At 47.7% G+C, this 230,686-nt stretch carries 229 protein-coding genes, 1 tRNA gene, 16 pseudogenes, 7 riboswitches and 1 other annotated feature (2 of these 254 only partly in view); of the genes and pseudogenes, 205 read left to right on the top strand and 41 right to left on the bottom strand.

Annotated features, from left to right (window positions below; genetic code table 11):
* The 27 genes and pseudogenes from MBEAL2_RS00255 to MBEAL2_RS00380 form a co-directional block, all read left to right on the top strand.
* A protein-coding gene (locus MBEAL2_RS00255; RefSeq protein WP_047150342.1) for an EamA family transporter crosses the window boundary here: on the top strand, positions 1–95 show its end. The gene continues 736 nt to the left of window position 1, outside the view; only the last 95 of its 831 coding nucleotides appear in the window; its start codon lies off the left edge, out of view; its stop codon occupies positions 93–95.
* 58 nt (positions 96–153) lie between these two features.
* A riboswitch (SAM riboswitch) is annotated at positions 154–258 on the top strand.
* A gap of 95 nt (positions 259–353) precedes the next feature.
* A pseudogene (gene metH, locus MBEAL2_RS00260) lies at positions 354–3,812 on the top strand (methionine synthase).
* A gap of 28 nt (positions 3,813–3,840) precedes the next feature.
* Positions 3,841–5,697, top strand: coding sequence for a bifunctional homocysteine S-methyltransferase/methylenetetrahydrofolate reductase (locus MBEAL2_RS00265; RefSeq protein ID WP_047150343.1), 1,857 nt, complete (start codon positions 3,841–3,843; stop codon positions 5,695–5,697).
* Between the two features lie 161 nt (positions 5,698–5,858).
* On the top strand, positions 5,859–7,238 hold the full coding sequence (locus tag MBEAL2_RS00270; RefSeq protein ID WP_047150344.1) for an alkaline phosphatase family protein: 1,380 nt from the start codon (positions 5,859–5,861) through the stop codon (positions 7,236–7,238).
* Positions 7,238–7,615 (top strand): YybS family protein, encoded by a 378-nt coding sequence (locus tag MBEAL2_RS00275; protein ID WP_052947327.1) that lies wholly within the window; start codon positions 7,238–7,240, stop codon positions 7,613–7,615. The genes MBEAL2_RS00270 and MBEAL2_RS00275 overlap by 1 nt, the downstream gene beginning before the upstream one ends.
* A 152-nt stretch (positions 7,616–7,767) precedes the next feature.
* Positions 7,768–8,628, top strand: a complete 861-nt coding sequence (locus MBEAL2_RS00280; protein ID WP_047150345.1) for an MBL fold metallo-hydrolase — start codon at positions 7,768–7,770, stop codon at positions 8,626–8,628.
* Positions 8,629–8,630: 2 nt separating this feature from the next.
* Positions 8,631–8,783 (top strand): annotated as a pseudogene (locus tag MBEAL2_RS29905) (YjbQ family protein); the annotation flags it as partial.
* A gap of 9 nt (positions 8,784–8,792) precedes the next feature.
* Positions 8,793–9,773, top strand: a complete 981-nt coding sequence (msrB, locus tag MBEAL2_RS00285; protein ID WP_047150346.1) for a peptide-methionine (R)-S-oxide reductase MsrB — start codon at positions 8,793–8,795, stop codon at positions 9,771–9,773.
* 126 nt (positions 9,774–9,899) lie between these two features.
* A complete protein-coding gene (locus tag MBEAL2_RS34300) occupies positions 9,900–10,934 on the top strand; it encodes a C40 family peptidase (protein WP_236692646.1) in 1,035 nt (344 codons plus the stop codon).
* 9 nt (positions 10,935–10,943) lie between these two features.
* A pseudogene (locus MBEAL2_RS34305) lies at positions 10,944–11,384 on the top strand (aldo/keto reductase); the annotation flags it as partial.
* Between the two features lie 118 nt (positions 11,385–11,502).
* Positions 11,503–11,844 (top strand): ethanolamine utilization microcompartment protein EutS, encoded by a 342-nt coding sequence (gene eutS / locus MBEAL2_RS00300; protein ID WP_047150348.1) that lies wholly within the window; start codon positions 11,503–11,505, stop codon positions 11,842–11,844.
* A gap of 11 nt (positions 11,845–11,855) precedes the next feature.
* Positions 11,856–12,359, top strand: coding sequence for a EutP/PduV family microcompartment system protein (locus MBEAL2_RS00305; RefSeq protein ID WP_047150349.1), 504 nt, complete (start codon positions 11,856–11,858; stop codon positions 12,357–12,359).
* 134 nt (positions 12,360–12,493) lie between these two features.
* The gene (locus tag MBEAL2_RS00310) at positions 12,494–13,936 is read left to right on the top strand and encodes a GAF domain-containing sensor histidine kinase (protein WP_082129672.1); all 1,443 of its coding nucleotides are present in this window, start codon (positions 12,494–12,496) and stop codon (positions 13,934–13,936) included.
* A 3-nt stretch (positions 13,937–13,939) separates the two neighbouring features.
* Positions 13,940–14,542 carry an ANTAR domain-containing response regulator gene (locus MBEAL2_RS00315; RefSeq protein ID WP_047150350.1) on the top strand — a complete coding sequence of 201 codons (603 nt, stop codon included), beginning with the start codon at positions 13,940–13,942 and terminating at the stop codon, positions 14,540–14,542.
* Positions 14,543–14,632: 90 nt separating this feature from the next.
* Entirely contained in the window at positions 14,633–16,084 is a 1,452-nt protein-coding gene (locus tag MBEAL2_RS00320) for an ethanolamine ammonia-lyase reactivating factor EutA (RefSeq protein ID WP_047150351.1), read from the top strand.
* Between the two features lie 17 nt (positions 16,085–16,101).
* A complete protein-coding gene (locus MBEAL2_RS00325) occupies positions 16,102–17,466 on the top strand; it encodes an ethanolamine ammonia-lyase subunit EutB (protein WP_047150352.1) in 1,365 nt (454 codons plus the stop codon).
* Positions 17,467–17,477: 11 nt separating this feature from the next.
* A complete protein-coding gene (gene eutC / locus MBEAL2_RS00330) occupies positions 17,478–18,455 on the top strand; it encodes an ethanolamine ammonia-lyase subunit EutC (protein ID WP_047150353.1) in 978 nt (325 codons plus the stop codon).
* Positions 18,456–18,500: 45 nt separating this feature from the next.
* Positions 18,501–19,130 carry an ethanolamine utilization microcompartment protein EutL gene (gene eutL, locus MBEAL2_RS00335; protein ID WP_269082428.1) on the top strand — a complete coding sequence of 210 codons (630 nt, stop codon included), beginning with the start codon at positions 18,501–18,503 and terminating at the stop codon, positions 19,128–19,130.
* Positions 19,131–19,176: 46 nt separating this feature from the next.
* Positions 19,177–20,706 (top strand): acetaldehyde dehydrogenase (acetylating), encoded by a 1,530-nt coding sequence (locus tag MBEAL2_RS00340; protein WP_052947329.1) that lies wholly within the window; start codon positions 19,177–19,179, stop codon positions 20,704–20,706.
* A 29-nt stretch (positions 20,707–20,735) separates the two neighbouring features.
* Positions 20,736–21,029 carry an ethanolamine utilization microcompartment protein EutM gene (eutM, locus tag MBEAL2_RS00345; protein ID WP_047150355.1) on the top strand — a complete coding sequence of 98 codons (294 nt, stop codon included), beginning with the start codon at positions 20,736–20,738 and terminating at the stop codon, positions 21,027–21,029.
* Between the two features lie 15 nt (positions 21,030–21,044).
* Positions 21,045–21,764, top strand: a complete 720-nt coding sequence (locus MBEAL2_RS00350) for a hypothetical protein (RefSeq protein WP_047150356.1) — start codon at positions 21,045–21,047, stop codon at positions 21,762–21,764.
* Positions 21,765–21,776: 12 nt separating this feature from the next.
* On the top strand, positions 21,777–22,049 hold the full coding sequence (locus MBEAL2_RS00355) for a EutN/CcmL family microcompartment protein (RefSeq protein ID WP_047150357.1): 273 nt from the start codon (positions 21,777–21,779) through the stop codon (positions 22,047–22,049).
* A 7-nt stretch (positions 22,050–22,056) separates the two neighbouring features.
* Positions 22,057–22,320 (top strand): annotated as a pseudogene (locus tag MBEAL2_RS00360) (BMC domain-containing protein); the annotation flags it as partial.
* A gap of 40 nt (positions 22,321–22,360) precedes the next feature.
* Positions 22,361–23,722: an ethanolamine ammonia-lyase subunit EutB gene (locus MBEAL2_RS00365; RefSeq protein ID WP_047150359.1), complete on the top strand. Its 1,362-nt coding sequence runs from the start codon at positions 22,361–22,363 to the stop codon at positions 23,720–23,722.
* 17 nt (positions 23,723–23,739) lie between these two features.
* Complete coding sequence (gene eutC / locus MBEAL2_RS00370) at positions 23,740–24,618, top strand: ethanolamine ammonia-lyase subunit EutC (RefSeq protein WP_047150360.1); 879 nt, start codon at positions 23,740–23,742, stop codon at positions 24,616–24,618.
* Between the two features lie 27 nt (positions 24,619–24,645).
* A complete protein-coding gene (locus MBEAL2_RS00375) occupies positions 24,646–26,229 on the top strand; it encodes an amino acid permease (protein WP_047150361.1) in 1,584 nt (527 codons plus the stop codon).
* Positions 26,230–26,369: 140 nt separating this feature from the next.
* Positions 26,370–27,428 carry a zinc-binding metallopeptidase family protein gene (locus MBEAL2_RS00380; protein WP_047150362.1) on the top strand — a complete coding sequence of 353 codons (1,059 nt, stop codon included), beginning with the start codon at positions 26,370–26,372 and terminating at the stop codon, positions 27,426–27,428.
* 45 nt (positions 27,429–27,473) lie between these two features.
* Here the strand turns inward: MBEAL2_RS00380 and MBEAL2_RS00385 are convergent, their stop codons facing one another.
* Entirely contained in the window at positions 27,474–28,886 is a 1,413-nt protein-coding gene (locus MBEAL2_RS00385) for a dipeptidase (RefSeq protein ID WP_236692647.1), read from the bottom strand.
* A gap of 101 nt (positions 28,887–28,987) precedes the next feature.
* Between MBEAL2_RS00385 and uvsE the strand changes: the two genes are divergently transcribed.
* The 10 genes from uvsE (at position 28,988) to MBEAL2_RS00435 (ending at position 38,318) form a co-directional block, all read left to right on the top strand.
* Positions 28,988–29,971, top strand: coding sequence for a UV DNA damage repair endonuclease UvsE (uvsE, locus tag MBEAL2_RS00390; protein ID WP_047150363.1), 984 nt, complete (start codon positions 28,988–28,990; stop codon positions 29,969–29,971).
* Between the two features lie 88 nt (positions 29,972–30,059).
* Positions 30,060–30,401, top strand: coding sequence for a toprim domain-containing protein (locus MBEAL2_RS00395; protein WP_369405446.1), 342 nt, complete (start codon positions 30,060–30,062; stop codon positions 30,399–30,401).
* 26 nt (positions 30,402–30,427) lie between these two features.
* Positions 30,428–31,039 carry an NUDIX hydrolase gene (locus MBEAL2_RS00400; RefSeq protein WP_047150364.1) on the top strand — a complete coding sequence of 204 codons (612 nt, stop codon included), beginning with the start codon at positions 30,428–30,430 and terminating at the stop codon, positions 31,037–31,039.
* A gap of 273 nt (positions 31,040–31,312) precedes the next feature.
* Entirely contained in the window at positions 31,313–32,254 is a 942-nt protein-coding gene (gene coxB, locus MBEAL2_RS00405; RefSeq protein ID WP_052947330.1) for a cytochrome c oxidase subunit II, read from the top strand.
* Positions 32,255–32,269: 15 nt separating this feature from the next.
* Complete coding sequence (ctaD, locus tag MBEAL2_RS00410; protein ID WP_047150365.1) at positions 32,270–33,901, top strand: cytochrome c oxidase subunit I; 1,632 nt, start codon at positions 32,270–32,272, stop codon at positions 33,899–33,901.
* A 14-nt stretch (positions 33,902–33,915) separates the two neighbouring features.
* On the top strand, positions 33,916–34,857 hold the full coding sequence (locus MBEAL2_RS00415; RefSeq protein WP_047150366.1) for a COX15/CtaA family protein: 942 nt from the start codon (positions 33,916–33,918) through the stop codon (positions 34,855–34,857).
* A 27-nt stretch (positions 34,858–34,884) separates the two neighbouring features.
* Positions 34,885–35,844 carry a heme o synthase gene (cyoE, locus tag MBEAL2_RS00420; protein ID WP_047150367.1) on the top strand — a complete coding sequence of 320 codons (960 nt, stop codon included), beginning with the start codon at positions 34,885–34,887 and terminating at the stop codon, positions 35,842–35,844.
* A gap of 34 nt (positions 35,845–35,878) precedes the next feature.
* Positions 35,879–36,493, top strand: a complete 615-nt coding sequence (locus MBEAL2_RS00425; RefSeq protein WP_047150368.1) for a hypothetical protein — start codon at positions 35,879–35,881, stop codon at positions 36,491–36,493.
* Positions 36,494–36,647: 154 nt separating this feature from the next.
* Positions 36,648–37,262, top strand: coding sequence for an SCO family protein (locus tag MBEAL2_RS00430; RefSeq protein WP_047150369.1), 615 nt, complete (start codon positions 36,648–36,650; stop codon positions 37,260–37,262).
* Positions 37,263–37,610: 348 nt separating this feature from the next.
* Positions 37,611–38,318 (top strand): 50S ribosomal protein L11 methyltransferase, encoded by a 708-nt coding sequence (locus MBEAL2_RS00435; protein WP_052947331.1) that lies wholly within the window; start codon positions 37,611–37,613, stop codon positions 38,316–38,318.
* Positions 38,319–38,411: 93 nt separating this feature from the next.
* Here the strand turns inward: MBEAL2_RS00435 and MBEAL2_RS00440 are convergent, their stop codons facing one another.
* Positions 38,412–38,867: a PilZ domain-containing protein gene (locus tag MBEAL2_RS00440; RefSeq protein ID WP_052947332.1), complete on the bottom strand. Its 456-nt coding sequence runs from the start codon at positions 38,865–38,867 to the stop codon at positions 38,412–38,414.
* Positions 38,868–39,076: 209 nt separating this feature from the next.
* On the opposite strand from MBEAL2_RS00440, the gene MBEAL2_RS00445 reads away from it, so the two are divergent.
* From MBEAL2_RS00445 to MBEAL2_RS00460, 4 genes are all read left to right on the top strand, one after another.
* Positions 39,077–39,163 (top strand) — tRNA-Leu (locus tag MBEAL2_RS00445).
* 179 nt (positions 39,164–39,342) lie between these two features.
* On the top strand, positions 39,343–40,578 hold the full coding sequence (locus MBEAL2_RS00450) for a PucR family transcriptional regulator (RefSeq protein ID WP_047150370.1): 1,236 nt from the start codon (positions 39,343–39,345) through the stop codon (positions 40,576–40,578).
* A 202-nt stretch (positions 40,579–40,780) separates the two neighbouring features.
* Positions 40,781–41,914 (top strand): alanine dehydrogenase, encoded by a 1,134-nt coding sequence (ald, locus tag MBEAL2_RS00455; protein ID WP_047150371.1) that lies wholly within the window; start codon positions 40,781–40,783, stop codon positions 41,912–41,914.
* Positions 41,915–42,084: 170 nt separating this feature from the next.
* Positions 42,085–42,282: a hypothetical protein gene (locus MBEAL2_RS00460; protein ID WP_047150372.1), complete on the top strand. Its 198-nt coding sequence runs from the start codon at positions 42,085–42,087 to the stop codon at positions 42,280–42,282.
* A 160-nt stretch (positions 42,283–42,442) separates the two neighbouring features.
* Here MBEAL2_RS00460 and MBEAL2_RS00465 read toward each other — a convergent pair whose 3' ends face one another.
* Both MBEAL2_RS00465 and MBEAL2_RS00470 read right to left on the bottom strand, forming a co-directional pair.
* Positions 42,443–42,760, bottom strand: a complete 318-nt coding sequence (locus MBEAL2_RS00465) for a hypothetical protein (protein ID WP_047150373.1) — start codon at positions 42,758–42,760, stop codon at positions 42,443–42,445.
* Positions 42,761–42,879: 119 nt separating this feature from the next.
* Complete coding sequence (locus tag MBEAL2_RS00470; protein WP_152667653.1) at positions 42,880–43,476, bottom strand: DUF502 domain-containing protein; 597 nt, start codon at positions 43,474–43,476, stop codon at positions 42,880–42,882.
* Positions 43,477–44,139: 663 nt separating this feature from the next.
* On the opposite strand from MBEAL2_RS00470, the gene MBEAL2_RS00475 reads away from it, so the two are divergent.
* On the top strand, positions 44,140–45,204 hold the full coding sequence (locus MBEAL2_RS00475; protein WP_047150374.1) for an HD-GYP domain-containing protein: 1,065 nt from the start codon (positions 44,140–44,142) through the stop codon (positions 45,202–45,204).
* Between the two features lie 65 nt (positions 45,205–45,269).
* Positions 45,270–46,046, top strand: a complete 777-nt coding sequence (locus MBEAL2_RS00480; protein ID WP_047150375.1) for an ABC transporter ATP-binding protein — start codon at positions 45,270–45,272, stop codon at positions 46,044–46,046.
* Between the two features lie 29 nt (positions 46,047–46,075).
* Here MBEAL2_RS00480 and ytvI read toward each other — a convergent pair whose 3' ends face one another.
* Positions 46,076–47,110, bottom strand: a complete 1,035-nt coding sequence (gene ytvI / locus MBEAL2_RS00485; RefSeq protein ID WP_047150376.1) for a sporulation integral membrane protein YtvI — start codon at positions 47,108–47,110, stop codon at positions 46,076–46,078.
* Positions 47,111–47,114: 4 nt separating this feature from the next.
* Complete coding sequence (locus tag MBEAL2_RS00490) at positions 47,115–48,092, bottom strand: cation diffusion facilitator family transporter (RefSeq protein WP_047150377.1); 978 nt, start codon at positions 48,090–48,092, stop codon at positions 47,115–47,117.
* A gap of 185 nt (positions 48,093–48,277) precedes the next feature.
* Here MBEAL2_RS00490 and MBEAL2_RS00495 point away from each other — a divergent pair, with 185 nt between their 5' ends.
* Both MBEAL2_RS00495 and floT read left to right on the top strand, forming a co-directional pair.
* A complete protein-coding gene (locus MBEAL2_RS00495; protein ID WP_047150378.1) occupies positions 48,278–48,808 on the top strand; it encodes an NfeD family protein in 531 nt (176 codons plus the stop codon).
* A 16-nt stretch (positions 48,809–48,824) separates the two neighbouring features.
* Complete coding sequence (gene floT, locus MBEAL2_RS00500; RefSeq protein WP_047150379.1) at positions 48,825–50,339, top strand: flotillin lipid rafts scaffold protein FloT; 1,515 nt, start codon at positions 48,825–48,827, stop codon at positions 50,337–50,339.
* A gap of 50 nt (positions 50,340–50,389) precedes the next feature.
* On the opposite strand, the gene MBEAL2_RS00505 is transcribed toward floT, so the two are convergent.
* A complete protein-coding gene (locus MBEAL2_RS00505) occupies positions 50,390–50,587 on the bottom strand; it encodes a ChaB family protein (RefSeq protein ID WP_047150634.1) in 198 nt (65 codons plus the stop codon).
* Positions 50,588–50,711: 124 nt separating this feature from the next.
* On the opposite strand from MBEAL2_RS00505, the gene MBEAL2_RS00510 reads away from it, so the two are divergent.
* The 5 genes from MBEAL2_RS00510 (at position 50,712) to MBEAL2_RS00530 (ending at position 56,064) form a co-directional block, all read left to right on the top strand.
* Positions 50,712–51,764, top strand: a complete 1,053-nt coding sequence (locus MBEAL2_RS00510) for a DHH family phosphoesterase (RefSeq protein WP_052947334.1) — start codon at positions 50,712–50,714, stop codon at positions 51,762–51,764.
* Between the two features lie 550 nt (positions 51,765–52,314).
* On the top strand, positions 52,315–54,750 hold the full coding sequence (locus tag MBEAL2_RS00515; RefSeq protein ID WP_082129674.1) for a sensor histidine kinase: 2,436 nt from the start codon (positions 52,315–52,317) through the stop codon (positions 54,748–54,750).
* 17 nt (positions 54,751–54,767) lie between these two features.
* Entirely contained in the window at positions 54,768–55,433 is a 666-nt protein-coding gene (locus MBEAL2_RS00520) for a response regulator transcription factor (protein ID WP_047150380.1), read from the top strand.
* Positions 55,434–55,670: 237 nt separating this feature from the next.
* Complete coding sequence (locus tag MBEAL2_RS00525) at positions 55,671–55,874, top strand: helix-turn-helix domain-containing protein (protein ID WP_047150381.1); 204 nt, start codon at positions 55,671–55,673, stop codon at positions 55,872–55,874.
* On the top strand, positions 55,867–56,064 hold the full coding sequence (locus tag MBEAL2_RS00530) for a hypothetical protein (protein WP_047150382.1): 198 nt from the start codon (positions 55,867–55,869) through the stop codon (positions 56,062–56,064). Before MBEAL2_RS00525 ends, MBEAL2_RS00530 begins: the two co-directional genes overlap by 8 nt.
* Here MBEAL2_RS00530 and MBEAL2_RS00535 read toward each other — a convergent pair.
* Complete coding sequence (locus MBEAL2_RS00535) at positions 56,054–56,944, bottom strand: LysR family transcriptional regulator (protein ID WP_236692648.1); 891 nt, start codon at positions 56,942–56,944, stop codon at positions 56,054–56,056. The two genes, MBEAL2_RS00530 and MBEAL2_RS00535, sit on opposite strands and share 11 nt — an antisense overlap.
* 187 nt (positions 56,945–57,131) lie before the next feature.
* Here MBEAL2_RS00535 and MBEAL2_RS00540 point away from each other — a divergent pair.
* A pseudogene (locus MBEAL2_RS00540) lies at positions 57,132–58,267 on the top strand (MFS transporter).
* Here MBEAL2_RS00540 and MBEAL2_RS31515 read toward each other — a convergent pair.
* A complete protein-coding gene (locus MBEAL2_RS31515) occupies positions 58,257–58,421 on the bottom strand; it encodes a hypothetical protein (protein ID WP_161798142.1) in 165 nt (54 codons plus the stop codon). The pseudogene MBEAL2_RS00540 and the gene MBEAL2_RS31515 overlap by 11 nt on opposite strands.
* A gap of 169 nt (positions 58,422–58,590) precedes the next feature.
* The gene (locus MBEAL2_RS28720; protein WP_052947335.1) at positions 58,591–59,238 is read right to left on the bottom strand and encodes a 3D domain-containing protein; all 648 of its coding nucleotides are present in this window, start codon (positions 59,236–59,238) and stop codon (positions 58,591–58,593) included.
* Between the two features lie 145 nt (positions 59,239–59,383).
* Here MBEAL2_RS28720 and MBEAL2_RS00550 point away from each other — a divergent pair, with 145 nt between their 5' ends.
* Together MBEAL2_RS00550 and mnmA are read left to right on the top strand one after the other, a co-directional pair.
* Positions 59,384–59,959: an N-acetylmuramoyl-L-alanine amidase family protein gene (locus MBEAL2_RS00550; RefSeq protein ID WP_047150383.1), complete on the top strand. Its 576-nt coding sequence runs from the start codon at positions 59,384–59,386 to the stop codon at positions 59,957–59,959.
* Positions 59,960–60,062: 103 nt separating this feature from the next.
* Complete coding sequence (mnmA, locus tag MBEAL2_RS00555; protein WP_047150384.1) at positions 60,063–61,187, top strand: tRNA 2-thiouridine(34) synthase MnmA; 1,125 nt, start codon at positions 60,063–60,065, stop codon at positions 61,185–61,187.
* 224 nt (positions 61,188–61,411) lie between these two features.
* On the opposite strand, the gene acnA is transcribed toward mnmA, so the two are convergent.
* Positions 61,412–64,153, bottom strand: a complete 2,742-nt coding sequence (gene acnA / locus MBEAL2_RS00560) for an aconitate hydratase AcnA (RefSeq protein WP_047150385.1) — start codon at positions 64,151–64,153, stop codon at positions 61,412–61,414.
* A 154-nt stretch (positions 64,154–64,307) separates the two neighbouring features.
* On the opposite strand from acnA, the gene MBEAL2_RS00565 reads away from it, so the two are divergent.
* From MBEAL2_RS00565 to MBEAL2_RS00605, 9 genes are all read left to right on the top strand, one after another.
* Positions 64,308–64,493 carry a hypothetical protein gene (locus tag MBEAL2_RS00565; protein ID WP_047150386.1) on the top strand — a complete coding sequence of 62 codons (186 nt, stop codon included), beginning with the start codon at positions 64,308–64,310 and terminating at the stop codon, positions 64,491–64,493.
* 88 nt (positions 64,494–64,581) lie between these two features.
* On the top strand, positions 64,582–65,064 hold the full coding sequence (locus MBEAL2_RS00570) for a CcdC family protein (RefSeq protein ID WP_047150387.1): 483 nt from the start codon (positions 64,582–64,584) through the stop codon (positions 65,062–65,064).
* Between the two features lie 153 nt (positions 65,065–65,217).
* Positions 65,218–65,919 carry a FadR/GntR family transcriptional regulator gene (locus MBEAL2_RS00575; RefSeq protein WP_047150388.1) on the top strand — a complete coding sequence of 234 codons (702 nt, stop codon included), beginning with the start codon at positions 65,218–65,220 and terminating at the stop codon, positions 65,917–65,919.
* Between the two features lie 97 nt (positions 65,920–66,016).
* Positions 66,017–67,678: an L-lactate permease gene (lldP, locus tag MBEAL2_RS00580; RefSeq protein ID WP_047150389.1), complete on the top strand. Its 1,662-nt coding sequence runs from the start codon at positions 66,017–66,019 to the stop codon at positions 67,676–67,678.
* Positions 67,679–67,801: 123 nt separating this feature from the next.
* Entirely contained in the window at positions 67,802–68,536 is a 735-nt protein-coding gene (locus MBEAL2_RS00585) for a (Fe-S)-binding protein (protein WP_047150390.1), read from the top strand.
* Positions 68,533–70,035 (top strand): LutB/LldF family L-lactate oxidation iron-sulfur protein, encoded by a 1,503-nt coding sequence (locus tag MBEAL2_RS00590; protein ID WP_047150391.1) that lies wholly within the window; start codon positions 68,533–68,535, stop codon positions 70,033–70,035. The genes MBEAL2_RS00585 and MBEAL2_RS00590 overlap by 4 nt, the downstream gene beginning before the upstream one ends.
* Complete coding sequence (locus tag MBEAL2_RS00595; RefSeq protein ID WP_047150392.1) at positions 70,032–70,757, top strand: LutC/YkgG family protein; 726 nt, start codon at positions 70,032–70,034, stop codon at positions 70,755–70,757. Before MBEAL2_RS00590 ends, MBEAL2_RS00595 begins: the two co-directional genes overlap by 4 nt.
* A gap of 102 nt (positions 70,758–70,859) precedes the next feature.
* Positions 70,860–71,207 (top strand): carboxymuconolactone decarboxylase family protein, encoded by a 348-nt coding sequence (locus MBEAL2_RS00600; RefSeq protein ID WP_047150393.1) that lies wholly within the window; start codon positions 70,860–70,862, stop codon positions 71,205–71,207.
* Between the two features lie 70 nt (positions 71,208–71,277).
* Entirely contained in the window at positions 71,278–71,577 is a 300-nt protein-coding gene (locus MBEAL2_RS00605; RefSeq protein WP_047150394.1) for a hypothetical protein, read from the top strand.
* A 51-nt stretch (positions 71,578–71,628) separates the two neighbouring features.
* On the opposite strand, the pseudogene MBEAL2_RS00610 reads toward MBEAL2_RS00605, so the two are convergent.
* Positions 71,629–73,057 (bottom strand): annotated as a pseudogene (locus MBEAL2_RS00610) (sigma-54 interaction domain-containing protein).
* Between the two features lie 217 nt (positions 73,058–73,274).
* On the opposite strand from MBEAL2_RS00610, the gene pruA reads away from it, so the two are divergent.
* The 6 genes from pruA to MBEAL2_RS00640 all read left to right on the top strand — a co-directional run bounded on the left by pruA (position 73,275) and on the right by MBEAL2_RS00640 (position 81,070).
* On the top strand, positions 73,275–74,825 hold the full coding sequence (gene pruA, locus MBEAL2_RS00615; RefSeq protein WP_047150395.1) for an L-glutamate gamma-semialdehyde dehydrogenase: 1,551 nt from the start codon (positions 73,275–73,277) through the stop codon (positions 74,823–74,825).
* Between the two features lie 24 nt (positions 74,826–74,849).
* Positions 74,850–76,061 (top strand): ornithine--oxo-acid transaminase, encoded by a 1,212-nt coding sequence (locus MBEAL2_RS00620; protein WP_047150396.1) that lies wholly within the window; start codon positions 74,850–74,852, stop codon positions 76,059–76,061.
* 28 nt (positions 76,062–76,089) lie between these two features.
* A riboswitch (cobalamin riboswitch) is annotated at positions 76,090–76,260 on the top strand.
* 132 nt (positions 76,261–76,392) lie between these two features.
* Positions 76,393–77,457 (top strand): nicotinate-nucleotide--dimethylbenzimidazole phosphoribosyltransferase, encoded by a 1,065-nt coding sequence (gene cobT / locus MBEAL2_RS00625; protein WP_047150397.1) that lies wholly within the window; start codon positions 76,393–76,395, stop codon positions 77,455–77,457.
* A gap of 177 nt (positions 77,458–77,634) precedes the next feature.
* Entirely contained in the window at positions 77,635–78,915 is a 1,281-nt protein-coding gene (locus MBEAL2_RS00630) for an ATP-binding protein (protein WP_052947336.1), read from the top strand.
* A 183-nt stretch (positions 78,916–79,098) separates the two neighbouring features.
* The gene (locus MBEAL2_RS00635) at positions 79,099–79,548 is read left to right on the top strand and encodes a MarR family winged helix-turn-helix transcriptional regulator (RefSeq protein WP_047150398.1); all 450 of its coding nucleotides are present in this window, start codon (positions 79,099–79,101) and stop codon (positions 79,546–79,548) included.
* 19 nt (positions 79,549–79,567) lie between these two features.
* Positions 79,568–81,070 carry an MDR family MFS transporter gene (locus MBEAL2_RS00640; protein WP_047150399.1) on the top strand — a complete coding sequence of 501 codons (1,503 nt, stop codon included), beginning with the start codon at positions 79,568–79,570 and terminating at the stop codon, positions 81,068–81,070.
* A 49-nt stretch (positions 81,071–81,119) separates the two neighbouring features.
* Here MBEAL2_RS00640 and MBEAL2_RS00645 read toward each other — a convergent pair whose 3' ends face one another.
* Both MBEAL2_RS00645 and MBEAL2_RS29910 read right to left on the bottom strand, forming a co-directional pair.
* A complete protein-coding gene (locus MBEAL2_RS00645; RefSeq protein WP_047150400.1) occupies positions 81,120–81,560 on the bottom strand; it encodes a hypothetical protein in 441 nt (146 codons plus the stop codon).
* 417 nt (positions 81,561–81,977) lie between these two features.
* Positions 81,978–82,361 (bottom strand): hypothetical protein, encoded by a 384-nt coding sequence (locus MBEAL2_RS29910; protein ID WP_082129675.1) that lies wholly within the window; start codon positions 82,359–82,361, stop codon positions 81,978–81,980.
* 128 nt (positions 82,362–82,489) lie between these two features.
* Here MBEAL2_RS29910 and MBEAL2_RS00650 point away from each other — a divergent pair, with 128 nt between their 5' ends.
* The 29 genes and pseudogenes from MBEAL2_RS00650 (at position 82,490) to MBEAL2_RS00780 (ending at position 108,416) form a co-directional block, all read left to right on the top strand.
* Positions 82,490–83,287, top strand: a complete 798-nt coding sequence (locus MBEAL2_RS00650) for a sensor histidine kinase (protein ID WP_047150401.1) — start codon at positions 82,490–82,492, stop codon at positions 83,285–83,287.
* A complete protein-coding gene (locus tag MBEAL2_RS00655; RefSeq protein ID WP_047150402.1) occupies positions 83,284–83,931 on the top strand; it encodes a response regulator in 648 nt (215 codons plus the stop codon). Before MBEAL2_RS00650 ends, MBEAL2_RS00655 begins: the two co-directional genes overlap by 4 nt.
* Before the next feature lie 139 nt (positions 83,932–84,070).
* Complete coding sequence (locus MBEAL2_RS00660; RefSeq protein WP_047150403.1) at positions 84,071–85,393, top strand: copper resistance CopC/CopD family protein; 1,323 nt, start codon at positions 84,071–84,073, stop codon at positions 85,391–85,393.
* Positions 85,390–86,049, top strand: a complete 660-nt coding sequence (locus MBEAL2_RS00665) for a YcnI family copper-binding membrane protein (protein ID WP_047150404.1) — start codon at positions 85,390–85,392, stop codon at positions 86,047–86,049. The genes MBEAL2_RS00660 and MBEAL2_RS00665 overlap by 4 nt, the downstream gene beginning before the upstream one ends.
* Positions 86,050–86,192: 143 nt before the next feature.
* The gene (locus MBEAL2_RS00670; protein ID WP_082129676.1) at positions 86,193–87,740 is read left to right on the top strand and encodes a cobyric acid synthase; all 1,548 of its coding nucleotides are present in this window, start codon (positions 86,193–86,195) and stop codon (positions 87,738–87,740) included.
* A 59-nt stretch (positions 87,741–87,799) separates the two neighbouring features.
* Positions 87,800–87,979: riboswitch (cobalamin riboswitch) on the top strand.
* 273 nt (positions 87,980–88,252) lie between these two features.
* Positions 88,253–88,954, top strand: coding sequence for a HoxN/HupN/NixA family nickel/cobalt transporter (locus MBEAL2_RS00675; RefSeq protein WP_047150406.1), 702 nt, complete (start codon positions 88,253–88,255; stop codon positions 88,952–88,954).
* A 19-nt stretch (positions 88,955–88,973) separates the two neighbouring features.
* Positions 88,974–90,584 (top strand): precorrin-3B C(17)-methyltransferase, encoded by a 1,611-nt coding sequence (gene cobJ, locus MBEAL2_RS00680; RefSeq protein ID WP_047150407.1) that lies wholly within the window; start codon positions 88,974–88,976, stop codon positions 90,582–90,584.
* A gap of 25 nt (positions 90,585–90,609) precedes the next feature.
* Positions 90,610–91,539 carry a sirohydrochlorin chelatase gene (locus MBEAL2_RS00685; RefSeq protein ID WP_047150408.1) on the top strand — a complete coding sequence of 310 codons (930 nt, stop codon included), beginning with the start codon at positions 90,610–90,612 and terminating at the stop codon, positions 91,537–91,539.
* A 2-nt stretch (positions 91,540–91,541) separates the two neighbouring features.
* On the top strand, positions 91,542–92,336 hold the full coding sequence (cobK, locus tag MBEAL2_RS00690; protein WP_047150409.1) for a precorrin-6A reductase: 795 nt from the start codon (positions 91,542–91,544) through the stop codon (positions 92,334–92,336).
* Positions 92,320–92,970 (top strand): precorrin-8X methylmutase, encoded by a 651-nt coding sequence (locus tag MBEAL2_RS00695; RefSeq protein ID WP_047150410.1) that lies wholly within the window; start codon positions 92,320–92,322, stop codon positions 92,968–92,970. Before cobK ends, MBEAL2_RS00695 begins: the two co-directional genes overlap by 17 nt.
* A 2-nt stretch (positions 92,971–92,972) precedes the next feature.
* A complete protein-coding gene (locus tag MBEAL2_RS00700; RefSeq protein ID WP_047150411.1) occupies positions 92,973–94,082 on the top strand; it encodes a cobalt-precorrin-5B (C(1))-methyltransferase in 1,110 nt (369 codons plus the stop codon).
* A pseudogene (gene cbiE, locus MBEAL2_RS00705) lies at positions 94,058–95,262 on the top strand (precorrin-6y C5,15-methyltransferase (decarboxylating) subunit CbiE). Before MBEAL2_RS00700 ends, cbiE begins: the two are co-directional and overlap by 25 nt.
* Before the next feature lie 3 nt (positions 95,263–95,265).
* A complete protein-coding gene (gene cobI, locus MBEAL2_RS00710) occupies positions 95,266–95,979 on the top strand; it encodes a precorrin-2 C(20)-methyltransferase (protein ID WP_047150412.1) in 714 nt (237 codons plus the stop codon).
* Positions 95,976–96,752 carry a precorrin-4 C(11)-methyltransferase gene (gene cobM / locus MBEAL2_RS00715; protein ID WP_047150413.1) on the top strand — a complete coding sequence of 259 codons (777 nt, stop codon included), beginning with the start codon at positions 95,976–95,978 and terminating at the stop codon, positions 96,750–96,752. The genes cobI and cobM overlap by 4 nt, the downstream gene beginning before the upstream one ends.
* Complete coding sequence (locus MBEAL2_RS00720) at positions 96,749–97,897, top strand: cobalt-precorrin 5A hydrolase (protein ID WP_082129677.1); 1,149 nt, start codon at positions 96,749–96,751, stop codon at positions 97,895–97,897. Before cobM ends, MBEAL2_RS00720 begins: the two co-directional genes overlap by 4 nt.
* A gap of 21 nt (positions 97,898–97,918) precedes the next feature.
* A complete protein-coding gene (locus MBEAL2_RS00725; protein WP_047150414.1) occupies positions 97,919–99,313 on the top strand; it encodes a cobyrinic acid a,c-diamide synthase CobB in 1,395 nt (464 codons plus the stop codon).
* Positions 99,310–99,975, top strand: coding sequence for a precorrin-2 dehydrogenase/sirohydrochlorin ferrochelatase family protein (locus MBEAL2_RS00730; RefSeq protein WP_047150415.1), 666 nt, complete (start codon positions 99,310–99,312; stop codon positions 99,973–99,975). The genes MBEAL2_RS00725 and MBEAL2_RS00730 overlap by 4 nt, the downstream gene beginning before the upstream one ends.
* On the top strand, positions 99,965–100,795 hold the full coding sequence (gene cobA / locus MBEAL2_RS28725) for a uroporphyrinogen-III C-methyltransferase (protein ID WP_236692649.1): 831 nt from the start codon (positions 99,965–99,967) through the stop codon (positions 100,793–100,795). The genes MBEAL2_RS00730 and cobA overlap by 11 nt, the downstream gene beginning before the upstream one ends.
* Positions 100,795–101,457, top strand: coding sequence for a uroporphyrinogen-III synthase (locus tag MBEAL2_RS28730; protein WP_052947337.1), 663 nt, complete (start codon positions 100,795–100,797; stop codon positions 101,455–101,457). Before cobA ends, MBEAL2_RS28730 begins: the two co-directional genes overlap by 1 nt.
* Positions 101,458–101,473: 16 nt before the next feature.
* Positions 101,474–102,022, top strand: a complete 549-nt coding sequence (cobO, locus tag MBEAL2_RS00740; protein ID WP_047150416.1) for a cob(I)yrinic acid a,c-diamide adenosyltransferase — start codon at positions 101,474–101,476, stop codon at positions 102,020–102,022.
* Positions 102,023–102,732: pseudogene (locus tag MBEAL2_RS33875) on the top strand (pyridoxal phosphate-dependent aminotransferase).
* Positions 102,733–102,740: 8 nt separating this feature from the next.
* Positions 102,741–103,124, top strand: a complete 384-nt coding sequence (locus MBEAL2_RS33880; RefSeq protein WP_369405447.1) for an aminotransferase class I/II-fold pyridoxal phosphate-dependent enzyme — start codon at positions 102,741–102,743, stop codon at positions 103,122–103,124.
* Positions 103,125–103,673: a bifunctional adenosylcobinamide kinase/adenosylcobinamide-phosphate guanylyltransferase gene (cobU, locus tag MBEAL2_RS00750; RefSeq protein ID WP_047150417.1), complete on the top strand. Its 549-nt coding sequence runs from the start codon at positions 103,125–103,127 to the stop codon at positions 103,671–103,673. It abuts the gene before it with no gap.
* On the top strand, positions 103,670–104,413 hold the full coding sequence (gene cobS / locus MBEAL2_RS00755) for an adenosylcobinamide-GDP ribazoletransferase (RefSeq protein ID WP_047150418.1): 744 nt from the start codon (positions 103,670–103,672) through the stop codon (positions 104,411–104,413). The genes cobU and cobS overlap by 4 nt, the downstream gene beginning before the upstream one ends.
* The gene (locus MBEAL2_RS00760) at positions 104,410–104,997 is read left to right on the top strand and encodes a histidine phosphatase family protein (RefSeq protein ID WP_047150419.1); all 588 of its coding nucleotides are present in this window, start codon (positions 104,410–104,412) and stop codon (positions 104,995–104,997) included. The genes cobS and MBEAL2_RS00760 overlap by 4 nt, the downstream gene beginning before the upstream one ends.
* A gap of 43 nt (positions 104,998–105,040) precedes the next feature.
* Positions 105,041–105,910, top strand: a complete 870-nt coding sequence (locus tag MBEAL2_RS00765; RefSeq protein ID WP_052947338.1) for a GHMP family kinase ATP-binding protein — start codon at positions 105,041–105,043, stop codon at positions 105,908–105,910.
* Entirely contained in the window at positions 105,907–106,614 is a 708-nt protein-coding gene (locus MBEAL2_RS00770; protein WP_047150420.1) for an adenosylcobinamide amidohydrolase, read from the top strand. The genes MBEAL2_RS00765 and MBEAL2_RS00770 overlap by 4 nt, the downstream gene beginning before the upstream one ends.
* Before the next feature lie 3 nt (positions 106,615–106,617).
* A pseudogene (gene cbiB, locus MBEAL2_RS00775) lies at positions 106,618–107,576 on the top strand (adenosylcobinamide-phosphate synthase CbiB).
* Positions 107,577–107,678: 102 nt separating this feature from the next.
* Positions 107,679–108,416, top strand: coding sequence for a DUF4230 domain-containing protein (locus MBEAL2_RS00780; RefSeq protein ID WP_047150421.1), 738 nt, complete (start codon positions 107,679–107,681; stop codon positions 108,414–108,416).
* A gap of 639 nt (positions 108,417–109,055) precedes the next feature.
* Here MBEAL2_RS00780 and MBEAL2_RS28735 read toward each other — a convergent pair.
* On the bottom strand, positions 109,056–109,604 hold the full coding sequence (locus tag MBEAL2_RS28735; RefSeq protein ID WP_052947339.1) for a hypothetical protein: 549 nt from the start codon (positions 109,602–109,604) through the stop codon (positions 109,056–109,058).
* A 95-nt stretch (positions 109,605–109,699) separates the two neighbouring features.
* Between MBEAL2_RS28735 and MBEAL2_RS00795 the strand changes: the two genes are divergently transcribed.
* Together MBEAL2_RS00795 and MBEAL2_RS00800 are read left to right on the top strand one after the other, a co-directional pair.
* Positions 109,700–111,013, top strand: a complete 1,314-nt coding sequence (locus MBEAL2_RS00795) for a sensor histidine kinase (RefSeq protein ID WP_047150423.1) — start codon at positions 109,700–109,702, stop codon at positions 111,011–111,013.
* Complete coding sequence (locus MBEAL2_RS00800; protein WP_047150424.1) at positions 111,010–111,921, top strand: response regulator; 912 nt, start codon at positions 111,010–111,012, stop codon at positions 111,919–111,921. The genes MBEAL2_RS00795 and MBEAL2_RS00800 overlap by 4 nt, the downstream gene beginning before the upstream one ends.
* A 160-nt stretch (positions 111,922–112,081) precedes the next feature.
* On the opposite strand, the gene MBEAL2_RS00805 is transcribed toward MBEAL2_RS00800, so the two are convergent.
* Positions 112,082–112,282 (bottom strand): helix-turn-helix transcriptional regulator, encoded by a 201-nt coding sequence (locus tag MBEAL2_RS00805; RefSeq protein WP_047150425.1) that lies wholly within the window; start codon positions 112,280–112,282, stop codon positions 112,082–112,084.
* 305 nt (positions 112,283–112,587) lie between these two features.
* Here MBEAL2_RS00805 and MBEAL2_RS00810 point away from each other — a divergent pair, with 305 nt between their 5' ends.
* The 10 genes from MBEAL2_RS00810 (at position 112,588) to MBEAL2_RS00855 (ending at position 124,211) form a co-directional block, all read left to right on the top strand.
* On the top strand, positions 112,588–112,842 hold the full coding sequence (locus tag MBEAL2_RS00810; RefSeq protein ID WP_439644802.1) for a response regulator transcription factor: 255 nt from the start codon (positions 112,588–112,590) through the stop codon (positions 112,840–112,842).
* Positions 112,817–114,964: a peptidase domain-containing ABC transporter gene (locus tag MBEAL2_RS00815; RefSeq protein ID WP_052947340.1), complete on the top strand. Its 2,148-nt coding sequence runs from the start codon at positions 112,817–112,819 to the stop codon at positions 114,962–114,964. The genes MBEAL2_RS00810 and MBEAL2_RS00815 overlap by 26 nt, the downstream gene beginning before the upstream one ends.
* A complete protein-coding gene (locus MBEAL2_RS00820; RefSeq protein ID WP_047150427.1) occupies positions 114,945–116,450 on the top strand; it encodes a S8 family serine peptidase in 1,506 nt (501 codons plus the stop codon). Before MBEAL2_RS00815 ends, MBEAL2_RS00820 begins: the two co-directional genes overlap by 20 nt.
* A gap of 125 nt (positions 116,451–116,575) precedes the next feature.
* Complete coding sequence (locus MBEAL2_RS00825) at positions 116,576–116,794, top strand: mersacidin family lantibiotic (protein WP_047150428.1); 219 nt, start codon at positions 116,576–116,578, stop codon at positions 116,792–116,794.
* 95 nt (positions 116,795–116,889) lie between these two features.
* Positions 116,890–117,075: a mersacidin family lantibiotic gene (locus tag MBEAL2_RS00830; protein WP_047150429.1), complete on the top strand. Its 186-nt coding sequence runs from the start codon at positions 116,890–116,892 to the stop codon at positions 117,073–117,075.
* 101 nt (positions 117,076–117,176) lie between these two features.
* Complete coding sequence (locus MBEAL2_RS00835) at positions 117,177–120,365, top strand: type 2 lanthipeptide synthetase LanM family protein (protein WP_047150430.1); 3,189 nt, start codon at positions 117,177–117,179, stop codon at positions 120,363–120,365.
* Between the two features lie 219 nt (positions 120,366–120,584).
* Positions 120,585–120,875, top strand: coding sequence for a hypothetical protein (locus tag MBEAL2_RS00840; protein WP_047150431.1), 291 nt, complete (start codon positions 120,585–120,587; stop codon positions 120,873–120,875).
* Between the two features lie 27 nt (positions 120,876–120,902).
* Positions 120,903–122,039 (top strand): M50 family metallopeptidase, encoded by a 1,137-nt coding sequence (locus MBEAL2_RS00845; protein WP_047150432.1) that lies wholly within the window; start codon positions 120,903–120,905, stop codon positions 122,037–122,039.
* Positions 122,033–122,938, top strand: a complete 906-nt coding sequence (locus MBEAL2_RS00850; protein WP_047150433.1) for an ABC transporter ATP-binding protein — start codon at positions 122,033–122,035, stop codon at positions 122,936–122,938. The genes MBEAL2_RS00845 and MBEAL2_RS00850 overlap by 7 nt, the downstream gene beginning before the upstream one ends.
* Entirely contained in the window at positions 122,931–124,211 is a 1,281-nt protein-coding gene (locus MBEAL2_RS00855) for an ABC transporter permease (protein ID WP_047150434.1), read from the top strand. Before MBEAL2_RS00850 ends, MBEAL2_RS00855 begins: the two co-directional genes overlap by 8 nt.
* 62 nt (positions 124,212–124,273) lie before the next feature.
* On the opposite strand, the gene cls is transcribed toward MBEAL2_RS00855, so the two are convergent.
* Positions 124,274–125,800, bottom strand: a complete 1,527-nt coding sequence (cls, locus tag MBEAL2_RS00860; RefSeq protein WP_201780787.1) for a cardiolipin synthase — start codon at positions 125,798–125,800, stop codon at positions 124,274–124,276.
* Positions 125,801–125,915: 115 nt separating this feature from the next.
* Here cls and MBEAL2_RS00865 point away from each other — a divergent pair, with 115 nt between their 5' ends.
* From MBEAL2_RS00865 to MBEAL2_RS00890, 8 genes are all read left to right on the top strand, one after another.
* Complete coding sequence (locus tag MBEAL2_RS00865) at positions 125,916–126,575, top strand: YigZ family protein (protein ID WP_047150435.1); 660 nt, start codon at positions 125,916–125,918, stop codon at positions 126,573–126,575.
* A 138-nt stretch (positions 126,576–126,713) separates the two neighbouring features.
* Positions 126,714–126,881 (top strand): DUF2759 domain-containing protein, encoded by a 168-nt coding sequence (locus MBEAL2_RS30905; protein WP_152667654.1) that lies wholly within the window; start codon positions 126,714–126,716, stop codon positions 126,879–126,881.
* A 110-nt stretch (positions 126,882–126,991) separates the two neighbouring features.
* Positions 126,992–127,261 carry a YciI family protein gene (locus MBEAL2_RS00870; protein ID WP_047150436.1) on the top strand — a complete coding sequence of 90 codons (270 nt, stop codon included), beginning with the start codon at positions 126,992–126,994 and terminating at the stop codon, positions 127,259–127,261.
* A 43-nt stretch (positions 127,262–127,304) separates the two neighbouring features.
* Positions 127,305–128,243 carry a 4-hydroxy-3-methylbut-2-enyl diphosphate reductase gene (locus MBEAL2_RS00875; protein WP_047150437.1) on the top strand — a complete coding sequence of 313 codons (939 nt, stop codon included), beginning with the start codon at positions 127,305–127,307 and terminating at the stop codon, positions 128,241–128,243.
* 83 nt (positions 128,244–128,326) lie between these two features.
* A complete protein-coding gene (locus MBEAL2_RS00880) occupies positions 128,327–129,502 on the top strand; it encodes an MFS transporter (protein WP_047150438.1) in 1,176 nt (391 codons plus the stop codon).
* An 83-nt stretch (positions 129,503–129,585) separates the two neighbouring features.
* Positions 129,586–129,786 carry a hypothetical protein gene (locus MBEAL2_RS00885; protein ID WP_047150439.1) on the top strand — a complete coding sequence of 67 codons (201 nt, stop codon included), beginning with the start codon at positions 129,586–129,588 and terminating at the stop codon, positions 129,784–129,786.
* A gap of 96 nt (positions 129,787–129,882) precedes the next feature.
* Positions 129,883–130,167 carry a hypothetical protein gene (locus MBEAL2_RS30910; RefSeq protein WP_152667655.1) on the top strand — a complete coding sequence of 95 codons (285 nt, stop codon included), beginning with the start codon at positions 129,883–129,885 and terminating at the stop codon, positions 130,165–130,167.
* Between the two features lie 5 nt (positions 130,168–130,172).
* Positions 130,173–130,535, top strand: a complete 363-nt coding sequence (locus tag MBEAL2_RS00890) for a hypothetical protein (RefSeq protein ID WP_047150440.1) — start codon at positions 130,173–130,175, stop codon at positions 130,533–130,535.
* 59 nt (positions 130,536–130,594) lie between these two features.
* Here the strand turns inward: MBEAL2_RS00890 and MBEAL2_RS00895 are convergent, their stop codons facing one another.
* Genes MBEAL2_RS00895 through MBEAL2_RS00905 form a run of 3 tightly spaced genes read right to left on the bottom strand, consistent with a single transcriptional unit; the run spans position 130,595 to position 132,257 of the window.
* Positions 130,595–130,966 (bottom strand): cupredoxin domain-containing protein, encoded by a 372-nt coding sequence (locus MBEAL2_RS00895; protein ID WP_052947341.1) that lies wholly within the window; start codon positions 130,964–130,966, stop codon positions 130,595–130,597.
* Complete coding sequence (locus tag MBEAL2_RS00900; protein WP_052947342.1) at positions 130,966–131,589, bottom strand: peptidase associated/transthyretin-like domain-containing protein; 624 nt, start codon at positions 131,587–131,589, stop codon at positions 130,966–130,968. The genes MBEAL2_RS00895 and MBEAL2_RS00900 overlap by 1 nt, the downstream gene beginning before the upstream one ends.
* A gap of 14 nt (positions 131,590–131,603) precedes the next feature.
* On the bottom strand, positions 131,604–132,257 hold the full coding sequence (locus MBEAL2_RS00905; protein ID WP_047150441.1) for a SpoIID/LytB domain-containing protein: 654 nt from the start codon (positions 132,255–132,257) through the stop codon (positions 131,604–131,606).
* Positions 132,258–132,385: 128 nt separating this feature from the next.
* On the opposite strand from MBEAL2_RS00905, the gene MBEAL2_RS00910 reads away from it, so the two are divergent.
* Complete coding sequence (locus MBEAL2_RS00910) at positions 132,386–132,928, top strand: GNAT family N-acetyltransferase (protein ID WP_047150442.1); 543 nt, start codon at positions 132,386–132,388, stop codon at positions 132,926–132,928.
* On the opposite strand, the gene MBEAL2_RS00915 is transcribed toward MBEAL2_RS00910, so the two are convergent.
* From MBEAL2_RS00915 to proB, 5 genes are all read right to left on the bottom strand, one after another.
* On the bottom strand, positions 132,925–133,272 hold the full coding sequence (locus MBEAL2_RS00915) for a YfhH family protein (RefSeq protein WP_047150443.1): 348 nt from the start codon (positions 133,270–133,272) through the stop codon (positions 132,925–132,927). The genes MBEAL2_RS00910 and MBEAL2_RS00915 overlap by 4 nt on opposite strands.
* Before the next feature lie 66 nt (positions 133,273–133,338).
* Positions 133,339–134,151, bottom strand: coding sequence for an AAA family ATPase (locus MBEAL2_RS00920; protein WP_047150444.1), 813 nt, complete (start codon positions 134,149–134,151; stop codon positions 133,339–133,341).
* A 33-nt stretch (positions 134,152–134,184) separates the two neighbouring features.
* Complete coding sequence (proC, locus tag MBEAL2_RS00925) at positions 134,185–135,015, bottom strand: pyrroline-5-carboxylate reductase (RefSeq protein ID WP_047150445.1); 831 nt, start codon at positions 135,013–135,015, stop codon at positions 134,185–134,187.
* Positions 135,016–135,029: 14 nt separating this feature from the next.
* The gene (locus MBEAL2_RS00930; protein ID WP_047150446.1) at positions 135,030–136,277 is read right to left on the bottom strand and encodes a glutamate-5-semialdehyde dehydrogenase; all 1,248 of its coding nucleotides are present in this window, start codon (positions 136,275–136,277) and stop codon (positions 135,030–135,032) included.
* Complete coding sequence (proB, locus tag MBEAL2_RS00935) at positions 136,274–137,419, bottom strand: glutamate 5-kinase (protein WP_047150447.1); 1,146 nt, start codon at positions 137,417–137,419, stop codon at positions 136,274–136,276. Before proB ends, MBEAL2_RS00930 begins: the two co-directional genes overlap by 4 nt.
* Before the next feature lie 63 nt (positions 137,420–137,482).
* Positions 137,483–137,712: a binding site (T-box leader), on the bottom strand.
* Between the two features lie 151 nt (positions 137,713–137,863).
* Between proB and MBEAL2_RS00940 the strand changes: the two genes are divergently transcribed.
* From MBEAL2_RS00940 to MBEAL2_RS01080, 30 genes are all read left to right on the top strand, one after another.
* Positions 137,864–139,048 (top strand): MFS transporter, encoded by a 1,185-nt coding sequence (locus tag MBEAL2_RS00940; protein WP_047150448.1) that lies wholly within the window; start codon positions 137,864–137,866, stop codon positions 139,046–139,048.
* A 55-nt stretch (positions 139,049–139,103) separates the two neighbouring features.
* Positions 139,104–139,850: an amino acid ABC transporter ATP-binding protein gene (locus MBEAL2_RS00945; protein WP_304511112.1), complete on the top strand. Its 747-nt coding sequence runs from the start codon at positions 139,104–139,106 to the stop codon at positions 139,848–139,850.
* A gap of 29 nt (positions 139,851–139,879) precedes the next feature.
* Positions 139,880–140,668, top strand: coding sequence for a DUF2797 domain-containing protein (locus MBEAL2_RS00950; protein ID WP_047150648.1), 789 nt, complete (start codon positions 139,880–139,882; stop codon positions 140,666–140,668).
* Between the two features lie 91 nt (positions 140,669–140,759).
* A complete protein-coding gene (locus MBEAL2_RS00955) occupies positions 140,760–142,001 on the top strand; it encodes a sensor domain-containing diguanylate cyclase (RefSeq protein ID WP_047150449.1) in 1,242 nt (413 codons plus the stop codon).
* Positions 142,002–142,144: 143 nt separating this feature from the next.
* Complete coding sequence (locus MBEAL2_RS00960; RefSeq protein ID WP_052947343.1) at positions 142,145–142,978, top strand: ABC transporter substrate-binding protein; 834 nt, start codon at positions 142,145–142,147, stop codon at positions 142,976–142,978.
* A gap of 137 nt (positions 142,979–143,115) precedes the next feature.
* Complete coding sequence (locus MBEAL2_RS00965; protein ID WP_052947344.1) at positions 143,116–144,177, top strand: FecCD family ABC transporter permease; 1,062 nt, start codon at positions 143,116–143,118, stop codon at positions 144,175–144,177.
* A gap of 30 nt (positions 144,178–144,207) precedes the next feature.
* Positions 144,208–144,984, top strand: a complete 777-nt coding sequence (locus MBEAL2_RS00970) for an ABC transporter ATP-binding protein (RefSeq protein ID WP_236692651.1) — start codon at positions 144,208–144,210, stop codon at positions 144,982–144,984.
* Positions 144,985–145,186: 202 nt separating this feature from the next.
* On the top strand, positions 145,187–145,465 hold the full coding sequence (locus MBEAL2_RS00975; RefSeq protein WP_047150451.1) for a hypothetical protein: 279 nt from the start codon (positions 145,187–145,189) through the stop codon (positions 145,463–145,465).
* Between the two features lie 12 nt (positions 145,466–145,477).
* Complete coding sequence (locus tag MBEAL2_RS00980) at positions 145,478–146,545, top strand: hypothetical protein (protein WP_047150452.1); 1,068 nt, start codon at positions 145,478–145,480, stop codon at positions 146,543–146,545.
* 25 nt (positions 146,546–146,570) lie between these two features.
* The gene (locus MBEAL2_RS00985) at positions 146,571–146,882 is read left to right on the top strand and encodes a hypothetical protein (protein ID WP_047150453.1); all 312 of its coding nucleotides are present in this window, start codon (positions 146,571–146,573) and stop codon (positions 146,880–146,882) included.
* Positions 146,883–146,897: 15 nt separating this feature from the next.
* The gene (locus tag MBEAL2_RS00990; protein ID WP_047150454.1) at positions 146,898–147,638 is read left to right on the top strand and encodes a YfjC family protein; all 741 of its coding nucleotides are present in this window, start codon (positions 146,898–146,900) and stop codon (positions 147,636–147,638) included.
* Positions 147,639–147,657: 19 nt separating this feature from the next.
* Entirely contained in the window at positions 147,658–148,143 is a 486-nt protein-coding gene (locus tag MBEAL2_RS00995) for a DUF5381 family protein (protein ID WP_047150455.1), read from the top strand.
* 75 nt (positions 148,144–148,218) lie between these two features.
* Positions 148,219–148,578, top strand: a complete 360-nt coding sequence (locus MBEAL2_RS01000) for an arsenate reductase family protein (protein WP_047150456.1) — start codon at positions 148,219–148,221, stop codon at positions 148,576–148,578.
* 13 nt (positions 148,579–148,591) lie between these two features.
* Positions 148,592–149,788, top strand: coding sequence for an LL-diaminopimelate aminotransferase (locus MBEAL2_RS01005; protein ID WP_047150457.1), 1,197 nt, complete (start codon positions 148,592–148,594; stop codon positions 149,786–149,788).
* 167 nt (positions 149,789–149,955) lie between these two features.
* Positions 149,956–150,501, top strand: coding sequence for a peroxiredoxin (locus MBEAL2_RS01010; RefSeq protein WP_047150458.1), 546 nt, complete (start codon positions 149,956–149,958; stop codon positions 150,499–150,501).
* 178 nt (positions 150,502–150,679) lie between these two features.
* Complete coding sequence (locus tag MBEAL2_RS01015) at positions 150,680–151,132, top strand: redoxin domain-containing protein (protein ID WP_047150459.1); 453 nt, start codon at positions 150,680–150,682, stop codon at positions 151,130–151,132.
* Between the two features lie 37 nt (positions 151,133–151,169).
* Positions 151,170–151,550, top strand: coding sequence for a glycine cleavage system protein GcvH (gcvH, locus tag MBEAL2_RS01020; protein ID WP_047150460.1), 381 nt, complete (start codon positions 151,170–151,172; stop codon positions 151,548–151,550).
* An 84-nt stretch (positions 151,551–151,634) separates the two neighbouring features.
* Positions 151,635–152,192 carry a glycerol-3-phosphate responsive antiterminator gene (locus MBEAL2_RS01025; RefSeq protein ID WP_047150461.1) on the top strand — a complete coding sequence of 186 codons (558 nt, stop codon included), beginning with the start codon at positions 151,635–151,637 and terminating at the stop codon, positions 152,190–152,192.
* 228 nt (positions 152,193–152,420) lie between these two features.
* A complete protein-coding gene (locus tag MBEAL2_RS01030; RefSeq protein ID WP_047150650.1) occupies positions 152,421–153,245 on the top strand; it encodes an MIP/aquaporin family protein in 825 nt (274 codons plus the stop codon).
* A 38-nt stretch (positions 153,246–153,283) separates the two neighbouring features.
* Positions 153,284–154,774: a glycerol kinase GlpK gene (gene glpK, locus MBEAL2_RS01035; RefSeq protein ID WP_047150462.1), complete on the top strand. Its 1,491-nt coding sequence runs from the start codon at positions 153,284–153,286 to the stop codon at positions 154,772–154,774.
* Positions 154,775–154,934: 160 nt separating this feature from the next.
* Entirely contained in the window at positions 154,935–156,626 is a 1,692-nt protein-coding gene (locus MBEAL2_RS01040) for a glycerol-3-phosphate dehydrogenase/oxidase (protein WP_047150463.1), read from the top strand.
* Between the two features lie 82 nt (positions 156,627–156,708).
* A complete protein-coding gene (locus MBEAL2_RS01045; protein WP_161798143.1) occupies positions 156,709–156,951 on the top strand; it encodes a DUF2553 family protein in 243 nt (80 codons plus the stop codon).
* Between the two features lie 136 nt (positions 156,952–157,087).
* A complete protein-coding gene (locus tag MBEAL2_RS01050) occupies positions 157,088–158,671 on the top strand; it encodes a long-chain-fatty-acid--CoA ligase (RefSeq protein WP_047150465.1) in 1,584 nt (527 codons plus the stop codon).
* Between the two features lie 68 nt (positions 158,672–158,739).
* Positions 158,740–159,555, top strand: coding sequence for an SDR family NAD(P)-dependent oxidoreductase (locus MBEAL2_RS01055; RefSeq protein WP_047150466.1), 816 nt, complete (start codon positions 158,740–158,742; stop codon positions 159,553–159,555).
* Positions 159,556–159,597: 42 nt separating this feature from the next.
* The gene (locus MBEAL2_RS32365) at positions 159,598–160,005 is read left to right on the top strand and encodes a hypothetical protein (protein ID WP_201780788.1); all 408 of its coding nucleotides are present in this window, start codon (positions 159,598–159,600) and stop codon (positions 160,003–160,005) included.
* A gap of 4 nt (positions 160,006–160,009) precedes the next feature.
* Positions 160,010–160,996: an OB-fold domain-containing protein gene (locus MBEAL2_RS01060; protein ID WP_201780789.1), complete on the top strand. Its 987-nt coding sequence runs from the start codon at positions 160,010–160,012 to the stop codon at positions 160,994–160,996.
* 15 nt (positions 160,997–161,011) lie between these two features.
* Positions 161,012–162,196 (top strand): acetyl-CoA acetyltransferase, encoded by a 1,185-nt coding sequence (locus MBEAL2_RS01065; protein ID WP_047150467.1) that lies wholly within the window; start codon positions 161,012–161,014, stop codon positions 162,194–162,196.
* Between the two features lie 278 nt (positions 162,197–162,474).
* The gene (locus MBEAL2_RS01070; RefSeq protein ID WP_047150468.1) at positions 162,475–162,900 is read left to right on the top strand and encodes a hypothetical protein; all 426 of its coding nucleotides are present in this window, start codon (positions 162,475–162,477) and stop codon (positions 162,898–162,900) included.
* Positions 162,901–163,044: 144 nt separating this feature from the next.
* The gene (gene sigI, locus MBEAL2_RS01075) at positions 163,045–163,884 is read left to right on the top strand and encodes an RNA polymerase sigma-I factor (RefSeq protein WP_269082432.1); all 840 of its coding nucleotides are present in this window, start codon (positions 163,045–163,047) and stop codon (positions 163,882–163,884) included.
* Positions 163,811–164,932, top strand: a complete 1,122-nt coding sequence (locus MBEAL2_RS01080; RefSeq protein ID WP_047150469.1) for an anti-sigma factor domain-containing protein — start codon at positions 163,811–163,813, stop codon at positions 164,930–164,932. The genes sigI and MBEAL2_RS01080 overlap by 74 nt, the downstream gene beginning before the upstream one ends.
* A gap of 109 nt (positions 164,933–165,041) precedes the next feature.
* Here the strand turns inward: MBEAL2_RS01080 and MBEAL2_RS01085 are convergent, their stop codons facing one another.
* On the bottom strand, positions 165,042–165,329 hold the full coding sequence (locus tag MBEAL2_RS01085) for a hypothetical protein (RefSeq protein WP_047150470.1): 288 nt from the start codon (positions 165,327–165,329) through the stop codon (positions 165,042–165,044).
* A 278-nt stretch (positions 165,330–165,607) separates the two neighbouring features.
* Between MBEAL2_RS01085 and sufC the strand changes: the two genes are divergently transcribed.
* The 31 genes and pseudogenes from sufC (at position 165,608) to MBEAL2_RS01235 (ending at position 196,430) form a co-directional block, all read left to right on the top strand.
* Entirely contained in the window at positions 165,608–166,396 is a 789-nt protein-coding gene (sufC, locus tag MBEAL2_RS01090; protein ID WP_047150471.1) for a Fe-S cluster assembly ATPase SufC, read from the top strand.
* A gap of 16 nt (positions 166,397–166,412) precedes the next feature.
* Positions 166,413–167,708 carry a Fe-S cluster assembly protein SufD gene (gene sufD / locus MBEAL2_RS01095; protein WP_047150472.1) on the top strand — a complete coding sequence of 432 codons (1,296 nt, stop codon included), beginning with the start codon at positions 166,413–166,415 and terminating at the stop codon, positions 167,706–167,708.
* Positions 167,708–168,931, top strand: a complete 1,224-nt coding sequence (locus MBEAL2_RS01100) for a cysteine desulfurase (RefSeq protein WP_047150473.1) — start codon at positions 167,708–167,710, stop codon at positions 168,929–168,931. The genes sufD and MBEAL2_RS01100 overlap by 1 nt, the downstream gene beginning before the upstream one ends.
* Complete coding sequence (sufU, locus tag MBEAL2_RS01105; RefSeq protein ID WP_047150474.1) at positions 168,918–169,370, top strand: Fe-S cluster assembly sulfur transfer protein SufU; 453 nt, start codon at positions 168,918–168,920, stop codon at positions 169,368–169,370. Before MBEAL2_RS01100 ends, sufU begins: the two co-directional genes overlap by 14 nt.
* Before the next feature lie 29 nt (positions 169,371–169,399).
* Complete coding sequence (sufB, locus tag MBEAL2_RS01110; protein WP_047150475.1) at positions 169,400–170,797, top strand: Fe-S cluster assembly protein SufB; 1,398 nt, start codon at positions 169,400–169,402, stop codon at positions 170,795–170,797.
* Positions 170,798–170,946: 149 nt separating this feature from the next.
* A pseudogene (locus MBEAL2_RS29915) lies at positions 170,947–171,765 on the top strand (sulfite exporter TauE/SafE family protein).
* Positions 171,766–171,782: 17 nt separating this feature from the next.
* Positions 171,783–173,225: a bifunctional metallophosphatase/5'-nucleotidase gene (locus tag MBEAL2_RS01120; RefSeq protein ID WP_047150476.1), complete on the top strand. Its 1,443-nt coding sequence runs from the start codon at positions 171,783–171,785 to the stop codon at positions 173,223–173,225.
* Between the two features lie 51 nt (positions 173,226–173,276).
* Positions 173,277–173,531: a DUF6154 family protein gene (locus MBEAL2_RS01125; RefSeq protein WP_047150477.1), complete on the top strand. Its 255-nt coding sequence runs from the start codon at positions 173,277–173,279 to the stop codon at positions 173,529–173,531.
* Positions 173,532–173,626: 95 nt separating this feature from the next.
* On the top strand, positions 173,627–173,929 hold the full coding sequence (locus MBEAL2_RS01130) for a YunC family protein (protein WP_047150478.1): 303 nt from the start codon (positions 173,627–173,629) through the stop codon (positions 173,927–173,929).
* A 110-nt stretch (positions 173,930–174,039) separates the two neighbouring features.
* The gene (locus MBEAL2_RS01135) at positions 174,040–175,134 is read left to right on the top strand and encodes an HD-GYP domain-containing protein (protein WP_047150479.1); all 1,095 of its coding nucleotides are present in this window, start codon (positions 174,040–174,042) and stop codon (positions 175,132–175,134) included.
* Positions 175,135–175,158: 24 nt separating this feature from the next.
* Complete coding sequence (locus tag MBEAL2_RS01140; RefSeq protein ID WP_047150480.1) at positions 175,159–176,559, top strand: FAD-dependent thymidylate synthase; 1,401 nt, start codon at positions 175,159–175,161, stop codon at positions 176,557–176,559.
* A 188-nt stretch (positions 176,560–176,747) separates the two neighbouring features.
* Positions 176,748–177,809 carry a SpoIIE family protein phosphatase gene (locus MBEAL2_RS01145; protein WP_052947348.1) on the top strand — a complete coding sequence of 354 codons (1,062 nt, stop codon included), beginning with the start codon at positions 176,748–176,750 and terminating at the stop codon, positions 177,807–177,809.
* Between the two features lie 42 nt (positions 177,810–177,851).
* The gene (locus MBEAL2_RS01150) at positions 177,852–178,328 is read left to right on the top strand and encodes an ATP-binding protein (protein WP_052947349.1); all 477 of its coding nucleotides are present in this window, start codon (positions 177,852–177,854) and stop codon (positions 178,326–178,328) included.
* Positions 178,325–178,796: pseudogene (locus tag MBEAL2_RS32575) on the top strand (MCP four helix bundle domain-containing protein); the annotation flags it as partial. The gene MBEAL2_RS01150 and the pseudogene MBEAL2_RS32575, both read left to right, overlap by 4 nt.
* A gap of 3 nt (positions 178,797–178,799) precedes the next feature.
* A complete protein-coding gene (locus MBEAL2_RS32580; RefSeq protein WP_369405454.1) occupies positions 178,800–180,014 on the top strand; it encodes a methyl-accepting chemotaxis protein in 1,215 nt (404 codons plus the stop codon).
* Positions 180,015–180,038: 24 nt separating this feature from the next.
* A complete protein-coding gene (locus MBEAL2_RS01165) occupies positions 180,039–180,341 on the top strand; it encodes an STAS domain-containing protein (protein WP_047150482.1) in 303 nt (100 codons plus the stop codon).
* Positions 180,342–180,529: 188 nt separating this feature from the next.
* A riboswitch (cyclic di-AMP (ydaO/yuaA leader) is annotated at positions 180,530–180,661 on the top strand.
* 6 nt (positions 180,662–180,667) lie between these two features.
* A pseudogene (locus MBEAL2_RS01170) lies at positions 180,668–180,931 on the top strand (C40 family peptidase); the annotation flags it as partial.
* 32 nt (positions 180,932–180,963) lie between these two features.
* Complete coding sequence (locus MBEAL2_RS33885; protein WP_161798144.1) at positions 180,964–181,131, top strand: C40 family peptidase; 168 nt, start codon at positions 180,964–180,966, stop codon at positions 181,129–181,131.
* Positions 181,132–181,330: 199 nt separating this feature from the next.
* The gene (locus MBEAL2_RS01175) at positions 181,331–181,591 is read left to right on the top strand and encodes a GlsB/YeaQ/YmgE family stress response membrane protein (RefSeq protein WP_047150483.1); all 261 of its coding nucleotides are present in this window, start codon (positions 181,331–181,333) and stop codon (positions 181,589–181,591) included.
* A gap of 93 nt (positions 181,592–181,684) precedes the next feature.
* The gene (yunB, locus tag MBEAL2_RS01180) at positions 181,685–182,422 is read left to right on the top strand and encodes a sporulation protein YunB (protein WP_052947352.1); all 738 of its coding nucleotides are present in this window, start codon (positions 181,685–181,687) and stop codon (positions 182,420–182,422) included.
* A 331-nt stretch (positions 182,423–182,753) separates the two neighbouring features.
* Complete coding sequence (locus tag MBEAL2_RS01185) at positions 182,754–183,755, top strand: NAD(P)H-dependent flavin oxidoreductase (protein ID WP_173427687.1); 1,002 nt, start codon at positions 182,754–182,756, stop codon at positions 183,753–183,755.
* 233 nt (positions 183,756–183,988) lie between these two features.
* On the top strand, positions 183,989–185,308 hold the full coding sequence (locus MBEAL2_RS01190) for a phytoene desaturase family protein (protein ID WP_047150484.1): 1,320 nt from the start codon (positions 183,989–183,991) through the stop codon (positions 185,306–185,308).
* Positions 185,309–185,535: 227 nt separating this feature from the next.
* Positions 185,536–187,029 (top strand): sigma-54 interaction domain-containing protein, encoded by a 1,494-nt coding sequence (locus tag MBEAL2_RS01195; RefSeq protein WP_052947353.1) that lies wholly within the window; start codon positions 185,536–185,538, stop codon positions 187,027–187,029.
* 231 nt (positions 187,030–187,260) lie between these two features.
* Entirely contained in the window at positions 187,261–188,484 is a 1,224-nt protein-coding gene (locus MBEAL2_RS01200) for an ABC transporter substrate-binding protein (protein ID WP_047150485.1), read from the top strand.
* 77 nt (positions 188,485–188,561) lie between these two features.
* Positions 188,562–189,461, top strand: a complete 900-nt coding sequence (locus MBEAL2_RS01205) for a branched-chain amino acid ABC transporter permease (RefSeq protein ID WP_236692653.1) — start codon at positions 188,562–188,564, stop codon at positions 189,459–189,461.
* Between the two features lies 1 nt (position 189,462).
* Positions 189,463–191,271, top strand: coding sequence for a branched-chain amino acid ABC transporter ATP-binding protein/permease (locus MBEAL2_RS01210; RefSeq protein WP_047150486.1), 1,809 nt, complete (start codon positions 189,463–189,465; stop codon positions 191,269–191,271).
* Positions 191,243–191,956: an ABC transporter ATP-binding protein gene (locus MBEAL2_RS01215; RefSeq protein WP_082129683.1), complete on the top strand. Its 714-nt coding sequence runs from the start codon at positions 191,243–191,245 to the stop codon at positions 191,954–191,956. The genes MBEAL2_RS01210 and MBEAL2_RS01215 overlap by 29 nt, the downstream gene beginning before the upstream one ends.
* Positions 191,956–192,339, top strand: a complete 384-nt coding sequence (locus MBEAL2_RS01220; protein ID WP_047150488.1) for a hotdog family protein — start codon at positions 191,956–191,958, stop codon at positions 192,337–192,339. The genes MBEAL2_RS01215 and MBEAL2_RS01220 overlap by 1 nt, the downstream gene beginning before the upstream one ends.
* 24 nt (positions 192,340–192,363) lie before the next feature.
* The gene (locus tag MBEAL2_RS01225) at positions 192,364–193,890 is read left to right on the top strand and encodes a peptide chain release factor 2 (RefSeq protein WP_047150489.1); all 1,527 of its coding nucleotides are present in this window, start codon (positions 192,364–192,366) and stop codon (positions 193,888–193,890) included.
* A gap of 257 nt (positions 193,891–194,147) precedes the next feature.
* Positions 194,148–195,665 carry a carboxypeptidase M32 gene (locus MBEAL2_RS01230; protein ID WP_047150490.1) on the top strand — a complete coding sequence of 506 codons (1,518 nt, stop codon included), beginning with the start codon at positions 194,148–194,150 and terminating at the stop codon, positions 195,663–195,665.
* A 213-nt stretch (positions 195,666–195,878) separates the two neighbouring features.
* Positions 195,879–196,430 carry a class I SAM-dependent methyltransferase gene (locus MBEAL2_RS01235; RefSeq protein WP_047150491.1) on the top strand — a complete coding sequence of 184 codons (552 nt, stop codon included), beginning with the start codon at positions 195,879–195,881 and terminating at the stop codon, positions 196,428–196,430.
* 44 nt (positions 196,431–196,474) lie between these two features.
* Here the strand turns inward: MBEAL2_RS01235 and MBEAL2_RS01240 are convergent, their stop codons facing one another.
* Both MBEAL2_RS01240 and MBEAL2_RS01245 read right to left on the bottom strand, forming a co-directional pair.
* Positions 196,475–196,972 (bottom strand): L,D-transpeptidase, encoded by a 498-nt coding sequence (locus MBEAL2_RS01240; protein ID WP_047150492.1) that lies wholly within the window; start codon positions 196,970–196,972, stop codon positions 196,475–196,477.
* Positions 196,973–196,977: 5 nt separating this feature from the next.
* Positions 196,978–198,015, bottom strand: a complete 1,038-nt coding sequence (locus MBEAL2_RS01245) for a M23 family metallopeptidase (RefSeq protein WP_047150493.1) — start codon at positions 198,013–198,015, stop codon at positions 196,978–196,980.
* An 84-nt stretch (positions 198,016–198,099) separates the two neighbouring features.
* Between MBEAL2_RS01245 and larC2 the strand changes: the two genes are divergently transcribed.
* The gene (larC2, locus tag MBEAL2_RS28750) at positions 198,100–199,011 is read left to right on the top strand and encodes a nickel pincer cofactor biosynthesis protein LarC2 (protein WP_052947354.1); all 912 of its coding nucleotides are present in this window, start codon (positions 198,100–198,102) and stop codon (positions 199,009–199,011) included.
* Positions 198,983–199,960, top strand: a complete 978-nt coding sequence (lipA, locus tag MBEAL2_RS01255; protein WP_082129684.1) for a lipoyl synthase — start codon at positions 198,983–198,985, stop codon at positions 199,958–199,960. The genes larC2 and lipA overlap by 29 nt, the downstream gene beginning before the upstream one ends.
* Before the next feature lie 40 nt (positions 199,961–200,000).
* Here lipA and MBEAL2_RS01260 read toward each other — a convergent pair whose 3' ends face one another.
* Positions 200,001–201,347 carry a YhcN/YlaJ family sporulation lipoprotein gene (locus tag MBEAL2_RS01260; RefSeq protein ID WP_047150495.1) on the bottom strand — a complete coding sequence of 449 codons (1,347 nt, stop codon included), beginning with the start codon at positions 201,345–201,347 and terminating at the stop codon, positions 200,001–200,003.
* A 160-nt stretch (positions 201,348–201,507) separates the two neighbouring features.
* On the opposite strand from MBEAL2_RS01260, the gene MBEAL2_RS01265 reads away from it, so the two are divergent.
* Complete coding sequence (locus MBEAL2_RS01265) at positions 201,508–201,972, top strand: YutD family protein (protein WP_047150496.1); 465 nt, start codon at positions 201,508–201,510, stop codon at positions 201,970–201,972.
* Between the two features lie 21 nt (positions 201,973–201,993).
* On the opposite strand, the gene MBEAL2_RS01270 is transcribed toward MBEAL2_RS01265, so the two are convergent.
* The gene (locus MBEAL2_RS01270; protein ID WP_047150497.1) at positions 201,994–202,269 is read right to left on the bottom strand and encodes a DUF3055 domain-containing protein; all 276 of its coding nucleotides are present in this window, start codon (positions 202,267–202,269) and stop codon (positions 201,994–201,996) included.
* Between the two features lie 131 nt (positions 202,270–202,400).
* On the opposite strand from MBEAL2_RS01270, the gene MBEAL2_RS28755 reads away from it, so the two are divergent.
* The 3 genes from MBEAL2_RS28755 (at position 202,401) to MBEAL2_RS01285 (ending at position 205,418) form a co-directional block, all read left to right on the top strand.
* Positions 202,401–203,732, top strand: coding sequence for an EAL domain-containing protein (locus MBEAL2_RS28755; protein ID WP_152667657.1), 1,332 nt, complete (start codon positions 202,401–202,403; stop codon positions 203,730–203,732).
* A 236-nt stretch (positions 203,733–203,968) separates the two neighbouring features.
* Entirely contained in the window at positions 203,969–204,400 is a 432-nt protein-coding gene (locus tag MBEAL2_RS01280; RefSeq protein WP_047150498.1) for a DUF86 domain-containing protein, read from the top strand.
* Positions 204,401–204,770: 370 nt separating this feature from the next.
* Positions 204,771–205,418, top strand: a complete 648-nt coding sequence (locus MBEAL2_RS01285; RefSeq protein WP_047150499.1) for a helix-turn-helix transcriptional regulator — start codon at positions 204,771–204,773, stop codon at positions 205,416–205,418.
* Between the two features lie 309 nt (positions 205,419–205,727).
* On the opposite strand, the gene MBEAL2_RS01290 is transcribed toward MBEAL2_RS01285, so the two are convergent.
* The gene (locus tag MBEAL2_RS01290; RefSeq protein WP_047150500.1) at positions 205,728–206,282 is read right to left on the bottom strand and encodes a pyridoxamine 5'-phosphate oxidase family protein; all 555 of its coding nucleotides are present in this window, start codon (positions 206,280–206,282) and stop codon (positions 205,728–205,730) included.
* A 106-nt stretch (positions 206,283–206,388) separates the two neighbouring features.
* Between MBEAL2_RS01290 and pdxR the strand changes: the two genes are divergently transcribed.
* Positions 206,389–207,807, top strand: coding sequence for a MocR-like pyridoxine biosynthesis transcription factor PdxR (gene pdxR, locus MBEAL2_RS01295; RefSeq protein ID WP_047150501.1), 1,419 nt, complete (start codon positions 206,389–206,391; stop codon positions 207,805–207,807).
* A 135-nt stretch (positions 207,808–207,942) separates the two neighbouring features.
* Here pdxR and mtnK read toward each other — a convergent pair whose 3' ends face one another.
* Positions 207,943–209,088 carry an S-methyl-5-thioribose kinase gene (mtnK, locus tag MBEAL2_RS01300; protein ID WP_369405450.1) on the bottom strand — a complete coding sequence of 382 codons (1,146 nt, stop codon included), beginning with the start codon at positions 209,086–209,088 and terminating at the stop codon, positions 207,943–207,945.
* A gap of 97 nt (positions 209,089–209,185) precedes the next feature.
* Positions 209,186–209,299: riboswitch (SAM riboswitch) on the bottom strand.
* 181 nt (positions 209,300–209,480) lie between these two features.
* A riboswitch (SAM riboswitch) is annotated at positions 209,481–209,595 on the top strand.
* An 84-nt stretch (positions 209,596–209,679) separates the two neighbouring features.
* Here mtnK and MBEAL2_RS01305 point away from each other — a divergent pair.
* The 5 genes from MBEAL2_RS01305 (at position 209,680) to MBEAL2_RS01325 (ending at position 214,930) form a co-directional block, all read left to right on the top strand.
* Positions 209,680–210,213, top strand: a complete 534-nt coding sequence (locus tag MBEAL2_RS01305; protein ID WP_047150502.1) for a 1,2-dihydroxy-3-keto-5-methylthiopentene dioxygenase — start codon at positions 209,680–209,682, stop codon at positions 210,211–210,213.
* A 26-nt stretch (positions 210,214–210,239) separates the two neighbouring features.
* Positions 210,240–210,351: riboswitch (SAM riboswitch) on the top strand.
* Positions 210,352–210,431: 80 nt separating this feature from the next.
* Positions 210,432–211,514 (top strand): sugar ABC transporter substrate-binding protein, encoded by a 1,083-nt coding sequence (locus MBEAL2_RS01310; protein WP_047150503.1) that lies wholly within the window; start codon positions 210,432–210,434, stop codon positions 211,512–211,514.
* A 135-nt stretch (positions 211,515–211,649) separates the two neighbouring features.
* Positions 211,650–213,143 (top strand): sugar ABC transporter ATP-binding protein, encoded by a 1,494-nt coding sequence (locus MBEAL2_RS01315; RefSeq protein ID WP_047150661.1) that lies wholly within the window; start codon positions 211,650–211,652, stop codon positions 213,141–213,143.
* Positions 213,130–214,119 carry an ABC transporter permease gene (locus tag MBEAL2_RS01320; protein ID WP_047150504.1) on the top strand — a complete coding sequence of 330 codons (990 nt, stop codon included), beginning with the start codon at positions 213,130–213,132 and terminating at the stop codon, positions 214,117–214,119. The genes MBEAL2_RS01315 and MBEAL2_RS01320 overlap by 14 nt, the downstream gene beginning before the upstream one ends.
* A gap of 19 nt (positions 214,120–214,138) precedes the next feature.
* Complete coding sequence (locus MBEAL2_RS01325) at positions 214,139–214,930, top strand: TIGR01457 family HAD-type hydrolase (protein ID WP_047150505.1); 792 nt, start codon at positions 214,139–214,141, stop codon at positions 214,928–214,930.
* Between the two features lie 56 nt (positions 214,931–214,986).
* On the opposite strand, the gene MBEAL2_RS01330 is transcribed toward MBEAL2_RS01325, so the two are convergent.
* Together MBEAL2_RS01330 and MBEAL2_RS01335 are read right to left on the bottom strand one after the other, a co-directional pair.
* Positions 214,987–215,502: a phosphatidylglycerophosphatase A family protein gene (locus MBEAL2_RS01330; RefSeq protein ID WP_047150506.1), complete on the bottom strand. Its 516-nt coding sequence runs from the start codon at positions 215,500–215,502 to the stop codon at positions 214,987–214,989.
* Positions 215,503–215,548: 46 nt separating this feature from the next.
* A pseudogene (locus tag MBEAL2_RS01335) lies at positions 215,549–216,333 on the bottom strand (SDR family oxidoreductase).
* Positions 216,334–216,439: 106 nt separating this feature from the next.
* Here MBEAL2_RS01335 and MBEAL2_RS01340 point away from each other — a divergent pair.
* A complete protein-coding gene (locus tag MBEAL2_RS01340; RefSeq protein ID WP_047150507.1) occupies positions 216,440–216,916 on the top strand; it encodes an NUDIX domain-containing protein in 477 nt (158 codons plus the stop codon).
* A 54-nt stretch (positions 216,917–216,970) separates the two neighbouring features.
* On the opposite strand, the pseudogene MBEAL2_RS01345 reads toward MBEAL2_RS01340, so the two are convergent.
* A pseudogene (locus MBEAL2_RS01345) lies at positions 216,971–217,192 on the bottom strand (NifU family protein); the annotation flags it as partial.
* Between the two features lie 212 nt (positions 217,193–217,404).
* On the opposite strand from MBEAL2_RS01345, the gene cysK reads away from it, so the two are divergent.
* From cysK to MBEAL2_RS01370, 5 genes and pseudogenes are all read left to right on the top strand, one after another.
* Complete coding sequence (cysK, locus tag MBEAL2_RS01350) at positions 217,405–218,328, top strand: cysteine synthase A (protein WP_047150662.1); 924 nt, start codon at positions 217,405–217,407, stop codon at positions 218,326–218,328.
* A 3-nt stretch (positions 218,329–218,331) separates the two neighbouring features.
* A pseudogene (locus MBEAL2_RS01355) lies at positions 218,332–219,464 on the top strand (bifunctional cystathionine gamma-lyase/homocysteine desulfhydrase).
* 13 nt (positions 219,465–219,477) lie between these two features.
* Positions 219,478–219,777 (top strand): YuzD family protein, encoded by a 300-nt coding sequence (locus tag MBEAL2_RS01360; RefSeq protein ID WP_047150509.1) that lies wholly within the window; start codon positions 219,478–219,480, stop codon positions 219,775–219,777.
* A 6-nt stretch (positions 219,778–219,783) separates the two neighbouring features.
* Positions 219,784–220,047 (top strand): DUF1450 domain-containing protein, encoded by a 264-nt coding sequence (locus MBEAL2_RS01365; RefSeq protein WP_047150510.1) that lies wholly within the window; start codon positions 219,784–219,786, stop codon positions 220,045–220,047.
* A gap of 170 nt (positions 220,048–220,217) precedes the next feature.
* Positions 220,218–220,736: a DoxX family protein gene (locus tag MBEAL2_RS01370; RefSeq protein ID WP_047150511.1), complete on the top strand. Its 519-nt coding sequence runs from the start codon at positions 220,218–220,220 to the stop codon at positions 220,734–220,736.
* A gap of 68 nt (positions 220,737–220,804) precedes the next feature.
* On the opposite strand, the gene mqnE is transcribed toward MBEAL2_RS01370, so the two are convergent.
* Entirely contained in the window at positions 220,805–221,911 is a 1,107-nt protein-coding gene (gene mqnE / locus MBEAL2_RS01375) for an aminofutalosine synthase MqnE (RefSeq protein WP_047150512.1), read from the bottom strand.
* Between the two features lie 312 nt (positions 221,912–222,223).
* Between mqnE and erpA the strand changes: the two genes are divergently transcribed.
* Positions 222,224–222,577 (top strand): iron-sulfur cluster insertion protein ErpA, encoded by a 354-nt coding sequence (erpA, locus tag MBEAL2_RS01380; protein ID WP_047150513.1) that lies wholly within the window; start codon positions 222,224–222,226, stop codon positions 222,575–222,577.
* Positions 222,578–222,839: 262 nt separating this feature from the next.
* Here the strand turns inward: erpA and MBEAL2_RS01385 are convergent, their stop codons facing one another.
* On the bottom strand, positions 222,840–223,259 hold the full coding sequence (locus tag MBEAL2_RS01385) for a CBO0543 family protein (RefSeq protein ID WP_052947356.1): 420 nt from the start codon (positions 223,257–223,259) through the stop codon (positions 222,840–222,842).
* A 225-nt stretch (positions 223,260–223,484) separates the two neighbouring features.
* Between MBEAL2_RS01385 and MBEAL2_RS01390 the strand changes: the two genes are divergently transcribed.
* The gene (locus MBEAL2_RS01390; RefSeq protein WP_047150514.1) at positions 223,485–224,009 is read left to right on the top strand and encodes a GNAT family N-acetyltransferase; all 525 of its coding nucleotides are present in this window, start codon (positions 223,485–223,487) and stop codon (positions 224,007–224,009) included.
* 21 nt (positions 224,010–224,030) lie between these two features.
* On the opposite strand, the gene MBEAL2_RS01395 is transcribed toward MBEAL2_RS01390, so the two are convergent.
* The 3 genes from MBEAL2_RS01395 to MBEAL2_RS01405 form a co-directional block, all read right to left on the bottom strand.
* The gene (locus MBEAL2_RS01395; protein ID WP_047150515.1) at positions 224,031–224,282 is read right to left on the bottom strand and encodes a hypothetical protein; all 252 of its coding nucleotides are present in this window, start codon (positions 224,280–224,282) and stop codon (positions 224,031–224,033) included.
* Positions 224,283–224,299: 17 nt separating this feature from the next.
* The gene (locus MBEAL2_RS01400; protein WP_047150516.1) at positions 224,300–224,482 is read right to left on the bottom strand and encodes a hypothetical protein; all 183 of its coding nucleotides are present in this window, start codon (positions 224,480–224,482) and stop codon (positions 224,300–224,302) included.
* 91 nt (positions 224,483–224,573) lie between these two features.
* Positions 224,574–225,569 (bottom strand): NAD(P)/FAD-dependent oxidoreductase, encoded by a 996-nt coding sequence (locus tag MBEAL2_RS01405; RefSeq protein ID WP_047150517.1) that lies wholly within the window; start codon positions 225,567–225,569, stop codon positions 224,574–224,576.
* A 329-nt stretch (positions 225,570–225,898) separates the two neighbouring features.
* On the opposite strand from MBEAL2_RS01405, the gene MBEAL2_RS01410 reads away from it, so the two are divergent.
* The 5 genes from MBEAL2_RS01410 to MBEAL2_RS33815 all read left to right on the top strand — a co-directional run bounded on the left by MBEAL2_RS01410 (position 225,899) and on the right by MBEAL2_RS33815 (position 228,864).
* Positions 225,899–227,089: an NAD(P)/FAD-dependent oxidoreductase gene (locus MBEAL2_RS01410; RefSeq protein ID WP_047150518.1), complete on the top strand. Its 1,191-nt coding sequence runs from the start codon at positions 225,899–225,901 to the stop codon at positions 227,087–227,089.
* A gap of 12 nt (positions 227,090–227,101) precedes the next feature.
* Positions 227,102–227,356, top strand: a complete 255-nt coding sequence (locus MBEAL2_RS01415) for a hypothetical protein (protein ID WP_047150519.1) — start codon at positions 227,102–227,104, stop codon at positions 227,354–227,356.
* Positions 227,357–227,512: 156 nt separating this feature from the next.
* Positions 227,513–227,704, top strand: coding sequence for a YuiA family protein (locus tag MBEAL2_RS33890; protein ID WP_047150520.1), 192 nt, complete (start codon positions 227,513–227,515; stop codon positions 227,702–227,704).
* Positions 227,705–227,777: 73 nt separating this feature from the next.
* Entirely contained in the window at positions 227,778–228,047 is a 270-nt protein-coding gene (locus MBEAL2_RS01425) for a YuiB family protein (RefSeq protein ID WP_047150663.1), read from the top strand.
* A 193-nt stretch (positions 228,048–228,240) separates the two neighbouring features.
* Positions 228,241–228,864 (top strand): 3D domain-containing protein, encoded by a 624-nt coding sequence (locus MBEAL2_RS33815; RefSeq protein ID WP_047150521.1) that lies wholly within the window; start codon positions 228,241–228,243, stop codon positions 228,862–228,864.
* 84 nt (positions 228,865–228,948) lie between these two features.
* Here MBEAL2_RS33815 and MBEAL2_RS01435 read toward each other — a convergent pair whose 3' ends face one another.
* Entirely contained in the window at positions 228,949–229,428 is a 480-nt protein-coding gene (locus tag MBEAL2_RS01435; RefSeq protein ID WP_047150522.1) for a divergent PAP2 family protein, read from the bottom strand.
* 108 nt (positions 229,429–229,536) lie between these two features.
* On the opposite strand from MBEAL2_RS01435, the pseudogene MBEAL2_RS01440 reads away from it, so the two are divergent.
* Positions 229,537–230,686 (top strand): annotated as a pseudogene (locus MBEAL2_RS01440) (leucyl aminopeptidase); it runs 345 nt beyond the window's last position.

A 230,686-nucleotide genomic window follows, 5' to 3' on the forward strand; every position in this document is an offset into this window, starting at 1 on the left:
TGGCCGGCTGTTATTTATTTAAGGAAAGGCTCAAACTGTACCAGCTGTTCGGGATTTGTACAGCACTTCTTGGGCTTGTTCTGACGAAAGTGTGACAAATTTCTCTTGACTCTTTTTCTATGTTGAATAATAATTAAGAAAATAAAAAGTTTACTCTTATCGAGAGCAGGCTGAGGGACTGGCCCGATGACGCCCGGCAACCCCCCAATTGTGGGAAGGTGCTAATTCCAGCAGGAGTTTTTTCCTGGAAGATAAGGAATGCGCAGAGCGAACGGTAACGATCCGGGCCTTCCTTATTAGGAAGGCCTTTTCTAGTTGCGTAGCGCGGAATGCCACCGAGAAAGGAAGATATGATGAGCGACATAGCGATCCAAACAAAGACAACGATTGAACAGCAGTTAAAGAAGAAAATTCTTATACTCGACGGTGCGATGGGGACGATGCTGCAGCAGGCCAATTTAACGGCCGAAGATTTTGGCGGTGAGGAATACGAAGGCTGTAATGAGATGCTCACTCTTACCCGTCCTGATGTCATTCGCAATATACATGAGATCTATCTTGAAGCAGGCGCCGATCTTATCGAAACGAATACCTTCGGAGGAGCGTCTATCGTTCTTGCCGAGTATGATCTGCAGGACCGCTCACGGGAAATCAATATGGTGGCGGCAAAGCTTGCCCGTGAAGCCGCGGACAAATGGTCAACGCCTGAATGGCCCCGTTTTGTAGCCGGTTCAATTGGACCGACGACCAAAACATTGTCCGTGACAGGCGGGGTTACTTTCGAAGCTGATAGATACCTACTATATACAGGTGCTCGCTCTCATTGAAGGCGGCTCGGATGTTCTCCTGCTTGAGACGGCACAGGATACGCTGAATGTGAAAGCGGGCGGGATTGCCATTCAGAAGGCGTTTGAAACGCTGGGTTACAGGATACCTGTCATGATTTCCGGAACGATTGAACCGATGGGAACGACGCTTGCCGGCCAGAACATTGAAGCTTTCTACATTTCACTCGAGCATTTGCAGCCAATATCGGTTGGTCTCAACTGTGCGACCGGCCCTGAGTTTATGCGCGATCACATCCGCACGCTGTCCGGCATGGCATCATGCGCCGTAAGCTGTTACCCGAACGCGGGGCTGCCCGATGAGGATGGGCATTATCATGAGTCCCCGCAGGCACTGGCAGCCAAGTTGGCGGCTTCGCCGAAAAAGGATGGATTAACGTAGCCGGCGGCTGCTGCGGAACAACGCCGGAGCATATCCGCGCGCTCGCCGAGGCACTGAAGGACTACGAGCCGCGCACTCCGGCAGGATTGCAAACACATGTGGTGTCAGGAATCGAACCTGTTTACCTGGAGCAGGATAACCGCCCTCTCTTTGTAGGGGAGCGGACCAATGTCATCGGCTCGAAGAAATTCCGCGATTTAATTAAAGGCGAATTATATGAAGAAGCTTCGGAAGTTGCGCGCGCCCAGGTGAAGAAGGGCGCCCACGTTATCGATATTTGCCTTGCGGATCCGGATCGGGATGAAGAAAAAGACATGGAAGCGTTCCTCCAGTTTGTGACCAAAAAGGTGAAGGTTCCGCTCATGATCGACTCTACGGATCCGAAGGTCATCGCGCTTTCGCTTAAATACTCGCAAGGAAAAGCGATTATCAATTCGATCAACCTTGAAGACGGGGAACAGCGTTTTGAAGAGGTCGCTCCCCTGCTGAAGAAATTCGGCGGAGCGGTTGTTGTCGGTACGATTGATGAGGATGGCATGGCGGTTACCCGGGAGCGAAAGCTCGAAGTGGCACGGCGCTCGCACGATCTGCTCGTGAACAAATATGGATTAAACCCAAGGGACATTATTTTCGATCCGCTCGTTTTCCCGGTCGGAACGGGGGATGAAGCGTATATCGGCTCGGCGAAAGAAACGGTAGAAGGCATTCGCCTGATTAAAGAAGCACTTCCTGAATGCCAGGCCATTCTTGGCGTAAGCAACGTTTCGTTCGGGCTGCCGCCTGCAGGGCGTGAAGTGTTGAATGCCGTCTATTTGTACCACTGTACGAAGGCCGGGCTCGATTACGCTATCGTCAATACGGAAAAGCTGCAAAGATTTGCCTCCATTCCGGATGAAGAGAAGAAACAGGCGGAAGAGCTGCTTTTTAATACAAATGATGAGACACTCGCCCGCTTTACTGCTTTCTATCGCGAGAAGAAAGTAGAGAAAACGGAGGAGGTATCCACCCTTACGCTGGAAGAGCGCCTGGCTTATTACGTTGTAGAAGGGACAAAGGAAGGGCTTCTTCCCGATTTACAGGAGGCGCTTGGAAAATACGTACCGCTTGATATCATTAACGGCCCGTTAATGAAGGGGATGGAAGAGGTAGGCCGTCTGTTTAACGACAATCAGCTTATTGTGGCGGAAGTACTGCAGAGTGCGGAAGTCATGAAGGCCGCCGTTGCTTTCCTTGAACCGCACATGGAGAAAAACGAGTCAGCGACAAAAGGTAAAGTAATGCTGGCGACGGTAAAAGGCGATGTCCATGATATCGGGAAGAACTTAGTAGAAATCATCCTTGGAAATAACGGTTATGACATTGTAAACCTTGGAATTAAAGTAACGCCTGAACAGCTCATTGCGGCATACCGCAAGGAGAAGCCTGACATGATTGGGTTGTCGGGGCTGCTCGTGAAATCAGCGTTGCAAATGGTCACGACGGCCCAGGATTTAAAAGCGGCAGGAATTGACGCTCCTGTGATGGTCGGCGGTGCTGCACTTACCCGCAAATTTACGGATACACGAATTACACCGGAATACGACGGACTCGTTCTGTATGCCAAGGACGCGATGTATGGCCTTGAACTAGCCAATAAATTAGCGAACCCGGCCGAGCGTGAAGCGCTTGCCCAGGAGCTGCAGGCTGCCCGCCAGGAGCGGCTGGATGAAGCGGCTGCGGCAAGTGTGGTGGAAGCTGTGGAGGAAAAAGCCATACCGAAACGTTCTTCCATTAGTACGGAAGGGCCTGTGTACCTGCCGCCGGATTTCGAACAGCATATTTTACGGGACTACCCGCTTTCCTATCTTCAGCCGTATTTGAATTTGCGCATGCTGCTCGGAAAACATCTCGGTATTCGTGGCAATGTCGATAAGCTCATCGCCGAGGGAGACGAGAAAACGCTTGAATTGAAGGCGGTCATTGATCAACTGCTCGCAGAAGCGAAGGAGAACGGTCTGCTGAAAGCGCAGGGAATGTACCGTTTCTTCCCTGCCCAATCGAGAGGCAATGATATTTACATTTATGATCCGGCCGATCATACAAAGGTAATCAAAACATTTACCTTCCCGAGACAAAAAAAGGAACCGTTCTTATGCCTGGCTGACTTCGTCCGGCCTGTGGAAAGCGGTGTAATGGACTGCGTGGGATTCCTTGTCGTTACCGCTGGGGAAGGCGTGCGGGAAAAAGCGGAGGAATGGAAGAACAAGGGGGATTACCTTCGTTCCCATGCTCTCCAGGCGCTCGCCCTTGAACTTGCGGAGTCTTTTGCCGAAAGACTGCACCATATTATGCGTGATGCATGGGGATTCCCGGATCCGGCTGAGATGACGATGCTGGAGCGTTTCGGTGCAAGGTACCAGGGCATTCGCGTTTCATTCGGATACCCTGCTTGCCCTGATTTAGAAGATCAGAAGCCGTTGTTTGACCTTATGAAACCGGAACAGATTGATGTTCAACTGACGGAAGGCTGTATGATGGAGCCGGAAGCATCCGTGTCAGCCATGGTCTTCTCCCATCCGGAGGCCCGTTACTTTAACGCTGATTAATCAGTCAGGACAGAAGGGAGAGGCGGAAATGAAAAAGGAAAATTTAAAAACACATCTAGAGAAAAATATCCTGATTGGTGATGGTGCAATGGCCACCTGGCTGTATCGGCTCGGGGTGCCGATTGGCGTCAGTTATGAAGAATTGAATTTATCCAACGCCGAACTTATTGGTACAGTGCACCAGGCTTATTATGAGGCAGGCGCCCGATTTATCCAGACAAACACATATGGCGCCCATCGGGATGCGCTTGCCAAGCACGGCTTGCAGGATAAAGTGTCCCGGATAAACAGGGCAGCCGCCCAGATTGCACGCAGCTCGGTCGGAGAAGATGCTTATGTTGCGGGAGGCATCGGCTCTATCAACGCGGGCAGGGTGCGGGACATTCACATGAAGGGATATGGAGAGCAATTCGAAGAACAGGCGTCCGCCCTTCTGTTTGCTGACGTGGATGCCATTCTACTGGAAACGTTCCTTGACCTGGATGAGCTGCTGCTTGCTCTTGATGTCATCCGTCCGCTCACTGACATTCCGATTGTGGCACAAATGGCGACAATGGAGGTCGGAACAACAAGGGACGGATATACGCTCAGCCAGGCGTTCCGAGAGCTAAAGAAGGCAGGAGCAGACGTTGTTGGACTCAACTGCCGGCTTGGTCCGGCAGAGATTCTCCGTTCGATTGAACGGGTTGTTGTTCCGGATGACACGCCGCTGTCTGTTTTCCCGAATGCGGGACGGCTGGGGCTGGCGGATGGGGAGTATTCCTACGCATCCATTCCGCAGTATTTTGGAGACAGCGCCCTCCGCTTCCGGGCACAGGGCGCGCGTCTTATTGGGGGGTGCTGTGGCACGACCCCCGAGCACATCCGCATGATGGCGCAGGTGCTGGCGGAAAGAGAACCGCTTCCACGAATCAATCCGGAAATCGAAGAAGAGGAAGGAATCCATACGGAAATCCGGGTTTCTTCGCCTGACAAGAAGAGTAAGCAGGGGATTTTGCAGACGGTAACGGAACGGCATACGGTTATTGTTGAGTTTGACCCGCCAAGAGAGCTGGATACGGAAAAATTCCTCCAGGGGACAGCGAGCCTGCAGGATGCGGGAGCAGACGCGATTACACTGGCTGATAACTCGCTCGCGACAACAAGAATGAGCAATATGGCGCTCGGCTCGATTATGAAAAACAGGCTGGGGGCCGAACCGCTGCTTCACATCGCCTGCCGGGATCGAAATCTAATTGGCCAGCAGTCCCATTTGATGGGGCTGCATGCACTGGGTATTCACCAGGTGCTTGTCGTAACGGGAGACCCTGCAAGGTTTGGCGATTTGCCGGGTTCGAGTTCGGTATTTGACGTATCCTCCTTTGATTTAATCCGCATGATAAAGCAGTTGAATGAGGGATTTACGTTTTCCGGAAAGCTGCTGAAGCAGCAGGCTAATTTCGTGGTCGGAGCGGCATTTAACCCGCACGTCCGGCAGTTTGATGCCGCTGTCCGCAGGCTGGAGAAGAAGGTGGAAGCCGGTGCCGATTTTATTATGACGCAGCCGGTGTATGACCAGAAAACGATTGAAATGATTCATGAGGGAACGAAGCACCTCGATATTCCGATTTTCATCGGCATCATGCCGCTGAGCAGTGCACGGAATGCTGAGTTTCTGCATAATGAGGTTCCAGGCATTAAAATATCGGATGAGGCCCGCGAGAGGATGAGCCGCTTCCAGGCGGGAGCGGAGGCGCGGCAGGAAGGTGTGGCGATTGCCCGTGAGCTGGTGGATGTGGCGATGGAGTATTTTAAAGGAATTTATTTGATTACGCCGTTTTCGTTTTATGAGATGACAGCGGATTTGACGAGGTACGTGCACGAGAAAAGCCGCGTACTGCTGTAAGAAGGGATAAGGGAGTATGAAAGCGTGGAACGGGGAGAACCTGTTCACACTTTTATACTCCTGTTTTTTTAAAAGCTTTTTTAGCGTACGCACATCCTCTCTCCTTCATATACATATAGGAAATGAATGCCCATGAAGTACAGGCAGGAAGGGGACAGGGAATGTCTAATCGCCTAAAGGCAATTAACCATATTGTCGTGTTAATGCTGGAAAACCGCTCTTTTGATAATGTGGCAGGCTGGCTATATGACCCGCAAAACAAGCCGCCATTTCATACAGTGCCTCGCAACCAGCCATTTGAAGGGGTTTCCGGCAAAAATCTATCCAACCCGATTCCCCAGGGGGTTGAAGGAGCGGAGCGAAAAACCGTACCGGTCGGCAAGGCTTCTGAATTCGTAAGCCCTGATGCGGATCCGGGAGAGGAATATTCACACGTTATGACCCAGCTGTATGGGATAGATTCGCCACATTCCAATAGCCTGTCCCCCTTTTTAAATCATCCGATGAAGTCTCTTCCGGAGAAGGCGCCGATGGATGGTTTTGTGAAAGATTACATCCAGGTATTAAGAGAGGAAAACAGGGATGTCCAGTACAGAGATTATAAACAAATTATGGATGGGTTCACGCCCGACATGCTTCCCATACTGAGTACGCTTGCCCATGAATATGCCATTTGTGACCAGTGGTTTTGCTCCGTGCCCAGCCAGACATGGGCAAACCGATCCTTTCTGCACGCCGGCACATCAAACGGCCTCGTTAATAATGAGCCGTATATTAACTGGATGCTTTACAACGGCACTGATACGGTTTTTAACAGGATAAGCGAGGCGAAAAGACCGGATTTAACCTGGAAGGTGTATTACGATACCACCGATATACTCCCGCTTACGCTGCTGATTCACTTTTCCAGGCTCCAGCATTATTGGAACAGCCACTTCTTTTCCATGAAGCAATTTATCAAGGATGCGCGGAAAGGAAACCTCCCCTCTTACTCTTTCATTGAACCCCGTTATCTGATTGATGCAAATGACCAGCATCCTCCCCACAACATGCTAAAGGGGGAAAAGCTTATTCATGATATTTACCATGCGCTAAGGGAGGGGAAAAACTGGGACAGTACGCTATTTATCATTACATATGATGAACATGGCGGCTGCTATGACCATGTCTCCCCGCCTGCGGCTGTACCACCTGACAGCAGGAGCAAAGCAGGCCATTACGGATTTACATTCGACAGGCTGGGCGTGCGCGTTTGTACGCTGCTTATCTCGCCCTATATCGAAAAGGGAACTGTGTTCCGGGCCAAGAAGAGAGTGGGCCGGCAGGAGGTAGATGTTCCTCTTGATCATACAGCCATTCTCAAAACGATAACAAACCGCTGGGGATTAGCAAGCTTAACCAGACGTGACAAAGCGAGTCCTGATATTAGCCAGGTTCTTACCAGGAACGAACCGCGCACCGATTTTCCCCGCCTTGTTCCATTCACATATAAAGAGAAACAACACCCCTCCACACGTCTCAACTCCAGGGACACGAAGTGATGTATTGGATTGCTGATGTCAGCGTTCATGTGAAGGAGCTTCGAACCCTGTTTTATCAGCGAGGGTCCGGAGCGAGAGGCGTTGTTTTTACAAGCTTATTGGCACTGCTTGCAGCGGTTCTGCAGTCGATGGGGAATTTCTTCCCTGGAATTGGGTACGTACTGAGCGCGCTTAGCACGATGCCTATCGTTCTGTTGTGCTGTATGCTGTCCATTCGCTATGGATGTCTCGGATATTTAGCAGCGTTTTTCTTGCTGCTCATTATCCAACGGGGGGAAGCTTTTGTTTTCCCTTTTACAACTGGCCTGCTTGGAATCGGTTTGGGAAGTGCGTTTCAGTCTTTTTCTCATTCGCAGAATAATAAAAGTGAGAGATAACCGGAAACAATAGATGGTTATTGCGCTTTCGTTACCCGCCAGATAACGCCCGGATTTTGTCCTTATTCGCTGTGAAGAGAGTTAAAAGGTGTATCTCCTTTTTATTTCTGGTATTTTATATATAAGCAGATTCGATGCTGGGAGGGAAGCAGATGGATGCGAACCGTCGGTTGAATACGAACGTTCCAGGCAATTATTATGTCACATCCTCTTGTATTAACTGCGATCAGTGCCGCCAGTTATCACCGGATGTATTTGCTGAAGTGGGCCATGCTTCAGCGGTTGTAAAACAGCCGGAGACAGCCGGGGAAGCGCGGCAGGCTTTTCATGCGTTATTTGCCTGTCCGACCGGGGCTATCGGCAGTGAGAACAAGGAAGGGCTGCAGGCGGCCGGACAGGATTTTCCGCTGCCTATAGCGGAAGAGGTATATTATTGCGGGTTTACTTCCCGTCACTCTTACGGATCCAGTTCTTATCTCATTGTACATCCGGAGGGGAATTGGATGGTTGACGCACCACGCTGGGCGCCGCAACTGGCAAAAAGAATCGAGGAAATGGGCGGAATTCAGTATATTTTGCTTACTCATCGTGACGACGTGGCGGATGCCGAGAAATATGCGGCAAAGTTCGGTGCGCAGCGAATCATTCATGTTTTAGAGAAAAGTGCGCAGCCGGATGCTGAACACTTAATTGAAGGGACAGAATTAGTAGAGTGGCAGCCTGATTTTCGCATTATTCCTGTTCCCGGACATACACGGGGCCACATTGCACTGCAGTACCGCGAGAAGTTTCTATTTACAGGCGACCATCTGGCCTGGGACCGGATAGCCGGTGCACTGGATGCGGATGAAGAATACTGCTGGTATTCTTTTAGCGTGCAGACGGAATCAATGGAGAGGCTGGCTCAGGAACGCTTCGAATGGATTCTGCCCGGCCACGGGGACCGGATTTTCCTTCCGGAGCCGGAAATGAAGCAGGCGATGAATGAGCTCGTGGCACGAATGAAATCGTAACTTCAGCGTCCCATCTGAAAGCAAGCACGATGGGGGCGTCCCAGTCTGTGTTCCTCTCAGGCGGGCGCCTTGTTCTGGGCAGATGGCAGGGCATTTATTTTTGTGAGTTTGACGGGCCGCGCAAGCGTACCTTTTATGTAAAAATACAAAAATGAGGTGAGTGTATGAACAGCAATACAAACCAGGAAAAATCTGAACTCGCGACGTTTGCCGGAGGGTGCTTCTGGTGTATGGTATCCCCTTTCGAAGAAATGCCGGGCATTATTAAGGTCGTATCCGGCTATACGGGCGGACACAAGGAACATCCTACGTATGAAGAAGTGTGTTCCGAAACGACCGGCCATTATGAAGCGGTTCAGATTACGTTCAACCCGGAGCAGTTCCCGTATGAAAAGCTGCTGGAGCTATACTGGCAGCAAATTGATCCGACCGATGCAGGCGGGCAGTTTTTTGACCGGGGGCAGTCCTACCAAACGGCTATTTTTTACCACAATGAAGAACAGAGGCAGAAGGCGGAAGCTTCGAAAAAAGCGCTCACAGAAAGCGGGCGTTTTGACAAGCCGATCGCCACACAAATTTTGCCGGCAACTGCCTTCTATCCGGCGGAGGAATATCATCAGGATTACCATAAGAAAAATTCGCTCCATTACAGCATGTATCGAAAAGGGTCCGGCCGTGACGCCTTCATTAAAAAGCACTGGAACGAAGGGGTAGACAAGGAGTTGCTAAAGAGCAAGCTGACAAGGATGCAGTATGAGGTTACGCAAAATAATGGAACAGAGCCTCCTTTTAATAATGAGTACTGGGACAACAAGCGAGAAGGTCTCTATGTCGATATCGTATCAGGAGAACCGCTATTTAGTTCACTTGATAAATTTGATTCCGCGTGCGGCTGGCCAAGCTTTACGAAGCCGCTCCATGTCGGGAATATAGAAGAAAAATCGGACTTCAGCCATTTTATGGTGCGGACAGAGGTGCGGAGCAAGGACTCTGATTCCCATCTCGGCCATGTTTTTGATGACGGGCCTGGTCCGGCGGGACTGCGCTACTGCATCAATTCCGCCGCGCTCCGGTTCATTCCGAAAGAAGAGCTGGAGAAAGAAGGCTATGCACAATACGCAAGCCTTTTTCAAAGGAAAGAGTAATATACGGGGCCCACTGTTTAATGTAATGGAAGCCTGTGCCGCACGAATGGTACAGGCTTTTATTACATAAAAAGGTAATCTTTCAAGTCTCATCTGCCGATATAAAGAAAAAAGGCAAGGAGCTGTATGATGAACATTTCTCGAAAAGCTATGTTAACTTTCTGCCTGTGTCTTGTTCTTCTACTGTCCGCTTACCCTGCGGTAAAAGTACAGGCCAGTACGCAGGGTACAACGGCACCGGCAGCTTCCCAGTCCAAAAAGATATACGTGAACGTAGCCGTTGCAACGCTCTGGAAGCAGCCCGGCGGAACGCGCACGATGGATAAAGCGGTGATGTCTGTTCCGGTGAATATGGAAGGCTGGACCGGAGGCATGACGCTTCGGGACAAATACTGGCTTGTAGGTAAAGCCGAGACGGAAGCGTTATATGGGCAGGAGGTAGAAATCCTGCAAACGAAGGGATCCTGGGTTCAGGTAGCCGTTAAGGGACAGGTTACTGCAAAAAATCCGAAAGGCTATCCCGGCTGGATGCCCAAATCCCAGGTAATTACGCAGCAGACGGATGCTCACTCTCAGGCTCTAGCCAGCGTAAAAACGAAAACGGCTTACTTATATAATCCAGATAAAAAGACGCATTTTCTTGAAGTAAGCTTTAACACAAGATTACCTTTAGTAGAGCAGGATGGTGACTGGATTCAGGTTTTCACACCTGCTAATCAAGTAAAACTCGTAAAAAAATCAGAAATCAACATCTATGAAAATGCATCGGCCATTCCACGCCCGGCCAAACCGGCTGACCTTGTAGCGACAGGCAAGCAATTCCTCGGATTGCCCTACCTGTGGTCCGGCGTCTCCGGCTTTGGATTTGATTGTTCCGGTTTTACTTCTTCTATTTATAAGTATTATGGAATGACGATTCCGCGAGATGCATCGGAGCAGGCGAAACAGGGGACACCGATTTCGAAAAACAAGCTGCAGCCCGGTGATTTATTGTTTTTCGCCTATAATAATGGGAAGGGTAAAGTGCACCATGTTGCCATGTACGCGGGAAACGGAATGATGCTCCACTCTCCCAACTCGGCGCGGAGCGTAGAAATCATCCCGATGGCAACAGCACCGTATAAGCAGGAATACGCGGGAGCCAGAAGGTACTTAAAATAAAGTATAAGTAAGGAAGGGAAAGCCAGAGCTATCGGTGTAAGCAATTTTCACGTTCACCACTTGCAGAATTTGCTGGCCGACAGTGAAATGAAGCCAATGGTAAACCAGGTTGAGCACCACCCGTATTTAACGCAGAAAGAACTGCACCAATTTTGCAAGGAACAGGGGATTGAGTTCGAAGCGTGGAGCCCGCTTGGAAGAGGGCGCATTCTAACCGATCCGGTGATTGTGGAGCTCGGGGAAAAGTATAAGAAAACCCCGGCGCAGATAATCCTCCGCTGGGATTTACAGAACGAAGTAGTTACGATTCCGAAATCTGTTCATAAGGAGCGCATTATCGACAACGCGAATGTTTTTGATTTTGAACTCTCCATTGAAGATATGCAGGCGATTGACGGGCTTAACAGGAACGAACGGTTTGGCCAGGATCCGGATAAGCTTGATTTTTAAACAAACAATTTACGCAATTTTGTGCTGCGTGGTATAATGTAAAAAAATAGTTGAGGCAATGAAGCCCCTGTCGAGCATTATGACAGGGGCTTATCTGTTTTAGAGGAGGTAATTAACAATGGCCGAGGAAAAAAAGCGATTTATTCAGGAATTCGTTCCCGGAAAACAGGTGACACTGAGTCACTTAATTGCGAATCCTGACAGCGATTTATTCGATAAATTAGGTATCCAGCATGGCGGTTCCATTGGCATTCTCACCTTAACGCCCAGTGAAACAGTCATTATCGCGGGGGACCTGGCGACGAAAGCAGCCCATGTTACGATTGGATTTCTCGATCGGTTTACCGGAAGCCTGGTTCTTGTAGGGAGTGTATCCGAAGTTGAAACGGCTATGCACCAGATTAACACGTTTCTCCATGAACAACTGGGCTACACGCCGGCGCGCATCACAAAATCATAGAGGAGGGACGCATGTTGCAGAACCGACATCGTGCGATGCTCATTGGCGCTATCGGTGCAGGCAAGTCCACATTGACAAACGCCCTGCTTGGCCGCAAGGTGGCCGCCGTAAAAACACAGTCGCTTACCTACTACGATTGGATTGTTGATACACCGGGAGAGTATGTGGAGAACCCTATGTTTTATAAATCCATTATGGCGACTGCGCTTGAGGTTACCCATGTGCTGTTTATTCAAGATGCAACCAATCCAAAGACAATTTTCCCACCGGGTTTTGCCGGCGGAATTCCAAAAATACCGATAGGGATTGTGACGAAGGTTGATGATGCAAAGGCGGATGCTCAGCGTGCCATCCGGCAGCTAAAGCTTGCAATGCCGCAAGGCCCCATTGTGCTTTCATCTGCTCTGGGTGGCCAGGGAATAGAAGAAATCCGGGAGCTGGCAGCATGCCGCTCACACGAAGAAATGAAAATGTGGATTCTTGATAGCTTATCTCACAATGTTTTTTTTAATTAAGAGGGTTTACACCTACTTTATTTTGAATTATTATAATAATATTAAAATTCATATTAAAAGGCAAAGGCGCCTATCAACAGGGAGAATCATTGTGTTGAGGGAGCCTTTTTTATTAACAAAGGGGTCTTTCACACGTGATTCAAACAAAGGAAATCGAGTGTATTTATCGTTTATGCGAGGAATATACCCCTCTAAGCATGGAAGATGCGCAAGTAATTGCGGACAAAAGCAAATCGCTGCAAATGATTGCCGATGTATCGCAAGCCAATGTTTTTATTGACTGCCCTGTTAAAGGTGACAACACGCTAATTGTTGTCGCTGAAGCTGTTCCAACTACGACTCATTCCCTTTATAAAGAAAATGTAGTCGGAAAGAGGGTGCTTGAATCATACGAACCGGGTGTGTTTCGTGCCTATCGCACGGGCAAACCGGCCCTTATGAACCGGGCTCTGACACAGGAAGGACAGCATGTAAAACAAAATGTCATTCCGCTTAAAAACCATGACGGTCACACAATCGGCGTGCTTATCCTGGAACAGGATATTACACGGCAAGTCAAGCACGAAAACGAACTTGCGCTTTTGTCGGAAACTGCGGAAGAGTTCAGCCGGACATTCTGGGATTTAATTATGAAAGAGCGGTCGATCCCGGATGTGATTGAAGAGGCGCTTCTCTTGCTGCGGGAAGATGGAAGAATTCTGTATGCAAACAACTTTGCGATCGGGCTGATTGAATCCCATAGCGAACTCACGAGGGAGAATTATACAGGGCAAAGCATTGAACACGTGTTTCCTTTTATTAATGAAAGTGACTACTTGCATAACGGTGTCATCCAGCGGGAAGTTCATTACAAAGAAATGGTGTATATTTTACGCAGCATTTGTTTGGAACAAAAGGAAAAGGAACGACGCCTGCTGCTATATCTGCGGGATGTAACTGATTTGCGGAATAAGGAGCGCCAGTTAATGGTCAAATCGGCTGTGATTCAGGAGATTCACCATCGGGTGAAAAATAATTTGCAAACGGTAGCCGGATTGCTGCGCTTACAAATGCGGCGCGGCGTTCCTGATGAAGCGAAGGTGCTGTATCAGGAAAGCCTGAACCGGATTATTAGTATTGCTACTGTTCATGAAGTGCTCTCCTATAGTGGAATTGAAGAAGTAGATATGAACCAGGTCATTGAAAAAATCTCAAAAATGCTCGTTTATAATATGCCTTCGGAAGAATGCAGCATCGATGTCAATATGGAAGTCGAAAGCATTAAACTCCTGTCGAACCAGGCAGTTTCACTGGCGCTTATTCTTACCGAACTCGTACAGAACAGCCTGAAACACGGTTTCACGGAGCGTTCCAAGGGACGGATTGATGTTAAATTCTATGCTGATGGGGAGCGGCTGCACTTACATGTAGAGGATGACGGCACAGGGTTTAAGGCGCAATCCGAAACAAACCAGCTGGGATTAGAAATTGTCCGGAATTTAACCCAGTTCGATCTTTATGGGGCATTTACGATATTTCAGAAAGATGAAGGCGGCACGATAGCGCATGTGTCTTTCCCTATAACGAAGGAGGATTGAACAATGAGCAAAGGGCGCATTATTGTGGTAGATGACGAATCGATTCTGCGCATGGACATAAAAGAAATGCTGCTTGAAGCGGGCTACGATGTGGTAGCCGAAGCCAATACCGGCGAACTGGCGGTTGAACTGGCCGCGCTTCACCGCCCCGATCTCATTGTTATGGACGTAAAGATGCCGCGGATGAACGGGCTGAAGGCCAGCCGGATTATCCAGAAATCATTCAATGTTCCAATCCTGCTCCTTACGGCATATACGGAGGCAGAACTCATCGAGGAAGCGAAAGAGGCCCATATTTTCGGTTATTTAGTTAAACCCATTACGGAAAAAGATTTGATTCCTGCCGTTGAAATGGCCCTCGGGCAGTCTAAGCGGCTGCATGGATTGCTTGACAGCATTAAGGAAATGGAACACAAACTGGAAGCCCGCAAACAGATTGAACAAGCAAAGGGAATCTTAATGGATGTACATAACATAAATGAAGAAGACGCATACAAGGCACTGCGTACGTACTGCATGAATAACAGGAAGACGATGAGCGAAGTGGCTGCTTCCATCATTCAGCACCGCACGCTTGACAGAAATTCCGTATCGTTACCCGGATAACAAAAAAATAAATCAAGGCAAAGGCGCCTTACATGACGTGGAATGAAAACCGTTGTGTAAGGCGCCCTTTTTTAGAGGGGGGAACGAAAGATGCTGCGACCCGGACGGGAAAAAGAAGAAATTATGAGCGCCGGGATTGATATCGGAACGAGTACGACCAAACTTATTCTCAGCCGGTTTTCTCTTGCGAATACAGCAGGCACAAGCCATGTGCCCCGGATTGAGATTATTGATAAACAGGTGATTTATAAAAGCCCGATTTACCGTACGCCGCTTCGAACAATCGAACGAATCGACATGGATGCTGTTCTTTCTATTGTACAAACAGAATACGCAAAGGCGGGCGTTCACCGCGATGATATACAAACAGGAGCTGTCATTATTACGGGTGAAACCGCTACGAAGGAAAATGCGGAAGAGATGGTTCATAGTTTGGCTGATAAGGCCGGAGAATTTCTCGTAGCGACGGCCGGTCCTGATCTGGAGGGAATTATCGCGGCGAAAGGCTCAGGTGCCTATGAGCATTCCCGCCAAACGGGGAGGGCTGTCGCCAACATTGATATCGGAGGGGGAACCGCCAACATCGCAGTGTACCAGGCCGGTACCTTTCGCGGAACGTGCACACTGCATATTGGCGGCCGGTTAATCGAGTATCGAAATAGCAGAGTTGAGAAAATCTCACCGCCCATTCAGAAGCTTATAAAACAGAAGCAGATTCCCATCTCTCCAGGAGATATGGTTTCTCGGGATTCGATTTCAGAAATAACAGATGCCATGGCAGAAACGCTTGCCCATATTCTGAGCGGAAAAATAGAGCCGGAAGACGAGGTGCTGTTGCTCGGCCATAAACCCGACTGGAGGATACCCGTGGAAGACATTATGTTCTCGGGTGGTGTAAGCGAATGTATATACGGGCTGGAAGAAGAAGACTCCGTGAAAGAGAAGCCAGGCTATGATGATATCGGCTTGCAGCTTGCTGCCTCCCTCCGGGAAAGCCCTGCTCTGCGCCAGTGGAACTGGATTCGCCCGCTGGAAACGGTAAGAGCCACCGTACTCGGCGCCGGCATGCAAACGACGGAACTGAGCGGGGCGACCATTCAGGTCGACAATTCCTGCTTGCCTGTAAAAAACCTGCCTGTCTACCATCTGCCTATGCGGGGGGATACAGCCGATACGGAGAAAAAAGTCATCCAGGCCGTCGAGCAGGCGATAACGATGTACGATCCGGCACGGGAAGGCCGCAACTTCGCCCTTTATTTGTCCGATTTGCCTGTTCTCAAATTCCGGGAAGTCCAGCAATTGGCAGCCTCGCTGCTTACTGCTTTCAGTAGACAGCCGGAGCCGGCCCACCCTTTAATTATCGTCGTATCAAACGATATGGCCAAAGTACTCGGGCAAACCCTGCAGGCGATGAACCCGGGGCGCAGCATTGTCTGTATTGATCAAATTTTAGTCGAGCACGGCGATTACCTTGATATTGGAAACATGCTCCGTTCAGAGGTCGTGCCGGTTGTTGTTAAAACGCTTGCGTTTCAATCGTGAGAAAGGATGAACGGTGTATGGAACTGAAAACCCGGTTGCTCAATCAAGTGTATCAGTTTAAAAACATTAAAGAGGTATTTGCTAAGGCAAACGAAGAGAAGTCCGGCGATAGATTGGCAGGGATTGCAGCGGAGTCGGTCCAGGAGCGCATCGCAGCCAAGCAGGTTCTTGCCGAATTGACGCTCGGGGATATCCGCGACCATCCCCTGCTCTCCCCAGAAGAAGATGAAGTATCACGGATTATCGAAGAGCAGATAAACGACACCATATTCAAGGATATAAAAGGCTGGACGGTAGCTGAGCTTAGAGAATACATCCTGGATGATGGCACAACGGGACAGGAGATAAGCCGGATCAGCAGAGGGTTGTCGAGTGAAATGATTGCCGCTGTCGCGAAGCTGATGTCGAACCTCGACCTCATTCATGGCGCGAATAAAATTGAAGTGCTTTCACTATGTAATACGGCCATTGGGCAAAAAGGAAGGCTTGCTTCACGGCTGCAGCCCAACCACCCGACGGACAGTGTAGAGGGTATGCTCGCTTCTCTCCAGGAAGGACTATCGTACGGAATCGGTGATGCGGTTATTGGAATTAACCCAGTAGATGATTCAGTAGAGAGTGTAAAGCGTCTGCTTCATGCCACCCATGCTTTCATTGAGGACTGGGGCATCCCGACACAGAATTGTGTGCTGGCCCATGTGATGACCCAGATGAAAGCAATCGAGCAGGGCGCGCCTGCCCATATGATTTTTCAAAGCATTGCAGGGACGGAAGCAGCCAATCGTTCCTTCGGCGTTACAGCTTCCATGCTCGATGAAGCGAAGGATATGATGCGGGTGCTTGGAACAAGCACCGGTCCGCAGCGACTGTACTTTGAAACAGGACAGGGATCGGAGCTGTCAGCGGAAGCACATTACGGCATCGATCAGATGACGCTCGAAGCACGCAATTATGGATTCGCCAAACGGTATAACCCGTATATGCTCAATACGGTTGTTGGGTTTATCGGGCCCGAATATTTGTACGACAGCAAACAGGTCATCCGCGCAGGGCTGGAAGATCATTTTATGGGGAAAATGCACGGCATCTCGATGGGTGTTGATGTGTGCTACACGAACCATATCCGGGCGGATCAGAACGATATTGAGGATTTAGGCGTTTTGCTCACAGCGGCAGGCGTAAACTTCATTATTGCAACCCCGATGGGAGACGATTGTATGCTGAACTATCAATCGCTAAGCTACCACGATGTTGCCGCCCTGCGCCAGACCATGAACCGGCGGCCGGCTCCCAGGTTCGAAGCCTGGCTGGAGGAAAACGGAATTATGGAAGGCGGAAAACTGACGAAACGTGCCGGCGATCCAACTATTTTCATACGTTAGGAGGGGAAAACGTGGAAACTCAGCTTATCGAAACGATTACCCGTATCGTGCTTGAGAAACTGAAAAACAACCAGGAAATTTCGCAGTCTCCTACTCCTGCGAAAGAACCGGAGAAAGCGAGCCGATACGGGGCTGTAAAAGTATGGAGCTACGTAGATTCTCCCCCGGAACCGATCAGGGAGGAACAGGCACAGCCACCTGCCCCGCAGCCGGCGAAAGCGGAACCGGACGAGAAGCCTGTACAGCAAACAGGGAAGAGAGCCGGGATTAAAAAGCCGTTTAATAAAGAGGTACTGGACCGATTAGTAAACAAGACGCCGGCAAGAATCGGAGTCGGCCGGGCCGGAGTACGGCCGAAAACCGATACGTGGCTCCAGTTTCGTTCAGACCACGCCGCAGCGGTGGACGCAGTATACGGAACGGTTGAAGCGAAACTTCTCGAAACCCTTCAGCTTTTTACAGTAAAAACACAGGTGAAAAATAAAGAAGAATACATTTTACGTCCGGATTTAGGAAGGCGCCTCACGGAGGCGTCCATTCAAACGATTCGCGAACGCTGTGTAATGGCTCCTAAAGTGCAAATCGTTGTATCGGATGGCTTAAGTTCGCAGGCAATCGAACAAAATCTGGAAGATGTCTACCTATCCTTTAAGCAATCGTTAAATGGATTGGGCCTAACAGACGGAACCCCGTTCTTTGTTGAGAAAGGGCGGGTAGCTGTCATGGATGATATTGGAGAGGCCCTGCAGCCGGAAGTGGTTGTTCTGTTTATCGGAGAGCGCCCGGGCCTTGTAAGCGCAGAATCGCTGAGCGCGTATCTTTGCTATAAACCCCGGAGAGGAACGATTGAGGCAGACAGGATGGTCATTTCAAACATTCATTCAGGAGGCATTCCGCCGGCGGAAGCAGGCGCTTATCTGGGGAATGTCGTGCAAAAGATTCTTAAATACGAAGCAAGCGGCGTGTCGCTTGTTCAGAAAGAGACATAGGAAAAGGAGGGAGTAAGCCGTGGAACTTGTTCCTATCAGGCTAAGGTGCTTGCCATTCGCATGATTCCGAATGTGGACGCCGCGCTGGCAGCCCAGTTTAACTTGAAGCCCGGGCAGCGCAGCTTAGGGTTAATCACAACAACGATAGACGACGTAGGCTATACCGCGCTCGACGAAGCGACGAAACGGGCGGAAGTGGAAGTCGTGTATGCCCGTTCCTTCTATGCGGGGGCAGCCTGTGCATCCGGACCTCTCTCCGGTGAATTCATGGGAATTCTGGCCGGCCCCAATCCGGATGAAGTAATGAGCGGGATTGAGGCGGCGGAAAACACGATTCAATACGATGCCCACTTCGAATCCCTAAATGAGGACGGAACCCATGCCCTGTATGCCCATGTCGTGGCGCGAACGGGAAGCTACCTTTCCAAAACGGCAGGAATCAGAGAAGGAGAACCGCTCGCTTATCTAATTGCACCTCCCCTGGAGGCGATGTATGGCCTGGATGCCGCCTTAAAAGCGGCAGATGTAGAGCTAGTCAGCTTCTACGGTCCGCCTTCCGAAACAAATTTCGGCGGGGGGCTGCTTACAGGAACACAGTCAGCATGCCGGGCAGCGGCCGAGGCTTTTCGCGACAGCATTATTGAAATCGCCCGCAACCCGCTTCCCTGGCCATAAGGTATAAGCTGCCCGGACAGACGAGCAGCAGAAAGGAGTGATAGCAATGCAGCTTGATCGGGATTTGCAGTCACTGCAGGAAATGCGAAACGCAGTAAGGCGGGCAAAAGAAGCACAGCAGGAGTTTAAAGGATACTCCCAGCAGCAGGTAGACCGCATTGTCAAAGCAATGGCAGATGCCGCTTATGAAAAAGCATACGAGCTGGGCCTTCTTGCGGTAGAAGAAACGGGACTTGGGATCGCGGAACATAAAGCGGTGAAAAATCAGGTCGGTTCACGGGATGTATACGATTCGATTTGTCACCTGAAGACAGTGGGCGTCATTAACGAAATACCGGAAAAGAAAATGGTCGAAGTCGCTTCCCCGTTTGGCGTCATTGCAGGCATTGTCCCTGTAACAAACCCGACGTCAACCGCTATTTTCAAGAGTCTCATCGCAGTGAAAACCCGTAACGCGATCGTTTTTAGTCCTCATCCTTCCGCAGCGAGGTGCACGGTGGAGGCAGCCAGGGTGTGCCTGGAGGCTGCTGTGAAAGCCGGAGCGCCGGATGGCCTGATTGGATGGATCGAGGAACCTACGATGGAAGCGACAGAATGCCTGATGAAGCATCGAGACGTCAACCTGATTTTAGCAACAGGCGGCGGCGGGCTCGTCCGGGCCGCGTACAGTTCCGGGAAGCCCGCCTATGGTGTCGGACCGGGGAATGTTCCGGTATATATTGAAAAAACGGCTGAAATCGCCAAAGCCGTGAAACGGATTGTAGACAGCAAAACGTTTGACAATGGAACCATCTGCGCATCGGAGCAGGCCATTGTAGTAGATTCCAACATTCGTGAGATGGTCATCCGTGAGTTTAAAAATCAGGGCGCCTATTTTCTGAACGAGGAAGAGAAAAGAAAGCTTGAACCGGTTATCTCACCCGCCCCGGGCAAATTAAACCCTGGAATTGTGGGCAGGAAGGCAGCTGTCATTGCAGGCATGGCCGGCCTAACGGTTCCACCCGGCACACGCTTACTAATTGCGGAAGAAACAAGCATAGGAAAGGATGTTCCTTTCTCGCTTGAAAAGCTGTCTCCCGTGTTCGCTCTCTATACGGTAAATGGCCCGCGGGAAGCCGTAGATGTATGCGAGAAGCTTCTTGCATTAGGGGGCCGGGGCCATACGTTAGCCCTTCACACAACAGACGATGAAGTCGCTACCTTATTCGCTCTCCGCTCGCCTGTATCCAGAATTGTAGTGAACACCCCGGCAGCACTCGGTGCAGTAGGCGCCACTACCGGTTTGATGGCCTCACTCACTCTTGGCTGCGGGACCTTTGGTGGGAATATCACCTCCGACAATTTGACCGCCCACCATTTAATGAACATCAAACGGATGGCATACGGCACAAAAGAGGTCGTGATTCCTGAACCTGGAAGTAAGGCTCACGTCTCCGTCCCTCCACCACAGCAAATGGGTCAGGAGAAGCAAATCGAAGAAGTGGTCGAAAAGGTGCTGGCGCAGGTCGGTGTTATCGGCAGTGCAGATAAGCAAACAGTAGCCCAGCTCGTTACCCAGGTGCTTGCAAAACTATAAACTAAACAAAATTTGAGGAGGAATAGAAAATGGCAAGAGAATTAACAGCATTAGGCATGATTGAAACAAAAGGATTGGTTGCTTCGGTCGAGGCTGCAGACGCTATGGTAAAGGCAGCAAACGTTCATCTGGTCGGCAAGGTACATGTGGGCGGAGGCCTTGTGACGGTCCTTGTTCGCGGTGATGTAGGAGCGGTAAAGGCGGCAACAGATGCCGGTGCAGCCGCTGCCCAGCGCGTAGGCGAGCTTCTATCCGTTCACGTCATTCCGCGCCCGCACAATGAGTTGGAAAGCATTCTGCCTAAGCTCAATCTCGAAGAGTAGTCCTGTTAGCGCGATATGGGAACCATTGACCGTGAAACCATTGAAAGGGTTGTAATGGAGGTTCTGCAAAGGCTCGGCTCTCCTGGAGAGGAGGAACTTGTTCCGGGAAAGCCTGGTTTGCTCGTGGTACATGACGGCGCTTTTGAAAAGAAAGCGCTGGAAGCTATCATCATGAGCTTACAGGAGAAGTGGAACATTTGTCAGGCGGATACGAATAGTCCGGAGAAGACAGCAATTACAATGGATATAGAGCGAGTCCTCTTTCTGAATGTCGGGCAGGATTTCATTGTGCGCGGGGCACTCGGGTTAACGGATACAGGCGCAAGCCAACTGCTGGCTGATGCCCTGCTTCGCGGATTGCCTGTAACACTTGTGCCGTGCTCTTCGTTAAAATGGCTGCTCCGGCCAAAGGCGGGTGAAGCTGTTCTGCCGGAAACAGCGATACGATATCGACGGCATATCCGGGAACGAGTCGGAACGCTTGCCTCGTTCGGTGCGTCGATGGGTGCCATTTCAGATTTGCTTCTGGATGAGGAAGAAATAAGCAGCCGGATCAATCAGGAACCCGTTTCTATAAAAGAAGAAGCTGTTTTTCAAGGGAAGCTTCTTACACAGCGAGAAATCCAGCAGATAAGCGCTTCGGTTCTGCTGGTCTCCCGCTCAACTGTTATTACTCCCCTGGCGCGCGATGCAGCTAGGGATAAAGGAATCGTGCTTCGGATCGAAGAGCAGTAAGGCGGTGAAAACATGCGGATCGGTACAGTCGTAGGAAATATCTGGGCCACCCGGAAAGAGGATGGGTTGACCGGATTGAAGTTTTTATTTGTACAGCTTGAAGATACGGCAGGGGCGCCCATTGATGTCCCGGTTATTGCTGCCGACAGAATTGGAGCCGGCATCGGTGATCGCGTGATGGTAACGCTGGGAAGTGCGGCCCGGTTTGTGATTACAGATAAAGACCTGCCGATTGATGCAGTTGTCATCGGGATTGTCGATTCTATCGATGTAGAAAGCGGGTGAGTAAAAAATGGCAAAAGCACTGGGAATGATAGAAACAAGAGGATTTATCGGCTCCATTGAAGCAGCGGATGCGATGGTGAAATCAGCGGATGTGCTGCTTATTTCGCAGGAGAAAGTGGACGCCGCCCTCGTGACCATTTTAATTGAAGGGGATGTAGGAGCGGTGCAGGCGGCCCTGGAAGCAGGAAAAGCAGCTGCCCAGCGTGTTGGAGAACTCGTAGCCTGTCATATCATTCCGCGTCCGGATGATGAAGTTCATAGTATATTGAAGAAACAGTAGAGGCTGAACAAATGAGGGGAGGGGGACGGTGATGAAATTATCCTGTGTAATAAGGAAAACACATTATTCTTTTTCTTCGCTCACGCAAGTACTGGCTAAAGCGAGCGAGGAAAAATCAGGGGATAATATGGCCGGGATCGCTGCTGAATCTTCCCTTGAGCGGATGGCGGCAAAAGTCGTTCTGAGCGAAACGCTGCTAAAGGATATTTATGAAAACCCGACTATTCCTTATGAAGAAGATGAAGTGACGAGGGTTATCTACGATGGGATCAACCGTGCTATTTATAATGAAATAAAAGACTGGACGGTAGGGGAATTAAGAAACATAATTCTTTCCCGCAATACAGGATCCCATGAACTTCTACGTTTAACGAGAGGATTAACGAGTGAGATGATTTCGGCTGTTGCCAAGCTGATGTCAAGTATTGACCTTGTCATGGCCTCGCAGAAAATACGGCCTACCGCCCATTGCAATACGCTGATCGGAGAGAAAGGAAGGCTGGCTTTCCGCTGCCAGCCGAACCACCCGAACGATGAGCCGGAAGGGATTCTCTTTTCGATAAAGGAAGGACTTTCCTACGGGTCAGGTGACGCTGTCATTGGAATTAACCCTAACATCGATACCGTCGACTCCGTCTCCCGCCTTCTCCATATGTCGCATGATTTTATCCAGAAGTGGAGCATCCCGACGCAAAATTGTGTGCTTGCCCATATTACAACCCAGATCGAAGCGTTAGAGAAGGGAGCGCCCATTGCGCTCATGTTTCAAAGTCTGGCCGGTACGCAAAAAGCAAATGAGGCTTTCGGTGTATCAAAGGAAATTCTCGACAGAGGCCTTGAATTAATGTACCGATATGGAACCGCTGCGGGTCCCAATGTAATGTATTTTGAAACAGGGCAGGGCTCAGAAGTTTCGTTAGATGCCCACCTTGGTGTCGATATGCAGACGCTCGAAGCCCGTACCTACGGTTATGCCAGACAGTGGAAGCCCTACATGGTAAATAACGTGTCCGGCTTCATTGGACCTGAGACATTGTACGACGGGAGGCAAGTCATCCGGGCTGACCTTGAGGATTTGTTTATGGGGAAAATGCACGGCCTTCCGATGGGAATCGCCCCTACATATACGAATCACATGTACGCAGACCAGAATGATCAGGAAATTGCCGGGATGCTGACTGCCCTTGCAGGAGCGAACTTCTACATGGGTGTTCCTGCCGGGGATGATGTGATGTTAAACTACCAGGACACCAGCTTCCATGATGATGCCAGTTTGCGGGAAATGCTTGGATTAAGGCCGCTTAGAGAGTTTGAGAAGTGGCTGGAAAAAATAGGGGTAATGGAAGACGGGCGCCTAACGGAGCGGGCTGGCGACCTTTCTGTTTTTGATTGAACAGGAGGTGAATTGAGGTGCAAAACGAAAAAATTGAAGAGATTGTTCGTGAGGTGTTAAAGGAACTCACACAAAAGCTTGAAAACTCACGGCCCGCTGCATCCTCTATTCCTGAAGAGGAGAGCGCCGGCAGTGAACCGATACAGTTCCCTGAACATAAACAAATGGGGGTGGACGCTCCGCATAATCCGGCTATCATTCAGCGGGCCCAGCAGGTTACGCCCGCCCGTATCGGAATCGGCCGGACAGGGACGCGGATGAAAACAACAAGCTATCTCCAGTTTCGCATTGATCACGCCGCGGCACAGGATGCGGTCATGAGGGATGTGCCGGAAGAGGTCATAGCCGACCTTGTCCTCCCTGTAGTAAAAACACGGGCAAGTGATATGAGAACGTACCTGATGAATCTTGATGCGGGGAGAAGGCTCTCGGAAGAATCGGCAGAGTGGCTAAGCAAAAACGGGGATAAGGGAAAAAACGTTCAAATCCTCGTGTGCGACGGCCTTAGCTCTTTCGCAGTAGAAGCGACTGTCCAGGATTTGCTTCCTGCGCTCATTCAGGGACTGAACCTGAAAAAGATAACGATGGGAAAGCCGTTGTTTGTCAGGCGGGCACGCGTGTGGGTGCAGGACCATGTCGCCTCCATTGTTGATTGTGATGCAGTCATTTCATTAATTGGGGAACGTCCCGGGCTTGCTACAGCCGAGAGTGTCAGTGCCTATATTATCTACCGTCCAAACGAAAATACAGTAGAAGCCGATCGGACGGTTATTTCCAATATCCATAAAGGCGGCCTGTCCCCTGTAGAAGCTGGAGCTTATCTTGCTGACATCATTGGAGAAATCCTCGGACATAAAGCGAGCGGCATCGCGTATGCAAAGCGGCGTAATAAATGATAGCGAAATAAAAAAGGAGGTTAGACAATGATAGTAGGATTTACGCTGATTGCTGTTGCTCTTATCGTAATGGTAGGTATTTTTATGAAAGCAAACAGCGGGGTTAAGCTGGCCCGCCTTAAAGGGAGTGCAGGTGACGATTTAAACGCCTTCGGTTATAAGCAGGAATTGCTGCGGGATATGGGCGGATTTTCCAACTTCGCCATTTCCTTTTCTATTATTTCCATCCTGACAGGAGCTGTTACGCTCTATGGATTCGGGTTTAACCAGGGAGGACCGGCCGTCATGGGCATAGGGTGGCCGCTTGTTACGATCTTTGTTCTTTTTTTATCCGCCTCTCTTGCCGAGTTAACTTCTGCCATCCCAACATCAGGAGCGATTTACCACTGGGCTTCGATTCTTGGCGGGAAGGGCTGGGGATGGTTTTCGGCCTGGTTTAATATGGTCGGGCAAGTGACGGTTGTGGCAGGGATTGATTTTGGCTGTGCCGGTTTTGCTTCTTCCCTCCTGTTTGGAGAGCCTACCAAAGGCGAAACACTGCTTGTGTATGCTGTCATTCTTGCGAGCCATGCTCTTTTAAATCATTTTGGAATTAGAATTGTTGCTAAGCTTAATGATGTTTCAGCCATCTATCATATGGTTGGGGTCGGCATTATTATCGCCGCACTTGTATATTATGGCCCTGCCCATGACATTAGCTATTTATTTGACACTAGCTTTTCTACAGTCGCTACCGGCGCTGGTGCTACACCTTACTGGTTTGCTTTCCTCGTTGGATTGCTTCAAGCGCAGTGGACAATAACAGGCTATGATGCGTCCGCGCATACAAGCGAAGAAACCGTCGATGCCAAAGTCCGGGCTCCCTGGGGAGTGTATCTGTCCGTTGCCGTATCCGGTATTTTCGGCTTTCTTATGCTTGCCCTTGTCACGATGTCCATTAAGGATCCGAATGCAGTAGCAGCCGGGGGCGGAAGTGCCTTCATCGTAGTTATTGAACAGGCAATGGGCGGAACATTCGGCCGCGTTATGCTCTGGATGGTAACGATCGCGATGTGGTTCTGCGGCCTGTCCGGAGTTACGTCGGCTTCACGTATGATTTATGCTTTCTCCCGTGACGGAGGACTGCCGCTGTCTACCCTGTGGGGGAAAGTATCGCAGAAGTTCCGGACGCCTGCCAATGCCATCTGGCTTACTGCGCTATTAGCCTTCTGCTGCGGTCTTTTCGATAATGTATACGCTGTGGTTACTTCTTTAAGCGTAATCGGCCTTCATAGTTCGTATGCCATTCCATTGTTCCTTAAGCTGCGGGCCCAATACAAGGGAGTGTGGACGGCAGAGGACAATGGGCCATGGTCGCTGGGAAGCTGGAGTGTTTTCGTTAATCTGATTGCGGTTGCATGGATTGCTTTTATTACGATTTTATTTGTAACAGCTCCGAGTGACATTCCGCTAACAGAGAACTATACACTGCACTATGCAACCGGGAAAACTTTCGGCACAGTAATTGTGCTGTTATTAATCCTTTATGCGGTTCGGGCCCGGAAGAGTTTTAAAGGTCCCCACCTTGGAAGCTATCGTGAGGTAAATGAACGGATTACGACTTCAGCATAAGTTTATGTTTCACAAAAGGGGGAGAGAAAGGTGTTCAAAAAAATTGTGGTCGCTAACTAGGGAACCCGGAGTCTGGCCAAACTGGTCAGACTCCCCTTTTTGTGGTGAAATACTAGTAAAGGAATATAAGGAGGTAAATGATGGACGACAAATCGAGGAAATTTCTTGTTGAGCTATTACAAACACCTTCACCATCAGGTTTAGAGATGGAGATCCAAAAGAAATGGATTGCCTATGTAAAAAAATTCGCGGATTGCATCGCAACAGACGCCGCCGGCAATGCCATCGGTATTATCAATCCCGAAGCTCCGTTTAAAGTCCTCCTGGCCGGGCACTGCGACGAAATCGGCTTCATTGTCAGCAGGATTGATGACAAGGGATTTATTTACGTAAATAAAGTAGGGGGAATCAGCCCGAAGCCTGCCATTGGCATGAAAGTGGAGGTGCTGGGCTACAACGGACGAATCATAGGAGTCATCGGAGCAAACGCGGAGCACCACGGCGGGGTAAAAGACGAACTGGAGATGGAAGACTTATATATCGACACTGGGGCGAGAAGTAAAGAAGAAATCGCGCAGTATGTGCAGATTGGTGATTTTGCCGTCTATAAAAGGGAGCCGGAGTTCTTATTGAACGACAGGATTAGCGGCAGAGGGCTCGACAACCGGACCGGTGCTTTCATCGTCGCAGAGGTGTTAAAACGTGTAGCCGAAAAAGGATGCAGCGTAGGTGTCTACGCAGTGAGCACCGTTAACGAAGAAACGAACATGGGGGGTGCTTATTTCGCCGGGGCAGCCATCCAGCCTACGATGGCCATTGCCTGCGACGTAACGTTTGCCACCGACTATCCGGGGGTGAATACAAATAAACATGGTGAAATCGATGTTGATGGCGGCCCTGTTCTTGCCAAAGGTGCGCCGGTTAATTTTAAAATCAACCGCCTGCTGGAAAAAAGCGCAGAGAAGCTAGGCATAACCCTGCAATATGAGCTAACTCCAAGAACAACAGGGACCGATGCGGATAAATTGCGGCTGACCGGCAGAGGGGTGCCGGTGGCGCTTGTCTCTCTTCCGCTCCGCTACATGCATTCACCTGTCGAAACAGCCAGCCTGAAGGACGTGGAGGAAGAGATTGCGCTGTTAACCGACATGATTACCGGATTAACCGGAAAAGAAAGCCTCCACCCTCTTGAAGATTAGAACAGACCATATTAAAAGGCACCGGAAATTCCGGCGCCTTTTGTTTTACCTGAGTTGTGTCTGGGCAAGCTGTTTCCAGTATTCGCAAATCGTAAGGAGGCCTTTATCAAAGTTCTCCAGGTGGAAATGTTCATTCGGCGCGTGGAAGTTCTCTCCCGGCAGGCCAAAGCCCATTAATACGACAGGCAATCCCAGCAGGCGCCCGAACGCCTCCACAATCGGAATGGAGCCGCCCATTCGCGTCAGGGCAGGCGTAGCGTTGTACGCACTTTCGTACGCACGCATTGCCGCCTGGATGACGGGATGATCATGCGGCGTAATAAAAGGGCGCCCGGTATCCATGCGGGTACAACTAATTTCAACACCCGGCGGCGTATGCTTTTTCACGTGTTCTTCGATTAGCTGCTGGATTTCTATAGGATCCTGTTCGCCTACAAGGCGGCAGGACAGTTTAGCGTGCGCCTCCGCCGGAAGTACGGTTTTAATCCCTTCCCCCTGGAAACCGCCGTACATCCCGTTGATCTCAAGCGTCGGGCGTCCCCAGGTGCGCTCAAGGAAAGTATAGCCCTGCTCACCATATAATTCACCTACACCGAGTTCGCTTTTTACTTTTTCCTCATCGTAGCCCAGTGCACGGAATGCTTCACGCTCTTCTTCCGTCAGCGGCGTTACCTTATCATAAAATCCTTCAATTGCGACCCTGCCTTCATTGTCGTGAAAGGAAGCGAGAATGTTTGCGAGCCCATGGAGGGGGTTGCTCACACCTCCGCCATAAATGCCGGAGTGTAAATCTCCCTTCGCTCCCTTTGCGTCAATTTGCATCGCGCAAAGGCCGCGCAGGCCGTAGCAGATCGCCGGCTTGCCTTTTTCAAGCATCGGGGTATCGGATATGACGAGCACATCTGCTGTGAGCAATTCCTTATTTTCTTTAACAAAGCTTTCGAGAGTGGGGCTGCCGACTTCCTCTTCCCCTTCGATGCAGAACCTAATGTTAACCGGAAGCTTTCCTTCTGTTTTCAGCAGGGCTTCTACAGCCTTAATATGCATGAACACCTGACCCTTGTCATCTGTAGCTCCGCGAGCGTAAATCTTGTCCTCCCTTATGTCCGCCTCAAATGGCGGCGTCTGCCACAATTCCAGCGGATCAACCGGCTGTACATCATAGTGTCCGTATACGAGCGCGGTCGTATCGCTATCCGCATGGAGCCAGTCGCCGTAGACAACCGGGTTTCCGGCTGTCGGCATAACCTTCACGTTTTCCATGCCGGCTGCTTTTAACGCCTCCGCTATCCATTGCGCTGCCCGGCTAATGTCTGTTTTGTGCTCAGAAAGTGCGCTGATGCTTGGAATGCTGAGTAAATCTTTTAATTGTCCAAGATGCGTGTTTCTGTTTTCCGCAAGATAGGTGTGATATGTATGGCTCATCAACGATCCCGACCTTTCCGTTTTTTTATTCATCAATAGAAGTTCCTTTATTAAGCTTAGTACAACGGGGCCGAATTTTCAAAGCGTGTGAATGAACCCAGCGAGGGTATGCTAAAGAAAAAAGGGGGATATGTATGGAAGTTCATCTCGGTCACGTGGCAATGAGTGTACATGTTGCCAACGCCTCGCCTTCCAGAACGATGACGGCAAAACGGTTCGCCACGATTGCCGACAGGGAGGCGGGGTTAAGAAAGCTTGAGCATCTGGCGGAACAGAATATTGAGAGCTGCATTCGCCTGCTTTACCATAACAGAGCGCATGATATTAAATTTTTCCGCCTTTCCTCCCGCCTGATTCCGCTCGTTGGACACGAGCTGACCGAAGGGTGGGATTACATGAAGCCTCTGGCCGATGCTTTTGCAAAGTTGGGAACTGTTATAAAGGATGACAATGTCCGCGCGGATTTTCACCCGGATCATTTCGTTGTATTAAACTCTCCGCGCCGGCCGGTGTTTGAAACGTCGCTTGCGGTTCTGCGCCATCATATCCGGATGCTGGAAGCGATGGGCATTCCACCCCGCCACCGCTGCGTGCTTCATGTTGGAGGCGCCTACAATAATAAGGAGAAGGCAATACAGCGGTTCATTGATAACTGGGGAGAGGTTCCAGAGGAAATCCGCTCCTGTCTCATGCTTGAAAACGATGACAAAATATTCACCGCAGAAGACACTCTCCAATTGTCCGAGTCGCTCAAAATTCCTATGGTGCTCGATATTCATCATCATCGCTGCAATCATCAGGGAGAAGAGGATGATATTTTACATCTCCTTCCCAGGATTGTTGAGAGGTGGAGTAGTTCTCCCCTACCGATGAAGATGCATATCTCAAGCCCGCGAGGTCCGGAAGATAAGCGCAGCCACGCCGATTACATAAACCCTGATGACCTTTTTCCTTTTTTGCATAAGCTTGCCAGGTATACTCCGCGCGTAGATGTCATGGTGGAAGCAAAGAAAAAGGACGATGCTGTTCTGCGGCTGGCACAGTGGGTAAAGGAAGAGGGAGAAACAAACGGCGTGCGGTTTATTAATGGGGGAAGCTTTGAAATCCATCCAAAGTAATGTGCGGTTTCGCTTTTTACCGCAGCGGAATAGCCTTATAATAAAAGAGTAGAGGAAAAGATGGCGATAATGTGGCGAGGTGATTGGGATGATGATCAATAAGGTAATTATCGTGGAAGGAAAAACGGATAAAAAACGACTTGAGAAAATCATTGCTGAGCCTGTGGAAATTATTTGTACGTATGGAACGCTGGGCAGCAAAAAGCTTGAGGATCTTTATTCACAAACCGGTGATTCTGACGTCTACATATTTGTGGACGAAGATTCATCGGGACAAAAGCTGCGCGACCAGTTGAAGCAGGAGTTTCCAAATGCAAGCCATCTCTATACAAGAAAAAGCTATGCGGAAATCGCCCGCACACCGTACGAGTATTTAGCGAAAGTTTTACGGGATGCACATATAGAAATAGACGAAGCCATGATTCTATAACAAGAAAAGGAGTGGGCAGGAGAGCAATGATTGAAAAGATTCAGAACCGGATTAGTAACCGATCTTTTAATTTATTTGGATTCGCTCCTTTAATGAGGGCAGCGGTCATGATCCCGCTGGTCGAAATAAACGGAGAGCTTCATGTGTTGTTCGAGATACGGGCTCATACACTGAAAAGACAGCCAGGCGAGATCTGCTTTCCCGGCGGGAAGATTGATGAAGCCGATGCGACAGAACAGGACGCGGCGATTAGAGAGACGTGTGAGGAGCTCGGGCTTGAAAGAGAGGACGTACAAATTATTGAAAGCCTTGGCGTCTTAATTCCTCCCCACGCTTCCTCCATCTATTCTTTTGTCGGCAAAATTAATGATCACAAAAAAATCTCACCTAATAAAGAAGAAGTCGAGGAAGTCTTCTATGTACCGCTTGATTTTTTCCTCAAGGAAGAACCTGAAGTGCATTATATTCGTCTCGGGGTAAAGCCGGAGGAGGACTTTCCATTTGAACTCATACCGGACGGGAAGGAATACAAGTGGCGGACGACCCGGCTGCCTGAATTTTTTTACCGGTATGAGGGGAGAATTATCTGGGGCCTGACAGCGCGGATTATGTATGAATTTATTTCGTTAATAAAATAGAAGAGAACAAAAAAAGAGATGTGGCTATTTTATGAAATTTAGTAGAGAAGACAACTGTTTAAAAATTTAGAAAAATGGTAAAGTAAAGGTATAACACGGCCTTTGCTTTTTTTGTACATAATTCTACCCAGGCATTCATATGTTGAAAGCACTATACAAAATAATGGAAAATTGATAACATTTATATGGTATTCACTGTATGAGTGTTATTTATTATACACAAATGGATTTGTTTTTTTATTTATGCGGATGATGAGGAAAGGAGTGTGCAGGGTGGGTTTAAGCTGGTTATTCCCCGAGGCCATTAATGAAATGGCCAAACAAGTAGATTCGTTGTTTGTTTTCATTTCGTGGATCTCTCTCTTTATTTTTGTTCTGGTTGAAATGCTTCTGTTTATCTTTCTATTTCGTTACCGCAGAAGAAGAGCGGATAAACAGGGGGTCGCCCTTCATGGGAACACCAAGATTGAAATTATTTGGACGGTTATTCCCGCACTTATTCTTGTAGCAATCGGGATATACGGTTCACAGATGACGTACGCCATTCAAACCCCGCCAAAAGATGTTTACACAATTAATGTAACCGGTCACAAGTGGAGATGGGACTTCCAGTACCCGGAAGGGTTTAAAACAACAAATGATCTGCGAATTCCGGAAGGGAAAAATGTTTTGTTTAAAATCACTTCAGCGGATGTAATCCATAGTTTCTGGATCCCGGAAATGAGGATTAAGCAGGATGCCGTACCGGGAAGGCAAACACAGCTCTGGTCAGGTCCGGCGAAAGTGGGAAACTATAAAATCTACTGTGCCGAATACTGTGGAACCATGCACTCCATGATGACGTCCAAGCTAAGCGTTGTAAGCCAGGGTGATTTTGACAAGTTTGTGAAATCAGGGGGCAAGTCAGCTCTCGCAGGTGCACCGGCCGGAGGAGCAGGCAGTGAAGGTAAAGCGCTTGCAGAACAAAAGGGATGCTTAGCCTGCCACGCAACGGATCAGAATAAGCTAGTAGGCCCGGGCTGGGGCGGCAAGTTTGGAACAGACCACAAACTCGCTGATGGAAGTACTGTCAAATACGATGAGAAATATATCATTGAATCGATTATGCAGCCTGCTGCTAAATTGCCTGAAGGTTTCTCGGGGCCAATGCCGCCTCAGCAGGTAACGGAGCAGGATGCAAAAGCGATTGCAGATTATATTAAAACCCTTAAGTAGAGAGGAGTGACTTGAATGGAGGCTTCTGTTGAAACGAGAAAACCGTCCTTTGTACGCGATTGGCTGCTGACTGTTGACCACAAGAAGATTGGGATTATGTATGGAATTGCCTGCCTTCTCTTCTTCTTCGTAGGGGGAGCATGTGCCCTTATTATCCGTACGGAGCTGTTAACGCCCGGGATGCCGGATTTCGTTAAGTCACCTGATTTCTTTAACCAGATGTTTACGATGCATGGCTCCATTATGATTTTTCTTTTCATGATTCCGATGCTTACGGCCGCGTTCGGTAACTATCTTGTGCCAATTATGATCGGGGCCCATGACATGGCTTTCCCGCGGATGAACAACCTCGCTTTCTGGCTGTTTATTCTTGGGGGAGCTGTCTTCATCAGCAGTTTCTACTTCGGAATGCCCGATATTGGCTGGACTGCGTATCCGCCATACAGCATCCAAACGCAGGGTCTGGGTTTAGATATTTGGATTACTGGCGTTCACATTCTCGGGTTGTCATCTATCCTCGGTTCTATTAATATTATTGTGACTGTCTTCAACATGCGTGCCCCCGGCATGACGTTTAACCGTCTGCCGCTGTACGTGTGGTCTTCGCTTATTACATCGTTTATTCAGCTGTTTGGTACCCCTGCGCTTGCCGGGGCTATTACCACACTGTTATTCGATCGCCACTTTGGCACGCATTTTTATGATGCAGCCGCAGGGGGTGACCCGATGCTGTATCAGCATTTGTTCTGGTTCTATTCCCATCCTGCCGTGTACATTATGGTTCTTCCAGCGATGGGAATTGTTTCGGAAATCATTCCTGTATTCGCCAGGAAACCGATTTTTGGGTATCATGCGATTGCCTACTCTTCCGTTGCCATCGGATTCCTCGGATTCCTCGTTTGGGCACACCACATGTTCGTAGCGGGAATGCCGCTCGCTTCGGGTGTACCCTTCATGGTAACGTCGATGATCATTGCCGTGCCTTCGGCCATTAAAATATTTAACTGGCTGGCTACACTGTGGAGAGGTGCGAACTGGTACGCCACACCGATGCTTTTCGTCACGCTTGGATTTATAGGGTTGTTCACAATCGGTGGAATAAGCGGAATTTATCTTGCCGCCGTGCCGATTGATATGCATATGCATGATACGTATTTTGTTGTTGCGCATTTCCACTACGTGTTATTTGGTGGAAGTATGATGGCTGTGCTTGGCGGGATCTTCTACTGGTTCCCGAAAATTACCGGTAGAATATATAATGAAAAAATGGGCTTATGGGTCTTCTGGTTGTATTTCATTGGCACAAACCTTACATTCTTCCCCATGCACTATATTGGAATGAAAGGAATGCCGCGCCGTGTGTTTGATTATCAGCAAGGGCTGCAGATGGCGAACGATATCGCCACCTATGGTTCCTATTTAATCGGTTTTTCTGCGATTTTGATGGTCGTTACGATGGGGGTTGCCCTGCGTGCAGGTGCAAAAGCACCTGCCAATCCGTGGGGCGGACAAACGCTCGAGTGGACGGTTTCGTCTCCGCCGCCAGAGCATAATTTCATTGAGATGCCATATGTAACAGCGGCGCCGTATGAGTTTGGGGAGCCGCCGCAGGAGAAATACACAGCCAAGAAGTCCTTCGGAGCCTGACGGAGGAATTATTTATGGGATATCGCTTACCTTTCGCAACCACAATTGCCATCTTTCTGCTTCTTATTGGCGGAGGCCTCGTTGTAGGCTTTGATGCGGGCCTTGCCTGCTCTGACTGGCCGTTATGCAACGGCAAGGTCATTCCGCCAATGGAAGGGAAAATCATTATTGAGTATACACATCGGATGCTGTCGACTGTTATCGGTTTTATGATTCTTGGGAATCTGTATGCCGGATGGCGGAAGCGAAAGGAAAGCCCCCTTGCAAGTAAGCTGGCTTACTTGTCTGTTGTTCTCCTTATTATTGTCGCCGTGCTTGGCGGCGTAAATGTTCTGCATAAATTGCCGCCAGGTTTTACGTCTATGGATGTAAGTGTAGCGATGCTGCTATTCTCGACGTATGTTCTGCTTACAGCGGTTACACTAAGCGAACACCGTAGAAAGACAAATCAATTCCATCCGGATAAAAGAGTTCGTTCTCTCTATAAACCGGCCCTTGTTGCAACGATCGCTATTTATGTTCAATTCGTGTTAGGGGCTTTTATTAAGCACAGTGACGCCGGTGCAATCTGGGTGAAAGGCGAACTCAGACTGCTCAATAGCATCGTCTCTTCTTCTGTTGTGGCAGAAGGGTTCGGATATGCTCACATGTTTGCGACCTTTATCATATCCGGTGCGGTTATGTTTACGCTGTTCTATTCACTTCAGAAGAAGGTAGCAAGGGAGCTAAACTATGCAATGGCAGGGCTGCTTACCCTTCAGATTGTTGCCGGGTTTATTACGCTTATAAGCAAGCTGGCTGTTGTGGCTGATATTGTGCACCTTGCTCTCGGTGCCCTTATGCTTGGTGTTGGCGTGTTTATGACCGCCCAGGCTAAGATAGGCGCTGAACTTGTCGGGCGCCGGAATTTAGTCGTTGTTCCTGATAATGAGAAATCGAGAGAAAACATTAGCTAGCGTTACATCAACAAGGGAGGTTTTTACATGGACACTCCTGTTTCTGAAAACACGTTAACAGAAGCAACTGTTTCCTATGAAAATTCCGCAGAAGAAGCCACTCAATCAGCTTCGCTCTCCGAGGGAAAGCCGAAAGGCGGCTGGCGGGATTACTTATCTGTAACAAAAGTCGGAATTACAGTGTCCAATTTAATGACTGTATTCGCCGGGATTTGGATTGCGTGCGATGGGCCGCTTCCTCTTGGGACAGCTCTTCTTGCTATGCTCGGTTCCGCCCTGGTGATTATGTCGGGTACCTCCCTGAATAACTACATTGAGCGGGACCTTGACGTGCTTATGGCGCGCACGAAAACCCGGGCGCTGCCCGAGGGCCGCATCTCAGCGCAGTCTGTACTCCGGATGGGGATTATTCTCGGGATTGTCGGAACGCTCATTCTCGCTTCCCTTAATCCGTTAACCGCTCTGCTTGGCATCGTTGCCCTGTTCTTCTATGTAGTGGTGTACACGATGTGGACGAAGCGGACAACAACGCTTAATACGCTCGTGGGTGGAGTGTCCGGCGCGATGCCCCCGGTTATGGGCTATGCGGCTGTTACCGGGACAATGGACGCAACGGCATGGGTTCTGTTCGCTGTTCTGTTTATCTGGCAGTGCCCTCACTTCCTTGCACTCGCCATGCGCCGTGCCGACGAATACCGCAATGCCGGGTTTCAGATGCTTCCGGCGGTTCGCGGCTTTGAGGTAACCAAACGTCACATTCTCCGGTATACAGCGGCTCTCGTGCCCGTTACATTGCTGTTTTATGGACTGCACGAAGTCGGCAGGGTTTATCTCATTGGCATGGGTCTGCTCGGAGCAGGGTATGTAGCCTTAAATGTAAGCGGACTTTTCATGAAAGACACAATGAAGTTTGCACGTATGTCCTTCGTTTATTCGCTTGTTTACCTCGTTATGTTTACTGTGCTTGTCATGATTGACCGGGTGTAAGCGCATCCGGACACTGCCTTAGGGAGGTATAGAAATGGCTGTACATTCTCATGAGAATCAGCTTCCGAAAAAAGGAATAAGAGACGACGCTCAGCTCGGCATATGGCTTGGACTGATTTCTTTCACATTTCTGTTCGCCGTGTTCATCGTATCGAATGTATATCTTCGCGGCTGGTCGCCGGACGTATTTACGATTACTTTGCCTGCAGGGGTACAAAATCTAGTCAATTATAATGTCATTCTGCTCCTGCTTATCGGCGTGTGTACGCTCGCTGGGGGAATTAGCTATAAGAAGCACAAAACCGCAGCGGCAGGGGCGTTTCTAGGGCTGGCTATGCTGGCTTCGCTTGGGTATTTGTTTTTTGACTGGATGCTGATTCAGCAGTACAGAGCGATTGGGCCGGCTGCCTGGACAGTATATGTAACGGTCCAATCCTTTATGGCGATTCTTGTTGCGATTAGTGTTGTATTATACCTTCGCGCTTTTTTCTTCATGATGAAAAAGGATGAGGCAGCGCTGAATCGTTTCATTCCTGCCTCTACAGCAGTATGGATATACACCGTTATTATGGGGCTTTTCGTATTCATCCAGTGTGATTTCATCCAGATCGGACAGTTTGCTGAATGGTGCGGTTTGAAGCTTCGGTAGTTAGGTAAATAACCATAGGGAGGGAATCGCATGGGGATTATCTTTTACGCAATGGGATATATGCTTTTTCCAATCGCTCTATTCTTCCTCTTCATGTACTTATCCAGGCTGACAACGAGGGAGTAGTCCGGAGAATAAGGGGTGGAATGAAGCCATGTCGGCTGTTATAAAACGCTATGGGTTTGCCTTCGTCGCTACCCTTCTTATTGCTGCTGTCATCCTCACCATCGGCTACCAGCTGTGGTGGGGAGCCAGCCGCCTGCCTGTCGTTGACCGGGCACCTGACTTTACTTTAAGTGATATGCACGGAAAAAGGGTTGCCCTGCACGATTCAGATGGCAAGGTGCGTCTGGTTTCCTTCCATTACACGAGCTGTCCGGACATCTGCCAGGCGACCAATGTCAATCTGCAGCGGATTCAGAAGCGGTTGAAAGAGGAAGCGATACTGGACAAGAAGGCGCTTCTCATGACGATTACTTTTGATCCGAAAAGGGATACAGAAGAAGTACTGCAGAAGTATACGGATGCCCGTAATATTCAGCCGGATGGCTGGCTGTTTTTACGCGGCACCCCGGAGCAGACGAAGCAGGTGCTTGACGGATTTAAAGTGCTGGCCGAGGAACAGCAGGGCGGGCTTTTCATGCATTCCAATCAGTTGTTCTTAGTAGACGGAAATGAAAACATCCGGCGGATTTATAAGATGGGCAGTGAAATGAACAATGATGATATTGTGGATGACATTAGAAATCTCGTGAATGATTCGCTGTAATAACAAAGGGGAAGACCTTTTATCACATGGTAAAGGGTCTTTTTGCTTCCATTTAAGATTGAATGGGAAAATACTTGACGAAGATAGAGGAAGAAATAGAAAACGAAGAAGGAGAAATAGGATGAATTGGATTGAGTACTGCGTGGAGCTGCCTCCGGAAACTGATACAGAGTCGGTTTTATATTTGCTTGCTGAGATAGGATTTGAAAACAGCTGGGTGGATAACCCGATTGAGGTTGTGCGGATTTCGGATGGCTATGACTATAAGGTGAAGGATACGAACGTCTTTGTGACTACATACGAAGCTATTGCGGAAGGGGCAGCGATAGGGGAAGGGCCGGGAAATCAATGGACGTACTTCGCGAGCATCTTCGTTCTTTCGAGATCATTGCTGTCCGATGGAAGGAGCCGGAACTGCAGCATACAGACGACTGGAAGGAGTATTTTCAGCCTGAAGTCATCTCGGATGAACTTGTGCTTATTCCGGTATGGAGGCAGGAAGAGGCACAGGGAAAATACCCGCAGCGCTACCGGATGATTTTCGAACCGGGGGGTGCGTTTGGTACAGGAAAGCACGCGACGACACAGAGCTGCCTGCGGTATATTGAGCAGCTTGATATCCAGGGCAAATCGGTCCTTGATATCGGGGCGGGGTCCGGTATTCTTTCGGTCTATTGCGCCATGAGGGGGGCGGCGTCCGTTCTGGCAGCCGATATCAATCCTTCTTCACCTTCCGAGATTCAGCATCTTTCTTCTCTGAATGGTATCCATACTATTGAAGTATATGAAGGGGATGGCAACCGGTTGGAAGGTGAGAACATGTACGATTTGATCGTAATCAACATCGGCGGAGAAGAAGCGGTTCGCCAGGTGCAGACATGCCGGAGGCTCATAAAGGGTACAGGAGCGGCGATCGTTTCAGGTATTGTAGAGTGGGTGGAGCCACAGGTTCGGATCGCCTATGAACAAGCCGGATTTACCCTGCGCAGCAGGCAAATGGATGATGAGTGGTTTACCCTTCTGTTTACGGTGGAAAAAAGTGCAGGGAACCCCTGAGCAAATTTTTGAGCAGACACAAAACGAACGGACCTTGCGATTTTTAAATCGGCTGAGCGGGGAGTAAGGGAGGAGAGCGGTCTTCCCCCTTGCTCACTTTCCAGATTCAACAGAAGACGGTTCATCGTTAAAGAATTGTTCTTTACTTTCCGTCGTAAACCAGCAATCGGATACCAGCGGGTTCCGGCGCATGCGAATTTCCAGTCTATTAAAAAGCTGAATGATACCGGGGAATTCGCTGTCATCAATCGTAAATCTTACCCCATATTCATGCAAACCGTTTTGGCCTTCTTTTTTCCATACGACATATCCAGGTAATTGCACTTCCTGTTTAAGGATAATCGTTTCAAACTCTAAGATAACGTGCGGATTTACCGGAAGCTTCATCGGGGAGATAAAGCGGAGGCCGCCGAAGCTAACATCTTCAATCAGGACTTTTGTGCTGCCTGAATCGATTGCATTGCCTTTTATTTGTATGATCGTTACATTTGAAACGAGGGGGTGCGGAAAGGCAAGCCGAAAGAATTCACGATTATTCTCGTTGTCCATTATCTTCACATCCTATGAGATCGCTGTTCGTCTATGTAGTTAGTACACTGTGCCGGAAAAAGAAAGGTGTCGAAAATGCACGTATCTTTCTACTTGACCGACACTGATTTTATGTGGTACTATCATTCTACGATCATTTTTTCGATTTGTGTGATAAATTCCCTTGTTATTTTTTGAAAATGATAAAAAAGAACTATAACACATTATATGCGGGTGTGGCGGAATCGGCAGACGCGCTAGATTCAGGTTCTAGTGATAGCAATATCGTGGGGGTTCAAGTCCCTTCATCCGCACCATTAATTGTCATTCTAACTACGTTGAATTACTTCCTGCTAGAATGACATCAGTAGTATCTGCTGACAGCAGATGCACCATAGCAAATACATACTACGTTTAAAAGGTCGCTGTTATGGCGGCTTTTTTTAGTATAGGAAATTATATTTCGCTTTAAAGTGTTAAGGAAGGAGGACGCTGGATGGAACATATTGAATTCACCGATTTGATGGAATTAGCCGATATGATTACGGAGCGGCTGGACAATCCAATTACAATCGAAGACATGAATCACCATGTCGTAGCGTACAGCACGCACGGGGAAACGACCGACCCGGTTCGAATGGAAACGATCATGAGGCGAAAGGTACCGGAAGCGGTTCTTGTACGTTTCTGGAAGGATGGCGTCATCCAGTCCCTTATGCACAGCGACGAGCCGGTTCGTATTCCGGCCATGAAGGATGTAGGGCTGAACGACCGTGTAGCTATCTCCATTCGCCGCGGCCAGGAGATTCTTGGCTATATCTGGGTACAGGAGGCGGTGCGTCCATTAACGGAGCATGATTTCTCCATCCTAAAGTGGGCTGCCCGGCTGGCGATGCCGCGCATGCTTCACCGCAAAGACAGGCAAACAAAGAATGAAGAAAAGAGGCAGCAGTTTTTTTGGGAAGTGCTGTCCGGCGGAACGGCGGAACGGCGGGAGATTGAAAAAAGAGCAGCCCAGCTGCAGGTGTATTTGCCGCCGGTCATGGAGGTGCTCGTCTTCGAGTTTCGCTCTTCAGGTGAGGTTTGGCATAGCCTGCAAAAGGAACTGGACTACCTGTTTTCAAATCTCGGCGATTTTTTCCCGGTCCGCTATATTCCGATGTGGGTTTTTGATGAGAACCAGTTTATCATTCTGGCGGGTATGAATGGGGATGAGGAGGAGAAGATGCATGAGGCAAGTAAAACATTTGTCGGGCAGCTTCATAAGCGTCTTAACCGCCGCTTCGGAAAAGAAAGCATGATAGCGGGGCACGGCCAGCCGGTGCGTGATGTAACGAAGATTGCGGTGAGTTACCAGCAGGGGCTTGAAGTCATCCACTTAAAAAAGGCGCTTCCAGAGGAATTGGGCGAGGTGCAAGGCTATCATGAACTTGGTATGTACCGCCTCTTCCCCGAAATGAAGAAATGGAATGAAAAAATGAATTATACAAACACGAAGCTTGAGCGCCTTCTTGCTTATGACCGGGAAAATCAGAGCAACCTTGTAGATACGCTTGAGGCATTCCTTGCGACGACGGGCAAAATAAACCAAACGATACAGCGTTTGCATATCCACCCGAACACGTTGAGCTACCGTCTTAAGCGCATTACAGAAGTAGGCGGCGTCGATTTGAATGATCCAAATGATCGGGTCATGCTTTTTCTTGATTTAAAGATGAGAAAATATAAATGACAGGAATCCCTTGTGGTGGGATTCTTTTTTTTAGGCAGGACATTCTAAACGTAGCGGCGTTTATGAAAAAGGGAGTTGTGGAATTCCACAAATAAGAAACGGCATTTTTACAGTTTACAACAAAGAAAAGTTCATGAAAAATACATAAAATAATAGATAAGGTAAGACATGCACCGTTGCTTATTATAAGGAGGTTATATAAATGCTAGTAGGAATCCCTAAAGAAATAAAAAATAACGAAAACCGTGTTGCGATTACACCGGCTGGTGTAGCTGCGCTCGTACATGCAGGACATGAAGTCATTGTGGAAACGCAAGCAGGTATTGGAAGCGGCTTTGCGGATGATGTATATGCGCAGGAAGGGGCGGAAATCGTTTCCACTGCAAAAGAAGCCTGGTCGGCTGAGATGGTTATGAAAGTAAAAGAGCCGCTCGCTGAAGAATTTCAGTATTTCAAAGAAGGATTAGTGTTGTTTACGTACCTTCACCTTGCTCCGGAACCTGATCTGACAAAAGCGCTCGTTGACAACAAGGTCATCGCTATCGCCTACGAAACAATCCAGTTAGACAGCGGTGCGCTTCCGCTTCTGACTCCAATGAGTGAAGTAGCCGGACGCATGGCTGTACAAATCGGTGCCCAGTTCCTTGAGAAGTCCAACGGCGGAAAAGGAGTACTGCTCGGCGGGGTGCCTGGCGTGGAAGCAGGCCGTGTTACGATTGTTGGCGGCGGAATCGTAGGAACGAACGCAGCAAAAATCGCGCTCGGCATGGGCGCGCGCGTTACGCTGCTTGATATTAGCCCCGACAGACTGCGTTACCTTGATGAAATCTTCCAGGGCCGCGTTCAGACGCTTATGTCAAATCGCTATAACATCGCTAAGGCCGTTAAGGAAGCAGACCTTCTTGTCGGTGCGGTTCTCATTCCGGGTGCACGCGCACCGCGTCTTGTAACTGAGGATATGGTAAAAGAAATGGAACCGGGCTCGGTTATCGTAGACGTTGCGATTGACCAGGGCGGTTCGATTGAAACGATTGACCGAGTAACAACACACAGCAATCCAACGTATGTGAAGCATGGCGTTGTTCATTATTCTGTGGCGAATATGCCAGGTGCTGTAGCCCGTACCTCCACACTGGCCCTGACAAACGTTACGGTTCCTTATGCTGTACAAATCGCAAGCAAAGGATATCGTGAAGCGGCGCTTGCCAATCCGGCGCTGGCCCGCGGCATTAACGTTATTGAAGGAAAAGTAACCTTCAAAGCGGTGGCTGATGCGCTTGGCTACACGCATGTTAACGTAAAAGAAATCTTAAACAACGGAACGGTAACTGTATAACAGTGAGAAAGGAGCACCTCCCGCAGGTGCTCCTTTCTTATCCTTATGTAGTTACTGTACTCGTTACCACCCCTGTATCGCACGTAAACGGACGGAATTATTTCTGTATGTTTTAAAATTCTTTTGGACGCTCATACTACAAAGAGACATCATAGAAAGGAGGGGTAGAGATGAAGAAATGGATGGCATATATCGTTGCGACCATTATGGTTTTCTCGCTAGTTACCACGGGATGTGGAAGAAACAACAATAATGGAAACGCCGGTAAAAGCGGCACGAAATCACAAAGCAACCAGGGCGGCGGCCAAAAAGGCGGTCAAGGTGGTCAAAAAGGCGGTCAAGGCGGTGGCGGTCAAGGTGGCAGGTAAGAACAGCAGCCAGGCCGGACAAAGCAGCTAAACGCAAAGCCGATAAATAAAAGAAGGAACTTACATATCCTGTAAGTTCTTTTTCTATACTAATGGATAAAATCAAGTTTTTCGTTTTAGACTTTTGCATTGCGGGCGATGAACGCGATGTTTTTCTCGCTTAAAATTTTATTAACAAATAAGAGAAACTACTAATGAGCAACAGGCTAAAGGCGCCGAGGACGATGCTTACCAGTGAAGCGTTGAGCAAAAGCTGATTGTACCCGAAATGCTGCTTAACTATGCCGTAGTTATTCACGGCCAGGTAAATGCCGGCGATGACAAATCCCCACTGCAGAATAAGTAAAGGATAGAGGAAAGCGGAATAGTATGTAAAAAACGTAACGATAGAAAGAGCAAGGGATAAAATCGCAAAGCCTAAACTGGCAACCGTCGTTATCGATATTTTTTCTTCTTGGTGCTCTAGGGTTCTCTGCACGGTGAATCACGTCTCCTCTTGTTGTGTTGAGATTCCATATAACGTATGCAGGGCTATGTGCTTTTTTTACCCCTTTTACTTTAAATGGAAACCACTTCAGAGAAGGAAACGTTTCTACTTTAATGTTGCTTGCTGGCCGGTTGCTTTTTCATTGCCACACCGGCGGTCAGGCAAAATCGCATCGCTTCTTCCACGGGCATGGAAATGAATTCAATCCTTTCCCTCGGATACAGCTTCAATTCTCCGCTGACCTGCAGGCCGTGGGGAATGTAGACAGCAACATAGGACTCAGCAAGCCCCAACGCTGTTACGTTTTCCGCTGTAAGAAATCCCACTCTTTTCGCCCCGTCTTCTTCCGTCAGGAGAACAACCTGGGAGAAGGATTTCTTTTCTCCGATGAATGATTCAACGGTATCTTTTACCATCCCATAAATGGTCTTCAGCCCAGGAAATCGTTCAATTAGTTTTTCCGTCCACTCTAATAGCTTACGGCTCAGCCACATCTGGCTGAAAAAACCAACCACTGTAATGAGGAGCAGGGTAATGAGGAGTCCCATGCCGGTAACAGTGGGGAGAGAAAAATAAATAAGCAGCTTTTTTCCAAGCCGGTCAATCAAAGTAAAGAGATAGGCAACGATATAAATCGTAACTCCGATAGGTGCGATAACGAGTAATCCGTTTAAAAACCATTTTACAAATCGCTTCAGCTGACTCACTTCCTTTTTCTTTTTTTCTAGAATAACATGATTTGCTTCAGGTAAGTTTAAATCGATAAGATAATGGACGAAAAACAAAGAATAGGCGAGGTATAAAGCGTTTACATTTAATAATATCTTTACATCAGCTTAATTGAAATTATATGAATATTTACATTACAAAAGGATTGATATAGGCTAAAGACAGGTAAGAAAAAACAAAAAGAAAGGAAGGCAAACAGCAATTGACATGCTAGCTTTCAGTTCGGGATCATTACCGGGCAGAAACAGCGCTTCCCTTACCTGTTGCGACTGTCTGTCATTTAATAAAAAGGACCATAATCCTGAGCTGATATGATAACTCTATCGGAAAGGGGATAGTCCGGTGACATAAGTAAGCGAAGCATGCCATACACAGCTGTTCTTATAGCTATGGGCATGTGGGATTTTACTGAACTGGAAATATCGAATGAAGCATGCACGGCATGCTTGCTAGTATGAAAGGACGTTTGCAAGAAAAGTGGATATGAAAGAAGCAGCGTAAGACCCTGGTTTCCTCCGCAATGAAGGAGAGACAGGGTCTTCGTATTTTTTTGCGGCAAGCCTGCTGCTCCCCCCTGACACTGCCTGATTGAGTGAGATATAATAAGCTATACAAAGAACTGTACAGGGGGAGAGGAATTCATGCGCCAAATCAGCTTAGATTATGTAGAACCTGGACAGGTTCTTGCCAGGAGCATTTATACGAGTGATGGGAGAACCTTATTGAATGCGGGGGTTCTGTTAACTCCCGGTATGATTACGAAGCTCCATCGCATCGGCGTAACCGTTCTTTACATAAAGGATAAACAGTTTGAAGATATCGTTATCGAAGACGTTGTTTCCGAAGAAACGAGGCGTGAAGCGATTTCTAATGTGGCGGATGCCCTCCAGTGTGTACAGGAAGGAAAGGAATTTGACACCAAGACGGTATCAAAAACGATGACAAACCTTGTTGATGAGATTTTGCGGCAGAAAAACGTGCTGCTAAACTTAACCGATATTCGGACGAAGGATAACCAGCTCTTTGTGCATTCGTTAAACGTATGTATCATGTCTACGATTATCGGTATGAATATGGGTTACAACACAGCGAAATTAAAAGAACTGGCCCTTGGCGCTCTGTTTCATGATGCGGGAAAAGCGCTTCAGAGCGACGATCCGCTTCGTCACCATTATACGCAGGAAGGTGATCATCATGCGTGGATCGGGTTTAACGTACTGCGCAAAAAGCACGAACTAAGTCTTGCAACCGCGCATGTTGCCCTCCAGCACCATGAATTTATTGACGGTACAGGGGAACCGCGGGGGATTTCCAGTGCTGAAATACACGAGTTTGCCAAAATCGTTGCTGTGACGAATTTTTATGATAACTTGATTTCCGGGTTATCTGCCGAGCCGACGATGCTTCCTTATGAAGCGAGTGAATATGTAATGGGATTGGCCGGAAAGCGGTTTGACCACGATATTGTTATTAAATTCCTTCGCTCTATTGCTCTGTACCCGACCGGAAGTTCGGTGAATTTAAGCACCGGAGAGATAGGCGTTGTTGTGGGGCAGCACAAAGGCCTGCCGTCCCGTCCGATTATCCGCGTGATTAAGCAGAACAGGGAGGACAGGGGAAAGTATGAATATGACGAGCCGGAAGTGAAAGAAGTAGACTTAAGCAAAGAGACAACCGTATTCATTGATTCGGTTTTAAACTCCTAATAAGGTATACTTGTTTCAAAAAATTTCTAAATATTGCCGCATAATGAGGAACGGGAGGATGGAAAATGGTGATTGACTGTAAAAATATAAGCTGGAAGCGTGATAAGAAGGCGATTCTGAAACAGGTAACATGGGCTGTAGAGCCAGGGGAGCACTGGACTATTCTCGGGTTGAACGGTTCGGGGAAAACGACCCTTCTTAATATTATAAACGGATACATATGGCCCACCACAGGAGAAATCAGTGTGCTGGGGAAGAAGTTCGGCGAATATGATCTGCGTGAATTGCGGAAATCGATCGGCTGGGTCAGCTCTTCCATGCAGGAAAAGCTCTATGGGAACGAAGCTGTAACGAACATTGTGCTGAGCGGGAAGCTTGCCTCCATGGGTCTTCTCTATGAACGGCCGGATAAAGAAGATGTGGAAAAGGCAGAAGCCCTGCTGGAGCAGATGGGATGCTTTCCGATGAAGGACCGGCTATATCAGACTCTGTCACAGGGTGAGAAGCAAAAAGTGCTTATTGCCCGTGCCCTTATGGCTTCCCCGCAGCTGCTCATTCTTGATGAGCCAGCCACAGGGCTCGACATTTTCGCACGGGAACAACTCCTCCAGACGATTCAACAGCTGGGAGAGCAGCCGGAAGGGCCGACGCTCGTTTACGTTACACACCATATTGAAGAAATTACCCCCGGCTTTAAACATGCGTTATTGTTAAAGCAAGGAGAGGTCTTCGCTGCCGGCCTGGCATCTGATGTTTTAACAGGAGAAAGTCTTACCAACTTTTTTGATACAAAGGTAGAAGTAAGATGGCAAAAAGGGCGTCCGTGGCTGCAAATTGTCTAGCGTGCTGCACCGGGTTGCCTTCGACATTTTTAAAAATCAATTTTTATTTTCAGAAAACCGGCCTTGCGGAGCGATACATAAACAATAACGAGAGCCGGGCCAAGAATGAGGCCGATAAAGCCGAGAAGCTGAAAGCCGATATACAGACTCACGAGTGCGGACAGTGCGCTGATTCCGAGGCTGGAACCGAGCACCTTCGGTTCAACCGCCCGCCGAATGACCGTGATGGCGACGAACAGAATAAGCAAACCGATGCATAATCGTGTATCGCCGTTCGCATAGCTGTAGATTGCCCACGGCACAAGAAAAGAACCTGCGCCCAGGATAGGCAAAATGTCCACAATAACAATAATGAGCGAGAACAGCAGCGCATAGTTGACACCGAGAATTAAGAGGCCGATGAGAGTAAGCACATACGTAAGCAAACTCAAAATGACCTGGGCGCGAAGAAAGCCGATAAAAGCGCGGAAAAGCTGGCTCAATACGAGTTCCACCTTTTCGCGCGCAGAATCGGTAAAAAGAGCCATGAAGTTTCTCCGCAGGCGGGGCAAATCCATGCTGATAAGAAAGAGAGAGATCAGGTAAATAATTGAAACGATGAGGAGGCCCGGGATGCTGGCAACTCCGCCGAGGGCAAACTTTGTAATCGCACCCGCTGCATTTGTCGCAGAATTCTTCAGGCCTTCTGTAAGCTGGTGTACTGTAGATATCGCATCAAACGGCAGGGAAGTCGTGAACCGTTCCCATTTTCCTGTGTACTTGTCTATAAACTCAGACAAACTGGAGAAGAAGGCAGGAAGTTTCCCGGCTAATTCCATACTCTGTATAACGAGCACGGATCCGAGACGATAGCCGCCTATGCCAAAAATAGCAAAAAACAAAAGAAAGACGAGTGTAACTGCCAGAATTCTTTTAATAGCGAACGTGCGGATAGCAAAGCTAACGAGCGGTTCCAGAAAAATCGCTGTCAGCAAAGCAAGAAGAAAAGGGATTGTATACGGGATTAACAGCAAGCATACGACTGCAAGAATAATAAGCACAAACGTTTTTCGAAGGGCCGGCATACGTTTACTCCAATTCATTTAATTTTTCCGGGGTCCAGTCTCTCACCCCATTATCTTCAATAATTCCAAGCGTTACATCTGCAATATCGGCATCATTAAGCAGTTTATCCTGCACGCGGAATTTTACATCATCGGCATCTGCCAGTGAAAGGCCGGGCTGAAGCTCCATATAGCTTTCAACATGATAGAACCGGCCTTCCTGTGTAATTCTCATCATATTAATATCTGTCACACAGGAATCTGAAAGAATGATTTTCGCGACTTTTTCCTCGACAACCCGCGGAGCAGCAACGCCAATAAGCCCCACCATATTATCATAACCTACCCGAAAGACCACGCCTACCATAAGAAAGCCGATTAGAATCGTTGCGATTCCATCAAGTATGGCTATATTTGTGAAATGCCCGATCATGATGGCAATTAAGGCAAGCAGAGAACCGCTTGTACCGACAAGATCTTCATAGAATACGAGCCTTGTCGGCGGTGCCGCCCGCTTGACGTGCCGAAAAGCAGCCGGAACGATGCCCAGGCCCTTCGCGTCTACACGGGACTGCTCTACAATTTCCCTCATTGCTTTAATTAATACATATCCATCGGTTCCGATTGCAAGAACGAGAATAAGGAAATTCAGCCAGAAATGGCTCGATTGTGCAGGGTGATTCAGTAAATGAAACCCTTCAAGAATCGTTTCGTAGGCCATAATGGTTACAACAATAACCGCAACCATACAGAAAATGTTAATTACGCGCCCGAACCCGGTCGGAAAACGACGGGTAGGCTTTCGTTCTGCCAGCACGCTCCCTGTAAAGACAAAGCCCTGGTTGACCGCATCAGCGACAGAATGCATAGCAGTGGCAAACATTGTCCCGCTTCCGCTGTAGAAAGCCGCCACTCCTTTGACAAGCGCGAGCGCTGTATTTCCTGCAGCAGCCGCTGCCGACGTTGCGTTTCCTTTTTTCACGAGTTCCCATGGAGAAGCCATGTCTCCGCCTCCTGTCTATTTTATCCTTTATTCTCCTTTACCCAAAATTTAAGGAATGGAAAGAGGGGAAAATAATTCTATTCTTAGAAAAAATGTTAATTTTTTGGAACTTATTGTTTTTGTTTTGCGTATATAATGGTAGCTAGGCGGGTGCCTGACAGAAAAGCGGGAAGGGGGATAGCCGAATGATTGAAGTTTATTGGGGATGCCTCATTTTTGGTGCCCTTTTCGCTATTGTTGCTATTATTTTTGGTGATTTTATCGGTCATCTCTTTGGCGGACTGTTCGATTTCTTGCCAGGACACAGTGTGCATTTTATTCAGCCAACCGTAGTGGTGGGAGCGGTTACCGTTTTTGGGGGAGCAGGGATTGTACTGACGGAATATTCTTCTTTGAGTATAAGCGTGATTGTTTTGCTCTCCCTGCTGCTTGCTGTTCTGCTCTCCATCTGTATTTATTTTCTCTATGTGAAACCAATGAGAAATACCGAAAATTCAACCGGTTTCTCCATTCAGGATTTCGTCGGCCGAATCGGAGAAGTCATGACCCCGATTCCCCCCGCCGGGTATGGAGAAATTCTTGTGAAAATGGGAGCGGGGAATACACACCAAATCGCTGCGAGCTTTGACAAAGAAGCAATTGAAGCGGGAACAAGGGTTGTAATCATTGATGTAAAAGACGACACCCTTCTTGTTTCACGTTATGAGGACATGTAGAAAAGGGGAGAGGTAAATGCCTGGTTTTTTAGTAATACCAGTTGTTGTTGTTGGGGTGCTCGTCATCCTGGGCCTGGCCTTCTGGGCGCGTTATAAAACAGTAGGGCCTGACGAGGCGATGATTGTGACCGGTACATTTCTGGGAAGCAAGAATGTGCAGACAGACGAGTCGGGGAGCAGCATCAAAATCGTGCGAGGGGGAGGATCGTTTATCCTGCCGATTTTCCAGCAGGCGGAATTTATTTCATTGCTTTCTCACAAGCTCGATATTTCAACGCCGGAAGTCTATACGGAGCAGGGGGTTCCGGTTATGGCAGACGGGGTAGCCATTATTAAAATCGGTGGTACGACGGAAGATGTTGCCACTGCTGCCGAGCAATTTATGGGAAAACCAATCGAGGCCCTGAAAGGAGAGGCGCAGGAAGTGCTGGAAGGCCATCTGCGCGCGATTCTCGGCTCAATGACAGTGGAGGAAGTATACCGCAACCGCGACCGATTCGCCCAGGAAGTGCAGGGGGTTGCTGCTAAGGATTTGCGCAAGATGGGCCTTGCGATCGTTTCTTTTACGATTAAAGATGTGAGGGATAAGCACGGGTACCTTGATGCACTCGGGAAACCAAGAATTGCTGCCGTGAAGCGTGATGCGGATATCGCGGAAGCCGAAGCGATTCGCGACTCGCGGATTAAGAAGGCCCTCGCAGAAGAAGAAGGGCAGAAGGCGGAACTGCTGCGGGATACAAACATCGCCGAGGCAACAAAAGGAAAGGAATTGAAAGTAGCTTCCTTTAAACGGGAACAGGACATGGCGAAAGCGGAAGCAGACCAGGCGTATTTTATTCAGGAAGCGCGGTCGAAGCAGTCAGTAGTGGAAGAACAAATGCAGGTTGAACTTGTCCGTAAGGAAAGGGAAATCGACTTGGAAGAAAAGGAGATTCTTCGCCGCGAGAAGCAGTATGATGCAGAAGTGAAGAAGAAAGCGGATGCCGATCGCTATGCGGTTGAACAGGCTGCGGAGGCGGAAAAAGCAAAACGGATGCGGGAAGCAGATGCGCAGAAATACAAGATTGAAGCGGAAGCAAAAGCGATGGCGGAGCAGAAGCGGCTTGACGGGCTGGCGATTGCGGAAGCCGAGCGCGCAAAAGGTACGGCGGAAGCAGAAGTTATCCGGCTGCGCGGGCTGGCGGAAGCGGAGGCAAAAGAGAAACTGGCGGAAGCGTTCCAGAAATTCGGCGAAGCTGCGGTTCTCGACATCATCGTGAAAATGCTGCCTGAGCTGGCCGGCAAGATTGCAGAGCCGCTCGGAGGCATCGATAAATTAACTGTGGTTGATACCGGAAAAGGGGAAGGAGCGGCCCGTGTGAGCAATTATGTGACTTCCCTCATGGCAACAGCGCCGCAGATGGTGAAGGATGTCTCTGGAATCGATCTGGAGCAGTTGATTAAAGGACTAACCAGAAATAAGGTACAGCCGGGTGCGCCTGCCCTGCAGCCCATACCGAATTCTGGTGCGGTGGAAGAAATCAAAGAATAGAAAAAAGGAAGCCAGATGTTCCTTTTACGGATTACCTGGCTTCTTTTTTTTTATTTTTTTACCCAGTCACCATTGCTGTCTTTCTCGTATTTATGCTTAACAGCACTCCAGGCTACTTTGAACGCGGTCTCTTCCTCCTTATACTCTTCCAGCGCCGAATTAAATGCTTCCTTGAAAATCTCCTGTGCGTGCGATGGCAGGTGGTCCTTCACACTATCCGGTAAATCGTTCGTTGATTTATAGGGCATTTCTACACTTCCTTTCTTTAATAAAGAAAGATACCCTGTTTCCGGGCTGTTAAAAACATAAGTCAAATAAGTTATATCCTGCTATAATGACAGGGACGTGTACAGCATAGAAGGGATACGAACAATGAAAACTGATTATGACCAGCAAATGCAGGATTTCCTTGCGAAAGCCAAGAACCTGGGCATTAAAGTAACGCTCCATTCACAGGAAGCAAGCCGGTTGTTTGAAAAGCCGGACAGAGAATCCCAGAGGGTATCGCAGGAGTTGAAGGTAAAGCTTTTTACACATACCGACACAGACGGAGTGAGCTGCGGAGTTTTGGGAAAGCTTGCCTTTAAGGACAATATTGATATTGATTACTGCAGCTATGAAGATATCAATGAGAAAGTAGGCAAGCTTATCGACGGATATGTGGAGAAGTACGATAAAATTTTTATTACCGATTTGTCGGTGAACGAGGAAATGGCCAGTGCGATTGAGAAGAAGCCGCAATACATAAAGGATAAGTTTACCCTGCTTGATCACCATATAACAGCCGAATGGCTGAATGACTACGAGTGGGCAGATGTAAAAGTTAGCGAGAATGGAGTAGCAGCCAGCGGAACCAGCCTGTTTTATGAGTTTCTGCAAAAGGAAGGACGTCTTGGGAATCAGACCGGTATCGCTGATTATGTGGAACTGGTGCGCCAGTATGATACATGGGAATGGAAAGAAAAAGAGAATTACCATGCTAAACAGTTAAATGATCTCTTTTATATTCTCGGACGCGAACGCTTTGTTGCGCGCTTTATTGCTGATTGTTCCCCGAATTTTACAGAAGCGGAACAACTGCTGCTGGATATTGAGCAGGAGAAGATAGACCGATATATTAAAGCGCGGTCTAAGGATGTTATGGTACGCCCAATAAATGAGTACACAGTAGGGATCGTATACGCGGAACAGTACATATCAGAATTAGGCAACGCCCTTGCGGAAAGCTACCGGCAGGTCGATTTTATTGCGATTGTGAACATGTCACGATCGATAAGCTACCGCACAGTGAAGGATAATATTAACGTTGGAGAAATAGCTGCTTTTTTCGGCGGAGGCGGCCATCAGAAAGCAGCCGGCAGCCCAATTCTCCGTGAAATAAAAGAGAGGGTTGCCGAGATGGTATTTTCCGTTCCTGTAGCTTAAAGGCTAACTTTCATCTGTGAAATAACCAGGGAATACTGAATGACATGTGTTAAGGATGTCGTTTGGTATTCTCTTTTTATTCAATCGATCCAGGAGGTGAACAAAGGGGCCCAGGATATTTCCAGGTCTGTGACCGAACCAGGTGCTTTTAAGGTGAAATCGCGAAAAAAATCGTTGCTGATCTTCAAGCGCATAAACGTGGCTATCCTGTAAATGTGTATCCTGATTATTCGGACATTATGGGGCATGCTGGTTCGATTTGGATTGATCCTTCCAGCAATATCAGATATGGTGGTGCTGATCCGCGTGGAGACGGTGCTGCAGTCGGATATTAATTTTCACACGATGTCCGAACGAAGTTTCTAGAGCAGATAAACCGTCCGAGATTAACTTTTGGGCGGTTTTTTTATAAATCCCATCCGTGTATACTTCCGATAGGATCCATTAATTGGTTAATGCCTTTTCCATTGTATAAATGTTAAAAACTTACACCAAAAGACCGATATAAAAATAAGTATCGAAATAAACCACGGAGGTAATTGCACGATTAATGGAAATTCACGTTTCAAATGGAACCTTAACTATATTTATTACTTTGGTTATCCTGAGCCTGCTGGGAGCAGTTCAAACCGCTTCTATTTTTAATAGAAAGCAATTAAAAAATCGAGAATTACTAGCTCAGCTTAACAAGGAATTGTTTCAGAGTAAACAGCAGATCCAGAACATTTTCGACAACTTGGATATAGCCATTTGGTGGTATGATGGAAAATTGAAAAAAATTCCGTTTATCTCACAAGGGCTGGGGAAAATTACGGGGTATCCGTCCGAAATGTTTACCGATCAAAACTCATGGAAAGATATCATTCATCCTGATGATGTCCCCATTTTTGAAACATTGTCAGCGAATTTACGGCGAGGAATACCGGATATTAGCGAATACCGGATACTTCATGCGAACGGTAAAATTCGGTGGGTTCAAAACAGGATCTTACCGACCATGGACAAAGTTCATAATATGACCCGGCTTGATGGTATCGTTGTTGATATCACATCGCAAAAAATAATCGAGAAAGCGCTGGCCGAAGGTGAGGAACGCTATCGCAGATTGGTGGAACTCTCTCCCGTGGCTATTTCTCTTTATAGAAATGATAAATTTATTTATGTCAATCCTGCCGGGATGAATGTAGTAGGGGCGGAGCGCCCCGAAGACATTATCGGAACAGCCCTTTTGGATTGGATCCATCCAGACGATAAAAATTTAGCAAGAGACTTAATAGAAAATACTATGCTTAACGGGTATTCCTCTCCTGTGGAATATAAAATCTTTCGTTTGAATGGCGAAGTGGTGGATGTGTCAGTAACATCTATTTATGATTCCCAATCCTCCCTGGTAGAGCTTGTGTTTGAAGATATCACGGCCCGGAAGCAAGCAAAACGGGCCTTATTAGAAAGTGAAGAACGTTATCGCCGTCTGGTTGAATTATCTCCGGAAGCGATTGTCCTTCACTGTGATTATAAATTTAATTATGTCAATCCCGCCGGCATTGCGTTATTCGGCGCGTCAAGCCTAGGCGACATGATCGGCGGTTCTTATTTAGATACTGTCCATCCCGATTATAAAGAAGAAACCGCTCTATGCCTGGCCGGGGTATATGAGATGCAGTGTACGACTTCCATTGTCGAACAAAAGCTAGTACGCTTCGACGGCACAAACATCGACGTTGAAGTAATATCCACTCCTATTCCCTATATGGGGAAAAATGCAGGACTAACCTTGCTTCGTGATGTTACCGATCGAAAAAAAGCAGAAGAAGAGAGAAAATTTATGGAGCAAATCATTCGCGAAACCGCAGATCGGTATTTCCTCTTACAGACAAGTCTGGACCGGTTTTCGCACGACCTCTTTGGTGTTATGAAAGTATCTGAATTGGAGCGGCGACTGGTCAAAGAAGTTCAGGACGTTTTGAAGGCCGTTAACGTAAGCCTGCTTGAAGTACACCGAAACAATGATGTAGCAATAAAAAGCGGCAGTTATGACATACCGGAAAAATTACTGGAAGATGTCGTAATACGTAATCCCAGGCAGCTTCCAATATGTGAAATCATTGATACACCAGACGGTTATTTTTTAAAGATTGGCGAAATCAGAGGAAAAAGCTATTTGCTTTGTATCGGTGAAAAACTACCATCCTTAATGTTTACTTCCAAAAGAGTGTGGCTTAAAACGATTACCCGTTATGTGAGTGTTCTGTACGATAACTTCCGATTAATCGAGGACTTAACGAAGGAGCTTGAACAGATTGCTTCCGGCCAGGTAGCGCCTTCATGGCTTCTGCGGCTTTTGTTTACTTTGTCGGAAAACGAGAGAAAACATCTATCCCAGGATTTGCATGATGCTGCGCTTCAAGAGCAAATTATCTGGTATCGTAAGCTTGATCAACTCTCAAGGGATCGCTCCGTTCCCCAGTATCTCCGGGAACAGCTTCAACACATTACGCAAGGACTATTAGATGTGATTTATCAAATACGTATCACATGTAATGAATTAAGGCCGCCTATGTTGAAAGAAGAAGGACTCGTATCCTCCCTTGAGGCATTATTTGAATTTACACAGATGAGCACCAATTATTGTATCGAATTCAATGCTTCCGATTTCTACCATACTTTACATGACGATTTGTTAATTGGATTGTATCGCATTGTACAGGAGCTTTTGGCCAATGCAACTAAACATTCAAACGCAAGCCGGGTCCATATTACACTGTCCAGTCATCCTCACCAGCTCCAATTAATCTATGAAGATAATGGAGTGGGCGTGGATGCAAGCAAAATGGAAGACTCCTTTAACAGTATGGGAGTGTATGGAATGAAGGAACGGGTTCGCAGTATGGACGGGGAAATTGAGTTCCATTCATCACCAAACAAAGGATTGGCCGTTTTTATTTCAATTCCCATTCTTTCAGACAGAACAGAAATCATAAAGTGATCCGAGGTAATTTAATTATGATTCGAATTTTATTAGTTGATGATCATCCTTCTGTTATGGAAGGCACAAAAATGTTACTTGAACAAGAAGAGGATATAAAAGTTTTCCTGGCGTACTCCGGTAAGGAAGCTTTGGAGATGTCGAAAGCACAACAGTTTGATGTCATGTTGTTTGATTTGCATATGCCGGACATTAACGGGGTAGACCTTGCCAAACAAGTGTTAAGCATTGTTCCCGATGCTATCATATTAATCTACACTGGATTTGAATTTAAAAACCATTTTAACTTAATGATTGAAGCGGGTATATCCGGATTTATATTAAAAACTGCAAACAAGGAACAACTCGTAATGGCAGTTCGCTGTGCCCTGTTAGGCGAAGTCATCTTGCCGCTATCCCTGGTAAAACAACTGAGAAGGACAACCGTCCACATATCTGAAGCAAAAAGCGGCGTTGAAACTCAGGCAATTAGTAACAAGGAACATGAAATATTGAAAGAAATAGCAAAAGGAAAAAGTAATAAGGAAATTGCCGAGACAGTAATCATGAGTCAACGTTCATTGGAGTATTGTCTTACTAACCTTTTTCAAAAGCTAAATGTAAAATCCCGGATTGAAGCGGCAATAAAGGCAAAAGAAATGGGTTTGTTGACGGATACAGACTTTAGCCAATTGCTATCCTAAAAGGTTATCCAATACACTGTGATACGGTTTTTTTCGACAAAAACCGACAGCGTTTTGCAAAATACCGCAAAATTTTTGCGTGGCTACGCAAATTATTTTCGGTTACCATAATCCTTTTCCGAATTATGATTATGTTAGTTCAATAAAACTATATAGCCGGGGGAAATAGGGAATACCTGAAGAAAAATTAGGGGTATTTGCTTAAGATTTTAAAGCTGCAGCAAGAAGGAGAGAGTTATGAAAAGAATATATTCATTAGAATTTAAACACAATGTTATTATACAAGCACTAGAAACAGAGACATTTGGAACGGTGGCCAGGAGATTTCAATTGAGCTCTCTTACAGTATCTAGATGGGTTCGTGAATATAGACAGGGCAAACATGAATTATTGCATGCAAACGCAGCAGGAAAACCCCCAGAAGGTGATCTGCGTGGTTAACGAAGACTTTAACGAACGAATAAATAAATGTTCAAACCTTAATGAATTAATGGCAGAGATAAAAATTATTGGGAGAATTATCTCTGGGATTGATAATATTGATGAATGTCTTGAACTCATTGATAGGTTGAATATTTCTCAGGCTCGAATGATGAGCCTTCTGAATCAACAGAAACCTTCTACTGGGTAAAGAAGCGGTGTTCCTTCATAATGCTTATCCACTTTTCAATAGAAGGATGGGTGAGTTTATCCCTGTGTACGACCATAAAAACCGTTCTTTTAGGCGGCTTCATCCCCTCTTTTATTTTAATTTCCGTCAGCGTTCCCTCGACCAGTTCTTTCTGCACAGCAGACTTAATCATAAACCCTGCCCCCATGCCTTTCTGCAGAAAAGAGAGGATAAGCGGCACATTATCAATGTGAAGGTGGGGTAGGAAATCCAGAGGGAGAAGTTCGGTAATCCACTCGTGAAACGGGCTTCCCCAGTTAATATGGAGCAGGGGAATATCCGAAAGCTGCCCCTTCGAGATTTCCCCAAGCAGCGCCGCTTCATGTTCCGGATGGGCGACAAGAAGGATTTCTTCTTCATAAAAAGGAATGACGTCAAAACCCGGAAGGTTTGCCGGAAGATAAACAAACCCAAGCTGGACAACACCATCCGAAAGGTGCTGGTTAACGTCCCACGAATGGCCTGTTTTCGCAATGAGAGCATGTTCCGGGTGAAGATGGTAGAAGTCTTCTAGCACGGGGCCGAGAAGATACCGCCAAATTGAATCCGTGGCGCCGATGGATAATTGATCCTCGTATTTTTCAATCGATTTGATTTTCAACAGGCTCTCTTCACTGAGCAGGAGAATGCGCTCCGCATACGGGAGCAAAGCGCGTCCGGTCGATGTAATTTCTACCTTGCGGTTATCCCTCACAAAGAGCGGGCTTCCGACTGTTCTTTCCAATCCTTGAATGCGGGCAGATACTGTAGACTGGACAAGGTGAAGGGCTTCCGCTGTTTTAGAAAAGTTCTTATACTGGGCAAGTGTAACGAAAGCCCGCAGCTGCTCAATATCCATCATTGCGTTTCTCCTTATCTTTTCTATCGGATTCTCCGATTGTTACCATCAATATAATTCGTTATACAAATAACTCTTTCTCCTTTATTGTAATGAATAGGAAAAATAAAGCAAAGGAGAATTTTACTCTATGAAGGTTTGGAGAAACTCGCCGGAAACCATTCGGATTTTATTTGTGAGTTCTTTCTTAATGAACATTGGTTTCTATGCGTTAATTCCGTATTTAACGCTTTACCTGACAGGGGATTTTGCCTGGTCCATGGCGATGGCCGGTATTTTGCTTGGGATCCGGCAGTTTTCCCAGCAGGGCTTTTCTTTCCTTGGCGGGCTGGTAGCCGATCGGATTGGCTGTAAGGAGACACTTGTTGCAGGGGTGCTGGTCCGTGCTGCGGGGTTTTTGAGCTTTGCTTTTTGCCACAGTATATGGCAGTTTGTCATTGCCGCTATTTTATCAGGCTTGGCGGGGCGCTGTTTGAACCTGCTTTTCAGGCAGCATTTGCCCGTCTCACGCCGGAAGAAGGGCGCCAGGAGATCTTTGCTTTCCGGAGCGTTGTGATCAATATGGGAATTATTTTTTCTACGCTCATCGGAAGCCTTTTATCCGGGGTCGATTTTTTTTACCTGTCTCTTCTTTCCGGTATTTTGTTTGTCCTTGTAGCGGTGCTTGTGTGGATAGGGCTTCCCCGGATAAAAATAGGAGTGACAGGCAAGAGCTGGATGCAGGACATTCATACGATTGTAAAAGATACTCCGTTTATTACTTATACGATTATTTTAATTGGGTACTATTACTTGTATATGCAGCTGTTTCTAACCATCCCACGCATTGTGGAAGAAATCACCGGGGGGCGGGGCGGGGTTGCACTCATTTACGCAACGATTTCGATAACGGTTATTGTTTTCCAGCTTAAAGTCACAAGCCTGCTCCAGCCTGTTTCCCATCGTTTCTCCCTGATCGGTTTTGGTTCGCTGTTTATGGGAATCGGTCTCCTTCTGCTGGGATTTGTTACAACCACGACGGGAATTATAGCAGCCGGCATTCTTTTTTCACTGGGCACGATGATAACAGGCCCTGCTGTACTGGACATTGTTACGGTGCTGGCCCCTAAAGAACTCATCGGCTCTTATTACGGGTTCAACGCCTTTTCTCTTGCCATTGGAGGAGCGCTCAGTACAGGGCTTGGGGGATGGCTTTATGATGCAGGCTTACGCATCCAGTGGCCGCTCCTTCCGTGGGTGTCCTGTTTTATTGTTTCGCTGCTTGTATGCTGGCGCATGTATAGGCTTGATATAAGGACCGGGCTTTATGCGCAGGTTAATGAATAAAAACAGTAAGAAAAACATCGCGGGCATGCCGCTCGTCCTTTCCCCTTCTGGAAGCTGGACGGCCGCTTAGTCTCACGCCGGGCGGACCGGCAAAACATCTGGGTATCTCAATGATGGAGACAATTGCCGGTCTTTTTCGCCCTATGTTCGACACGCTCCACAGGGGGGAAAGAAAAGAGCCGTCATCGCCCCCGATGTTTTTCTTTGACTTTGGGACCGCACGGTCCTATGATAGTAATTTCCTTTAACACTTTAAAGCAATATATACTTTCTTTAACAGCAAAAAAAGGACGCAGCTTATGCGTCCTTTTCCAGTTCCGCTATTACGGAGTGCTTATTACTTTTACCTGTACGTCCTGCCGTCCCCACTTTAACGCTTCTTTTTCCGTGGAGAACGCCAGATCGATGTGATTTCCTGTAATGGAGCCGCCGGTGTCCTCAGCCCGGCACGTCCCGTATCCTTCCACCCACAGTACGCTTCCAAGCGGGATGTAGTCCGGATCTACGGCTACAATACCGGGGCGCACTTTGGTTCCTGATCTGGTAGTACCGGGTCCCGTGTAACCTGAAGCATTGGCGGTAAACTCGGTTCCTGTCCTCACAGGAGAGCGGGATTCACCCCGGGACGTCTTTTTCGTACGCTGTACCGCCTTCGCGCGTGACGATTTCTTCTTGGAAGCGATTGCAAGTAAGCTGCTTTCTCGTTGTTCTTCTTGCACAAGACCGAGCGGCACTAGTTCTTTTGCTGAGACTTCTCCGGTTTGCGATAAAGCCAGGGGTTCAAGTGTGTCTCTGTGCTTCAGAAAAACGATGTCATCTTTCTTAGCATTATGAGGAGTTTCAGCAAGAGAACTAAAAACATAAGCGAGAAGAAATAAACCAACGACTGAGAGACCTAAAAAAAGTGGACGGGTATGTACCTTGAAAGCCTTTTCCTGGTTGAATAAAGAGTAGTAATCGTTCTTTGGCATGGACGACCTCCTTCAGGATTATGGGTTTCATACGGAGAGTATAACACAGACTAGTGAAAAAGTCACACTCCATTATACATAGGTATGCAGTTAGAATGCGACTTATGACAGAAAAAGTAAATGATTACAAAAAGGAGGAGAAAGAATGGCGAACATAATTGTGCTTGATCCTGGGCACGGAGGAGTGGATCCCGGGGCAATAGGAAACGGAATACAGGAGAAAGATTTGACGCTGGGCATAGCACTGCGGACGGCTGCTTTCCTGCGCGGATATGGAGCGGACGTCCGCCTTACGCGGACAGCGGACAGGGTGTTCAGCAACGATAAGCGGGCCGATTTGCATGCGCGCGTTTCCTTTGCGAACAATATAAATGCGAGTTATTTCATTTCCCTTCATATCAATTCGGGTGGGGGCACCGGATTTGAAAGTTATATTGCAGAAAGGGGAGCAAGTGAGGAGACGGGGCGGAGGCGGGAAATTGTTCACCGGCAGGTGAAGGCTGTGTTTACAGGAGAAGGGCTGCCGGATAGAGGAATGAAGGCAGCGAATTTCGCTGTGCTGCGGGAGACGCGCATGCCGTCCGTGCTTCTCGAATATGGGTTTATTGATAAGGAAAAAGACGCTTCCTTACTCAAGGACGCTTTGTTTCTGGACAGGCTTGCCCGGGCAACAGCCGAGGGAATTGCTCGCGCAATTGGAGTCAATTTTTTTAAAAAATAAGCCGTCACATTTCGCGTTTGTTTGAGCGGCACAACATTTGGTATAATAATGGATAGGGCAATACCAGATTCATTCTGGCCAATAACAGCAAGGAAGCGATAATATGAATAAATCACCTGAAAATACACGGGTAGTTGTTGGAATGTCTGGCGGAGTCGATTCCTCCGTTGCAGCCCTGCTGCTTAAGCAGCAAGGGTATGATGTCATCGGTATATTCATGAAGAATTGGGATGATACAGACGAATTCGGCCACTGCACAGCGGAAGAAGATTATGAGGATGTCAGACGCGTCTCCGGACAAATTGGCATTCCTTACTATACAGTCAATTTCGAGAAACAATATTGGGATAAAGTGTTCACTTACTTCCTCGATGAATATAAGAAAGGCCGTACACCAAATCCTGACGTAATGTGCAATAAGGAAATCAAGTTCAAAGCGTTCCTGGAGCGTGCGCTCGATCTTGGCGCTGATTACCTTGCGACCGGGCATTATGCACGCGTGGATTATCATGAGGAGCAATACCGTCTCCTGCGTGGAGCCGATCCGAAAAAGGACCAAAGCTATTTCCTTAACCGGCTGAACCAGTATCAGCTCTCGAAAACGATGTTCCCGCTCGGACACCTGCCGAAGACGAAAGTGCGGGAAATCGCGCTTGAAGCGGGACTTGCAACGGCGAAGAAGAAGGACAGTACCGGGGTTTGCTTTATTGGTGAGCGCAACTTCAAAGAATTCCTCCAGAATTATTTGCCGGCAAATCCGGGAGAGATGCGGACACTGGACGGAGAGGTAAAGGGACGGCACGATGGTTTGATGTACTATACGCTCGGACAGCGCCAGGGACTGGGTATTGGCGGCGGCTCGGGTACGGGAGAACCGTGGTTTGTTGTCAGTAAAGATTTGGAGAACAACATTCTGTATGTGGCCCAGGGAACGGACCATGACAGCCTGTATACGGACAGCCTGGTCGCAACTGATTTGCACTGGATTAGTGAGAAGGAGCATCCGTCTACTTTTACGTGCATGGCTAAGTTCAGGTACCGCCAGCCGGACCAGGGGGTAACGGTCCATACGAGAGGCGACGGCACATGTGAGGTTGTTTTCGATGAACCACAGCGCGCCATTACACCGGGCCAGGCTGTCGTTTTCTATAAAGGCGATGAATGCCTCGGCGGGGCAACCATTGATAAAGCAGTGAAGAAAAACAAAGCACAGGAAATCCTCGTATAAAGGCAAGAAAAAAGAAAGTTCAATCCACTTGCCTTTCCCTTCCGCGAGGAAGGGGGTACTGTCCGCTCCACCTCCCTGCGAGCAGCGCCCACCAAACATCTGGGTAGCTCGGGGCGGGAGACAATGGTGGGCTTCTTCTGCTCTCCGGGAGGTTCCGCTAGGTCAGGAAGGCCGGTCTGCGTGGACTGCCCTTCCTTTTGTTTGTTTATATGTTGCTGTGCGTGTCACATAAGGGACGGGGAGGTTTCGGCCGTTTCCGTGATCAGATTGCGGAGCACCATTTGCAGGATCCCACCATTCCTGTAATACGAAATCTCCACATCGCTATCAAGGCGGACAATGCACGGAAATTCAAACTGCGTGCCATCTGTGCGCGTTGCCCGAACGGTAATCTCCTGGCGGGGCTTTACATCGTCGGTTAACCCGGCAATGTCAAATGTTTCATCCCCCTGAATTCCGAGGGTTTCCGCATTCATTCCTTCCTGGAATTGCAATGGAAGCACGCCCATGCCCACAAGGTTGCTGCGATGGATTCTTTCATAGTTCTCCGCAATGACGGCCTTTACTCCGAGAAGAAGCGTGCCTTTTGCCGCCCAGTCACGGGAGCTGCCTGTTCCGTACTCCTTGCCTGCAATAATAAGCAGGGGTGTACCGGAGTGCTGATACTTCATCGACGCATCATAGATCGGCATGACTTCACCGGTGGGGAAGTAAGTGGTAACTCCGCCCTCTGTACCCGGGGCGAGCTGGTTGCGAATGCGGATATTGGCGAACGTACCACGCATCATTACCTCATGATTCCCGCGCCTGGCCCCGAAGGAGTTGAAGTTTTTGACCTCCACGCCTTTTTCTTGCAGGAATTTCCCGGCGGGCCCTTCCGGTTTAATTGCCCCGGCAGGTGAGATATGATCGGTTGTTACAGAATCCCCGAGAAGAGCAAGGAGGCGGGCGCCGCGAATTTCTTTGATCGGAGCCGTTTCTCTTGAGAAATCGGTGAAGAAAGGCGGCTCCTGAATATAGGTGGACTCGCGGTCCCATTCATAGCTTTCATTGTGAGGGAAGGGGAGCTCATTCCACTGCTCATTCGATTCCAGGACATTTTCGTACCTTTTCCGGTAAACGTCCGGGCCGATTGTTTTGTCAATGATATCCCGGATTTCTTCTGAACCTGGCCAGATGTCGCGGAGATATACCGGTTGTCCATTCTCACCGTGACCGAGCGGTTCCTCATACAAATCAATATCCACAGTACCCGCCAGGGAATAGGCAACGACAAGCGGGGGCGAAGCTAAATAATTTAATTTCACAAGCGGGTGGATCCGGCCTTCGAAATTTCGGTTTCCGCTGAGCACAGAGGCAACGGTCATGTTGTTTGCCGCCACAGCATCTGTAACCTCAGGAATAAGCGGGCCGCCATTGCCAATGCAGGTCGCGCAGCCGTAGCCTACAACATGGAAGCCTAATTTATCCAGGTAAGGGGTAAGGCCGGCATCATTTAAATATTCCGTAACGACCCGGGAGCCGGGGGCAAGGCTTACTTTTACGTTTGGATTGCGCTTTAGCCCCCGTTCTACCGCTTTCTTCGCAAGCAATCCTGCTCCTACCATTACGAAAGGATTGGATGTATTGGTACAGCTCGTAATGGCGGCCATCACGACGGAACCGGCTTTCAACGGGGCGACCGTTCCGTCTTTATGCGTAACTTCCACCGTCTTCTCCACCTCTTCGTCCGAGAGGCCTGTTCCGCCCTTCGCAACCGGTGTGCGAACCATCGCCCGGAAGTCTTGTTTCATATCGGTTAAATTAATTCGATCCTGCGGGCGCTTGGGTCCGGCAAGAGTAGGCGTAACGGTTGCCAGATCGAGCGTGATAATATCGGAAAACTCGGGTTCCGGCGCTTCAGGAGTGCGATACAGCCCCTGGGCTTTTGTGTATTTTTCAATGAGCGAAATCAGCTCCTCTGACCGGCCTGTTTTTCGTAGATACTTGATCGTTTTGTCATCGATCGGGAAAAATCCGGTCGTCGCACCGTATTCGGGAGCCATGTTGGCGATGGTGGCTCTGTCTTCCAGTGTGATCGAATCAATACCCGGACCGAAATACTCGACAAACTGGCCGACCACGCCTTTTTTGCGGAGGATGTTCGTAACGGTTAAGGCAAGATCCGTTGCGGTGGACCCTTCAGGCAGCTCGCCAATCATTTTGAACCCGACTACGCGCGGTGTAAGGGAATAGAGCGGCTGTCCGAGCATGGCCGCCTCTGCCTCAATGCCGCCTACACCCCATCCGAGCACGCCGAGCCCGTTAATCATCGTTGTATGGGAATCCGTTCCCACCAGAGAGTCAGGAAACAATTCAATCCCGTCTTCGACTTTCTTCTGGCGGACAACCGTCGCCAGGTGCTCCAGATTAACCTGGTGGATAATGCCGACAGAAGGAGGGACGGCGCGGAAATTAGTAAATGCTTTCGTCGCCCATCGCAGGAATGTGTAACGCTCTGTGTTCCTTTCAAACTCGCGCTCGATATTATAGCGAAGGGCATCCTCCGAACCGAACTGGTCAACCTGTATGGAGTGGTCAATCACAAGCTCAACCGGGATGAGCGGGTTGATTTTTTTTGGGTTCATTCCCATATCGTTTACGGCCTGCCGCATGGCGGCTAAATCCACCACTGCAGGGACGCCGGTGAAATCCTGAAGAATTACGCGTGCCGGCATAAAAGGGATTTCCTGGACGTCTTCTGGCTCCGGATTTGGATTCCAGTTTGCAAGGCGCCGTACATATTCTTCTGTGACCATTTTTCCATCCATTTTGCGCAGCACAGCTTCCAGCAGAACTTTTATCGAGAAGGGAAGCCTGGCTACGCAGCCGATTCCGTGCTCTTCCAGTGTCTGCAGGCGGTAATAATATTGCCCTTCATCAAGGCGGGTACGGCACAGCTGCGGTAAAGTCTGTTTGACTGTCATACGAATAAAACCTCCGTTTGCCTTAGGTTTGCAGCCTTAGTATGTGCGATTTACTATGGGATATGAATAAAAAGGGAAAAGAGCCGTATAATCGGCCGTGCTTTTTTTATCCTAAAGGAATGAAAAGAAATTTAAGCTGACAGGAGGAAGTGCTATGGTGAACGGTGAAAATGGGAACGCCCCGGGCAAAGGGAAAGAGAGGGAGAAAATGATGTTTATCGAAGATGTGGCTGAAGGGATGGACCGCATGCTGGACGACGGGGGCGGCGTAGTCGATGAATCGGTAACGTACGAAACGCCTGTGCTCAGGAACTTACTTGTTGAAGATGACGAAAAATAGCCGTGATGGCTGGAGCAAATGATTTCAGAGAGGCTGTATGTACCCTGGGCCTAATGTGATATAATGAAACGGGAGAGGAGGATAATCGATGAATATAACGGTTATCAGTACTGTTGTTGGTTTACTAATGGCGACGTTTATGTTTTTCATTCGTATGCGTGCTTCTAAAAAGCCGGCATCCTTAAAAAAAATCATTTTACCTCCTTTTTTTATGAGTACCGGTTTTCTCATGTTTTTATTTCCGGGAGTGCAGGTGCATATAAAATACGCGATAGCGGCCTTTTTTGTTGGAGCTTTACTCTCCTATCCGTTAATCGCAACTTCGAAATTTCAAATTGTAGGCGATGACATATATTTAAAACGATCCAAAGCCTTTGTTTTTATTCTGCTTGGCCTGGTCGTATTGAGAGTAGCTCTAAAATCTTACATTGGCATGTATATCAACGTGCTGGAAACAGGCGGCCTCTTCTTTATTCTAGCGTTCGGAATGATTGTTCCGTGGCGCATCGCGATGTATTTTAGTTATATGAAACTGCAGCGTAATTTGAACGAGGACAGCATTTTAACATAAAATAGAAGAAGTGTGTTGGTGAACATGTCGTTTCACAACGCACTTTTTTATTTTTTAAATTTCGACAAAGAATATTGACAAAAGACTGAAAACTACGTAATATGTAATCATTCAGTCACACATCTGATGACCTGATGGGAGAATAGAATACTGATGAAAGCGTTGCCACAGTTTAAGGTAAAAAAGACGTATGAAGAAGTAGCGGATTATTTACGGGAGCAAATTGTTACCGGTGTATATAATCCAGGCGAACGACTTCCTTCTCTGCGCGAACTGGGTGAGGCTTTAGGCGTTGGCCAATCTACCGTTCGGGAAGCGATCAGTTCCCTTAAAACGATAGGCCTGGTCACGATTAGGCAGGGGGAGGGCACGTTTGTCAGCCGCCATAATCCTGAAGAACTGCTTTCTGCCTTTGAAGCGATCCGTCCGATGACAAAGCAGGACATCGTTGAACTTCTTGAAGTTCGTAAAATTATTGAAACGGGAACGGTGCGCCTGGCTGCCGAGCGCCGGACAGAGGAAGAGATGGCTCAGCTGGCTGAGGCGCTCAGTGAAATGAAGGAAGCGCTTGCTAAGGGCGAATTGGGGGATCTGGCGGATTGGAAATTTCATTATGCGGTCGCCCAGGCATCACATAACGAAATCCTTAAATCCGTTATGCTGTCCATTTCCGAAACAATGGAACGTTCGCTGCATGCCAGCCGGTTAACGCTGTATGAAACGAGCGGCAACCCTGAAAGCCTTTACAAGGAGCATGTGGATATTTACCAGGCGATTTGTTCTCAGAATACAAGCCGCGCAGCGGAAGCGATGCTGTACCATCTTGTAGGCGTGGAGAAAAAGATGCTTACTTAATTTTTTTTTCAGGAAAACATCAGATCACCTGAATAATACCGGGTTTTCGCCTTACAGGCTGACCATATATAACTACTGAGTAAAAGAGGTGTATGTAATGCAAACATGGACACAAGTGTACGATCCGCTAGGCAGTTTATGGCTATCCGCTATAGTAGCACTCATTCCGATTGCTTTCTTTTTCCTTGCCCTAACGGTTCTTCGTATGAAAGGCCATACCGCGGGGGTAATCACTGTTCTTCTCTCTCTCGCAGTTGCAGTTATTTTCTACAAAATGCCGATCAGCATGGCGCTGGCGGCGACAGGATATGGTTTTGCCTACGGTCTGTGGCCCATTGCCTGGATTATCGTAACCGCTGTATTCCTTTATAAGATTACAGTAAAAACAGGCCAGTTTGATATTATTCGTGCGTCTGTTGTTTCGATTACAGAAGATCAGCGCTTGCAGATGATTCTTGTCGGTTTTTCTTTTGGCGCGTTCCTCGAAGGAGCTGCCGGGTTCGGTGCTCCGGTAGCGATTACATCAGCCCTGCTTGTAGGATTAGGCTTCAATCCGCTCTATGCGGCGGGCCTTTGCTTAATCGCCAATACAGCTCCGGTAGCATTCGGAGCCATGGGGATTCCGATCATAGTTTCGGGGCAGGTAACGGGAATCGATCCGCATCATATCGGACAGATGGCAGGGCGCCAGCTTCCTTTACTGTCACTCATTGTTCCGTTCTGGCTCGTCTTCATTATGGACGGCGTTCGCGGCATTCGTGAAACATGGCCGGCGGTTCTGGTGGCCGGCGGAGCATTTGCCATTACGCAGTTCTTTACAGCTAATTATCTTGGACCTGAACTGCCGGATATTACGTCTGCACTTGTAAGCCTTATTTGTTTGGCCCTTTTCCTTAAAGTATGGCAGCCTAAGCGTATTTTCCGTTTTGAGCAGGAAACAACCGGACACCGCGAAGCAGCTGCTGCAGTAGAGGCAACCCGTTTTACAGGCGGACAGATTTTCAAAGCATGGTCACCTTTTATCGTTCTTACAATTATGGTAACCATTTGGAGCGTGAAACCGTTTAAAGATTTATTCGGCAAAACCGGTTCTCTTTCATCGCTCGTGTACAATATTCACGTACCATTCCTTGACAAGCTTGTGATTAAGGCACAGCCTATCGTAAACAAGCCTACTCCGTATGATGCGGTGCTTAAGTTAGATTTTGTTTCTGCAACGGGAACAGCCATTCTCATTGCGGCTATTATTAGTATGGTTATTCTTAAAATGAGTGCGAAAGACGGCGTAAAGACATTCAGGGAAACATTGTTCGAGCTTAAAATGCCAATCTTCTCGATTGCAATGGTACTTGGTTTTGCCTTTATCGCCAACTATTCCGGCCTGTCTTCTACACTTGGGCTTGCCCTGGCGGCAACGGGTGGATTGTTCCCATTCTTCTCGCCGTTCCTTGGCTGGCTCGGGGTGTTCCTGACAGGATCCGATACATCAAGCAATGCGTTGTTCTCTAACCTGCAGAACGTAACGGCACAGCAAATCGGTGTGAAAGAAACACTGCTTGTTGCCGCGAATACAACAGGCGGGGTTACAGGGAAAATGATTTCTCCTCAGTCGATTGCGGTTGCCTGCGCAGCCGTAGGGCTGGCAGGAAAGGAATCTGATCTGTTCCGCTTTACGGTCAAACATAGCTTGTTGTTTGCTACTGTTGTCGGGCTTATTACGTACATTCAGGCCTACCACCTAAGCTGGATGATTCCGTAACACCCAAAGCAGCCTTACCAAATTAAACATGTTCCTTGCAGCATTAGGGAGAGGTCATCGTGCAGTTTGCGGTGGTTCTCCCTCTTGCCGTTTACAACTACTATTTACCAGGAGGATAACATCATGAAAGTTTCTTTATTTATCACCTGTTTATCGGATGCCATTTATCCCCGTGTGGGCGAAGCGATGGCAAAATTGCTGGCCCGGCACGGTGTAAAGCTGCATTTCCCTGAAACACAAACGTGCTGCGGACAACCGGCCTTTAACAGCGGCTACTGGGATGAAGCCAGAGCCAGCGCGCAAACGCTGCTTGATGCTTTTGAAGACAGTGACTTTGTCGTGTCTCCTTCCGGTTCCTGCACAAGCATGATCCACCACTATTACCCGGATTTATTTAAAGATGATCCAGTTATGCTGGACAGGGTCCGCCGGTTTACTGAAAAAACATACGAATTTTCTCAGTTTCTTGTTAATGTTCTCGGTGTAACAGATATCGGGGCTTCGTTTCCGCACAAAGTCACGTACCATCCGTCCTGCCACGGCAGCCGCCTGCTCGGAATTAAGGATGAGCCGCGTGCCCTTCTCGCCAACATAAAGGGGCTTAAGTTTGTCGACCTGCCTTATGCGGAAGACTGCTGCGGGTTCGGCGGAACGTTTGCCGTGAAAATGGCCGACATCTCCGGCGCGATGGTAGAGGAAAAGGTGAACCATGTTCTCGAAACAGAAGCAGAAGTGCTCGTGGGAATGGATATGGGCTGCCTGATGAATATTTCCGGGCGCCTCCACTATGAAGGAAAGCCAGTGCGCGTGATGCATATTGCTGAGCTGCTGTATGAAGGAGTGAAACAGAGCGTATGAGTACATTTAACCCTACCACTACATTGAAAGAACGGGCTGAAATTTCCCTGAATGACGCCTTTTTGCGCAACGCCGTTAAATATACAACAGAAAAGCTGCGTACGGCCAAAAAGCTTGCTTCAGAAGAACAGGGGAATTGGGAAGAATGGCGCGAGAGAGCCCGCCAGATTCGCCTGCATACGATCGCAAACCTTGACTATTATCTTGCCCAGTTTATTGAAAATGCAAGGGCTGCCGGTGTCCATATTCATTTTGCTTCCACTGCGGAAGAAGCAGTAGAAATTACCATGAAAATCGCTGAAGCCAAGGGCGCCAAATCCGTTGTTAAATCGAAATCCATGGTGTCGGAAGAAATCCATATTAACCATACGCTTGAAGGAAAAGGAATAGAAACGGTGGAGAGCGACCTGGGCGAATACATTATCCAGCTGGCCGGGGAAACACCTTCCCACATCATTATTCCTGCCATTCATAAAAATAAGCAGCAGGTCGCTGACTTGTTTTCCGCGGAAGCGGGGGAAACGCTTCCGCCTGAAACGCAAGTTCTTGCCGGTTTTGCGCGTGCAAAGCTGCGCGAGAAATTCCTTGAGGCGGATATCGGAATGACCGGGTGTAATTTTGCGATTGCTGAAACCGGGTCCATGGTGCTGTTTTCTAATGAAGGAAATGCCCGTATGGTGAGCACGGTTCCCAAAACGCAAATTACGTACATGGGAATGGAGCGGATTATCCCTTCTCTGGACGATCTTGAAGTGATGGCAACGATGCTGCCGCGTTCTGCAACCGGGCAGAAGCTTACCGTATATATGTCCACGATTACAGGACCGCAGCGCACGGAAGACTCAGACGGACCGGAAGAGATGCATATTATTATTCTTGATAACGGGCGTTCCTCCCAGCTTGGCGATCCTGAATTCCAGGAAGTGCTGAACTGCATCCGCTGTGGCGCGTGCTTGAACGCATGTCCGGTATACCGCCATGTCGGCGGGCATACGTACGGATGGGTATACAGCGGTCCGATCGGTGCCGTGCTTACGCCAAGGCTCAATCAGGACGTGGAAAAATGGGGCGATGTTGCTTATGCATCCAGTCTGTGCGGGGCATGCCACGAAGCGTGCCCGGTAAAAATCCCGCTCCACGATATGCTCGTATATATCCGCCGCCAGAAAGTGGAGGAAGGCTATACGCCGAAATCTGAAAGAATGGCGTTTAAAGGATTTAAATATCTTATGTCTGACTACCGGCGTTTTAAACGTTCCATGAATCTTGGCAAGCTGGGACAAAAGGTCATTGTGCAGGATGGCGTCATCAAATCGAAACTTGGTCCGTTGAAGGGCTGGAACTCGTACCGCCATGCACCGAAGCTGGCGGATCAGTCATTCCGCGATTCCTGGAAGGCGCTCGATCATGATCTGAGCCGTGAAGTTGCCGAGATGGATCCGGAAGTTATGAAGCGCATGAAGGAGATTATGAAAAACCGGGGGGAGGAAAAGCGATGAATAAAAACAGCACAGACATCATCCGCCAGTTAGATGAACAAGCCGCAAAAAAGGAAGCGGATTTTCTTGACCATATTGCCAGCCGCTTGCAGCGCTCCCGCGTAACAAAAGCGCCGGATCATCCGTTCCGGGGGGCTCCTGCGTTCTGGAATTCCTATGAGCTGGATGGAGAGAAGCGGGTTGAATTGTTTATGGCGAATTGGAAGAACCTTGGAGGAGCGGTTGAGCGATTCCCAACCAAGGATGCGCTGCGATTGTATATTGCGGAATTTGCCCGGACGATGCAGGCCAAATATATGGTTCGGTTTGAACACCCGTTATTAGAAGAAATCGGGCTTGAGCCACACCTGCCCGGCGTAGAGATCACGGTTTGGAATAAAGATACGGATGAGAATTTAATGGCGAAGGCGGCAGGGGCTGATATTGGAATCGCCGTCGTAGATTATGGGATTGCCCATACCGGTACAGTCGTTGCTGTATCAGGGGAAAAGCAAGGGCGCTCTGTGAGCCTTCTGCCTACCGTTTTTATTGCCATTGTGCGGTCACACGATATAAAAACACGCATGGGGGAAGTTATGACGGATTTAGAGAAGCGATTTGGCCATAAGCTTCCGGCCGGGATTCATTTTATTACCGGCCCGAGCCGTTCCTCCGATATTGAAAATGATTTGACCATCGGTGTGCATGGACCCGGAATCGTGCATGCTCTTATATTGGATTAAGAAAAAGTGCCGAAGCGGTTTATAACTGCTCCGGCATTTTTTATACCTTGCAGCACATACTATGGTTGAGTGCTTTTACAAAATACGGATGGAGTGAACAAAATGAATCATTATCAACAGGCAGTTCAGGACTACAAAGATAGCATTGGCGAGTTTCAGCAAATCCAGCCGGAATTTACACGCGTATATAACGATTTTACAGGGGTATGTTTCTCGGACGGAGTGATTAAAGAGAAGGAAAAGCATTTAATTGCGCTCGGGATCAGCCTGGCTTCCCAGGATGAATACTGCATTTTATACCATACGATGGAGGCACTGCATAAGGGAGCTGCCCAGCAGGAAATCTACGAGACGCTCCAGGTTACGGCTGCGCTCCGTGGCGGTTCCGCCTTCTCCCAGGTTACCCTTGTTCGCAACGCGCTGGCTGAGTTTAAAAACCTCGTGCAGTGAATCGCTGGTGTTTTGTCTTCGGCCAAAGGGTGGTACATAAGCATAAGAGGACAAAAAGGAGGCAGGACAGATGAGTGATGATAAGAAAACGTCTGAAGATCTTCAGTGGAACCCCCTTGATACCCCGCAAATTGCCAATTCTGAAGAAGCGCAGAGGCGATTGGGACGCGGGGCCGAAATGCCTGGGGTTTATGAGGCTGACAGGGCGAGGACAGAGGATGGCGAAGAAGAAAAAACGACGGATGAACGATTGCAATCGATTAAGGAAAATATAAATAAAATCAAGCAGGGCATGCAGGAAGAGGTTGAAGAAGCCCGGCATGTGATGGACAACTTCAAAAATGTAAAAGGCAAAGACAACAGCCGATAGGTAAAAAAAGCAGAAGAAATGGGAGCACCGTTTCTTCTGCTTTTTTCATTCCTAGAGGGTTCTTCGCTTCATTTCATATTTGCGGAGGCGGTATTGAAGGCTCTGCCGGCTGATTCCAAGCACTTTTGCCGCTTTGGATACATTTCCAGAGTTTTTCTCAATGACCTTTTGGATGTAGTACCGCTCAAACTCGCCCACCTTCTCTTTTAGCTCTTGCGGTATGAAATTTTCACTGCTGTCAAACGACTGGAACAAAGAGACTGGATTCTCTTCTTCTTTTAATGTAGACTTGCGGCGCAGGTGGAGCGGCAGGTGTGAGTATTCAATGGCTTCCTCACCCATGATCACATTCATCGCACCTTCAATCACGTGCTCAAGTTCCCGCACATTACCGGGCCAGTCGTAGTTCAGGAAGAATTGAAGTACTTCCTCGCTGATTCTCTCCACGTTCATCTGAAACATCCGGTTATATTTCTTAATAAAGTGATTTACGAGTGCAATGATGTCCCGTTTTCTCTCCCGCAGAGGAGGAATAAAGAGGCTGACTACGCCAAGGCGGTAGTATAAGTCTTTACGCAGTCGATTTTCGGCAATCGCATCAATCGGGTCTTCGTTAATGGTCGCGATGATACGTACATCAATGTCGATGTCCTTCGTATCACCGATGCGACGGATTTTTCTTTCCTGAATTGCGCGGAGCAGCTTTGCCTGCAAATTCGGATGCAGGGAGTTAATCTCGTCAAGCAGGAGTGTTCCGCCCTTCGCCTGTTCAAACAGACCGGGGCGCTCAATCGCACCGGTAAAAGCGCCGCGCGCGGTACCAAACAGGATGCTTTCAATCAACGTATCAGGAAGGGCGGCGCAGTTTTGTGAGATGAAAGGAGCGGACGACCGGGCGCTGTCATTGTGAATGCTCTGGGCGAACAATTCTTTTCCTGTTCCTGTCTCCCCGACAATGAGGACAGACGAGGAGGTACGGGTTGCCCGCTTGGCGTTTTCAATAACTTCCTGAACAGCGCTGCTTTCCCCAATGATGCTGCCAAATGTGTAGCGGGTATCGCCTTTCTTTAAAATCGTCTCCCGCATCATGTGCTCTATCTTCGTCACGTCGTTGGCAATTTCGATTGCGCCGATAATGATATCGTTATCTTTAATTGGAAACGTATTGGTAACTGTAGTGATTTCTTTTCCTTTATCATTAAAGTAGGTTTGTTTTACATTTTTTTGTCGATGCTCCGTTTCGCAGTGCCTGGAGAAGGGTGCTGTTCTCATGCTCCGGGAAGGTAAATACATCGATAATGTTTTTTTGCAGAACACGATTTTTATCCATTGATTCAATCTCGGACATTTTCTGGTTATATATGATAGATACTCCGTTTTCGTCTACAACGTGGACGCCTTCATGCATCTGATCAAGCAAAATCTCGTATAATTTCAATAGTTGTCCGGTGTTGTTCGGTGTTTCATGATTATTATTCATAGGATCACCCCTGTACCGATTGTAATGAATTACAGGGGGGTGTGCAAATATTTTTTGCTCTATACATGCAAAAAAATTAAAATGCTAAATTTATTTGCATGTATAAACGAGAAAAAACGTCTAATTATGGTATTTTAAACTTGGCATCAAATTTGCAAGTGCAAAGAGGTATAGCAATGAAGTGCAGAAGAAATTAATCATCAGGGGGAAAGTGACTATGATTCCATACGCTCCAGAACCATTTACAAATTTCAATGATGAAAATAATATGCAAGCAATTAATAGAGCCCTCGAAAAAGTAATGGCTGAAATTGGCCAGGACTACCCGCTCATTATCGGCGGAGAGAAAATCGTTACAGATCAGAAGATTACTTCAATTAACCCTTCAGCAAAGGATGAAGTCATCGGACGCGTTTCCAGTGCAAGCCAGGAATTGGCTGACAAAGCAATGAACGCAGCCTATAATACATTCAAAACATGGTCTCGCGTACCGATGGAGCAGCGTGCCCGCTGCCTGTTTAAAGCGGCAGCCATTCTTCGCCGCCGCAAGCATGAATTCTCGGCATGGCTGATGGTGGAATCCGGAAAAAGCAGAGCAGAAGCAGACGCTGACACAGCGGAAGCCATCGACTTCATGGAGTACTATGCACGCCAGGCAATCGAACTTGCCGACCGCGGAAAACAGGTGCTCGTGTCTCTTCCGGGAGAAGACAATCACTTAGAATACATTCCACTCGGCGTGTCTCTTGTAATCCCGCCATGGAACTTCCCGCTTGCGATTGTAGCAGGAATGACGACAGCCGCGCTCGTTACTGGAAACACAGTCATCCTGAAGCCGGCGCCGCAAACGCCAATTATCGCTTATAAGCTTTATGAATTGCTTACAGAAGCTGGCGTTCCGGCAGGTGTCGTAAACTATCTACCAGGTGAGAATGCAGAAATTGGGGATTACCTCGTTGACCATAAATTAACACGCATTATTAATTTCACGGGCTCCCGCGCTGTAGGATTGCGCATTAACGAAAGGGCTTCGAAAACACAGGATGGACAAATCTGGATGAAGCGCGTCGTTTCCGAAATGGGTGGAAAAGATTGTATCGTCGTAGATAAAGACGCTGATCTTGAATTGGCAGCAGGCGCCATCGTAGCTTCTGCATTCGGTTTCTCCGGACAGAAATGTTCCGCAGCCTCCCGCGTTGCTGTTCACCAGGATGTATATGATGAGGTTGTAAACCGTGTAGCTGAACTTACAAAAGCGCTAACAGTCGGAGATGTACGTGACGCTTCTAACTATACAGGGCCGGTAATCGATGAAAAAGCGTATGAAAAAGTTTTATCCTATATTGAAATCGGTAAAGAAGAAGCAAAGCTTGTAGCTGGCGGAGAGAAAGTAGGAGAGAACGGATATTTCATCCAGCCTACCGTTTTCGCAGATGCGGATCCGAATTCCCGCATTATGCAAGACGAAATTTTCGGACCGGTTGTTGCTATCACTAAGGTTCGTGATTTCGACCATGCTATGGAAGTAGCGAATGGCACAGAATACGGCTTAACAGGATCGGTGTTCACGCGCAACCGCGAACATATCGAACGGGCAAGAGCCCGGTTCCACGTAGGCAACCTGTACTTCAACCGCAAATGCACGGGCGCCCTTGTAGGGGTTCATCCTTTTGGCGGATTTAACATGTCGGGTACAGATTCCAAAGCGGGCGGTCCTGACTACCTGCTGCTGTTCACCCAACCGAAACTATCGTCTGAATTGCTGTAAAACATGAAGAAGAGGGGGATTATGATGAATGGTTCAACATCTGTAAATAAAACGGAAGCGATCATTGAGAAAACAGAAAAGTACGGTGCACACAACTATCATCCGCTGCCAATCGTCATCTCAGAAGCAGAAGGTGTATGGGTAAAGGATCCGGAAGGCAACAAGTATATGGATATGTTGAGCGCATACTCCGCGCTCAACCAGGGCCATAGACACCCGAAAATTATTCAAGCGTTAAAAGACCAGGCGGACAAAGTAACGCTTACTTCCCGCGCGTTCCACAGCGACAAGCTTGGTGTATTTTATGAGAAAGTAGCTGCGCTGACAGGGAAAAACATGATCCTGCCTATGAACACAGGAGCGGAAGCGGTTGAAACCGCAGTTAAAGCTGTAAGACGCTGGGCGTACGACGTGAAGAAGGTTGCGGAAAACCAGGCGGAAATCATTGTTTGCGAAGGGAACTTCCACGGCCGCACAACAACGATTACGTCTTTCTCCTCCGATGAAAGCTACAAGCGCGGATTCGGTCCGTTTACACCTGGGTTTAAAATTATCCCTTACGGTGATTTGGAGGCTCTTAAGCAGGCGATTACGCCAAACACAGCAGCATTCATGATGGAGCCGATCCAGGGTGAAGCCGGGATCCTCATCCCGCCGCAAGGATTCATGAAGGCAGCCGCTGAGCTTTGTAAAGAAAACAACGTATTGTTCATCGCTGATGAAATTCAGACTGGCTTCGGAAGAACAGGTAAGGTTTTTGCATCTGACTGGGAAGACGTGAAGCCTGATATGTACATCATGGGTAAAGCGCTTGGCGGCGGTGTATTCCCAATCTCCGCTGTTGCAGCAAATAAAGAAATCCTTGGCGTATTTGAGCCGGGTTCCCACGGTTCTACCTTCGGTGGAAATCCGCTTGGCTGTGCGGTAGCCATTGCGGCGCTTGACGTCCTCAAAGAAGAAGAACTGGTAAAACGATCTGCGGAATTAGGAGAATATTTCAAGCAAAAGCTGCAGGAAATCAACAACCCTGCGATCCGTGAAGTGCGCGGACGCGGCCTGTTTATCGGGGTGGAATTAACGGAGAAAGCACGCCCGTATTGCGAACAGTTAAAGGAGCTTGGCCTTCTCTGCAAAGAAACGCATGAAACAACGATCCGCTTTGCTCCTCCGCTTGTTATTTCTAAAGAGGATTTAGATTGGGCTATTGAAAAAATCCGCCAGGTATTGCAAAAATAAAAATAGCGTTGTATGCTGGTGATAAAATGATTCATCGTACGCAATAGGTGCCTCGCTTAGAGGAGAATAGGGAAGGAAACACGCGGGCCCGCCACTGTAACCGGGGAGTTGCCGCAGCCACTGGAATACGTTCTGGGAAGGCTGCGGCGCACAATGAAGATCCGGAAGCCAGGAGACCTGCCTATTGTTGCAATCGTTTTGTTTGCGAGGAACAAACGAAACACCGAACCGGATATGGCAAGTCCAGGTCTTATTTGACCTGGGCTTTTTTGTGTTCCTTCCTTACGTACCTGATCATTTTCATAATCATAAAGAAAATGGAGGATAAAAGATGAACTACAGAAGCCCGATGATTGTAAGAATGAGCAAGCAAATTCAGGAACCTGACTATTTTATTATGGAAGAGGTCAGCAAAAAGGTAGACAATCTGACAAAGCCCCCCGGCAGTCTTGGCACTCTTGAAGAAATGGTTATCCGCCTTGCGGGTATCCAGCGCGTACAGGTGCCCTCCGTATCGAAAAGAGCGGTTGTTGTTATGTGCGGAGACCATGGGGTCGTGGAAGAAGGAGTTAGCGCTTTTCCTTCTGAGTTGACAGGGATGATGATGGAGAACTTTGCGCGTGGCGGGGCCGCGATTAACGCATTTTCCCGGCAGGTAAACGCCGGCGTCATCGTTGTTGATATTGGCAGTAAAGCCGAGACACCGGAAGGGATCCGCCCGCTAAAGGTAAAGGCGGGAACGAACAACATGGCTCAAGGTCCGGCAATGAGCCGGGAGGAAGCAATCGCTGCTATTGAGACGGGAATGAAAATTGCCGAAGAACTTGCAACAAACGGATATAAAGCGGTTGCGCTGGGGGATATGGGAATCGGAAACACGACACCGAGTGCCGCTATCACTGCTGCGATTACCGGAGCGCCTGTAGCTGAAATTACGGGAAAAGGAACAGGCATAGACGAAGAAAAACGGCAGGCGAAAGCCCGGATTATCGAACAATCGCTTAAGGTGAACGGGCTGGCTGCTGACTGGCGCGGGCAATTCGATGCCATCGACATTGTGGCAAAAGTAGGAGGCCTGGAAATCGCCGGGCTCGCCGGTGTTATTATAGGCGGTGCGGCGTGCGGGCTGGCAATTGTTATAGATGGGGTCATTGCGGGAGCGGCGGCTCTCATTGCGAGTGAATTGTTTGCTGAATCCCGAAACTACCTGTTTGCTTCCCACCTATCGGAAGAACCGGCTCAAATGGTGGCGCTGAACTATCTGGGGCTTGCTCCGGTGCTGCATCTTCGCATGCGACTCGGCGAAGGTTCGGGAGCGGTCCTCCTGTTTCCACTGCTTGATGCTTCTATTGCTATGCTTTGTGAGATGGCAACCTTCGCTGACATGGGATTGTAAAGCAATCCAAATAATAAAGGGGCTTCCGCTACCAATGGGGAAGCCCCTTTCAGGCTGGTGAGAAACGTCATTTCTTTTTGGTAATATTTTTAGCTATTACCAGACTCTCTTTCTAAAGTAAAATAGTATCATTCAGATAACTACTTTTAATGAGAGTAAATGAAAGAAGGAACTTAGATGAGCGATACACATTATCTTATTAATTTTCACGAAATAGACCCTGCGATGATTCCAAACTACTATGACTATGGATATGTGATTAATAGTATAAAAACGAAAATAGTTCAGGAGTTTGGTTTCGATTTTAAGCTGTACGCTGATGATGAGACATCAAATGAGATTTGGGAAGTACTGGAGGAAGACCTTCAGGCTAATCCAGATAAGGTACGCTTGCTTTCACATATATTCGATGGAATTGAAACCTCCACGATTTCTTCCAATGACAATGACAAAACGTTAGAACTTATCGTTAAACCAAGAATAACAAACGCATTTTATTACTATCCGGACTACCAGGTAGCTTTAGCCAGAACCCCTGTTTTTCAAAGCCACAGTGAAAACATCCATGATTTTATTCTAGCGAAAAATAATGAATGTTTAGTTGAATTTCTTCAGTATATTTTAAGAAGAAAACGAGAGTATATTAGAAACCATGTGACTGTATTTACAGACACTGCGGATGGCGTTGAAAGCAAAAAAGAGAAAATCACTACATTGGTAACACGAGATGAAGTTTTCTTAGAAGAACATTTAAAAAAAGAAATTTACCGTTCAATAGATGAGTTCTTCTCGGAGAGCGGTCAGTTTTTTAAAACATACAACATTCCTTATAAAAGGGGGATTCTCCTTCATGGGAAACCCGGAAATGGGAAAACAACTCTCGTTAAATCAATTGCCAATAGCATCACAGCTCCTGTGGCCTACTGGCAGATTACAGAGTATACATCCAGCTATTCCATCCAGGAAGTTTTCTCATCGGTAGCCAGAATGACACCGATGGTTCTAGTTATCGAAGACATTGATTCCATGCCCGAGGCAGCCCGATCCGTGTTTTTAAACACTCTCGATGGAGCCACTTCAAAAGAAGGAATTTTCTTAATTGGCACTACTAATTATCCTGAAAAGATAGACCCGGCCCTGATTAATCGAGCAGGCCGTTTTGATAGAGCCTATGAGATAAAATTGCCAACCAATGATCTGCGGTTCAGCTATTTACTGGAGAAAAAAATCGATCAATTTATGCCGTTGGAGGATGTAGAAAGGATCGTGAATGCAACGAAAGGTTTTTCATTTGCCCAGCTTAATGAATTATACACTTCGATTGCTTTACAATGGCATTATGAACATGAGGTACATATAGATAAGCTATGTTCAGAACTGCAATCTGCTAACAAAAAACAGATGAAACAAACATGGGACTCGGAACGTGACTTACATCATGTTGGCTTTAGAGTTTAGCCAATAAGACTTTCTATCAATAGATCCCCCAGCTATAGTGAAAAGCTGGGGGATTTTCTTGATGTTAATACAGCCTAATAGAGAGCCTTCCCCAACTTCCTCTAAAAGGTCAATATATTGACTTTTTGAGCAATCTTTTTTATGATAAATATCCAGTTAGTGACTTTTACGAGGTGAACATTCATGGCAGGAATGGATATCAGGGTTCAGGTTGTACTGGATATTTTTCGCGCATCCAATCTTCTCGCAAGAGCAGGCGGAAAAATGGCGGCGCAGGGAGGCCTGGCGAGCGCGCAGCAGTGGCTGATTTTGGGGGATATTGAAAGAAGGGAAGGTATTTCTTTAAAAGAACTGCGGCAAAGTACACTTGTAACAAAGCAAAATATTACAGGCATGGTGGAACGATTGCGGCAGGGTGGGTATATCACTACATATAACGATCCAAATGACAGGCGCGTGACCCGGGTTCGTCTGACAGAAGAAGGAAGGATCGTTTTGCAAATCCTGCGGCCGATTAGCCAGGCAAGCAATGGGGAAACATTCGGTGCCCTTAAACCGGAAGAGCTAAACCAGCTTGCTTCTTTGCTCGAACGGGTAATAGAAAGACTGGAGCAACAAGCAGCACAATTATAACAAAGGAGAAACGGAGAGAATGAAAACAAACAGACGCATTGTTACCATTGCTATGATGGTAGCAACTTTTTTGGCTGCAATCGAAGTCACGATTGTCAGCACAGCCATGCCAAGAATCGTGAGCGATCTCGGGGGCATCAAACTCATTAGCTGGGTGTTTGCCATCTATCTGCTTACTTCGACGGTAACAACACCTATCTACGGAAAGCTCGCGGACTTATTCGGCCGTAAAATTATTTTCACAATCGGCACAATTATATTTCTCATCGGTTCCATGCTGTGCGGGATGGCACAGTCGATGGATCAGCTCATCTGGTTCCGCGCGCTGCAGGGAATTGGCGCCGGTGCCGTGCTCCCGGTTACTTTTACGATCATCGGGGATATTTATTCCTTCGAGGAGCGTGCCAAAATTCAAGGGCTATTCAGCGCAATCTGGGGGATTGCCGGTATTGCTGGCCCTCTCGTCGGCGGGTTCTTTGTCGACGTTATATCGTGGCACTGGATTTTCTATATTAACGTCCCATTTGGTATTATCGCTATGATTATGGTGTGGGTGTCCTTGAAAGAAAACTTTGAGAAGCGGAAAAAGCATATTGATTATGCGGGTGCCGTTACGTTCACAATCGGGACGACCGCTCTGTTATATGCCCTTCTTACCGGGGGGGAGAATTATGCGTGGGATTCAACTATCATTCTCGGTCTTTTTGTCGCAGCGGCTGTGTTCCTGGCCTGGTTTACTTTTATTGAATTAAAATCTCCGGAACCGATGCTTCCGCTCAAATTGTTCAGCATCAGAGAGATTTCTATTTCCAACCTTGCTTCCTTCCTGGCGAGCGCGATTCTTATTGCCATTAACGCGTATTTGCCAATGTGGGTTCAGGGAATATATGGAGCCGGAGCGACAACCGCAGGTCTTACACTTGCGCCGATGTCTATCGGGTGGCCGATTGGTGCCGTTCTAAGCGGAAGAATGCTGATTAAAGGAGGCGCACGTAAGACCTCCCTCATTGGTGTCGTTGCCATCTTTATTGCATCCGTCTGGCTCTCCACGATTACGATGACAACATCCTATCTCGTTCTTGCTGCCATTATGTTCATCGCCGGCCTGGGCTTTGGTTTCTCGATTACAATCTTTACTGTCGTTGTGCAGTCTTCGGTAGACTGGAATTTACGGGGAGCGGCGACAGCTTCGAACTCGTTTGTCAGGACGCTGGGGCAAACGTTCGGGATCGCGATTTTCGGTACGTTGTTTAATAATGCGATTACAACGTACATGTCCGCGCACGCGCAGGAGCCGGGCATATCGAAGGGGGGAGACATGAACCGGCTGCTCAATCCTGAACAGGTAAAAGCGATGCCGGCCCATCTCGTCCAGGTCATGCGTGAAGGGCTTGCTTACGGCCTGCACCATATTTTCATTACCCTCTCTTTTATCGCAGCGGCTACGTTTATCGCAACGCTCTTGCTGCCAAAGCGGAAAGAAGGAGAACAGCCTGCCGGAAAGAGCGTATCGAATGCATAACTAGTTTTTTAGGAAGGAAAGCTATGTATAAAAAAAGCACCCTGAGATTTCAGGGTGTTTCTTTTTGCTCTTCTTCTTCCAGGCCCATAGAGAAACATATAACCGCAAAGGAAAAGAGACTAAATACTGTAATGAATATGAGCAAAAGAAACGGCCTGTCAGCCATAGCGCCCAGCATCGGACCCATAATTCCCGCCATAAAACCGCTGATTCCCCCGCTAATTACCGTTTGGGAATCACCGAGCATCCCAAATAAAACACCAATCAGAACGGCCACAAGTATATTGACGATAGTAATAATGGTATAAGCAGAAGGAAATTGATATGTGAGTGCAATGCCCGTCGCTGTTCCGAGAAGCCCGGTTACTGCCATGGTTATGTTCATTCCAATATGGCAGCCGATAATTTCGCGAAACCTCGTCAGAAAAAGGTAAGAACAGGCACCGGCAATGAGGTTAACTCCCAGCAGCAGCCAAAGAAACCAGGACATAATTTCTCTCCTCCTCTTTCATTTGTGGACAAAAAATAATGCTTTTAACCAGACCTTGCCCCATCACTTTTCTTGTTTTCCATCCATATTATATATATGATGAAACCTCATGAATGGTAAACCGCAAAAATTAAAAGGGAGGGGTAAATGTGATAGAAAAAATAGGAAGTTTTTTAGAGGGCACACATCGTTATATTAGGAGTAAAGCATCCGAAAAAGCCGGTATTCTCTCAAAATGTATGTGTGCCAGGGTAAAAGGAGAAGATACAAGGTGCAGATGCAAAGCAAGAGCCCGCAGAAGATGCAGATGCTAATTGTTTAAATAAAATATAAGCAAAAGAAAGAGCCATTTTATAGTGAATGGCTCTTTCTAATTAACCCTATAAGATATTGAATCTCGGATAACATGGATACGCTTTAAAATGGACGGCGAATTACGGTACAGCGACGAGCACCACGACGAATCAATTCTCGTGCGCGTTGTAAAGAAATGCGTACAAGTACCGCATTGTCTGTGCTATTCTCTACATCAAAAATGGAAAACGCGCGGCCTCTATCGATGAAGATACACTTGAACTCCACCTTAAGACCCGGAGTGGAACGTGGTCTTGTATTTCTAATAGGACATAGTTTTAATCCTCCACGAAGAAGTCGTCTAGCCTGGTCATTTGTAAGCCGAATAATAATAATTGGGTCGATTTCTACACCAGGAGCCTTCGCTTCAATCTCAGCCAATAAGAAAAAGCGTCCCTGATTTCTAATAATACACCTTGATCCGATTTCAACGGTACTTGATGCCATTTTCATGACCTCGTACGACCAACATATGAGAACAAGATAACCAGTGATATAGACAAATGCTTGATGTTATATAAAATAGGCTAAGGTAAAAGTTAATATTAAGAAGAAAATATAAGGAGAGGACCTCTATGTCTTATCGTCTTTTACAAGTGCTTACCGTTATTCTGCCCACCCTGTTAATCGGAGGGTTTGAATATATTCGCCATAAGTTCCTGCTTAATGACCTGTCTATGGAAACAGGAAATATGTATATTACTGTTCTTATGTTTATTCTTTCCTTTTTGTTCTCTTCCTGGGTGTTTCGCATTATCCGCACAACGAATGAGCGGCTGGCCCAGGAACAGGCAAGACGGGCTGTATATGAAGAGAGGGAGAGACTTGCCCGTGAGCTGCATGATGGGATTGCGCAGTCCCTTTTCTTCCTCAATATTAAACTCAAGCAAGGCCAGCTGGAGGATGCCTCCCGTGCGGTTTCAATGATTGATAACCACGTGCGCCAGGCGATTTTCAATCTTCGTTCTTCACCTGAAGAAGGGGATTCACTTCCCTCCCGGCTTACCAAGTGGCTTTCTGAATGGAGTTCATTAACAGGAATCGATGTGGAGGAAGAAATCGAGCTTCCTGCTAAATTGTTCACGCCAAAAGAGGAAGTGCAGATTTTCGCTATTATCCAGGAAGCGTTCGCTAATATCCGAAAGCATTCCGGAGCTTCCCGTGCAACCATTGAATTACAAGGAAAAGAAGACGGGTGGCAATTGAAGATTGCCGACAACGGCTGCGGGATTGATAGCACCGCGATATCTGCAAAAAAATACGGAATTTCGATGATGAAGGAACGAACAAAACAGTTAGGAGCAAGCTTCCACCTCTCTAAGCGGGAGACGTGCGGGACAGAATTAATTGTAACGAAGGAGCGGCAAAAATGAAGCAATATAGCGTCGTTATTGCGGATGACCATCCGCTGGCACGGGAAGGCATCCGAAGCGTATTGGAGGGGGACGAGTCCTTTATCATTGTAGGGGAAGCGGCAGATGGGCAGGAAGCCTTTGAGCTTTGCAGTGAGCTTCAGCCTGATTTGCTTCTTCTCGATATTCATATGCCCAGATTAAACGGACTGGAAGCGGTCCGGAAAATTAGAGGAGCCTATCCTCAAATCCATGTTGTCATGCTAACGGTTTCGGATGATGTAAAAGATCTATTTACCGCCATTCAATTTGGTGCGCAGGGATATTTGCTAAAAAATATGGAGCCGGATGACTGGATAGAGTATCTTCATGCTTTGCTTGGGGATGATACAGAAGTATCACGAGAAATAGCCAGTCGGCTATTATATCGTTTTCGTACGGGGAACATGTCGGATGAACCCGATCCGAATTCTTTGACACCAAGAGAACGCGAAATCCTTTCCTGGGTAGCGACAGGTGAGACGAATAAACAAATTGCCCATCGTCTTGTGATTGCGGAAAATACCGTAAAGAACCATATAAAAAATCTGCTGGAAAAACTTCACCTGGATAATCGTGTGCAACTGGCTGCTTATGCTGTTCGGCATGGTTTGACAGCGGAATAAATGGATACAGATGCTAAGATGACTCGTTCGAGCCATTTCCCTATTGTTATTACACATTTAAAATGTAAGGGTCGACTACCTTTTATATATTTCTTCAAAATAATGGTACAGCTTTGTTCATTACAGTAAAGGGGGAAGAATGAAAGCTTTAAAGAGATACAGAATAGGGTGGTTGAGCTTACTGCTGGTTTTTTGCCTGGGAACGACTCTCGCATCGGCTCATGCCGCCCTTTTACGTACAACACCATCGAACGGCGAGGTTCTAAAAAACAATCCGCATAAAATCGCTTTAGAGTTCAGTGAACCGCTCGAACCTGATTTAATTGGCCTGAAATTGTATGGCTGGAATGGCGAGGAAATTAGGATAAAAGGGCCGAAGCTTACACCGGGTAACGCTTCGCAGATGTACGCGGAAGTCCCTGGATTAAGTGAAGGTACTTATACGGTGGCGTGGAGTGTGGTATCAGAAGATGGACACCCGGTAAAAGGTTCATATTCTTTTTCCGTTGGTAAAATGACCCCAGGAAAAATACCGGCGCCTGGTGAGCATTCCTATAACGGGTTAACAGCACTTCTTATTGTTTTACGTTTTCTGGTTGAAGGTATCATCTTGCTCGGCGGAGGATTGTACTGGCTGGCCTGGTATGCAGCAAAGCGTGGTTTCCCTGCCTTTACGGATATTCTCGGCAAAGTTTGCTATTTCGGATGGGCCATCCTTCTGATTGGTTCGATAACCGAGTGGTTTGTTTATTCTGCTACCCTTCCGGGAGACAGCCTGCTTTCCTCTCTTCTTGCAGGAAGGTGGGAACTGATCGGGCAATCTTCCTTTGCTATGATGCTGCTCGTTCAGTTTGTGCTGCTGTTTCTTCTTGTCATTCCCGGCATGGTGGAGGGCTGGTATCTTTTTGTATGGACTCTTTTAATAAGCGCTTTCGCTTTGGGGGGACATGTGTGGGGAACTGAACCCGTATGGGCGGCTATAATGCTTCGCGTTCTGCATTTGCTTGCCATTTCAATCTGGCTCGGGGGATTGACGTACCTGGTGCTTCTGCTTAAGTGGGAGAAGAGAAGCGGTCGGGAAATAAACCGTGCCGCATTTCATTCCTTTTTTGTGCGAATGGCCCTGATTGCGGCCTGTGGGACTGCTGTTACGGGAGCAGGCATGGCAACAGTACAAACCGGCTGGTCGTTATTTGTACTGAATGAAGGAAGGACCTGGGGTGTTCTGCTGCTCCTAAAAGTCATTTTATTTTGTATGATGCTGGCGTTTGCTTTGAAGCAAACCTTGCACTGGGCAAAAGACGGGCATTCTTTATTAAGGGATAAGCTTAAATGGGAGTGGCTCATAGGGATTGTCATTATACTGGCCGGTGTATGGATGAGCCAGATTTCATATCCTCATGCCATAGATAACACAATAAATAACACGATACAAATTCTACAGGGGGGAACAAAAAAATGAAGATAAAAAAATGGATAGGCGCACTTACTCTAACGGGGGCGTTGCTGGCTTTTGCAGGCAGTGCCAGTGCACATGTCACCGTCTCGCCGAAAGAAGCAACTGCAGGCGGGTACGAGAAGTATACCGTACGCGTGCCGGTAGAGAAAGATAGCAATACAACAAAGGTAAGGGTAGAGTTTCCGCCAGGAGTAAAAGTAAGCACAGTCATGCCCGTACCAGGGTGGAAGTACGAATTCGAGAAAGATACAGAGGGCCGTTTTAAGGCACTCACCTGGACGACGACCGCTGAAGGCATTAAGCCCCACGAATTTATGGAGTTCTCCTTCAGTGGGAAAAACCCGGATCAGCCCGGCAAACTGGCGTGGAAAGCTTATCAAACGTATGCAGATAACTCGGTTGTAGAGTGGACAGGAGCAGAAGGCTCAGACAAACCAGCTTCGGTAACCACGTTGAAAGAAAAATCAAACCCAGGAGACAACCAGCATGGAGAAAAGCCGGGAGCGGCTGTAGAACCGGGAAACGAAAAGGCGGCAGCACCGGCAGCACCGGCGGCAGAAACGAAACAAGCATCAAGTAACACATTGCCGCTTATTTTATCAGGGCTTGCCCTCTTGTTATCTATCATTAGTCTTTTTCGTAAAAGAGCATCCAAATAATCAGGCAAGGAACAAAATATGAAATGAACGGGAAGGTATTGGCGTGAGGTAATCCAATACCTTTTTTTCTATTGTTAAAAATACCCTTCTGTGCTATAAAGTAATAATAATTTTCTGCCGCAATTTTTTGTTGATATACATAAATGGTAACGGGAAAAGGGAGTGAGAGAGTGAAAGCAATTATGCTGCAGGGAACCTCATCGGACGTTGGGAAAAGCGTACTCTGTACCGCACTATGCCGTATATTTTATGAGGATGGCTGGAAGGTAGCCCCCTTTAAATCGCAGAACATGGCGTTGAATTCCTATATTACAAAAGCGGGGGAAGAAATCGGGCGGGCACAGGGCGTGCAGGCGGAAGCGTGCCGGGTTGAAGCGACAGCCGATATGAATCCAATTTTGCTGAAGCCAAAAAAAGACATGGTGGCAGAAGTCATTGTGAGGGGAAAACATTACGCCGATATGGAGGCGAGTGCATATCGCAATGATTATGTACCAACCGCGCTTCCGATTTTGCGGGAGTCGCTGGAGCGGCTGGCCGAGGAATACGAGATCCTCGTCATGGAAGGGGCCGGCAGTCCGGCCGAAATCAACCTGAAGGATCGGGATATCGCCAATATGAGAGCGGCGCAGCTTGCAGATGCGCCTGTCCTCCTCGTGGCGGACATTGACCGGGGCGGCGTCTTCGCTTCCCTTGTCGGAACGCTGGCGCTGCTTGATGAGGAAGAGCGTGCCCGTGTGAAAGGATTTATTATTAATAAGTTTCGCGGTAAGTTTTCGATTCTGAAGCCAGGTCTTGACTGGCTGGAAGAGCACACGGGAATTCCGGTGCTCGGTGTGATTCCGTACGCGGATACAGGGATTGAGGCGGAGGATTCGCTTGCTCTATCCTCGCTCCAGCTAAAGAAACAGGATGAACAGCCGGATTCACTGCAGGTGCACGTGATTCGGCTGCCGCGTATCTCGAATTTTACAGATGCCGACCCATTGTATGATGAGCCGGGGCTGAATGTGCGGCTCGTCGCTTCGGCCGCCGAGTGGAAAAACCCCGACATTATCATTATCCCGGGTACGAAAAACACAATCGATGATTTAGAGTGGCTGGAGCAGACGGGTCTTGCAGCGCTGATTCAGGAATCCGCCCGGCGGGGAGCATACGTAGCAGGCATATGCGGAGGGTATCAAATGCTTGGCCAAACGCTTCACGACCCCGATAAAGTGGAATCGGACCGGGAAGAGAGCCGCGGGCTTGGCCTGCTGGCGATACATACGGCGTTTCAGGAAGGAAAGAGAACGATACGTGTGGCAGGAAAAGCAAGCGGTGCGGATTTTGCGAAAAACGAAGCGGTATCCGGCTATGAAATTCATCTGGGAAGAACGGAGAGAGAAGAAGGGGCCCTCCCGCTTCTTACGCTGGAGGACGGCCATACGGACGGAACGATTTCGCACGATGCGAAAGTATGGGGAACGTACCTGCACGGTATTTTTCATAACCGTTCTTTCACACGCGGGTGGTTAAACCAAATCCGCAGTGAGCGGGGCTTGCCGCTGCTCTCCATACAGGTGGAAAGTGAGTCGGCGCGCAGGGAAGCGAGCTATGCGGCCCTGGCTTCCCTTGTTAGAGAACACCTTGACATGGATAGAATGTATGAGATTGTTGGACTGGGCAAAAAGCAGGAAACGCATCGGTAGCTGAACTTTTTATATAGACGCGCACCCTGTTTTGAATTATGATTAAATAGATAAAAGTAAAATAACTTACAACAGCAGTGAAATGCGTTACGCATTTTTCAGGGAAGAACGGTGTAAATCCGTCGCGGTCCCGCCACTGTAAGAGACGAGCTGTTCACATCTGCCACTGGACAATCCGGGAAGGCGTGGAGAGCGTTTGAGTCTTGAGCCAGGACATCTGCCTGCTGTTACGAAAGACCATCCTACGCGGATATAGGACAGGTGTGCGGCTGTTTTTTACTGTGAAAGACCGGGATTCCCGTTCAAACATAGGAAAAGGACATCTCCTGCCTCCGGGTAGGGATGTCCTTTTTTCATTTTGGCCATTGTCTTGCGAGGAACAGGGAATGAGCAGCACATGGATAATTGCGTCGCACACAACCGGTTCAGGTTGCCGTAACGCTTATTATACGTGAGGGCGCTCTTTTCCGAAAAAGAGTGCCCTTTTTTAAATAGGGAAAAGGAGGAAAAAGATGGGGATTGAGTGGATTTCTTTTTCACTGTTTGCTGTTTTGATTGGCTTTCGCCATGGAATGGATTCCGATCATATCGCGGCGATTGTCGATATGGTCGGTACGGACGACAAGAACAAGAAAACGTGGAAGGCGGGCATTATGTATGGAATCGGGCACGGTGCCATCGTGTTTCTGATGGGCCTGCTGGCCATTTCCTTAGGCAAGCACCTCCCTGCATCTATAGCAGCAACCATGGAAACCCTTGTCGGCCTTTCCCTGCTTGTACTTGGGGCGGTTATGCTGGCGAGCATGCTTCGCAGACCGAAGGAGTACGTGTATGAAAGCCGCTGGGCTCTTGTGTTTCGCCTCATTTCACGCTGGTACAACCGGGTGGTCCACAAGAAAACAGAAGAAATGAGAATTACGGGAATTGGGATTGCCGGTGCTTTTATTATCGGCATCGTCCACGGTATTGGAGCGGAAACACCTACCCAGGTCATGATGCTTTCTCACAGCAGCGGAAGCGGAAATGTGGCGCTTGCTGTTATTCAATTACTGTTGTTTGTCAGCGGGCTTCTGTGTGCAACGTTTCTCGTAACCCTGTGCGCCAACTGGGGATTTATGCGGGCGAGGATGAGCCGCTCCTTTTATATTGTGCTTGGCAGCATAACGGCGCTCTATAGTATACTGCTTGGTTTTTCGATACTTACAGGATTTTAAAAAATAATGAGGTGAAAGCATGGCAGCACACAAAGGAAAAATTCTAGTCATCGGGTTCGGTCCCGGAAGCTTTGAACACATTACACAGCGGGCGCGGGAAGCCATCCAGGAAAGTGAAGTGGTCCTCGGTTATACGACGTATGTGGATTTAATCCGCGGGCTGTTAAGAGAAGGCCAGCAGGTGATTCAGGCTGGAATGACGGAAGAGGTCGGGCGTGCCCAGGAAGCCGTACGCCAGGCGGAACAGGGAAAGGTTGTCGGCGTCATCTCAAGCGGCGATGCGGGCGTATACGGCATGGCCGGCCTTGTATACGAGGTTTTGATGGAGCAGGGCTGGACGGAGAAGGACGGTATCTCCGTTGAAATCGTTCCGGGGATTTCTGCGATTAACTCCTGCGCTTCCCTGCTCGGTGCTCCGGTTATGCATGACGCCTGTACGATCAGCCTGAGTGATCATCTAACCCCGTGGGAGTTAATTGCCAGGCGGGTGGAAGCGGCAGGCCAGGCGGATTTTGTCATTGCCCTGTACAATCCAAAGAGCGGACGCCGTACCCGGCAAATTGAGGAAACACAAAGGATTCTGCTGCAATACCGTTCACCTGATACACCGGTAGGCCTGGTCAAAAGCGCATACCGTGACAGACAATCTGTTGTGATTACGGATCTGGCCCATATGCTGGAGCACGACATTGGCATGCTGACGACTGTGATTATCGGAAACAACTCAACAAGGCTGTATGACGGCAAGATGATTACACCGCGCGGCTACCAGCGTAAGTATACACTGGGCGCTGAAAAACAGGCGCTGGCGCCGCACCAGCGCCTTCGCGAAGAAAATGAGCCGTGGGCTCTGCATTCGGTCACGAACGAAGGTGCAGAACAACCCGTTTCTTCCCGTACTCTCGCAGAAGAAGCGCTTGGAAAACTCGGCATTGGAGTGGCGGTGAAGCCGCAGCCGATTTCACAGACGACTTTTAAACAGGAATCGATTTTTGAGTTTGCCGTCTCTCCAGGGGTGGCGAATAAGAAGCTGAACGCTTCTCAGATGCTCATTCTCGCCGAAGTCATCGGTGAGAAAGGAACGATAGAATACACGCCGCACCACCAGATTAACGTGAGCATCCCAACGAGTGAACCGGAGACGATTACACAAAAACTCCGGGAAGCAGGCTTGCTTGTTCTTCCTGTCGGCGACGTAATCAGCATTAAAGCGTGTGACTTTTGTGACGGGGAAAAAGTGGACGCGATCCCGTACGCAGAGAAGATTCAGGAAACGCTTGGCGGCCTGGCGGTGCCGAAGGAATTAAGAATCGGTATAAATGGCTGTGGGATGTCCTGTTACGGTGCGGTAACGGACGACATCGGATTAATTTATCGCAAAGGAAAATTTGATTTGTTCCTCGGTGCCAAGACAACGGGCCGCAATGCGCATGTCGCCCAGCCGGTAGCGGAGGGCATTGAACCGGAAGAAATTGTCGGACTGTTAGAGAAAATTATGCGAAAGTTTAAAGAAGAAGGACACCCGAATGAAAGGTTCCACAAGTTTTTTAAGCGCGTGAAAGAAATCGAAGGGTTCAGGCACCAGGACGCCCCGGTGCTGGTGGCGGTAGAAGCGGTATGCGGAGACTAGAAAAGCAGAAAAGGAGAGGGATGGAATGAAAGCAATCTTGTTTGTCGGACACGGCAGTAAAGACCCGCGGGGAAATGAGGAAATTCTCGCGTTCGTTGAGGGAATAAAGGATGAATTAGCCGTTCCTATTATTGAGACATGTTTCCTGGAATTTGCCAGCCCGGACATCGCCAGCGGAATTGATGCATGCATAAACAGAGGGGCAATGCACGTTATTCTCATCCCGATGATGCTCTTCCCGGCGGGGCATTCGAAAATCCACATTCCGGCGGCGATGGACAGTGCGAGAAAGCAGTATCCAGGTGTGGTATTTACATATGGAAGGCCCATCGGCATCCATGACGAAGTGTTTTCAATCCTGGAAACACGCCTGAATGAGGCCGGATTGAATACGAAGGATGAGTCGAATAAGACAGCCGTTCTCATCGCGGGACGCGGCAGCAGCGATGCGGATGCCAACAGCGATGTATATAAACTTTCCCGTATGCTGTGGGAACGCCTGAATGTGCGCTGGGTGGAAACGTGCTTTATCGGAGTGACCGACCCTTCGGTAGAGGAAGGAATTGAGCGATGCATTGCGCTTGGAGCAGAAAAAGTCATCATCATCCCTTATTTGCTCTTTACCGGAATTCTGATGAGCCGGATGGAAGAAAAGCTGGCGGCCTTCCGCACCAGCTACCCGGACCGTGAATTTGTCATGACAGAGTATTTTGGCTTCCATCCGGCGCTGCGCACGATTTTTCTCGACCGAGCAGCCGAGGCTTTGAATGATGAAGTGAAAATGAACTGTGATACGTGCCAGTACCGATTGTTTGCTGTGGAACATCTGCATCTTGAACACCACCACCATGATCACGATGACCACCATCATCATCACGGGCATGACCACGATCATGACCACGATCATGACCACGATCACCATCATCACGAGCATGTGGAAAAGGAGACGGTGTAGTGATGATTCTCGTTCTAGCCGGCACAAGTGACGCAAGGGAATTGGCATTGTCGATCCAGGCGGCGGAGTACGGGCTTCTTACAACGGTAGTGACGGACAGCGCAGCAAAAAGCATGCAGGAAGCAGGGCTCCCTGTCCGTGTAGGAAGAATGGACGCTGAAGAAATCAGCCAACTCATTTCTGAACAACATTTTACAGCCGTCGTAGACGCGAGCCACCCGTTTGCCGAAGAAGCTTCGCGCAATGCGCTCGAAGGAGCGAAGCGGGCAAATGTCCCGTACATCCGCTATGAGCGGGCATCCGTTCAGGAATCGGCCCACCCGCTCGTTACGACGGTGGACGACTATGCGGAAGCCGCTGAAGCGGCGGCACAGCACAAAGGAACTGTCATGCTGACGACTGGAAGCAAAACGCTTCAGGTTTTTACCGAGCGCCTGCTTGGCCTGCCTGATATACGGCTTGTGGCCCGGATGCTCCCGCGCAGGGACAATATGGAAAAGTGTGAGCAGCTTGGTGTCGAGCAGAAAAACATTGTCGCCATGCAGGGGCCTTTCTCCAAAGAGATGAACACCGCGCTCTACAAACAGTTTGACGTCACCCTTATGATTACGAAAGAAAGCGGAAAAGTCGGGTCGGTAGACGAGAAGCTAGAGGCGGCGATCGAGCTCGGCATTCCGACCCTTATGATTGCCAGACCGAAAGTGGAATATGGGGCTGTATTTTCTGATTTTGCGAACGTCGTCCAGGCACTGCACGAAAAAATAGGGGAGGGAAAAGTAAATGAACTTTCACACTGATTTTAAGCCGTTAACGGTTCAACCACAGGAGATTGAAGGGAAAAGCTTTGAAATCATTACAGAGGAACTCGGACCGCATCCTTTTACCGAAGAGCAGTACCCCGTTGTGCAGCGGGTCATTCACGCTTCAGCTGACTTTGACCTGGGACGGAGCCTTGTCTTCCACCCTGATGCCATTGAGGCAGGGATTCGCGCGATTCGAGAGGGTTGCAAAGTAGTAGCAGACGTGCAGATGGTGCAGGTCGGCATCAGCAAGCCCCGCATTGAAAAATTTGGGGGAAGCGTTCACGTCTACATCTCCGATCCGGACGTTATGGAAGAAGCGAAACGCTTAAATACAACGCGTGCGATTATCGCCACCCGAAAAGCAGTGAAAGAAGCAGATGGCGGCATTTTTGCCATCGGGAACGCGCCGACAGCGCTGCTTGAATTGATTCGTCTCGTTAAAGAAGGGCAGGCAAAGCCTGGCCTTGTCATTGGTGTGCCGGTTGGTTTTGTATCGGCGGCTGAATCGAAAGAAGAGCTCGCCAAGCTTGATATTCCGTTCATTACGAATATCGGCCGCAAAGGTGGAAGCCCTGTCGCTGTCGCCGCACTCAACGCTATCTCGATTATGGCTGAGAAGCGGGGATAACGATGGAGAAAGACCCGAAGCAGATGCGGCACGGGTACACAACCGGCTCAAACGCTACGGCGGCGACGAAAGCAGCTCTTCTATCTTTAATCCGGGAAGAGGAAGTGAAAGAAGTAGAAATCACGCTGCCCACCCGGGACAATGTCCGATTTACTATGGAAGAGGTTCAGTTTGACGGGGAAAGCGTGTCCGCCCACATTATTAAAGACGCAGGGGATGACCCGGACGCCACACATAAAGCGCTTATTGTATCCACGGTTAGCTGGAAGGATGAACCCGGAGTTGAGATTGACGGGGGCATTGGCGTTGGCCGTGTAACGAAGCCCGGGCTTCCCGTTCCGGTCGGCGAGGCCGCGATTAATCCGGTACCGCGTAAAATGATAGATGAAACAGCACGCTCCGTCCTGCACGAGTACGACATCGAAAAGGGAGTAAAGGTCATTATTTCGGTACCGGACGGGGAAGAAATTGCGAAGAAAACTCTGAACGCACGCCTCGGCATTATCGGGGGGATTTCGATTCTCGGAACGAGAGGGATCGTTGTTCCTTTTTCTACATCCGCCTATAAGGCGAGTATTGTGCAGGCGATTAAGGTGGCGGTGGAGTGCGGATGTGATCACCTGATTATTACGACGGGCGGACGAAGTGAGAACTTCGCCATGCAGCTGTACGAAGGCTACCCGGAGGAAGCGTTTATCGAAATGGGCGATTTCGTCGGCTTCACGCTGAAAATATGCAAAAACCACGGGATAAAGCGGATTACCCTTGTCGGGATGATGGGTAAATTCTCCAAGGTAGCGCAGGGTGTTATGATGGTCCACTCGAAAAGCGCTCCGATCGATTTCGGCTTTCTGGCGGCTGTGGCGAAAGAGGCGGGAGTTCCCGCACCTCTCCTCTCTGAAATAAGGGAGGCAAATACAGCCGCCCAGGTCGGAGATATGATGCATCAAAATGGATACTCTTCATTTTTTGAAAAGCTATGCCAGCATGTTTGTAACTCTAGTGTGCGTCAGGTCGGAGGAGGCGTTGATATCGAAACCGTCATCATTACGATGAAAAGTGAAATGCTGGGAAGGGAGAGAGTGGATTGCAGAGAACGATTAGAGTCATAGGGATCGGCGACAATGGAAAAGACAGCCTGCTCCCTCTATATAGGAAGTGGATTGAGGAAAGCGACCTGCTTGTAGGAGGGGAAAGACACCTCGGTTTCTTTCCTGATTATGAGGGGGAAACGCTGGCGATTAAAGGCGGCCTATCGGCTGTTGTGCAGCAAATCGAACAGACAGACAAAGACACGGTTGTGCTTGCGTCGGGAGACCCCCTGTTTTACGGAGTCGGCTCCTACCTGGCTAAAAAGCTCCCGGTTGAAATTTACCCGGGCATCAGCTCGATTCAGCAGGCGTTTGCCCTTATGAAGGAAAACTGGCACGACTGCGCATTTCTAAGTGTACACGGCCGCAGCATGAAAGGGCTTGTCCAGAAAGTCGACGGCATGGATAAAGTGTGCCTGCTGACAGATGAGGAGAACAATCCGGCGTCGATTGCCCGCTACCTGCTTTCCTTTGGTGTCAATGAATATAAAGCATTCATAGCTGAAAACCTCGGAGGAGCCGGCGAGAGAACGTCCTGGCTTTCCATCGAAGAAATGGCGGAACGAGAGTTTTCTCCCTTAAACCTTGTCATATTAAAGCGCACAGATGAATCTCCGTCCTGGCCGCTCGGCATACCTGATGAACAATTCGCGCAGCGAAAACCGGATAAGGGATTAATTACGAAAAAAGAAATCAGGGTGCTCAGCCTGGCAGCCCTGCAGCTGAAGCCGGACAGCACGGTGTGGGACATCGGGACATGCACCGGCTCCATGGCGATCGAAGCTGCACGGATTTGCCGCCAGGGCGCCGTTTTGCGATCGAAAAAAATGAGGCGGACCTGGAAAACTGCCGCGAGAATATGCGGCGCTTCCGCACCGACTTTATCGCCATTCATGGGAAAGCACCGGCAGGCCTGGAAGCGTTCGACGATCCGGATGCCGTGTTCATCGGCGGCAGTGGCGGTGAAATGAAAGATCTGCTCCACCTATGCTGCAGCCGGTTGAAAGCAGGAGGACGCATCGTGCTGAATGCAGCGACGATTGAAACGCTGTATGAGGCCATGCAGGCATTTGCGGCGGAAGGTTTTGTGACATCGGTTACGCTGGCACAAATCTCGCGCAGCAAACCTATTTTACATATGAACCGATTTGAAGGATTGAATCCTATTTATATCATAACGGCAAACCGTGAGGGGGAGTAAACAATGACAGCAGCAACAGGGACACTGTACGGAGTAGGTGTCGGACCGGGAGACCCCGAACTGATAACGGTGAAAGCATACCGGGTGATGAAGGAATCGCCGGTTATCGCGTATCCGCGAAAGCTCAAGGGAAGCAAGAGTTATGCCTATCTTATTGCTGAACAATACATTGATCAGCAGGAAAAGGAAATGCTGGGGCTTGTGTTCCCGATGACGAAAGAGAAAGACATCCTAGAGAGGGAATGGAATAACACCGTTCGGGAAGTGTACGACCGGCTCGCAGCCGGCAGTGATGTGGCTTTCATTACAGAAGGCGATCCGATGCTGTACAGCACATTCATTCATATGATGCGGCTCATGCAGGAGCAGCACCCGGAAATAAAAATCATTTCCATTCCCGGCATTTCTTCGATAAACGGCGTGGCTTCCCGCCTGGGTCTCCCGCTTGCGGACGGGGATGAGCATGTAGCCGTCATTCCGGCAACGGATAACCGCGAGGAGATGAAGGAAGCACTGCTGAACCACGATTGTGTCGTATTCATCAAGGTGGCAAAAGTCATCGATGTCATGATTGATGTGTTAAATGAACTTGGCCTGGCGGAGAAAGCTTCTGTCGTTACAAAAGTAACATCAGGCGAAGAGGTTGTATGGCCGAACGTAGCCGAATTGAAAGGTCTTGAGCTAGAGTACTTAACATTGATGGTGGTGAGAAAATGAAGGTATATATCATAGGAGCAGGTCCTGGAGATCCGGATTTAATTACGGTAAAAGGGCTGCGTTTGCTGCAAGAGGCCGATGTTGTGCTGTGGACGGATTCTCTCGTAAATGAGGAATTAGTAAATCGTGCCCGTGCTGGTGCCGAAGTTATAAAAACAGCCGGAATGACGCTTGAGGAAATGGTGGAAATTATGGCGGACCGGGTGCAGCAGGGCAAAATGGTTGCCCGTGTCCATACCGGGGATCCGGCGGTATACGGGGCGATTCTCGAGCAGATGGTTCTCTTAAAACAGCGCGGCGTGGAATATGAGATTGTTCCGGGCGTCAGCTCCGTGTTTGCATCGGCTGCAGCGCTTGGTGCTGAACTTACCGTACCTGATTTGACCCAGACGCTCATTTTAACACGGGCGGAGGGGCGTACGCCTGTACCGGAACGTGAGCAGCTAAAGGATTTGGCTTCCCACCATTGCACAATTGCCCTGTTCTTAAGTGCCACGCTTGTAAAAAAAGTAGTGGACGATTTCCTGGAAGCAGGCTGGAGTCCGGAAACTCCGGTCGCTGTCGTTTACCGGGCCAGCTGGCCTGATCAGAAAATTGTCCGCTCTACGCTTGAGCACCTTGCGGAAGATATGCGGGCGAACGGCATCCGTTCACAGGCAATGATTCTGGCCGGATGGGCGCTTGATCCGCACATTACCGATACTGACCAATTCCGCTCTAAATTGTACGATAAAGAGTTCACCCACAGATTCCGCCGGGGGATCCCGTCATGAACGAAGTGAAAAACAGCATGATCGAGCTGCAGGAGGGAGAAATCCCCTCTATCCGGCAGGCAGGCAGATATGCGATCGTTGCGATTACCCGCCATGGCGTTGAAAGGGCCCGTACGCTCTTTAACAAGTTTCCCGGTGCCGACCTGTACTACATGAGCAAGTTCGAACGCGGGGATGAAGCTGAGAAGGGAATTCAAATGTTTACAGGAACGGTGCGCCTGCTTTTTCCGGCGCTTTTTCCTGCTTATGATGGTATCATTGTATTTATTTCACTTGGCGCTGTCGTCCGGATGATTGCGCCCGTGTTAAAGGACAAGAAGGTCGATCCGGGCGTCGTGGTAGTGGATGACCGGGCGCAATTTGCCATCAGCGTCCTGTCTGGGCATCTCGGCGGGGCGAATGAACTGACGCAGGAAATAGCCGCTATCCTCGGGGCACAGCCCGTTATTACAACGGCTTCCGATGTGCAAAAAACAATTCCGGTCGATTTATTTGGCAGGCGGTTCGGCTGGGAATGGGATGCTGAATCGGAGAAGAAGCTGACGCCGGTAAGCGCGTCGGTTGTAAACGAAGAACACGTCGCCATTGTACAGGAATCAGGGGAGAAAGACTGGTGGATGCACGATACGCCGATGCCTGCTTCCTTGAAAGTCTATCCTTCGATCAACGAGGCGCTTCGCGCCGCCCCGAATGCGGCGCTTGTCGTTACACATCGTGTGCTGTCGCCTGAAGAAAGGCCGATTCTGAGCAATGGTGTGCTATACCGTCCGAAAGTCGTTGTCCTTGGAATGGGCTGCAACCGGGGGACGTCGGCAGAGGAAATCGAACAGGTCATCCATTCAACATTAGATGAACTTCAAATTTCGATTCAGAGCGTAAAAGCGATCTGCACAATCGATCTAAAGAAAGACGAAGCGGGACTTATCGAAGTTTGCGGCAAATACAAATGGGAGTTTGTTTGCTATACACCGGAAGAACTAAATGAAATCATGATAGAAGATCCGTCGGAAACGGTGTTTAAATATACGGGGGCTTACGGGGTAAGCGAGCCGGCGTGTAAACGATATGCAGGAACAAATACGCTTGAACTCGTAAAGAGAAAATCAGGCAATGTAACAATATCGGTCGGATTGATTTCCTACTAGAAGGAAGGGTGGTGTCCCCTTTTGGGAGATAGAAGAATTATTATCGCAGGAACGGGAAGCGGGGCAGGCAAAACGACCATTACACTGGGCTTAATGGCTGCCCTGCGGCAAAAGGGGCTCGTTGTTCAGGGATTTAAATGCGGTCCAGATTACATCGACCCGGCCTACCATACGGCCATTACCGGCAGGCCTTCCCGCAACCTGGACAGCTGGATGCTGCCCGAAGATACCGTGGGGGAAATTCTCCACCGGGGCAGCAGGGATGCGGATGTTTCGATTATAGAAGGCGTTATGGGGTTATATGACGGGAAAAGTCCGACAGAGGACACGGGCAGCACGGCTGAAATCAGCCTGCTCACCGGCACCCCGGTCATCCTCGTGCTCAACGTCCACAGCATGGCCCGCAGTGCGGCAGCTGTTGTCAAAGGGTTCCAGGCGCTCAATCCGGCTGTTCCCATCGTTGGGGTCATTGCCAATCACGCAGGCAGTGAGGGGCACGGCAAAATCATTAAGGCGGCTGTAGAGCAGGAATGCGGGATTCCTGTGCTCGGTACGATTGTACGGACGCCTGATATTGCGATTCCGGAACGGCATTTGGGGCTGCTTCCGGCTGTGGAACGGGGAGAACTTGATCCGTTGTTTGAGCGGATCGGCGAAATCGTTTCGCAAAGCATTGATTTAGACCGGATTATTGACCTGGCCGTCTCGCAGCCGCTTCCAGCGGTGCAGGCCCCCCTTTTCCGGGAAGCAGCGGGGAAACCGGTTGTTAAGCTTGCGGTAGCCAGGGATGCGGCCTTCAATTTTTATTACCCGGAAAATATCGAAATGCTGGAGGCAGGCGGTGCGGAATGCGTTTTCTTCAGCCCGCTGGCCGGGGAAACCGTACCGTATGACGCGGATGGCCTTTATATCGGCGGTGGCTTTCCTGAAGAATTTGCCGCCGTGCTTGCCGGTGCGCAGGAAAGCCGGGAATCGATACGCCAGGCGATTGAAAGAGGCATGCCCGCGTTTGCAGAGTGCGGCGGGTTTATGTATTTAACAGAAGAGATTGTCACAAGTGACGGACAGGGTTACCCGATGGTCGGCCTGATTCCGGGGCGGACCCGCATGCAGACGAAACGGGCAGCGCTCGGCTACAGAGAAGTGACGGGAATGGAAGGGAATTTTCTGCTTGGAGAGGGAGAAAGCGCCCGCGGCCACGAATTTCATTATTCCACATTCGAGCCGGGGGGCGGTATCGTTCCGGCCTATCAAACGAAGGGCAGGTTCGGGAGCAAGCAGGAAGGGGTGCTCATCCAAAACCTTGTGGCAGGCTATACGCACATCCATTTCGCCTCCCAGCCGCAATTTGTGAAACGCTGGATGGAAGCCTGCCTGTCTTTTAAAGAAAGCACAGTGCACAGGGATCGTGTATGAGTGATTTTTTGCTCCCTGTCATGCTAAACATACGGAATAAGAAGTGCATCGTGGTGGGCGGCGGGAAAGTAGCGGCAGGGAAAGTTTCCTCCCTGCTGGAAGCCGGAGCGCTTGTAACCGTAATAAGTCCGGCTGTTATTGAAGAGCTGCAAGAGCTTGCACATAGAAGCATCATTGTATGGGAAGAAAAGCGTTTTGAACCGGCTGATCTTGCTGGTGCGTTCCTCATTTTTGCCGCCACAAACGATGGAGAAGTCAATCTGTCTGTACGGAGGGCGGCTGCGCCCAATCAACTGGTCGCCCTTGCCGACAACCCTGCGGACAGTGCGTTTACGATGCCGTCTTACTTTCGGCGGGGCAAGCTTACGATTGCCGTTTCCACAAACGGGGCAAGCCCGGGACTGGCAAGGAAAATCAAGCAGGATCTCGGCAGCCGGTATGACGAGTGGTATGAAGCCTATATTGATTTTCTGGCGCAGGCCAGGGAGTCCGTACTGCGAACGGTGCCCTGCCAGGAAAGCCGCCGGATCATTTTTAAGCGGCTCTTAGGCGATGAATTTATGGAATATGCCCGGCGAAAAGACAGCGAGGGATTGCAGCGGCTGCAGGAGGATTTACTGGAACAGGTGAAAACGGATAGAGGGGGAGGCAGTGAAGGTTAACATGAAGACAGGAAAAGTATATCTGGTGGGGGCGGGACCCGGGGATGAGAAGCTTATTACCATTCGCGGAATGGAATGTTTGCAGGCCGCTGATGTCGTGGTTTATGACCGGCTGGCCAACCCGCGCCTCCTGAAATATGCAGGTCCGGACACGGAGTTTATTTACTGCGGCAAGCTGCCCAAACGGCACACCCTGCGCCAGGAATCAATTAATACGCTGCTTGTAGAAAAAGCTCTGGAAGGAAAGAGTGTTGTCCGCCTTAAAGGGGGAGACCCCGGGGTATTCGGCCGCGTTGGTGAGGAAGCCGCTGAGCTTGCGGCACATGGGGTTGAGTATGAAATTATTCCCGGTATCACCGCCGGCATCGCGGCGCCGATTTATGCAGGCATTCCTGTCACGCACCGCGAATACGGCACAACGTTTGCTATTGTCACAGGGCACGACAAATCGGCGGACGGCAAGCCTTCCCTTGACTGGGCTGCTCTTGCCGCCGGGGTGGATACGATCGCCTTTTATATGGGGATTGCGAATTTGCCCCATATTTGTGAACAGCTGATTGCGCACGGCCGCGCTCCGGAAACGCCGATTGCGCTTATCCGCTGGGGAACAATGGGCAGGCAGAAGACGCTGACAGGAACCCTTGCATCGATTGTGGAAGAAGTAGACAAGTCCGGCTTTTCCAATCCCGCTATCATTCTTGTCGGCGAAATCGTACGTTTGCGTGAAACGATCAGTTGGTTTGAAAAAAACCTCTGTTCGGGCAGCAAATTCTGCTGGCGCGCACGGGCGGGGAACCTGGCCGCCTTGCAGACATGCTAATGGATAGAGGAGCCGATGTCATCGAATATCCCGCTTTTTCTGTCCGCCCCCTCTACACAGGAGAAACGGATGCCGTGCTCGCATCGATTGCTGAGTATGATGAAATTCTCTTCACATCTCCCGAGAGTGTTGATTTCTTCTTTCAACGGCTGCGTGAACGGGAACTCGACATTCGTGCGGTACGGGCCCACTTCTACACGCTGTCCGAGCGGACAAAAAGAAAACTGTGGAGGATGGGTTTCTCGTCAGCCAATATAGAAGAGAAGTTATCCGGCGAAAGCGCGCTCATCATAGGTGAAAAAAACACGGTAAGCCGCTTGAATGCGTATGCACCGCCAGGAGGCAATTGCAAGGTTCTTGCTATCTATGAGAAAAAAGAAGCCGAAGAATACAGCAGGAATATGATCCGGCTGCTTGAAGAAGAAAAGGTGAATACCGTTGTTTTTCCAAGCGCCGCTTCGGTTCACACTCTAATAAGCTCCTTAACCGAAGCAGGAGTGAACCCGGCTTCTATTTTATGTGCTGTATGCATCGTCTGTATGGGGGAAAAAGCAGCAGCAGCGGTGGAGAAGGCAGGATACCGGATTAGCGGGCTGCCGGATTCCCCTTCACCTGAGGATTTGATACAGTATCTTCAGCGAAATACAGTAAGGATACGATAGAAACGGGGGATACGGCATGGGGAAACCGGATAAAAACAGAGGATTAACACTTGTATATACAGGAGATGGCAAGGGAAAAACAACGGCTGCACTCGGCCTCGCCGTACGTGCGGCCGGCCGCGGCAAACGTGTGCTTATTATTCAATTTATTAAGTCGCCGGAGCGGACATACGGCGAGAAAATCATATTCGATAAAATCGGCATCGAAATCTATCAGAAGGGCACCGGGTTTACCTGGCTGAAAACGCCCGAGGAGCATAGAGAAGCGTTGAAAACGGCCTGGGCTTTTACAAAAGAAAAGGTAACGAGCGGCGCTTATGATGTCGTTATCCTTGATGAATTGAACAATGCCCTGGCCATCAGCACATTTCCGATCGAAGACGTGCTTCCGCTCCAGGAGGTGCTTGAGTTGATCGAAAGCCGGCCGCACGGCATGCACATGGTCATTACCGGGCGCAGCGCCAGGCAGCAAATCATCGACAGGGCTGACCTTGTGACAGAAATGAAGCCGGTGAAGCACTACTATGAAGAAGGCATTCCGGCAGTACTGGGGATTGAATTTTAAATGGGCCACATTGAAAAATTCGGGCATGGCGGCGATTTGCTGACAGCTTCTGCCGCGTTCGGCGTGGAAAAAGAGAAGCTTATCGACTTTAGCGCCAACATTAATCCGCTGGGCCCGCCGCCTCGCGTACTGGAGAGAATACAGGAAGAGATGAAACATATGGTCCACTATCCTGATCCGGCTCATCGTTCTCTCACTGCGCTGCTCGCCGCAAAATACGGCGTGGAAAAAGAAATGTTGATTGTGGGGAACGGGGCGGCGGAATGCATTTCGCTCGTCCTTCTTGCTTTTGCCCCGAAAAAAGTAGGGGTGATCTACCCGTCATTTCTGGAATATAAGCAGCTGGCGGAGGCGTTTGGCGCCTCTGTACACGGATGCACCGGACAGGCTGAGAAAGAATTTCTCCCTGACCCGGATGAGTTGTACCCGCTGTTTGAAGCTGTGGATATGGTGTTCATCGGCCACCCGAATAACCCAACCGGCATGATGTACGATACGGATGCCTGGTAAGGATGGCTGACTGGGCAGAACAATTGCATACCTATATGGTGGTAGATGAGGCGTTTCTTGATTTTTTGCCGCCGGACAGGCAGGTCACATTGATAGATCGACTTCACCGCTATTCCAGCGTCATCCTGCTTCGCTCTATGACGAAATTCTATGCGATACCTGGCTGCGCCTTGGCTTTAGTATCGCGCCTGCTTCATTGATCCAAAAGATGAAGCGAAAACAGGTGCCCTGGAGTGTAAACGGCCTGGCGCTTGCGGCAGGGGAAGCATGCTGTGCGGAGCCTGAATACGAAAGGAAGACACGGGAGCTGATTGCGGGGGAGCGTTCCTATTTATCCCGGCGTATTCGGGAAAGCTTTGGCTGGCACGTCTGGCCTGGACAGGCAAACTTTCTTCTCATCCGCCTTCATCCGCACCAGACCGCGGGAGAGCTCCAATTAAAACTTGGCAAAAAGGGGATTATGATTCGAAGCTGTGCCATGTATACCGGGTTAACCGAACGCGATTTTCGCATCGCTGTCCGGAGCCGGGAAGACAATGATCGGCTGCTGGACGCTCTGGCCGGCATCGCAGAAGAAGGAGAGGGCTGTTAAGTGAGCATTGTTTTTATTACAGGCGGGGTGCGATCGGGCAAGAGTGCCTTCGCTGAGAGACTGGCACGGGAGAAGGGGGATTCGGTCCTCTATATCGCAACGGGAGTCAATACGGATGCGGAGATGGAGCAGCGCATCCTCCTTCATCGAACAAGGCGCCCTGCCGCCTGGGGGCTGCTTGAGGTCCCTTATGATGTTCCCGGCTCCGTTTCACAGTATGAAGCCTATGACACTGTTTTGTTTGACTGCGTATCAACCTGGGTGACGAATTTGCTGCTCCGGGTTCCGGAGGAGAAATGGCGCGACAAACAGGTGACAGAACAAATCCTGCGGCAGGTAGAAGAATGGGTAGGAGCGCTCCGGTTTTATCCGGGGACGGTTGTCATCGTTTCCAGTGAAACAGGCCTGGGGGGGATCGCTATGTCACGCCTGGGCCGCTGGTTCCAGGACGTTCTCGGCGAAGCCAACCAGCACCTTGCAGAGCAGGCGGATGACGTATACGCCGTGCTGTCAGGAATCCCGGTAAAGCTGAAGGGGGCTTCGGCATGAATCCTCTGTTTCACGCGATTGCCTTCCTTACAAGAATTCCTGTTCCACGCCTGAGCGCAGAAACGAAAGACTGGGAGAAAAGCGTTGCTTACTACCCGGTTGTCGGTCTGCTCATCGGTACGATACTGTGGGGAGCTTTTTTGCTTGCGCAGTATGTGTTTCCCCTCCCGCTGGCGGCTGTTATTGTGCTATCGTTCTGGATTTTTATCACCGGCGGGCTTCATCTCGATGGGTGGATGGATCTGGCTGATGGACTGGGAAGCAGCCGGACAAGGGAACGGATTTTTGAAATTATGAAGGACAGCCGGGTGGGCGCCATGGGCGTTACAGCCGCGATTGTTTTATTTATGATAAAGGGAACGGCACTGTACGAAATCGCAGCGTCCCGTTCCTTTTTCTGGCTTATCCTTCCTCCTTTTATTGCAAGATTTTCTCTTGTTGCGGCTATCTGGTTCTGGCCTTATATTACAGAGAGGGGAATGGGGACGGGACTGCGCAGCGGATTGACAGGCTGGCTCGTTCTTGCCGGGTTTCTTTTCACAAGCATTTTTGCAATTTTTTTCTACGGATGGGCCGGTGGCGCGGTGCTTGCTGCCGCTTTTGTTACAGGGTGGCTGTTTCTGCGGAATGTCTCCCGCCGCCTTGGAGGGCTGACAGGGGACTGTTACGGCGCGCTCGTAGAGTGGATAGAATTGAATGTACTGCTGTTTATCGTGATCGCGGAGAGGTTTCTTGTATGAGATGGATCTGGGTACGGCACGGTGAAACCGAAGACAATATCCAGGGCCGGTACCTCGGCCATTATGATGCCCCACTGGCTCCTTCGGGGAGAGAGCAGGCTGCCGCCGCTTCTGAAACGCTGTCCGGTGAGCACATAACCCGGATTTATACGAGCGACTTACTTCGCTGTGTTGAAACCGCACATACAATAGGAAACAAACAGAGAATCAAGCCAGTTTTAACGAGTGCGCTGCGGGAACTGGATTTCGGAGAGTGGGACAGGAAGACGTATGATGAGATCATAAGAGAGAATAAAGTACATATTGAGAGATGGTATGGGAATCCATATGAAGTTTCTCCCCCCCAGGGAGAAACCTTATCCCAGTTGGGAGAGCGCCTGGACAACTGGCTGCACCGCCTGCAAAAAGAAATGCAGCCTGATGAAACGGCCCTGCTTGTCAGCCACGGCGGGCCGATTCGCTGGTTTCAGGCCGCCTGGCTGGAGGGGGATGGCAAACGGTTCTGGTATGTTCCGAATGTACGCCACGGAAAGATTTTGAAAGCAGAATGGCATGAACAGGCAGGCTGGGTACCTGTTCGTTAACTAGAGAGAAAAGAAAAACATGGAGAGGAAAGAGGAGAGGAATATGAAAGCTACCACAGGCATTGCCTGCCATACGTTTGGCGAGCTGCTGCAGGGCCAGTTGGAGGGGTCGCCCTTCCTTGTCTCACTCCCTGTAGCCAGCTATGTACGAGCGACGTTTTACCCCGGTTCCGGAGGAGAACTCGTTACTTCTCCCCAGAAGATTAAAGTACGGCGCATGATTCGCCGGATGGCGGAAAAATACGAAATTCCTATTCATGGCACGCTTTTGCTTGAACAGTCTCTCCCGGAAGGAAAAGGGTTTGCCACAAGCACAGCGGATATGGTGGCGGCATGCCGGGCTGTGGCAAGAGCGTATCATCTGCCTTTGCTTCCCGAGCATATTTCTTCCCTTCTCGTCTCCATTGAACCTACAGACGGAATTATGTATGAAGAGATTGTTGCCTATCGGCATCATAAAGGAGAGATGTTTGCTTCACTCGGTTCTCTTCCCCCGCTTACCATCGTAGGTATTGATAAGGGGGGCAAAGTAGATACCGTGTCCTTTAATAAGAACCGGATCGCCTATTCATATAAGGAAGAGAGGGAGTATGCCTTTCTTTTACAGAAACTTCAGGAAGCTTTTCGAATGGGAGATAGTGAGCTTATCGGACATATTTCCACCCGCAGCGCCGAAATGCACCAGAAGCACCTGGGCCATCCGTATTTCTCCGAGCTTGCTGCGCTTTGCCGGGAAATAAAAGGGCTTGGCGTTGTCATTGCGCACAGTGGAACGCTGGCAGGGATTCTGCTTGATGCACAATCTCCGGCCTGTAAACAGCAAACGGCAGATATTATGCAGAAAATTACGGATCGAACCCAGTCCACCTACGTATTCCAATGTGCCGGGAATGAAAAGAAGGTCACCGTATGACACAGCCGTTCCGCACGGGAAACATGCATCCATCCCTTGTCTGGCCGGATGTTTCTGTTCATTATAAAGGAGACCATCTGCTGTTCAAAACAACGGAGGTTTTGACGGTGTTCAGCAACGCGCTCTGGCAGGGTGGGATGGCGACCGCTTCCCATTTTGTAAACTGGAAAGTTCCTCTTAATTACCGTTCTGAGGACCCGGCTGACATGATGCACAGCCAGGTTGCTGCCTGGGGCTACCCTCCGGACGAAACGGTTGGGCTGCAAACAGCCGCAAAAATTACGCACGCTTCGATTGCTGAGGACGTGGGAGATAAGTTTCGGATGATTTGCTGTGCCACGGCGGGAACGAGAAACGGCGCGCGTGCCGGAAGGCAAAGAGAGACGTTTTCCGCTTACCGCTGCGGGACGATTAATGTTTTTCTCCTATTGGATGCGAACATGACCCCTTCAGCTATGGTAAACGGAATCGTCACGGCAACAGAGGCAAAAACGGCTGCTCTCCAGGATTTAAACATTCGGGAGGAATCCGGAGAACTGGCTACGGGAACGACGACGGATGCCGTCGTTCTGGCTGTAAGCCAGCGGCAGGAGTATGGCGTGCCGCACCAGTTTGCCGGGGCGGCGACAACGATTGGCAACGCGATCGGAAGGCTTGTGTATGAAACAGTGTACGAAGCGGTCGTTACCCAGGGAGAGGCGTAGCAAATGGAGCATGTAATGATTCTGTTGGCCGCTTATTTGCTTGACCTTCTTGTCGGGGACCCCCGCTGGCTGCCGCACCCTGTTGTGTATATGGGAAAATGCATTGCCTGGCTGGAGAAAAAAATCCGCAGGCAGAAATTCCGCGAAGATCAACTGAAAAGAATAGGGATCGTGTTCCCGCTTGTTTTGGTTGGAGGCAGCTTTCTGCTTGTTTGGCTTTTCCTTAAGGGGCTGGCTTTCATTCATCCGTGGCTGGCCTGGGCGGCGGAAGCCTGGCTCATCTCTACTACGATCGCCGCCAGGGGGCTGGGAGAGGCGGGAATGGAAATTTACCGGCATTTGAAGAAGGAAAAAGTAGAAAACGCCAGAAAAGCACTGGCCATGGTTGTCGGCAGAGACACCGAAGTTTTAAATGAACGGGAAATTTCCCGCGGAGCCGTGGAAACGGTAGCGGAAAACATTGTCGATGCCATTGTTTCCCCGCTGCTTTATGCGGCGCTTGGCGGCGCTCCGCTCGCGATGGCGTATCGCGCGGCGAATACGCTCGATTCTATGGTAGGGTATAAAAATGAACGGTACGCCAACCTGGGGTGGGCCTCCGCCCGTTTCGATGATGCCGTTAATTATATTCCCGCCCGGCTGGCCGCCATCGTCCTCGTTATTGTCAGCTGGATGATGCGGCTCGATTGGCGGAAGTGCTTTGCTGTCATTCGCCGGGACGCCCGCCTCCATCCGAGCCCGAACAGCGGGTTTACCGAAGCAGGTGTGGCGGGAGCCTGGGTATTCAACTCGGGGGCGTGAATTATTACCAGGGGATTGCCTCCAACAGAGCAAAAATGGGGGATGCGGCGCGCCCCATTCAAGCAAACGACATTAAAGAAACGGTGAGCATGATGCACCTTGTTTCGTTCTTATTCCTGCTTCTTTGTTTGCTTTTTCGCATGGCTGCCGAAGCCATCTAAACGAAATTCAGCAATAAAGAAAAGCGACTTTTTTCTGTGTCCCGCGTCAAATTAAACATAGAAAAGAAACGGCGAAAAGAGGTAACAGGAGGAGAATGATAGGTGGACAACAAGAATAAAATAGCTCGTCAGACGCGGCATAGCGGCGAGGAATCAACCGGTGCGAAAATTTACCGATTGCCTTATCCTGAAGTGAAGCGGAATAAAAAGCGTTCCTGGCGGACGTTCTTCCCGGCACGGAAGTGGATGAAGAAAGGACGGCAGATTTCTCTTATCGCGCTTACGGTCCTTGCTTTGCTCGGCGCAGGTGCATGGAGCGGCAAAACCTTTTTTAACTCTCCGGATGTTACAAGTCAGACCGTAGTGCAGGAGATTCATGATTTATCCTACCTGACGACAGCAGAAGCGGTTGTAACCACCACGCTCGAAGGCCAGGATGCGTACCAGTTTTACAATATGAAAGTACCGGGGACGGAGCGCTTCTTCCATATTGATGTGCCGGCCAAACTGCTTGTCGGCATTGATTTAACGAAGCTGACGCCATCCGATATTAGCATCGACGGAAGTAACAAGCAGATTACCGTTCTGCTGCCGCGCGCGGATTTTCTCCAGGAACCGAACATTGATATCGACAAAGTAAAGACGTTTTCAAGCCAGGAGGTTTTTCGGGAAAAGCTGACGCCTGAGGAACAGCAGCATCTGCTAACGCGGGCACGGGAACAGATTCGCGAGGAAGCTGCGGTGAGCGGGGTGCTGCAGGCTGCCGAGGATAGAGCGGTGAAGGTGCTGCAGCAGATCTACAAGCCGGTCGGATACCAGGTCAATGTAGCGTTTAAATAGCGAGAAACTAACACATTATAAGTTAAAAATAGAGGATAGACTTAAGCAGGTAGTTATCTGCTTTACCTATCCTTTTTTGTCCTATAAAAAGACCTCTTTTACCGCTACATATATCATCAAATATTTTTTGTTGGATCTTTTTGTAAAATTTTTTGCTTTTATTCAACTTGCTGCCATTACTTCTGTGTTTAATGCTTCGGGACGTGACGATGGGAATTTACTATTGTTTCTTACAAGTCCACATTTACTATTCTTAGAAGATTATTCTTGGTATATAAGAGACAATGTATTTAGGAAACGGAATGATCTTTTGGTATTTGGTAAATATAATTGGATGGTTCATAATTGGTTGGTTTATAGACTTCATAATCAAGATAATTAAGCATAAATAATACGATAGAAACCTTAAAAATATCTTTGGGGTTTCTTTTTAATTCTTTCTGTATTTATTTGTCCAACTATACTGCCCGTTGCAACCCTGCTCTATTCGTTGACTGACTATGTTTTATATAATTCTGCACGTCCATGGAAGACATCCTTTCTCAGAATAGCAATACGAACATATATTTACCTGAATCACTGGACACAAAAAAGCAGATACCGAAGCAAGAATTGTGGTGTCTGCTTTCGTTTATATGTTTAATGAATAGCCTTTGCTCTTCTTTCCTCATATGTCTTTTCATCATCTGTTCCAAATCCATAACCAGCATGGATAATGGAAGTAACAGGTGGACCTGGGGTTAAAGCGATTTTCCACTTACCATTTTCTTTAGCCACAACAATAATGAAATAATTCAATCCATTAATGCCACGTTTATTTTGTTTATGTACTTGGTAGTCAACAGTAATATAAAAAATTTTCATGTCTTCAAATTTACCTATATAATGCGAAGGTATATAAATTTGCCCATACTGAGAAGGTAACTCCCTCCATGCTACAAGTTTTGCTTTTTTGATATTGAGGAAACCAAGCTTCTTTTCTTGGTATTCCTTATCATTTATCTGTTGGGCAAGGTCTTTCCTACGTTCCTTAACCCAAAGTTGAGGAATGGCACTCCAGTTGTGTTGATTTAGAGTATCAATATATTTCTTGACCACAGTAAGTGCTGAACTCTCTTGTGCTTGGACGGAAATAGTAGTCATGAAGAGTAGCAATAACAGTAAAACGGATACATTTCTCCTTTGCATTGGCTATTTCTCCCTGCCATGTTTGCTGATAAGATAAATTATGATAGAATAAAAAAGGGATGGATAAATAAGGGATATGAGGAATAATTCATAATATGATAGGTAGCTTGTTTCACCGATATCATAATCTTTATCTTATCTTTCTAATGATATCTTCCGTCTCCATATTGGGAGAATGGAAACTTTCACCGTTCGACGACAACTTCAGATTCAGCTTTGGAGCATCCGTATTTTTCTTTATTTTGCTTTGGACCCGAAAGCTAAATCCTTTGCTTTGTGGAATGGTCGTGTGTGCTGCCGTTATTGCCTTTAGAACATTCATCGATTTTATTTTATTAATCCCCCATCCATCACCCGTAAATCACGTTCCTGCCGCTTGCTTTTACTTTTTCTTTTCCTTGCTATTCGTTGTGTTTCGTGTATCCAATATCAAAGACCGGCCAATACTGCTGGGTTTTGCTGGAGTTCTTCTGGATGTTTTATCAAATCTGTGCGAGCTCTTGGCAAGAACCTATTTGTTTGGTGCTGAACTGACTGTTATGAAGTTTAATATGATCGTGTTCATCGCTATTTTTCGCAGTTATTTCGTTATTGGGTTCTTTACTCTCCTTAAGCTACAGGAAGCCAAAGTGGAAGAAAGAAATCTGAGGAAAAAAAATGAACAAATCCTAATGCTGGTGTCCAACTTGTTTGAAGAAACGGTTCATGTGAAAAATTCTTTGAAAATTATGGAAGAAATTACGCTAAGAGGATACCAGATCTATCATTCTTTAAAAGAGGCTCGATGGCCTGATTCTAACTTAGATAAAGAGGTCAGTAACATCTTAACGTTAGTTGGCCAAATTCATGATTTTAAAAAAAATAACCAGCGTATTTATGCCGGACTTCAGAAGGTGATCAATCAAAAAGAAATAAGCGAATATATGAAAATCGACCAATTGGCTCAAATCGTCATCAATTCTAATCAGAAGTATGCTGAGATCCTTGGGAAAAGGATTGAATTCGAGACGGATGTTGAGCCAACGGATTATGAAGTATATGTTTATACGTTCTTATCCCTGGCGAATAATCTGGTCGCCAACGCGGTGGAAGCTATAATCGAAGAGGATTGCTCTTATATAAAGTTGTCGGTTTATAGGCAGCCTGAATCTTTAATAATTTCTGTAGAGGATAATGGCCCCGGCGTACCGGAACAAAAAAAAGAGATTATTTTTAACCCGGGTTATACCACAAAGTTTGACAGCACCGGATCTCCTTCTTCAGGAATCGGGTTAACGTTTGTACAACAAGTGGTCAAGAAATTGGGAGGCGACATAAAAGTGGAGCAACCGATCCTTGGAAGAGGCATACGTTTCGTTATCAACATCCCATATCCAGAGAACGAATTGATCAGGCGGACTAAAATATGAAGTTCTTCATAGCAGACGACGACGCATCTATAAGGCAGATTCTCCGTGACATTATCGAAGACAGCGGTCTGGGGGACATAGTCGGTGAATGCTGTGACGGGAATATAGAGAGTGAGGTGCTTTTTTCCAAAAAAGTTGAAATTTTACTTATCGACTTGATGATGCCGGGAAGGAGCGGAATTGAGGTTATCAGTCAGTTAAAAAGCCATGGGTTCCAGGGAGCGATCGTAGTGATCTCACACATCAATTCCAAAGAAATGATCTCAAGTGCTTATATGGAAGGTATAGAATACTACATAGTTAAGCCGATCAATAAAATTGAGGTTCTTTCTATCTTCAATAAACTACAAGAAAATTACAGGATAAAGATGGCCTTGAAGAATGTTCAGGATGCTCTGAATCTGGCCGGTAAATCTATAATGACCAAAGACAAGTCACGAGACAGGTTGGATGTTCTTCCTGCGGTGAAGTCAATCTTGCATGATCTCGGACTTGCCGGAGAACCGGGATATCACGATTTGATGGACATTATCCATGTTCTGTTAAATAAAGAACCGAGACGGGATGAATTCCCGAAGCTTAAGGAACTGTATGAGGAAGTGGCTCAAATGAAATGGAAGACTGGTTGTCCTTCGGAGCTTGCCAGAGAAATCAAGGCCTGTGAGCAGCGCGTCCGCAGGGCGCTAAGCCGGTCGCTGATGCATATTTCCTCCATTGGATCGGTAGATTACAGCAATCCGGTCTTCGAGAAGTATGCACATAAATTTTTTGATTTTCAACAAATACGCAGAGCCATGAGAGATATGCAGGACGACAGGTTGTCCCCTTCTTACCCGGTGAATGTCAAAAAATTCATTCAAGTACTGTATCTGGAAGTCCAAGAAAACCGCAACCTACCCACCGGTTAATGGAAGGACAGGCTCGGGGCTTTTATTTGCTTTAGACGAAAGACGCTAACCTTAACAGGAGGGCGTCTTTTTTCTTTTTTCATGAAGCAAATGACAATCTCACCCTAACTCTCGGTAAGTATTACTCACCGGTCATTCGAATAAGTCACCTTTTATCGGTTTATTCATTCTTATAGTCGAATACGTCTGTTATCGTCTTTTCGAATGCCTGTGCAATCTTGAAAGCGAGAATCAACGAAGGATTATACTTGCCTTTCTCGATATAAGCAATCGTCTGCCGGCTTACCCCTACACGATCCGCCAATTCCTGTTGCGTCCATCCTTTCTCTGCCCGGCATACGACAATACGATTCGCTAACAAAACGATCACCACCTATTCGGATTATAAACAATACCTTACATTTTGTAAATAAAACCTAACTTTATGTTAAAATACATTTTTCATTTATATTTTAATTGTAAGATTCTGTACTTTTGATTGTAATATTGTGTAGTTTTCGGTAGAAACAGGATTACAATTACTCTTGTTAGATGGCCATCTAATGTGTCCGTTCACATCTCGCAGCTCCTCATCTTGTAATGACGGAAAGCCTATGCGTTCTCTCTTTTATCTTTCGGCAAATTCGTACTCTGATTGCCATGTGATACTTTCAGAAAAAGGGTGAGATGATGAAAACTTTATTAAGTAACCGTGAAAAAGAGGTAGCCATTCTGATTGCCAAGGGTTATACAGATGTGGAAATTGCAAGAAAATTGTTCATCAGCAGACGAAGAGTGGGAGAAATTATTTTCGCTATCAAATCCAAATATCAAGTAGGTTCTCGAGTGAAAATCGGAATCATGGTTTATCATCAAGGCTGGCTTGATATTCAGGATATTATAGGGGCTAATGACCATGCGGAAAAAAGTACCGTATATTGAGCAAATGGAACATAGCGAATGCGGCGCAGCCTGCCTTGCTATGCTGCTCTGCTACCATGGTTACCATACCACCTTACCTGAGATTCGGGACGTGTTCGGCTCTTCCAAGAAAGGATTCTCTCTTCATGATCTGATCCGGATGGGCAGCTCGTTCGGACTTGCGGGAAAAGCTTACAAAGCGGAGCCTGCACAACTGAACGAGGCGTCCTTACCCTGCGTCCTGTTCTGGGAGAATAAGCACTATGTCATTTTAGAGCGGGTAGGTAAGAAGATGTATACGATTGTAGATCCCGCATTTGGAAGACGACAGATTGCATGGGACAAGCTTCCAAATCACTATTCCGGCTATCTATTGACCTTTCATCCGAACGAGCAGTTCAATACCCGGGAGAGGAAGTCGGGAAGCAATTTTCTGCTGTTCCATATCCTAAAGCAGAAGAACATTCTCGCCTGGATTGCTGTCGCTTCCCTTCTGCTGCAGGGCGTAGGATTTATCGTTCCTCAACTCACCAAGTGGATAATTGACCAGGTGATTGTTCCGGCCAATGCAAGCTACATTACAACCATCGGTCTGGGAGTTCTTGGTTTGTATATTTTCCACCAATGCTTCTCACTGCTTCGAAGCTATATGATTGCGCGATTACAAACAAAGATGGACTCTTCTCTCATGTCCGTGTTTATTACCAAACTATTCGATTTGCCCTATTATTTCTTTGAGAGCAGAACGAGTGGAGATCTGGTATTTCGGGCCAATTCCAACATTATGATCCGACAGATACTCTCCTCCCGGGTTATATCATTGGTTATCGATCTTGTGCTGATTTTCGGGTACGCCATCACGATGTTCTGTCTGCAGTGGCAGCTTAGCCTCTTAGTTATTACCTTAAGTATATTTGTAGTTGCCGCCTTGATGATCAGCAGCCAATGGATTAAGCGGCTATCCGATCAGAATATAGCAGTACAGTCCAAGACCCAAAGTTACTTAACGGAAAGCATTTATGGAATTTGCGACATCAAGGTGCTGGGGATTGAAAAGAAAATATTTAAGCATTGGCAGGGGTTGTTCCATGAACAGCTTGCCATAGCTCAAAGGCAGAGCATGCTATCTTCTTTTCTGGACACCTTCGGATCGGGGATCCAACTGATTACTCCGCTGACCCTGCTGTGGCTGGGTTCCGGTATGGTTCTCAATAAGGAGCTGACCCTCGGTGGGCTGCTGGGTTTTACTGCACTTGCCACCTCTTTCATTGTACCCATTCTTTCCATGAGCACAACCTATTCCCACTTTCTGATTCTGGGTTCCTATATTCAACGTCTGCAGGATGTGATGGACAGCAAGCCTGAGAACAAAAATGGGATAGGATTAGAGCAGCTAAAAGGAACAATCGAGCTGAAGAATGTATCTTTCCGGTATGATTCCTTCGGCAGCGACATCCTGTCTGATATTAATCTAACGATCAAATCGGGCGAAAAAGTGGCCATTGTTGGTGAATCCGGTTCCGGAAAAAGCACCTTATCCAAACTGCTGCTTGGCTTGTACTCCCCCTCAAAAGGGTGCATTCACTTTGACAATGTTCCTCTTGAACAGTTGGATCTCCAGTGGCTGCGCAGTCAAATGGGGGCCGTTCTTCAGGAAACCCGGCTGTTCCATGGGACGATATTGGAGAACATTCAGCATCTAGATGATAAGCTTTCCATCGAACAGGTGGCCGCGGCCGCACATGTTGCGGACATTCATGAGGAAATTCTCAAGCAGCCAATGAGCTATTTCACCATGATTTCGGAAGCGGGAAGCAACTTCTCAGGCGGTCAGCGGCAGCGGCTGCTGTTGGCCCGCGCTTTGGTCACACAGCCAAAAATTCTTATTCTTGATGAAGCAACCTCCGCACTGGATAATCTGTCGGAATCGAGAATTCAAGGGAATCTGCAAGAGCTTGAGTGTACCCAAATCATTGTGGCCCATAGGCTGAGTACAATTGTAGATGCCGACCGGATTGTCCTTTTGAAAAACGGTCGCATTCAGGAAATTGGGAACCACCAGGAACTCATGTCCAAACGAGGCGTTTACTACCATTTATACACTGTACAAGGGGAGAATGAGAATGAAGAGATGGTTATCTAAAGCAGCACTGGTTACCTTGTTAGCAGTAGGGAGTAGTTTAACTTTCTACCAGTCGTCGGAAGCTAAGAACACTTCTGCATATTTAATCGTTTTTCGGAACTCACAGATTCCAGCTGAGATTATCCATTTATTAAATGAACGCTATCCGCATCTAAAGACGACGGTTGTCCAAGAAATCGGGACCATCAAATTTGAGGAGACAGCGGATGGCGAAGCGGATAAAGTTATGGAGGAAATTAAACGTCAGTATGCGGGGAGCATTGAACAGACCGGACCTGAACAAAGGATGATGCTGCCTAAGCCGCCCGACGACACCAAGGTCTCCCCTGATCAATACATGCGGAAAGAAATGGCATTTCAAGACAACTCCATCTCCCAACTATCAGGTACGAATTTACAAAGAGCAGAATTCTACCAACAGTTCGGCTGGGATATCAAGAAAATAACCGGAGATGGCCAGAGCTTCTTTAAAGAGAAAGGAAGTCACCGGGTGAGAATTGCTGTTATTGACAGTGGGATTGACTTCAATCATCCTGATTTGAAAGCAAACATCGTATCAAAAGGCCGCTCGTTCATTCCTCAAGTAGATAATACGGAAGACCATCTTGGCCATGGAACGATGGCGGCTGGAACGATTGCGGCCAATGGCAAATTGCTCGGCGTAGGACCTGAACTGGGTATTATTCCTTACAAAGTCATGGAGAACTGGGAGGATGGCGCGGAATCGACATGGGTGACTCAAGCAATCATTCAGGCGACTAAGGATGGCGCGGATGTAATTAATGTCAGCCTGGGCACTTACAAATCCCTCCGCAACCGCGAGGACCGGGCTGTGGTAGAAGCTTATAGGAGGGCCGTTCAGTTCGCCTTTAGTAGAGGTGCCATTGTGGTAGCCAGTGCCGGCAACGAAGGCTTGGATTTAAGCAATCCGAAAGAAGTAGCGGAAAAACGCGGCTTCCCGGGAGACGCCCAAATGCATTTTCCTGGGGGGGGCGTACCGAATGTAATCAGTGTTTCCGCCACCAATAAGGCTGACCAGCTTGCATTCTATTCGAACTATGGCGAGCCTATCACCTTAACGGCACCCGGTGGAGATTATGGGCCTGACTATTTGACCCGAAAAATGATTGACCCCCGCTATATGGTATTGACACTGTATCCTACGAACCTAGAACTTCCCATATTGAATACTATACTTGGAATTCCAAATGGATATACGTTGAGTGCCGGTACCAGTCTTGCCGTTCCTAAAGTCACCGGGGCTGTTGGGGTGCTCATCGCCCATCAACAAGCCATAGGCAAAGGGCGTCTAAACCTGCGCATGATTAATAAGCTGCTAAAGGGAAGCGCGATTGATTTAGGCGTAAAAGGCAGTGATCCTACCTTCGGCTATGGCTTGGTCGATGTGAATAAAGCGCTGGATTTGCTGGACAGCCACAAGCTTGATGATGAGAACCAGAGACATGGCAAGGACCAAGAGAAGTAGGGTAGTTCCCAGACGGGTGAGGCCGCCCTATGAAAAATCTGCATCTTTGCGAAGTGCCTATAAAAGTAAAATTCATTTACAATGAACTTGCAAGACAAAATAACAAATTTTAGGAGGTAGTTGTAATGAATCGTTATCAAGTTCTGAGTGCATTGAAAGAGAATCATCCGGCAGGTGCTCCAATGGTGGAAGTTTCTGCAGAAGAATTGGCTCGTGTATATGGTGGCGGCGATGTTCAGGCCGAGACTACTCCGGTTTGTGCAGCAGCAGTGGCCAGCTCAGCAAATTGTGCGGCTGGCGCAGGATTAGTCGTAGGTGGAGCTATTTCTTACTTCTGGTGTTAAGTTAAGATAAGTTGTAATAATGCGTTCTTGATTTCAGGTTTACCTGTATGGTCTTAAAGTGTAAGAAATTAAAAATTACAGGAGGCAAGATGAGAATGAATCGTTATCAAGTTCTAAGTTCATTGCAAGAAAATCATCCTTCCGGTGCTAAAATGGTAGAGCTATCTTCCGAAGAGCTCGTACGAATTCACGGCGGTGGAGATGTAAAACCGGAAACGGTGCCTGTGTTCATTGCCAGTGTCGTGGCGGGTATGACTATCGTTAACTACATCAAAAATTAATCCAAGAGCTGAAGAAAACCATAGTGCTGATCGTACATAACACTATGGTTTTCTTCATTCCTAAAAGTCATACAGCTTGAAAATGGGGAGTGAATATATTAATGGAAATCAGTGCAACGGCATCCCGATCTATTTCAGATGAATTATATAAATCCTTAACCCTGAAGGAAAGAACTCAACTGATTCATGACTTGGACATTCGCACACAATTAACAAAGGAACAAATCGAACGACGTTTGAAGGAGTGGAAAGAGAAAGCTCTGCTAAGTGACCGTTCCTTGAATGAAAAGCTTCAGAAACAAGGAATAACAGAAGAGCTTTTTGCCAAAGTCTTAGAAGTTTCTCAAACTGATGAATGGACATATACATATGTATTGAGCAAAGAACAGAAGCCGGATTGGATGAAATCGCTGGATGAAGCCTTTCGTCTGCACCGGGAGCAACCCCTGGCGGAAATGGATCAGTTACATATCAGCTACGCCTTTCGTCCGTTTGTAATATGGGCAAGAACCAGGCTCAATCGATTTTATCAAGAAGTCTTACTGTCAGAAAGGGTGGATTGGAATCCCCTGCTTACTTCAATTCTTGAACACTTGGTTGCCGGGTTAACACAGATTGGGGCCAGAACCATCGTTCTGGAGATGTATGTTGCTAAACAATTGAATGAATTGGAAGGCGATTCACCCGAGCAGAGGTACGACTCCTTCGTAACAACCAAACTGCTGGATTATGAAGCTTTGGAATTTCTATACAAAGAATATCCCGTTCTTACACGTCTGCTCATGGTGCGTACCGAATTTTTCGTAAATGCAATCATAGAAGTGCTTACCCGATTTACTAGGGATTGGGAGCAAATTAAGGACCAATTACAGACATATGGTTCTCCTCTTACATCTTTATCCGCAGGGCTGGGGGATTCACATCAGCAAGGTCGGACGGTAATCAAATGTAAATTGGCATCGGGCCAGGAAATAATGTACAAGCCGAAATCGCTCTCTTTAGCCTATCATTTTAATCAATTATTGGCATGGTTTAACGGCAAAGGATTTAAGCCGGCTCTCAAGGGGCTTCGTATGATTGAGCGTGGGAATTATGCCTGGGAAGAATGCGTCATCCATCAAGGGTGCGATAAGAAAGAACAAATTGAGTACTATTACAAAAAGCTTGGCGGGCTGCTGGCTGTTCTTCATGTGGTGGGCGGAGCAGACTTTCATAGTGAAAATATCATCGCAGGCGGCGAGTTCCCGTTTCTGATCGATTTGGAGACCATTTTTCATCATGCTCCCCAACTGAACATTGAAGAAACAGCCGATGTAGAGACTAAATATAAAGTAGTTAATTCTGTGCTGGGCACCGGGCTGCTCCCGCATCTGTATTTTCGAACAGCAGATGGTCAGGGAATGGATATGGGTGGGATTAGCGCCAAAGAACAGGAGCTCCCTATGCCCGTTTTGCGGGTGGAAAACGAAGGAACGGACGAAATGTGCTTTGTACGCAAAAAGATCAAAACGGAAGTGAGCACACAGAATGTGCCAAAGCTGAACGCGCAAGCGGCAAATGCTGCTGAATATGTTGATTTTATAGTAGCAGGATTTAAAGAAGCGGCCCATATCATAATTAAGCATAAAAAAGAGTTCATCGGTGAAAAAGGTCCAATGGACAAATTCAAAGAAGATGTTATACGAATTATCGTACGTCCTACTCAATATTATATGAATTTCAATATGGAGGCCCAGCACCCGGACTATTTGAGAGATGCGAGAGATCGGGAGCAATTGTTGGACCGATTGTGGTTTACCATTCTGGATACTCGTCAAACTTTTTACGAACAGCAAGATTTGTTCGATGGGGATATTCCTTTTTTCACTACGAGTCCCGGAAGCACGGATTTGGTATCCAGTAGAGGGGAACGACTCCCCCAATTTTACGCCAAGCCGAGCTACGATATCGCAATAGACCGGATTACGAAGCTTACCGAGGAACATATCGATGAGCAAGCTGAATGGATCGAAGCTTCTGTTGTAAGCCAATTAAAACAAAATATAACTTTTGAACCCCGCGAAGTCTCGACGAAAGATTTAATAAAAGCCGATCACGCACTGTTTGTCGAGGAAGCGAAAAAGATTGGCTTCCGTCTTCTGGATAAGGCGGTGTATGGAAAGAAGGACGGCGCATCCTGGATTGGATTGGAAGCTAACTACCACGGGCAATGGCAGGTTTCGGCCGTGGAACGAGGATTGTACAACGGGCTCTCCGGTATAGGCCTGTTCCTGGCTTATCTGGCTCAAATGACCGGGGAGACGACATTTCGTAAGTTAGCTATAGAGACGGTAGAAACGATTATACAGGGCCGCATCTTTGTTAAAGATTTCGCGAGCGCATTCTATGGGAACGCATCAATTATTTATACGCTATCCCATTTTCTCGCTTTGTACGGCGAGCATCAGGACTGGCAATCCTACCTGGAGATGTCGATCGATAATATAGGCAAGAGTGTCGAGGACGATGGTTATTATGATCTTCTTGGGGGCGGAGCAGGAATTATTCAGGTCCTGCTAAATGCATACGAACAGTTTGGTTCGGAGCAGGCCCTCCTGATTGCCAGGGGTTACGGGGATCATTTACTGAAGAACAAGGTGGCCGTAAAGTATGGGGTCGGATGGAAGGCACCGGTAATGCAATCGTCGATGCTTGGAGGGTTTGCTCATGGAACAAGCGGGATTGCCTGGTCGCTGCTGCGGCTGCATCAGGCGACACGGAAGGAAGAATATTACGATACGGCGTTGTCGGCCATCCAATATGACCGAACTCTTTACGATAGTGAGAAAGGTAATTGGCTTGATTTGCGAGAAGAGCAACAGTCGGGTACATGTGCCGCTGCCTGGTGTCACGGGGCTGCAGGCATAGGCTTAAGCCGGCTGCTGTATAGATCCTATGTGAATGATCCTATAATGACCAGCGAGATTGAAACGGCGGTGACTACAACAGCCCGGAGCGGTATGGGTCGTAATCATGCGCTTTGTCATGGAGATTTGGGAAATGCCGAATTATTCCATATGGCTGGAACCTTGCTTGGACGAGCCGATTGGACTCAGCTTGCTCAGACCGTAGGGATGAGGGTCATTCAGGAAAAACAGGTGGAAGGCAAATACCGCACGGCAGCTCCCCGTTATATTGAAGTTCCGGGTCTGTTCCTCGGATTATCCGGGATCGGTTATCAATTATTGCGTTTGGCCCGCCCCGATCAAATCCCATCCGTGTTAACTTTGGAAAAAGCAGCAATAAAGTAGTCGATTTGCGGCAGTACGTAATATTACATTTACTGCCATTTTGTATTGTATTTATAACATTAAGTTAGTTTTTATTTACATTTTGTTATATATATCATATAGTTAGCTCGGGAGGTGATTTCCTTTTTTAATTCCGTCGTTAGTCCTCACTTATGAAATTGCCTAAGCATTCGAAAAGCCTTTGACAGATTTATTTGGCTATAAAGAGGAGGAAAATTAATGGATTATACTAAAATTATTGGTCTGATATTTATAGGGGTGGCAGCCTTTAGCGTCATTTACTACAACAACTTTCAGAAAAGCGCCGAAGGGAAAGACGAAAGAGGGATGTTAATTCAATATCAAACGTACAAATTTATGTTTCAGATTGTGTATTGCGGAGTTGGCATTTTGCTTGTTCTGAGAATGGTAAGAATCTTCTCGATCGAACAGCTGGAAAATTCCTTATATATTCTTCTTATTCTGACTTATATATTAGGTGCTTTTTACATCTATCGGAAAGGAAAATAATTTTATCATCCGAAGGAGTTGTTTTATGTGAAGCATCTCTTATTCCGCCCCTTACCTGTCTATGTAATTGTCATTCTTGCACTCACTTTGATTGCTTTCTATGTACCCGAGAAACGTGAGAAGATGATTCGCATCCTGCTAATGGTTCTAAGCGCCTTGCTGGCGCATATCATTCACGAACTTGGACACACCTTATTCGGTTTGGCAGCCGGGCTGAGGTTCATCGAATACACTGTAGGGTTTTTTACTGTAGATGCGTCCACTGGTAAACTGCGGTTTCTGGAAAATAAACAGTGGAAGAATATGGGTGGTCTTGTTAAATTTGTACCGACTTCGATGTCCATACAGGAAACAATGAAACAGTGGAAAATGCTAGTGATCGGGGGTCCGCTAACCAGCCTTGCCTTTGGTCTCGTTGCCCTTAACTTTAGTAGATTGCCCGTGGCCACGCACCTGGATTTTTTTCTGTTTATGGCTGGTTTGTTGAATTTAGGAATCGGTATTCTCACGCTGATTCCTAACCGCGGAGGAACGTATTATTCGGATGGATCGATTTTGCGGCTGCTGCAGCAGGGAGGAACCCGGTCGGAGCAGTATCTCCATTTTATTCTCCTGTCGCCTCACATCTATACTGCCGCCCCTCCTTCCCAGTGGCCCATAGCCTTAATTCGCCAAGCGGAAAACAGTCTCAGTGCATCACCAGGCTTCGATTCCCAGTCTGATGTGTTGTTGGAGGCTCAATTGCGAATGCAGCTATACTACTTTTACATAGATCGGGGAGATTTGGAACACGCCGCTGGACTGCTTTTGCCAATCGTTTATCGGCCTCGGGATCAACATAAATACCGGATCGAGCTGCAAAATATCGACAGTTTTTATATTACCCATCACTTTGTATTCGGAAATGAACCCAATGATTTGGATGTCGTTGCAGACCGGATTTCACCGAAAGAACCTTATTCGTATAACAAAACACAGGCCATTCGATTGGCCCGGCAGGGAAAATATGCGGAAGCGGGAAACGCTCTGAATAAAGCCGACCAAATGTATGAGAGCTGGTTTAAGCCGTTTGGATTTGGAAGGGTGGAAAGGATGCTTTTAAAGAAGATCAAACAGCATTTTGAACTTCATGTTAAAACCGGGGAGGGAACTTACCGATGGTAGATCTGCAGTTGGAGAACATAACCAAGCAGTTCGGCAGTAAAACGGCCGTCAACGGGATCGATATTCAAGTGTCTGAAGGGGAAATTTATGGACTGCTGGGCGGCAATGGTGCCGGCAAAACGACAACGATGCGGATGGTACTCGGCCTTATTTATCCGGATGATGGACGGATTCTTTGGAAAGGTAGAGAGAGTTCCAATGAATTGCAGCGGCTATTGGGCTATCTTCCGGAAGAGCGAGGCCTGTACCCGAAGGTAAAAGTGAGCGACCAGATCCTGTATCTGGCCGAACTGCGCGGGTTGAGCCGCAAGGAGGCCGACCGCAGTCTGAAGGCGTGGCTGGAACGTTTTGAGGTGCCTGAGTATTACAATCGAAAGGTGGAGGAGCTTTCCAAGGGTAACCAGCAGAAAATCCAATTCATAGCAGCGATTATACATAACCCCGACATTCTCATTCTCGATGAAGTATTCAGCGGACTGGATCCGGTTAATGTGGAGCTGCTGAAAAAGACGATTATCGATTTAAAGGAGCAAGGCAAGACCATTCTTTTCTCAAGCCATCGGATGGATCATGTGGAGGAGCTGTGTGAGAACATCTGTATTCTGCACAAATCTAATACCGTACTGAAAGGGAACCTCAAGCAGATCAAGCGGACGTTTCCGCGGGAGCGTGTCGTATTGGAAACGGAAGCGGACGTCTCGGGTCTGGAACACATTCCCGGTGTGCATTCTGTCAATCGACTTATGTCGTCCGGATACCAGATTGGCATTGCAAACGAGGAAACCGGTCAGGAAGTGCTGCGCGCCGCCATGAGCCAGACCGCTGTCATCCGTTTCCAAGTGATGGAGCCGACCCTGACGGAAATTTTTATTAAAAAGGTAGGGGATCGCAATGAATAGTTTTTTTGCTGTTATCCGCTTTACGTTTCTTAAACGCATCCGCTCTAGACCGTTCATTGTAATGACCATTATTATGATGCTGGTCATCAGTACAATGATTCATTTGCCGAATATCATTGACAAACTATCCTCGCACGAACCGACGAAGATCGGCGTTGTGGAAGAGAGGCTGGGTATCGCACGTAAGCTGGCCGATTATTTCAAGGCCCAGCAGAAGCCTGATATCGCTATTATTCCGCTTAAAGATGCCGGCAGCAACCAAGCCGATGAGCAGGCGGCAAGGGAGCAGATCCATAACAAAGCGATGACAGGATTCATCATGTTCACCAGCGATAACGAGAGAGAATTCCCTAGGGCGGTATACAAGAACAATGGTAATCGAGATTTCAACACTAAATTGATGCTGCAAACCGCCCTGCAGGCGGTGAAGACAGAATTTACTGTACGCGAGGCCGGTCTTACTCCCGATCAGCTAAATAAGCTGAACGCACCGGTGCAGTTGGACAGCGAACAGATTTCAATCAACGGCCAAGAGCAGTCGAAGACGGAGTCGCAAATGAAGATGGCATCCATACTCGTGTATGCGCTGCTGTTCCTTTTATATTTGTCGACGATTAGCTACGGCACCATGGTGGCCACCGAAATCACCTCGGAGAAAAGTTCTCGTGTCATGGAACTGCTCATTTCCAGTGTCTCCCCGCTTAAACAGATGTTTGGTAAGATCATAGGAATCTGTTTGCTCGGATTTGTGCAGATGTTTATATTCATCGGCACGGCTTTCGTAAACCTGAGCCTGCTGCAGAACCAGACAATGCTGGACAAGATGCATCTGAAGCTGAACGACATGCCGTTCGGTCTGCTCAGCTATTTTCTGATGTTCTATATTCTCGGGTACTTTATCTACGCGACCATGTTCGCCGCCGTCGGCTCACTTGTCAGCCGTACGGAAGAAGTTCAGCAGGCCATTATGCCGATGATGTTCCTAATCATGGGCGGGTTCATGATCGCCAGCTACGGTCTGCAACAGCCAAACTCAACGATCGTTGTCGCCGCCTCGTTCATTCCATTCTTCTCACCACTAATCATGTTCCTACGTATCGGCCTAGGCAGTCCTGCCCTCTGGGAAATCTGGCTGTCTATCGGCATTCTGGCCGCATCGATGTTCGCAATCGGCTGGCTCGCGTCGAGAATCTATCGTACCGGTGTGTTGATGTACGGCAAACGCCCCTCCTTCAAGGAACTTCGTAAGGCAATGGAGGCGTTTAAAGCTTAAATACTATTTGCGGAGAAATACCGATACGTCCCAAGTCCTCTTCTTGATTGAGGTCTGTTTTTTTAAAGTAGAGGAGAAAGCAGGCGGGCTACCGATTCGCTAATCCGGTGAGGCCACGGACGCTGCGAATATTCCTCCAGCGTCAGCTCCTTGCTCTCTGCTAAATCATTAATAAAGTCCTCTTCCAGTTTAAATACGGAATTACTATTATAAATAATAGCGTTAACCTCAAAATTATGTTGAAAACTCCGAATATCCATGTTTGCTGTCCCGATCGAAGCCACGACCCCATCAACAAGGAGAATCTTCGCATGGACAAAGCCGGGCTGGTATAAATAGAAACGGACACCGGCATCAAGCAGTTCCTGAAAATAGGAGCGGGATGCCCAGAAAACCGTATGATGGTCCGGCCTGCTCGGCAGAAGAATGCGTACGTCCAATCCGCTCAGCGAGGCTGTTTTAAGCGCCATCATAATCGAGTCGTCCGGTATAAAATACGGGGACGTGATATAAATCTTTTCCTGCGCTGTTGTAATAATAGAAAAGTACATCTGCCAGATAGATTCCCAGTCGGAGTCAGGTCCGCTGGATGCAATTTGAATCAGCTCCTCGCCTACCGTGCCGCGGATCGGCGGAAAGTACTGCGGCCCCTCAATATTTTCATTTGTTACGAAAAACCAGTCCTTCAAAAAGATGTTTTGCAGCAGATAGACGGCTTCTCCCTCCACCCGCATATGAGAGTCGCGCCAGAAACCGAAGCGAGTGCTCTTGCCCAGATACTCGTCTCCAATATTGAGGCCGCCCACAAAGCCGATTTTCCCATCAATGACAACGATTTTACGATGGTTGCGATAGTTCAGCTTATTGTTGAGGAAAGGAAGGATGACAGGGAAAAAACTAACAACCTTAACCCCGGCCTCCCGCAGTTCCACAATGTATTTTCTATCCAGCATCACACTGCCGACCCCGTCATAGATAACCCGTACAGCGACACCCTGCCGTGCTTTATCGATTAACACCTGCTTAAACTGATTGCCGGTCGTATCGTTCCGGATAATGTAGAACTGGAAATGAATATGCTCCCTTGCTTCCGATAAATCAAGCATCATCTGCCGGAAGGCTTCTCCCCCGTTCGTCAATATCCGGGTCGTGTTATTCAGAGTGAAAGGGGATTGGGATACATTCACCATTAAGTTTAGCAGCCGCCGCTTAGAAGCGAGGTGGGGATATTCCCAGAAATCGCTTTCTTCCCACATCGCCCTCGGTGTTGTCGCAAGCTTCTTCAGCACTTCCGCGTTGCTAATAAACTTATTGCGAAAGAGCTTCCGTTTCCTCACATTGCGCCCCAAAAGAAGGTAAAAGAAAAAACCGACAATGGGAAGGAAGTTAAGGATAATCAGCCATGCGACAGTACGGGATGGATTCCTGTTTTCCAGCACGATGAGGCAAGCGATGAGGAACACGGACAGTGAAAAAAGGAAGGTAAGATAGGGCTCAATCTCCCTCCATATGGTCGTGGCGTCGCCGTTCTGGACGTTTACGCCGGTAAAACCGGATTGAACTGCCATATTAAATAAAGTCCACGTCATCGTACACCAACCTTGCCTATGATATCATGTATGTATACTATTATATCCTGTATTGTTATGAAGGGTCCAATATTGTCCTGCAAGGACATGCATTTATATTGAAAGGAAGCTGCTTATGCTGCAACGGTATTTTACGGTTTCGCCATCGGGCCAGACGGAAATTGAAATTAACCGCTCGCGTTTTATTAGCCATGTGAAGCGGGTGGAAACACAGGAAGAGGCAGTTGCCTTTATCCAGGAAATCAAAAAAAAACACTGGGACGCTACACATAATTGTTCGGCTTATATTGTCGGAGAGCATGACCAGCATCAAAAAATGGATGACGACGGAGAGCCAAGCGGAACGGCGGGAAAGCCGATCCTTGAAGTCATTAAAAAGAGACAGCTAAAGGATACCGTCATTGTTGTAACAAGGTATTTCGGCGGGATTAAGCTTGGAGCCGGCGGGCTAATCCGCGCCTATGGAAAATCAGCCAGCGCGGGTATCAACGCTGCAGGCGTAGTTGAACGGATTCTCACGAGGGAGCACCACTTCTCATTCGATTACACGTTCCTTGGGAAGGTGGAGAATGAACTCCACTCACATGGATATCAGGTCGTAAATACCCAGTACCTCGATAAGGTGATTGTGACGGTAGGGAAGGAAGAAGGCGAAGAAGAGGGATTGAAAAACCTGATGGTCAATTTAACGAACGGTCAGACAGAATGGACCCCTGGTGAACTCGTATACATTGAAAAAGCGCAGGCAGGGAAGACGGAAAGCGATGACGAATGAGTAAGCCGAAACGTTCAGGCGGATGAGAAGTGAACAAAAATACAAAAAGTTTAATTGCCACGCTATTCTTTCATTTGATAAAATAGAAAGTGTTTTGGGAATCATAACTGTACTTTTATTCGGGAGGAGTGAAAGAACATGCTGATGAATATTCTCATGTTTTTGTTTACGATTTTAGTGGCGATCGGCTTTAGAAATGTACTAAAGAAAAAGAATAAATTTGCTATCGCCTGGGTTGGTGTTTCTTTAGCAGCGTGCTTGCTTGCCAGCGTACTCGTTGTAGCTACAGGGTTTGGAACTCCTTAAACAAGGGGAAAAATCAAAGCGTTTTTTTCATGCAGAGGGTTGTGCAGGTTGACGACCCTTTTTTACATTCAATGTAGAAAAAATTACAGTATAATGAGAGGGGAATTATAATGCAATATGTAGCTTCATTACCGATTATTGACCAGGAAAAAAATGCGGAGCACCGCCCTGCCCATCTGGACTATGTGAATAAGCTGTTTCTTGAGGGAAAGATAATGGCAGCAGGCCCGTTTACCGACGGAAAAGGCGGTATGGTGATTTATGTAGCGGATTCGTATGAAGAGGCAGTAGAGCTGGCGAAGAATGATCCGGCCGTGTTAACCGGCGCCCGCACATTTGAACTTCGCGAATGGAGCGCTCTATCGCTGCCGCTTAAATAAGGGAAACATGTACGTTATATTTTAAAGTGGGGAGGTCTCATCATTGGAAGTCATTAAAATTTCACCCCGCGGCTATTGCTATGGTGTCGTTGATGCGATGGTTCTGGCGCAGCAGACGGCAAAGAACTTTGATTTTCCGCGTCCCATTTATATTTTGGGGATGATTGTCCATAACAGCCACGTTGTAAAAGCCTTCGAAGACCAGGATATCATCACCCTGGACGGGGCGGACCGCATGGAGCTGCTTGAGAAGGTGGAAAAGGGAACGGTTATTTTTACCGCTCACGGTGTGTCACCAGAGGTGAAGGAAAGAGCGAGGGAAAAAGGGCTTACCGTCGTAGATGCAACCTGCCCTGATGTTACAAAAACACATGACTTAATCCGCGAGAAAGTAGCCAAAGGCTACCATGTAATTTATATCGGAAAGAAGGGCCATCCTGAGCCGGAGGGAGCCCTCGGCGTCGCACCTGACCATATTCACTTGATTGAAAACGAGGCGGATGTAGATGTCCTGGATTTGCCGCATGAGAAAATCATTGTCACGAACCAGACGACGATGAGCCAATGGGATATTAAACACATTATGAATCGTGTCATCAAGAAATATCCGCACTGCGAAATCCATAATGAAATTTGCATGGCGACCCAGATCAGGCAGGAAGCGGTGGCGGAGCAAGCCGGACAGGCGGATGTGCTTATTGTGGTCGGTGACCCGCGCAGCAACAACTCGAACCGTCTGGCACAGGTATCCGAAGAAATCGCAGAAGTGCCTGCCTACCGCATTTCTGATGTAAGCGAAATTAATTTGGACTGGTTACAAGGAAAAAACAAAGTGGCAGTGACCTCCGGCGCTTCTACACCTACACCGATAACGAAGGAAGTCATTGCTTTTCTTGAGCAGTATGAAGAGAACGATCCGAAGACGTGGGAAAAAGTACGTACAGTGAATCCGAAAAAAATTCTTCCTGTGTACAAGGGGTAAATCGCGAAAAAAGCAAACCTGTCGGGTTTGCTTTTTTCGTTGGAAAGTAGATATCGATTCAAGGCAGGAAAGGAGAGACACGATTGAGGAATGTATTCGGTTATGAGTCCGTTCGGATTAGCGGATTGTTCATGTTTATTTACTTTGCCCTTGGTTCACTGTACCCGCTGCTTTCCCATTATTTAAAAAGCATCGGGATGAGCGGCACACAGATTGGGCTCATTGTATCGGCAGGACCGATTGTAGCGATTGTGGCACAGCCGTTCTGGGGAATGCTCTGCGATAAGTTTAAGCTTTCGAAACAGATTTTAAGCGGGATTTTCCTGGGAGCTATGTGCGCCTCATTGCTGCTGCCGTTCGGCCATTATTTCCTGGCTTTTGTGTCTCTTTATGCATTGCTTCACTTTTTTCAAAGCGGCATTGTTCCCATATCCGACGGGTTGGCCCTCCATTATACGGCACGGACAGGGATTGAATTCGGGCGTGTCCGGCAGTGGGGAGCGATCGGGTTTGCTGTTGCTACGTTGATAGCCGGGCTGCTGGCGGAGAAATTCTCCCTGCAGGTTATTTTTTACCTGTATGCTTTTGCCCAGCTTTCCGGCTTTATCTTCCTGCAGGGCGTTGAGGCAGAGAAAAGCGTTTCATCTGTGAATATCTTCAAAGGGCTCACGCAGCTTATAAGAATTCCCCGGTACATGCTGTTTTTGCTCAGCGCCTTTCTTATTTTCGGCCCTATTAATGCGCACAACGTATATTTCGGTTTGCTCTACGAGAAGCTAGGCGGGCAGATCGCCGGCATAGGGTTTGCTTTTCTGCTGTTTGCAGGGAGCGAGGCGCCTTTTATGAAATGGTCAGGTTATTTTATCCGGCGCCTGGGACTTGAGAGAACGATTTTTCTTGCCGGTATTGTATCCTCACTGCGCTGGTTCTGGTATGGAAACAGCCCTTCACCGACGGCTGTGCTTATTATGTTCTTTATCCAGGGGTTATCTGTCGGGCTCTATCTATCATCAGCCGCCCAGTTTGTGAAGGAGAACACACCCGATTCACTGCGGGTAACGGCACTTTCGATTTATACTTCGATGGGTCTTGGCCTCGGCTCTATGGCGAGCAATCTGGCGGGAGGGATTATTGTGGACCGCTATGGAATTCTTATGACTTATACCTTTTTCGGGGTTCTTACGGCTGCAGGCCTTATTCCCCTTGCTATTGTTACATGGATTATCACAAAAAAAAGCAAGTTGACTGTATTACAATAATTTTCGAAAAACTACTTGCTGTATTATGACAGAACGTGTTATACTACAAATACCAAAAAACACGGGTGTGGAGGGGTTCTGTTATGATACAACATGTAGGTCGCCAGTTTCGTTTGTCCCGGGAGATGAAGCCGTTTATTGTGGAGGATGTTGACCATTTATTTTTCGCCTGTCGTTATGAGGGCTCGAATGAAGGCTTTGTGATTGAAAAGGATGCTTTCCATCGCCAGGTGCAGCGCGGCCGTATTGTGGCAGGACCGGCACAGCCGGCCATAGCAATGTAGGATAAATTAAATAAACGGGTAGAGTACAGGTCGCTTCGTACTCTGCCTTTTTTGTCGTTAAAGAAAGTATATGTTGCTTTAAAGTGTTAAAGGGAATTGCTATCATGGGACCGTGCGGTCCCAACGTCCAAGAAAAACATCGCGGGCGATGACGGCTCTTTTCTTTCCCCCCTGTGGAGCGTGTCGAACATAGGGCGAAAAAGACCGGCAATTGTCTCCATCATTGAGCTACCCAGATGTTTTGCCGGTCCGCCCGGCGTGAGACTAAGCGGCCGTCCAGCTTCCAGAAGGGGAAAGGACGAGCGGCATGCCCGCGATGTTTTTCTTACATTTGCTGGACACCTTCCCTATGAGCACCGCATACACTGTTCAAAAAGGTGATATGGATGGGAAAAAAGAGGGTGTACGAGGAAAACTGGCGGCAGCCGTGCAGCGAGGTGAAACAAGGACATGTGGCTGTACCTGAAGATTTTATTTCAATCCAGCAGTATGTTGACCTTGGCGGGAATCCGTGGCGCCTGAATCCTGTTGAAACGGCAAGGATGGTTGGTACTGCAAATCTGGGCTTTTCCCCCCGTGATATATTCACGCTTCGGGGCTATTACGTGGACTATGATTCAGGGCTAAATCATGCACTGGTTGACAGCGTGCATGCCCCGTGCCGGTTTTTGATTGAACTGTACCAGCCGGTACGCCAGGGGCCTAGAGGAATCTGGGCCGTTGAAAGAGTAACCCGCCTCAATCGATAAAAAAGGAAGGCACCTGTGGTGTCTTCCTTTTCCTTGTAATGAGGTTACGATGTTTTTCATTAGTTTATCTCGATTTCTCCCTTATACCCGATTTCAGGATGGCCGGGCGAGTCGGAGAAAAAGGTAAAGCTTCCTTTTTTATGCGCGGTAAATTGGATCGTTGTCATTTCGCCTTTTGTGAGATTGCGCGAAAAGATGAAATAATCGCCCAGTACAAAGTTATGCTGTTTGTCGTCTGTATTGTGGATAGCGAGCGATATAACATCCCCTTGCTTATAAGTCAGGCGGTTCGGTGTAAAACCATGGCTGGTAATCATGATCGTTTGAGACGCCCGTGCCTGTATTTGCGACGTTTTCTCATGATTCCATACGAACATGCCGATATTCAGTGCAGCAAGGAAAAGCGGAAGCATATACTTTGCTTTTTTCATTACCGGTTAGGACTCTCCGGACCGGCACCGGGCTGGGTTTTGCTGCGGAATTGTTCAGCAAGATTTATGCTAAACAGACGGTGAGTCGGAAAGAAATACACATACGGTTCGATTCGCCGATCCTCGGGTGTAATCTGATACAACCACATTTCGGGAGTCGTGGTCGTTCCCTCGTTCATCCTTACGTTATAATAAATCGTATCCCGGTATCCGTTCTTGTAGGCAAGAAGTGTCAGTTGCCCATGCAGCCTTGCAAGTGTCTCGGTAAATCTCGGGTCGCGTATTACGGGCGCGGGAAAAGCGGAAGTATAACCGTTTTTATCCGTTTTTGTCCGGTATCCGTTCTCCGCTACGACGACTTCAGCATCCGGCAGCGGTTTATTTGTTCTGCCGTCAATGACTCTTACCTGCAGCAGCGCCCACTTGTCCCATTTGTTATAGCCTGGAATGTCCTTACCGGGTTTAACATCCGGCTGCTTGGCAAGCGGATCATTGCTTTGGCGGTGGAACGTTTCATATTTGTATTCGGGCAACGCCCCTTTGTCCTTAGGTACAGCTTCTGCCTGCAAAGGCAGAGAGGAAATGACCAGTGACAACAGAACGACAGGCATCCACTTTTTCACTCGTTCTCCTCCTCTCATTGAAATTGAACCAGCTTTCTGTTTTCATAGTAGTACTGGAGAATTTGCAGCATGTTTCGGTTTTGGGTTTCCGCCAGATACTGGCTTCCGTGCTGGGCCATTTTTTGCGCGTTTCGGTACTGGGGGTTCGGGCTGTTCGGATACCCTGCACGGTAATTCAATTCAATGATTGTATTGTCGGGCTCGACGTAGGCCAGATTGATTGTCTCATCGAAGGCAGCGTTTGTCCGCGGCAGGTCCGTTCCTTCACGGAATACCTGGAAGTTAACTGTATTATCGACGGCAAACGTCTGGTTATCGATGGTCACAGGGTTCAGCGCATGGTACCAGGCGAACATTTTAATGGCCAGCGCACCGGCTTTCAGCGCTTCCGGTTCCCAACTGGGCAGCCACTCATTGGGAAGCACGTTGCGGATGTACGTTTCAAACGGATAATCCATGACATACAAAATCCGTCCGCGCGGGTTTGGTTCTCCTCCGGGCCGGCTTTCCCTTACAGCAATGCGAAGGCTGCCGGGTAAAGGAGTTTGCCCGACTTTGAATTCATTCTGGCGTTGCTGAGCCTTTGCCTCCGGACTACCAATGAAAATTTGTGTAATGATCCCAAGCGCCAGAAGGGCACAGACGATGTGGAACATGTATCGACGCATACAGCGTCTCCTCCTTTAATTAAAAATTTTTCGCTATCGATAGTATGGGAAAGATCCCAGAAATTGTTCCGTGTAATAATTGGTAAAAAAAATGGTATAATCCACCGTAATGGAAAGAGGGGCAAGAAGTGAAACTGCAAATTAGCAAAGCACTTTCAGTTGAAGAGATTGAACCGGACGATGCGGAAGGAATTTACGCCATTATCGATCGGAGCAGGGAGCATCTCCGGACTTATTTACCATGGGTGGATTTCAATCAGAGTGCCCGTGATGTGGCTGATTTTATAGCGGCCAGCAAGCAGCTGCAGGCGATCAAAAACGGCGGAAATTACGTAATTCGTTACGAGGGAGAAATCGCCGGCGTTATTGGCCTGCACCATATTGATTGGTCGAATCATCATACAAGCATTGGATATTGGCTTGCCGGGGAAATGCAGGGCCAAGGGATTATGACTGCCGCTGTGAGCGGACTAGTCGCCTATGTATTTGATGAATTGGGGCTAAACCGGGTGGAAATACGATGTGCGACAGACAATAAGAAAAGCCGCGCCATTCCGGAGCGGCTTGGATTTACATGGGAGGGAAGAATACGGGAAGGTGAGTGGATATACGATCACTATGTTGATCATGAGGTGTACGGGCTGCTCAAAAAAGAATGGCAAAAACATTAGTGGGTGTGGCCGCATCCGCATCCTGCGCCGCAGGAGGGTGCAATTTCCTCCAGGCGGCCAATCGGGAAGGCTTTCTCCTCAGTGGACGAGCTGAAGTGGCCCCACGCCATGACTCCATTCAAATAACGAACAAAAAACGGTTCATCATATCCAACAACAATATATTCCTGGCCGCTCGGATAATCATCCGGATTCAGCATATAAGAGCGTGCCATAAAAAACTTGGTTTCCAAAATAGAAGCCTCAGAGATATAGCCAGCCTGGTATTTGCGCATTCCTTCTGCGCGCAGCTTTTGCATTTCCGCTTGTAATTCTTCTCTCGACATCTCGCTATAACGAATCATATTGGCGACCTTCTTTCTTTAGTTAAATCATACATAATTATAACACAGCAAAAAAAGCCCGGTAATTCAGGTACCGGGCATTGTCAATTTTCCAATTGTAATATGAATTTGATGCAGCTCAATGTTCAGGTTGTTAATATACGTGTCATATACTCGCTGGCGGACTAACCGGGCGATGGCAGGAAGGTTGGCTTCCCTTGAAGCGATGAGGCCGATTTCAAATGATACGGTTGGCAAATCGGTTAAGGCAATTTGGATTTTCGTTACATTGGAAACTTCCGGAATATCACTGCAGCTCAGGATAATGAGCTTCTTAAGGACCGCTTCCGACACATGAATACGGCCAAAACCAAAGTCAGGCTGTACAATGGTTGTTTCGCCGATAATTTCTTTTTTGGGGGAGAAAATTTTCTTCCCCTGCGAAATAATACGCCGGAAGAAATCTTGTTCTACCTGGATATAAGGAATGGGTATGACGTGCTGGCCGGCTGTTTTTCTCGTATAGAGCGCCGCTTTGATCTCGCTTGATGAGCGCACCTCGTCGATTGCAATATAATGGTCGATCGGGCCAAGGCCGAGAGCGTCAGCGATCCGGTCCACCATTTTTCGCGATGTGCCGAGGAGGAGGATGCGTTTTATTTGATGATCATGTATTGATTCTCTAACAGCGGCGGCATGGGCCTCATCGAAGAAAATCGCCCGTTTGACCGCCTGAATCGTTGTTCGCTCATACTTTGCCGAGGTGCCGGCGATTTTCCTTCCTCTGTAAATGAGCAGCCCGTCATCGATAATGGCCGGAATGTTATGTTTGTGGGCAATTGCAAGTGCGTTTGTGCTTTTTCCAGTTCCGCTTGGTCCGTGTAGTGCAAAAACCTCCATGCCGTCTCTCCTTTATTTAACTGGAACCGGCCATCAAGAAGTCGGTAAGGACTGGGCTCCCATTTCTTCCGAACGTTCTGCCGCCCGTTTAATGCAGGCCCGCATCGCTTCCTGAAACTTATATTTCTCCAGCACTTCTATACCCGCAGCCGTTGTGCCGTTCGGGCTTGTAACCTGGTGCCGGAGTATGGACGGTTCCACGTCCTGTTTCTGCAGCATATGGGCAGCCCCAATAATCGTTTGTAGAATAAGGCGGCGCGCGACATCCGCATCCAAACCCATTTCACGCCCGGCGGCTTCCATTGCTTCTACAAGATAGTATACATAAGCAGGCCCGCTTCCGGAAAGCCCTGTTATGGCATGCAGTTCCTCTTCCTTTACCGTTTCTACGATTCCGATTGAACCGAAAATAGCAATGGCCAGGTCCATGTCATCCTCTGTAGCCGTCACGCCCGGTGCGATGGCTGTAGCAGATAGACCGACAGCAGCGGATGTATTTGGCATTGTTCGCACGACCGGTGCCGCATGGCCAAGCAGGGTAGAGATGTAGTCAGTACAAGTTCCGGCCAGTACGGAAATAAACAGCTGTTCAGGGTGGGTCCACTGGTTAATTTCAGCAACGGCGCGGGCAATGTCTTTCGGCTTGACAGCAAGAATGATAACATCTGCTTCACGTATCGCCCGTTCTCTCGTTGGAGTGGCAATGCCATAGCGGGAGGCAAGCTCCTGGATGCGGGCTTCATTTCCTCTGTTTAACGCACAAATCTGCCGTGAGTCGATTAACTTCTTATCCAGGAGGCCGGAAATCATCGCCTCAGCCATCGAGCCGGCGCCAAAAAAACAAATGTTTTTATTTTGCAGCATTGTAATTCTCCCCCTTATCGAATTTGGCCGTTTCCGTAAACAACATATTTGGAAGACGTAAGCGCGGGCAGCCCCATCGGGCCGCGTGCATGAAGCTTTTGCGTACTAATGCCGATTTCTGCCCCGAATCCGAATTCAAATCCGTCTGTAAACCGGGTCGAAGCGTTGTGATAGACAGCAGCGGAATCCACCCGCTGGAGGAACAGCCGCGCGTTTCGCTCCGATTCCGTTATAATGGCCTCTGAATGCTTTGTACTATAGCGGTTAATATGATGAATGGCTTCTTCGGTTGAATCCACAACAGCGACAGCCAGGGTGTAATCAAGAAATTCTGTTTTCCAATCCGCTTCCGTGGCCGGAATAATATCAACATCTTCTGAAAGCCGGCGGGTCCGTTCGCAGCCATGAATTTCTACGTTTTTGTTTTTTAATTCAGCAAGCAGAGAAGATAAATGAGCTTCTGCCCATTTTTCATGAACGAGCAAGGTTTCTGCCGCATTGCACACAGCAGGGCGCTGGGTCTTAGCATTCACTATGATTTGTGAGGCCATTTCCGGCCGGGCCGATTCATCGATATAAATGTGGCAGTTGCCTGCCCCGGTTTCAAGCACGGGAACGGAGGCATTCTCCACGACGGAACGGATGAGACCAGCGCCGCCGCGCGGGATTAAAACATCAATATACTCATTCATTCTCAGCATTTGATTGACTTCATCGCGGGTGCCTTCTTCAAGGAGCTGGATTGCATCTGCAGGGATGTGCGTTGTTTCCAGCGCCTGCCTGAGGACAGCAATAAGCATGCGGTTGGAATGAAGCGCCGAGGAACTTCCGCGCAGAAGCACGGCATTTCCAGTCTTAAGGCAAAGCCCCGCAGCATCTACGGTTACATTCGGACGAGCTTCGTAAATGATACCAATCACACCAAGAGGAACCCTCACCTTCGTGATTTTTAGCCCGTTCGGCCTTTCCCAGGCTTCGAGTGTTTCCCCGACCGGGTCAGGGAGGGAAACAACCTGCCTGAGGCCCTCCGCCATGTCTCTTATCCGATCCTGGTTCAGCGAGAGGCGGTCAATCATCGTGCCTGTGACGCCATTTTGTTCCGCCGCCTGAATATCCTGCGCGTTGGCCTCTATAATTTGCTTTGCTTCTTTCTCAAGCGCATCCGCCATCTGGAGGAGCGCTTCGTTTTTCTCCTCTGTCGTAAGGAAACTCGTTTGTGCCGCTGCTTCTCTTGCTTTTATTGCTTTCTCCAGCAGTGTCATTTTACTCCCTCCCCGGTATTATGCTCGATATATAGCGCCACCCAGTTGTCACGGTGGATAACTTCCGCCCGTTCGATTTTCAATATTTCCCTGCAGAATGCCGTCGATTTGCCTATGACCTGCTCTAACTGTCCGGATGAGTAATTGCTTTCACCCTTCCCGAGTAGACGGCCTGAGCCGTCGGTCACCTCAATGACATCCCCCGGTGAGAAATATCCACGCACCGTTTGGATACCCGAGGGAAGCAGGCTCTTTCCTCTATATAAAAGGGCACTTGCCGCTCCATCATCGATTTGAATTTGCCCGGAAGTTTCGGAATGGAAGGCAATCCACTGTTTGCGTGATCGAAGGGTTCCTTTTATATCGTTGCTAAAATAAGTACCTGCTCCGTCCCGCTTAAGAATGCGCAGGAGCTTTTCCGGACCATTCCCGGTGCCGACAAAGACGTCGATTCCGAGCGACATGGCCAGTTTGGCCGCATCGATTTTCGAGCGCATCCCGCCAGTGCCGACACGGCTGCCCGCACCGCCTGCCAGCGCTTCGATTTCCGGGGTGATCTCTTTAATCAAGCTAAACTTCTTTGCCCCCGGGTGCGTTCTCGGATCGGCTTCATACAATCCGTCTGTATCTGTTAAAATGATTAACCCGTCCGCATGAAGCAGCCCGGCTACAAGTGCAGAGAGCATATCGTTGTCACCAAACGTCAATTCATCAACGGAAACGGAATCATTTTCATTAATAATCGGCACGACACCGCGTTTCAGCAGCACGCTGAGCGCATTGTATGCATTGTTGTAGCGCTGCCGCTTGGAGAAGTCGTTTCGCGTGAGCAAAATTTGCGCGCCGATAAGGTTATGCCTGCGCAAGCAGTCGTTATAGGCCTGGATGAGCATCCCCTGCCCAACGGCCGCTGCCGCCTGCTTTCCCTCCAGGTTTACCGGGCGTGACGGGTAGCCGAGGGCTGTGAATCCGGCCGCAACTGCACCAGAAGAGACAAGGATGACTTCGTGTCCTGCCTCCCGGATCGCAGCCATAGCTTCCACATGCTCCTGCAGCCGTTCATGTGATAATCCTCCTGTGGGATTGGTTAATGAACTGCTGCCGATTTTAACGACGATCCGGTTTTTACGGTTGCTATCCATCCTGCATTCCACCTTTTTTATAACGTGTACGTAATCCATAAAAAAAATCTTCCATCCTTTATAGAAAAGGACGAAAGATTTTGCTTCCGCGGTACCACCTTCATTGACTCATCACGCCCAGGCGCAGACAAGTCCGCTTTTCTTATTTGATAACAGGGAAAGAGAACCCTGTCCAGGTTAATCCCTGGCATTCCGGGGTGGGTTCGGACAAACCGGGCGGCAAATCTCGCAGCTAAATGATTTGCTCTCTGGACGCTGGCCATTGTCGTACTGATCCCCATCAACATTTTTATAAGCCGTATTGTATTGTTTTTTATTATGCAGGGGCTTTACACAATTGTCAAGGTGTATGAAAAAACTTGCATAACTATAAAAGGAAGAAGAAAAGTAAAATAGATTCGGAATAGGTATTTTTGCAAAGCATTCTAGGAGGACATAAAGAGAGTGAAGACATCTTCATCCTACCGCTTTTTTATTTTGATTCTTGTTGTTACGGTTGCCGGCCTGAGCCAGGGGCTGCTCCTCCCGCTGCTTACGATCCTGCTGGAAAAAGCGGGCGTTCCTTCCGGAATGAATGGACTGAATGCCACAGCGCTTTATATCGGTATTTTTTTCGCTATGCTTGTTGTGGAGAAGCCGGTACGGAAGTTTGGATATAAACCGGCTATCCTAACAGGCATGGCGCTTGTTACTGCAGCGACCTTGCTTTTTCCGCTCTCGCAAAATCTTGTATTCTGGTTTGTGCTTCGCATTCTTGTCGGCATCGGTGACAGCGCGCTTCATTTCGCATCCCAGCTCTGGATTACATCGAGCAGTCCTGCGGCGAAACGCGGCCGGAATATTTCACTTTATGGTATGGCATATGCCATCGGTTTTAGCATCGGCCCTCTGGGCATCAATTTGCTTGATTTTGGCCTGTGGGTGCCGTTTGCAGTGGTCAGTGTTTTTTATTTGTTTGCTTTTCTTCTTATGTTAAGGCTTCCGCACGAGCTTCCTGTGAAAGAAGAGGGAGTGGAAGCATCGACAGGGAAGCGGTATACGCTTGCGATTCAAATGGCCTGGTTTGCGCTTATTCCGTCTTTTCTTTACGGATATATGGAATCATCAACAAATAGCAACTTTCCGGTGTACGGATTGCGCATGGGAATCGGCGAGAATTGGATATCCATTCTTCTGCCGGCCATTGGGATTGGAAGCTTGATTTTGCAGCTTCCTCTCGGGATGTTAAGCGATCGTATAGGAAGAAAACCTGTGCTTGTCGGGGCGGGAGTGATTGGTTCCCTTGCTTTTCTGGCGGTTCCTCTCATGGAAAATAACGTCTGGGGCATTCTCCTGCTCTTTGCTTTGGCCGGAGGGCTTATCGGCTCCTTTTATTCCCTGGGTCTTGCGTATGTCGCTGATTTGCTCCCGAAGCCGGTTTTGCCCGCTGCTAACGTGATAGCGTCCATTAATTTTAGTGTTGGAAGCATCGTTGGGCCGAATCTAGGAGGGCTCGGAATTCAATACGGCTCGCCGGGCAGCATGTTTTATTTCCTCGGGGGCGTATTTCTCTTGTTTTCTTTGCTCGGGTGCTTCTTTCAGCGGAAAAAACAGGAGACGGAAAAGGCATTAATTCATTTTACAAACTAACGGTTTTTTCTTACAATAGAAAGAATGAAGGTTATAGGGAAAGGGGCTCGGAACTTTGATTATTCAAGTAAAAGATTTGCACAAATATTTCGGCCAGCTTGAAGTGTTAAAAGGAATTGATTGCACGATTAGTGAAAAAGAAGTAGTGAGCGTCATCGGTCCTTCAGGTTCGGGGAAAAGTACATTTCTTCGCTGTTTAAACGGGCTTGAAGAATTGACAAGCGGACAGATTATTATTAATGGACACGATCTTTCCGATCCGAAAGTAAATATAAATCAAGTACGTACAGAAGTCGGGATGGTATTCCAGCGCTTCAATCTTTTTCCACATAAAACCGTTGTGGAAAATGTAATGTTGGCACCAATGAAGGTGTTGAAAGAAGACAAAGCAAAAACGCGTGCGAAAGCTCTGCAGCTTCTGGAAAAAGTAGGGCTGAAGGACAAGGCCGATGTGTATCCGGAGAAGCTGTCCGGCGGGCAGATGCAGCGGGTCGCTATCGCACGGGCGCTTGCGATGAACCCGAAAATTATGCTGTTTGACGAGCCGACATCGGCGCTTGATCCGGAACTGGTCGGCGAGGTGCTTGAAGTTATGAAGGAGCTGGCTAAAGAAGGGATGACCATGGTCGTCGTTACCCATGAAATGGGCTTTGCCCGTGATGTTTGTGACCGGGTTATCTTCATGGATCAGGGAATTATTATGGAAGAAGGAAAGCCGGAAGACGTGTTCACAAATCCGAAAAATGAGCGGACCAGGGAATTTCTTCGTAAGATCATTAACGTTCCGGAAGCTGCACAATAATAAAAAGCGAACTAGGAGAGGAAACTTTGATATATACCGGTTTTTTGCACGGGTTTGTCCACAACTATGAGAATCCGGTGCAGTATGTTTTGCCGCTTGGCGAAGACAACATCAACATGAATGATTGGGTTGGAAAAACGATTCGCATTGAATTCCTTGGGAAAATGGAATGTATCAACTGTGGCCGCAGCATTAAAAAGACATTTAACAGCGGGTACTGTTATCCGTGTTTTACGAGCCTTCCCGAAAATGATTTATGCATTGTGAAACCGCATGAATGCCATTTTGAGCAAGGGACATGTCGGGACCCCGAGTGGGGTGTGGCACATTGTATGATTCCTCATTACGTATATCTCGCAGTCAGCAGCGGGGTTAAGGTAGGATTAACGCGCAAAAACAACCAGATGAAACGTTGGGTCGACCAGGGGGCGGTTCGTGCCATTCCAATCGCCGAAGTTCCGACGCGCAAACTCGCCGGTGAGCTGGAAGTACACCTTGCCCAGTATGTAGCGGACAAAACGGATTGGAGAAAAATGCTCAAGGGAGACATTACGCTTGTGGATTTGCTTGAACTGCGCGAACAAATCCAGGAATGTTTTCCCGAGGAGTACAAACAGTACGCACTCAAAGAGGATGAGTGGGTTGATGTCGTATATCCTATCCTTGAAAATATCGATAAAGTGAAAGCCTATAATTTGGACAAGCAGGCCGTCGTTGAAGATTGCTTAATTGGAATTAAAGGGCAGTATTTGATTTTTAAAAACGGCGTACTCAACGTACGTAAATATTCAGGCTATCAGGTACAAATCAGCGGATAGATAGAGACAGGAAGTGGGAATAGAGCTTCGAGCTTTTCCTGCTTCTTTACTATCTGCGCGAAGTGGCAACGGTAAAGGGAGGGAGTGGGCTATGAGAAGCGACGTGCCAGGTGCGGAGCAATTCCATCTCCATATGATAGAAAAATACGAGCGGCTTTTAAAACAATTAGAGCAGGAGCCGTTTAGAGAATCGATGTTTTCCGCTTTAGTAGACGAGACAGAACAGGCGGACATATCACGTAAGGACAAACGCACTCACCGTAACGTTATTGTTCAGATTCAAAGGATCGGGGAAAGGCTTGAAGCATTGAACTGGATGTCAGAACATTTGAAAATCCTGCATGATTTAGAACAGACGCTTACGCAGACGTTTGATAAAAACCAGATTTATGAGAAAGCGTTTGAACTCGTATCAAGGGTAATGGATACGGACGCGTTTTTTATCGCTTTCTACAAGGCGGGGGATAAAGAGATACAAATTCCGTTTTCGATTGATAACGGGGTTCAATATGATGGACGAACAATTCCATTCGGAGAAGGTCTTACCTCTGAAGTGTTAACGACCCGTAAAACTGTCCACATCAATACGGAGAAAGAATCGGCTGAGAAGACGCTTAGCCGCTGGGGAAATCCGGAGCAGGATACAAATACATTACTGTTTGTACCGATGCTTTTGAAAAACGAAATCAAGGGTGTAATCACGACCCAGAGTTACCGGGAGTTTGCCTACAAGAAAGAACACGAAGAACTGCTCAGAATTATTGGGACACAGGTTGCAAGTGCGGTTGAAACGGCGGAGCTGTATGATAAGGTGTACGAAATGTCGATCAAAGATGAACTTACGCAAATTAAAAACAGGCGCGCGTTTCACCGGGATGTGAAAGAAAAGCTGGATCAGGCAGAACAGAGAGGCCAATCCCTCGCCCTCATTATGCTCGACTCTGATAACTTAAAAAAGGTGAATGATACGTACGGCCACCATGTGGGGGATTTGCTCATTCGCAAGGTAGCCGAATCGATAAGATTCTGTCTTGTGGCAGGGGAGGAAGCGTACCGCTACGCGGGGGATGAGTTCATGGTTATCGCTCCGGGGCTTACACTGGAAGAAGCGGAAGAGAGGGCGAACCGGATTCGAAATCACCTGCATGCTCATCCTCTCATACTGGCAAATGGGCAGGCGATCGCAGCTACGCTTAGCATTGGAATCGCCGGCTATCCTATACATACGAAGGATCCTGTTGAACTGCAGCAATACGCCGACCAGTCCTTGTACCGCTCTAAGGACCTTGGCAGAAACAGGATTACGGTTTATTCCCATGAACTGTTTCTCTAAGCCGTTCGTTGTGTTGTAAAAAGAAACAACATTGCCTATAATGAAAAACGATTAAATTTTATAGCCAACAAATAAAGAAAATGCACGCCTGCACTCTATTTAAGACGGCAGGCATTTTTATTTTTCGGCAGAGGAGACAAAAGATGAAAAACAAAATGTTGTTATTGTTTGTTGTTATTTTAGTTGCCTTCGGAGGTGTTGCGGGGTGTGGAGGAACGGCGAAGGAGCCGTCGGGAGCAAAGAAGCCCACTGCGGACAGCCCACCTTCCGCAAGTAATGCTTTTCCGCTAACCATTAAAGACAGCACAGGCAAAGAAGTGAAAATCGACAAGGAGCCGCAAAAAATTGTTTCGGTTATGCCAAGCACGACTGAAATCGCTTTCGCTCTTGGGTTGGGTGACAAAGTTGTCGGTGTGTCCAATTATGATGACTATCCGAAAGAAGCGGCAGCCAAGAAAAAGGTTGGCGATTTAAATGTCAGCATTGAAAAAGTCGTTTCACTTGAGCCTGATTTGGTCCTTGCCGACACCGGAAACGGAAAAGCAGTGGATAATTTAAGAAAGGCGGGCATTCCTGTCATTGCCACCGAAGCAAAAACGCTTGATGACATTTATGGTATGATCGAAATGATCGGAAAGGCAACCGGAACATCGGACAAAGCAAATGATGTGGTAGGGAAAATGAAGGAAGACGTAAAGCAGGTTGAAGAGAAAGTAAAGAGTGTTCCGGCGGATAAGAAGCCGAAAGTATGGGTGGAAGTAGACTCTAAGCTGTACACAGCAGGAAAAGGGACGTTTATAAATGATATGATTGCCATGGCGGGCGGTGAAAACATTGCTTCCGATGTAGACGGATGGAAGCAGCTTTCCGAAGAGAAAATCATTGAGCGCAGCCTGATGTCATTCTTAATACGTATGGTTTTTATGATAAGGATGCGGCGAAAAAAATCAAAGCCCGTATTAAATGGAAAGACGTAAATGCGATCAAGAATGGAAATGTCTTTGACGTTGATTCCAATATGGTTACACGGCCGGGGCCGCGCATTACAGAAGGATTAAAGCAGGTGGCCGGCTGCCTGCATCCTGAACTATTTAAAAAGTAGGGACTGAGCGTATTGAGAGCAAATCAAACCGGACATCCGAAGTGGGGGAGAACGCTTATACTGTGGCTTCTCCCGCTTCTTTTTTTGCTGTTTTGCGTGATTGCATTCAGCGTTTCGCTCGGAAGTGCCGATGTATCCTTTTACACGGTATGGAAAATTATTTTATCGCACGTTCCTTTTCTTCCTCACGGGGAAGAAACATGGGCTAAATCAGCCGAAGTGATTATCTGGGAAATCCGGATGCCCCGCGTTTTTCTTGCTGTGCTCGTAGGCGCAGCTCTAGCCTCTTCGGGAGTCGCCTACCAGGGTGTGCTGAGGAATCCGCTTGCGGACCCTTATATTCTCGGCGTTTCCTCAGGCGCGTCGCTTGGGGCTGCTTCGGTTATTCTTTTTGGGCAAGGCATAAGCTTCCTGGGACAGTGGACCTTGCCGCTTGTCGCCTTTCTCTGCGGGCTGCTTACGCTGTTTGTCGTGTACCGGCTTGCCTCTTCAGGAGGGAGGGTACAGATAGAAACACTTATTTTGTCCGGTGTGGTTGTGCAAGCGTTTCTTGGCGCAGGGCTCTCGCTTGTCCTATCTGTTTCAAATGAAAAAATGGCACAAATTATATACTGGCTGATGGGAAGTCTCACCCTGAGCGATTGGGCATCTGGCACGGTTATTCTCCCTTATGTGCTGGGCGGCATTGTTCTCATTTATGCGTTTTCCAAAGAGCTAAATATTCTCGCGCTTGGCGAGCAGAAAGCGCAGCACCTCGGTGTAAATGTAAGCCGTGTCCGACTTGTTGTTTTAATCGCCGCTTCTCTTATAGCCGGTTCGGCGGTAGCTGTGTCCGGTGTCATCGGGTTTGTCGGAATGGTCGTGCCTCACATTATGCGTTCCCTTGTAGGCACAGATCATCGCGTGCTGATTCCTGTTTCGGCGGTTTCCGGCGCCATTCTTCTCATTTTTGCCGATACAGTCGCGCGAATGCTCATGCAACCGCAGGAGCTTCCGATCGGAGTTGTTACCGCGTTTCTTGGGGCTCCGTTTTTTGGATATCTGCTTAGGAAAAGGAGAAGTAATTATTTTTGAATGCATGTAGCAGCAGAGGAGGAAAATAGATTGCTGGATATACAAAACATAAGTTTACAGCTAAATGGTAAACCTATCGTTTCTGAAATCAGCTTCCAGGTTGCACAAGGGGAAACCCTGGGGATTATCGGTCCGAACGGCTCGGGTAAATCCACGCTTATAAAAATTCTTTCCCGCCTGCTCATACCTGACAGTGGCATGGTTGTTTTCCAGGGTAAACCTCTGGCGGCCTATTCTCATAAAATGCTGGCCAGAAAGATGGCCGTTGTCAGCCAGGAAGGGATTGCGCCGCTGCCGATAACTGTGGAGGAAACCATTGCAATGGGAAGGTACCCCTACCAGAGCTTCTGGAAAAGGGATCCGAATGGTGACAGAGCTGCAGTGGAGAGGATTATGCAGCAAACGGGCTTAGAGAAGATGAGAGGATCTAGGATGGATGAGTTGAGCGGCGGGGAAAGGCAGAGGGTTGCTATCGCCTGTTCACTGGCACAGGAACCGGAAGTTCTTCTACTCGATGAACCGACAACGTACCTTGATATCGGATACCAGATTGCCATCCTCAATCTCGTTCGGGACTGGCAGAAGGAGACGGGAGGCACGGCTGTTCTTGTATTGCATGATTTAAATCTGGCCGCCCAGTATTGCGATCGGCTTTTGTTAATGGAGCATGGGAGAATTACGCATTCAGGCACAATCGAACAGATTATGAAAGCTGCCCTTCTTACTGATGTATATGGTATTGAACCGCTCGTTGTAGAACACCCCAATCTTGGAATTCCGCAGATTTTACTGCAGCGATCTTCATGAAGCAGCTGTAGCTTATTAATTTTAAGCAATTCGATTATTTGTATGAATAACGGGTAAATAAGTAAATGAACGATGTGGTCACTTACTTGGTTGAGAGGCATTATTTCTTGCGTTCCGGATCTGGGACGCTTTTTTGTACATCTATGAAGTTTGCAAACCTTTTTACATATAATCATGGTATTTTATTAGGGGGGGGATGACGTTGGAAACACAGCGAACGGTAAATATATATGAAATAATGGAAGTTGTCAGGAACTTACAGCAAGAGAGTGAAAGAATAAGCCAGCTTAAGTATAATCTGCAAAATCATTTAGACGCGATTCATCAGGACTGGGACACAAAAAGGAAACAGAAGTTTCTTAACGAATTAGAACAAACAAGAAATGCTCTCTCAACAACCGCTTCCATGATTCAGTCCCTGGCTGCACAGGTTCAGGCTATCCCCGGAAAAATGTATTATGAAAATGCAAAGAAAGACTAGGAGGAACCTCTCGTGATTATTCATCCCGATAAATTAAGAGAGTTTGCGAAACAAATTGAATCCGAGAAAAATACAGCACAATCGATAATGGCAAGCGTTACGGCTCAGATAAGCAGGGTGGATTCTATTATTAGCCAATCTACAGGTTCTTTAACCGATTGGTCACACATGGATACCTTCCAACAAATCGCAGAGCAAATGCGGCAAAATCAATCCGAGTTATCAAAGCTTCAATCGACGCTTAGGGATGAAGCGAATGACTTTGAGCAGGCCGATTTATCGGACGTTAACTGGCAAGGTCTGTTAAAAGCATTAGGGATTGTCGGGCTTTCGCATTACAGCGGGTTTTTACGAATTGAATATTCACGTATGGGAAACCATTATGTTTTCAAATACAACAGGAAAGCAGCACACTTCTTGAAAGGCAAAACAGGCCCCAAATGGCTAAAGATGGTCATTCAAAAGTTTAACCGCAAACAGCGCCTCATGCGGGAACAGGGGAAAATATTAAAGGCACAGGGAGATTTAAAAAAGGGAAGAAAACTGATTGTCAAGCACCCTTCTTTAGAGCAACAGGTAAAAAAGAAAATTTTTGGAAGAACGACGGCAGGTATGGTGATTGAAAAAGCAAAGTTTGCGAAGGTTTTTGCCAAAGGAAGTGCGATTGCATCTGCCGGAGCAAGCGGAATGGAAGCCGTTAAGACTGCGTATGCGAGAATTAAGGATAACAAAAAGCATTATAACGGGGAAAAGCTTGATGAGATGAATGCCAGAGCCATCGGAGAAGAAGTAAATACAGCAGCCGGCAAAGTAGTCGGATCAACTGTTGGAGCATATGTCGGTGCAACGTTAGGGGCTGTAGGAGGACCACTGGGGGCAGTGGCCGGGGGAATTGTAGGCTCTTATGTTGGCGAGGCTGTGGGAGGCCTGGCTGCTAAATATACGAAAGGCTGGGCCAGCGATGCCGGTGCGTGGGTAGAAAACAAAACGGATGCAGTGGCAGCTAAAGCTAAGAAAGCATTTCATGATGTGAAAGAATCATTAAACAGTGCCAGTGACAAATTGTTCGGCTGGATTTAGCAAGAGAGGATATTGAGGTGATGTAGTGGATTGGGGACTGGTTCTTACTTTTATCATCGCATTTTTAAGCACAAACTTCATTTACGGCCTGTTTTTTCTTATCGCCTATAAAGGGATAAGCAATTTTTACCCATGGATTACTCAGGAAATGGACGGGGTTATTTTTCTTTTCGCTTCCATCGTATTATTTCCCGTTCTCGGTGTGACGTACCATGTTGCCGCTTTCGCCTATGGGAAGTGCAACTGGTTTTTTGCACGTTTGGTCATTTTATTTTATCTTGCTGTCCTTATCACTCTAATCGTATTACTAAGCAATGTACTTATGAAAATGATCTGATAGGTGGGAATATAAATGACAGCTTATTGTTTATCGGCTGAAGAATACATATTATCACTGCTGCTAATCGGTGAGACAACAGCCGCTGTTGCGATAAAAGAAGAAGCGTTTCCGGATGCTTCAGAAGAAGAAATGAGTGTTCGTTTTGACAGCGGTATGAATGGTTTAATGTCAAAAGGACTGCTGGACATAAAAGGTGAGAATCAAGAAGTAGAGGAGAATTTGCGCGTCTACCTTTCCCGCTTGTCTAAAGCTTCCAGAATGGTAAAGTTTCAAGTGCTGGATGGCGAAATGGTAAAGACTGTTTCACTGTTTTTAGGAGAGACGCGGGATATTCATGTTATGGAGTACAATGCGCGGGTGCATACATTCTTTCCTGTAAGCGATCTTGCAAAAGTAGCGGAATTAATTGGCTATCGGGAAAGCACAAAGGATGAATTTTTTATTGTAGCGGAACCGGCGTTTGATCAGCTTGTACAGCAGCTTTTAGCGAGCGGCCGTCTACCTGAACATCACCCGGGTATCGCTCAAATGCCAGATGACTTTTTAACGGCTCTAGTAGAAAAAGGCGGAAGATTAAACAGTATATATGATTTTGAATTCGACGAAGGCGGCAGAATCCGTTCTGCAGAAAGCTATCTGTACCTAACAGGAAGCGATAAAACATGGTTCATTGAACAGCGTGAAAATCAGCTTGTCTTTCAAACGAAACCTCTTCAGACAATAATCAATGCCAACATAAACAGACTCGCATAGCGATTGCTGGAGGTGTATCATGCACCACGTTACATACAGCCGTAAAACAATGATAATAAAAGTTCTAGTCATGCTTTTATTTGTTATCACTGTTTTCTGGATTCTTTTTAGCGGCTTTGCAGTAGAGGAAAGTTCTTTTGCGAAAGGGCTTATTTATGCTGCGATGTCACTCATTCTCGTGTTTTTTCTTGTGGCTTTTGGAATGTTTGCCTATTACTTATGCAAGCCGAATAAAATCGTTCTTCTATCGTTTGATAAAACCGGTTTTTACTATGGAGATCATTTCATTCCGCATGATAAAGTAAAATGGTTCGGTTACGGGTTAAACAGAAAAGATTTTCGAACAGCGTTTTTTGAAGGGTTTACGATCAAAACAAATAAGGAAGAAATCATCATTCCCACTTATCAATTGTTACTAAATAAAGAGATAAACAAATGGGTATTTTCACCTTTAGAGAAATATGCGCCGCAGCTTTTCGAAGGTGATGGGGAAGAATGGCAATGAGTTGATGTTAATAGCCGGTGATAGCTGCCACTGCACTCTTTATGATATTCTAATGGTGAGAAAGGGAGGAGACACATGGCAGAAATCAAAGCTTATTTATATAACAAATGCGGCACCTGCCGCAAAGCGAAGAAGTGGCTGGACGAGCAGGGAGCCGGCTATACTGAAATCCCGATCGTCGAGCAGCCTCCCACTGAGGATGAACTGCGTACATACTGGAAGCAAAGCGGCCTTGATCTGAAGAAATTCTTCAACACGAGCGGGCAGTCTTACCGTGATCTGGACTTAAAAGATAAACTCAAGGATATGTCAGAAGACGAAATGCTGCGCCTGCTCGCGGCGGACGGAAAACTAATCAAGCGCCCCCTAATTGCTGGAGACGGGCGTGTAACCGTAGGCTTTAAAGAAGAAGACATGGAGAAAAACTGGAAGTAAGGGGAACGCCGACATGACAACTTCGTTCACAATCCAGCCGTCCAAGCGGCTCGCCGGGCTCACGTCCGCTATTTTTACAGAAATGAACCGCCGGAAAAGAGAAGTGGAAGCCAGAGGTGAAAGAGAGGTCATTGACCTTGGCATCGGGAGCCCGGATCAGCCCCCATCGCCGCTTATCATGGAGGCATTATCGCACGCGGTAAGGAACCCGGACAATTATGGCTATCCGACTTCAGAAGGTTCCCTGCGCTTTCGGGAAACGGTAACCAGATGGTACGACCATCGTTTTCATGTCAAGCTTGATCCGGAACATGAGATTCTATCCCTTATGGGCTCCCAGGACGGCCTGGCCCATCTTGCCCAGGGGTGGATCGACCCGGGGGATATCGTGCTCGTGCCGGACCCCGGCTATCCGATTTATTTCGCGAGCGTAGCCTTAGCTGGCGGCGAGGTTTATCCGCTTCCGCTGCGGGAAGAAAATGACTTCCTGCCGGACTTCGGCCAAATTCCTGAGGAAATCCGCAGGCGGGCAAAACTGATGGTGTTAAACTATCCGAATAATCCGGTAGCAGCTACGGTGAAGGAAGGATTCTTCGAGGAAGTTGTCGCATTCGCCAGAGAAAACCAAATCATTGTCGCCCACGATCAGGCCTACTCTGAGCTGGCCTTTAATGGATACCGCCCGCCGAGCTTCCTGGAAACACCCGGCGCTAAAGATATTGGCGTTGAGTTTAACTCGCTTTCCAAAAGCTTTAATATGGCGGGCTGCCGGGTTGGCTATCTCGTAGGAAACCGGGAGATTATTCGCCCGCTTGCCGTCATTAAATCCAATATTGATTACGGTATTTTTCTTGCCGTGCAGGAAGCAGCGGTTGCAGCAATGGAACACGATATGAACCACCCCGGCGAGAATCGAAACTTCGAAGTATACGAGCAGCGGCGCGATGTTCTTATTGACGGCTTAAGCGAAATTGGCTGGCACATGACGAAGCCGAAGGCAACGATGTTTGTGTGGGCCAAAATTCCCGCAGGGTGGACCTCGGAGGACTTCGCGTTCACCCTTCTTGAAAAAGCGGGAGTCGTAGTCATCCCGGGCAATGCGTTTGGAAAAGAAGGGGAGGGCTATGTAAGAATAGCCCTTGTGAAACCGGTGGACGTATTGAAGGAAGTTATCCGCCGCATTAAAGAATCAAGAATACTATCGCCGTAACGGGTTATTTTAATATTGTTTGTTAACTTTACGTTAGCTTAATTAAAACAATTACCACCTTATATTGACTATTGGATCCCCCCTTGATATCATGATAGGTGGACAAATAAGTTTTCAATTTTCCGGGTATTCCCGGAGTAAAATATTCTTATGGGAGGTAGTTACATATGGCAGAACGTATTGTAGGTTTACCAGCTCCTGATTTTGCAATGGAAACAGCTCTTGGTGACGGCGAAAATTTCGGTGAAGTTAAGCTGTCCGACTACAGTGGAAAATGGTTGGTAATGTTCTTCTATCCGCTTGACTTTACCTTCGTATGCCCGACTGAGATTACTGCAATGAGCGATGCATTCGAGCAGTTCGCTGAGCTTGATACTGAAGTTCTTGCAGTTAGCACAGACAGCAAATTCTCTCACCGTGCATGGATCAACACTTCCCGTGATGAAAACGGCCTTGGCAAGTTGAACTTCCCAATTGCCTCTGACAACAACCATAAAGTATCCCGTGACTACGGGGTTTTAATTGAAGACAAAGGGATTGCGCTTCGCGGTTTGTTCATTATCGACCCTGAAGGTACATTAATGTATTCTGCAATCCATAACCTTGATGTAGGCCGCAGTGTTGATGAAACACTTCGCGTGCTTCAGGCTTTCCAATCCGGCGGTCTTTGCCCTGCAAACTGGAGACCTGGCCAGGCTCTTCTTAAAGGCTAAATTTTACCACTCTGTACAGGCAGTTTCTGTAAGAAGTAAAGGACCTAACTTTTTATCCTCGTTAGGTCCTTTTTTTACAAATTGAATCACGACAGCGCATACTTTGTGAAACAGTGGAGGATACTAGGAAGTGGAGTCGATTTGATTCGGACTATACACTTGTTAGGAGGGTCTTCACATGAAACTTCGTGATGATATGCCTGAATTCACCGGTGTTACGGAATGGGTGAACGGTGAGGTAACGAAAGAAGAACTGGCAGGCACACCGGCTCTTGTCCACTACTGGTCCATTAGCTGCCACACTTGTAAGGAAACGCTTCCCCAATTAAATGAATGGCGGGACCGTTATAAGGAGCAGGGGCTTCGCGTCGTTAGTATTCATATGCCGCGCTCAGAAAAGGACACGGAAATCGGACCCATTAAGGAAGCGATTAAACAGTATGGGTTAATCCACCCCGTTGCCATCGATAATGGGCACAAGCTGGTAGATGCGTACGAGAACCAGTACGTGCCGGCGTATTATTTATTTGATACCGAGCAGAAGCTGCGCCATTATCAGGCCGGGGAAAAAGGATTAAAAATGCTGGAGAAACGGCTGGACCGGGTTATTGGTTCTGAGGAAGAAAAATAATCCGAACAGGATAGATCATAGGGAGGATGCGATTCGAATGAATTTGCCGTCAAATTTAAAGTACAGTGAAGAACATGAATGGGTACGCGTGGAAGGAAATAAAGCCTATATCGGAATTACTGATTTTGCACAGTCCGAGCTTGGGGATATTGTGTTTGTAGAACTTCCTGCAGTAGGCGACGAGTTAGAGCAGAATAAACCGTTCGGCAGCGTGGAATCTGTAAAGACCGTTTCTGAATTATACGCTCCGGTTAGCGGAAAAGTGGTGGAAGTTAACGGACAGCTTGAAGACTCTCCGGAACTCGTAAACGAATCGCCGTATGAGAATGCGTGGATGGTCGTTGTGGAACTGGCGGATGAGAGCGAAGTGGAAAAGCTGATGGACGCTTCCGCGTATGAGGATATGGTGAAAGAATAAGGGCAAGTTTTTTACCTCGACTGAAAAGGAGTGGGCTGCGGGTACTGCGGCGGCACTCCTTTTTTTAAAAGGCAGGGATAAGCAATGGCATTTTATGGACAGAAAATTTTGCCGGCAGCCAGGGATATAAAAGACTTTGAAAAAATTCTTACAAGTTCCTACGAATATGGAGTGTTCCTGGACACTCACATTGCCCAATTGAAAAATATATATAAGATGGCACACGCCCATAATAAAAAAATGTTCCTGCATGCGGATCTCATTCACGGATTGCGAAATGACGAATACGCATCAGAATATTTATGCCAGGAAATAAAGCCGTTTGGTTTAGTTTCCACGAGAGCGGGTGTGATCACGAAAGCAAAGCAAAAAGGCGTCCTGGCGATTCAAAGAATTTTTCTTCTGGACACGAATGCGCTGGAGAAAAGCTATTCGCTGATTGAAAAAACGCAGCCTGATTTTATTGAGGTATTGCCGGGAGCGATGCCGAACATCATTGCTGAAGTCCACGCCAGAACAGGAATTCCAATCTTCGCCGGAGGGTTAATAAGGACGGTGGATGATGTAGAAGGTGCGCTTGGGGCCGGAGCCACAGCGATTACGACATCGAACAGGGAGCTTTGGAAAATTTTTGCAAAATAATTCTTTTAAAAAATAAAAGAGATTGACGACGCTTTCATTTTGCGATATTATATGAAATAAGTTAATAACAGTGACGGAGAAATGGAGACTCACATCAAAATCCCTCTTTATAAAGGGTGTTTTGCTGTGAGTCTCCGTTTTTTTGTCCTTAAAAATGGACGGGGTTTTCTCCGTCTTGCTGCTATCATTACTTTTAAAGCGGTTACAAAAAACAAAGGAGGAAGCTTTATGTCACCGTTTATTGGAGAACTTGTAGGAACTATGATTTTAATTATCCTGGGCGGAGGAGTATGTGCCGGAACATCGTTGAAAAAATCCTATGCCGCTAATTCCGGGTGGATCGTCATTACAATGGGCTGGGGATTGGCTGTAGCGGTCGGTGCTTATGCGGTTGGCAGCGTAAGCGGGGCCCATTTAAATCCTGCCCTAACCATAGCGCTAGCTTTTACGGGAGCGTTTCCATGGACAGATGTTCCTTCCTATATCCTCGCGCAAATGATAGGCGCTTTCCTCGGTGCGGTTATCGTCTATCTGCACTATCTGCCTCATTGGAAAGAAACAGAGGATGCGGGCGCGAAGCTGGGTATATTCTGTACCGGTCCTGCCATTCCGCATACATTTTCAAATTTGCTTAGCGAAATCATTGGAACGTTTGTGCTTGTCCTAGGAATTCTGGCAATCGGCGCGAATAAGTTTACAGACGGGTTGAATCCTTTCGTTGTCGGATTCCTCATCGTCAGCATCGGAATGTCTCTTGGCGGTACAACTGGTTATGCCATTAACCCTGCCCGTGATTTAGGACCGCGCATCGCCCATTTCATCCTTCCTATCCATGGAAAAGGAAAGTCCAACTGGTCTTATGCGTGGATCCCGGTTGTGGGTCCGATTCTCGGCGGGTCGTTTGGCGGATTGTTTTACAAAGCTGTATTTCAGGGAAAAGTCACGGCCAGCCTCTGGTATGTACTTGCACTTATTGTTGTAGTGTTATTTATTTCTTATTTTGTTGGCCAAAAGCAGGCCGCCCGTATTCAAAACAAACAGGCAGTTGCATAGCATCGATATCATATCCATTATTTTTGGGGGGAGTTTATATGGAAAAATATATCTTATCTCTTGATCAAGGGACGACAAGCTCACGCGCTATTTTATTTAATAAAAAGGGAGAAATCGTTCATACGGCCCAGCGCGAGTTCACGCAATATTTCCCACAGCCAGGCTGGGTTGAGCATAATGCGAGTGAAATCTGGGGTTCGATTCTCGCTGTCATTGCCAGCTGTTTGTCCGAAGCCGATATAAAACCTGGACAAATTGCAGGGATCGGGATTACAAACCAGCGGGAGACGACGGTTGTCTGGGACAAAGAAACAGGCAAGCCGGTTTATAACGCGATTGTATGGCAATCACGCCAAACCGCTGGAATTTGTGAAGACTTAAAATCGAAAGGCCACAACGCGCTTTTTCGAAACAAAACCGGCCTGCTCATTGACGCGTATTTCTCGGGAACGAAAGTGAAATGGATCCTTGATAATGTAGATGGTGCAAGAGAAAAGGCGGAAAGAGGAGAACTTCTCTTTGGGACAATTGATACATGGCTCATCTGGAAGCTTTCCGGCGGCCGTGCACACGTAACGGACTACTCCAATGCGTCCCGTACCCTGATGTACAACATTCATGAATTAAAGTGGGACGATGAACTTCTGGACATTCTTACGGTTCCAAAAAGCATGCTGCCCGAAGTCCGCCCTTCATCTGAAATATACGCACACTCCATCGATTACCACTTCTTCGGCGAGGAAGTGCCAATCGCCGGGGCAGCCGGAGATCAGCAGGCTGCGCTGTTCGGGCAGGCTTGCTACGAAGAAGGCATGGCAAAAAACACATATGGCACCGGGTGTTTTATGCTGATGAATACGGGCGAGAAAGCGGTAACTTCCAATCATGGCCTGCTGACTACGATCGCCTGGGGGCTTAATGGGAAAGTTGAATACGCGCTTGAGGGGAGCATATTCGTAGCGGGTTCCGCCATTCAATGGCTTCGTGATGGACTCCGTATGTTCCAGGATGCAAAAGACAGCGAAGAATACGCGGCACGGGTAGCGTCGACGGATGGGGTGTATGTTGTTCCGGCGTTTGTCGGTCTAGGGACACCGTATTGGGACAGTGAAGTGAGAGGCGCGGTGTTCGGGTTAACACGCGGCACGTCAAAAGAGCATTTTATTCGCGCTACCCTTGAGTCACTGGCTTATCAGGCGAAAGACGTACTGACTGCAATGGAGGCGGATTCAGGTATTTCCTTAAAGACGCTGCGCGTGGACGGCGGCGCTGTGAAAAACAACTTCCTCATGCAGTTCCAGAGCGATATTCTTGGCGTATCCGTTGAACGGCCTGTGATTAATGAGACAACCGCGCTCGGTGCCGCTTATCTTGCGGGGCTGGCTGTCGGCTACTGGGAAAGCACGGCTGAAATCGCAAAACAGTGGAACATTGAACACTGCTTCGAGGCTTCCATGCAGGATGAACAGCAGAACGAATTATACAAAGGCTGGAAGAAGGCAGTTCACGCAGCAATGGCTTTTAAATAAGACGCGATTGTGGTATACTATCATTAAGTTAATAAAACGGCAGGAGATCGGGAGAGACCACACTGCATTGCAGCTATTTATAAAATGGCTACAATGCTTGTTGTGGTCTCTCTTTTTGTTTCTCTGTTCTACACTGCCGTTATCTCGGGAGGAAACAACCATGGCACAGTCATTTTCCAGCAGTAGGAGAACTGAAGTTTTGCATGAAATGAACGGAGCGCAGTTTGATTTGCTTATTATTGGCGGAGGGATTACCGGAGCCGGGATTGCTCTGGATGCCGCTACACGCGGAATGAAAACCGCCCTGGTCGAGATGCAGGATTTCGCGGCAGGAACCTCAAGCCGATCAACCAAACTCGTCCACGGAGGATTGCGCTATTTAAAGCAATTCGAAGTAAAAATGGTCGCGGAAGTCGGTAAAGAACGTGCGGTTGTGTACGAGAACGGGCCGCATGTCACAACGCCGGAGTGGATGCTGCTGCCGTTTCATAAGGGCGGCACATTCGGCAGGTTTAGCACTTCGATTGGCCTGCGGGTGTATGATTTTCTTGCCGGCGTAAAACGCAGTGAACGCCGTACCATGTTCGGCGTGCAGGAAACACTGGCAAAGGAGCCGCTTATCAAGCGTGAAGAGCTCAAAGGCGGCGGTTATTATGTGGAATACCGGACAGACGATGCCCGGCTGACGATTGAAGTCATGAAGGAAGCCGTTGCCCAGGGGGCAAAAGCCGTTAACTATACAAAAGTAGAAGAATTGATTTACGAGAATGGCAGGATGATCGGTGTACGTGCCACCGATCAACTGGATGGCAAAGTGTACGAAGTGTACGCAAAGAAAATTGTGAATGCTACCGGACCGTGGGTGGATACGCTGCGGGAAAAGGATCATTCGAAAAAAGGAAAAATGCTCCAACTGACAAAAGGAATTCATCTCGTCATTGACCAATTACGGTTTCCGTTGAAGCAGGCTGTCTATTTCGATACCCCGGACGGCAGAATGGTGTTTGCCATTCCGCGCGACGGAAAAACATACGTAGGAACAACGGACACGTTTTATGATACGGATACAGCTCATCCGAAGATGACGCTGGCGGACAGGAAGTATGTTATCGATGCGATTAATTATATGTTTCCGGACGTTAAAATTAATGTAAACGACGTGGAATCGAGCTGGGCAGGCGTCCGCCCATTAATTTATGAAGAAGGAAAAAACGCTTCCGAGATTTCCCGCAAGGATGAAATCTGGCAGTCGGAATCAGGGTTGATTACGATCGCGGGAGGGAAGTTAACAGGATACCGTAAAATGGCGGAGATGGTCGTAGACCTTGCAGCCGGGTTGTTGAAAGAGGAAGGGCATGGCACCTATCCGCCGTGCAAGACAAAAACCTGGCCGATATCTGGCGGAAATGTAGGCGGCTCGGCGAATTTCCCGGCTTTTATCCGCACGAAGACAGAAGAGGGTCTGGCGTACGGTTTAACACGGGAGCAGGCGGAAAAATTGGTCCGCACGTACGGCTCGAACATTGATCGGATATATGAATATATTGTGCAGCATGGACGGGAAGCGAAGGCGAATGGACTGCCGCTCGACGTGTTTATCCGCGTTTTTTATGCGATGGAGGAAGAAATGGCAGCCAAACCCGTCGATGTCTTCATCCGGCGGACAGGTGCATTGTTTTTTAACATTGGCTGGGTTCACCAGTGGAAGGAGCCGGTTATCAGCTATATGGCAAAGCGCCTGCGCTGGAGTGCAGAGGAAAAGAAAAAATACACAATCGAACTTGAAACACAGCTGCATGATGCCGTCGTACCGATGGATGAAAAGAATGGAAACAATAAGTTTGCAATGTAAGCAGATCTGCTTTTTTCCTTGATTAAAAAACGCTGTGATGCGGAATAATAATGCTATCCTTTGTGAAGATGGGGTGATCGCATTGTCACAAAATCCGGATGTACAGCGGATTGATGTTACAAACAAAGTGCGCGGCGAAGTGACGGAGGACTGCATTGTCCTCACGCTCAATGGACAGGAAATCGGGCAGGTACCGTTCGATGCGGCCTCCTGCACAATGAACGCCGGGTACACGATAGACGCGCAGCGGATTTTTCGGATGGACGCAGCGGATGTCATCCGGCATTCAAGCTACGTTGAAGATTGCGACATGGGGTGGTGCTAAATGCACCGCTCTTTTTTATTTTAAAAATAGCAAAGAAGAAAGGAAATAGGCAGTGAATGTAGTAATATTTAATTAAGATAATTTTTAATATTCCCGCAAAAATAAAAACGATTTGTTGAGAAGGGGGAAGGTATGGATGCTAGTTCCAAAAGGGTTAATGAACGCAAGCCGGAATTTTAAAGGAAAGACCGCGATTATCGATGGAAAGCACACGTATACATACGAGCAGTTTGCCGGAAGAACGGCAAAGGTTAAGCGCTCTCTGGCTAAGCTTGGCGTAAAAAAAGGGGACCGCGCCGCCCTGCTTATGCTAAACAGCTTTCGCTACCTGGAATTAATGTATGGCATCCCGGCTTACGGGGCCATCATGGTGCCGCTTAATGTCCGGCTCACGCCGAAGGAAATCGCTTTTGTATTAAACGATGCCGATGTCCGTGTTCTTTACATTCATAAAGAGTTTTTGCCATACTTACCTGAACTGCGGCAGCTAGCGCCGAATTTACAGCATATCATTTTTGCAGAAGACGAAGGAGAAGCGCTTGCTGTCGGAAATGAAAGCGTTCTCTTCTATGAAGAACTGCTGGCAGCCCAGCCTGATGAGCCGCTGACAGCAGACGGAATTGACGAAGACGATGTAGCGGGATTGTTTTATACGGGAGGAACGACCGGACGCTCCAAAGGCGTGATGCTTACGCATAAAAACCTTGTCAGCAACGCTTACCATTGCGCCCTCATGATGCAATACACGGAAGAGGATATTTACCTTCATGCGGCGCCCATGTTCCATCTGGCTGACGGCGCTTCTACATTTGCTGTAACGCTTGTTGGAGGCGCACACGCACATCTTCGAGCCTTTTCTCCAAAAGGTGTGCTCCAAGTATATGAGGAAGTGAAACCAACCTGCGGCCTGCTTGTACCGACCATGATTAACATGGTGTTAAATGACCCTGATTTTGCGCAGTACGATGTAAGTTCGGTAAGACGCATTATGTACGGCGGCTCTCCTATGCCAGTAGAAGTTTTAAAAAAAGGAGTCAAGATGCTGCCGGGTGTCCAGTTTTTTCAGGCGTATGGCATGACGGAAGCGTCGCCGATTTTAACGGTTCTTACCGGGAAAAATCATATGGTCGGGGGAACAGCGGAAGAGGAGAGAAGGCTTGCTTCCGGCGGCCAGGCTGTACCTGGTGTTGAAATGAAGGTCGTCGATCCGGAGGGCAGCGAGTTGCCTGTAGGAGAAGTGGGTGAGATTATCGCCAGAGGGCCGAATATCATGAAGGGCTATTGGAATCTGCCCGAGGAGACGGCCCGGGCGATCCGCGATGGCTGGTATTATACAGGGGATATGGCCTATGCTGACGAGAATTCCTTCTACTATGTTGTAGATCGCGCAAAAGACATGATTATTACAGGCGGGGAAAACGTGTACTCAGTCGAGGTAGAGAATGTTTTGTACCAGCATCCGGCTGTGCTTGAGTGCGCGGTTATCGGTGTCCCGGATGAGACCTGGGGGGAAGCCGTAAAAGCCGTCATTGTCGCAAAACAGGATAGCGGGGCTACAGAAGAGGAGATTATTGCCTTCGCCCGCCAGCAGCTGGCAGGCTATAAAGTACCGAAAACGATTGAATTCGTGGCGGAGATTCCGAAGAGCGGCGCGGGTAAAATCTTAAAGCGTGAGCTGCGGGATCGCTTCTGGGCAGGCAAAACGAGAAACGTTCAATAAACAAGCAAAGCTTACACTATGAAAATGATTATCGCAAAAAATATGGGGATGTAAAGGAGAGCAGGTACATGAGTAAAATGATGGAAAACCAGGTGGCAATCATAACGGGGGCAGGCAGGGGGATTGGGCGTGAAGTGGCGGAGATATTTGCCGAGCATGGGGCGCGGGTCGTCGTCTCCGACCGGGATGAGGCCCCGGCTGAAGAAACAGCTGCCGCCATTCGTGACAAAGGCGGGGAAGCGATTACATACTGCGGTGATGTTACATCGGCCGAGTTTGCAAAAGGAATTATGGACACAACAGTGGAGGCGTTTGGCAGGCTCGATGTTCTCGTAAACAACGCCGGATACACGTGGGACAGCCTGATCCACAAAATGACGGATGAGCAGTTCCAGGCAATGCTGGACATCCACCTCATTGCTCCTTTCCGTCTCATCAGAGAAGCGGCCCCTCATATGCGAGAGGCGGCAAAAAAAGAAATCGAGCAGGGAATCACCAATTATCGAAAAATTGTCAATGTATCATCGGTGGCCGGCATTATGGGGAATGTCGGGCAGGCAAATTACTCCTCGGCAAAAGCAGGCGTCGTTGGCTTAACCAAGACAATAGCCCGCGAGTGGGGGCAGTTTAACATCAATTGCAATGCGGTTGCTTTTGGACTCATTGATACACGGCTTACACGGCCGAAAGAAAATGGGGAAAGCGTAAATGGGGTGGCCGTCGGCATTCCGGAAAAAGTACGGACGATGTTTGAGCAGGCGATCCCGCAAAAGCGTGCCGGTGAAGCGAAGGAAGCAGCAGCCGGTATTTTCTATCTTGCTTCGCCTCTGTCGAACTATACAAACGGCCAGGTCATCCACATCAATGGCGGTTCCTACACTTGATGTGAATAAACGAAATCCTACACATAAGGGAGGGAGCGGCAAATGAAAGGAATTATCTCTTACGGCGCATACGTTCCATACCGGCGTTTGCAGCGTAATAAAATCAAAGAGTTTTTTGGGACACCGGTGTTCTCAGGCGAGAAAGCAGTCGCCGGGTTCGATGAGGACAGCATATCAATGGGGGTTGAAGCGGCCCTCGACTGCCTGGGTGGATTGGACAAAGAAGCCGTTGACGCCATATATTTTGCGACAACGAGCGGTCCGTACCGGGAGAAATCATCGGTGCCGACCATGGTAAAGGCACTTGATTTAAAAAAGAGCGTGCAGGGAATCGAGGCCGCGCACTCTCTCCGGGCAGGCACCTCAGCGATGATAGGGGCTGATCTTGAACGAAGGACGCTTGTTATCGCGGCCGACTGCCGGATAGGCGGGCCGGGGGGGACAGAATGAGCAGTTGTTTGGTGATGGGGCTGCTGCTTTTCTGCTGGGCAGCGGAGAGGATGTCATCGCGCGTATCGTTGACTCTGTAACGATACAGGAGGAGGCGGTTGGCCAGTGGCGTAGCCAGGGAGATCCTTTTCTGCAAAACTGGGAGGAGCGCTTCGTTTCCGATGTTTTCTTACAAAGCGTACAGGAAGCGGCGGTACGTCTTGCGGCAAGAAACGAGCTGACGCCTGAATCGATTGCTAAAATCGTTGTATCCGGACCTGGGAGTAAAGCATATATTCAGGCGGTCCGAAAACTGGGCTGCAAAGAGGAGCAAATTCAGGACCCGCTGCTTTTATCCGCTGGCGCCGCCGGTACGGCGCACGGCCCGATGATGCTTACCGCGGCGCTTGAAGAAGCAAAGCCACACGATAAAATTCTTCTTCTCACTTTCGGAGAGGGGGCGGACGCCATCCTGCTGGAAGCAACAGAGGCAATCGCTGAATATCCGAAGCGAAAAGGAATCAAAGGACACATCTCGATAAAAAATAACGAGCTTTCTTATAGTGATTACGTGAAGTGGAAGGGGATGCTGCAGGTGGAGCCGCCGCGACGGCCGACCACAAACCGCCCTTCCGCACCGGCTATGTATAGGAACTACCACCAGAATCTTGGATTTTACGGCTCCAGGTGCACGGAATGCGGAACTCCCCAATTTCCGAAGCAGCGGGTGTGCGTGCACTGCCAGGCAAAGGACAAAATGGAAGACTATCGTTTTATAGGGAAGAAGGCCAGCGTCGCAACCTATACGGTGGATTACCTTGCAGCAACGCCCGCTCCGCCGGCCCTCGTTGCGGTGATTGATTTTGAAGGAGGCGGCCGCATTATGTGCGAGGTTACCGACTGCAGCCCGGAAGAAGTGGAGATCGGAATGGAAGTCGAAATGACATTTCGCCGTTTGTATGAAGCCGGGGGGATTCATAACTACTTCTGGAAAGCGCGGCCGAAACGGTGAAGGGGGCAAGAATAGATGAGTAAGCGTGGAATTTGCGATAAAGTCGCTGTTATAGGTATGGGGTGTACAAGATTTGCCGAGTACTGGGATAAGAGTGTGGATGATCTGCTTGTGGAAGCGGCTTATGAAGCGTTTAACGACGCGGGAATTGAGCCGACCGATATTGAGGCGGCCTGGCTAGGGACCATGGATTCAGGCTATGCGGGAATTACGCTGTCCGGTGCACTAAAAACACAGTATATACCGGTTACGAGAGTAGAGAACATGTGCGCGACCGGCTCGGAAGCATTTCGGAACGCGTGCTACGCGGTTGCCTCGGGCGCGTATGATATGGTGCTGGCGATCGGTGTGGAGAAACTAAAGGATTCAGGATACAGCGGGCTTGTCATTCAGGGAGCGCCTAATGATGGAACGGCGCCCGATATTACAGCCCCCGCAGCCTTCTCCTTCATTGCGCCGGCCTATTTTAAAAAATACGGGCTTGACCCGCAGAAAGGGAAGGAAGTGCTGTCCCGCATCGCCTGGAAAAATCATCGGAATGGCTCGTTAAATCCGAAGGCGCAGTATCGCAGCGAAGTGCCGTTAGAGAAAATTGCCAAATCCCCCATGGTGGCCTCTCCGCTGGGGGTGATGGACTGTTCCGGTGTTGCGGACGGAGCTGCGGCGGCGATTATCGTGCGGACGGAGGACGCGCATAAATACAGGAAAGACCCGATGTATGTAAAAGCGTTATCCATTGCGGCCGGTCCGGGGGATGGGCGGCTGCGCCAGGACTTTGACTTTACTTCCATCCGGGAGAACATGGCGGCCGCGGCTGCGGCTTACCGTGAGGCCGGGATAACGAACCCCCGTGAGGAAATCCATATGGCCGAAGTCCACGATTGCTTCACGCCGACGGAGCTAGTTATTTATGAAGATTTAGGGTTCAGCGAGCGCGGGAATGGCTGGCGGGATGTGCTCGACGGCGTGTTCGACCTCGACGGCAAGCTTCCCGTAAATCCCGATGGGGGATTGAAATCATTTGGGCACCCAATTGGCGCAAGCGGCCTGCGCATGCTGTATGAAATGTACCTTCAGTTCCAGGGGAAAGCCGAAAAACGGCAGCTCAACAATCCGAAAATCGGCCTAACCCATAACCTGGGGGGCTTTCCCTGGCAGTGCGTTTCCTTCGTATCGATTGTAGGCAAAGAACTTTCGTGATGGCTGGGAGCAGGAGATACACATATCACCTGCATGGACAGTATAAAAAACAGCATTATAAGAGAACATACGCCGTATACTTTCTGTAAAGCAAGCAGAAAATACGGCGTTTTTTATATGCTGTATGGTAAAATAGTAAATAGACCGGTAAGGTTTGTGGTATATATAGTTATAAGCCACACCTTTCATCAGGTTCCATATTTTTGTTATAGGAAAAAGAGGCAGCCACCGTTACAATAAAATAAAGAGTATAGCGTAGCTATAGAGGAGGAATCCAAATGAGTTTCTGCTGCGGAGCAAGTATGATAGGCGCACTTGGAAGCCTGCGCCACTACAAAACACAAATTCATAACGTTCCGATTTTATACTGTCCTGTATGCAATCGGATTGACGTTCACCACGATATTGAAGAAGAATACGAAATTCTGTCTGAATATGCACATGCGGATATGGCACCTGAAGTCGACTTTAAAGAGTACGTGAATGGAGACATGCTGGATAAAATATTTGAAAATTGCATCTCGATAGATAACGGGAATATCTCGATGGTTCTGCGCGGCCAGATCGATAACGCGCTTGATTTAATGTCCATTGCAAAGCAATTGGACGATAAAGAATGGGCCGAGGACTTGAAGCTTCGGTTGAATAAACTGAGTCAGCGGCTAAATCGCTGGGAATCGCAAAGCAAGAAATCGACCCCATAATATACCTACTAAAAGCGGTGCTCCGACATAAAAAAAAGGGGCGCCGCTTTTTTTTGTTTTATTCCCCCCAAAAAAGGGTATAAAGATGCGAATCTTTATGGAAAGAGGTGAAAATTCTTGTTACTTACGCTTTTTCTAGGAAAATTGCAACGCAAAGAAAAACCTCTACATACTACAGAACATCAAAATCTGCATGAACTTATCGAAAGAATACAGCAGGGTGAGGATATATTGCGAAACGAATTGATCGCAAACTATCGGCCGTTTATCGGGACGAGTGTTTCAAAAGTATGCAAGCGGTACATTGACCAGAACCACGACGAAGAATTCAGCATAGGCTTAGAAGCTTTTAATGAGGCGATATCTCACTATACAAGGAGTAAAGGAAGCTCTTTTCTTTCTTTTGCCGATCTTGTCATACGGCGGCGGATTATTGACTTTATTCGGAAGAGCAAGCAGAAGATCGCTCTTGTCTCCCTCGATGAGCACACGGATCCGGAATCAAACGACCATAATGTCTGGGATGTCCAGGCGGCTGTTGAACAATATCAGCAGGAAAAAGAAGCGGATTATAGAAGGGAAGAAATTCTTCATTACAAGGACCGGCTCTCGGAATATGGTATCGCCCTCGAAGAACTGCCTGACTACACACCAAGGCATACTGATGCCAGAATCAATATGATTAAAATTGCACGAATGATTGCAGAGCAGCAGGATTTAAGGGAAACGTTTCTCACAAAGAAAAAAATCCCGGTGAAATACCTTCTGCAATATATTTCCTTTTCCCGTAAAACAATTGAAAGAAACCGAAATTATATTGTAGCCATTACATTGATTTTTATTGAAGACTATCGGTACTTGCGCTCCTATATCCAGGTGGATGAGGCAGACGAAAGGGGGGAAGTTCTGGATGAAGAAGGGAATTGTAATGGAAGTGCAGAGCCGGCAGCTTATAGTCATGACGCCGAGCGGGGAGTTCTATAAAATACCGGCCGATAAAAAAGGCTTGAAAGAAGGAGAAGAAATTGAGTTTGTTCCCCCGCCAAAACAAGCGGCCGCTGAAACGCGGGGCGGCTGGGGCCGGTGGTCTTACGTAGCGGCGGCGTCGATTCTGGTTTTGCTCTCCGTTTTCCCATTGTGGAATATGCTGCATGCTTCCGCCTATGCTGCCGTTTCGATCGATATTAATCCTAGCCTCGAGCTGGAACTGGATAAAGAGTACCGGGTTATCGACGCCACCTCTTTTAATAAGGAAGGAAAGCTGTTGCTCGACGGGGTAGAATGGAGAAAACATTCCTTTGTCGATGTTGCTTCGAATGTAATCGCTGAGGCAGGCAGACAGGGATTTTTGAAAAAGAACCATGATATACTCATTGCCTCCATCGGATTGAAAGACGTCAGGGTGTCCGACGAGGTCGTTCGGTTTGTCCAGAAAGAAATCCCTGTGCTGACTGCTTCTGATCAGGAACAGGTAACGATTACGCTTATGAAGAGCAGTAAAGAAGTTCGCGAAGAAGCGAGAAAAAATGGTATGTCAGCCGGGAAATTTGCACTCTATGAATCGCTGAAACAAAGCCACAAACAACTATCAAAGGATAGCATTAAGAAATTAAGTGTGAGCGAAATCCGTTCACAAATAGGCGGGATTAGGGAGACGGGAAGCAGCACTCCCAAAAAAGATGCAGGAATAATAGTTAAGGAGATAAAAAAGACTTCGCCTGCACCTCCTCCTTCTCCACAGCATGGGGTTTCGAATAAAGCGCCTGCTGCCAGCGCGCAAAAGCATCCTGCTGCAGTCCAAACTCCGGTTGTAAAAAAACCGAAAAAAACAGTGAAAGAGGAAAAACTAAAGCACCCCGGAAATCGAAATCCGATGGAGGGAAAATCAACTGCAGAGAAAGCGAAAGAAATTCTCGACTTAAAAAACAACCCGAAAAAAAATGAGGATATCCTGCGCAACCCTGCACCTTCCGAGCTGGAGAAGGTAAAGGAACAGCTGCAGGAAAAAATAAAAAGAAAAAGAACATCATAAACACCAGAAAGAAAAAGGCCAGAACGAGGAACACCACTCTTCAGGGGACGAATAAAGGAAAGGGAAGGCGCACAAAGCACCTTCCCTTTCCTTTATATATTTAATGAAGTTATGGAGTGTTGCTGAAAATGGATGTTCGTTCGCCCCGGCAGTCTATGCCTGTAAATGTAGAGCCATCGAAGTCATCCCAGCTTCTCGCATCTGAGAGAATGAGTGAGCTATGCTCTTGCATCGCATTGTATTCTTCCTCGGTTACATATTCATAAGCATATCGGTTTAGCTGGCGAATTCTCCACACCTTTTTTCCACTCGCGCTGTGAAACCATTTTTCCGCCTGATCGCATAACGGATGGGAAAGACTGATAACCTTTCGACAGATAGGACAATAACCTTCCATTCTATCACCCCGTTTACCTTTTGTTTTATTATACTAAAAATTCGAACGAATAAAAAAGGATTTTTCAGGGTGCTATTTTTTGCGTTATGGGTATGCTATAAAAAAACGAAGGGCTACTTTTTAAACAATTTTGTTTAAAAAATATGCTTACAGGTCTTTCATTGATTTTCAACTATGATATACTATATTATAAAAGATGGCTGAAAACAATGCGATTACCACACTTGAGAATTTTAAATCATTTCAAGTAGATATCATGTTAACGGAGGGAATTAATCATGGCAGAAACACCACATTTGAAAATAGAGAACCTGGCGGTTTCCATTGATACAAAACAGATTTTGAAAGGGCTTAGCCTGGAGATTAAAGGCGGGGAAGTCCATGCGATCATGGGGCCGAACGGTACGGGGAAATCCACGCTTGCTTCATCCCTGATGGGACATCCAAAATACCAGATTACAGGCGGAACAGCTACGCTCGACGGAGAAGACTTGCTCGATATGGAAGTGGACGAACGTGCGCGCAAGGGATTGTTCCTTGCCATGCAATATCCGAGCGAAATTAGCGGGGTAACCAATGCGGACTTCCTGCGCAGTGCAATCAATGCGCGCCAGGAAGAAGGAAAAGAAATCTCACTGATTAAGTTCATTCGCCAAATGGATAAGCAAATGGAAGTTCTTGAAATGGATGAGTCCTTCTCCCACCGTTATGTGAACGAAGGCTTCTCCGGCGGGGAGAAGAAGCGTAACGAAATCCTTCAAATGATGATGATTAAGCCAAGGATTGCGATTCTTGATGAAATCGACTCCGGCCTGGATATTGACGCGTTGAAAGTTGTTGCGCGCGGGGTAAATGAACTTCGCAGCCCGGAAATGGGCGTACTTATGATTACGCACTATCAACGCTTGCTCAACTATATTAAACCAGACTTTGTTCATGTCATGATGCAGGGCCGAATTGTGAAGTCCGGCGGTCCGGAATTGGCTGAAAAGCTTGAAGAAAACGGATATGACTGGATTAAGGAAGAGCTCGGCATTCAGGATGAAACAGTAGGCGCAGAAGCGTAAGTCAGGGGGGATAGTAATGAGCGTAGAAGCAAACGTGCGGTTTGACCAGGAAATAATTGCCCGGCTTTCGCAAGGACAGCAGGAAGCGGAATGGGTTACACAGCTTCGTGAACAGGGCTTTTCAGACTACCAGCAGCTGCCGGTGCCCAGACTGGATAAAACGAAAATTGACAAGTGGAATATCGATGGATTTGTTCCTTATAAAGAGGAAGCGGTAATCACTTCTTTAGACTCGCTCCCTGAGGAACTGAAAGATGTCCTTGCTGAAAATAATAACAGCCTCATCATTCAAAAACATTCCACTGTTGTTTATGCAGAGCTCAGCCCGTCGCTTAAGGAGCAGGGCGTACTGTTTATGCCTCTGGCTCAAGCGGTGCGTGAGCACGAAGACCTTGTAAAAAAACATTTATTCCAGAGCGGAATTGAACAACATAAAGTAACGGCGTTGCATAAGGCGCTATGGAGCGGTGGACTGTTTGTCTACGTGCCGAAAAACGTAGAGATTAAGGAACCGCTTCAGGTAATTGTGTGGGGCGAAGAGGAAGAGGTAGCACTGTTCCCTCACACGCTTATCGTTGCCGATACAAACAGCGCTGTACAAATTGTCGAAAATGTTATCGGTGCAAATTATACGAAGCCGGTGGTAATGAACGGTATGGTAGAAATCTTTGCCAAATCCGGTGCGAAGGTAACCTATGCTTCCGTTCGTTCCCTGTCTGAGCAGGTGACAGACTATACACATCGCCGGGGGATTACCGACAAGGATGCACGCATTGAATGGTTATTGGGAGACATGAATAACGGAAATACCGTTTCCAACACGACAACCATTTTAGAAGGACAGGGCTCCTCAACCGATGTGAAATCCGTTGCGATTGGCAGTGGTTCACAAAGAGAGAACTTTGTTGCAAGAGTCGTGCACATCGGCTCCCATACGGAAAGCACAATGCTTACCCGGGGTGTCATGAAAGATGAAGCAGTAGGTATTTTTAACGGGATTACAGAAATGAAGAAGGGTGCGGAGAAGGCAAACGGTGAACAAGCGGAGAACCTTCTGATGATGAGTGAGAAGGCGCGCGGGGACGCCAATCCGATTCTGCTGATTGATGAGGATGATGTTTTGGCAGGCCACGCCGCATCTGTCGGTCCTGTTAGCCCAATGCAAGTTTTCTACTTAACATCGCGCGGTATTAGCAGACGGGAAGCAGAGCGTCTTATTGTTCATGGTTTCCTCGCTCCGGTACTGGGTAATCTGCCTATTGAGGGTATGCAGAAGCGATTAACCTCCATTATTGAAGGGAAGCTTTCATGATGAATGCAAAAGAGATTCGTGAACTTTTTCCTATCCTGAACCAGGAAGTCAACGGTCATCCGCTTGTTTATCTTGACAATGCGGCTACTTCGCAGAAACCTATACAGGTCATCGAAGCGCTTGAACGTTACTATCGTGAATATAATTCAAATGTTCACCGCGGTGTTCATACCCTCGGAACACTGGCGACAGACGGATATGAAGGAGCACGTGAGAAAGTCCGGAAATTTATTAACGCGAAGGAAGCGGCAGAAGTTATCTTTACTCGCGGAACGACAACAGGATTAAACTTTGTAGCTCAGGGATATGCCCGCAACTTCATTGGGGAAGGCGACGAAATCGTCACTACAGAAGTAGAACACCACAGTAACTTTATCCCGTGGCAGCAGATCGCGAAGCTTACAGGAGCTACCCTTAAGTTTATCCCGCTCCAGCCGGATGGAACAATCACGGTAGAAGCGGCTGAACAAACAATTACGCCGAATACAAAACTCGTAGCAATGGGCTATGTATCCAATGTGCTTGGTTCCATTAATCCGGTTAAAGAGGTGGCATCCATCGTCCACCGCCACGGTGGTGTGATGGTTGTGGACGGTGCACAGGCGGCTCCGCACTTGAAGGTAGATGTTCAGGACTTAGATTGTGATTTCTTTGCCTTCTCGGGCCACAAAATGGCCGGTCCGACAGGCATTGGAGCTCTCTACGGAAAACGTCATCTGCTTGAAAAAATGGAGCCGGTAGAATTCGGCGGGGAAATGATTGACTTTGTAGACCTGTATGATTCTACCTGGAAAGAGCTTCCATGGAAATTTGAAGCCGGTACACCGATTATCGGTGGTGCTATCGGACTCGGGGCGGCGATTGATTTTGTTGAATCGATTGGAATGGATGCTATTCGCGACCATGAGCAGAAGCTGGTCAGCTACGCGATGGAGCAAATGAGCACAATTGAAGGTATGAAAATTTATGGTCCGCGGGAGCGCAGCGGCCTCGTTACATTCACAATGGGGGATGTACATCCTCACGATATCGCCACTGTGCTCGATGCGGAAGGGATAGCGGTTCGAGCCGGCCACCATTGCTGCCAGCCTTTAATGAAGTTCTTAAAGGTTTCAGCGACTGCGCGGGCGAGCTTCTACCTGTACAACACGGAAGAAGACGTTGACGCGCTGGTAAAAGGCTTAATCAAGACAAAGGAGTACTTCGGAAATGTCTTCTCTTGATGATTTATACCGCCGCGTTATTATGGATCACTACCAGAAACCTCGGAACCGGGGGGCATTTGATGATGACGCGGTTACGATTAATATGAATAATCCGACCTGCGGAGACCGGATTCAATTGCAGTTGAAGATTGAAGACGGCAAAGTCAGCGATACCCGTTTTACGGGTGAAGGATGCTCGATAAGCATGTCATCCGCATCGATGATGACGGAAGCAATTAAAGGGCGTAAAGTCGATGACGCATTAAGGATAGCAGACCTTTTTTCCCGGATGATGAAAGGGGAAGAGGTAGAAGACGAGTTGGAACAGGAAGATTTAGGTGACATTGAAGCCCTGCAGGGCGTATGCAAGTTTCCGGCTCGTATCAAGTGTGCTACTCTCGCGTGGAAAGCGATGCAGCAGGGCGTACGTGAGCAGTCGAACCACGAGGAGGCGTAATCATACGTCTCAACAAGGAGGAAGAACAAATGAGTAAAAAAGCACCTGAGTTACAGGAATACCAGTATGGTTTTCATGACAAGGATATTTCCGTCTTCCGTGCAAAGAAAGGGTTAACGAAAGAAATCGTTGAGGAAATTTCCCGCATTAAAGGCGAGGAGCAGTGGATGCTTGATTTCCGCTTGAAATCCCTTGAAACCTTCCGGAAGCTTCCTATGCCTCAATGGGGCGGGGATCTGACCGAACTTAATTTTGACAGCATCACCTATTATGTGAAGCCTTCTGAAAAACAGGGCCGTGACTGGAATGAAGTGCCGGAAGAGATTAAGAATACATTTGATCGCTTAGGGATCCCGGAAGCAGAACAGAAGTTCCTTGCCGGTGTATCGGCCCAGTATGAGTCAGAGGTTGTATACCATAACATGCAGCAGGAGCTGGAAGATCTCGGCGTTATTTTCTGCGATATGGATACAGCTGTACGGGAGCATCCTGAAATTGTAAGAGAATATTTCAGCACAGTTATTCCTCCGACAGACAATAAATTTGCCGCATTAAACAGTGCCGTATGGTCTGGCGGAAGCTTTATCTACGTACCGAAAGGCGTAAAATGCGAAACGCCGCTGCAAGCTTATTTCCGGATTAACTCTGAGAACATGGGTCAATTCGAGCGTACGCTGATTATTGCCGATGAAGATAGCTTTGTGCATTACGTTGAGGGATGTACGGCTCCTATTTACAGCACGGATTCCCTTCACAGTGCGGTGGTTGAGATCATCGTTAAGAAGCGCGCACGCTGTCGTTATACAACCATTCAGAACTGGTCTGCCAACGTATACAACCTTGTAACGAAGCGCGCAACCGCTGAAGAAGACGCGACAATGGAATGGATTGACGGTAACATCGGAAGTAAAATCACGATGAAGTATCCGGCTGTTATCATGAAAGGCCCGCGTGCGAAAGGCGTCGTTATTTCAATCGCCGTTGCCGGAAAAGGAATGCATCAGGATGCGGGGGCCAAAATGGTTCACCTTGCACCGGATTGCAGCTCCACCATTGTATCGAAAAGCATTAGTAAGCACGGCGGTAAAGTTACGTACCGTGGATTGTCGAGCTTCGGAAGAAAGTCCGAAGGATCGAAATCCAACATTAAATGTGACACCATCATTCTTGATAAGCTTTCTACATCCGATACGATTCCTTACAATGAAATTCTAAACAACAATGTTACACTGGAGCATGAAGCGACAGTTTCCAAGGTGAGCGAAGAGCAGCTCTTCTACTTGATGAGCCGTGGTTTAAAAGAGGATGAAGCAACCCAGATGATTATTATGGGCTTTATCGAACCGTTCACCAAAGAACTTCCAATGGAATATGCGGTAGAGATGAACCGTCTCATCCAATTCGAAATGGAAGGCTCCATCGGATAAAAGAATTACGTAAAATCAAGGAACTCCCAAACGACATCGTTTGGGAGTTTTCAGTATTGTATGCGCATCGTTTATAAGCTGCCATTTAAGATGTGATATGATAAAAAGAAGCATATTTATTTCCCATCGTACATAGGAGTGAACAAACTATGATTTGGTTGGTTTTCACGTTGATTGGCACCTTCGCCGGAGCGTTCGGCAGCCTGCTCGGTCTCGGCGGAGGAATTATTCTTGTTCCGGCTCTGCTTTACTTTGGTTCGACGATGTCCGGCGTCCCGGCGATTACGCCACAGCTTGCGATTGGAACATCACTCATGCTCATCATCGTAACGGCTTTTTCGTCCACAATTAGCTATGCGCAGAAGAAGCTGGTTGATTTTAGAAGCGCTTTTCTTTTTTTTTATCGGAAGCGCGCCGGGGGCGGTCATTGGTGCCTGGCTTTCCGCTTTTTTTAATAAAACCTCATTTAATGTTTACTACGGAATTTTTTATGGTCGTTATGTTTTTTGTTTTTGCTTTATCGAAAAAGAATGCAGCCGCGTGAGATGAAGTGGAAAACGGTGAGAACATATACGGATGTTTCAGGGCAGGTCTATACATACGGATATTCTAAAACGCTTGCTGTTATCATTGCTCTGCTTGTCGGTATTTTATCAAGTGTGTTTGGGATTGGCGGAGGGGCGCTTATGGTTCCGTTTATGCTGGTGATGTTCCGCTTCCCGGCACATGTAGCGACCGCTACTTCGATGTTCGTCATTTTGCTGTCTTCGATTGTAGGGAGCGTAACGCATATTGCCTTTGGCCACGTTATATGGATGCTTGTCCTTGCCATCGCTCCGGGGGCATGGCTTGGCGGAAAATTGGGGACAATGCTGTCGAGCAGGTTGTCCGGGAACGGCATTGAAAATATTTTGCGGTTTGTCCTGCTTATTATCGCCATCCGCATGTTGTGGCAGGGACTGGCTTAAGGAGAGGAGAGAAAGGTATGGGGATGAAAGGCGTCCTGCACATTTTACATACGAACGATCTTCACAGTCATTTTTCGGAAATGGCGCATATCTCCACAGGATTGAAAACAATGCGCCAGGCTTTGCAGGAACAGGGGCAGCCGGTTGTAACTGTTGATCTCGGGGATCATATGGATAGAATGACGCTGAAGACGGAAGCAACCTGGGGCCGGGCGAATATCGAAATATTGAACGAATCAGGCTATGATCTTGTTACAATCGGAAATAATGAAGGGCTGACGTTTCCCCGCGAACAATTAAATCGTCTTTATGAAAGTGCCTCCTTCGACGTTCTCTGTGCAAACCTCATTGATTCCGCAACAAAAAAAATCCCGGAGTTTATGGAACCGTATGTCATTCAAACGTACGGAGATGTGAAGGTGGGATGGATCGGACTCACCGCTCCCTTCAGTTCTTTTCCCTTCTACAAACTGCTCGGTTTTGAAACGAGAGATCCGTTTGAAGCTGCAGGTGCCATTGTGGAAACAATTCGCCCACAGGTAGATATTGTTGTCGTTCTTTCTCATTTAGGATATAACTTCGATGTGGAGCTTGCCCGCAACACGCGGGGAATCGATGTTATCCTTGGGGGGCATACGCACACCTATTTACCTGACGGAGAAATGATCAACCGAACACTTGTTTGCCAGACGGGGAAATTCGGCCAGCATATCGGGCATGTCCATATACAATATGATAAGGAAACGAGAGAAGTGGAATCTCTCCAGGCTGCCTGTATTCCGAGCACAGACTATGAGGCAGACAGGGACATAGAGGAGCTCATTGCGAAATACCGGCAGCGGGCCGAAGATATTATGAGCGAGGTGGTCGTCCGGCTGGACAGGGATTTGCCGGTATCATGGCAGGAGGAATCGCCGCTTGCCAATCTGCTTGCGGTTGGACTGCGAGCCTGGACCGACGCTGATATCGGAGTCGTTAATTCCGGCGCTCTACTGTTTTCGCTTAAAAAAGGACCGGTCACAAGAAAAGATATGCTGGCCCTCTGTCCGCACCCGATTAATCCGTGTAAAATGAAATTAACCGGCGCCCAGATCCGCATCATCCTGGAAGAATCACTTGATGATGGGAATGTTAACAGGGAGATACGAGGATTTGGCTTTCGGGGAAAAGTGCTGGGGAGGTTAAGCATTGCCGGTGCGGATGTCTACTTTAGCCCAAAAGGGAAAAGCGGAAAACGCATTGAGCGTATTCTCGTCCATGGCGAACCCATCCGCGATGACAAGCTGTATACAGTAGGTACGATTGATATGTTTACCTTTGGCATTGTTTTTCCCACCTTTAAGCGGGGGAGTGAGGTTGAGTATTATTTACCCGAGTTCTTAAGAGACGTTCTCCAGCAGGAATTGAAGAAGGAGCATTCATTAGAGGAATGCAGTAAAAAGCACTGGCTTGATATATAATAAAAAGCAGGTTTATCTAACATCTGTGTATATATAGAAGGGGGTATTTTCATGAATTTAATCAATGATATTTATAATCTTTACCGTGATAAGTTTACGGGCGACGAAGAGGATGTAGCAGCTGTTGTCATGGGGCTTCTCCATGAACAGAATAAAGAAGAGATGCTGCAGTGGATTCACGAGATGAAGGAAAATGAAATTTATCAAATGCTTGGCTTTTATTTAATGGAAATGCTCCGTGTAAAGCTTGCTGAAGAAGGCGTTGGCGGCATGCGTCCTGATTCCGGTATGGAAAGATATCACTAAGGGGGACAAAAGCCTCGGTATCGTCACCTGCCGGCAGCCGTGTACATAATGTAATTTATAAGTAATCTAGTATAGTGTAGAGGGGGAATAGGAAGATGGTAGAAGTAAAACCTCTGCTTGTTGAAGGCCGCCAGGTGGTTGCCATTTCGGTTCAGTTGCCGAAAACAACGCTGCTCGTTGTAACAACAGATAAAGGATACATTATGTGCGGAGCTCTTGATGTAGCTTTGTTAAACGAACGGCTGGCAAGCCGGAACATCATTGCGGGGCGCGCGCTTGGCGTGCGTACAATTGAAGAGCTGATGGAAGCGCCGCTGGAGTCAGTTACTGCAACGGCTGAGGAGCTTGGAATCGTGCCCGGCATGAAGGGAAGAGACGCAATTCTCGCTATGCTATAAGGACACAGTTTGTTTTCCTGGGACGAAAAGTCCCTTTTTTATTTTCTCTACCTTTAAGGCGGATTCCATGTATAATGGGAGGGAGACATTAGAGTAGGGAGTAAAAAGATATGAGGTTAATCTCGATAACCCGCTGCCAGCCAGGAATGGTATTGGCCAAGCCGATTTATACGGACACGGGAACCGTATTGCTAAACAGAGACGTTTCCCTGACAGATTCGATGATCCAAAGGCTTAAACAAAAAGGAATTAATACTTTATACATACGGGACAAGGCAACAGAAGACATAGAGGTGAACGAGGTCATTTCCGAAGAAACAAGAAGATCGGCGATGAAAACGATCCACCAGAGCTTCACGGATATTATTCTCTCCGAGCAGAAGTGGAAGACACGTCTTTCAATGCAGGCTGTAACGAGTTTTCGTACCATGTTCGAGTCTATTCTCTATGACTTGAAGAAAAACCGCAATGCAATGAATCTGCTCACGAACATTTATACGCATGACAATTACGTGTATGCCCATTCGTTAAATGTGGCGATTTATTCCGCCGCGCTGGCGATACAGCAGGGGTACAATGACAAAGAATTGACGGAAATTGGGATAGGTGCCTTGTTCCATGATATTGGAAAACTTATGCTGCCTGAGGAAATTTTAAATAAACCGGACCGCCTGACAGAGGATGAGTTCGAGATAATCAAAAAACACGCGGAATACGGATTTGAATTTCTTCGCAATCAGGACGGCATTTCTTTATTATCTGCCCATTGCGCGTACCAGCATCATGAAAGGATGAATGGAAGCGGATATCCTCGCGGGTTGAAAGGTGATGAAATCCACCGTTTTGCCAGAGTTATGGCTGTATGTGATGTATTTGACGCGCTTACGACAAACCGTGTATACCGTAAAGCGATGCTTCCACATGAAGCGGTGGAAATCCTGTATACAGGCGCTGGGGATGGCCAATTCGAAAGCAAACTTGTTGAGGGATTCCGAGATACGATTGCTATTTATCCTCTCGGGATTACCGTGGTTTTGAATACCGGAGAAGTCGGAGTCGTCGTTGACTACAACCGCCGTCTCCCTTCAAGGCCGATTGTCCGGATTACAAAACACCCGGACGGCAGAGATGTGGACAAGTATTATGAAATAGATTTGTCTAAAGAGTTAACGATTATGATTGTCGGATGCGACGCCATTATATAACTTGCAAGAACGAGGTGCACTTGGATGAAGCTTGAGAATTATGTAACAAGTACAGAAGATAACGTCTATGCGATTAAAAATGTGCCGACCGAAGTTGTCGGCACTGTTTTTGCTAAAGTAAGCCGCAGCCCGCGCAGCTTCCGTGATAATTTGTTTGATTTGATTAAGGAAGACATGCTCCACCTTCCCGATGTCGACATGATTTCGATGTTTAAGCAGTCCGCCGCCCACGCCGGGGGATTTATGAAGAAGTGGGGAGTGGACTACGGCCACTCCAGTATTAAGGAGCATGCTTTCGCCCAGTTCTGTATTGAAGGCGTTTCACGCTGGTTTACAGAGGCGCTTGAAACCGTGCAGTCGGCAAAATGGCTCTCTTTTACGGAATTCAGTTTGCGTTATCAGAAGCCGGAAGACTTCGTGGTGCCTGCAGAGCTGGAGAATCATCCTGAATTAAAAGAACGGTATATCGCGTTCGGAAATCGCTGCTTCGAGAAATATGAAGAACTTGTCCCACTCTTCTTTGCGCTCATTAAAGCCAAAAACCCTGATATGAAAGATGGGCCGGCAGAAAAGCTTGCTTATGAGAATGCACGCAATGTGCTTCCCCTCGCAACGAAGTCCAATGTGGCGATTACGGGCAATGCGCGGGCGATTTCCGACGCCATTGCCGAGTTGCTGTCGCATGAGGGATACAATCAGGAATTTGTCGAAACAGCAGAGAAAGTAAGGGTACATACAACCGAAGTCCTTCCCTCGCTTATCAGCCATGCAGAGGCGACACCATACCTTCGTTCTTATGTTGCGGACTTATACCGCCGCCGTACGCACGGGGCCAACTCCCCGGCCGTTTACAACGGGCCGTTCGTTGAAGTGGATGAAGCGCCGGCCTCTCTCCCTTTTACCAGCACACAGGAAGGCATGGCACTTGGAGACTTCTCGTTGATGAACCGGTTCAGTGAGCTGCCTGCAACGATGCGTGCCTTCGGAAAAATGGTGGCCGTAACTTGTTCCGAAGGCTGTCACCACCAGGTGATTCGCCACCGCGCATTTGACTTTTCTGTTCAACTGCCCGATACCGCATATGGGTTTATTCTTCCGCAGGAAATGGTCGATGCACAGGGAACGGAGGAAGCTGAACGCATTACAGCTATATTGCTTGGGATGCGGGACGAGTCTCATGAACTGTATGAATTATTCGCTGCCGCAGGTCTCTTGAGCATCGCTCCTTATGTTGTATTGAACGGGAATGCCCGGAGGCTGCCGTTCTATGCAAACATGTATGGGTTATCCCATTTTATTACTCTGCGAAAAGAAGAATACGCCCAGGATGAAATACGGAGTGTGGCAGGGCAGCTTGAGCGTGTGTTTACAGAAATGGAACAGTCTCTCCAGGGATTTGAGCTTGATCGCCATCTTCGGAAATAAAAGTAAAATTTCATTCTGACTAAGGGGAAGGTACTTAAATGGTGCCTTCTTTTTTTTTTTGCTCGGCACATAATTGTTAAAAACGTCACAGTAAGAAGGACCTATAAACTGATATAACTAAGATAAGAATGCTAAATTACAATTTTAGTTATAGCAAGGCAAAGAGTGCAGAGAGGGGATTGAGCGCGATGGAGGAGGCGGAAGAAGGAATGCGCACACAGGATGAATTGCGTCTTGCTTCCATTGTATTTAAGAATTCCAGTGACGGCATTGTGGTGACCGACGCTAGAGCTGTCATTTTATCTGTCAATCCCGCTTTTACGAAAGTCACCGGATATAGCGCTGCAGAAGCCGTTGGAAAAACGCTCCGCATGCTGAGGTCAGGAAGGCAAAGCAAAGAGTTTTACGCAAAACTGTGGCATAGACTGTTAGAGGCAGGACGCTGGCAGGGGGAAATCTGGAATCGAAGGAAGAGCGGGGAGATTTATCCGGAATGGTTAACCATTCATGCAATAAAGAACACAAGCGGCGAAACAACCCATTATGTTGGTGTTTTTGACGACATTACGGAGCGTGAGCAATTAAAGAAGGAGCTTCTGCTTACAGGCAAGATTCAAAGAGAGATGCTGCCCCCCAATATAAATAGTGAACAGGTAAAGATGAAGGGTATTTATCACCCCCTCCACTATGTAAGCGGGGATATGTACGGTTATAAGTGGAGTAAGGAAAGGGACGTGCTTTTTGGATATTTGATCGATGTAGTAGGCCATGGGGTATCGACTGCGCTGCAAACATCGGCCCTGCACGTCTTATTCCGGCAGGCAGCCGATAAAGGCTTTTCACTAAAGGACAGGCTTACCCATATAAACAGTGAAGCCATGCGGTTTTTTACAGAAGAAGTGTTTGGAGCCGCCATTTGCTTCGAGTTTAACTTTAAGAAACGAACGCTGACCTATGCGTCAGCGGGAATTAACCATTTTATTTGTCTGTCTGCAAACGGAGGGGAACTTATGAAGGTGCCGGGTTTATTTCTGGGCATTGAAGACCGCGCATTTTACGAGCAGCATACGATCCTCTTTGAATACGGAGACAGCTTTTTCTTTTTTACGGACGGGCTGTACGATACTTTGCCTGCCTCGTTTTTGCAGTTTATCCCCAGCTATGAAGAAGCCGTCCGAATGCTGAAAGAATTTGCTTATAGCGACCAGTGCAAAGATGATGCTTCAGCGATGTGTTTTTCTATTTTATAGAAGAATCGTGCCCGGCAGCGAGAGAAGGGAGGAATACATACGATGTTTGAAATTGAATTTACATTTAAAAACCAGAGCGATTTTGCCTTTATCCGCTCCTGCGTAAATGAGCTTGTTGAAGTCACGTTGTCACCCAATCATGTTCTTATGCAGATTGCGCTGAACGAGGCCGTAAATAATGCCATTACATATAGCCGCCAGAAAAGAAAGGGGGCGCCTGTTACGTTAAAGCTGCGAAATGATGGGAAGAAGCTTGTTATTCGCATAAAAGACCGGGGAAAAGGGTTTGCGGCAAATGAGAGGCTGAAGGAGTTGACGGAGGGCAGCGCATGCCTGGGGGAAGGCGAGCTGTGGAAGGATTGTGGCCGCGGCCTGTTTATCATGCAATCAGTCAGCGATGTTGTGAAATATAACAGGGAAGGGAACGAGGTTATTCTTGTGAAGAGGCTTCCCTGTGAAAAAAGCAGACTTGCCGCTCGGGAAGTGGCGCACAGTAAAGAAAGGAGTTCGATTTCATGAACCTAAAATTAAAGCAAAAACTTGTTGTTTCGTATCTGGCTATCGTTGTGCTGCTGCTCATTATGGCGGGATATTCGACGTATTCTCTGGCCGACATTAATAAAAATGCCGACAGCATGTACTATGATCGCCTGATCCCTGTTTCGCACATAGGACAAATCAGTAAGTATGCGGAGAATACAAGGGTAAACATGGTCTCTGCTGTCGCTTTCCAGGATAAAAAAATTCGTTGATACGGCGGAAAAGAACCTTGGAGAGATTGACAAGGTCATTGAGGCATATGGCAAAATCAATATGGATCCGGAAGAGAAGCAGGTGTTTGAACAATTTAAATCGGATTGGTCTACATTTATGGGAATCGTCCGGAATAATATTCAGCTTGTAAAAAGCGGTAAATTTGAAGAAACACGCCAGGGGTTAAAAAAGGGAGGTGTTCCTTACCAGAAAGCGAGCGATGACCTCACACAGTTGATGAAAATCAATGAGAAAGCCGCCGCAGCATTGACTGAGGATAACCAGAAGTCTTATGAAAGCACACGCCTGATTCTTATTGTCATTAGTGTAATTTCGATTGCCGCTGCTGTTGCAATCGGTCTGGCGGGCGGCTCAATGATTTCATCGCCGATTATTAGCATAGCGGAACGGGCGAATCGCATTGCTGAGAATGACCTGACCGGAGATGAACTTAAAGTAAGAAATAAAGACGAGATTGGCCAGATGGCCCAATCATTCAATCAGATGACCCAAAACCTGCACGACATTATCGCCGGCGTAAGAAGGGCGTCAGATGAATTGGCAGCCACTTCTCAGCAGATGGCTGCCTCCACGGAAGAAGTTACAGCGGGTGTTACTGAGGTTGCGACAAGCATTCAACAGGTAGCAATCGAGGCGGATGCCGGAAACCATGCGGTCGTAGATTCATCCAAAGTTCTCCTTGAGCTATCTTCTCTCATTCAAATTGCCAGAGGGAAAGCGAACAGTGCGGCTAATTATTCAAAAGTGACGCTGGAGACGGCCGCGGAAGGAAAAGAGATTGTGAATGATACTGTGGATCGCATGGAAAACATCAAAGAAAAGACGGTAGAAACAGAGCATTTAATCGCAACGCTGGATGGATATTCTAAGGAAATCGGCATGATTACGGATACGATCACCCAGATTGCCACACAAACGAATTTGCTGGCCTTAAATGCCGCGATCGAAGCGGCGCGTGCGGGAGAAGCGGGGAAGGGATTCGCTGTTGTGGCTGATGAAGTACGAAAATTGGCCGAGCAGTCTAACCAGGGTGCCGGACAGGTGGCCGAACTTGTCCGTAAAGTATCGAAGAGTACAACGGACGCAGTAATGGCTATGCAGCAAAACCGAATGGAAGTGGAAGAAGGAACGGAAGTCGTTGCGAGAGCGGGCCAGGCGCTGCAAAACATCCTGGATGCCGTAGATAACACGGTAAAAGAAGTGGAGAGCATCGTCGAAGTAACGGATGAAGAAGTAGCGGAATCCGAACGGATTGTTCAATTGATTCATTCGCTGGCAAGCGTTGTGGAAAATACGTCTGAGAATGCGCAGCAGGTATCAGCCGCCACCCAGGAAACGTCCGCTGCCATGCAGACGATTGCAGCCAGTGCGGAAGAAACAAGTGCAATGGCAATCGAATTACAGACGATAGTTGAGCGCTTTAAACTATAAAAGCAAAGAGAGGAGCCGCTTGTCATGATACAGGAAGTAAAGATTGTAAATAACCAGGTGCACGTTGCGCTAAGCGGAAACATATATGTGGAAGAGTCCTCGGCTATCAGGGAGCAACTGCTTCAGTATATAGAAAAAGGGCACAAAGATTTCCGCATCAGCCTGACAGCGGTACATTACATCGACAGTTCAGGGCTTGGTGTGCTTGTTGCTATTCATAAGAGAGCCGTGCAAAACGGAGGGGGCGTTGTCATTGAGGGACTGCACGGCGCGGTCCGCGAATTGTTTGAGCTAACCCGCCTGACGAGGGTGTTTAAAATCGTGTGATAACGGGATATATATCCAATTGAGAGAAATAAAGCATAAATTCATAGGTTGCATAAAATTTCACTTGAATATGTCTAATTTGTGAACATTCCCTTGAAAAACTACTATTTTTCGATAAAATTCGCTAAACTATAAACATTATTACAAAATAGAGAGAAAGCAATTAAAGGCGGGCCAATTAAATAAAAAAATGTTACTTGCCTAATTCACAAATGTGAAACGGGGGATATTTTAATCTTCTGGGGTGTATCCACAATCGTGGAGGGAGACCTTATCCTCTCAACCCGTCAACTAACCTCGTCGGCACGAAGGGAGTAAGCAGGGCTATGAAAAAAAAGAAAATTTTGACTGTTTTAATAGCAGGGAGTATTGCTTTAACGGGAATATTTACTCCGATTGGACAAAAATCGGTATCAGCTTCAAGCGAAGAATTAATTTCTACAGCAAAAAGCTTGATTGGTGTTCCTTATAAATGGGGCGGTACGACAAAAAATGGCTTTGATTGCTCTGGTTTTCTAAATTATTTATTTAAATCCGAACATGTTTCTCTTCCTCGCACAGCAAACGATATGTACCATAGAGGGACAACGATTTCACGATCTGGCTTCGTGCAGGTGACCTGGTGTTCTTCAGGACTTCTCGCCGTGCTCCGGTTACACACGCCGGTATGTATATCGGAAATGGCAAATTTGTTCATTCCTCAAGCAGTAATGGGGTTGCGATAAGTGATCTCGATGATAAGTATTATTGGGGAAGCCGGTATGTAGGGGCGAAGCGGGTAACAGACTAGACGGTAAAACACCGTACATATGATTAATTCGTTTACTAACTCTCAACTAAACGCATTGTTTGGTTGGGGGTTTTTTACTTTTTTACCCGTTATTCCTGTAAGTGAAACATGTGAAAAAGAAAGTGTAAAAAGATTTTTTCGTGGTATATAAAATTATAAGCAATTTTACACTTGAAATTCAAAGAGGAGGTAGACAAACATGAGTTTTCTTTGGTCTTTAATTGTCGGAGGGATTATTGGATGGCTGGCGGGTATGATTGTTGGAAGAGACGTTCCGGGTGGTGTTATCGGTAATATCATTGCCGGTTTTATCGGTGCCTGGCTTGGTTCCAGCCTTCTTGGAGACTGGGGACCGGTTGTAGGTAACTTTGCAATTATTCCAGCTATCATTGGGGCCGCCGTCGTTGTCCTTGTGGTAAGCCTCGTTCTTCGCAGCATGAGTGGAAGAGCCCACGACTAAAAAAGAAAAGCGCCTGACAGGGCGCTTTTTTGTATTAATCTGTCCGTCTTATCATTGTCCACCCGGCATATATTGCAGCATGGGGGTGGCGCAATGAAACGACCGAGAATAAAGCCTTCCAAGGCTCCGATTCCGTCTAAATACATGTTTATTATCTCCATTCTTATCTTTTTTGGCTTATCGTTTCAAACATTTTATTATCTGGAGAAAAACCTCGAACCGGTCATTCGTGAAATTGCCCGCATTCGTGTCGAACAACTGGCCACCAAAGCTGTTCATGAGGCGATTGACAGGAAAGCGATACAGAGCACGAACTTTCAACAGCTTGTGGACATCCAAAAGGATAAGGACGGAAAAATTCAGGCCGCCATATTTAATACGAATGCGCATGCTCAAATTATCGAGGAAACAATGACGCGCGTAACACACGTACTGGCTGAAATGGGGAGCATTTCGCAGAAAATCCCGCTTGGCCAGGCGCTCCACAGTAATTTGTTAGCGCAGTTTGGCCCTGACATTCCTTTAAAGCTCGTCCCCCTGGGAACTGTTCAGGTAGACCTGGATACGAAAATGAAGGAAGCCGGGATTAATATGGTGCTCGTTACGGTTGTTGTCGTTATCGACACAAAGGTCAAAATTGTTTTTCCTTTTTCCACACAACCCGCTCTCGTTAAATCCGAAATTCCGATTTCAAGCGCACTTGTTGTCGGAAGCGTACCGCAAATCTTCTACAATAACGCTGAAAGTGGGGCGGGAAGCAGTACTTCGGGCCAGCAGCTGCCAAGCATTGTCCCGCCGGTTCAATTCAACAGTGGAGAGGCTCAAAAGTAGACTGCGTAATTGTTTAATAACCATGTACTTTCATCCAGGTTTAAACTTCTGGGGAATGGGGAATAACAGTAAGTAATAGCATGAGATTTTTCTCTCTCTTTCTCCCCCTACACTTGCCGCTGTCAAATGACAGCGGTCTTTTTTTACGGTAAAAATAAAACAAGCCCCCGGCTTCGACTGTCATCGGCTGTTTCCATCCTGTTGCGACTGGAAGAGGGGGCGAATAGACTTTTCCACCAGACGGCGGGCATGAAACATAAGGCTTTTGGATACGAGATATGTTATAGTTTAAATTAAGATTCCTGGGGAGGAATGTATGGTATTTTGAAACATTTTAGGGGGTATAGGGTTGAACATTCCACAATTACAAATTGCGCACATGAAGCCAGCAGTACCGGTGATGCAGGGAGGAATGGGAGTTCGGATTTCCCTTAGCGGACTGGCGGCGGCGGTGGCCAACGCCGGAGGGATTGGAATTATTTCCGGAACAGGCATTCCGATTGAGGAAATGCGCGCTCACATTCGAAAGGCGAGGGAACTGACGAATGGCAAAGGATATATAGGGGTTAATGTCTTGTTTGCGATGAATGATTTTCCCGAAACAATAAAAGCAGCCATGGAAGAAAAGGTTGATTTTATTATTTCAGGTGCGGGCTTCTCAAGGGATATGTATGCCTGGGGAAGAGAGTACGGGGTCCCTGTCATTTCGATTGTGTCCTCAGCTAAATTAGCCAGGCTTGCCGAAAGGCTCGGTGCAGCCGCGATTGTAGTAGAAGGCTTTGAAGCGGGGGGGCACCTCGGAACGGACAGGCCGTTGTTTGATATTCTGCCTGAAGTGATTGAAGCTGTGAAAATTCCCGTCATTGCGGCGGGGGGAATTCTTACCGGGAGCGATGTAGCCAAGGCCATTCGCATGGGCGCATCAGGCGTCCAGATGGGAACGCGTTTCGTTGCGAGCGTGGAATGTGACGCACCGGATGAATTCAAGCAGAAGTATGTAGATGCGAAAGAAGGGGAGGCCGTCCTTGTTAAAACAACAGTGGGCCTGCAAGGCAGGGCACTCCGCAACACGTTTACCGATTCAATTGCCGGAGAAAACAAGCTGAAGATTAACAAGTGTCACGATTGCCTCAAGAATTGTTCATGTCGCTTCTGCACGCTGGACTCTTTATTGGTTTCCGCTTCCGGGGATGTGGAGAATGGGCTTGTTTTTGCGGGGTCCAGAGTGCATGAAATTAATGATATTTTGCCGGTGCAGAAGATTATTGATAACATAGTGGGTGAATACTTTCAATCACAGTATATAGAAGTAAAGAAGGTACATCGGCTTTAATTAAAATAAAATCATAGTATAAAACACCAGGGACCGGCAAACGGTCCCTTTCTCTATGTGTATTGTCTCCTAAGATGGCAATTTGAAAAAAATACCATTTACAATTAGGCTGGTTTTTTTGTATAACTATAAATTGGAAGCATTTATTTACGTGTAACCTTATTTCTGGGTGGTAATAGAACAAAAATTGCAGACAATGCCAATACACATGCATAGTAGGAGATGTTATAAGTATGGAAACGCAGGAAGCAAGCTTATATGACGTAGTCATCGTTGGCGGTGGTTTAGCCGGCTTATCTGCCGCGGCTTACTTGTCGGAAAAAGGAAAGAAGGTAGCTCTGCTGGAGCGGGGGAATTTAGGCGGGAGAGCCGTTACCCTGAAAATCAAGAACTTTGCGTTTAATTTCGGGGCACATGCGATTTACGGGCGTGACAGTTCGAAATTGCGTAAGTTTGAAAAAGAATTGGGAATCCATATTGATTGGCAGGACTTCCAGCCGAATAAAGCAAAGTATGATATCGGCGACAGATTGACGGACATGCCGGCTAACATTCAGGGATTGTTTAATACTTCGGTTATAAAAGGATTAGGGAAGATCAAATTTACATTTGAAATTTTTAAAACGATGCTTCACGTGGAGCATGGACATCCTCACCTATCTATTGAAAAATGGATGGAAGAAAAGAATGTAAGTGAAGATGTACAGGAAATGATGCTTACGCTTGCCTCCTCAAACTTCTTCACGCGTGAGCCGGAGCGCATCCCTTCCGATGTATTCTTCAACTACTACCAGCGTCTTTTTAGAACGAATAAGCCGGTTGCGTACATTGGCGGCGGGTGGCAGGCTTTGATTAATGAGTTTGTACGGATTATTGAAAAAAATAACGGAGCCATTATTACAAAAGCAAAAGTTGAATCGGTGACAGCTGGAGACACCAAAGTGACGGAGGTCCATACTACGCAGGGTTCGTTTAAGGGAGAGGAATTTATTTTCTGTATTCCTCCGAAAGAGCTCGAAAAGATTGTAGCCGGCACGAAAATCGAGCACTTTATTAAACAGTATTCAAGCTATGAGCCGAGTTATGTATACGTTTACGATATCGGATTACAAAACCGGATCGAAGTGCCGTATACGTATATTTACGATAAGAAAAACAAAATATTTATCACCGATGTTTCCCATTACGATAAAACGTGTGTGCCTGAGGGCGGACAACTGCTGCAGGCCATTGCATACCTCACACAGGAGGATTTGCAGAACAAGGAAAAAATCCAGGAGTACCATGAGAAAATTGAAGCTCTCTATGACAAGCATTTTGCGGGCTGGCGTGAAGAACTCGTCGTTCCCCGTGTCTCGAAAAGAGCAGCCGCACAGGAAATTAAATGGACGATGAACCAGGAGCCAATGCCTCTCTACCTGCCGGACTATCGCAATGTTTTCTTTGCGGGAGACTGGTGCGAAGGGCAAGGGCAGTTGTCTGAACTGTCATTCTCCAGCGCCTATGAAGTAAGCCAGTTAGTTTTGCAAAAGCATCCTTCAAGCTTAATTTAAAGAAGCAGTGTATAAAAAGTGAAAAACCGGGAAGAATGGATACTGGTTACACCACCAATCGTCTCCTATATTTCTCCCCCTTTCCTTGCACCGTCATTTTGACGGTGTTTTTTTTATCGGAAAAAATAATGGTAAACTATGGATTTATAATGGTATGATAATTTGGACAATATTTTCTAATAATTGAAAAAATATGTTTGAGAAGTGCATAGAGGGGTGAATAGTTCATGCTCACACAAACGAACCTTGAGACCCGGCTTTTTCATGATATTCTTCAATCCATTTATAATGGGGATATTTCCGTATTGGAACAGACGATTTTAAAATTACATACAGCAGAACAGAAACTAGGTGATTTTGAGAACATTTTTAAGCTCCTGTATGATGGAATCATTGTTGTCGATAACGAAGGAATGGTTACAATGCTCAGCGATTCCTATGCTGATTTTCTTGGGATTGAAGAGCCGGATTCAGCCATCGGGAGGCACTGTACAGAAGTTGTGGAGAACTCGAGAATGCACATCGTCATTCGGACCGGACAGGCTGAGATAGGCCACATTCAACGGGTAAACGGCCAGGATATTATGGTGATGCGTGTGCCGGTTGTCAGGGATGACAAGGTGGTCGGGGCGGTAGGCAAAGTCATGTTTCAAAATCTCCAGGAGCTAAAAGTTTTAGGAGAACGCCTCAACACAATGGAAACAAAACTTAACTATTACCGGCAGGAGCTTAAAAGGGTACAGGGAGCGAAATATTCATTCGATAATATTGTTGGAAACAGTGAAAAGATAAGAGAAGTAAAAAACCTGGCGGGGAAGGTAGCTAAGAGCCGCTCAACGATTTTAATTATGGGAGAGAGCGGAACAGGAAAGGAATTATTTGCCCATGCGATTCATCATTCGAGCAGCCGGTGTGACGGGCCGTTTATCCGCCTTAACTGTGCGGCCATCCCGATTGAACTAATGGAATCGGAACTGTTTGGGTATGAAGACGGAGCCTTTACCGGAGCGAGGAAGGGGGGGAAACCGGGGAAAATTGAACTTGCTGCGGGGGGCACGCTGTTCCTGGATGAAATTGGTGATATGCCGTTAGAAATGCAGGTAAAACTGCTGCGGGTGCTACAGGAAAAGGAGTATGAAAGAATTGGCGGGACGAGGCTCAGTGAAGCTGATGTCCGATTCATTGCAGCGACGAACCGCAACCTGCAGGAGATGATTGCCGAAGGAAAGTTCAGAGAGGACTTCTATTACAGATTAAATGTATTTACGATCGAAATCCCCCCTCTTCGCGACAGGGAAGAAGATATTGCCACCGCTGCTTACTATTTAGTAGGAAAGCTTAACCAGGAGCTTGGTACGTGTATCTCCACGCTGGATGATTGTGTTCTCGCTCTCTTTCAATCCTACAGGTGGCCGGGGAACATTCGGGAAATGGAAAATGTGCTGGAACGGTCCATGAATATAGCGGAAGGTACCGTCATTCGCCTTGAACATCTTCCCCTTTATTTGAAAAATGTGCAGAACAAGGAGCCTCGTGTGAGCGCTTCTGTATGCACGCTGCAGGAAGAGGTAGAGCGTGCGGAACGAAGAGCAATTATAAGCGCATTGCAGAAAACAAGCGGGAACAAGCAGAAAGCAGCTGAACTTCTGGGGGTTCACCGGGCCAGCCTATATCGAAAAATAGAGAAATACGGAATTGATATACCAGAGCTGGGGAGCTAATGCTCCTTTTTTCTTGTTGCACTGCTGCGACATGTCGCAGTTTATCGACATGGGAAAAAGAGAAACGGGGCATCCTTCTGTCACATTTTTGCAACATTTCAATGAAAACGCTTTCTGGCTGATTATGATAAAAAGCACGTCCCCTATATGGAAAATCGCATTGAATGCAAGTTGGCACCATAGTTGCTTAATAATTTCCCGAAAAGATAATTTTTACAAGGGGGAATTTTGTTGAAAAGGAATTTTTTTCTGCTTATGACGTTTCTTCTGGCCTTTGCGGTAGTTGCTGCAGGATGTGCTCCGAAGCTGGAATCCGGGCAGACGGCGAACAGCGGCAAAACGGATGCCCAAAGCAGTAATAGCGGAACTCCATCCGGCGGTGGAGAAATCCCAATTGGGATGGGTATCTCCCTTACAGGTGGGACTGCCCTGTTCGGTGAGGGTGTCAAGAGAGGAGTAGAGCTGGCGATTGAAGATTTTAACGCGGCAGGCGGCTACAATGGGCAAAAAGCAAAACTGGTGATGTATGATGACGAAGCAAAGCCGGAAAAATCCGTAGAAGTTATACAAAAACTCATTAATCAGGATAAAGTTGTTGCGCTTGTCGGACCGGCTAACTCCGGAAATGCCATGGCGCATGGGAAAATCGTGCAAGAAGCCAAAATCGCTGAAATTGTACCAGTAGCAACAGGCTCAAAAATCACAAAGCAATTTGCTGACCAGGATAAGAACTACATTTTCCGCGTATCTCCGCTTGATAGTGTACAGGTAAGCACGATTTTAGAGGAGCTCGTAACGAAGAAAGGGCTGAAAAAAATCGGTCTCATCCATGACACGGAAGGCTATGGCCAGGGCGGCAGAGAGGATGTCGTCAAGCAAATGAAAGAAAAATACAGCATGGAACCGGCGGTTATCTCCGCTTTTGATCCGAAGGAATTAAATCTTGAGCAAGCGGTGCGCGATATGAAAAAAACGGGAGTCGAGGCGGTGCTGTTCTACGGATTGGCTCCACAGTGTGCCAAGCTGCTCGAAGCGCGTAATAAGGAAGGGCTTAATGTCCCGATTTATGCAACATGGGCGATGGGCGATCCGACCGTGAAAAAGCTTGTTGGTGATCTCGTGAATGAAAACGTTTTCTTCGTTCAGTCGTTCACAATTGACCAGTCCGATAAGGCGAAAGCGTTCCATGAGAGGGTTGTTGCTAAATACAAGGATGATGTTTTCCCCATTGCAAGTGCGCAAGGATATGACAGTGCCAAGCTTATTCTTGAAGCGATTAAAAAGGTAGGGCCGGATGGGCAGAAAATCCGTGACCAGATTGAGAGCTTCCAGGATTTCGAAGGGGTAACCGCCATCGGAAAAACACCCTTTGCTAAAGACAACCATGAAGCATTCGGTCCGAAAGACATGTCCATCGCAACGTATAAGAACGGAGAAGTTGCTTCTGTGAAGTAAAGGAAAGCGGAGAAGAGAGAAGTGTGTTTTTCTCTTCTCCGAACTTCCTGCATTATGCCGTACAAGGAGGGGTCATTTTGGATGGATTGGAACTGCTGCAGGCGATAATCAATGGTCTCGTTTACGGAAGCGTCTATGCGATTATTGCACAGGGCTTTTATATTACGTATATTACGACAAAAACGTTGAATTTCGGCCAGGGTGACTTTGTTATGGTAGGGGCCCTCATCGGGATTACGGTTTTTGGGGCGGTAACAAGCTCAGGTCTTGGACTTTTACTTGCCTTCCTTATCTCTCTTATAACCGTGATTGCCATTCTTGGAGCGGCCGGCTGGGGCCTGGAACAGACTGCGATTAAACCGCTGCGGGGGTTTCATTCGATTGGCTGGATTTTAAGTACCGTTGCGGTTGCCATGATTGCGCGAAACGTTGCGATGTTAATCTGGGGGCGTGATGTTATGGCAGCACCATCGCCATTCGGCAAGAAAGTAATCGATTTCGGTATCCTTCGGATGCTGCCGCACGAAATTTTTGTCTTAATCAGTGGATTTGCTATTATGGGATTCTTGTACTTTTTTCTTAAAAAATCAATTCTGGGTAAGGCGCTTGAGGCTGTTGCTTTTAATAAAGATGCGGCTTCTCTTATGGGCATCAACCCCCGTCTGATGGCAGGTCTTGCTTTTGTTATCTCCGGAGCGCTGGCAGGCATCGGCGGCATTATGGTCGGGCCGCTTGTCCAGCCGGGCGCTTTTATGGGTGTTTCCCTCGGATTGAAGGCTTTTGCCGCCGCGATAATTGGAGGGATTGACAGCCCGGTCGGCATTTTTGTGGGAGGCCTCTTGCTCGGTGTTCTCGAAGGGATTTTCGCCATTTTTAGCACCTCGCTTAAGGATGCGGCTTCTTTTGTGCTTATCCTGGCTATTCTTGCCTTCATGCCGAACGGCCTCTTCGGAAAAAGTGTAAGGGAGAAATTTTAGTATGAACAAATGGAAATGGTATGTAACCAATCTTATCCTCCCTTTGCTGGTCATTTATGCATTTCCCTGGGTTTTTCCCAATGAATTCTATGTGCATTTAGCCCAGACGTTTGCCATTACGTACCTTGTTATCGTCGGCCTGAATATTCTGGTTGGCCTGTCGGACCAGCTTTCCTTAGGGCATGTTGGCTTCTATGCAATCGGTGCCTACTTATCAGCGATTTTGTGTGATAAAGCGGGAATTAACTTTTTTGTCAGCGTTCTTATTTCCAGCTTTGTCGCAGCGGGGTTTGGCGCGGTTGTTGCTCTTTTATCCCTCCGTTCCAAAGGTCCTTATCTCGCCATGGTAACGATCGCATTCGGAGAGTTGATGGGTATTATATCGAATCGTTGGGTGGATGTTACAGGGGGACCGGCTGGGTATTATTCACCGACCCCGAGTATTTTCGGGTTTCAACTACATGCAGTCGAGTACTTCTGGTTTGTGGGTATTATTGCCGTCCTTGTCACGATTGCCGCCAACAATATTTTTAAAGGAAGATTCGGAAGAACGTTTATTGCCTTTGGCAACAGCGCGGTAGCTTCCGAAGTTCTTGGCGTAAATGTCCGTAACTGGAAGGTCATGGCTTTTGCCATTAGTGCATTCCTGGCTGGAATGGGCGGTGGCCTGTTTACCTTTCAGAATGGGTTTATCAGCAGCACGACGTTTGAGTTCGATAAGTCCATCCTGTTCTTAATTGGGGTTATCGTGGGAGGGTCCGGGACGAAATGGGGTCCTGTCGTCGGGACGGTTATTGTCGTTCTGCTGCCCCAGCTGTTCCAATCGTTTGTTGACTATCATCTCATGATTTTCGGAGGTATTTTACTTGTTTCGCTTATCATGCTTCCTGACGGAATTGTCGGTGAGCTTTCCAAACTTGCTCTATTTCAAAAACGCCGGAAGTCAGACCATACGGGGAAAACGTTTCAGCTTGCAGAAAAGCCGGAACTCGAATTGCCGCCCTCCGTTACAGGTACGCTGCTGGAGATGAGAGAGGTAGCCATGTACTTTGGCGGCTTGAAGGCGGTAGATAATGTGAATATTGAAATTGCCGGAGGTTCCGTTCATGGTGTTATCGGGCCGAACGGTTCGGGAAAGAGCACGACGGTAAACATGCTTAGCGGTGTATATACACCGACCGGCGGCCAACTGCTGTGGCAGGGAAAGGACATTACGAAATTCGCTCCGCATTCCATAGCAAAGGAAGGAATTACGCGAACGTTCCAAAACCTCCAGTTGTTTCAGGATTTAACGGTCATTCAAAATGTAATGATGGGTTTCCACAGGCATTTTCATACCGGATTTCTGCCCAATGTTTTGCACATTCCGTCGGTAAAAAAGGAAGAAGAAGCCTATTCGCAGAAGGCGTATGATTTACTGCGGATTGTAGGGCTGGAAACGAAGGTATTTCACAAAGCATCCGACCTTTCTTATGGAGAACAGCGCCTGGTCGAAATCGCACGCGGACTCGCGCTGAAACCTACGCTGATGATACTGGATGAACCGGCAGCCGGTGCCAGCCCGGTAGAAATTGAAAAAATCATGGATGTCATCTCGCGTTTAAAAGCCGCGGGTCTGTCCATCGTTCTCGTAGAGCACCACATGGAGATTGTTATGAACATATGCGACAAAATTACGGTTCTTGATTTCGGACAGAAAATTGCTGAAGGTACACCACAGGAAATTCAGGAGCATCCGAAGGTGATTGAAGCCTATCTGGGTGGCGAGGAGGTGGCTAATCTTGTTGCAGGTAAGCGGTCTGTCAGTTAATTACGGCCATGCGAGAGCGCTGGTGGATGTGAGCCTGCATGTGAATGCAGGCGAGGTTGTCGCCGTTGTCGGCCGCAATGGAGCAGGGAAAACAACGCTGCTTCGGGCACTCACCGGGCTGGTGAAGCCGCGCGCCGGCGAAGTGATGCTGAATGGGATGCCGATTACGTGCCTGCCTGCCCATAAAATTGTGGGGATGGGTGTCTCGCATGTTCCGCAGGGGCGCCAGGTATTTGGTGACCAGACAGTGGAAGACAACTTAACGCTCGGGGCTTACATGACCGTTCGAAAAAGCCCGAAGCGGGTAAAAGAACTCATTGAACGCGAGTATGAGCGATTTCCCCGCCTGAAGGAAAGGCGCAGCCAGCACGCCGGTACGCTGAGCGGGGGCGAGCAGCAAATGCTTGCGATGTCGCGGGCTTTGATGAGCGAACCAAAGCTTCTTGTACTTGACGAACCTTCCATGGGCCTGTCCCCGCTTTTTGTAAAACATATTTTTGACACGATTATGGAGTTGAAAAAAGCAGGAACGACGATTCTTATCGTAGAACAGCTGGCGCTTGCGGCACTTTCGATTTCCGATCGTTCCTATGTTTTGCAGATGGGCTCGGTATGCCTGGAAGGGGAGTCATCTACCCTGTTAGAAGATGATAAGGTACTGAAAATGTACCTGGGAGCCTCCTGATGGAGTTTCCTTTCTCTCTTGGCTGTTTTATGGAAATTACAAGGGTGTTTACGGAGGAAGATGTCGCTGGGTTCGCGGACATTATGAAGGATAAAAACATCGTGCACAACCAGAAGCTTGTTACACATGAGCTGCTGAATACATTTATTGTCGCAAGCCTCAGTACGAGTATGTTTGCTGAGCCAAAATACAGCGTCGTTCAACAGGAGGTTATTTATCTTAAACCTGTATATCCCGGCGATACGATTACCGCCCGCGCGGTGATTACGAATTATGATGCGGACACAGGCTGGATAACGCTTGCCACATCCGTTCGGAACCATGCGGGTGAGGGAGTACTTGCAGGGCAAATGGTCGTTAATTATGTCCCTATTACTTTGTAAATGGAATAAGAGGAGGCTATCGTATTGAAACGAAAACTTACGGCACTTATGGTTACTTCCGCTCTGCTGTTCCCGCTCGCGAATGCATCTTTCACGCCCGCCACTGTTCAGGCGGCCTACTCCCCTGTCATACCGGGAGCGCATAGTGTGACAGTAACAAGCTTTGATGGGAAAAACGAGAACTGGCTGACAACGAAAAACCCCGCCCAGTATGCGGCAGCTACTCTTTACGGAAATGCCGGGCTTACACCGAACGTATGGGGAAATAAAGACAACGGCACAGGATGGTATAAAATGTATACTCCGGCTGCTGTCACAGGAACGCAGGTAAACGGGACGTTCGAAGACGCGAAGTTTGTCATCCGCGTTCCGGATAACTGGAACGGCAAGCTGGTCGTGTCCGGCATTCCGGCTACGCGAAACGAAACGTCGACGGATTTACTGTTCAGCGATTATGTCCTCAGCAAAGGATATGCCTTTGCGGCCATTGATAAAGGGACACAGGGAGAAATTGACCCTAAGGATCCCCTTGCCAAAGTGAAGAATGCGCTCGTAGCTGACGAGGATTCAGTCGCTGAATGGAATATGCGCTTTCGGCAGATGACAAAAGCAGCACAGAAGTACCTGGTGGAAAATTATGACGCAAAATTAATTGCTGTAAACGATAAGAGCAATCCGGCAAGTAAGCTTATCAGAGGTGACCATCGCGTCCCTACATACGCCATTGGTATTTCTAACGGGGGCTATGTCGTGCGGTATGCGCTTGAACATGACGGCCCGAAATCAACGAAAGAAGCGGCGCTTTTTGATGGGGGCGTCGATTGGGAAGGGGTTCTCTGGCGGGCAAAAGACCCGAATTTAATTACCTCGCTCACAAAGGTTGTAAATAATGCGCAGGAAGCCATTTACGGGAAAGGAGCGAGCAAGGAAAAAGCAGTGAAGGCGATGTATGAAGCCGGCCTTCCGAAAGGTTCGGAAAAGCTGTGGGGCTACCATGACCAGGTGTACTGGTTTGTATCATTGAATATCTATCGTGACGAGTTTGATCCGAATGCAGAAAAGGCCATAAACTGGCGCGATTACTTGAAGTTTGATGAGAAAGGCCTTCGTGACCGCTCGAAGGATTCCATTTATGAAAACTACAATTACGAGAAGCGCCCGGGCAACGTAAAGAAAAATGTGGCGGCCATTGAAAATACAGGAAACATCAATGTTCCGCTCATTAGCGTATCGGGTACGCTGGACTCTCTCATTTTTCCTGAGCTTCATGCGGTTGCTTACGATAATCTGGTCAAGAAGGCTGGGAAAGGGGAGCTTCACAGGAATTACATGGTAGAGAAAGGAAACCATGTCGACAGCCTCGTCTGGGGCAAATCCGATCCGGATAAAGAGCTCCAACCGCTGCTGCCCTATGCTCATCAGAGCTTTGACTTGCTTGTAAAATGGGTAGAGAATGGAGAAAAAGCACCGAAAAGCCATTCTGTTCCTGTGCCGAAAGATAACGTGAAAGTTGTGGATATTAAAACCGGTTCAGAAATTGATCCGTATTAATCACCTCAAGGCCATCTTTATTGTCGATTAAAAAAAGAGTATTCTTATAATGGGACCTTACGGTCTCGGAATTCAAGAAAAATGTCGCGGGCAACGACCGCGATGTTTTTCTTATTATATCTTGTTCTCCCTTCCTCGCAAGAAGGGAAAGGTAAGTTTTTGGGCCCTTCTTTTGTCATGTGTAAAATTTACAGGTGATTGTTCGAAAGTTAAAATAGGAGTGAATCGGTAACAACGCCCATGAGGAGGGAATGCAGATGTCAGATACCATAGTACATACAATAAAAGAGTTTCAATCTTATACAAGACGGATGACGGATTATAAGGAAGCGGTGGCTGTTTTAAGCTGGGATTTGGCCACAGGCGCCCCGGCCAAAGGAAAAGCCCAGCGTTCTGAGGTTATCGGCATGCTCTCAACCGAGCTGTTTAAAATGGGAATCGCCCCCGAGATGAAAGCGTTTATTGACGCGCTTTCAGAGAGCGAAACATATGAGAAACTGGATGCTGTTACCCGTGCATCTGTTCGTGAGTGTAAAAAGGAGTACGAAAGAAACAAAAGCATTCCACCTGAGCTCTATCGGGAATATATCATTCTCGCGTCGAAAGCTGAGACGGCGTGGGAAGGGGCCAGAAGAGACGACAATTTCGATGCGTTTCGCCCGTATTTGGAGAAGATTATTGACTACACGAACCAGTTCATCGACATATGGGGGTATGAGGGACACAGGTATAATACGCTGCTTGATCAGTATGAACCTGACATTACGGTTGGTGTGCTCGATCCTTTATTTACAGACCTGCGCAAGAAATCGGTATCCCTTCTAGAAACAGTAGAGGGAAGGGGAAAGAAAACAGATACCTCCTTCCTTGAAAAATTGTTTCCGGCTGCTGACCAGAGAAAATTCAGTGAGAGAGTCCTGCGGAAAATCGGATACGATTTTGCCGCAGGCCGCCTTGATGAAAGCGCGCATCCTTTTTCAACAGGGTTAAACCGGGGAGACGTTCGTGTGACTACGCGTTTTCATGAAAACGATTTTCGCACGGCTATTTTTGGCTCGATTCATGAAGCAGGCCATGCAATGTATGAACAGAATATCGCGGAGGAGCTGGCAGGGACTCCGCTTCTTGATGGAGCCTCCATGGGAATCCATGAATCCCAGTCTCGTTTTTGGGAAAATATGATTGGAAGAAGCCGCGCATTCTGGGAATATTTCTATAAAGATGCTGTGGAGTTCTTCCCGCAGCAAGTTGATGGCATATCCGTATCCGGCTTCTACCGGGCCGTTAACCAGGTAAAGCCTTCCCTAATCAGAGTAGAGGCCGATGAGCTTACGTATAATTTACACATTATGCTTAGGTATGAGCTGGAGAAGGCGCTCATTAGCGGAAACCTTACTGTTGCGGAACTTCCGGCCGCCTGGAATGAAAAAATGAAAGAATACCTTGGCGTTGTCCCGGACAACAATGCGCACGGTGTTCTCCAGGACGTCCACTGGCCATCGGGTGCCTTTGGCTATTTCCCATCCTATTCACTGGGCAACATTTATGCGGCCCAGCTTGAAGCCGCCCTCCGCAAGGAGCTGCCGGAATATGAAGAAGCGGTAGCAAGAGGCGAATTTGCTGCCATTAAAGGCTGGCTTACTGAAAAAGTCCACAGACACGGAAAAATGCTGACCCCTGCAGAAATCATCCGGTCGGTAACGGGGGAATCGATTAATGTGGATTATCTTGTCCGGTATCTAGAAAAGAAATATACGGATGTATACAGTCTATAACATAAGGAAAGGAAGGCGCGGCGGTTCCGCACCTTCCTTTTTTTCAATTATGGAGTCATTATTCGGGCATATCCCGTGCTGGCCCGTAAGCGGACAAGGGATAATTAGCAAGGTTTTACAGTGCTTTTGCTGCGGTAAATAAGAAAAAAGTATACTACATAAACAAATGTACCATCCTAATAGAAACGGAAGGAAAGAGAGTGAGCTTCATTCATGGATAAAGTTCTTTTCTTAAAAAGCTTCCTGCGCTCTCCTTTGCAGGTGGCAAGCATCATACCAAGTTCTCCTTTTATCGTTAACAATATCGTACGTCATGTGAACAAAATTAAGCCGGCGGCCGTGGCTGAACTTGGGGCCGGAACAGGGGTGCTGACAAGGGCGCTTGATGGGCGGTGCCCGGATATTCAATCTCTCCTCGTGTTTGAGAATGAACAGAGCTTGAAAAGCCATCTGGAGAACGAGTTTTCTCACCTGCCGGTATATGCGGATGCATTTTCCCTCGCAGACGCTCTGAAGGAACAGGGAATGGAGAAACTGGACTGTATTATTTCTGCCCTCCCTGTATCCTGGTTCTCCCAAAAGCAGATTGAAGAGCTCATGTCGATGATTTATTCTCACCTGCATCCGGGCGGTTCTTTTATTATGTTTCAGTTCTCACTGCAGATGCGGAAACATCTACGGCAAACATTCGACGATATCTCAATCAAGTTTGTCCCATTTAATTTCTTGCCGGCATTTGTGTATTACTGCAAAAAGAGTGTGTAGCGCACCTGGCAGGCTCATACTGAAACGAAAGAAAATCCGTCTCGTTAAGGGGACGGATTTTCTTCTGCAGCAGAGTTATCGTGCCTGATAATGACTTTCGTGCCGAGCGGGATATGACGGTACAGCCATTCTACATCCCTATTGCGCATGCGGATACAGCCCTGGCTGACCCGGTACCCGATGCTGTGAGGATTGTTCGTGCCGTGAATGCCATATTTATATCCTCTTGTTTCGGGTACGTCTAATCCGATCCAGCGATTGCCAAGCGGGTTGTCCGGACTTCCTCCGGCAATGTTTTTGGGAAGATACCATGGGTTTTTCACCCGGGTTATAACGGTGAACTCGCCTTCAGGTGTTAGTTCCGGCGTTTTTCCTGTTGCGACAGGAAAAGTATAAACAGGAGCGTCATTCAGGAAAACGGTAAGCTGATTGCTCGTCTTATTAATTTCAATATGAACTTCATCCTCCAGCGCTAAAGCTTCGCATGGATAATGCAGGATAAATAGTCCGATAAGAAAGGAGAGGAGCAGTATCTTTCGCATGCATGTCACCCTGTCTTCCCACTGGCGCTTTTTTTCTTATTGCGGGCTTCTTCTCGCTCCCAACGCTTCAAAGAAGGATACGGGTCGTACGAGAATTCCGTTCTTCCGTTGTCGCGGTAAATCCCGTAATGAAGGTGTGGCGGGAATTTTCCGGCGGTTCCGGGCTTTCCGTACCCTGAACTGCCGACATATCCGATAACATCCCCGGGCTTTACGATGTCCCCTATCTTATACTTCTTATTAAATCCGTTGAGGTGAGCATAGTAGTGGTATACATTATCCAGGTCACGGATTCCAACTCTCCAGCCTCCATACGGATTCCAGCCTCTCGTCTCAATAACGCCATGGCGGGTTGCGCGTACGGGGGTTCCGTAGCCGGCGAAGATGTCAGTACCCTCATGAATTCTTCTGCCTCCCCATCCACGCGCATCGCCCCATGTGCTCCGATAGCTGTAGTTATAGTGAAGGGGAACCGGAAAGGCGCTGCCGGACACATCTAATCGGTTATAATGTTCATAAATCGAAGAGAACTCGGAGATAATTTCAATGCTTTTATCCCTGGCGTAATATTGCCATAGTGCTATTCGGATATCATCTTCCGTGAAGCCAAACTGTGCCAGATAGCTTGCCATCGTATAGGCTGTATCGATATCATTAAACCGATCCGCTTTCCCGTCCCCATCCCCGTCTTTTCCGATGCCGCCAAAAAAGGAAAGGGTCCGCGGGTTTGTATCGTCCGGATTCGGATTTAGCATGCCGCTCCAAAAAGCGGGAGGAAATGCAAACCCTGTTATCCTCTCTTTATTTTGCCGGGAGGGTCCCTTCTCCTTACCGTTTTTGTTTATATTTCGTTCGTACTGATCAACAGCCGCCAGGTAGTACCAGGGGACACCGGTAATTGTCTCCATATGTTCAAATAGCGACTGCCTTTCTTTTACGGCTTTTCCCCTCGTGCTTTCTTCCTTTGAGGAAGCTGCATGCAGATGGGCAGGCGATACAAACAGGCTAACAAGCAGAACAATAACAAAGAGTTTATATACCATACGGTCCTCCAATTGTAAGGGAGTTTATATAGGCTAGTGTGTGCAAAGCATTTTGTTTTATGATAGCGAAAGGTGGAGAGAGATATGAAACTGCTAATAAAATCCGATGGAGGCTTTCTCGCCCGGAATTTGTGGGCCGGCATCTGCCGCCTGCTTGACCTGGCAGAGCAGGAGGAGAGCTTGCCGGAACAGGAAGCGCTCGACAGGCTGGAAGATCTGTTTTCAGAAGCGGAAATCACGCTGTTTCTGTTTCCCCTTGTGGTTTCGCATGATGTTCTTGCAAGGTGGGAAATGAGCGGGCTGCCCATGAGGGTTGGAAGTGAGCGTCCCGCGGATGACTTCTCGTTTTCTTCCGCTGCCCTTGCGTGGCTCAGGGAACAAATCAGCAGAGGGAAATTACATATATGGGAGGATCAAGCGGTTGTTTTCTCTAAATATTTTCAGTTAGCGGCAGAAAATAATGCGATGTGGATTGGCCTGGCCGAACAGGTGAGAATACCTGATTTATCTGAAGGAGCTGGCTCAAGGGGAAATCAGGAGCACATTGACGACGATTTAATCGTTGTTGAATGCAACCTGGACGATATGAGTGGGGAGGGAATGGGTTATACGATGGAACGGCTTCTGCAGGCCGGAGTGCGGGATGTCTTTTATACGCCTATTATTATGAAGAAAAACCGGCCCGCGTACTGCCTGACCGTATTGTGCGACAGAGGGATGCTTGAACAGGTCAAACAACTCATTTTTCTGGAAACAACAACCTTTGGCATACGATATACGAAGATGTCTTCATACCGGCTTGGGCGCGACTGGGAGCGAGTCGTCTCCCCATGGGGAGAGATTCGGGTTAAATGGGCGCATTATAAGGGACATAGGATAAAGGGGGCGCCTGAATATGAGGACTGCAGAAATGCGGCGGTAAGCGCCAATATCCCTTTCCGGGTCGTTTACCAGTGGGCTGAGGACTATGTTTCCCGCAATAAACCGATTGTGTAGCGGTTTGCAATTGCTTTCGTGGCAAACCTTTTTTACAATAGGAGTAATCGATAAAGAGAATGGAGTGAAGCGCTTCATGGCAGAACGTAAACCTGAATGGCTTAAAATTAAATTAAATACAGGTGAAAATTTTAAAGAATTGAAAAAAATGATGCGGGGAAAAACGCTGCATACCGTTTGTGAAGAAGCGCGTTGTCCAAACATTTATGAATGCTGGGCGAACCGTACGGCTACCTTTATGATTCTCGGTGATTTGTGTACGCGTGCCTGCAGATTTTGCGCGGTGAAAACAGGGCTGCCGACAGAACTGGATCTGGCTGAACCGGAGCGGGTGGCTGAAGCAACTGAAAACATGGGCCTTCAGCATGTTGTTGTTACATCCGTTGCGCGTGATGATTTAAAAGACGGTGGGGCGATGATTTTTGCGGAAACGATTAAAGCGATCCGCCAGCGTACCCCTCTCTGCAGTATCGAAGTGCTTATTCCTGACTTCATGGGGAATTGGGATTCCCTTAAATTGGTAATGGAGGCAAAGCCGGATATTTTAAACCACAATATTGAAACGGTGGAGCGCCTGTCTGATCGTGTCCGCTCTAAGGCGAAGTATGACAGAACGCTTAGCCTGCTGGCAAAAGCGAAGGAAATGCAGCCCTCGGTCCCTACAAAATCAAGCATTATGATTGGCGTGGGCGAGACAACGGAAGAGATTATCGCAACCATGAAAGATTTGCGGGAGGTTGACGTGGATATTTTGACCATCGGACAATATCTGCAGCCTACGCCGAAACACCTTGTTGTTAAGAAGTTTTACCATCCGGACGAGTTTGCGGCGTTAAAGGTGGAAGGGATGAAGATGGGATTTAAGCACGTGGAGTCCGGCCCTCTCGTACGGAGTTCTTACCATGCGCACAAACAAGTCGAATCCGCTGCAGCTACACAGGCTCTATAGAAAACAGGCCCGGTTACCACACGGTAACCGGGCCTGCTGTTTAACGGCCGCCTGTTCCGGACTGAGTACTCCTGTTACCTGTTCCAGACTGATTTGTTTTAGTGTTTCTGTGTGTTCTGGATGGACTGCTGCTTATCTTGTTGCTGCCCCCTGTTGTGCAATATGTGGAGCTGCCTTTGTTATTCGTTGCCAGTGCCTGTTCGAATTGTGCGTCGGTTTTATTGCCGAATGATGCTGAATTCTGGCACACCTGGTTAATTTTGTTTAAATCATTTGAAGTGTACACGTTGTAATAACGAGGACACACATTGAGTGCGGACCTATGGACCTTCTGCAAGATGTCTCTCGCTATTGCCGGGCTGTTAGACCCTGTTGTGTCGCAGCCTACAAAAACCTGGTTATCTGTCGTAAGAACGGATAACGATTTTGCGCCTGGAACATGCTTTGCCGCATTGGCAACAGCAGAAGCGAGCATTTGGCGATCAACATAGACGTTTTGAGCAGCTGCGTTCTGGTTTCCCTGTGTTCCGCTATTCCCTGCAGAGTTGCTCTGGCTGCCTGAACGGCCCTGGTTACCTGTACTACCCTGGCTGCCTGTACCACCCCGGCTGCCTGCACCGCCAGCCGAAGCCGTTCCTGCGCTGTTCTGATTTTTTGCTATTTGGACGAATCCAACCTGAGCCGGTCCGCGGTTATTTCCAGCTGTCCGGGCACCGCCGCCATCCGCTTTGTACATGGAATATCGGTTTATCGCGCTATACCTCGCGTCATTTGCCCTGCCGTCTCCCGACGTGTACGTACCGTTGTCAGATCTGCCCCCCGCACCTCTCAGCAGGGAACTGCGGTCGTCACGTCTCACTCCGATGCCGAGTATGCCGCCTCTGCCGTCTACAATACCGTTTGGAGCACGATACGTGCCCCTCGCTGCGGGGTCGTATGCGTTTGCCCCAGCACCATAACCGTCTCTGCCGGTTCCATAGCCAGGACCTGTACCTGCTCCATATCCTGTTCTACCGGTACCGGTAATGCCGGTGCCATATCCATATCCGGATCCTAGTCCATAGCCAGCTCCCCTGCCGGTACCGTTCGTGCCGGCGCCGTATCCCCGGGGAGTTCCGTAGTCGTAGGTCCCTTGTCCAGTACCGGACGGACCGGTTCCGTATCTAGGTGCTACTCCATAAGGTGTTGTACCAGGAGCGTATGTGTTAGTACGTGCTCCGTCCACATACCCATCCGTCGCACGATTGGGATTGGTGCCGGGTGCAAGGTTAGCCGGACGGTAGCTGTTTGTTCTGGTTCTTGCGTTATTATCAGCCGGATTTGGAGAACAAGCGGCCAGAGAGACAGCGAGACCAATTGCAGATAATGCACATATCATTTTTTTCATAGTTCCACCTCCTATCCTGTAGGTTTGCCTGAGGCCGAGGATTCTTTTCGTGGCAATTTTGTGTGTATTGCCGGAAAATGTGGTAAAATAGGAGGCGCACGCCATTCGCTTTTGGAGTACATACAGTTCAACCGTAACAGACCGGAAGGAGGGAATCAGAGTGATACGAGTCGAAAACAACGTATATGAGCTCATTGAGGATAGTAAAGATGGCTTTAACCTGGAAGCCTTTAAGGAACGCTACAGTGACATTTTAAGTAAGTTTGATTATATAGCGGGTGATTGGGGATACGGGCAGCTTCGGCTGAAAGGTTTTTTTGCGGATACAAACCGTAAAGCATCCTTTGATTCCCGAATTAGTTTCTTTGATGAATATATACTGGAATATTGTAATTTTGGCTGCGCCTATTTTCTTGTGAAGAAAGTGAAGGAAGAAGGGAAGACGCCGGCGGATGAGCCAGGTGAGCTTGTGCAGGAAGTAGCGGCGGAGGCCGTACAGGAAAAGCCGGATGATAAATATGCCAAAGGCAGCCGGGAAGGGAAGCGCCGTGAACCAAGGCGTCGCCCCCGCCCTAAACGAAAGCCGAAAGAATATAGAGAAACAAAAGAGCAGCCCTCCGAGTGAGGCTGCTCTTTTTCTTAATTTTTAAATGGTTAAATAAAGAAACTCCCGTAACTCCGCGGCTTCGGCCTCAGTCATGTTAAACGCTTGCTCCAGGTACCCTGGTTCATCCAAATCTTTTTGCCCGACAATGGCCATGCGGTGGGTTAGAATGTTCAGAACGATACTTTTTCCATAAAAATTCTTAGTCTGTATAATGGCAATATCATGGCGGGCTTCCTCACCCATAAAGCTTATATATCTTGTTTTCGTTTCTTCTGAATGATCGTATAAAAATGTCCAATCTCCATGTTCACTCATTGTTCTAATTCCTCCAATATGTCAGTTATTTTGTATAAAAAGACCTGTCTACGAGCCATGCTTGGTGCTATAATGAGGATATCCTTTACTGCATAAGCAGAAATTACCTTTGGTTTGAAGGAGGAGACCCGGTGCATCCATTGCATATGTCATGGCAAGACAGAATAAAAACCTTGTTTTCTCTTTTTAAATCAAATGAACAAATGAAATACTTTCCTTCTTCCTTTGTGCTGCGCGACCCGATTCAGGAGTCTTTGAACACTGCACACCTTAAGGGAAGAAAGACATTTGTCATGCTCTTTGATGTTAAGAATTACAGGCAGCTAAAAGAATTATATGATAACTCTACCCTGGCATCAATGGACAAATGGGTTCGAAAACAGCTGGAAGAACGAATCCCTATGCATTTTTTGGATAAAGAAATTCTCCATGTCCAAAAATACCAGGCAGATGATTATGTAATTATATTGCAGCAAGTGGACAGAGCGTTCACGTATGAGCTGCTCCATGATATATCAAATCAGCTTCGAATTTGTCTTGAAGAGAAGATGGTGCTGGCACCGGCATTCGAACTAAAGGTTAAATATCATAGCGGGTTTTCCTTGGTTTCCTGTCCGGGCGGGAACACCTCTTCCGCTTTTTTTGATTCGCTTGATAGCACGCGCGTTATGGCTAAGAATAGAATTGATCTAAACGAGTACGATACATTGAAGAACGACATACATACGATTGTCAAGAATGAAAATATCTATGTGCTGGCCCAGCCGATTCTCTCCTTGAAGAGCGGCCGGACAGAAGGCTGGGAAATTCTTACGCGCGGCCCGAGGGATACTCCTTTTCATTCGCCGCTTGCTTTATTTAATTTTGCGCAGCAGGCAGGTCTTTTATTTGAATTGGAGCTGCTCGTGTTTAGAAAAGCGGTGAAGGAAATCGCTGGGAAAGGCATTTCTGCTTTTGTTTTTATAAATATAACTCCGCTCACGCTCGGGAATCCTCACTTCTATAACAAAATCATCGAATGCATGAAAGAGCATCCTACAGTATCCCATTCGCAAATCGTGCTTGAGATTACGGAACGGTATATGATCGAGGACTACGATGAAATAAAGGAATTAATCGGCCGTTACCGCAAAGCAGGCTTCCGTTTTGCCGTGGACGATACCGGTTCCGGATATGCCAATTTATATATGATTTCCGAGCTTTTGCCTGACATTATTAAAGTTGACCGGTTTGTCACGCAGGATATTGACACGAATATTGTCAAAGAAGTTATTTTGCAGGCACTGCTCCATATTGCCGCCAGTATTAATTGCAAAGTAGTTGCTGAAGGCATTGAAACGGAGGACGAGCTGCTGAAATTGGTGGAGAACAGCGTCCACCTTGGACAGGGGTATTTCTTTAGCAGGCCAGCTGAGCCGTTCTCATATGTGGAGAAGAAGATACCGGTTCAATTAAACGGATAGAGCAGGCATGAACGATTTGAGGCAAGCGCATAATATGGCTTGCCTCTTTCTTTTTAGCAGTATCGTTTTCATGATATACTGTAACGAGATATTGAATGAGCTTAGAGGTGGGGAGCGGGATGGAGAACATTATGACGGGGGTTACAATTCTAACCCTGATTGTCCTTACTTTTGTCATTACGATTGCTGCTTCAAAAATCAAGAAGAAAAAATAGCCGGAGTGAGAGGGATACGATATGTACCAGGTGAATGTAACGAAAATTGAAGAAATCCTTTCATTTTATGAAAAGGTTCTTGCAGATATAGAACCCATTATGGAAAAAAACAACACGTTTCCCGGCGAGCCGGTGACCGGTTTGGCACTGGAACGCACGCTTCACATCGCCCTTGAGTCAATTGCTGATGTAGGGAACTATCTAATCGACGGATTTATTATGCGTGATCCCGGGAGTTACGAGGACATTGTTGAAATCCTGCGCGATGAAACCGTCGTTACCGATGTGATGGCAGCTTCACTTAAAGAAATTGTAAATAGACGAAAAAGCCTTATTACGGAATATACATATATAAAAGATGAAGATGTTTTTATGCTGCTTAAAACCCACCTTCCTTTTCTGCAGGCCTTTCCTCCATCTGTTCGGGACTACCTGAAAAAGGAGCTTTATTAATATTTTTTACTGAATAAGAAAGCATATCTTGCTTTAAAGCAGTAGAGAAAAGACCGCAAGGTCAAAAACGTTAGAAAAAAGGAAGGGCAGTCCACGCAGACCGGCCTTCCTGACCCAGCGGAACCTCCCGGAGAGCAGAAGAAGCCCACCAGTGTCTCCAACACCTAAGCTACCCAGATGTTTGGTGGGCGCTGCTCGCAGGGAGGTGGAGCGGACAGTAGCCCCTTCCTCGTGGAAGGGAAAGGCAAGTGGAATGCACTTCCTTTTTCCCTTTTTTAGTAACGTTAAAGTAGTTTTTATATTATATTGTATAAAAATTTACTTATCTCCTGAAATCGAGTACAATAAAGGAGAGGAAGGTGAATAACGAATGAACAAAGATAAATCCTCTTCTACGCGCAATCAAATTTTGCATTTATTGAAAGTGAAGGGGCCTATGACCGTCGGCGATATGGCAGGGGAGCTGGGGATTACTGAAATGGCTGTCCGGCGCCATCTGAATACGCTTGAACGAGACAACTTAATTCAAACTCGTTTGCTTCGCCAGGCGATGGGGCGGCCCACAAATGTCTACTCACTTTCTGATGAAGCTGATCATATGTTTCCTAAAAATTATCATGATTTAACGCTTGAATTCCTGGGTGATATACAAAAACTGCAGGGGGCCGAAATGGTTGAAGCGCTCTTCAACCTGAGAGCACAGAGGCAGGAAGATACGTATAAGACGATTGTTCCCGAGCATACTGATTTCGAGAAAAAGCTCGAAATGCTTGCCAAGATGCAGAACGAAAAAGGGTATATGGTCGAGGTTAAAAAGGATGAAAGCACGGGGAAATACTTCTTCGTAGAATCCAACTGCCCGATTTCAAATGTAGCAAAAGAATACGTGCATGCATGCAACTGTGAAAAAACGCTGTTTGAAAAAGTGCTGGACGCTAATGTGGAACAGGAAGAATGCATGGCTACCGGCGGCGATAACTGCGTGTACGTCATTGACAAAAAGCAAGAGAATAAGTAAAAGCAACCACGAATGCGGGTTGCTTTTTTTGTCGTTAAAGAAAGTATATGTTGCTTTAAAGTGTTAAAGGGAGTTACTATCATGGGACCGTGAGGTCCCAATGTGCAAGAAAAACATCGCGGGCGGTGACGGCTCTTTTCTTTCCCCCTGTGGAGCGCGCCTGCCATAGGGTGAAAAAGACCGGCAATTGTCTCCAACACCTAAGCTACCCAGATGTTTTGCCGGTCCGCCCGGCGTGAGACTAAGCGGCCGTCCAGCCTCCGGAAGGGGAAAGGACGAGCGGCATGCCCGCGATGTTTTTCTTATGCCTTATGCACGGTTTGCGTCAGACAGCTGGCTTCTGCCGGGATAGAATTTCATCTCCTCATCGAGCGGATTTTCTTTTGCGGTTATTGTTTCAGGAATGATCTGAAAAACAGAGACGGCGTTGCCCATAGAAGAGCGGTATTTTTCCACATGCTGCTGTGCCAGAGGAGAGGAATAATAGCCGGGCACGTATTTGTCGAGCAGCTTCTGCAGAACAAGCGTTGCTTGTTCGGGGGCCGTTATGGCTTCTACTTTTCCAAAAATCATAACGCTAAAATAAGCGGTGTCTGTCTTGGCCGGTACAGGATTGGAAATCGTTCCGTACTCCTCGCTTACCGTAAAGCAGGCAGTTGGATTTTGCTTAATGACGTCAATTTTCCTTCCGGATTCAGAAGCGTGAAAGTAAAGCTTCTCCTCCCACCATACATAGTTGAGCGGGATTACATACGGGTGCAGCCCGGCGCTAATCCCGAGGTATCCGATTTTTGTCCGGCAAAGAAAGTCATTGATTTTATTCTTATCGGTGCATTCCAGATAACGGTGCCTCATAGGTATCATTGAATTATCCCCTTTGTTTTTATATTATGATTTATTATAAGAAGGATTTGACCCTATAAAAAGAGACAGTTTTAATAAAATTGACAGGGTCAGTTGGGAGAGAGCTATGTTAGAGATCACACCGGTACTGAACGGGAACAGAAAAGAACCGCTTTATTTACAGTTGTACACGTACATAAAGGATGAGATTTACTCAGGAAACATTGCTCCTTCTATTCGGCTTCCCTCTGTCCGTAAATTATCGGATTATTTGCAGGTGAGCAGAAACACGATCGAAGCAGCCTACCAGCAATTAGTTGCCGAAGGATATGTGGAGAGCAGGCCGCGCAGCGGATTGTACGTGACGCCTATGGATAAGGAACCTCTATTTCTGCAGAACTTGCTGCCTGTGCCTTCGCAAAGCGGGAACGAATGGAGCCGAAACGAGGCGGGAGCTTGCCTCTATGATTTCAAATATGGAACGATTGACCCGGATAGCTTTCCGTATGCTGCATGGCGAAAGGCAATCAATCAATGTGTACACCCTGATGAGCAGGAACTTCTTTTTTATGGTGAACCCATCGGTGAGTATGGACTGCGCGCACAAATTGCAAGTTATTTGCGGCAGGCAAGAGGGGTGTCATGCTGTGCGGAACAAATCGTTCTGGGAGCTGGAACACAGCAGTCGCTTGGGATGGTTTGTCAGCTCCTCGGCACGGATAAGCGGAAAATTGCGATGGAGGAGCCCGGATATGATGGAGCGAGAATTGTTTTTGAGAATTGCGGATGGAGTACAGCTCCTATTCCTCTGGAAGACGACGGACTTTCCCTGGAAAAACTGGAGAAAAGCGAAGCGAAACTCGTATACGTAACCCCATCCCATCAATTCCCGTACGGTATGGTCATGTCGATTACCAAGCGGTTGAAGCTCCTGCAATGGGCCCGCGAATGCGGGGGGATAATTATAGAAGACGATTATGATGGGGAATTCAGGTATACAGGCAAGCCGATTCCTTCTCTTCAAGGGCTGGACGCCGGGGAGAATGTCATCTACATGGGTACCTTCTCCAAGTCTCTTCTCCCCTCTCTAAGAATCAGTTATATCGTTTTACCGCGCCGCCTTATGGAAGAGTATAAACGAAAGTTTGGTGCGTATGGGCAGCCGGTTTCCAGAATGCAGCAAAAAGCCCTGCAGCTGTTTATGGAAAGTGGGGAGTGGGAGCGGCATATACGAAGGGTGAGAAACATTTATCACAAAAGAAATTTCGCCCTTCTTGAGAGTATAAAAACCATCATGCAGGAGAAGGTGCGGATTATCGGCAAGGATTCAGGGCTTCACATGTTACTTGAAGTAAGAAGCAGGAGAAGCGAGGAAGAGCTCATAGAGGCTGCAGAAAAGTATGGCGTGAAAGTATACCCTACCTCCAGATACTGGGTTCATCCACCGAAAATGGGGCATCCGTTTATTCTTCTAGGATTTGGCGGGCTGTCTGAGGAGAAAATTGAACAGGGAATCCGGCGGCTCCACGAGGCGTGGTTTTCATGAGAAGAAAAAAGCCCGTCAGTCGGCATTGACAGACGGGCTTTTGCTATTTTTGGGCCGCTTACGATTGCACGCATCCTTTTTCCACTGTCTTGACAAGCGAAGCAATATCATCAATGTGGCTAATGCTTTCTCTTTTTAAGACGAGCCGCTGGCCGATTTCGAGAGCAAGCGTTTCTCCTTTCGCCCGCAGCTCCGGTCTTCGATGCTTTCTAAATCCGAGACGTGGGCGAGCCCGATAACGCGGCGCATCATTTTGCAGCCCGCATATCCAACTGTATCTTGAAGAAGGCGGTGCAAATAATCATCTGCATAACCTGGCACAGTCGCGCTCGGCTCTGCCAGCTTTTCCTGCCACAATACCCGGAACTCGCGCTCAAACACCGTCCATAGCGATGTAACCGTGTTGAGCAGGTAGGCTTGATAATCTTCCCGTTCTTCTTTATCCGGCGTGTGGCCTTCATGGGCCGCATAATTAAGCAGCAGGTTGGCAATCACTGCACCGATATCGAAGCCCATCGGACCATAATAGGCAAACTCAGGGTCGATAATTTTCGTATCGGCCTCGGTAATCATAATGCTGCCCGTATGAAGATCGCCGTGGAGAAGGGCCTGCGCTCGGGTGAGGAATCCTTCTTTAAGCTTTGCGATTTCCAGCTTTAAAGCGTCATTGTGCCAAATATCATGAACCGCCCCTTCAATGAGAGGATTGAACGTATTCGTTTCCGCGTCATAATACGGATCGGTAAATACAAGGTCTTCCGTAATTTTGCACAGCTCCGGATTCGTAAATTCAACGACCTTTTTCTTCTTTTCCAGTGGATCGAGGGCTAAATCGGACGTTAAAAACAGCATTCTGGCCAGGAAAGTACCGATATGCTCGGCAAAATCAGGGTAATGCTTGCGTTCAACAAGGCCTTTGCGCATGATTTGGTAGGCGGATAAGTCTTCCATTACTGTAAGCGCAAGGTCGGTATCGTAATGATATACCTTCGGAACCGCGCCGGGGCATAGGCTGCCCTGTAAAATTAAAGCCTCGCTTTCAATGCGGGACCGGTCAAGCGTCAACGGCATGGACTCTCCGACTACCCTGGCATATGGGAGCGCCTGTTTAAAAATAATGCTTTTTCCCGATGGGCCTTCATCTTTAATATGGAAAACGAGATTTAAATTGCCGTCTCCGATTTCACGGCTTACAAGGCGTGCATCATCCGGAAATAATCCGGGAATATTTTTGGCATAAGCGACAGCTTCCTGTTCGTTAAAGGCACGATATACTGACATGAGAATCACTTTCCTCTCTAAAATTACTTGGCCATTGTTCGCTCTTATATAACAAAACCCCTCTTCTATTCTGAAAGAGGGGGAGGAAACGATTTCATCCTTATCTCTCAGAACAGTATATTCCGTAGGAGTTAGCACCTTACCGCACAAAAAAATGCAGCAGGTTGCCGGGTTTCATCGGGCCAGTCCCTCCACCACCTCTTGATAAGAGCGTATATTTAATTGTTTTTACTTTTTGAACTGAGTAAAAAATTGCAGTACTAAAAATGTAAAATGAATTATATTATTTGTCAAGGAGAAAAAAGGGTCTTGACATATCGCAATGTTACGCGGTATTATTAGTCACATCCGAATCATCGGAATTGAACGAATATGAAAACTAAACACACAACGACTTATCAAGAGATGGCGGAGGGATAGGCCCGATGATGCCCGGCAACCTGCTGTATAGCTTATTAGACAGTAAGGTGCTAACTCCTACAGGACAATCGTTCTGAAAGATAAGGTATGGTTATACAATCAAACCTCTTTCAGCGCGAAAGAGGTTTTTTATTTTACAAATCCAATGCATGGAAAGGGAGGAGACGCCAGATGGCAGTCATCCGCATTCGAAATACGAACGAAGTAATCGAAGGGGAGCAGAACGTCAAGGAATTCCTCAATGGATATGATGTATTGTATGAACACTGGGATAAAAACAAGTTTCCCGAGCAGTTAAACGGGAAGTTCGTTTTAACAGAGGAAGAAAAGCAGGGAATCCTCGAAGCCTTTGATAGTGAGATTAAATCGCTGGCGGCCCGCAGAGGGTATGTGCAGTGGGACATTGTTGCCCTTTCAGAAGAAACGCCCAACATTGAGGAGCTTTTGACAAAATTCAAACAGGTGCATACGCACTCGGAAGATGAAGTCCGGGCGATTGCTGCAGGCAACGGCATTTTCGTTATTAAGGGGACCGATGGATACTTCAATGTGGAACTGGAGGCCGGAGACGTCATCTCCGTTCCGGAAAACACACCGCACTTTTTCACACTCATGGATAATCGGCAAGTTATTGCCGTCCGCCTTTTCATTGACCCATCAGGCTGGGTGGCGGCCCCGTACAACGACCCTGCTTTTGCAGAGTAGCCGTTTGCAACTGAATATATGATTTACTCTTATCAAGAGAAGGCTGAGGAACTGGTCCGATGACGCCCGGCAACCTACCCGGAAACATTTTACGGTAAGGTGCTAATTCCTGCAGGGGGAAAACCTGAGAGATGAGAGGCAAGCCAAACATGGTTTCATTGTGCCTCTCTTATTCAAAAGAGAGGCTTTTTTAATAAAAAATAAAAGGGGAGTTTTACGTGAATAAAAAGATTCAAACCATAATCGCAGTTTTTCTGATTGCGGTATTAACGGTACTGTCCGCAGGATGCGGCAGCAAAACGGCAGCACCCGCTGCGAAGAATGAAGCAGGCACCCAGCAGGGAGGCGATTCTTCCAATCCGCTGGCGAATAAGAAAATCGCACTCGTTATGCAGATAAACCTCGGCACTTTCTCAGCCCAGTACATTAGCGGTGTGAAAGAAGAAGTTGAGAAGAAGTTTGGCGGACAGGTAACGGTTTTCACAGCGGATGGGGACCTGGCACGGATGGCTGCTAACCTTGATGCGGCAGTGAACCAGAAGTTTGACGCCATTCTCATTGACCATGGAACACCGGAAGCACTAACGAAAGGCGTACAAAATGCCGTAGCAAAAAATATCCCGGTCATTGCCTTTGACGCAAATATAAAGGTTCCGGGTGTGACAGTTTTAGAGCAGGGCGATAAGGATATGGCTACTTCTGTTCTTGACAAGCTGGCAAAAGACAGCGGTGGAAAAGGAAACATCGTGAAAATCTGGGTAGCCGGATTCGCACCGATGGAACGCCGTCAGGTTGCCTACCAGGAGTTCTTAAAGAAAAACCCGGGAATTAAGGAAGTAGCGGCATTTGGTGCCGCAACAGCAAATACAGCGCTTGATACCCAAGCACAGATGGAAGCGGTTCTTAAGAAGTATCCGAATAAAGGTGACATTACAGCGGTATGGGCTGCATGGGATGAATTCGCTAAAGGGGCAACAAGAGCCATCGAACAAGCAGGCCGTACGGACATTAAAGTATATGGAATTGATATGAGTGATGAAGATTTACAGATGATCCAAAATCCAAAAGGACCGTGGGTTGCTTCTGCAGCAGTTGACCCGAAAGACATTGGGCGTGTGCAGGTTCGCTACGCTTACCAGAAGCTTCATAAGGATCAAACACCGGAAACCGTTGTGCTTAAACCGGTACTCGTGACACGCGAATCACTGCCGACCGAGAAAGTAACGACAGACAAGCTGCATGACCACATCAAAGAATGGGGCAACAGCGACCAGGGAATTGCAGACTGGATGAAAAAATAACGTAACGAAGGCTATCGCTGTGGGCTCCGGGCTCTGCGATAGCCGCCTTTGTGTTAGCGGCAAACCATTCGTTAGCAGAAAGTTTCATTGAATAAGGGGGGCGGGCATTTGTCACAATCAACAGCACGAGTAGAGATGAAGAAGATAAATAAATCGTTTTCCGGCGTTCAAGCTCTGAAAGAGGTAAGCTTTGAGGTTCGGGGAGGCGAAATCCACGCCCTGCTCGGTGCGAACGGAGCAGGAAAAAGCACCTTGATGAAAATATTGTCCGGTGCCTATCAAGCGGACAATGGCGTGATTTCGCTCGACGGGCAGCCGCTGAGCATCCTGAGTCCGGCGGATGCGAAAAGGTCCGGCATTCACTGCGTCTACCAGGAGGTTGATACAGCGCTCGTCCCGTCCCTTACCGTCGGTGAGAACATTATGCTAGACCGGGGAGCGAACGCAGGGGGAAAACGCTGGATTCGCTGGAACTCCCTGTACAAAGAAGCAGAGGCCATTCTTCAAACAATTGGCTACGCGCTTCCTGTACGTAAAAAGGTTGAAGAACTAACATTATCAGAAAAACAAATTGTGCTTATTGCGCGGGCTGTATCGCATAAAGCCAAATGTGTGATTTTTGATGAACCGACAGCACCGCTAAGCATGGAAGAGGCTGAACGGTTATTTGCCATTATGTACCGGTTAAAAGCGGACGGGGTCGCCTGTATTTTCATTTCCCACCGCCTTCCCGAAGTGATGGAAGTATGCGATCGGGTTACAGTAATGCGGGACGGGCAGAACGTATGGACGAAACCAACAGTGGAAACGACAATCCAGCTTACTGTAGAAGCGATGCTCGGTAAGTCGTTTACGGAAGAGTATCCGAAAGCCCGGGTAGAAATCGGAAATCCGCTGCTTGAGGTCCATAATGTACGGAGCGGTGTGAAAGTCCGCGGGGTAGACCTGACTGTCCGCAGCGGAGAAATCGTCGGCGTTGTAGGCCTGGTAGGAGCAGGGAAAACGGAGCTGTCCCGCCTTCTTTTCGGGGCGGATCGGATGGAAGAAGGGGAAGTCCTGCTCCGTGGGCGCCGTGTTAGGCTGCACCAGCCAAGCGATGCGGTTCGTGCGGGAATTGTGCTCGTTCCGGAAGAACGGAGAAAAGAAGGGATCCTCGTAGAGGAGTCCGTTCGTGCGAACATTACGCTCCCTATTTTACGGAAATTTGCCGGCGGCGGATTTGTCCGCAGGCGGGCAGAACAGGAGCACGCAAGCAGCATGATCCGGGAGCTGGGGATTAAAACGCCGAATGCGGAAGAACAGGTAGGCCTTCTCAGCGGGGGGAATCAGCAAAAGGTTGTTATCGGCAAATGGCTTTCAACCGATGCGGAAATCTTCCTGTTTGATGAGCCGACAAAAGGCGTTGACGTTGGGGCAAAGCGCGATATTTTTCATTTGATAGGAAAGCTGGCGCAAGCAGGGAAAGGGGTCGTCTACTTTTCCTGTGAGATTGCCGAAATTATTGGTATTTCTGATCGGGTTCTTGTCATGTGTGATGGGCGTATTGTCAAAGAATTAACCGGCGAACAAGTCACCTCAGAAAATATTCTACTGTATGCGAGCGGAGGTACAAATCATGTCCAGGGGTAGGTTTTTCGACTTTTTATATAAGTATGGCGCCATTTTTGTTATTGTGGCTGTTGTTGTTTTTTTTAGTTTTGTAAATCCGAATTTTTTCACATATGATAACATCGCTGATATTTTGCGATCGATTTCCATTACAACGCTTGTCGCCATCGGGGTTACTTTTTCCCTTATTGTAGACGGGTTTGATCTTTCTGTCGGCTCAACGGTATCGTTGACTACCGTCATTACGGCTTCACTCATGGTGTGGTATAACATGCCGCTCCTGCTTGTCATCATTATTCCAATCCTCATTGGGGCACTGGTTGGACTTATTAATGCCTTTCTTATTGTAAAAGTCCGCATCCCGGATTTACTGGCAACCTTAGGCATGCTTTACATTATTAACGGTCTGCACAAGACATACACGCAGGGGTTTTCTCTTTATAATAATATGCCGATGCCGGATGGAACGACGGCGCCGGGAGCGCTAAGCCAATCCTTTCTGCAGATCGGCCAGGGTAAACTCGCAGGCGTTCCGATCCCAGTTATCATTATGCTTGTTGCTGTAGCCGTTGTTCACATCTTTTTAAATTATACAAGGGGCGGCCGTCTTCTCTATATTACAGGAGGGAACCAGGAAGCTGCCCGCCTCAGCGGGATTCCGGTTTATCGCGTGCGGACGGTTGCCTATGTGCTCGCCGGTGTTTTTGCCGCGCTGGCCGGCATTCTGTTTACCGCCCGGGTCGGTTCCGGACAGATGGATGCAGGGGCTCCGCTGCTCATGGAATCGGTTGCTGCTGCTTTCGTCGGGTTTTCCGTTTTCGGAGCCGGCAAACCAAATGTAATCGGAACGTTTTTCGGAGCGGTTCTCATCGGTGTGCTTTTGAACGGGTTAACAATGCTGAACCTTCCTTATTACGCATTTGATATTGTGAAAGGAATTGTGCTTGTTTTTGCCCTTTCGATTACGTTTATTCATATGTACAGGCGTAAAGGATAAGAAGGAAAGGAGGCGCGATATGACAGAACGGAAATATAAAGGATATTTACTTGATCTAGACGGTACAGTATATCGTGGCAAAGAAGTCATTCCAGAAGCAGCCTCGTTTGTTGCGGCGTTAAAAGAGGCGGGGATGCCTTATCTTTATGTCACGAATAACTCTTCCCTCACTCCGGAGCAGCTGGCGGAACGCTTGCAAAAAATGGGGATTAAGGCATCGGCGGAGCACTTCTTTTCCTCAAGCATGGCGGTTGCCGAGACGATTAAGAAAATTGAAGAGAACAATGGGAGTAAAGGGAATGGTACTGTTTTAGCGATCGGGGAGGAAGGGCTGTATACGGCGCTGCGGGAGGCGGGCTACCACATTGTGGACAAAGCTCCGGCGTCTTATGTGGTCATCGGAATCGATCGCGCGTTTACGTATGAAAAAATGAAGCAGGCCACGCTGGCGATTTACGGCGGAGCGTATTTTCTATCCACCAATTGTGACCGGGCCGTACCGACGGAAATCGGGCTTGTGCCGGGGAACGGGGCGCTTACCGCATCGATTGCGTACGCTACGAAAAAAGAGCCGCATTATGTGGGGAAGCCGGAGGAAGCCATTATATCGCTCGCGCTGGATCGGCTCGGCCTCAAGCCGGATGAAGCGCTGCTTATCGGTGACAATCTGGAGACCGATATTGCTGCCGGTGAGAAGAGCGGGGTCGACACACTGCTCGTTTATACCGGCTTCAGCCAGGCGGAGGATGTGGAGCGATCCTCGATAAAACCAACATATACTGCTCAAAATCTGCTTGAATGGAAAGTATAAGAACCATCGAAAAAGGAATGCAGGCCGGCGGAAGCGGCAGCATTCCTTTTTTCTTGTCATTTGGTTCCGAAGCGGCTGTGCGCCAGCCTGCTGGAGGCGGCTGCGGCGATGGCGCCGACAATATCATCAAGAAAGGTATGTACGGTTTCTGTATTCAGCTTCTTGTCGTTTAGCTTCTCAAGGATGCCGGGCTTCGTCTTGTCAATGTAACCGTAATTTGTAAAGCCGATGCTTCCGTATACGTTAACGATAGAGAGGGCGAGAATTTCGTCAATTCCATACAAGCCTTCATCCGTTTGCAGCATTTCCTGCAGAGGCTCCATGAGTTTTCCCTGTTCCGCCAGGATATCAAGCTGGATTCCCGTAATAATGGCATTCTGAATTTCCCTCTTCTCCAGAACTTTTCTGATGCTCTGCTCACAGGCTTCCGGTGTTAAATCCGGATAGTATGCGCGCTGAAGAAATAGGACAAGCTCCACAAGGTGCTCCATCATAACCCCGCGTTCTTCCAGGAGACGATGCGCTGTATTCCGTACTTTCTCATCACGAACTGCTGTATTCATATTGCTCATTTGTTTCTCCTCCTTATATGTAAAACTCAAATGGAATATGTTCTCTTTACTTTTCCCCTTGTATTCTGTATTTATTTAACACATCTTTACCACCGGTCACTTCAAGTACAGCGCCTGTAATAAAATCAGATTGTTCATTGCAAAAAAATGCAATCGCACGGGAAATGTCTTCCCCGGTGCCAGGGCGTCCGACAGGGGTATCCGGATCGGAAATGGAACGAGCCTCTTCGATCGTTCGCTGTTTGTCATCCCCTACGACGTCTCCCGGACATACCATATTGGCGGTAATTCCGTTTTCTGCCTCTTCGAGCGCAATCGTTCGCGTAAGGGAAACAAGACCGGCTTTCGCAGCGGCAAACGCAGAGCGGTACATCCAGCCCGGTGCGGAAGGAGCCTTCTCAAACCCGATGGTCACAATACGGCCAAAGCGCCGGTCCCTCATAGGAGGAATGGCAGCGCGGCACAAATAAAAGGCGCTGGAAAGGTTTCCGTGTATCATCGTATTCCATTCCTCATCCGTATATTCGGCTAACTTTTTCCGCTCTTTTATGTAAGGTCCTGCATTGTGAATCAAAATATCAATCCGCTTCCAGGCAGAAACCACAGTATCAACAAGCCGGGCAGCGTCAGTCGGGCTGCTTACATCACCCTGGAGCAGCAATACGTCGATATGGTAACGGGATTCAATCTCGCGGCGGAGAGCCTGCGCTTCTGCCACGCTCGAACGGTAATTAATGGCAATGCGAATCCCCTGGCCGCCAGTTCGTGGGCAATGCGAAAGCCCAGGCCCTTGGCGCTGCCGGTTATGAGAGCGGTGCGGTTGTTTTCCAAAAAACCATCCCTTCCTGCTTGGAATGTTTCGCCAGCTTTGTTTTAATTGTATTATAAGCGTGTGATGGAAAGAAAGTCTTAAAGTGCGAAAGTGTGGCGAGTGATAATGCATTATTATTTTTATGATAAGAGAAGGCAGTTTGTTTCCTTAACCTTCGCACCGGAGCAATTTGTTTCGGATGCAAAGCATGTTCTTGTGTGGGCATTTGCGCAGGAAAGAGGCAAAGAAATTATGATGACGCGGCACCGTAAGCGCGGCTGGGAAATTCCCGGGGGAAAGGTCGAACCAGGTGAGAAACCGGAGGAGGCCGCTCATCGGGAGTTGTTTGAGGAAACCGGAGCGAAGATTGTAGGTTTAAAATGGATTGGCCAGTATGTAATTGAGCCGGTAGACCCTGCGGACCAGTTCATCGTGAAAAATATTTACAGCGGCATTATTACCAAGCAGGAGCAAATGCCAGCAGGATTCGAAACGTTGGAAAGCCGCCTGTTTCCTCTTGCTGTGCAGCCGTTTGCACCCGGATTCAGTCCCTTTATGCAGGATAACATTTTTCCCCTTTGCCGGGCGTATATTCAAAGGTGAAAAGCAGGCAAAAAAAAGGTGATGGGACGTTCATCCCACCACCTTTTTATTTATTTAGAACACTTGTTGCACTTCGTGGACGCCTTCTACTTCCTCGATTAGAGCGCGCTCAATTCCTGCTTTCAATGTGATTGTGGAGCTTGGGCAGCTTCCGCATGCACCGTGCAAACGAAGTTGAACAACTCCTTCATCCGTTACATCCACCAATTCACAGTCTCCGCCATCGCGTTGCAGGAACGGACGCAGTTTATCTAAAACTTCTTGGACTTCTTCCATTTTTGTCATAGGGTGATTCACTCCTTTCATGCATATATATATTATATTACCCTTTCGCTTATAAATCCATGGTTTTCGATGGATTGATTTCATTTTAAACTTTTCATTCGTGAAAACCAATAAGATTACTTGGATATTTGCAGTTTATAGGAATGTGGTATGATAATATTGATGAGAAGGGATTTCACTTCTTAATTGAAAGGACGAGGAAGATGGAAGTGTACCGCAATATAAAAGAATTAATTGGTCATACTCCAATCGTTGAAATTACGACATTTAATTTGCCGGAGGGTGTACGCCTCTTCGCTAAGCTTGAATATTTCAATCCGGGCGGAAGCGTCAAGGATCGGCTCGGGATTGAGCTCATTCGCGATGCAGAAGAACGGGGTGTACTGAAACCGGGCGGAACGATTATTGAACCGACGGCAGGGAATACAGGAATCGGCCTTGCCCTGGCGGCAGTCGGTAGCGGATATCGCGTTATTTTTGTTGTTCCCGAGAAATTCTCAGTCGAGAAGCAGGAAATCATGCGCGCACTCGGTGCGGAAATTGTAAATACGCCATCAGACAAGGGCATTAAAGGAGCAATTGAAAAGGCGAAGCAGCTTGAAGAAGAAATCGAAGGGGCGTTCTGCCCGCAGCAGTTTGGGAATCCGGCAAATCCGGCGGCCCATTATAAAACAACCGGTCCGGAAATCTGGTCACAGATGGACGGCAAGGTGGATGTGTTTGTGGCAGGTGCAGGTTCGGGCGGTACATTCATGGGTGCGGCAAGGTATTTGAAGGAGCAGAACCCTGCGGTTAAAACGGTCATTGTTGAGCCGGAAGGTTCGATTTTAAACGGCGGTGAATCAGGGCCGCATAAAGCGGAAGGAATCGGCATGGAGTTTCTTCCTCCGTTTATGGATACAAGCTATTTTGATGAGATTTATACCGTGCGGGATGTTGACTCGTTTAACCACGTTAAGGAGCTTGCATCGCGCGAAGGAATGCTCGTCGGCAGCTCCGCGGGGGCAGCGATGCATGCAGCGCTGGAGGAAGCAAAAAAAGCAAAGCCAGGCACAAATATTGTTGTCCTCTTTGCAGACAGCAGCGACCGGTATTTGAGCAAAAAAATCTATCAGGGAGGCATATAACCGATGAGAATGAAAACGAAGCTGATTCACGGCGGAGTAGACGGCGACCCGTTAACAGGGGCGGTAAGCGTTCCGATCTATCAGGTAAGCACGTATAAGCAGGAAGCGGTTGGAAAGCATAAGGGCTATGAATATTCCCGTACTGGGAATCCGACACGGAATGCCGTAGAGCAGTATATCGCTGACATCGAGGGCGGCGTTCGCGGCTTCGCCTTCGCTTCCGGGATGGCGGCTATTTCTACGATTATTATGCTGTTTGATAAAGGCGACCACTTCGTTGTCGGTGACGACGTATATGGTGGAACGTACCGGGTGTTGACCAAAGTATTCAATCGACTCGGGATTGAAGCTACCTTCGTAAATCCAGGTAATGAGGAAGCGCTGAAGGCAGCCATTCAGCCGAACACGAAAGCGGTAATGCTGGAAACGCCAAGCAACCCGCTTCTGAAAGTGACCGATATTGAAGCCGTGGCCAGAGTAGCCCATGACAAGGGGCTTCTTGTTATCGTTGATAACACATTTATGACCCCATACTGGCAAAACCCGCTCGACCTTGGAGCTGATATTGTTTTCCATAGTGCAACAAAGTACCTCGGCGGGCACAGCGATGTGGTGGCCGGCCTTGTGGCTGTAAAAGATGAGTCGCTCGGTGAGAGATTGCACTTTGTACAGAACTCCGTAGGTGCTGTTCTTGGTCCGCAGGATTCCTGGATTTTGCTGCGTGGAATGAAGACGCTTGGGGTTCGCATGGAGGAACATGAAGCGAACACCATGCGCATTGCGAAGTGGCTTTCTGAACGGGAAGACATTAAAAACGTATTTTATCCCGGGTTGCCGGCGCATCCGGGCCACGAAATTGCGGCAAAGCAAGCACGGGGTTTTGGCGGGATGATTTCCTTCGATGTAGGAAGTTTAGAGCGGGCGAATGAGGTTCTTTCCCGCGTAAAACTGTTCACGCTTGCTGAAAGCCTGGGCGCGGTAGAAAGCCTGATCTCTGTTCCCGCGCAAATGACCCATGCATCCATCCTGCGGAAAGACGCGCAGAGCTCGGAATTACAGACGGATTAATTCGTATCTCTGTAGGAATTGAAGATGTGGAAGATTTACTGGAAGAATTGGAAAGGGCGTTGGCGTAACGAGGTGTGTATTATGGAAATACTTGTATTCGGAGCGGAGCAAATTTGTGCCAGCTGTGTGAACCTGCCTTCAGCCAAAGATACAGCGGAATGGCTTCAGGCGGCACTGAATCGCAAATACGGGGACGGCATTTCCGTTCGGTATGTTGACATTTATCAGCCTCTCGAAGGAGTAGAGGCTGACTTTGCCGCCCGCATTCAGGCTGATGAATTCTGGTACCCGCTCGTTGTGCTTGAAGGCCGGGTAATCGGGGAAGGCAACCCTAAGCTTAAAGAAATTCAGCAAGCGATTGATAACGTAAAGATAGGATGATTTACGATGCGCCCTATGGTCGAATTTTGTGTTAGCAATCTCGGCATCGGATCAGATAGCGTAAAGAAAATTTTAGAGGAAGAGGACGAAGTCGACGTTCTTGAATACGGCTGTCTGGGCAACTGCGGACAGTGCTTTGTCCAGCCGTATGCGCTCGTCAATGGCACTCTTATCTCCGGCGCTACTTCACACGAACTGCTGGAAGCGATTAAAGCACATGTGAAAAAGCTGAAAGAAGAAGACGAGTTATGGAGAGAAATGGGATTCTAATCATGGCTGCGGTGAATAAGCGAGCGTATTTTTACTCTTGTCACCATTCAGCCATTTCTTTTTGTCTTATATGTGAAATGATTCACAAATTGAACGCAGCTCCTTTCGGAAGGAGTACAATGTAATCAAAGGAAAGCAATAAAGCAACATCCGAAAGGAGAGAGGATATCATGTTAGTAAAATGGGTAAGAGAAAACAGAATGGCTTCTGGTATACTGACAGTTTTCAGACTCTGGTTAGGATATACATGGGTGACCTCCGGATGGGAAAAACTCACGGGTGGTTTTGCAACAATGGGATTTTTCAAAGGAGCACTGGCTAAGGCGGCGGGCGATCATCCTGCTGTTCAAGGCTGGTGGGCAAGCTTCCTCGAAGGGGTTGCGATGCCGAATGCTAAATTGTTTGACTTCCTGATTCCGTGGGCCGAGTTCCTGGTGGGAATTGCACTCATTGCCGGATTGTTTACTACATTTGCAGCTCTCATGGGAATTATGATGAACTATGCTTTCCTTTTCAGTGGAACAACAAGCATCAATCCTCAATTGGTTTTAATCGCGACATTCATCCTCATTGCCGGGCGTAACGCAGGCTACTTCGGATTAGACTACTACGCTATGCCGCTTATCGACAAGTGGATGCATAAAGAACATAAGATTAGATTCACCGGTCCGAAATCTAAAGCGTCTTAGTTAGTCTTAGCTAATAAAAGGAAAAGCGGCTGTCCCCTAGGGGATGGCCGCTTTTCCTTTGTATGAAATTAGTACTTTTTAATAACGTTGTAGAACGTATCGCGTTCGATCGGCTGCTTTCCTGCTCCCTTGATTAACCAGACGAGTTCGTCACGGGTAAGGGCAGACTGAGAAAGCGCGCCAACTGCATGGCTGATTCTTTCCTCCACCAGCGTTCCGTGGATATCAGAAGAACCGAAGTTTAACGCCATTTGCGTTAACTGGGTTCCAATGTTAATCCAATACGCCTTAACATGCGGGAAGTTATCCAGCATAAGACGGCTGATGGCCATGGTTTTCATATCATCAAATGCAGATGTACGGCGCTTAATGGAAGCCGTCACTTTTTTTGGCTGAATCGCGAGTGGAATAAATACCATAAAGCCGTTTGTCTGGTCCTGAAGCTCGCGCAGGCGAATCATATGAATAAGGCGTTCTTCCAGGCGTTCAATTGAGCCGTACAGCATGGTCGCATGTGTTTTCAGGCCGAGATTATGAGCCAGATGGTGGACGTGCAGCCATTCATCTGTGCTGGCTTTCTCCGGACTCATCTTTTCACGGTATTCTTCCGTCAGAATTTCAGCACCGCCGCCAGGCATTGTATCAAGGCCCGCTTTTATCATTTCTTTCAACACTTCTTCTTCCGTCAGCCCGGAGATTTTTGCGAAAAAGACAATTTCGGCAGCTGTATAGGCTTTCACTGTTACATCTGGATAATGTTTTTTTAGCGTACGGACTGTATCAAGATAGTATTCAAAAGGAACGACATGGTTATGGCCCCCCACAATATGAAACTCACGCAGGGAAGGGCTATAGCCTTTCGATACGTATTCGAGAAGCTGCTCTTCGTTCATTGTGTAGGCGCCTTCTTCGTCCGGATCGCGGCGGAATCCGCAGAATTTGCAGTGGGCTTCACATACGTTCGTCGGATTAATATACATGTTTTCAATAAAATATACATTATTGCCGTTTTTTTGCAGATTTACCTGGTTGGCCAGCTGGCCGATGGTCAGCAAATCGTTTGACTCATACAGCTTCATTCCGTCTTCTAGCGTCAGGCGTTCTCCGGATTCAACCTTTTCAATAATAGGAAGCAAAGTCTCATCCTGGATAAATTGCTTAACAAAAGTGCTCATTTTATATTCCCCTTCCGATAAAACTAATCAAATACACACACAGCATGACAGAGAGTATCTTGTTATTCGTTTCGTTGTGTGTCCACAATAAAGTCGACGTTATCACGTTTTTTCGTTGTAATAACCATTCTTTCATTATAGAATTAAATTTTCGATCGAACAAGGCGTGTAAAGTAAAAACTGCTTACCATTGATAAGTAAACATTTTTGTATCATAATATTAGAAACCTTGAGTGAACCAAACTTTTCTAGTATACTTTAGATAAAGGGCTGAAAAATAATAGTAAGCCTGTTAAGGAGGGACTTCGCAAGATGATTAACCTTACTGAAAGTGCGAGTAAAAAAGTGCAGGAACTTATCGCTGCTGAAGATAATAAAAATTTATTCCTTCGTGTTGGTGTAAGACCGGGCGGATGCAGCGGTTTTTCTTACGGAATGGGTTTTGATGATGAAGTGCAGGAAGGCGACAAGGAATTTGACATTCATGGCGTGAAAGTCGTAGTTGACTCCGATAGCGCAAAATATTTGGAAGGCGTACAGATCGACTATAAAGAGTCCATGATGGGCGGCGGGTTCACAATTGACAATCCGAATGCAGTTGCTTCCTGCGGCTGTGGATCTTCTTTCAGAACGAAAGAGGATGTGGGTGTACCAAGCGAGTGCTAATGAAATAGTACCTCTTTGACGTATTGTTGCGTCGAAGAGGTGCTTTTTGTTTATCGTATAAACTATAAGTTACTTTAAAGTCATAAGGTAAGATTCCTATCATAGGACCATGGGCTATTTATTTTCTCCTGATTTCTTCTGGATAAGCATTATTTTATTTACTGTATACCTTATTAATAGGGCAATCAAAATATAGATAGGGAAGGAATAGACGTGTTTCCAATCAAGCGGTTGATAAATCCCCAGCACTTCCAGCAGGACTTCAACTCCGAAAGCGAAAAATAGGGAAACACATACAGAAGCAACAAAAAAACTCTTTAGCGCCCGGGTAGTATTGGTAAGCCAGCGTATAGACCACGGGAAATCCGACGAGATTGGCAGGAAGCAAAGGAGTCGCCACGGGAAACAGGGCATAAGGATAGCTCCATAACACAAAACTTGTTCCGATTACATCCAGAACATTTGCGATAATCGTAGCAAAGGAACCAAATAATAAGATCTCAACCAGCCTATTTTTATCCAGGAATCTCCACCAAACAATCCAAAATGTTATGATTGTTAGTAGTATAAGCCACCAGTTAAAGGTAAATAAATTGTATTTTATCCAGTATGCAAGTTCCATTTCCCTAAGTTTAATACGTTCCCTGACAATTTGCTCCCACTGTGAAAATACGTATCCCATGGGGCAGCACTCCTTTATTGTTCAACTACTTATAAATGAAGCCGGATAAATATTTTTTAAAGAACGGGTATTTTTGGCTATGTACATCGTTATCTTCTCCAGCATGGGCTGCTAAAATTCATCCCAGCAATTCAGCCGTTTCTTCAATGTAAATAAAGGACATTCCTCGTTTCGGCTAGAAGTTATAGCAAACCAAAGACTGAATCGGAGGCAGGCGCGGAACATATGGAAAACAACGAACGAGTTACGATAAGAAGCTTAACGGCAGACGATGCAGAACAATACCTTGCTTTACGGCTGGAAGGCTTAAAGAAAAATCCAGAGGCGTTCGCAACTACATATGAAGAAACAATAGGACAAGAAGATTTACTGGAAGAAATGAAGAGGCGCTTAATCTGCACGGATAACGCATTCAGCATGGGCGCGTTCGCCGGGGACAGATTAGTTAGCATTGTTACGCTGCTTCGGGAGCAGATGATTAAATTACGGCACAAAGCAGTACTCGTAGCGATGTATACCGCCTCTAGCGAAAGGGGCAAGGGAAGGGCAAAAGCACTGTTGAAAAAAGTAATAGATGAGGCGAGAAAACAGGAAGGGCTGGAGCAGCTTAACTTAACTGTTGTAAAGCGGAATGAGGCGGCCCGAAATCTCTATCTTTCCCTTGGCTTTGAAGTGTTTGGCATAGAGAAAAACTCAATGAAATACGATGGAGCGTACTGGGATGAGGAGCTTATGGTGCTGTTTTTGTAAAGAAAACGGCACTTCTGTACTTCACAGAAGCTCCGTTTCCTTTATTGCAACAACCTGTTCCAGGCCGCAGTCCGGACAAACAAGCACATGCATGCATTGATGGTTCGCGAGGTCCGGAAATCCGTTCGTCGTTTTTAACTCATCCCACTGGCGGTACGGGCTGTACGGATCGTAAAAGGATTCGATTTTTCCTACGTCGTCCAGAAGACGCTGGCAATTGGAACATAGATTTTCGATACGGTGTAACCCGTTGCATACAGGACACATAGACACAACGCTCCGCCTCCCGGTTAGCCTCGCCTGTTAAGGAGGCCTGAGTATAATGCATAGCTGGCCAGAACAATGAAAGAGAGAACGGCGGCGAGCAGACCGGTAATCAAGTGATCACTGCCGAAGAAAATGAGCAGCGGGATACCGAATGTTATTACCACAAGAAAAATGTTATACATAAATGAAATGGTACTGCGCGTCATCTCGATTACTCACTTCCTTTTTTTATAAGGTCTGCTTTTGAAACGGAATTTATACACAGAAAAACCTGCCATCCGGCAGGTTTTGTCTTTATCACATTTTTAAGCTGGAACTGTGGGCAGGCTGTACTTTTGCGTTCGGATCCATGTAGGACTTCGCATTGTTTACCGCAGTTGGCGCCTCTCCGAACCCAACGGCAATCAACTTAATTTTGCCCGGGTATGTAGCGATGTCGCCCGCTGCATAAATCCCTTCCACACTTGTCTCCATTTTTGAGTTAACGACAATCGAACCCTTCTCAAGCTCAAGTCCCCAATCTTTAATCGGGCCAAGGGAGGAGATAAAGCCGAAATTCACGATTACAGCGTCCACTTCCTCTGTGACGAGTTCTTCTGTTTTGCTGTTACGAATCGTTACTTTTTCAATTCTGCCGTCGCCTTCAAGGGAGTGAGGTTCATAAGGAGTCAGAACATTTACTTTAGAGTTCATCAGGTTTTCCACGCTGTGTTCATGGGCGCGGAATTTATCTCTACGGTGGACAATCGTCACTTTTTCCGCAATCGGCTCAAGCATTAAAGCCCAGTCAACCGCGGAGTCCCCGCCGCCGAATACAACAACTTTTTGTCCGGCAAACTTATTTAAGTCATCGACGAAATAATGAAGGTTTGCTTTTTCATATTTTGTGGCTTCTTCCAGTTCGAGCCTGCGCGGCTCAAACGCGCCGACTCCCGCTGTGATAATGACCGAACGGGAGAAATGGACACCCTTGTCCGTTGTAATTGCGAAAATGTCTTCTTTTTTCTCTACATTTTCTACTTTTTCTTCAAGGCATATAGATGTATCAAAGTGAGAGACCTGCTCCTTCAGGCGGTCCACCAGCTCCTGGGCGCGCACCTTGGGAAAACCCGCCACATCATAAATATATTTCTCAGGATAGAGGGCGGATAGCTGCCCGCCCAGCTGGGGCATACTTTCAATAATTTTGCAGCTTGACTGGCGCATTCCCGCATAAAAAGCAGTAAACAGTCCTGTCGGACCCCCGCCAATAATAGTTATTTCATAAACTTTCTCATCCCTATTTTGACCCATAATTCTGACACCTCCGAAAATTTGAAGCGCTATATTCCTTTTTCATTATATCTGCCTGTATGGGCAATGAAAAGCGGAATTAACAAAAACGAACGATTGCCGGCTAAACAAGTAAAAAGTTCGGATTAAAATAAAAGGTACAAATTCCCGTTCTTTGTGCATATTTTCACTTGCAAAAAGATAAAAACCGATTTATGATAAAAATGTGAACAAATGATTAAGTGTGGGTAAAAAATAAAAGAATTCAAACCTTTCTGCAGGGCAACATAGTGAAAAAAGGTACAAATGTCTGACCCGCTTATAAATTTTAAGAAAACGGAAGTGAGAAAATGAGTACACCAAAAATTTTAATCCTCGGTGCGGGATATGGTGGATTGGTAACGGCGGTTCGCTTACAAAAGCACATGAACTACAATGAAGTCGATGTTACACTTGTTAACAAGCATGATTACCATTACTTCACAACATGGCTTCATGAGCCTGCGGCAGGGACGCTTGATCCGGACAAATGCCGGGTAAGCATTGAGTCACTGCTGGATACGAATAAAGTTAAATTCATTAAGGGAACTGTAAAAGAAATTAAGCGTGAAGAGAAGAAAGCCATCCTCGAAAACGGTGAAGAGCTATCCTATGACTATGTTGTGATTGCGCTTGGAAGCGAACCTGAAACCTTCGGCATTCAGGGATTGAAGGAGTATGCTTTCAGCATTCGCAGCATTAACAGCGTTCGTCAGATTCGCGAGCATATTGAGTACAATTTTGCGAAATACAAAATGGAGAAGCGCCCCGAATTGCTGACGTTCATTGTTGGTGGAGCAGGCTTTACAGGAATCGAATTTGTAGGTGAGCTTACTGACCGCATTCCGGAACTATGTGAAGAGTTTGATGTAGATCCGTCCGTTGTGAAAATCTACAACATTGAAGCGGCTCCAACTGTGCTTCCTGGCTTTGACCCTGAGCTTGTTAATTATGCGATGGAAGTCCTATCACGTAAAGGTGTTACTTTCAAAATTAGCACGCCTATCAAAGAATGCACCCCGGATGGTGTTGTTCTGGCTGATGGTGAAGAGATTAAATCCAATACCGTTGTGTGGACAGGTGGCGTGCGCGGAAACGCCATTATTGAAAATGCGGGTTTTGAAACAATGCGCGGCCGCGTAAAAGTAGACGAATATCTGCATGCTCCTAACCATGACGATACATTCATTGTAGGAGACAGTGCCCTTATCATTAACGAGGAAACGAACCGTCCGTATCCTCCAACTGCCCAGATTGCCATCCAACAGGGTGAAAATCTTGCTCAAAATCTTCTTGCAGCTATCCGTGGCGGCCAGATGAAACCATTTGTTCCTAGCTTGAAAGGAACCGTAGCTTCTCTTGGCAAAGGGGAAGCAATCGGGCTTGTCGGCGACAAAAAGATTTACGGCAGTACAGCAGCCCTTATGAAAAAAGTGATTGATAACCGTTCATTGTACATGCTTGGCGGATTGTCTCTCATGCTGAAAAAAGCAAAACTGTAAGGAAATTCTGCCATGAGACACGCAAGTGTACAGGTGAGGGCCCTTCTAACAGCCGATGAGCGTACTCGCTACGAGAAGCTGTTTGAAGTCGGTAAATTTCTTGAGTCACAGAACAGGCACGACTTAGCTTATACAATCCAGCGTGAGCTGGAAACGCTCATCGAGCCTGCCATTGAACGATTGCAGGAAAAAGGCAGGCAGCGGGGAGAGCGGGATTATCTGGATCCGATTGTATCCCGTGCCCGCAATGACGAAGAACAACTGTGAGTTTATATCGTTTAACAGAAGGCAGTGCACAAATAGCCGGTACGTAAAGCGTATCCTGTTTTGTGCACTGCCTTTTTCCTCTTTCAAATTTATCTTACATCATTTATAATATTTTGAAAATATAGATATGTTAAATTATTATACCTGGAGGGATTTATGATGAACAAAACAGGCGAAAAAAAATGTGAATACTGCCAGGGAGCCGGGTATTTTCAGCTTGTTACAGGCGGAACGGAAACGTGTCCCCGCTGCGAGGGTGCAGGTGAAAGTAAAGGTTCTTTACCTATTGTCGCTGTGTCTAAGCCGTCAGAAGGAGTCAAAGAGTTCGATCATTGTTCAATGTTCTGAGATTGACCGGTTTTTGCTCATAAAGTAAACTGAGAGAGGGAAAATCTTGGAGGTGGGTTGTTTGCCGGGTCCTATCAATATTGCGCAGTTTATTATCGGAATTCCTCTCTTCGTTGTTTTGTTATTTGGAATCGGGTTTATTTTGAATATGCTCATTAAAACAACATGGATGCCTACGTTTCTTTACCTCAGCATTGCTGTAGGAGCGCTTATATACCTTTTCATGCACCAGCGTGTGCCTCACACTGCAGACTACGTAATGCTCACTTCCGGCCTGCTTGGCGCGATTGCCAGCGGGTGGACAATTAAACTCCTTCGCACGAAGGGGTACCGGATGTTTTAAACAGCCAATGAATGTAAGAAGGAGAGCCCTCAGAACTAAGGGCTCTCCTTTATTTTATTCAGCATCGAAATGGTGTCGGAAAGCTGGTTATTAAATTTATGAAGGGCCTATTCTTTTCTATCTAATCTCTTTCTCCATGTATAAGAGAAGTGAGCGAGGGAGATTATGAGTACAAGAGGAGGCTAATCTATTCATGAATGCAATTGTCAAAAATGCTCGCTCATCACTCACATACTTAATTATTGCTATTGTTTTCACTATCCTTGGTATGTATATCGTTCTAGAAAAAGAGGAACCGATTGACCATCAGGTGCTTATTAAACCGGGAAAAAGCCAGGCAGGAACCGTTGCACAGCTGCCGGCAAAAGGACGTTTTCCTTTTCTCTCCAAGAATGTGACTGTAGAAGCGCTTGCAAGCCTTGACAGCTATCCTAAGGTGAATGTAGTAGCAACAGGTTATTACGCCGGCCCTGAATCAACAGGAAAAAACAGCAGACATCCGGCTTATGGAATTACATATTCGGGCGTCAAAGTGAAAAGGGATACCTTTTCTACGATAGCGGCTGATTTGGACATTTTTCCGCTCGGCACGATTTTATTTATTCCGGGGTACGGATACGGGGTTGTGGCTGATATTGGATCCGCCATAAAAGGACACAAAATCGACCTTTATTTTGATAAGAAGCAGGATGTTTACAAAGAGTGGGGCAAAAAACAACTGGAAGTCTATATAATCGAAAAAGGGCCAGGAAAAGTAAGCGAATCTGTTTTCCGGGAACTGAACAGCCTGAAAAATGAAAAAGTGGGAAGGCAATAATATAGCATAGAAAGGGACAGGCGGCGGCCTGTCCCTTTTATATTGAAAGTAGCGGGGAATAAAGAGCGATTCCCCATTTCTCTATTATTTTATCAGATAATATATAAGGGTCGACTGGATAATGCCGAGCCAGCCGCCGATAAGAACCTCACTCGGTTGATGGCCAAGCAGCTCTTTCAACTTCTCTGCACGCTCTCTTCTCGGTTTAATACGCATCGTTTTCAGTTCGTCGATTAATTGGTTAAAGTCTTCCACGAGCAGATTAAGCACGGCAGCGTGTGTTCCGGCATGCCGTCTAACGCCTGCAGCATCAAACATAACGATAATAGCAAAAATAGCGGAGATTGCGAAAAGCGTAGATCTAAGCCCTTCAACAAATCCTACCGCGGTTGCCAGTGCCGTGACCGCTGCAGAATGAGAACTGGGCATACCGCCGGTGCTGAAAATAAGGCTCCAGTTCCATTTACGAACCGCAAAGTATGTAATGGGAACCTTTACAACCTGGGCAACCCCTATCGCAAGCAGAGCAGACCAGAGCGGGAAATTAGAAAACAACGAAGGCATCGATTTCTTCCTTTCTTGATGAGTCTTCTTCTATTGTACCATATAGAAGGTCCTTACCTTTTCTTTTACCCCTTTTATTGATAAAATTTTCTTTGGAGGTGGTATGAAATGAAAATTGAAGTCGTAACGGAAGGATTGCATACGTTACAAGCGGATTGTCTTATTATTGGCATTTTAAAAGATTCGAACACACTGCCTGTTGTACTTTCGGAAGTGGACCAGGCGATGGGCGGAACGCTGGCATCTCTATTCGCAGCAGGAGAAATCAGTGGAAAGAAAAAAGAAACACAAATCATACATACAATGGGGAAGATTGCAGCCCGGCGAATCATGTTTGCAGGCCTTGGCGACAAGGATGAATTGTCTTTTGAAGGACTTCGTGAAGCAGGCGCACGGGCAGTAAAAGAAGCGCTGAAGGCGAACCTTACCAGCCTTGCGTTTTTCTTTGGAGAAGCAGCAGGAACCCTTGCTTCCGGAGAAGTGGCGCATGCGATTGTTGAAGGCGCCCTGCTTGCCAATTACCGCTTCCCGGGATATCACAAGGAAACGGAAGATAAGCCTGCGCTTCAATCTGTTACTGTTGTTAGTTCCAATGAAACAGAGGAAGAAGCAAAGGAAGGTGTCCGGATTGGCGAGGTTTATGCAAATGGTACTAACCTGGCCCGTGACCTTGTGAACATGCCGGGGAATTACCTGACACCGACCGTGCTGGCGGAGAAAGCAAAAGAAGTGGCGGAGCGCCACGGCATGGAAGTCGAAATCCTTGAGCAGAAAGATATGGAGAACTACGGAATGGGCGGCTTGCTTGGTGTAAATCAAGCTCGGTAGAAGCGCCAAAAATGGTTGCCATTAAGTATCAGGGAACGGACAAATGGGAAGATGTTCTCGGCTTCGTCGGAAAGGGAATTACGTTTGATTCCGGCGGTATTTCACTGAAGCCGGGTCAAGGCATGGATGAAATGAAGGGGGATATGGCGGGGCCGCCGCGGTCATCGGTGCGCTGGAAATTATCGGTACGTTAAGGCTGGCTGTTAATATTGCCGCCGTCATTCCAACTACAGATAACATGCCGAGCGGTTCTGCGCTGAAGCCGGGTGACGTCATTACGACGATGAGCGGCAAAACGATCGAAATTTTGAATACCGATGCGGAAGGCCGCCTCGTTCTTGCGGACGGCATGACGTATGCAAAGAAAATAGGAGCCAACTACCTGGTAGACCTGGCAACATTGACAGGCGCCGCTTTAGTTGCGCTCGGA

It is taken from the genome of Aneurinibacillus tyrosinisolvens (assembly GCF_001015055.1).
Lineage (GTDB): Bacteria > Bacillota > Bacilli > Aneurinibacillales > Aneurinibacillaceae > Aneurinibacillus_A > Aneurinibacillus_A tyrosinisolvens.

Bases quoted from the DNA above. Each gene is read 5' to 3' on its own strand.
- MBEAL2_RS00265 (WP_047150343.1), top strand. From the start codon at position 3,841: ATGAAAAAGGAAAATTTAAAAACACATCTAGAGAAAAATATCCTGATT.
- MBEAL2_RS00270 (WP_047150344.1), top strand. From the start codon at position 5,859: ATGTCTAATCGCCTAAAGGCAATTAACCATATTGTCGTGTTAATGCTG.
- MBEAL2_RS00275 (WP_052947327.1), top strand. From the start codon at position 7,238: ATGTATTGGATTGCTGATGTCAGCGTTCATGTGAAGGAGCTTCGAACC.
- MBEAL2_RS00280 (WP_047150345.1), top strand. From the start codon at position 7,768: ATGGATGCGAACCGTCGGTTGAATACGAACGTTCCAGGCAATTATTAT.
- msrB (WP_047150346.1), top strand. From the start codon at position 8,793: ATGAACAGCAATACAAACCAGGAAAAATCTGAACTCGCGACGTTTGCC.
- MBEAL2_RS34300 (WP_236692646.1), top strand. From the start codon at position 9,900: ATGATGAACATTTCTCGAAAAGCTATGTTAACTTTCTGCCTGTGTCTT.
- eutS (WP_047150348.1), top strand. From the start codon at position 11,503: ATGGCCGAGGAAAAAAAGCGATTTATTCAGGAATTCGTTCCCGGAAAA.
- MBEAL2_RS00305 (WP_047150349.1), top strand. From the start codon at position 11,856: ATGTTGCAGAACCGACATCGTGCGATGCTCATTGGCGCTATCGGTGCA.
- MBEAL2_RS00315 (WP_047150350.1), top strand. From the start codon at position 13,940: ATGAGCAAAGGGCGCATTATTGTGGTAGATGACGAATCGATTCTGCGC.
- MBEAL2_RS00320 (WP_047150351.1), top strand. From the start codon at position 14,633: ATGCTGCGACCCGGACGGGAAAAAGAAGAAATTATGAGCGCCGGGATT.
- MBEAL2_RS00325 (WP_047150352.1), top strand. From the start codon at position 16,102: ATGGAACTGAAAACCCGGTTGCTCAATCAAGTGTATCAGTTTAAAAAC.
- MBEAL2_RS00340 (WP_052947329.1), top strand. From the start codon at position 19,177: ATGCAGCTTGATCGGGATTTGCAGTCACTGCAGGAAATGCGAAACGCA.
- eutM (WP_047150355.1), top strand. From the start codon at position 20,736: ATGGCAAGAGAATTAACAGCATTAGGCATGATTGAAACAAAAGGATTG.
- MBEAL2_RS00350 (WP_047150356.1), top strand. From the start codon at position 21,045: ATGGGAACCATTGACCGTGAAACCATTGAAAGGGTTGTAATGGAGGTT.
- MBEAL2_RS00355 (WP_047150357.1), top strand. From the start codon at position 21,777: ATGCGGATCGGTACAGTCGTAGGAAATATCTGGGCCACCCGGAAAGAG.
- MBEAL2_RS00365 (WP_047150359.1), top strand. From the start codon at position 22,361: ATGAAATTATCCTGTGTAATAAGGAAAACACATTATTCTTTTTCTTCG.
- MBEAL2_RS00375 (WP_047150361.1), top strand. From the start codon at position 24,646: ATGATAGTAGGATTTACGCTGATTGCTGTTGCTCTTATCGTAATGGTA.
- MBEAL2_RS00380 (WP_047150362.1), top strand. From the start codon at position 26,370: ATGGACGACAAATCGAGGAAATTTCTTGTTGAGCTATTACAAACACCT.
- MBEAL2_RS00385 (WP_236692647.1), bottom strand. From the start codon at position 28,886: ATGAATAAAAAAACGGAAAGGTCGGGATCGTTGATGAGCCATACATAT.
- uvsE (WP_047150363.1), top strand. From the start codon at position 28,988: ATGGAAGTTCATCTCGGTCACGTGGCAATGAGTGTACATGTTGCCAAC.
- MBEAL2_RS00395 (WP_369405446.1), top strand. From the start codon at position 30,060: ATGATGATCAATAAGGTAATTATCGTGGAAGGAAAAACGGATAAAAAA.
- MBEAL2_RS00400 (WP_047150364.1), top strand. From the start codon at position 30,428: ATGATTGAAAAGATTCAGAACCGGATTAGTAACCGATCTTTTAATTTA.
- ctaD (WP_047150365.1), top strand. From the start codon at position 32,270: ATGGAGGCTTCTGTTGAAACGAGAAAACCGTCCTTTGTACGCGATTGG.
- MBEAL2_RS00415 (WP_047150366.1), top strand. From the start codon at position 33,916: ATGGGATATCGCTTACCTTTCGCAACCACAATTGCCATCTTTCTGCTT.
- cyoE (WP_047150367.1), top strand. From the start codon at position 34,885: ATGGACACTCCTGTTTCTGAAAACACGTTAACAGAAGCAACTGTTTCC.
- MBEAL2_RS00425 (WP_047150368.1), top strand. From the start codon at position 35,879: ATGGCTGTACATTCTCATGAGAATCAGCTTCCGAAAAAAGGAATAAGA.
- MBEAL2_RS00430 (WP_047150369.1), top strand. From the start codon at position 36,648: ATGTCGGCTGTTATAAAACGCTATGGGTTTGCCTTCGTCGCTACCCTT.
- MBEAL2_RS00435 (WP_052947331.1), top strand. From the start codon at position 37,611: ATGGACGTACTTCGCGAGCATCTTCGTTCTTTCGAGATCATTGCTGTC.
- MBEAL2_RS00440 (WP_052947332.1), bottom strand. From the start codon at position 38,867: ATGGACAACGAGAATAATCGTGAATTCTTTCGGCTTGCCTTTCCGCAC.
- MBEAL2_RS00450 (WP_047150370.1), top strand. From the start codon at position 39,343: ATGGAACATATTGAATTCACCGATTTGATGGAATTAGCCGATATGATT.
- ald (WP_047150371.1), top strand. From the start codon at position 40,781: ATGCTAGTAGGAATCCCTAAAGAAATAAAAAATAACGAAAACCGTGTT.
- MBEAL2_RS00460 (WP_047150372.1), top strand. From the start codon at position 42,085: ATGAAGAAATGGATGGCATATATCGTTGCGACCATTATGGTTTTCTCG.
- MBEAL2_RS00475 (WP_047150374.1), top strand. From the start codon at position 44,140: ATGCGCCAAATCAGCTTAGATTATGTAGAACCTGGACAGGTTCTTGCC.
- MBEAL2_RS00480 (WP_047150375.1), top strand. From the start codon at position 45,270: ATGGTGATTGACTGTAAAAATATAAGCTGGAAGCGTGATAAGAAGGCG.
- ytvI (WP_047150376.1), bottom strand. From the start codon at position 47,110: ATGCCGGCCCTTCGAAAAACGTTTGTGCTTATTATTCTTGCAGTCGTA.
- MBEAL2_RS00490 (WP_047150377.1), bottom strand. From the start codon at position 48,092: ATGGCTTCTCCATGGGAACTCGTGAAAAAAGGAAACGCAACGTCGGCA.
- MBEAL2_RS00495 (WP_047150378.1), top strand. From the start codon at position 48,278: ATGATTGAAGTTTATTGGGGATGCCTCATTTTTGGTGCCCTTTTCGCT.
- floT (WP_047150379.1), top strand. From the start codon at position 48,825: ATGCCTGGTTTTTTAGTAATACCAGTTGTTGTTGTTGGGGTGCTCGTC.
- MBEAL2_RS00505 (WP_047150634.1), bottom strand. From the start codon at position 50,587: ATGCCCTATAAATCAACGAACGATTTACCGGATAGTGTGAAGGACCAC.
- MBEAL2_RS00510 (WP_052947334.1), top strand. From the start codon at position 50,712: ATGAAAACTGATTATGACCAGCAAATGCAGGATTTCCTTGCGAAAGCC.
- MBEAL2_RS00515 (WP_082129674.1), top strand. From the start codon at position 52,315: ATGGAAATTCACGTTTCAAATGGAACCTTAACTATATTTATTACTTTG.
- MBEAL2_RS00520 (WP_047150380.1), top strand. From the start codon at position 54,768: ATGATTCGAATTTTATTAGTTGATGATCATCCTTCTGTTATGGAAGGC.
- MBEAL2_RS00525 (WP_047150381.1), top strand. From the start codon at position 55,671: ATGAAAAGAATATATTCATTAGAATTTAAACACAATGTTATTATACAA.
- MBEAL2_RS00535 (WP_236692648.1), bottom strand. From the start codon at position 56,944: ATGATGGATATTGAGCAGCTGCGGGCTTTCGTTACACTTGCCCAGTAT.
- MBEAL2_RS28720 (WP_052947335.1), bottom strand. From the start codon at position 59,238: ATGCCAAAGAACGATTACTACTCTTTATTCAACCAGGAAAAGGCTTTC.
- MBEAL2_RS00550 (WP_047150383.1), top strand. From the start codon at position 59,384: ATGGCGAACATAATTGTGCTTGATCCTGGGCACGGAGGAGTGGATCCC.
- mnmA (WP_047150384.1), top strand. From the start codon at position 60,063: ATGAATAAATCACCTGAAAATACACGGGTAGTTGTTGGAATGTCTGGC.
- acnA (WP_047150385.1), bottom strand. From the start codon at position 64,153: ATGACAGTCAAACAGACTTTACCGCAGCTGTGCCGTACCCGCCTTGAT.
- MBEAL2_RS00565 (WP_047150386.1), top strand. From the start codon at position 64,308: ATGGTGAACGGTGAAAATGGGAACGCCCCGGGCAAAGGGAAAGAGAGG.
- MBEAL2_RS00570 (WP_047150387.1), top strand. From the start codon at position 64,582: ATGAATATAACGGTTATCAGTACTGTTGTTGGTTTACTAATGGCGACG.
- MBEAL2_RS00575 (WP_047150388.1), top strand. From the start codon at position 65,218: ATGAAAGCGTTGCCACAGTTTAAGGTAAAAAAGACGTATGAAGAAGTA.
- lldP (WP_047150389.1), top strand. From the start codon at position 66,017: ATGCAAACATGGACACAAGTGTACGATCCGCTAGGCAGTTTATGGCTA.
- MBEAL2_RS00585 (WP_047150390.1), top strand. From the start codon at position 67,802: ATGAAAGTTTCTTTATTTATCACCTGTTTATCGGATGCCATTTATCCC.
- MBEAL2_RS00590 (WP_047150391.1), top strand. From the start codon at position 68,533: ATGAGTACATTTAACCCTACCACTACATTGAAAGAACGGGCTGAAATT.
- MBEAL2_RS00595 (WP_047150392.1), top strand. From the start codon at position 70,032: ATGAATAAAAACAGCACAGACATCATCCGCCAGTTAGATGAACAAGCC.
- MBEAL2_RS00600 (WP_047150393.1), top strand. From the start codon at position 70,860: ATGAATCATTATCAACAGGCAGTTCAGGACTACAAAGATAGCATTGGC.
- MBEAL2_RS00605 (WP_047150394.1), top strand. From the start codon at position 71,278: ATGAGTGATGATAAGAAAACGTCTGAAGATCTTCAGTGGAACCCCCTT.
- pruA (WP_047150395.1), top strand. From the start codon at position 73,275: ATGATTCCATACGCTCCAGAACCATTTACAAATTTCAATGATGAAAAT.
- MBEAL2_RS00620 (WP_047150396.1), top strand. From the start codon at position 74,850: ATGAATGGTTCAACATCTGTAAATAAAACGGAAGCGATCATTGAGAAA.
- cobT (WP_047150397.1), top strand. From the start codon at position 76,393: ATGAACTACAGAAGCCCGATGATTGTAAGAATGAGCAAGCAAATTCAG.
- MBEAL2_RS00630 (WP_052947336.1), top strand. From the start codon at position 77,635: ATGAGCGATACACATTATCTTATTAATTTTCACGAAATAGACCCTGCG.
- MBEAL2_RS00635 (WP_047150398.1), top strand. From the start codon at position 79,099: ATGGCAGGAATGGATATCAGGGTTCAGGTTGTACTGGATATTTTTCGC.
- MBEAL2_RS00640 (WP_047150399.1), top strand. From the start codon at position 79,568: ATGAAAACAAACAGACGCATTGTTACCATTGCTATGATGGTAGCAACT.
- MBEAL2_RS00645 (WP_047150400.1), bottom strand. From the start codon at position 81,560: ATGTCCTGGTTTCTTTGGCTGCTGCTGGGAGTTAACCTCATTGCCGGT.
- MBEAL2_RS29910 (WP_082129675.1), bottom strand. From the start codon at position 82,361: ATGGCATCAAGTACCGTTGAAATCGGATCAAGGTGTATTATTAGAAAT.
- MBEAL2_RS00650 (WP_047150401.1), top strand. From the start codon at position 82,490: ATGTCTTATCGTCTTTTACAAGTGCTTACCGTTATTCTGCCCACCCTG.
- MBEAL2_RS00655 (WP_047150402.1), top strand. From the start codon at position 83,284: ATGAAGCAATATAGCGTCGTTATTGCGGATGACCATCCGCTGGCACGG.
- MBEAL2_RS00660 (WP_047150403.1), top strand. From the start codon at position 84,071: ATGAAAGCTTTAAAGAGATACAGAATAGGGTGGTTGAGCTTACTGCTG.
- MBEAL2_RS00665 (WP_047150404.1), top strand. From the start codon at position 85,390: ATGAAGATAAAAAAATGGATAGGCGCACTTACTCTAACGGGGGCGTTG.
- MBEAL2_RS00670 (WP_082129676.1), top strand. From the start codon at position 86,193: ATGGTAACGGGAAAAGGGAGTGAGAGAGTGAAAGCAATTATGCTGCAG.
- MBEAL2_RS00675 (WP_047150406.1), top strand. From the start codon at position 88,253: ATGGGGATTGAGTGGATTTCTTTTTCACTGTTTGCTGTTTTGATTGGC.
- cobJ (WP_047150407.1), top strand. From the start codon at position 88,974: ATGGCAGCACACAAAGGAAAAATTCTAGTCATCGGGTTCGGTCCCGGA.
- MBEAL2_RS00685 (WP_047150408.1), top strand. From the start codon at position 90,610: ATGAAAGCAATCTTGTTTGTCGGACACGGCAGTAAAGACCCGCGGGGA.
- cobK (WP_047150409.1), top strand. From the start codon at position 91,542: ATGATTCTCGTTCTAGCCGGCACAAGTGACGCAAGGGAATTGGCATTG.
- MBEAL2_RS00695 (WP_047150410.1), top strand. From the start codon at position 92,320: ATGAACTTTCACACTGATTTTAAGCCGTTAACGGTTCAACCACAGGAG.
- MBEAL2_RS00700 (WP_047150411.1), top strand. From the start codon at position 92,973: ATGGAGAAAGACCCGAAGCAGATGCGGCACGGGTACACAACCGGCTCA.
- cobI (WP_047150412.1), top strand. From the start codon at position 95,266: ATGACAGCAGCAACAGGGACACTGTACGGAGTAGGTGTCGGACCGGGA.
- cobM (WP_047150413.1), top strand. From the start codon at position 95,976: ATGAAGGTATATATCATAGGAGCAGGTCCTGGAGATCCGGATTTAATT.
- MBEAL2_RS00720 (WP_082129677.1), top strand. From the start codon at position 96,749: ATGAACGAAGTGAAAAACAGCATGATCGAGCTGCAGGAGGGAGAAATC.
- MBEAL2_RS00730 (WP_047150415.1), top strand. From the start codon at position 99,310: ATGAGTGATTTTTTGCTCCCTGTCATGCTAAACATACGGAATAAGAAG.
- MBEAL2_RS28730 (WP_052947337.1), top strand. From the start codon at position 100,795: ATGGATAGAGGAGCCGATGTCATCGAATATCCCGCTTTTTCTGTCCGC.
- cobO (WP_047150416.1), top strand. From the start codon at position 101,474: ATGGGGAAACCGGATAAAAACAGAGGATTAACACTTGTATATACAGGA.
- MBEAL2_RS33880 (WP_369405447.1), top strand. From the start codon at position 102,741: ATGAAGCGAAAACAGGTGCCCTGGAGTGTAAACGGCCTGGCGCTTGCG.
- cobS (WP_047150418.1), top strand. From the start codon at position 103,670: ATGAATCCTCTGTTTCACGCGATTGCCTTCCTTACAAGAATTCCTGTT.
- MBEAL2_RS00760 (WP_047150419.1), top strand. From the start codon at position 104,410: ATGAGATGGATCTGGGTACGGCACGGTGAAACCGAAGACAATATCCAG.
- MBEAL2_RS00765 (WP_052947338.1), top strand. From the start codon at position 105,041: ATGAAAGCTACCACAGGCATTGCCTGCCATACGTTTGGCGAGCTGCTG.
- MBEAL2_RS00770 (WP_047150420.1), top strand. From the start codon at position 105,907: ATGACACAGCCGTTCCGCACGGGAAACATGCATCCATCCCTTGTCTGG.
- MBEAL2_RS28735 (WP_052947339.1), bottom strand. From the start codon at position 109,604: ATGCAAAGGAGAAATGTATCCGTTTTACTGTTATTGCTACTCTTCATG.
- MBEAL2_RS00795 (WP_047150423.1), top strand. From the start codon at position 109,700: ATGATAGGTAGCTTGTTTCACCGATATCATAATCTTTATCTTATCTTT.
- MBEAL2_RS00800 (WP_047150424.1), top strand. From the start codon at position 111,010: ATGAAGTTCTTCATAGCAGACGACGACGCATCTATAAGGCAGATTCTC.
- MBEAL2_RS00810 (WP_439644802.1), top strand. From the start codon at position 112,588: ATGATGAAAACTTTATTAAGTAACCGTGAAAAAGAGGTAGCCATTCTG.
- MBEAL2_RS00815 (WP_052947340.1), top strand. From the start codon at position 112,817: ATGCGGAAAAAAGTACCGTATATTGAGCAAATGGAACATAGCGAATGC.
- MBEAL2_RS00820 (WP_047150427.1), top strand. From the start codon at position 114,945: ATGAAGAGATGGTTATCTAAAGCAGCACTGGTTACCTTGTTAGCAGTA.
- MBEAL2_RS00825 (WP_047150428.1), top strand. From the start codon at position 116,576: ATGAATCGTTATCAAGTTCTGAGTGCATTGAAAGAGAATCATCCGGCA.
- MBEAL2_RS00830 (WP_047150429.1), top strand. From the start codon at position 116,890: ATGAATCGTTATCAAGTTCTAAGTTCATTGCAAGAAAATCATCCTTCC.
- MBEAL2_RS00835 (WP_047150430.1), top strand. From the start codon at position 117,177: ATGGAAATCAGTGCAACGGCATCCCGATCTATTTCAGATGAATTATAT.
- MBEAL2_RS00840 (WP_047150431.1), top strand. From the start codon at position 120,585: ATGGATTATACTAAAATTATTGGTCTGATATTTATAGGGGTGGCAGCC.
- MBEAL2_RS00850 (WP_047150433.1), top strand. From the start codon at position 122,033: ATGGTAGATCTGCAGTTGGAGAACATAACCAAGCAGTTCGGCAGTAAA.
- MBEAL2_RS00855 (WP_047150434.1), top strand. From the start codon at position 122,931: ATGAATAGTTTTTTTGCTGTTATCCGCTTTACGTTTCTTAAACGCATC.
- cls (WP_201780787.1), bottom strand. From the start codon at position 125,800: ATGACGTGGACTTTATTTAATATGGCAGTTCAATCCGGTTTTACCGGC.
- MBEAL2_RS00865 (WP_047150435.1), top strand. From the start codon at position 125,916: ATGCTGCAACGGTATTTTACGGTTTCGCCATCGGGCCAGACGGAAATT.
- MBEAL2_RS30905 (WP_152667654.1), top strand. From the start codon at position 126,714: ATGCTGATGAATATTCTCATGTTTTTGTTTACGATTTTAGTGGCGATC.
- MBEAL2_RS00870 (WP_047150436.1), top strand. From the start codon at position 126,992: ATGCAATATGTAGCTTCATTACCGATTATTGACCAGGAAAAAAATGCG.
- MBEAL2_RS00885 (WP_047150439.1), top strand. From the start codon at position 129,586: ATGATACAACATGTAGGTCGCCAGTTTCGTTTGTCCCGGGAGATGAAG.
- MBEAL2_RS00890 (WP_047150440.1), top strand. From the start codon at position 130,173: ATGGGAAAAAAGAGGGTGTACGAGGAAAACTGGCGGCAGCCGTGCAGC.
- MBEAL2_RS00895 (WP_052947341.1), bottom strand. From the start codon at position 130,966: ATGAAAAAAGCAAAGTATATGCTTCCGCTTTTCCTTGCTGCACTGAAT.
- MBEAL2_RS00905 (WP_047150441.1), bottom strand. From the start codon at position 132,257: ATGCGTCGATACATGTTCCACATCGTCTGTGCCCTTCTGGCGCTTGGG.
- MBEAL2_RS00915 (WP_047150443.1), bottom strand. From the start codon at position 133,272: ATGATTCGTTATAGCGAGATGTCGAGAGAAGAATTACAAGCGGAAATG.
- MBEAL2_RS00920 (WP_047150444.1), bottom strand. From the start codon at position 134,151: ATGGAGGTTTTTGCACTACACGGACCAAGCGGAACTGGAAAAAGCACA.
- proC (WP_047150445.1), bottom strand. From the start codon at position 135,015: ATGCTGCAAAATAAAAACATTTGTTTTTTTGGCGCCGGCTCGATGGCT.
- MBEAL2_RS00930 (WP_047150446.1), bottom strand. From the start codon at position 136,277: ATGACACTGCTGGAGAAAGCAATAAAAGCAAGAGAAGCAGCGGCACAA.
- proB (WP_047150447.1), bottom strand. From the start codon at position 137,419: ATGGATAGCAACCGTAAAAACCGGATCGTCGTTAAAATCGGCAGCAGT.
- MBEAL2_RS00955 (WP_047150449.1), top strand. From the start codon at position 140,760: ATGAGAAGCGACGTGCCAGGTGCGGAGCAATTCCATCTCCATATGATA.
- MBEAL2_RS00960 (WP_052947343.1), top strand. From the start codon at position 142,145: ATGAAAAACAAAATGTTGTTATTGTTTGTTGTTATTTTAGTTGCCTTC.
- MBEAL2_RS00990 (WP_047150454.1), top strand. From the start codon at position 146,898: ATGACAGCTTATTGTTTATCGGCTGAAGAATACATATTATCACTGCTG.
- MBEAL2_RS00995 (WP_047150455.1), top strand. From the start codon at position 147,658: ATGCACCACGTTACATACAGCCGTAAAACAATGATAATAAAAGTTCTA.
- MBEAL2_RS01000 (WP_047150456.1), top strand. From the start codon at position 148,219: ATGGCAGAAATCAAAGCTTATTTATATAACAAATGCGGCACCTGCCGC.
- MBEAL2_RS01005 (WP_047150457.1), top strand. From the start codon at position 148,592: ATGACAACTTCGTTCACAATCCAGCCGTCCAAGCGGCTCGCCGGGCTC.
- MBEAL2_RS01010 (WP_047150458.1), top strand. From the start codon at position 149,956: ATGGCAGAACGTATTGTAGGTTTACCAGCTCCTGATTTTGCAATGGAA.
- MBEAL2_RS01015 (WP_047150459.1), top strand. From the start codon at position 150,680: ATGAAACTTCGTGATGATATGCCTGAATTCACCGGTGTTACGGAATGG.
- gcvH (WP_047150460.1), top strand. From the start codon at position 151,170: ATGAATTTGCCGTCAAATTTAAAGTACAGTGAAGAACATGAATGGGTA.
- MBEAL2_RS01025 (WP_047150461.1), top strand. From the start codon at position 151,635: ATGGCATTTTATGGACAGAAAATTTTGCCGGCAGCCAGGGATATAAAA.
- MBEAL2_RS01030 (WP_047150650.1), top strand. From the start codon at position 152,421: ATGTCACCGTTTATTGGAGAACTTGTAGGAACTATGATTTTAATTATC.
- glpK (WP_047150462.1), top strand. From the start codon at position 153,284: ATGGAAAAATATATCTTATCTCTTGATCAAGGGACGACAAGCTCACGC.
- MBEAL2_RS01040 (WP_047150463.1), top strand. From the start codon at position 154,935: ATGGCACAGTCATTTTCCAGCAGTAGGAGAACTGAAGTTTTGCATGAA.
- MBEAL2_RS01050 (WP_047150465.1), top strand. From the start codon at position 157,088: ATGCTAGTTCCAAAAGGGTTAATGAACGCAAGCCGGAATTTTAAAGGA.
- MBEAL2_RS01055 (WP_047150466.1), top strand. From the start codon at position 158,740: ATGAGTAAAATGATGGAAAACCAGGTGGCAATCATAACGGGGGCAGGC.
- MBEAL2_RS32365 (WP_201780788.1), top strand. From the start codon at position 159,598: ATGAAAGGAATTATCTCTTACGGCGCATACGTTCCATACCGGCGTTTG.
- MBEAL2_RS01065 (WP_047150467.1), top strand. From the start codon at position 161,012: ATGAGTAAGCGTGGAATTTGCGATAAAGTCGCTGTTATAGGTATGGGG.
- MBEAL2_RS01070 (WP_047150468.1), top strand. From the start codon at position 162,475: ATGAGTTTCTGCTGCGGAGCAAGTATGATAGGCGCACTTGGAAGCCTG.
- MBEAL2_RS01080 (WP_047150469.1), top strand. From the start codon at position 163,811: ATGAAGAAGGGAATTGTAATGGAAGTGCAGAGCCGGCAGCTTATAGTC.
- MBEAL2_RS01085 (WP_047150470.1), bottom strand. From the start codon at position 165,329: ATGGAAGGTTATTGTCCTATCTGTCGAAAGGTTATCAGTCTTTCCCAT.
- sufC (WP_047150471.1), top strand. From the start codon at position 165,608: ATGGCAGAAACACCACATTTGAAAATAGAGAACCTGGCGGTTTCCATT.
- sufD (WP_047150472.1), top strand. From the start codon at position 166,413: ATGAGCGTAGAAGCAAACGTGCGGTTTGACCAGGAAATAATTGCCCGG.
- MBEAL2_RS01100 (WP_047150473.1), top strand. From the start codon at position 167,708: ATGAATGCAAAAGAGATTCGTGAACTTTTTCCTATCCTGAACCAGGAA.
- sufU (WP_047150474.1), top strand. From the start codon at position 168,918: ATGTCTTCTCTTGATGATTTATACCGCCGCGTTATTATGGATCACTAC.
- sufB (WP_047150475.1), top strand. From the start codon at position 169,400: ATGAGTAAAAAAGCACCTGAGTTACAGGAATACCAGTATGGTTTTCAT.
- MBEAL2_RS01120 (WP_047150476.1), top strand. From the start codon at position 171,783: ATGGGGATGAAAGGCGTCCTGCACATTTTACATACGAACGATCTTCAC.
- MBEAL2_RS01125 (WP_047150477.1), top strand. From the start codon at position 173,277: ATGAATTTAATCAATGATATTTATAATCTTTACCGTGATAAGTTTACG.
- MBEAL2_RS01130 (WP_047150478.1), top strand. From the start codon at position 173,627: ATGGTAGAAGTAAAACCTCTGCTTGTTGAAGGCCGCCAGGTGGTTGCC.
- MBEAL2_RS01135 (WP_047150479.1), top strand. From the start codon at position 174,040: ATGAGGTTAATCTCGATAACCCGCTGCCAGCCAGGAATGGTATTGGCC.
- MBEAL2_RS01140 (WP_047150480.1), top strand. From the start codon at position 175,159: ATGAAGCTTGAGAATTATGTAACAAGTACAGAAGATAACGTCTATGCG.
- MBEAL2_RS01145 (WP_052947348.1), top strand. From the start codon at position 176,748: ATGGAGGAGGCGGAAGAAGGAATGCGCACACAGGATGAATTGCGTCTT.
- MBEAL2_RS01150 (WP_052947349.1), top strand. From the start codon at position 177,852: ATGTTTGAAATTGAATTTACATTTAAAAACCAGAGCGATTTTGCCTTT.
- MBEAL2_RS32580 (WP_369405454.1), top strand. From the start codon at position 178,800: ATGAAAATCAATGAGAAAGCCGCCGCAGCATTGACTGAGGATAACCAG.
- MBEAL2_RS01165 (WP_047150482.1), top strand. From the start codon at position 180,039: ATGATACAGGAAGTAAAGATTGTAAATAACCAGGTGCACGTTGCGCTA.
- MBEAL2_RS01175 (WP_047150483.1), top strand. From the start codon at position 181,331: ATGAGTTTTCTTTGGTCTTTAATTGTCGGAGGGATTATTGGATGGCTG.
- yunB (WP_052947352.1), top strand. From the start codon at position 181,685: ATGAAACGACCGAGAATAAAGCCTTCCAAGGCTCCGATTCCGTCTAAA.
- MBEAL2_RS01190 (WP_047150484.1), top strand. From the start codon at position 183,989: ATGGAAACGCAGGAAGCAAGCTTATATGACGTAGTCATCGTTGGCGGT.
- MBEAL2_RS01195 (WP_052947353.1), top strand. From the start codon at position 185,536: ATGCTCACACAAACGAACCTTGAGACCCGGCTTTTTCATGATATTCTT.
- MBEAL2_RS01210 (WP_047150486.1), top strand. From the start codon at position 189,463: ATGAACAAATGGAAATGGTATGTAACCAATCTTATCCTCCCTTTGCTG.
- MBEAL2_RS01220 (WP_047150488.1), top strand. From the start codon at position 191,956: ATGGAGTTTCCTTTCTCTCTTGGCTGTTTTATGGAAATTACAAGGGTG.
- MBEAL2_RS01230 (WP_047150490.1), top strand. From the start codon at position 194,148: ATGTCAGATACCATAGTACATACAATAAAAGAGTTTCAATCTTATACA.
- MBEAL2_RS01235 (WP_047150491.1), top strand. From the start codon at position 195,879: ATGGATAAAGTTCTTTTCTTAAAAAGCTTCCTGCGCTCTCCTTTGCAG.
- MBEAL2_RS01240 (WP_047150492.1), bottom strand. From the start codon at position 196,972: ATGCGAAAGATACTGCTCCTCTCCTTTCTTATCGGACTATTTATCCTG.
- MBEAL2_RS01245 (WP_047150493.1), bottom strand. From the start codon at position 198,015: ATGGTATATAAACTCTTTGTTATTGTTCTGCTTGTTAGCCTGTTTGTA.
- larC2 (WP_052947354.1), top strand. From the start codon at position 198,100: ATGAAACTGCTAATAAAATCCGATGGAGGCTTTCTCGCCCGGAATTTG.
- lipA (WP_082129684.1), top strand. From the start codon at position 198,983: ATGTTTCCCGCAATAAACCGATTGTGTAGCGGTTTGCAATTGCTTTCG.
- MBEAL2_RS01260 (WP_047150495.1), bottom strand. From the start codon at position 201,347: ATGAAAAAAATGATATGTGCATTATCTGCAATTGGTCTCGCTGTCTCT.
- MBEAL2_RS01270 (WP_047150497.1), bottom strand. From the start codon at position 202,269: ATGAGTGAACATGGAGATTGGACATTTTTATACGATCATTCAGAAGAA.
- MBEAL2_RS01280 (WP_047150498.1), top strand. From the start codon at position 203,969: ATGTACCAGGTGAATGTAACGAAAATTGAAGAAATCCTTTCATTTTAT.
- MBEAL2_RS01285 (WP_047150499.1), top strand. From the start codon at position 204,771: ATGAACAAAGATAAATCCTCTTCTACGCGCAATCAAATTTTGCATTTA.
- MBEAL2_RS01290 (WP_047150500.1), bottom strand. From the start codon at position 206,282: ATGATACCTATGAGGCACCGTTATCTGGAATGCACCGATAAGAATAAA.
- pdxR (WP_047150501.1), top strand. From the start codon at position 206,389: ATGTTAGAGATCACACCGGTACTGAACGGGAACAGAAAAGAACCGCTT.
- mtnK (WP_369405450.1), bottom strand. From the start codon at position 209,088: ATGTCAGTATATCGTGCCTTTAACGAACAGGAAGCTGTCGCTTATGCC.
- MBEAL2_RS01305 (WP_047150502.1), top strand. From the start codon at position 209,680: ATGGCAGTCATCCGCATTCGAAATACGAACGAAGTAATCGAAGGGGAG.
- MBEAL2_RS01315 (WP_047150661.1), top strand. From the start codon at position 211,650: ATGAAGAAGATAAATAAATCGTTTTCCGGCGTTCAAGCTCTGAAAGAG.
- MBEAL2_RS01320 (WP_047150504.1), top strand. From the start codon at position 213,130: ATGTCCAGGGGTAGGTTTTTCGACTTTTTATATAAGTATGGCGCCATT.
- MBEAL2_RS01325 (WP_047150505.1), top strand. From the start codon at position 214,139: ATGACAGAACGGAAATATAAAGGATATTTACTTGATCTAGACGGTACA.
- MBEAL2_RS01330 (WP_047150506.1), bottom strand. From the start codon at position 215,502: ATGAGCAATATGAATACAGCAGTTCGTGATGAGAAAGTACGGAATACA.
- MBEAL2_RS01340 (WP_047150507.1), top strand. From the start codon at position 216,440: ATGCATTATTATTTTTATGATAAGAGAAGGCAGTTTGTTTCCTTAACC.
- cysK (WP_047150662.1), top strand. From the start codon at position 217,405: ATGGAAGTGTACCGCAATATAAAAGAATTAATTGGTCATACTCCAATC.
- MBEAL2_RS01360 (WP_047150509.1), top strand. From the start codon at position 219,478: ATGGAAATACTTGTATTCGGAGCGGAGCAAATTTGTGCCAGCTGTGTG.
- MBEAL2_RS01365 (WP_047150510.1), top strand. From the start codon at position 219,784: ATGCGCCCTATGGTCGAATTTTGTGTTAGCAATCTCGGCATCGGATCA.
- MBEAL2_RS01370 (WP_047150511.1), top strand. From the start codon at position 220,218: ATGTTAGTAAAATGGGTAAGAGAAAACAGAATGGCTTCTGGTATACTG.
- mqnE (WP_047150512.1), bottom strand. From the start codon at position 221,911: ATGAGCACTTTTGTTAAGCAATTTATCCAGGATGAGACTTTGCTTCCT.
- erpA (WP_047150513.1), top strand. From the start codon at position 222,224: ATGATTAACCTTACTGAAAGTGCGAGTAAAAAAGTGCAGGAACTTATC.
- MBEAL2_RS01385 (WP_052947356.1), bottom strand. From the start codon at position 223,259: ATGGGATACGTATTTTCACAGTGGGAGCAAATTGTCAGGGAACGTATT.
- MBEAL2_RS01390 (WP_047150514.1), top strand. From the start codon at position 223,485: ATGGAAAACAACGAACGAGTTACGATAAGAAGCTTAACGGCAGACGAT.
- MBEAL2_RS01400 (WP_047150516.1), bottom strand. From the start codon at position 224,482: ATGACGCGCAGTACCATTTCATTTATGTATAACATTTTTCTTGTGGTA.
- MBEAL2_RS01405 (WP_047150517.1), bottom strand. From the start codon at position 225,569: ATGGGTCAAAATAGGGATGAGAAAGTTTATGAAATAACTATTATTGGC.
- MBEAL2_RS01410 (WP_047150518.1), top strand. From the start codon at position 225,899: ATGAGTACACCAAAAATTTTAATCCTCGGTGCGGGATATGGTGGATTG.
- MBEAL2_RS01415 (WP_047150519.1), top strand. From the start codon at position 227,102: ATGAGACACGCAAGTGTACAGGTGAGGGCCCTTCTAACAGCCGATGAG.
- MBEAL2_RS33890 (WP_047150520.1), top strand. From the start codon at position 227,513: ATGATGAACAAAACAGGCGAAAAAAAATGTGAATACTGCCAGGGAGCC.
- MBEAL2_RS33815 (WP_047150521.1), top strand. From the start codon at position 228,241: ATGAATGCAATTGTCAAAAATGCTCGCTCATCACTCACATACTTAATT.
- MBEAL2_RS01435 (WP_047150522.1), bottom strand. From the start codon at position 229,428: ATGCCTTCGTTGTTTTCTAATTTCCCGCTCTGGTCTGCTCTGCTTGCG.